The organism is Pseudomonas sp. LAMO17WK12:I1 (assembly GCF_900177315.1).
GTDB classification, from domain to species: Bacteria; Pseudomonadota; Gammaproteobacteria; order Pseudomonadales; family Pseudomonadaceae; genus Aquipseudomonas; species Aquipseudomonas marginalis.
On sequence record NZ_FWZV01000010.1, the window covers coordinates 57,672 to 288,357 of the forward strand.

General features: G+C 59.9%; 186 protein-coding genes and 9 pseudogenes (2 of these 195 only partly in view). 101 read left to right on the forward strand and 94 right to left on the reverse strand.

All coding sequences use genetic code 11. The features are described from left to right. The 3 genes in view from B9N88_RS19665 to B9N88_RS19675 are tightly spaced (at most 32 nt apart) and all read left to right on the forward strand, a layout consistent with a single transcriptional unit that may run on beyond the window. Positions 1 to 101 carry the final stretch of a CheR family methyltransferase gene (locus B9N88_RS19665; RefSeq protein ID WP_027605691.1) on the forward strand. 703 nt of this gene lie to the left of the window's left edge, so the window shows 101 of its 804 coding nt (coding positions 704-804); its start codon lies beyond the left edge, outside the window; it ends in the stop codon at positions 99 to 101. Then, entirely contained in the window at positions 94 to 579 is a 486-nt protein-coding gene (locus tag B9N88_RS19670) for a chemotaxis protein CheD (RefSeq protein WP_027605692.1), read from the forward strand. Before B9N88_RS19665 ends, B9N88_RS19670 begins: the two co-directional genes overlap by 8 nt. Before the next feature lie 32 nt (positions 580 to 611). After that, positions 612 to 1,682 carry a protein-glutamate methylesterase/protein-glutamine glutaminase gene (locus B9N88_RS19675; RefSeq protein WP_027605693.1) on the forward strand — a complete coding sequence of 357 codons (1,071 nt, stop codon included), beginning with the start codon at positions 612 to 614 and terminating at the stop codon, positions 1,680 to 1,682. Positions 1,683 to 1,768: 86 nt separating this feature from the next. Here the strand turns inward: B9N88_RS19675 and B9N88_RS19680 are convergent, their stop codons facing one another. The 10 genes and pseudogenes from B9N88_RS19680 to B9N88_RS19715 all read right to left on the reverse strand — a co-directional run bounded on the left by B9N88_RS19680 (position 1,769) and on the right by B9N88_RS19715 (position 10,895). Continuing rightward, on the reverse strand, positions 1,769 to 2,335 hold the full coding sequence (locus B9N88_RS19680; protein ID WP_027605694.1) for a TetR/AcrR family transcriptional regulator: 567 nt from the start codon (positions 2,333 to 2,335) through the stop codon (positions 1,769 to 1,771). A 55-nt stretch (positions 2,336 to 2,390) separates the two neighbouring features. Continuing rightward, on the reverse strand, positions 2,391 to 4,031 hold the full coding sequence (locus B9N88_RS19685) for an AMP-binding protein (RefSeq protein WP_027605695.1): 1,641 nt from the start codon (positions 4,029 to 4,031) through the stop codon (positions 2,391 to 2,393). A 96-nt stretch (positions 4,032 to 4,127) separates the two neighbouring features. Continuing rightward, positions 4,128 to 4,397, reverse strand: a pseudogene (locus B9N88_RS33340) (methyl-accepting chemotaxis protein); the annotation flags it as partial. Continuing rightward, a pseudogene (locus B9N88_RS33070) lies at positions 4,383 to 5,396 on the reverse strand (PAS domain-containing protein); the annotation flags it as partial. The pseudogenes B9N88_RS33340 and B9N88_RS33070, both read right to left, overlap by 15 nt. Before the next feature lie 19 nt (positions 5,397 to 5,415). Next, positions 5,416 to 6,675, reverse strand: coding sequence for a GTP-binding protein (locus B9N88_RS19695; RefSeq protein WP_027605697.1), 1,260 nt, complete (start codon positions 6,673 to 6,675; stop codon positions 5,416 to 5,418). Then, positions 6,672 to 7,334 carry a nitrile hydratase subunit beta gene (gene nthB, locus B9N88_RS19700; RefSeq protein WP_027605698.1) on the reverse strand — a complete coding sequence of 221 codons (663 nt, stop codon included), beginning with the start codon at positions 7,332 to 7,334 and terminating at the stop codon, positions 6,672 to 6,674. Before nthB ends, B9N88_RS19695 begins: the two co-directional genes overlap by 4 nt. Positions 7,335 to 7,374: 40 nt before the next feature. Then, positions 7,375 to 7,959 (reverse strand): nitrile hydratase subunit alpha, encoded by a 585-nt coding sequence (nthA, locus tag B9N88_RS19705; protein ID WP_027605699.1) that lies wholly within the window; start codon positions 7,957 to 7,959, stop codon positions 7,375 to 7,377. Positions 7,960 to 8,044: 85 nt separating this feature from the next. Further along, positions 8,045 to 9,559, reverse strand: a complete 1,515-nt coding sequence (locus tag B9N88_RS19710; RefSeq protein WP_027605700.1) for an amidase — start codon at positions 9,557 to 9,559, stop codon at positions 8,045 to 8,047. Then, on the reverse strand, positions 9,534 to 9,746 hold the full coding sequence (locus B9N88_RS32590; RefSeq protein WP_159457362.1) for a hypothetical protein: 213 nt from the start codon (positions 9,744 to 9,746) through the stop codon (positions 9,534 to 9,536). The genes B9N88_RS19710 and B9N88_RS32590 overlap by 26 nt, the downstream gene beginning before the upstream one ends. A gap of 90 nt (positions 9,747 to 9,836) precedes the next feature. Beyond that, complete coding sequence (locus B9N88_RS19715; protein ID WP_027605701.1) at positions 9,837 to 10,895, reverse strand: aliphatic aldoxime dehydratase; 1,059 nt, start codon at positions 10,893 to 10,895, stop codon at positions 9,837 to 9,839. A gap of 241 nt (positions 10,896 to 11,136) precedes the next feature. Here B9N88_RS19715 and B9N88_RS19720 point away from each other — a divergent pair, with 241 nt between their 5' ends. Next, on the forward strand, positions 11,137 to 12,072 hold the full coding sequence (locus B9N88_RS19720) for an AraC-like ligand-binding domain-containing protein (protein WP_027605702.1): 936 nt from the start codon (positions 11,137 to 11,139) through the stop codon (positions 12,070 to 12,072). 174 nt (positions 12,073 to 12,246) lie between these two features. Here B9N88_RS19720 and B9N88_RS19725 read toward each other — a convergent pair whose 3' ends face one another. Continuing rightward, the gene (locus B9N88_RS19725) at positions 12,247 to 12,828 is read right to left on the reverse strand and encodes a helix-turn-helix domain-containing protein (RefSeq protein ID WP_027605703.1); all 582 of its coding nucleotides are present in this window, start codon (positions 12,826 to 12,828) and stop codon (positions 12,247 to 12,249) included. Between the two features lie 156 nt (positions 12,829 to 12,984). Here B9N88_RS19725 and B9N88_RS19730 point away from each other — a divergent pair, with 156 nt between their 5' ends. Both B9N88_RS19730 and B9N88_RS19735 read left to right on the forward strand, forming a co-directional pair. After that, positions 12,985 to 13,878 (forward strand): DMT family transporter, encoded by an 894-nt coding sequence (locus B9N88_RS19730; protein ID WP_027605704.1) that lies wholly within the window; start codon positions 12,985 to 12,987, stop codon positions 13,876 to 13,878. 223 nt (positions 13,879 to 14,101) lie between these two features. Continuing rightward, a complete protein-coding gene (locus B9N88_RS19735; RefSeq protein ID WP_027605705.1) occupies positions 14,102 to 15,910 on the forward strand; it encodes an ABC transporter ATP-binding protein in 1,809 nt (602 codons plus the stop codon). Positions 15,911 to 15,962: 52 nt separating this feature from the next. On the opposite strand, the gene B9N88_RS19740 is transcribed toward B9N88_RS19735, so the two are convergent. Then, positions 15,963 to 16,706, reverse strand: coding sequence for a GntR family transcriptional regulator (locus B9N88_RS19740; RefSeq protein ID WP_027605706.1), 744 nt, complete (start codon positions 16,704 to 16,706; stop codon positions 15,963 to 15,965). A 136-nt stretch (positions 16,707 to 16,842) separates the two neighbouring features. Here B9N88_RS19740 and B9N88_RS19745 point away from each other — a divergent pair, with 136 nt between their 5' ends. The 4 genes from B9N88_RS19745 to B9N88_RS19760 all read left to right on the forward strand — a co-directional run bounded on the left by B9N88_RS19745 (position 16,843) and on the right by B9N88_RS19760 (position 21,877). Then, complete coding sequence (locus B9N88_RS19745; protein ID WP_027605707.1) at positions 16,843 to 17,682, forward strand: ABC transporter ATP-binding protein; 840 nt, start codon at positions 16,843 to 16,845, stop codon at positions 17,680 to 17,682. After that, positions 17,679 to 18,680 (forward strand): ABC transporter substrate-binding protein, encoded by a 1,002-nt coding sequence (locus tag B9N88_RS19750; RefSeq protein ID WP_027605708.1) that lies wholly within the window; start codon positions 17,679 to 17,681, stop codon positions 18,678 to 18,680. Before B9N88_RS19745 ends, B9N88_RS19750 begins: the two co-directional genes overlap by 4 nt. 13 nt (positions 18,681 to 18,693) lie before the next feature. Beyond that, the gene (locus B9N88_RS19755; RefSeq protein ID WP_027605709.1) at positions 18,694 to 19,443 is read left to right on the forward strand and encodes an ABC transporter permease; all 750 of its coding nucleotides are present in this window, start codon (positions 18,694 to 18,696) and stop codon (positions 19,441 to 19,443) included. A gap of 61 nt (positions 19,444 to 19,504) precedes the next feature. After that, positions 19,505 to 21,877, forward strand: coding sequence for a DUF4232 domain-containing protein (locus B9N88_RS19760; RefSeq protein ID WP_027605710.1), 2,373 nt, complete (start codon positions 19,505 to 19,507; stop codon positions 21,875 to 21,877). A 446-nt stretch (positions 21,878 to 22,323) separates the two neighbouring features. Here B9N88_RS19760 and glcF read toward each other — a convergent pair whose 3' ends face one another. The 4 genes from glcF to B9N88_RS19780 all read right to left on the reverse strand — a co-directional run bounded on the left by glcF (position 22,324) and on the right by B9N88_RS19780 (position 26,593). Then, positions 22,324 to 23,595, reverse strand: coding sequence for a glycolate oxidase subunit GlcF (gene glcF, locus B9N88_RS19765; protein WP_051429347.1), 1,272 nt, complete (start codon positions 23,593 to 23,595; stop codon positions 22,324 to 22,326). Between the two features lie 3 nt (positions 23,596 to 23,598). Then, positions 23,599 to 24,663 carry a glycolate oxidase subunit GlcE gene (gene glcE, locus B9N88_RS19770; RefSeq protein WP_027605711.1) on the reverse strand — a complete coding sequence of 355 codons (1,065 nt, stop codon included), beginning with the start codon at positions 24,661 to 24,663 and terminating at the stop codon, positions 23,599 to 23,601. Further along, entirely contained in the window at positions 24,663 to 26,162 is a 1,500-nt protein-coding gene (glcD, locus tag B9N88_RS19775; RefSeq protein WP_027605712.1) for a glycolate oxidase subunit GlcD, read from the reverse strand. The genes glcE and glcD overlap by 1 nt, the downstream gene beginning before the upstream one ends. Before the next feature lie 236 nt (positions 26,163 to 26,398). Next, a complete protein-coding gene (locus B9N88_RS19780; protein WP_027605713.1) occupies positions 26,399 to 26,593 on the reverse strand; it encodes a hypothetical protein in 195 nt (64 codons plus the stop codon). A gap of 109 nt (positions 26,594 to 26,702) precedes the next feature. Between B9N88_RS19780 and B9N88_RS19785 the strand changes: the two genes are divergently transcribed. The 7 genes from B9N88_RS19785 to B9N88_RS19815 are packed head-to-tail and all read left to right on the forward strand — an operon-like array spanning position 26,703 to position 33,146. Beyond that, a complete protein-coding gene (locus tag B9N88_RS19785) occupies positions 26,703 to 27,647 on the forward strand; it encodes a fatty acid desaturase (protein WP_027605714.1) in 945 nt (314 codons plus the stop codon). A 30-nt stretch (positions 27,648 to 27,677) separates the two neighbouring features. Continuing rightward, positions 27,678 to 28,709, forward strand: coding sequence for an ABC transporter ATP-binding protein (locus B9N88_RS19790; protein ID WP_027605715.1), 1,032 nt, complete (start codon positions 27,678 to 27,680; stop codon positions 28,707 to 28,709). After that, complete coding sequence (locus tag B9N88_RS19795; protein WP_027605716.1) at positions 28,706 to 29,335, forward strand: ABC transporter permease; 630 nt, start codon at positions 28,706 to 28,708, stop codon at positions 29,333 to 29,335. Before B9N88_RS19790 ends, B9N88_RS19795 begins: the two co-directional genes overlap by 4 nt. Beyond that, positions 29,335 to 30,018 (forward strand): ABC transporter permease, encoded by a 684-nt coding sequence (locus B9N88_RS19800; protein ID WP_043293549.1) that lies wholly within the window; start codon positions 29,335 to 29,337, stop codon positions 30,016 to 30,018. The genes B9N88_RS19795 and B9N88_RS19800 overlap by 1 nt, the downstream gene beginning before the upstream one ends. Before the next feature lie 49 nt (positions 30,019 to 30,067). Then, entirely contained in the window at positions 30,068 to 30,973 is a 906-nt protein-coding gene (locus B9N88_RS19805) for an ABC transporter substrate-binding protein (RefSeq protein WP_027605717.1), read from the forward strand. A gap of 51 nt (positions 30,974 to 31,024) precedes the next feature. Then, positions 31,025 to 32,338, forward strand: coding sequence for an LLM class flavin-dependent oxidoreductase (locus B9N88_RS19810; RefSeq protein WP_256221198.1), 1,314 nt, complete (start codon positions 31,025 to 31,027; stop codon positions 32,336 to 32,338). A gap of 34 nt (positions 32,339 to 32,372) precedes the next feature. After that, on the forward strand, positions 32,373 to 33,146 hold the full coding sequence (locus B9N88_RS19815; RefSeq protein ID WP_027605719.1) for a phosphate/phosphite/phosphonate ABC transporter substrate-binding protein: 774 nt from the start codon (positions 32,373 to 32,375) through the stop codon (positions 33,144 to 33,146). Between the two features lie 65 nt (positions 33,147 to 33,211). Here B9N88_RS19815 and B9N88_RS19820 read toward each other — a convergent pair whose 3' ends face one another. The 4 genes from B9N88_RS19820 to B9N88_RS19835 all read right to left on the reverse strand — a co-directional run bounded on the left by B9N88_RS19820 (position 33,212) and on the right by B9N88_RS19835 (position 37,244). Continuing rightward, positions 33,212 to 34,234, reverse strand: a complete 1,023-nt coding sequence (locus tag B9N88_RS19820) for a transketolase family protein (RefSeq protein WP_027605720.1) — start codon at positions 34,232 to 34,234, stop codon at positions 33,212 to 33,214. Further along, positions 34,231 to 35,079: a transketolase gene (locus tag B9N88_RS19825; RefSeq protein WP_027605721.1), complete on the reverse strand. Its 849-nt coding sequence runs from the start codon at positions 35,077 to 35,079 to the stop codon at positions 34,231 to 34,233. The genes B9N88_RS19820 and B9N88_RS19825 overlap by 4 nt, the downstream gene beginning before the upstream one ends. Before the next feature lie 17 nt (positions 35,080 to 35,096). Beyond that, positions 35,097 to 36,398 (reverse strand): MFS transporter, encoded by a 1,302-nt coding sequence (locus B9N88_RS19830; RefSeq protein ID WP_027605722.1) that lies wholly within the window; start codon positions 36,396 to 36,398, stop codon positions 35,097 to 35,099. A 96-nt stretch (positions 36,399 to 36,494) separates the two neighbouring features. After that, on the reverse strand, positions 36,495 to 37,244 hold the full coding sequence (locus tag B9N88_RS19835; RefSeq protein WP_027605723.1) for an SDR family NAD(P)-dependent oxidoreductase: 750 nt from the start codon (positions 37,242 to 37,244) through the stop codon (positions 36,495 to 36,497). A gap of 191 nt (positions 37,245 to 37,435) precedes the next feature. Here B9N88_RS19835 and B9N88_RS19840 point away from each other — a divergent pair, with 191 nt between their 5' ends. Further along, positions 37,436 to 38,353: a LysR substrate-binding domain-containing protein gene (locus B9N88_RS19840; RefSeq protein ID WP_027605724.1), complete on the forward strand. Its 918-nt coding sequence runs from the start codon at positions 37,436 to 37,438 to the stop codon at positions 38,351 to 38,353. A gap of 62 nt (positions 38,354 to 38,415) precedes the next feature. Here the strand turns inward: B9N88_RS19840 and B9N88_RS19845 are convergent, their stop codons facing one another. The 4 genes from B9N88_RS19845 to B9N88_RS19860 all read right to left on the reverse strand — a co-directional run bounded on the left by B9N88_RS19845 (position 38,416) and on the right by B9N88_RS19860 (position 40,960). After that, positions 38,416 to 39,048: a LysE family translocator gene (locus tag B9N88_RS19845; protein ID WP_027605725.1), complete on the reverse strand. Its 633-nt coding sequence runs from the start codon at positions 39,046 to 39,048 to the stop codon at positions 38,416 to 38,418. A gap of 183 nt (positions 39,049 to 39,231) precedes the next feature. Continuing rightward, positions 39,232 to 39,540, reverse strand: coding sequence for a YciI family protein (locus tag B9N88_RS19850; RefSeq protein ID WP_027605726.1), 309 nt, complete (start codon positions 39,538 to 39,540; stop codon positions 39,232 to 39,234). A gap of 27 nt (positions 39,541 to 39,567) precedes the next feature. Continuing rightward, a complete protein-coding gene (locus B9N88_RS19855) occupies positions 39,568 to 40,197 on the reverse strand; it encodes an FMN-dependent NADH-azoreductase (protein ID WP_027605727.1) in 630 nt (209 codons plus the stop codon). A gap of 58 nt (positions 40,198 to 40,255) precedes the next feature. Further along, positions 40,256 to 40,960 carry an alpha/beta fold hydrolase gene (locus B9N88_RS19860; protein ID WP_143491261.1) on the reverse strand — a complete coding sequence of 235 codons (705 nt, stop codon included), beginning with the start codon at positions 40,958 to 40,960 and terminating at the stop codon, positions 40,256 to 40,258. Between the two features lie 243 nt (positions 40,961 to 41,203). On the opposite strand from B9N88_RS19860, the gene B9N88_RS19865 reads away from it, so the two are divergent. Further along, entirely contained in the window at positions 41,204 to 42,244 is a 1,041-nt protein-coding gene (locus B9N88_RS19865) for a GlxA family transcriptional regulator (RefSeq protein WP_027605729.1), read from the forward strand. Positions 42,245 to 42,351: 107 nt separating this feature from the next. Here the strand turns inward: B9N88_RS19865 and B9N88_RS19870 are convergent, their stop codons facing one another. Further along, positions 42,352 to 42,993 (reverse strand): TetR/AcrR family transcriptional regulator, encoded by a 642-nt coding sequence (locus B9N88_RS19870; protein ID WP_027605730.1) that lies wholly within the window; start codon positions 42,991 to 42,993, stop codon positions 42,352 to 42,354. Positions 42,994 to 43,100: 107 nt separating this feature from the next. On the opposite strand from B9N88_RS19870, the gene B9N88_RS19875 reads away from it, so the two are divergent. The 4 genes from B9N88_RS19875 (at position 43,101) to B9N88_RS19890 (ending at position 47,382) form a co-directional block, all read left to right on the forward strand. Then, positions 43,101 to 43,994: an NAD(P)/FAD-dependent oxidoreductase gene (locus tag B9N88_RS19875; RefSeq protein ID WP_027605731.1), complete on the forward strand. Its 894-nt coding sequence runs from the start codon at positions 43,101 to 43,103 to the stop codon at positions 43,992 to 43,994. A 104-nt stretch (positions 43,995 to 44,098) separates the two neighbouring features. Beyond that, positions 44,099 to 44,962: a class I SAM-dependent methyltransferase gene (locus B9N88_RS19880; RefSeq protein ID WP_027605732.1), complete on the forward strand. Its 864-nt coding sequence runs from the start codon at positions 44,099 to 44,101 to the stop codon at positions 44,960 to 44,962. A gap of 140 nt (positions 44,963 to 45,102) precedes the next feature. After that, positions 45,103 to 45,723: a TetR/AcrR family transcriptional regulator gene (locus tag B9N88_RS19885; protein ID WP_027605733.1), complete on the forward strand. Its 621-nt coding sequence runs from the start codon at positions 45,103 to 45,105 to the stop codon at positions 45,721 to 45,723. Between the two features lie 387 nt (positions 45,724 to 46,110). Then, positions 46,111 to 47,382 (forward strand): OmpP1/FadL family transporter, encoded by a 1,272-nt coding sequence (locus tag B9N88_RS19890; protein WP_027605734.1) that lies wholly within the window; start codon positions 46,111 to 46,113, stop codon positions 47,380 to 47,382. Positions 47,383 to 47,453: 71 nt separating this feature from the next. Here the strand turns inward: B9N88_RS19890 and B9N88_RS19895 are convergent, their stop codons facing one another. After that, positions 47,454 to 48,239 (reverse strand): SDR family NAD(P)-dependent oxidoreductase, encoded by a 786-nt coding sequence (locus B9N88_RS19895; RefSeq protein ID WP_027605735.1) that lies wholly within the window; start codon positions 48,237 to 48,239, stop codon positions 47,454 to 47,456. Positions 48,240 to 48,278: 39 nt separating this feature from the next. Next, positions 48,279 to 49,736, reverse strand: coding sequence for an efflux transporter outer membrane subunit (locus tag B9N88_RS19900; protein WP_027605736.1), 1,458 nt, complete (start codon positions 49,734 to 49,736; stop codon positions 48,279 to 48,281). Positions 49,737 to 50,037: 301 nt separating this feature from the next. Between B9N88_RS19900 and B9N88_RS19905 the strand changes: the two genes are divergently transcribed. The 5 genes from B9N88_RS19905 (at position 50,038) to B9N88_RS19925 (ending at position 57,013) form a co-directional block, all read left to right on the forward strand. After that, positions 50,038 to 51,147 carry an efflux RND transporter periplasmic adaptor subunit gene (locus B9N88_RS19905; RefSeq protein WP_027605737.1) on the forward strand — a complete coding sequence of 370 codons (1,110 nt, stop codon included), beginning with the start codon at positions 50,038 to 50,040 and terminating at the stop codon, positions 51,145 to 51,147. Beyond that, positions 51,144 to 54,233 carry an efflux RND transporter permease subunit gene (locus B9N88_RS19910; protein WP_027605738.1) on the forward strand — a complete coding sequence of 1,030 codons (3,090 nt, stop codon included), beginning with the start codon at positions 51,144 to 51,146 and terminating at the stop codon, positions 54,231 to 54,233. Before B9N88_RS19905 ends, B9N88_RS19910 begins: the two co-directional genes overlap by 4 nt. A gap of 181 nt (positions 54,234 to 54,414) precedes the next feature. Then, complete coding sequence (gene gcvA, locus B9N88_RS19915) at positions 54,415 to 55,320, forward strand: transcriptional regulator GcvA (protein WP_027605739.1); 906 nt, start codon at positions 54,415 to 54,417, stop codon at positions 55,318 to 55,320. 74 nt (positions 55,321 to 55,394) lie between these two features. After that, positions 55,395 to 56,222, forward strand: coding sequence for an EamA family transporter (locus tag B9N88_RS19920; protein ID WP_027605740.1), 828 nt, complete (start codon positions 55,395 to 55,397; stop codon positions 56,220 to 56,222). Positions 56,223 to 56,251: 29 nt separating this feature from the next. Next, positions 56,252 to 57,013: an SDR family oxidoreductase gene (locus B9N88_RS19925; protein ID WP_027605741.1), complete on the forward strand. Its 762-nt coding sequence runs from the start codon at positions 56,252 to 56,254 to the stop codon at positions 57,011 to 57,013. Positions 57,014 to 57,031: 18 nt separating this feature from the next. On the opposite strand, the gene B9N88_RS19930 is transcribed toward B9N88_RS19925, so the two are convergent. Further along, positions 57,032 to 58,000, reverse strand: a complete 969-nt coding sequence (locus B9N88_RS19930; protein ID WP_027605742.1) for an AraC family transcriptional regulator — start codon at positions 57,998 to 58,000, stop codon at positions 57,032 to 57,034. Positions 58,001 to 58,102: 102 nt separating this feature from the next. Between B9N88_RS19930 and B9N88_RS19935 the strand changes: the two genes are divergently transcribed. From B9N88_RS19935 to B9N88_RS19945, 3 genes are read left to right on the forward strand one after another with little or no spacing between them, the layout of a single operon-like run. Next, the gene (locus B9N88_RS19935) at positions 58,103 to 59,353 is read left to right on the forward strand and encodes an MFS transporter (RefSeq protein WP_027605743.1); all 1,251 of its coding nucleotides are present in this window, start codon (positions 58,103 to 58,105) and stop codon (positions 59,351 to 59,353) included. 49 nt (positions 59,354 to 59,402) lie between these two features. Next, complete coding sequence (locus tag B9N88_RS19940; protein WP_043293535.1) at positions 59,403 to 60,752, forward strand: MFS transporter; 1,350 nt, start codon at positions 59,403 to 59,405, stop codon at positions 60,750 to 60,752. Beyond that, positions 60,749 to 62,401 (forward strand): N,N-dimethylformamidase beta subunit family domain-containing protein, encoded by a 1,653-nt coding sequence (locus tag B9N88_RS19945; protein WP_051429349.1) that lies wholly within the window; start codon positions 60,749 to 60,751, stop codon positions 62,399 to 62,401. The genes B9N88_RS19940 and B9N88_RS19945 overlap by 4 nt, the downstream gene beginning before the upstream one ends. A gap of 99 nt (positions 62,402 to 62,500) precedes the next feature. Here B9N88_RS19945 and tcuB read toward each other — a convergent pair whose 3' ends face one another. The 7 genes from tcuB to B9N88_RS19980 all read right to left on the reverse strand — a co-directional run bounded on the left by tcuB (position 62,501) and on the right by B9N88_RS19980 (position 73,196). Beyond that, a complete protein-coding gene (gene tcuB / locus B9N88_RS19950) occupies positions 62,501 to 63,658 on the reverse strand; it encodes a tricarballylate utilization 4Fe-4S protein TcuB (protein ID WP_027605744.1) in 1,158 nt (385 codons plus the stop codon). Further along, complete coding sequence (gene tcuA / locus B9N88_RS19955) at positions 63,645 to 65,099, reverse strand: FAD-dependent tricarballylate dehydrogenase TcuA (RefSeq protein ID WP_027605745.1); 1,455 nt, start codon at positions 65,097 to 65,099, stop codon at positions 63,645 to 63,647. The genes tcuB and tcuA overlap by 14 nt, the downstream gene beginning before the upstream one ends. Positions 65,100 to 65,222: 123 nt before the next feature. Further along, positions 65,223 to 66,173 carry a LysR family transcriptional regulator gene (locus B9N88_RS19960; RefSeq protein ID WP_027605746.1) on the reverse strand — a complete coding sequence of 317 codons (951 nt, stop codon included), beginning with the start codon at positions 66,171 to 66,173 and terminating at the stop codon, positions 65,223 to 65,225. A 593-nt stretch (positions 66,174 to 66,766) separates the two neighbouring features. Further along, entirely contained in the window at positions 66,767 to 68,308 is a 1,542-nt protein-coding gene (locus tag B9N88_RS19965) for a hypothetical protein (protein WP_027605747.1), read from the reverse strand. A 232-nt stretch (positions 68,309 to 68,540) separates the two neighbouring features. Next, entirely contained in the window at positions 68,541 to 70,031 is a 1,491-nt protein-coding gene (locus B9N88_RS19970) for a hypothetical protein (protein ID WP_027605748.1), read from the reverse strand. Continuing rightward, positions 70,028 to 71,704 (reverse strand): hypothetical protein, encoded by a 1,677-nt coding sequence (locus B9N88_RS19975; protein ID WP_027605749.1) that lies wholly within the window; start codon positions 71,702 to 71,704, stop codon positions 70,028 to 70,030. The genes B9N88_RS19970 and B9N88_RS19975 overlap by 4 nt, the downstream gene beginning before the upstream one ends. 619 nt (positions 71,705 to 72,323) lie before the next feature. Continuing rightward, entirely contained in the window at positions 72,324 to 73,196 is an 873-nt protein-coding gene (locus B9N88_RS19980) for a helix-turn-helix transcriptional regulator (RefSeq protein WP_027605750.1), read from the reverse strand. Between the two features lie 117 nt (positions 73,197 to 73,313). Here B9N88_RS19980 and B9N88_RS19985 point away from each other — a divergent pair, with 117 nt between their 5' ends. Further along, entirely contained in the window at positions 73,314 to 73,571 is a 258-nt protein-coding gene (locus B9N88_RS19985; RefSeq protein WP_027605751.1) for a hypothetical protein, read from the forward strand. A 600-nt stretch (positions 73,572 to 74,171) separates the two neighbouring features. Here the strand turns inward: B9N88_RS19985 and B9N88_RS19990 are convergent. Then, positions 74,172 to 74,528 (reverse strand): type II toxin-antitoxin system RelE/ParE family toxin, encoded by a 357-nt coding sequence (locus tag B9N88_RS19990; protein WP_027605752.1) that lies wholly within the window; start codon positions 74,526 to 74,528, stop codon positions 74,172 to 74,174. Positions 74,529 to 74,530: 2 nt separating this feature from the next. Continuing rightward, entirely contained in the window at positions 74,531 to 74,821 is a 291-nt protein-coding gene (locus tag B9N88_RS19995) for a type II toxin-antitoxin system ParD family antitoxin (protein WP_027605753.1), read from the reverse strand. Between the two features lie 106 nt (positions 74,822 to 74,927). Here B9N88_RS19995 and B9N88_RS20000 point away from each other — a divergent pair. Then, positions 74,928 to 75,119, forward strand: a pseudogene (locus tag B9N88_RS20000) (IS5/IS1182 family transposase); the annotation flags it as partial. Positions 75,120 to 75,237: 118 nt separating this feature from the next. Here the strand turns inward: B9N88_RS20000 and B9N88_RS20005 are convergent. From B9N88_RS20005 to B9N88_RS20020, 4 genes are all read right to left on the reverse strand, one after another. Then, positions 75,238 to 78,774: an NACHT domain-containing protein gene (locus B9N88_RS20005; protein WP_027605755.1), complete on the reverse strand. Its 3,537-nt coding sequence runs from the start codon at positions 78,772 to 78,774 to the stop codon at positions 75,238 to 75,240. A 105-nt stretch (positions 78,775 to 78,879) separates the two neighbouring features. Then, positions 78,880 to 79,767 (reverse strand): hypothetical protein, encoded by an 888-nt coding sequence (locus tag B9N88_RS20010; RefSeq protein WP_051429350.1) that lies wholly within the window; start codon positions 79,765 to 79,767, stop codon positions 78,880 to 78,882. After that, a complete protein-coding gene (locus tag B9N88_RS20015) occupies positions 79,764 to 81,026 on the reverse strand; it encodes an AAA family ATPase (RefSeq protein ID WP_051429351.1) in 1,263 nt (420 codons plus the stop codon). Before B9N88_RS20015 ends, B9N88_RS20010 begins: the two co-directional genes overlap by 4 nt. 249 nt (positions 81,027 to 81,275) lie before the next feature. Beyond that, positions 81,276 to 85,082, reverse strand: a complete 3,807-nt coding sequence (locus B9N88_RS20020; protein ID WP_027605756.1) for a hypothetical protein — start codon at positions 85,080 to 85,082, stop codon at positions 81,276 to 81,278. A 900-nt stretch (positions 85,083 to 85,982) separates the two neighbouring features. Between B9N88_RS20020 and B9N88_RS20030 the strand changes: the two genes are divergently transcribed. From B9N88_RS20030 to B9N88_RS20060, 7 genes and pseudogenes are all read left to right on the forward strand, one after another. Then, positions 85,983 to 86,147: an AAA family ATPase gene (locus B9N88_RS20030; protein ID WP_256221200.1), complete on the forward strand. Its 165-nt coding sequence runs from the start codon at positions 85,983 to 85,985 to the stop codon at positions 86,145 to 86,147. 76 nt (positions 86,148 to 86,223) lie between these two features. Then, positions 86,224 to 86,457: pseudogene (locus B9N88_RS32980) on the forward strand (ATP-dependent DNA helicase); the annotation flags it as partial. 98 nt (positions 86,458 to 86,555) lie between these two features. Then, complete coding sequence (locus B9N88_RS32985; RefSeq protein ID WP_027605757.1) at positions 86,556 to 86,924, forward strand: hypothetical protein; 369 nt, start codon at positions 86,556 to 86,558, stop codon at positions 86,922 to 86,924. 801 nt (positions 86,925 to 87,725) lie between these two features. Next, positions 87,726 to 88,928, forward strand: coding sequence for a nucleotidyltransferase domain-containing protein (locus B9N88_RS20045; RefSeq protein WP_027605759.1), 1,203 nt, complete (start codon positions 87,726 to 87,728; stop codon positions 88,926 to 88,928). Next, positions 88,925 to 90,643: a ThiF family adenylyltransferase gene (locus B9N88_RS20050; RefSeq protein WP_027605760.1), complete on the forward strand. Its 1,719-nt coding sequence runs from the start codon at positions 88,925 to 88,927 to the stop codon at positions 90,641 to 90,643. The genes B9N88_RS20045 and B9N88_RS20050 overlap by 4 nt, the downstream gene beginning before the upstream one ends. Next, positions 90,633 to 91,097: a Mov34/MPN/PAD-1 family protein gene (locus B9N88_RS20055; protein ID WP_027605761.1), complete on the forward strand. Its 465-nt coding sequence runs from the start codon at positions 90,633 to 90,635 to the stop codon at positions 91,095 to 91,097. The genes B9N88_RS20050 and B9N88_RS20055 overlap by 11 nt, the downstream gene beginning before the upstream one ends. Continuing rightward, on the forward strand, positions 91,094 to 92,164 hold the full coding sequence (locus B9N88_RS20060; RefSeq protein ID WP_027605762.1) for an SAVED domain-containing protein: 1,071 nt from the start codon (positions 91,094 to 91,096) through the stop codon (positions 92,162 to 92,164). Before B9N88_RS20055 ends, B9N88_RS20060 begins: the two co-directional genes overlap by 4 nt. A 197-nt stretch (positions 92,165 to 92,361) precedes the next feature. Here the strand turns inward: B9N88_RS20060 and B9N88_RS20065 are convergent, their stop codons facing one another. Continuing rightward, on the reverse strand, positions 92,362 to 93,276 hold the full coding sequence (locus tag B9N88_RS20065; protein WP_027605763.1) for a LysR family transcriptional regulator: 915 nt from the start codon (positions 93,274 to 93,276) through the stop codon (positions 92,362 to 92,364). Positions 93,277 to 93,544: 268 nt separating this feature from the next. On the opposite strand from B9N88_RS20065, the gene B9N88_RS20070 reads away from it, so the two are divergent. The 4 genes from B9N88_RS20070 (at position 93,545) to pgm (ending at position 99,834) form a co-directional block, all read left to right on the forward strand. Continuing rightward, positions 93,545 to 94,567 carry a zinc-dependent alcohol dehydrogenase family protein gene (locus B9N88_RS20070; protein WP_027605764.1) on the forward strand — a complete coding sequence of 341 codons (1,023 nt, stop codon included), beginning with the start codon at positions 93,545 to 93,547 and terminating at the stop codon, positions 94,565 to 94,567. Positions 94,568 to 95,271: 704 nt separating this feature from the next. Continuing rightward, positions 95,272 to 96,690 (forward strand): hypothetical protein, encoded by a 1,419-nt coding sequence (locus tag B9N88_RS20075; protein ID WP_027605765.1) that lies wholly within the window; start codon positions 95,272 to 95,274, stop codon positions 96,688 to 96,690. Next, the gene (locus tag B9N88_RS20080) at positions 96,687 to 98,093 is read left to right on the forward strand and encodes an aminotransferase-like domain-containing protein (RefSeq protein ID WP_027605766.1); all 1,407 of its coding nucleotides are present in this window, start codon (positions 96,687 to 96,689) and stop codon (positions 98,091 to 98,093) included. The genes B9N88_RS20075 and B9N88_RS20080 overlap by 4 nt, the downstream gene beginning before the upstream one ends. Positions 98,094 to 98,190: 97 nt before the next feature. Further along, positions 98,191 to 99,834 (forward strand): phosphoglucomutase (alpha-D-glucose-1,6-bisphosphate-dependent), encoded by a 1,644-nt coding sequence (pgm, locus tag B9N88_RS20085; RefSeq protein WP_027605767.1) that lies wholly within the window; start codon positions 98,191 to 98,193, stop codon positions 99,832 to 99,834. A 50-nt stretch (positions 99,835 to 99,884) separates the two neighbouring features. On the opposite strand, the gene B9N88_RS20090 is transcribed toward pgm, so the two are convergent. After that, positions 99,885 to 100,580 (reverse strand): pirin family protein, encoded by a 696-nt coding sequence (locus tag B9N88_RS20090; protein ID WP_027605768.1) that lies wholly within the window; start codon positions 100,578 to 100,580, stop codon positions 99,885 to 99,887. Between the two features lie 219 nt (positions 100,581 to 100,799). Between B9N88_RS20090 and B9N88_RS20095 the strand changes: the two genes are divergently transcribed. Next, complete coding sequence (locus B9N88_RS20095) at positions 100,800 to 103,247, forward strand: UvrD-helicase domain-containing protein (RefSeq protein ID WP_027605769.1); 2,448 nt, start codon at positions 100,800 to 100,802, stop codon at positions 103,245 to 103,247. 81 nt (positions 103,248 to 103,328) lie between these two features. On the opposite strand, the gene B9N88_RS20100 is transcribed toward B9N88_RS20095, so the two are convergent. Further along, a complete protein-coding gene (locus B9N88_RS20100; RefSeq protein ID WP_027605770.1) occupies positions 103,329 to 103,601 on the reverse strand; it encodes a DUF1652 domain-containing protein in 273 nt (90 codons plus the stop codon). Between the two features lie 257 nt (positions 103,602 to 103,858). Here B9N88_RS20100 and B9N88_RS20105 point away from each other — a divergent pair, with 257 nt between their 5' ends. Genes B9N88_RS20105 through B9N88_RS20120 form a run of 4 tightly spaced genes read left to right on the forward strand, consistent with a single transcriptional unit; the run spans position 103,859 to position 107,633 of the window. Then, positions 103,859 to 104,668: a helix-turn-helix transcriptional regulator gene (locus tag B9N88_RS20105; RefSeq protein WP_027605771.1), complete on the forward strand. Its 810-nt coding sequence runs from the start codon at positions 103,859 to 103,861 to the stop codon at positions 104,666 to 104,668. A 48-nt stretch (positions 104,669 to 104,716) separates the two neighbouring features. Continuing rightward, positions 104,717 to 106,123, forward strand: coding sequence for an NAD(P)/FAD-dependent oxidoreductase (locus B9N88_RS20110; RefSeq protein WP_027605772.1), 1,407 nt, complete (start codon positions 104,717 to 104,719; stop codon positions 106,121 to 106,123). A 28-nt stretch (positions 106,124 to 106,151) separates the two neighbouring features. After that, positions 106,152 to 106,493, forward strand: coding sequence for a cupin domain-containing protein (locus B9N88_RS20115; protein ID WP_027605773.1), 342 nt, complete (start codon positions 106,152 to 106,154; stop codon positions 106,491 to 106,493). A gap of 60 nt (positions 106,494 to 106,553) precedes the next feature. Further along, positions 106,554 to 107,633 (forward strand): polyamine ABC transporter substrate-binding protein, encoded by a 1,080-nt coding sequence (locus B9N88_RS20120; protein WP_027605774.1) that lies wholly within the window; start codon positions 106,554 to 106,556, stop codon positions 107,631 to 107,633. A 294-nt stretch (positions 107,634 to 107,927) separates the two neighbouring features. Here the strand turns inward: B9N88_RS20120 and B9N88_RS20125 are convergent, their stop codons facing one another. Next, positions 107,928 to 108,713 carry a helix-turn-helix transcriptional regulator gene (locus B9N88_RS20125; RefSeq protein WP_027605775.1) on the reverse strand — a complete coding sequence of 262 codons (786 nt, stop codon included), beginning with the start codon at positions 108,711 to 108,713 and terminating at the stop codon, positions 107,928 to 107,930. A gap of 199 nt (positions 108,714 to 108,912) precedes the next feature. On the opposite strand from B9N88_RS20125, the gene B9N88_RS20130 reads away from it, so the two are divergent. The 8 genes from B9N88_RS20130 to B9N88_RS20165 all read left to right on the forward strand — a co-directional run bounded on the left by B9N88_RS20130 (position 108,913) and on the right by B9N88_RS20165 (position 119,579). Continuing rightward, on the forward strand, positions 108,913 to 110,277 hold the full coding sequence (locus B9N88_RS20130; RefSeq protein WP_027605776.1) for an APC family permease: 1,365 nt from the start codon (positions 108,913 to 108,915) through the stop codon (positions 110,275 to 110,277). Positions 110,278 to 110,286: 9 nt separating this feature from the next. Next, positions 110,287 to 111,390: a DmpA family aminopeptidase gene (locus B9N88_RS20135; RefSeq protein WP_027605777.1), complete on the forward strand. Its 1,104-nt coding sequence runs from the start codon at positions 110,287 to 110,289 to the stop codon at positions 111,388 to 111,390. Between the two features lie 367 nt (positions 111,391 to 111,757). After that, a complete protein-coding gene (locus tag B9N88_RS20140; protein ID WP_027605778.1) occupies positions 111,758 to 113,191 on the forward strand; it encodes a serralysin family metalloprotease in 1,434 nt (477 codons plus the stop codon). A gap of 49 nt (positions 113,192 to 113,240) precedes the next feature. After that, positions 113,241 to 113,609 (forward strand): AprI/Inh family metalloprotease inhibitor, encoded by a 369-nt coding sequence (locus B9N88_RS20145; protein WP_027605779.1) that lies wholly within the window; start codon positions 113,241 to 113,243, stop codon positions 113,607 to 113,609. A 103-nt stretch (positions 113,610 to 113,712) separates the two neighbouring features. After that, positions 113,713 to 115,464 carry a type I secretion system permease/ATPase gene (locus tag B9N88_RS20150; RefSeq protein ID WP_027605780.1) on the forward strand — a complete coding sequence of 584 codons (1,752 nt, stop codon included), beginning with the start codon at positions 113,713 to 113,715 and terminating at the stop codon, positions 115,462 to 115,464. After that, complete coding sequence (locus tag B9N88_RS20155) at positions 115,461 to 116,774, forward strand: HlyD family type I secretion periplasmic adaptor subunit (protein ID WP_027605781.1); 1,314 nt, start codon at positions 115,461 to 115,463, stop codon at positions 116,772 to 116,774. The genes B9N88_RS20150 and B9N88_RS20155 overlap by 4 nt, the downstream gene beginning before the upstream one ends. 2 nt (positions 116,775 to 116,776) lie before the next feature. Then, positions 116,777 to 118,114, forward strand: a complete 1,338-nt coding sequence (locus tag B9N88_RS20160) for a TolC family outer membrane protein (protein WP_027605782.1) — start codon at positions 116,777 to 116,779, stop codon at positions 118,112 to 118,114. A gap of 40 nt (positions 118,115 to 118,154) precedes the next feature. Continuing rightward, positions 118,155 to 119,579 (forward strand): polyurethane esterase, encoded by a 1,425-nt coding sequence (locus tag B9N88_RS20165; protein WP_027605783.1) that lies wholly within the window; start codon positions 118,155 to 118,157, stop codon positions 119,577 to 119,579. A 56-nt stretch (positions 119,580 to 119,635) separates the two neighbouring features. On the opposite strand, the gene B9N88_RS20170 is transcribed toward B9N88_RS20165, so the two are convergent. Further along, entirely contained in the window at positions 119,636 to 119,860 is a 225-nt protein-coding gene (locus tag B9N88_RS20170; protein WP_027605784.1) for a YgdI/YgdR family lipoprotein, read from the reverse strand. A 185-nt stretch (positions 119,861 to 120,045) separates the two neighbouring features. Between B9N88_RS20170 and B9N88_RS20175 the strand changes: the two genes are divergently transcribed. The 3 genes from B9N88_RS20175 (at position 120,046) to B9N88_RS20185 (ending at position 124,980) form a co-directional block, all read left to right on the forward strand. Then, complete coding sequence (locus tag B9N88_RS20175) at positions 120,046 to 121,695, forward strand: VRR-NUC domain-containing protein (RefSeq protein WP_027605785.1); 1,650 nt, start codon at positions 120,046 to 120,048, stop codon at positions 121,693 to 121,695. Beyond that, on the forward strand, positions 121,692 to 123,944 hold the full coding sequence (locus B9N88_RS20180) for an ATP-dependent DNA helicase (RefSeq protein ID WP_027605786.1): 2,253 nt from the start codon (positions 121,692 to 121,694) through the stop codon (positions 123,942 to 123,944). The genes B9N88_RS20175 and B9N88_RS20180 overlap by 4 nt, the downstream gene beginning before the upstream one ends. An 82-nt stretch (positions 123,945 to 124,026) precedes the next feature. Further along, positions 124,027 to 124,980 (forward strand): alpha/beta fold hydrolase, encoded by a 954-nt coding sequence (locus tag B9N88_RS20185; RefSeq protein WP_027605787.1) that lies wholly within the window; start codon positions 124,027 to 124,029, stop codon positions 124,978 to 124,980. Here the strand turns inward: B9N88_RS20185 and B9N88_RS20190 are convergent. From B9N88_RS20190 to B9N88_RS20210, 5 genes are all read right to left on the reverse strand, one after another. Further along, positions 124,954 to 126,747 carry a hypothetical protein gene (locus tag B9N88_RS20190; protein WP_027605788.1) on the reverse strand — a complete coding sequence of 598 codons (1,794 nt, stop codon included), beginning with the start codon at positions 126,745 to 126,747 and terminating at the stop codon, positions 124,954 to 124,956. The two genes, B9N88_RS20185 and B9N88_RS20190, sit on opposite strands and share 27 nt — an antisense overlap. A gap of 60 nt (positions 126,748 to 126,807) precedes the next feature. Continuing rightward, complete coding sequence (locus B9N88_RS20195) at positions 126,808 to 128,610, reverse strand: hypothetical protein (RefSeq protein WP_027605789.1); 1,803 nt, start codon at positions 128,608 to 128,610, stop codon at positions 126,808 to 126,810. A gap of 55 nt (positions 128,611 to 128,665) precedes the next feature. Then, a complete protein-coding gene (locus B9N88_RS20200; protein ID WP_143491262.1) occupies positions 128,666 to 130,885 on the reverse strand; it encodes a hypothetical protein in 2,220 nt (739 codons plus the stop codon). A 49-nt stretch (positions 130,886 to 130,934) separates the two neighbouring features. Beyond that, positions 130,935 to 132,422 carry a hypothetical protein gene (locus tag B9N88_RS20205; RefSeq protein WP_027605790.1) on the reverse strand — a complete coding sequence of 496 codons (1,488 nt, stop codon included), beginning with the start codon at positions 132,420 to 132,422 and terminating at the stop codon, positions 130,935 to 130,937. A 138-nt stretch (positions 132,423 to 132,560) separates the two neighbouring features. Beyond that, positions 132,561 to 134,018, reverse strand: coding sequence for a hypothetical protein (locus tag B9N88_RS20210; RefSeq protein WP_027605791.1), 1,458 nt, complete (start codon positions 134,016 to 134,018; stop codon positions 132,561 to 132,563). Between the two features lie 264 nt (positions 134,019 to 134,282). Between B9N88_RS20210 and B9N88_RS20215 the strand changes: the two genes are divergently transcribed. Next, positions 134,283 to 137,021 carry a hypothetical protein gene (locus B9N88_RS20215; RefSeq protein WP_143491263.1) on the forward strand — a complete coding sequence of 913 codons (2,739 nt, stop codon included), beginning with the start codon at positions 134,283 to 134,285 and terminating at the stop codon, positions 137,019 to 137,021. A 102-nt stretch (positions 137,022 to 137,123) separates the two neighbouring features. Here the strand turns inward: B9N88_RS20215 and B9N88_RS20220 are convergent, their stop codons facing one another. Further along, positions 137,124 to 138,074, reverse strand: a complete 951-nt coding sequence (locus B9N88_RS20220) for an alpha-E domain-containing protein (RefSeq protein ID WP_027605793.1) — start codon at positions 138,072 to 138,074, stop codon at positions 137,124 to 137,126. A gap of 2 nt (positions 138,075 to 138,076) precedes the next feature. Beyond that, complete coding sequence (locus B9N88_RS20225; protein WP_027605794.1) at positions 138,077 to 139,486, reverse strand: circularly permuted type 2 ATP-grasp protein; 1,410 nt, start codon at positions 139,484 to 139,486, stop codon at positions 138,077 to 138,079. A gap of 394 nt (positions 139,487 to 139,880) precedes the next feature. Here B9N88_RS20225 and B9N88_RS20230 point away from each other — a divergent pair, with 394 nt between their 5' ends. The 4 genes from B9N88_RS20230 to B9N88_RS20240 all read left to right on the forward strand — a co-directional run bounded on the left by B9N88_RS20230 (position 139,881) and on the right by B9N88_RS20240 (position 142,354). Next, positions 139,881 to 140,426 (forward strand): hypothetical protein, encoded by a 546-nt coding sequence (locus tag B9N88_RS20230; protein WP_027605795.1) that lies wholly within the window; start codon positions 139,881 to 139,883, stop codon positions 140,424 to 140,426. A gap of 72 nt (positions 140,427 to 140,498) precedes the next feature. Further along, the gene (locus tag B9N88_RS20235) at positions 140,499 to 140,711 is read left to right on the forward strand and encodes a hypothetical protein (RefSeq protein ID WP_027605796.1); all 213 of its coding nucleotides are present in this window, start codon (positions 140,499 to 140,501) and stop codon (positions 140,709 to 140,711) included. A gap of 11 nt (positions 140,712 to 140,722) precedes the next feature. Then, positions 140,723 to 140,857, forward strand: a complete 135-nt coding sequence (locus B9N88_RS32990) for a hypothetical protein (RefSeq protein WP_256221203.1) — start codon at positions 140,723 to 140,725, stop codon at positions 140,855 to 140,857. A gap of 195 nt (positions 140,858 to 141,052) precedes the next feature. Beyond that, the gene (locus B9N88_RS20240) at positions 141,053 to 142,354 is read left to right on the forward strand and encodes a dermonecrotic toxin domain-containing protein (RefSeq protein WP_051429353.1); all 1,302 of its coding nucleotides are present in this window, start codon (positions 141,053 to 141,055) and stop codon (positions 142,352 to 142,354) included. Positions 142,355 to 142,372: 18 nt separating this feature from the next. Here B9N88_RS20240 and B9N88_RS20245 read toward each other — a convergent pair whose 3' ends face one another. The 4 genes from B9N88_RS20245 to B9N88_RS20260 all read right to left on the reverse strand — a co-directional run bounded on the left by B9N88_RS20245 (position 142,373) and on the right by B9N88_RS20260 (position 146,111). After that, positions 142,373 to 143,614: an EAL domain-containing response regulator gene (locus B9N88_RS20245; protein WP_027605797.1), complete on the reverse strand. Its 1,242-nt coding sequence runs from the start codon at positions 143,612 to 143,614 to the stop codon at positions 142,373 to 142,375. A 9-nt stretch (positions 143,615 to 143,623) separates the two neighbouring features. Beyond that, positions 143,624 to 144,010, reverse strand: coding sequence for a response regulator (locus B9N88_RS20250; RefSeq protein WP_027605798.1), 387 nt, complete (start codon positions 144,008 to 144,010; stop codon positions 143,624 to 143,626). Then, positions 143,995 to 145,344: a sensor histidine kinase gene (locus B9N88_RS20255; RefSeq protein ID WP_027605799.1), complete on the reverse strand. Its 1,350-nt coding sequence runs from the start codon at positions 145,342 to 145,344 to the stop codon at positions 143,995 to 143,997. The genes B9N88_RS20250 and B9N88_RS20255 overlap by 16 nt, the downstream gene beginning before the upstream one ends. Before the next feature lie 203 nt (positions 145,345 to 145,547). Next, positions 145,548 to 146,111, reverse strand: coding sequence for a GNAT family N-acetyltransferase (locus tag B9N88_RS20260; RefSeq protein ID WP_027605800.1), 564 nt, complete (start codon positions 146,109 to 146,111; stop codon positions 145,548 to 145,550). A 220-nt stretch (positions 146,112 to 146,331) separates the two neighbouring features. Here B9N88_RS20260 and B9N88_RS20265 point away from each other — a divergent pair, with 220 nt between their 5' ends. Next, positions 146,332 to 147,405, forward strand: a complete 1,074-nt coding sequence (locus B9N88_RS20265; protein WP_027605801.1) for an NAD(P)-dependent alcohol dehydrogenase — start codon at positions 146,332 to 146,334, stop codon at positions 147,403 to 147,405. Positions 147,406 to 147,420: 15 nt separating this feature from the next. Here B9N88_RS20265 and B9N88_RS20270 read toward each other — a convergent pair whose 3' ends face one another. Genes B9N88_RS20270 through B9N88_RS20300 form a run of 7 tightly spaced genes read right to left on the reverse strand, consistent with a single transcriptional unit; the run spans position 147,421 to position 153,710 of the window. Further along, the gene (locus B9N88_RS20270) at positions 147,421 to 148,785 is read right to left on the reverse strand and encodes an ATP-binding protein (RefSeq protein ID WP_027605802.1); all 1,365 of its coding nucleotides are present in this window, start codon (positions 148,783 to 148,785) and stop codon (positions 147,421 to 147,423) included. Then, positions 148,782 to 149,444, reverse strand: a complete 663-nt coding sequence (locus B9N88_RS20275; protein WP_027605803.1) for a response regulator — start codon at positions 149,442 to 149,444, stop codon at positions 148,782 to 148,784. The genes B9N88_RS20270 and B9N88_RS20275 overlap by 4 nt, the downstream gene beginning before the upstream one ends. 12 nt (positions 149,445 to 149,456) lie before the next feature. Next, entirely contained in the window at positions 149,457 to 150,101 is a 645-nt protein-coding gene (locus B9N88_RS20280) for a tetratricopeptide repeat protein (protein WP_027605804.1), read from the reverse strand. Continuing rightward, positions 150,098 to 150,907, reverse strand: coding sequence for an SDR family oxidoreductase (locus B9N88_RS20285; protein WP_027605805.1), 810 nt, complete (start codon positions 150,905 to 150,907; stop codon positions 150,098 to 150,100). The genes B9N88_RS20280 and B9N88_RS20285 overlap by 4 nt, the downstream gene beginning before the upstream one ends. Then, entirely contained in the window at positions 150,894 to 151,568 is a 675-nt protein-coding gene (locus B9N88_RS20290; protein ID WP_027605806.1) for a TenA family transcriptional regulator, read from the reverse strand. The genes B9N88_RS20285 and B9N88_RS20290 overlap by 14 nt, the downstream gene beginning before the upstream one ends. Beyond that, positions 151,565 to 153,043, reverse strand: coding sequence for an AMP-binding protein (locus B9N88_RS20295; protein ID WP_027605807.1), 1,479 nt, complete (start codon positions 153,041 to 153,043; stop codon positions 151,565 to 151,567). Before B9N88_RS20295 ends, B9N88_RS20290 begins: the two co-directional genes overlap by 4 nt. After that, positions 153,033 to 153,710: a thermostable hemolysin gene (locus tag B9N88_RS20300; RefSeq protein ID WP_027605808.1), complete on the reverse strand. Its 678-nt coding sequence runs from the start codon at positions 153,708 to 153,710 to the stop codon at positions 153,033 to 153,035. The genes B9N88_RS20295 and B9N88_RS20300 overlap by 11 nt, the downstream gene beginning before the upstream one ends. Positions 153,711 to 153,886: 176 nt before the next feature. Here B9N88_RS20300 and B9N88_RS20305 point away from each other — a divergent pair, with 176 nt between their 5' ends. The 6 genes from B9N88_RS20305 (at position 153,887) to xylB (ending at position 160,554) form a co-directional block, all read left to right on the forward strand. Next, positions 153,887 to 154,429, forward strand: a complete 543-nt coding sequence (locus tag B9N88_RS20305) for a cytochrome b (protein ID WP_027605809.1) — start codon at positions 153,887 to 153,889, stop codon at positions 154,427 to 154,429. A 164-nt stretch (positions 154,430 to 154,593) separates the two neighbouring features. Continuing rightward, on the forward strand, positions 154,594 to 156,126 hold the full coding sequence (locus B9N88_RS20310) for a sugar ABC transporter ATP-binding protein (protein ID WP_027605810.1): 1,533 nt from the start codon (positions 154,594 to 154,596) through the stop codon (positions 156,124 to 156,126). Beyond that, complete coding sequence (locus B9N88_RS20315) at positions 156,119 to 157,096, forward strand: ABC transporter permease subunit (RefSeq protein WP_027605811.1); 978 nt, start codon at positions 156,119 to 156,121, stop codon at positions 157,094 to 157,096. Before B9N88_RS20310 ends, B9N88_RS20315 begins: the two co-directional genes overlap by 8 nt. A gap of 34 nt (positions 157,097 to 157,130) precedes the next feature. Further along, on the forward strand, positions 157,131 to 158,063 hold the full coding sequence (locus B9N88_RS20320; protein ID WP_027605812.1) for an ABC transporter substrate-binding protein: 933 nt from the start codon (positions 157,131 to 157,133) through the stop codon (positions 158,061 to 158,063). A gap of 21 nt (positions 158,064 to 158,084) precedes the next feature. Beyond that, positions 158,085 to 159,077 carry a LacI family DNA-binding transcriptional regulator gene (locus B9N88_RS20325; protein WP_027605813.1) on the forward strand — a complete coding sequence of 331 codons (993 nt, stop codon included), beginning with the start codon at positions 158,085 to 158,087 and terminating at the stop codon, positions 159,075 to 159,077. A 16-nt stretch (positions 159,078 to 159,093) separates the two neighbouring features. Further along, entirely contained in the window at positions 159,094 to 160,554 is a 1,461-nt protein-coding gene (gene xylB / locus B9N88_RS20330) for a xylulokinase (protein ID WP_027605814.1), read from the forward strand. Between the two features lie 302 nt (positions 160,555 to 160,856). Here xylB and B9N88_RS20335 read toward each other — a convergent pair whose 3' ends face one another. Further along, entirely contained in the window at positions 160,857 to 161,300 is a 444-nt protein-coding gene (locus B9N88_RS20335; RefSeq protein ID WP_027605815.1) for an Lrp/AsnC family transcriptional regulator, read from the reverse strand. 109 nt (positions 161,301 to 161,409) lie between these two features. Between B9N88_RS20335 and B9N88_RS20340 the strand changes: the two genes are divergently transcribed. Beyond that, on the forward strand, positions 161,410 to 162,312 hold the full coding sequence (locus B9N88_RS20340; RefSeq protein ID WP_027605816.1) for a DMT family transporter: 903 nt from the start codon (positions 161,410 to 161,412) through the stop codon (positions 162,310 to 162,312). Here B9N88_RS20340 and B9N88_RS20345 read toward each other — a convergent pair. The 3 genes from B9N88_RS20345 to fabF all read right to left on the reverse strand — a co-directional run bounded on the left by B9N88_RS20345 (position 162,290) and on the right by fabF (position 166,061). Beyond that, complete coding sequence (locus tag B9N88_RS20345; protein WP_027605817.1) at positions 162,290 to 164,269, reverse strand: peptidase U32 family protein; 1,980 nt, start codon at positions 164,267 to 164,269, stop codon at positions 162,290 to 162,292. The genes B9N88_RS20340 and B9N88_RS20345 overlap by 23 nt on opposite strands. A gap of 70 nt (positions 164,270 to 164,339) precedes the next feature. Continuing rightward, entirely contained in the window at positions 164,340 to 164,720 is a 381-nt protein-coding gene (locus B9N88_RS20350; RefSeq protein ID WP_027605818.1) for a RidA family protein, read from the reverse strand. Between the two features lie 72 nt (positions 164,721 to 164,792). Then, the gene (gene fabF, locus B9N88_RS20355; protein WP_027605819.1) at positions 164,793 to 166,061 is read right to left on the reverse strand and encodes a beta-ketoacyl-ACP synthase II; all 1,269 of its coding nucleotides are present in this window, start codon (positions 166,059 to 166,061) and stop codon (positions 164,793 to 164,795) included. A gap of 107 nt (positions 166,062 to 166,168) precedes the next feature. On the opposite strand from fabF, the gene B9N88_RS20360 reads away from it, so the two are divergent. From B9N88_RS20360 to B9N88_RS33350, 3 genes and pseudogenes are all read left to right on the forward strand, one after another. Further along, a complete protein-coding gene (locus B9N88_RS20360) occupies positions 166,169 to 166,657 on the forward strand; it encodes a winged helix-turn-helix transcriptional regulator (protein WP_027605820.1) in 489 nt (162 codons plus the stop codon). Between the two features lie 124 nt (positions 166,658 to 166,781). Continuing rightward, positions 166,782 to 167,549, forward strand: a pseudogene (locus B9N88_RS33345) (PAS domain-containing protein); the annotation flags it as partial. Positions 167,550 to 167,660: 111 nt separating this feature from the next. Then, positions 167,661 to 168,137, forward strand: a pseudogene (locus B9N88_RS33350) (methyl-accepting chemotaxis protein); the annotation flags it as partial. Positions 168,138 to 168,189: 52 nt separating this feature from the next. Here B9N88_RS33350 and B9N88_RS20370 read toward each other — a convergent pair. From B9N88_RS20370 to B9N88_RS20385, 3 genes are all read right to left on the reverse strand, one after another. Continuing rightward, positions 168,190 to 169,512: an OprD family porin gene (locus B9N88_RS20370; RefSeq protein WP_027605822.1), complete on the reverse strand. Its 1,323-nt coding sequence runs from the start codon at positions 169,510 to 169,512 to the stop codon at positions 168,190 to 168,192. Between the two features lie 375 nt (positions 169,513 to 169,887). Next, positions 169,888 to 170,757: an isocitrate lyase/PEP mutase family protein gene (locus tag B9N88_RS20375; RefSeq protein ID WP_027605823.1), complete on the reverse strand. Its 870-nt coding sequence runs from the start codon at positions 170,755 to 170,757 to the stop codon at positions 169,888 to 169,890. 463 nt (positions 170,758 to 171,220) lie between these two features. After that, entirely contained in the window at positions 171,221 to 171,850 is a 630-nt protein-coding gene (locus tag B9N88_RS20385; protein WP_027605824.1) for a TetR/AcrR family transcriptional regulator, read from the reverse strand. Between the two features lie 98 nt (positions 171,851 to 171,948). On the opposite strand from B9N88_RS20385, the gene B9N88_RS20390 reads away from it, so the two are divergent. From B9N88_RS20390 to B9N88_RS20405, 4 genes are all read left to right on the forward strand, one after another. Beyond that, on the forward strand, positions 171,949 to 172,677 hold the full coding sequence (locus B9N88_RS20390) for a nitroreductase family protein (protein ID WP_027605825.1): 729 nt from the start codon (positions 171,949 to 171,951) through the stop codon (positions 172,675 to 172,677). Positions 172,678 to 172,866: 189 nt separating this feature from the next. Further along, positions 172,867 to 174,378 carry an efflux transporter outer membrane subunit gene (locus B9N88_RS20395; RefSeq protein WP_223841582.1) on the forward strand — a complete coding sequence of 504 codons (1,512 nt, stop codon included), beginning with the start codon at positions 172,867 to 172,869 and terminating at the stop codon, positions 174,376 to 174,378. Then, complete coding sequence (locus B9N88_RS20400) at positions 174,371 to 175,465, forward strand: efflux RND transporter periplasmic adaptor subunit (RefSeq protein ID WP_027605827.1); 1,095 nt, start codon at positions 174,371 to 174,373, stop codon at positions 175,463 to 175,465. Before B9N88_RS20395 ends, B9N88_RS20400 begins: the two co-directional genes overlap by 8 nt. Positions 175,466 to 175,468: 3 nt before the next feature. Next, a complete protein-coding gene (locus B9N88_RS20405; protein ID WP_043293557.1) occupies positions 175,469 to 178,549 on the forward strand; it encodes an efflux RND transporter permease subunit in 3,081 nt (1,026 codons plus the stop codon). Between the two features lie 156 nt (positions 178,550 to 178,705). Here B9N88_RS20405 and B9N88_RS20410 read toward each other — a convergent pair whose 3' ends face one another. From B9N88_RS20410 to B9N88_RS20440, 8 genes and pseudogenes are all read right to left on the reverse strand, one after another. After that, positions 178,706 to 184,168 (reverse strand): WGR domain-containing protein, encoded by a 5,463-nt coding sequence (locus tag B9N88_RS20410; RefSeq protein ID WP_027605828.1) that lies wholly within the window; start codon positions 184,166 to 184,168, stop codon positions 178,706 to 178,708. Beyond that, positions 184,156 to 185,358: a M48 family metalloprotease gene (locus B9N88_RS20415; protein WP_027605829.1), complete on the reverse strand. Its 1,203-nt coding sequence runs from the start codon at positions 185,356 to 185,358 to the stop codon at positions 184,156 to 184,158. Before B9N88_RS20415 ends, B9N88_RS20410 begins: the two co-directional genes overlap by 13 nt. Positions 185,359 to 185,615: 257 nt before the next feature. Continuing rightward, entirely contained in the window at positions 185,616 to 186,437 is an 822-nt protein-coding gene (locus B9N88_RS33355; protein ID WP_371263377.1) for a methyl-accepting chemotaxis protein, read from the reverse strand. Between the two features lie 36 nt (positions 186,438 to 186,473). After that, positions 186,474 to 187,286 (reverse strand): annotated as a pseudogene (locus B9N88_RS33360) (cache domain-containing protein); the annotation flags it as partial. Between the two features lie 59 nt (positions 187,287 to 187,345). After that, positions 187,346 to 188,590, reverse strand: coding sequence for an OprD family porin (locus tag B9N88_RS20425; protein ID WP_371263378.1), 1,245 nt, complete (start codon positions 188,588 to 188,590; stop codon positions 187,346 to 187,348). Positions 188,591 to 188,690: 100 nt separating this feature from the next. Then, positions 188,691 to 189,995 carry a CitMHS family transporter gene (locus tag B9N88_RS20430; protein WP_027605832.1) on the reverse strand — a complete coding sequence of 435 codons (1,305 nt, stop codon included), beginning with the start codon at positions 189,993 to 189,995 and terminating at the stop codon, positions 188,691 to 188,693. Positions 189,996 to 190,130: 135 nt separating this feature from the next. Further along, positions 190,131 to 191,444 (reverse strand): dicarboxylate/amino acid:cation symporter, encoded by a 1,314-nt coding sequence (locus tag B9N88_RS20435; protein WP_027605833.1) that lies wholly within the window; start codon positions 191,442 to 191,444, stop codon positions 190,131 to 190,133. A gap of 44 nt (positions 191,445 to 191,488) precedes the next feature. Then, entirely contained in the window at positions 191,489 to 192,571 is a 1,083-nt protein-coding gene (locus B9N88_RS20440; RefSeq protein WP_027605834.1) for a 4-oxalomesaconate tautomerase, read from the reverse strand. Positions 192,572 to 192,736: 165 nt separating this feature from the next. On the opposite strand from B9N88_RS20440, the gene B9N88_RS20445 reads away from it, so the two are divergent. Next, the gene (locus tag B9N88_RS20445; protein WP_027605835.1) at positions 192,737 to 193,627 is read left to right on the forward strand and encodes a LysR family transcriptional regulator; all 891 of its coding nucleotides are present in this window, start codon (positions 192,737 to 192,739) and stop codon (positions 193,625 to 193,627) included. 21 nt (positions 193,628 to 193,648) lie between these two features. Here the strand turns inward: B9N88_RS20445 and B9N88_RS20450 are convergent, their stop codons facing one another. Then, complete coding sequence (locus tag B9N88_RS20450) at positions 193,649 to 194,554, reverse strand: LysR family transcriptional regulator (RefSeq protein ID WP_027605836.1); 906 nt, start codon at positions 194,552 to 194,554, stop codon at positions 193,649 to 193,651. A gap of 97 nt (positions 194,555 to 194,651) precedes the next feature. Here B9N88_RS20450 and B9N88_RS20455 point away from each other — a divergent pair, with 97 nt between their 5' ends. The 4 genes from B9N88_RS20455 (at position 194,652) to B9N88_RS20470 (ending at position 199,330) form a co-directional block, all read left to right on the forward strand. Further along, positions 194,652 to 195,440 (forward strand): SDR family NAD(P)-dependent oxidoreductase, encoded by a 789-nt coding sequence (locus B9N88_RS20455; protein ID WP_027605837.1) that lies wholly within the window; start codon positions 194,652 to 194,654, stop codon positions 195,438 to 195,440. A 210-nt stretch (positions 195,441 to 195,650) separates the two neighbouring features. Then, a complete protein-coding gene (locus B9N88_RS20460) occupies positions 195,651 to 197,051 on the forward strand; it encodes an aspartate aminotransferase family protein (protein WP_027605838.1) in 1,401 nt (466 codons plus the stop codon). Between the two features lie 56 nt (positions 197,052 to 197,107). Continuing rightward, positions 197,108 to 198,475: a glutamine synthetase family protein gene (locus tag B9N88_RS20465; RefSeq protein ID WP_027605839.1), complete on the forward strand. Its 1,368-nt coding sequence runs from the start codon at positions 197,108 to 197,110 to the stop codon at positions 198,473 to 198,475. A gap of 177 nt (positions 198,476 to 198,652) precedes the next feature. Continuing rightward, positions 198,653 to 199,330 (forward strand): dTMP kinase, encoded by a 678-nt coding sequence (locus B9N88_RS20470; RefSeq protein WP_027605840.1) that lies wholly within the window; start codon positions 198,653 to 198,655, stop codon positions 199,328 to 199,330. Here B9N88_RS20470 and B9N88_RS20475 read toward each other — a convergent pair. Beyond that, complete coding sequence (locus B9N88_RS20475) at positions 199,283 to 201,064, reverse strand: sensor domain-containing phosphodiesterase (protein ID WP_027605841.1); 1,782 nt, start codon at positions 201,062 to 201,064, stop codon at positions 199,283 to 199,285. The genes B9N88_RS20470 and B9N88_RS20475 overlap by 48 nt on opposite strands. A 94-nt stretch (positions 201,065 to 201,158) precedes the next feature. Between B9N88_RS20475 and solA the strand changes: the two genes are divergently transcribed. Continuing rightward, on the forward strand, positions 201,159 to 202,316 hold the full coding sequence (gene solA, locus B9N88_RS20480) for an N-methyl-L-tryptophan oxidase (protein ID WP_051429354.1): 1,158 nt from the start codon (positions 201,159 to 201,161) through the stop codon (positions 202,314 to 202,316). 257 nt (positions 202,317 to 202,573) lie between these two features. Here the strand turns inward: solA and B9N88_RS20485 are convergent, their stop codons facing one another. Further along, entirely contained in the window at positions 202,574 to 203,323 is a 750-nt protein-coding gene (locus B9N88_RS20485; protein WP_027605842.1) for an SDR family NAD(P)-dependent oxidoreductase, read from the reverse strand. A gap of 98 nt (positions 203,324 to 203,421) precedes the next feature. Between B9N88_RS20485 and B9N88_RS20490 the strand changes: the two genes are divergently transcribed. Continuing rightward, the gene (locus B9N88_RS20490) at positions 203,422 to 203,781 is read left to right on the forward strand and encodes a winged helix-turn-helix transcriptional regulator (RefSeq protein WP_027605843.1); all 360 of its coding nucleotides are present in this window, start codon (positions 203,422 to 203,424) and stop codon (positions 203,779 to 203,781) included. A 97-nt stretch (positions 203,782 to 203,878) separates the two neighbouring features. On the opposite strand, the pseudogene B9N88_RS20495 reads toward B9N88_RS20490, so the two are convergent. The 5 genes and pseudogenes from B9N88_RS20495 to deoC all read right to left on the reverse strand — a co-directional run. After that, positions 203,879 to 204,262 (reverse strand): annotated as a pseudogene (locus B9N88_RS20495) (response regulator); the annotation flags it as partial. A 2-nt stretch (positions 204,263 to 204,264) separates the two neighbouring features. Then, positions 204,265 to 205,593, reverse strand: a complete 1,329-nt coding sequence (locus B9N88_RS20500; protein ID WP_027605844.1) for an ATP-binding protein — start codon at positions 205,591 to 205,593, stop codon at positions 204,265 to 204,267. 12 nt (positions 205,594 to 205,605) lie between these two features. Further along, complete coding sequence (locus B9N88_RS20505) at positions 205,606 to 206,217, reverse strand: chemotaxis protein CheC (protein ID WP_027605845.1); 612 nt, start codon at positions 206,215 to 206,217, stop codon at positions 205,606 to 205,608. Then, entirely contained in the window at positions 206,217 to 206,576 is a 360-nt protein-coding gene (locus B9N88_RS20510; RefSeq protein ID WP_027605846.1) for a response regulator, read from the reverse strand. The genes B9N88_RS20505 and B9N88_RS20510 overlap by 1 nt, the downstream gene beginning before the upstream one ends. A gap of 189 nt (positions 206,577 to 206,765) precedes the next feature. Then, positions 206,766 to 207,449: a deoxyribose-phosphate aldolase gene (gene deoC, locus B9N88_RS20515; RefSeq protein WP_027605847.1), complete on the reverse strand. Its 684-nt coding sequence runs from the start codon at positions 207,447 to 207,449 to the stop codon at positions 206,766 to 206,768. A gap of 128 nt (positions 207,450 to 207,577) precedes the next feature. On the opposite strand from deoC, the gene deoR reads away from it, so the two are divergent. Next, positions 207,578 to 208,336, forward strand: coding sequence for a DNA-binding transcriptional repressor DeoR (gene deoR, locus B9N88_RS20520; RefSeq protein ID WP_043293538.1), 759 nt, complete (start codon positions 207,578 to 207,580; stop codon positions 208,334 to 208,336). On the opposite strand, the gene B9N88_RS20525 is transcribed toward deoR, so the two are convergent. From B9N88_RS20525 to B9N88_RS33370, 5 genes and pseudogenes are all read right to left on the reverse strand, one after another. Then, positions 208,333 to 209,379: an aldose 1-epimerase family protein gene (locus tag B9N88_RS20525; RefSeq protein ID WP_027605849.1), complete on the reverse strand. Its 1,047-nt coding sequence runs from the start codon at positions 209,377 to 209,379 to the stop codon at positions 208,333 to 208,335. The genes deoR and B9N88_RS20525 overlap by 4 nt on opposite strands. Further along, positions 209,376 to 210,707 carry an L-fucose:H+ symporter permease gene (gene fucP / locus B9N88_RS20530; RefSeq protein ID WP_027605850.1) on the reverse strand — a complete coding sequence of 444 codons (1,332 nt, stop codon included), beginning with the start codon at positions 210,705 to 210,707 and terminating at the stop codon, positions 209,376 to 209,378. Before fucP ends, B9N88_RS20525 begins: the two co-directional genes overlap by 4 nt. Before the next feature lie 26 nt (positions 210,708 to 210,733). Then, positions 210,734 to 211,654 (reverse strand): ribokinase, encoded by a 921-nt coding sequence (gene rbsK, locus B9N88_RS20535; RefSeq protein ID WP_027605851.1) that lies wholly within the window; start codon positions 211,652 to 211,654, stop codon positions 210,734 to 210,736. Positions 211,655 to 211,853: 199 nt separating this feature from the next. Continuing rightward, positions 211,854 to 212,717 (reverse strand): methyl-accepting chemotaxis protein, encoded by an 864-nt coding sequence (locus B9N88_RS33365; RefSeq protein WP_371263379.1) that lies wholly within the window; start codon positions 212,715 to 212,717, stop codon positions 211,854 to 211,856. After that, positions 212,712 to 213,467, reverse strand: a pseudogene (locus B9N88_RS33370) (MCP four helix bundle domain-containing protein); the annotation flags it as partial. The gene B9N88_RS33365 and the pseudogene B9N88_RS33370, both read right to left, overlap by 6 nt. Before the next feature lie 136 nt (positions 213,468 to 213,603). Here B9N88_RS33370 and B9N88_RS20545 point away from each other — a divergent pair. After that, positions 213,604 to 214,812, forward strand: coding sequence for a multidrug effflux MFS transporter (locus B9N88_RS20545; protein WP_027605853.1), 1,209 nt, complete (start codon positions 213,604 to 213,606; stop codon positions 214,810 to 214,812). A gap of 100 nt (positions 214,813 to 214,912) precedes the next feature. Beyond that, on the forward strand, positions 214,913 to 215,770 hold the full coding sequence (locus B9N88_RS20550) for an SDR family oxidoreductase (RefSeq protein ID WP_027605854.1): 858 nt from the start codon (positions 214,913 to 214,915) through the stop codon (positions 215,768 to 215,770). Positions 215,771 to 215,786: 16 nt separating this feature from the next. Here the strand turns inward: B9N88_RS20550 and xerC are convergent, their stop codons facing one another. Then, positions 215,787 to 216,701 (reverse strand): site-specific integrase, encoded by a 915-nt coding sequence (gene xerC / locus B9N88_RS20555; RefSeq protein WP_027605855.1) that lies wholly within the window; start codon positions 216,699 to 216,701, stop codon positions 215,787 to 215,789. A gap of 108 nt (positions 216,702 to 216,809) precedes the next feature. Further along, entirely contained in the window at positions 216,810 to 217,622 is an 813-nt protein-coding gene (locus tag B9N88_RS20560) for a M949_RS01915 family surface polysaccharide biosynthesis protein (RefSeq protein WP_027605856.1), read from the reverse strand. A 400-nt stretch (positions 217,623 to 218,022) separates the two neighbouring features. Here B9N88_RS20560 and arnC point away from each other — a divergent pair, with 400 nt between their 5' ends. From arnC to B9N88_RS20615, 11 genes are all read left to right on the forward strand, one after another. Continuing rightward, on the forward strand, positions 218,023 to 219,060 hold the full coding sequence (arnC, locus tag B9N88_RS20565; RefSeq protein WP_027605857.1) for an undecaprenyl-phosphate 4-deoxy-4-formamido-L-arabinose transferase: 1,038 nt from the start codon (positions 218,023 to 218,025) through the stop codon (positions 219,058 to 219,060). Then, positions 219,057 to 221,048 carry a bifunctional UDP-4-amino-4-deoxy-L-arabinose formyltransferase/UDP-glucuronic acid oxidase ArnA gene (gene arnA / locus B9N88_RS20570; protein ID WP_027605858.1) on the forward strand — a complete coding sequence of 664 codons (1,992 nt, stop codon included), beginning with the start codon at positions 219,057 to 219,059 and terminating at the stop codon, positions 221,046 to 221,048. Before arnC ends, arnA begins: the two co-directional genes overlap by 4 nt. Beyond that, the gene (arnD, locus tag B9N88_RS20575; protein WP_027605859.1) at positions 221,048 to 221,932 is read left to right on the forward strand and encodes a 4-deoxy-4-formamido-L-arabinose-phosphoundecaprenol deformylase; all 885 of its coding nucleotides are present in this window, start codon (positions 221,048 to 221,050) and stop codon (positions 221,930 to 221,932) included. Before arnA ends, arnD begins: the two co-directional genes overlap by 1 nt. Next, the gene (gene arnT / locus B9N88_RS20580) at positions 221,929 to 223,584 is read left to right on the forward strand and encodes a lipid IV(A) 4-amino-4-deoxy-L-arabinosyltransferase (protein WP_027605860.1); all 1,656 of its coding nucleotides are present in this window, start codon (positions 221,929 to 221,931) and stop codon (positions 223,582 to 223,584) included. Before arnD ends, arnT begins: the two co-directional genes overlap by 4 nt. Continuing rightward, positions 223,581 to 223,928 (forward strand): 4-amino-4-deoxy-L-arabinose-phosphoundecaprenol flippase subunit ArnE, encoded by a 348-nt coding sequence (arnE, locus tag B9N88_RS20585; protein ID WP_027605861.1) that lies wholly within the window; start codon positions 223,581 to 223,583, stop codon positions 223,926 to 223,928. Before arnT ends, arnE begins: the two co-directional genes overlap by 4 nt. Continuing rightward, positions 223,925 to 224,338, forward strand: coding sequence for a 4-amino-4-deoxy-L-arabinose-phosphoundecaprenol flippase subunit ArnF (gene arnF, locus B9N88_RS20590; protein WP_027605862.1), 414 nt, complete (start codon positions 223,925 to 223,927; stop codon positions 224,336 to 224,338). Before arnE ends, arnF begins: the two co-directional genes overlap by 4 nt. Further along, complete coding sequence (locus B9N88_RS20595) at positions 224,335 to 225,714, forward strand: UDP-glucose dehydrogenase family protein (protein WP_027605863.1); 1,380 nt, start codon at positions 224,335 to 224,337, stop codon at positions 225,712 to 225,714. The genes arnF and B9N88_RS20595 overlap by 4 nt, the downstream gene beginning before the upstream one ends. A 3-nt stretch (positions 225,715 to 225,717) precedes the next feature. Further along, positions 225,718 to 227,340, forward strand: coding sequence for an ArnT family glycosyltransferase (locus B9N88_RS20600; protein ID WP_027605864.1), 1,623 nt, complete (start codon positions 225,718 to 225,720; stop codon positions 227,338 to 227,340). Between the two features lie 239 nt (positions 227,341 to 227,579). After that, positions 227,580 to 228,290, forward strand: coding sequence for an HPP family protein (locus B9N88_RS20605; protein WP_027605865.1), 711 nt, complete (start codon positions 227,580 to 227,582; stop codon positions 228,288 to 228,290). 141 nt (positions 228,291 to 228,431) lie between these two features. Beyond that, on the forward strand, positions 228,432 to 229,535 hold the full coding sequence (locus tag B9N88_RS20610) for an enoyl-CoA hydratase/isomerase family protein (protein ID WP_027605866.1): 1,104 nt from the start codon (positions 228,432 to 228,434) through the stop codon (positions 229,533 to 229,535). A 3-nt stretch (positions 229,536 to 229,538) separates the two neighbouring features. Then, on the forward strand, positions 229,539 to 230,686 hold the 5' portion of the coding sequence (locus tag B9N88_RS20615) for an acyl-CoA dehydrogenase family protein (RefSeq protein ID WP_027605867.1). It continues 4 nt past the right edge of the window; 1,148 of the gene's 1,152 nt are visible here — the first part of the coding sequence; it begins with the start codon at positions 229,539 to 229,541; the stop codon falls past the right edge of the window.

Genomic DNA, 230,686 nt, shown 5'->3' on the forward strand with positions numbered 1-230,686 from the left:
CGGGCGGGTACTTTCTGGTCAGCCATTCGGAGAGCCTCAACGGCATCACCGATCAGCTGCGGCTGGTCAAGCCTTCCATCTACCGGAGGCCGCATGCCTGACCGTCGACCGCCCAACGAGGTGTTCCTGAATCCCGGCGATTGGTTTTTCGGCTCGGGTGCGATTCGCCTGCGTACGGTGCTGGGATCGTGTGTTGCATTGGTGTTCTGGCATCCCCGGCGCTTGCTGGGGGGCATGTGTCACTACCTGCTGCCACAGCGCGCCGTGACCAAACAGGGCGTCCTGGATGGTCGCTACGGCAACGAAGCCTTTGAACTGTTGCTCGCTCGAATACAGTCGATCAAGGCCCTGCCGACGGAGTTCAGGATCAGCGTATTCGGCGGTGGCAACATGTTTCCCGGGCTTGTGCGCTCGGACAATGATTACGTCGGCCAGCGCAATGTCGAACAGGCCATGCGCCTGCTCGACCTGCATCAGTTGCGGTGTCAACACTTCCATGTGGAAGGCGTGGGTTATCGGACCATTGTGTTCGATCTGGCCAACGGCGAAATCGAACTCAACTACCTGGCCTTGAAGTGAACCCCCAGGAGCCCTCATGGAGAACGTGCGACATGAGCCTTATCAAAGTGCTGATCATTGATGATTCCGCCGTGGTGCGTCAGGTACTCACGGCGACCCTGGGGCAAGACCCCGCTATTGAGGTTATCGGCGCGGCGGCAGACCCGGTGTTCGCCATGGACAAAATGAACAAGCAATGGCCGGATGTGATTGTGTTGGATGTGGAGATGCCACGGATGGATGGCATCACGTTCCTCAAGAAGTTGATGGCCGAACACCCCACGCCCGTGGTCATCTGCTCCACGCTGACCGAAAAGGGTGCGGCCACCACCATGCAGGCGCTGGCGGCCGGCGCGGTCAGCATTGTGACCAAGCCACAACTCAACCTGCGCCAGTTTCTCACCGACAGTGCCGATGAATTGGCGGGGGCCGTCAAGGCCGCCGCGCGGGCCAACATGAAACGCATGGTGCCTTCCAGCGAACGCGCTCCCGCCAGGCTGACGGCCGACGTCATATTGCCGGCGGGCACCCAGGCAATGGCGCGCACCACCGAGAACATTGTCGCCATTGGGACGTCCACGGGCGGCACCCAAGCCCTGGAGTTGGTGTTGACCGCCTTGCCCAGGGTCTGTCCGGGCATCGTCATCGTGCAGCACATGCCCGAACACTTCACCGCCGCGTTTGCCGAGCGCCTCAATCGATTGTGCGAGATCGAGGTCAGGGAGGCGAAGAACGGTGACCGGGTTATCCCCGGTTGTGCACTGATTGCCCCCGGTGGCCGGCACATGGTGCTCAAGCGCAGCGGCGCCCAATACCTGGTGGAAATTGTCGACGGACCTCCGGTCAGCCGGCATCGACCTTCCGTTGATGTACTGTTTCGTTCGGTGGCCCGCAGTGCCGGGAGTAACGCGCTGGGGATCATCATGACGGGGATGGGCGACGATGGCGCCCGGGGCCTGAAGGAAATGCACGACAACGGCGCCCGCACCCTGGGCCAGGATGAAGAGTCCTGCGTGGTCTATGGCATGCCCAAGGAGGCGTTCAAGCTCGGTGCGGTGGAGCGTGAGGTGCCCCTTGAGCAGATCTCGGCGGCGATTCTGCAATCCATGCACCAGCGGCGCTGACGGTTCGGGGTTCTGTGCTGATTGATAAGGCGCTCCGGCAATCCGCCTCGGGCCAGCCTGGGGTTTCAGTATGGGTCATGGTGGGCTCAGGGCAGGGAATCAATGGCCTGTAACACCGCACAGGCGATGGTCTTCGTAATCGTTCGCCGCTGGGCGTTATCGAGCATCGGGCTTAACCAGGTGGGTAGACTGTTCAGCATGGGCAAGATGGCCGTGAGCGCGCCCTCGCGCAACGGCCCGCCCGGTGGATGGCCTGCCTGGCCGATCAAATCCATTATTTCCGACTCATAGGCACGCCTCAGGCGCTGGACGCTTGCCTGCATCGAGTCGCCCAGGCAATTGGCGTCCATGACCGCCAGCTTGAAGTGTCCGGTCATGTGTTCATGCAATTGAAGGTGACAGTCGATCAGTTGGGCCAGGCGTTGGTCGGGTGCCAATCGGCGATTCTTGATGCCGTGCACCTGGGACAACAGGGTTTGATACAGCTCCATCAGCAGTTCGTAAAGCAGCGCCTCCTTGCTTTCCACATGGTGATAGATCGCCCCCGGGCTTATGCCGACATGGGCGGCGAGTTCACGCATGCTGACCTGGTTGAAACTGCGCTCCTTGAATAACTCCGAGGCTTTGCGCTGGAAGTCTGATCGGTTCAGCACACGCTTTGCCCCGTATTGCACGCACGCCTGGCGCTCCGGCACGCCGGCCACGGGTTCATGCCCCCGGCGCCTGCTGCCGGGCAATTTCCTGATTGCGCAGGATAAAGCGCTGCAACTTGCCACTGGGGGTCTTGGGGAGTTGCTCGACGAACTCCACTTCCCGGGGATAGGCATGGGCGGCCAGGCGCTGCCGTACATGCAGGCGCAGTACTTCGGCCAGCTCGGCGCTGGGCTGGTACTGGCTGTCGAGCACGACAAAGGCTTTGATCAGCTCGGTGCGTTGCGGGTCGGGCTTGCCGATCACCGCCGCCTCGATCACCGCCGGGTGTTCGATCAGCGCGCTCTCGACGTCGAACGGCCCGACGCGGTAGCCGGACGTGGTGATCACATCATCGTTGCGGCCGACGAAGCTGATACTGCCGTCGTCATTCAGCTCCACACTGTCGCCGCTGAGGTAATAGCGCCCCACAAAGGCCCGGGTGGGCATGCCCAGGTAGCCGTCGAACCAGCACAGGGGCGAGCGTTCGCGATCCACCGCCAGGACGCCCGGCTGACCCGCCGGCAATTCCCGATGCGCGTCGTCCAGTACGACGATGCGGTAGCCGGGCACCGCATAACCCGCCGAGCCCTCACGGACCGGGTGACGCAAACCATGGTGATTGCACAACACCATGCCGATTTCCGTCTGGCCGTAATGATCGTGAATGGTCACGCCGAGTTGCTCGGCAAACCAGCGGATCACGTGTGGGTTGAGCGGCTCGCCGGCACTGCTGACGGCACGCAGGCGGCCGCGCACGGCGTCGGCGAACGCTGCCCCCTCGGCAATCAACAGGCGATAGGCCGTCGGGGAGCCGGCCAGATTGCTGACGGCGTACTTGGCAATGACTCGGCACGTACTCTCCACCGTAAAAGGGCCGTTGTAGAACAGCGTGGCATGACCACAGGCCAGCGGGCCGGTCACCGCGTAATACAGGCCATAGGCCCAGCCGGGATCGGCCAGGTTCCAGAAGCGGTCGTCCTGCTGCAGGCCAATGGAGTCGCGTATATAACCCTTGAAGGCGAGAATGGCGCGCAACGGCACTTCCAGAGGCTTGGCCGGCCCCGTGGTACCCGATGTGCACATCAACAGGAATGGCGCGCTGGCGTCCAGCAGTACCGGTTCGCACTCGACGTCTTGGCCGTCCAGGATGCTCCAGAACGGATAATCGCTGGGGTTCTGCGGGCCCCCGCCGGTTACGATCACGCTTGGGCAGTTGCCGATCTCATCCAGCTTGGGACGGTTCTGCGCATCCGTCACGATCCAGCGCGCGTTGGAGCAGCCCAATCGTTGCTCGATCGCCTTGGGACCAAATGCGGTGAAGAGCGGTTGATAGACCGCGCCCACCCGCCAGGTCCCCAAGATGGCAATCAGCAGTTCAACCGTGCGCGGCATCAGGCCGGCGACGCGGTCGCCCGGTTTTACCCCTTGCTCACGCAAGAAATGGCCGAAGCGGGCGGCGCTGGCCTGCAATTGGCTGAATGTGTATTGGGCGGCGCTGCCATCCTGTGCTTCGCAATACAACGCCACGGCGTCGTCGTGGGCGTGCCGGTCGCAGCATTCGACGCAGGCGTTCAGGGCAGTCAGGTCACCTTGCAAAGCCAGTTCGGCGGTCTGTTGGTAATTGAAGGATGTGGCCACAGCTTGATAATCACGCATAACGATACCTGGTTCTTATTGTTGGGTTTGTACGGCCAATAGTTGCGCTGCTCACGACTCGGCGCGGTGGCGCTAGCTGTCCATCATGTCGGCCGCTTGCTGGGTCGCCTGGCTGGTGCGGGTCGCCAGCTTGCGAACTTCATCGGCGACCACCGCGAACCCGCGTCCGGCGTCGCCAGCGCGGGCGGCTTCAATGGCGGCGTTCAAGGCCAACAGGTTGGTCTGGCTGGCGATGCCCTGGATGGTGGCGACAATGTGCGTCAGCTTGCGCAGGGTCTCCTGCATCACTCGGTGCTGGTGTTCCTGAGCCTCACGCATGCTGTTTTCTTCATGGTGGGCATGGATATCGGTGATGGCACCCACCACCCTTTGCGGGGAGCCGTCCTCTGCGCGTCGCGTCTGCCCACGGCCGCGAAACCAGCGGTAATTGCCACTGCTGTGCTTGAGCCGATAATCGACATCAAAGGGTGTTTTACCGCTGTGGTCTTCGACGTGGGCGACAAACGCCGCGATTGCCCGTGCGCTGTCGTCTGGATGCAAGCGTGAGGTCCAGCTTTCCAATGTGTTGGGAAATTCCTCAACCGTGGTGTACCCCAGCAGTCGCCGCATTTGCGAAGACCACCAGATGGTGTTGTTCGGGTTCGCCGGGTCACCCGCCACCACCTCAATGTCCCAGAGCCCGTCATGGAGCATTTCACGGGAAATCTCGAAGCGTGTGGCCGCCAGTTCGAGTGACTCTTCGTGCAGGCGCTGTTCATGAATGTCACGCAGGCTTCCGCCGATGGCGACCGGTACGCCTTGCGCATCGCGGCGCGCCACACCGCTGATCCTGCACCAACGATAGTCACCGTCTGATGCAAGGGCCATGCGTACGTCCAGCGCAAAGGGCGTTCGCCCGCTGCGATCAGCCAGGTGCCGGGCAAGCGCGTCAAGATGGCGTTGCCGGTCCGTCGCGTGCAGGTGCTCGTTCCAGCGGCCAAGTTGATCAATACCTTGGGTCGGGATCGACGCGGACCCTGTCCACTTCATAGCCCACTCCGGTGCGGGTGCAGCAACACCTGCCGGTTGCAGTTCCCAAAACAGTTCACCTGCGCCTTGGGCGATAAGTGCCCAGCGCGCCTCCTGCTCCTGTAAAAGCGCGTCGCGGCGGGCCAGGTGTTCGGTCAATTGGGTTGCTTCCAATGCCAGCGCGTGTGTCTGTGCTTTCAGGGCTCGCCGCTCTTGCAGCAATGTCTCGACGCCCGCCAGGATGCGTCGCAATAACGGGTTGCTCGACGACAGCGGTGTACTCGCCTGGTCAGGCTCATCCAGTCTGTCGGCAAGCGGAGCCAATACCCAGCGGTTGGTTCGGCTGAAAAAGAGCATGGGGCACCTCTATCTCGGATCAAATGGGGGCAATCGCCATGGGCTGTGTGGGTATGCGGGCAAGGGCCCGCTGGTCAAAGGCGGTCGCCCCCGGCAGTGCCTGCCAGGCCAGTGGGCCGGCGGCGATTTCCTGGGCGCTCAGCAGGCAGTGGTCGAGCTCGCGCTGTAACGCGTCGGTGTCGAGGCCCTGGCCGATAAACACCAACTCCTGCCGGCAGTCGCCGACCACGCTGTCCCATTTGGCCCTGATGCCCTGCAGCCGGTATTCGTCCCGGGGCCATTGCGACGGCTCGATGAAGTTCCACCAGCGCCCGACATAGTCCCACTGGAACCGCTTGCCGCTTTGCACCAGCAGGCCGGTTTCCAGGTGGCGGCTGGCGAGCCAGAAGTAACCTTTGCTGCGCAGCAATCGCCCGTTGCTCCAGGGCTGCTGGAGAAAGTCGAGCAACCGTTGCGGGTGGAAAGGCGCGCGCTCGCGGTACACCCAGGACGTCACGCCATAGGTGTCCGACTCGGAGGCCGGCGCGTCTGCCGCCTCCATTTTCCGCATCCAGCCCGGCGACGCTGCGAGGCTGGGTAAATCAAACAGATGGGTGCCGAGGAGGCTGGCTGACGGGATGTTACCGTGGGCCATCGGCATGATCCGCGCCGCCGGGTTAAGCCCCTTGAGGATCGCCTGCACGGCCTGGTACTGCGCAGCATCGATGAGGTCCAGCTTGTTGACGAGAATGACGTTGGCGTACTCCACCTGTTCGATCAGCAGATCGGCCAGGTGGCGCTTGGGTGCGTCTGGCGTGGCGTCGTCGCGATCAACGGTGTCCGGCGATTCGAGCAGTTCCTGGAAGCGACTGCCATCGACCACCGTCACCAAGGTGTCCAGGCGCGCCAGTTCGCTGAGGCTGAAGCCATCAGCGTCAAGGAAGGCGAACGTCTCCGCGACCGGCATCGGCTCGGAGATCCCCGTGGATTCGATCAGCAGGTAATCGAAACGCTGCTGGCGTGCGAGCATACTGATCTGCTCGAGCAAATCGGCGCGCAGGGTGCAGCAGATACACCCGTTGCTCATCTCGATCAGCTCATCGCGACCACGGTGCAGCGCGACATCGCGCTGCACTTCTTCGGCATCGATATTGACTTCGCTCATGTCATTGACGATGACGGCCACGCGCAGGCCTTCGCGATTGCGCAGGATGTGGTTGAGCAGGGTGGTCTTGCCGGCGCCGAGGAAGCCCGAAAGGACCGTCACCGGCAGTCGGCTTGCCTGGGCGCCGTCTGTCATGGGTTCACCGCGCGCGGGCCGGCGGCCTTGTCCAGGTAGCTTTCGAACAGGTCGACCACCACAAAACCCTCATCGGCGGCATCTCCCCACAGGTCCTTCACGGCGAACTCGACGTGGTAGGTGGGTTGATGGGCTGCGCTTACATCGCCATGGCCGATTGCGTCGGGGAACGGCCATTTCTCTGACGTGCGGTGCAGGACCACGCCTTCCTTGCCGCGCACGTAGGCGGGCATGCGGATGTGCCCAGCCACATATTCGTCTCGCACCACCACCCGATCCCCCACCTCGAAGGGCGGCCGCCCCGTGATCGCCGGGCGGCCCTCGGCATGGGCGGGATTCGCCAGCTTGAAGTGGGAGCCCAAGGCCTGATCAAGCTCCGCCTGGGTGATCACGCCGGTTTCGACCAGCAGGGTGGCGGTCGCGATGACGTAGCGTTCGTAGTACTGGGTGCCGACATGCTGGCGCACATCCAGGCGTTCGACGGCGTGACGCACTTCGTCCACGCTGAACTTTTTCAAGTGGTCGGCACCGATGAACATCAAGCTGTAGGCCAGATGCTCCCAGTCCTGCTTGAACACCTGTTTGTAGCTCAGGCTGTTGATGGTGTGAGGGACTTTTCCAAAGCCTTGGAAACCGCCGAGATCGTGAAAGCCATCCATAATCAAAACTCCGGGAGTGAACGATGATGAGGTGTTGTTTTCAGCCCACGCGGGGCAGGGCGACGCCGATCAGCACGTCTTTGGTCACCAGCGCTTGAAGCTGCTCTTCGCTCATGTGTTCTGAGCCTTCCGGCCTGACCGGCAGCACCAGGTAGCGGCTTTCGGCGCTGGTGTCCCAGACCTTGACCACCATGTTCCGGGGCAACTCCGTCCCCAGCTCGCGCAGTACCGTGCGCCCCTCCCGGACCAGGCGTGCGCGGAACTCGAAACCCTTGTACCACTCCGGTGGCAGGCCGAGGACCGGCCAGTTGGTGCAGGAGCACAGGCTGCAGACAATCACGTTCTTCAGCGTCGGCGTATCCTCCAGGGCGACGATGTATTCGCCCTGGGGGCCGGTGTAGCCGAACTGGGCGCAGGCCGCCGTGCCGTCCTTGAGCAACAGTGCCCGGAACTGCGGATCGACCCACGCCTTGGCCACCACACGGGCGCCGTTCTCGGGGCTCCAGCCGTGCTCCATCAATTGCGTGAGCTGCTCGACATAGCCCTCCGGGATGAGTTCCTTGCTCTTGAGGACTTGAAACAATGCCCAGGCTCTTTCGCCGGGCGTTGAAGTAGCTGTACTCATGGGGTCACTCCTATCAGTCAACACGGTGGTAAAAGTCATTGGATTTCTTATTGTTCTACGGGCGCCGGCGGCGCCCGTAGATGGCTCAGAGCGTGCGCCAGTCCACGGAGGCTTCAAACGCCGCCGCAGCCTGGTAAAGGGTGCCTTCGGCATAGTGTCTGGCGACCAGCATCAGCCCGACGGGCAGGCCGTCGACCCGCCCGCATGGAATCGACAGGGCGGGATGCCCGGTGATGTCCTGTGGCGCGGTGTTGCCGATCATCTCCAGCGCGCGCGCCACGTACTCAGTGATCGAGCAATCCGTCGGTGGATGGGGTTGGGCAATGATCGGCGTGGTCGGCATCACCAGCAGGTCGTAGGTCTGCAGCGCCTTGTCATAGCCCTGCCGGGCGAAGCGCGCGAGGTTTTGCGCCTTGGCGTAATAACGTCCGTTGTAGTGGTTCAGCCCGTATTGGCCGACGAACATGCACAGCTTGAGCGACGCGGACAATTGGTCGGCCTGCTCGCGCCAGCCGACCTGTTTGTCCAGCAGGCCGACATCGTAGAGGCCTTTCCAGTTAAAGCCCGCGCCGTTGCCATGCATCATCTGCATGGTCAAGCCTTCGCAGCCGATGGGGTGCCACAACGAGCCCGCCAGGTTGTGCTCGGGAACGGACACCGCCTCGACCTGCGCGCCCAACGCCTCGAGACGGGCGATGGCGTCACGCACTTTCTCGGCGACGCGAGGGTCCTGGTTGGCCAGTGCGAAGCCCTCTTGCAACACACCGATTTTGAGCCCGCGCACGCCCCTCGTCAGGTAGCTGTGATAGTCGTCGACTTGCGGCGCAGCCTGGCGCGGGTCAAGCCCATCCGCGCCGGCCATGGCTTGCAGCATCAGCGCGTTGTCGCGCACGTTGGCGGTAATGGGGCCGACATGATCGATCGTGGCTTCAATCGCCATGACCCCGGAGTAGGGCACCAGGCCGTGGGTCGGCTTCATGCCGTAGGTGCCGCAGAAGGACGACGGGATTCGGATGGACCCGCCTTGATCTCCGCCAACGGCCATGTCCACCTCTCCGGCCGCGACCAACGCCGCACTGCCCGAGGAAGAACCGCCGGCGGCGTAACCGTGACGATGGGGGTTGTGCACGGGGGCAGGGTCAGAGGTGTGACTGCCGCCGGACAAACAGTAATGTTCACAGGTGGCCTTGCCCAGGATCGTCGCCCCGGCATCCAGCAGGCGCGTGACCACGGTGGCGTCGAATGACGGCACGAAACCGGCCAGGGGCGCGGCGCCATTCATGAGCGGCACGCCTGCCAGGGCGATGTTGTCTTTCAGCGCGACGGTTTTGCCGGCCAGCAGGCCCTCCCGGGCCCCGTTCACTTCAGCCCGGTAGTACCAGGCGTTCAACGGGTTTTCCTTGTCCGAGGGCCGATAGCCCGAACTGCGCTCGTAGCGTACGGGCGGAACGAAATCAGGCAGCTCATCGACCAGGTCGTACGCGTCGAAACTCGGTTGCATCAGGTCCAGGTACTGCGCTGCCTGCTCTGGCGTCAGCTGCATGTGCAACTGGGTGGCGAGGTCCTGCAGTTGATCAAGCGTGGGTCGAATAATGGCCATGATTTTCCTTGATTTCATCGATGATCGGCGGGAAGACTTGAGGCTGTTCAAACACTTCCAGCACTGTCGGGGTCGGATCATTCCGGGTCGTAATGGAGAACAAATTAGGCCTCTTTTGCCACTGCGGCTTTGTTGAACAGGACACTCGCTTGGCTGAACAGGACAGCTCAGCGCGGTGCCACTTCATGGTCAGATGCCTGTCAAAAAGTGGCCCCGACCCCATGCGCTAGAGATGAGGGCCAAAAAATAATCGGGACGAATGGGGCGGTGCCGGGTGTCAGCTTTGCGCGACACCTGCATCACGCAACATGCCGGTCTGCGGGTGGCAGTTGATGTACTCGAACAGCTGGCTCCTGGCGTCCGAGACCGACACTTCGTGGTACAGCCGCAACTTCACCAGGCCGGCCGCCACACGGAAGAAGGTGACGAAGATGCGCAGGTGGGTGGGATGGGATTCGGCCCAGCGTTCCAGTTTCTCGACCGAACGCCAGTGGCCGATGTTGTAGCTCATGTCGAGGAAGTTGCCGTCGAGGTCGATGTTGCGCACGAAGCGATTGCTGTAGCAGCCCAGGGGCGCACCGTTATCGCGCAGGAAATCCATGCCGTCCTGCAATGTCGGCAAGATTTCGTCGAGGTACAGCGAGCGCTCGTCAGCCTCGGCGTCAGCCCAATCCTGGCCGGAGCGAATCAGCGCGATGTTGTCATGGCCCATGACGACGACACGGCCACCTTTGGCCGGGTCGCCCAGTACCACCTTCAGTTCGCCCGTGGGGCTCATCCAGTCGGTCTGGGACGCCGGGAAGCGATCACGCATCGAGCCCCAGTAACCGTGCTCTTCGATCTCGCCGCTGGTGGTGTCCATGATCGCGCCCACCCCCGGCAACTGCGTCTGGAACGCATAGAGGGTTTCGAACTGCTCGGCACGCGGCGCGGTGATTTCGCGAAAATAACCCAGGCCGTCGTTCAGGCGATCCGGCGATGCCCACCAGTCATTGACGGGCGGCGATCGCAACCAGCGGCAATAGGCTGCGGCGTCCTTCCAGTAGCCGACGATCATCAGGTTGTCGTAGCCACTGTTGTCCGTGTGATGGGTCAAGTCGTGGGTCTGCGGGCCGTCGGGCAGGCTGAAGCTGCCGACGATGTCGCGCATGGCTTTAAGGGCACGCTCACGCTGCGCCTCACCGCGAAACTGCACGCCCAGGTAGGCCATCGCTACCTGCTTCAATTGTTCGCCAGCGCGGCCGACCCACATAGGGAAGGGCGGCTGGTAGTCCTCGGGCACCCGGCGGGACAACGTCCGTGGGCATCTAAGGTGTTTGTCGATCGCAGATTCCATGGGCGGCTCCTTGTTTTTTTCAGGTTCAGGCGTAGCGGGCTGGACAGGCTGTGAGGTCATAGTCAGGCAGGTACGAACCGCCTCGCTTTGTTCGCCAGGACAACCGTTTGGTTGGAAAAGACAGATGCCCGATGCCAGGGCTCAGGCGCGATAAAGAGGGCTGGGCGTGGTCTGAATTTTGCTTTCCAAGATCGACCGGCAGCGTGTCGCTGCTTCAAGTCGTTGCATTAAGGTGAGTGCCATGGCTCAGAACAATCACTATTCCACCCTTGCCGTTTCGCAACCGCGTCGCTTCGATTACTGGAAAGAAGTGGTGTGTCGCCATTGTCTTATGGCTGACAGCAAACCCTCGACCCAGAGCGATTTCAACGGAACGCTCCAGGTCTCCGGCGTAGGGGCGTTGGATGTCTCCAGGCTGTCGTCCCCGCTGCACCATTGGGTCCGTTCCGAGCGGCATTTACGCAGTGGCCCCGCCGACGACCTGTGGCTGGGCTTTACCCTCAATGGGTATGGCGAACTTGAGCAAGAGGGGCGCAAGGCCACACTGGGTGCGGGTAATTTGTTCCTTTATGACGCAACCCGACCGTTCCGATTCAGCCTGGGGGGGAGCGAAAACCACTTGATGCGTATCCCTCGGCAGTTGCTGACCGAGCGGTTGCCGCGTGTGGCGGAATGCACCGCAATGGTGCTGGATGACCGCCGCCCTGGCGTGGTGCCGCTGCGCGAGATGCTGCGCCAGATGGCGAACACTCCCGTGCTTCTGGAGGATGGAGGCATTTGCAATCGTTACTCCAACACGATAATCGACCTGCTCGTGATCAGCCTGGAACTCCAGGACCTGAAGACCACTCACCAGGAGCTGGATCTGTATGCGCGGATAATGACCTACATCCAGCACCACTTGAGCGACCGAGAACTGTCGATCGAACTGATCGCCCAAGCCCACCACGTGTCCACCCGCACGGTGACCCGTGCATTCGCCCGTCATCAGAAAAGCCCGGTCGCGGAGATCTGGAAAGAACGGCTGAATGCCAGTCGCGCGGCTATCGAGTGCGGCCAGGTGCGCAGCGTTTCCCAAGCCGCACTGGATTTCGGTTTTTCCGATTTCTCCCACTTCAGCCATGCTTTTCGCAAGGCGTTTGGGGTTGCGCCGCACACGCTCTTGACGCGCAACTGATGGGCCCCCCAAAAAAAAGGCGGGGGTTATTGGCGTCCTGCTCGATAAAATGGACGAGATGAAAGGGTCAAGTTGCTAGCGATCCCCCTGCCGATTCAAGCCCGAGTCCCGGCCGACGCAGCCTCGCCAGGGCTCGGCAGCTACGGATTTGACAGGCGTCAAGGTGCTCCCACCTCAGGAATGCTCGATCACCATCACTGCCGTGGTGTCCGCCTCAAGTGCCTCGAACACATGCGGCACATTCGCCAGGTAGCTGATGTAGTCGCCGGCGTTGAGCAACACCGGGCCACTCGCCGGGCCGATACGTGCACTGCCACTGCACAGCACCACATGCTCTACGGTGCCCTGCGGGTGAGGCTGAGACAGACGAACTTCGCCGGGCTGCACCTTGAGTCGGTAGATGTCGCGCTGTACGCCAGCCGGGCAATCGGCAAGCAGGGTCGCTGCGTAATGGGCCGTCTCGGCATAGGCGGTCATGCCCTCGTTGGCGCGAATCACCCGCAGGGCCTGCCGGGGTTGCTCGAAGAACCGGGTGACTTGCAAGCCCATGGCCATCGCCAGCGACCACAAGGTTTCGATGCTGGGGTTACCGATGCCCGACTCCAATTGAGACAAGGTCGACTTCGCTAGCCCGGCGCGCTTCGCCAGCTCGGTCAAGGAAAGCCCGGCGGCCAGGCGCTCGCGCTTGATTGACAGCGCCAGCAGATCGATTCGAGTCAGATTATTTTTCGGTAGGTCGTTCGTTATATCGGTCATTTGTTTTATAAACCATCCATAAATGGGTTGACGCTCTTGGGTACCATGTTCAGTATATCGGCCATACGTTCATTATAAAGTTGTATTTGCCAGCCTATTTCCCCGCGAACGGTGGCTTGGGCCATGGCGATGTCGATAGCAAGGAAGCCGTGAGTGATGAAGTCGCAAACCCGTGGGACGCTCGAAATGATCTCGGCCATGGTCATCTCCGGCACAGTCGGCTGGTTCGTCGTTATGTCGGGGCAGGGCCCGGAGGCGGTGGTGTTCTGGCGTTGCCTGTTCGGCGCCCTGGCGATGCTGGTCGCGTGCCTGGCGCTTGGGGTGCTGCGTCGCTCCCGGATCACTGCCCGGCAATTCCTTCTGGTGTGCCTGGGCGGGGTGGCGTTGGTCCTCAACTGGGTGCTGCTGTTCGGTGCCTACACCCATTCCTCCATTGCCATTGCCACGGTGGTCTACCACGTTCAGCCGTTCATGCTGGTTGGCCTGGGTGTGCTGTTTTTTGCCGAACGCCTCAGCATCGCCAAGGTCGGCTGGCTGCTGTTGGCCTTCGCCGGGCTGATGCTGATTGTGTCCGCCAAGGGCCGTGGGCAGGCCACCGGTGCCGACTACGTGCTGGGTGTCTGCCTGGCCCTGGCTTCAGCCTTCTTCTATGCCGTGGCGGCGGCGATCACCAAGCGTCTCAAGGATTTGCCCGCGCACCTGATCGTGCTGATCCAGATGGTGGTCGGCGTGCTGGTGCTGGCACCGTTCGTGGACTTCACTGGGGGCGAAACGCTCAAGGGCGCCTGGACTTACCTGATCATTATCGGGGTGGTCCATACCGGGCTGATGTCGACCCTGTTGTACAGCGCCATCCAGAAAATCCCCACGGCGCTGGTCGGGGCGCTGTCGTTCATCTATCCGATTGTCGCCATCCTGGTCGACTGGGTAGCCTTCGCCCATCCCCTCAGCACCCTGCAGGTGATGGGCGCAGGCGCGATCCTGCTGGCGGCGGCGGGCATGAATTTTGGCTGGTCGCTGGGCCGCGCGGGGCGTCAGGACGTGACCTAAGGTCGGGCGCCCAACCGCCATCGAGTCAAAAGACGTCACGCCAACCACTGGCGACGACGCGCCTGGGAAGAACATCGATGAATACGCGTGGTTCTGGTGTCACGGCCTGTCATAATCCGGGGCGCGCCTGGATCCGGGAGCGAGTGGCGCAGTGACCCGCCCATCTCCATGGCTCTCGGCCGTCCGGCCTGATTTCACCCCCCTCAAGGAGTCCGTGCCATTCATGGTGCTGTTCAATCGATTGAGCGCGTTTTCGACCCAGGCGCGCAGGGCACTGGGGCTGGTGTGGGAAACCTCGCGGCCACTGTTCACGGGGCTGTTGCTGGCGACGATTGTCGCCGGACTGCTGCCCGCACTGGCCGCCTGGATTGGACAGCGCATCGTTGATGGCGTGGTCCACGCCATGCAGGTTCATGCGGCCGGCAGCCAGGCCCCCGTGTGGCCGGTGATGCGCTACGTGCTGGCCGAGGCCGGTGTGCTGGCTTTGTTGGCGGCGGCGCAACGGGCGCTGTCGATGCAGCAGTCGCTGTTGCGGGTGAAGCTGGGCGTGAAGGTCAACCTGATGGTCCTGGAGAAAGCCCAGACCCTTTCGCTGCTGCAATTTGAAGACGCCGAGTTCTACGACAAGCTGGTGCGCGTGCGCCAGGGGGCTTCGACACGCCCGCTGAGCCTGGTCACCAAAGGACTGGGGTTGGTGCAGAACCTCATTTCGCTGGTCAGCTTTGCAGTCCTGCTGGTGCACTTTTCGCCGTGGGCCCTGTTGATTCTGGTGGTCGGTGCGTTGCCGGTGTTTTTCGCCGAGACGCATTTTTCCGGCAATGCGTTCCGCCTGTTCCACCGGCGTGCACCGGAGACGCGCCGGCAGAACTACCTGGAATCCTTGCTCTCCCACGAGTCCCATGCCAAGGAGGTCAAGCTGTTTGGCCTGGCACCGCTGTTCCTCCAGCGCTATCGCGACAACGCTCAGCGCTTGTATACGGAGGACCGCCAATTGACGCTGCGCCGCGACGCCTGGGGCTTTGCATTGGGCCTGCTGGGCACCGCAGCGTTTTACCTGGCCTACGCCTGGGTGGTACTCGACACCGTGCGTGGCCAGACGAGCCTGGGCCAGATGACCATGTACATCGTGCTGTTCAAGCAGGGGCAGGCCGCAATCACCGCCAGCCTCAGCGCCATTGCCGGGCTGTACGACGACAGCCTGTTCCTCTCGGACCTGTATGAATACCTTGAAACCCCCGTGATCACGCCGCGCGGCCGGCTCACCGAGGGCGCGCGCCCTGGCGATGGCCTGCGCTGCGAGCAGGTGGGGTTCACCTACCCAGGCGCCGGATCCGCCGCGCTGCGCAATATCAGCCTGCACCTGGCACCGGGGAAAAGCCTGGCCCTGGTGGGTGAAAATGGTTCCGGCAAGACCAGCCTGATCAAACTGCTGACCCGTCTGTATACCCCGGATGAAGGCCGCATCCTGCTGGATGGCAGCGACCTGCAGGAATGGGACGAACACACCCTGCGCCAGCGCATCGGCGTTATTTTCCAGGACTACATCCGCTACCAGATGAGTGTCGGCGAGAACCTCGGCGTGGGGGACGTCGATGCCCTGGACGACCAGGCCCGCTGGCGCAGCGCTGCCACTCAAGGCGTGGCGGCGGAATTTATCGAGCGCTTGAGCCATACCTATTCAACCCAGCTGGGACGCTGGTTTGGAGGCCAGGAACTGTCCGGGGGGCAGTGGCAGAAAGTGGCCTTGTCGCGGGCGTACATGCGTCAGGATGCCGATCTGCTGATCCTCGATGAACCCACTGCCGCGCTGGATGCCGGGGCTGAAGCGGCGGTGTTCGAGCACTTCCGTGAGCATGCCAGGGGCCGCATGACCCTGCTGATTTCCCACCGTTTTTCCAGTGTGCGCAGTGCGGATCACATTATTGTGTTGGAACGCGGGCAGATTCTGGAGGAGGGCAGCCATAACCAGCTGATGGCTGCGGGTGGACGTTATGCCGAGCTGTTCGACGTTCAGGCGCGGGGCTATCGCTAGAAGACCCAGCGCCGCGTGTCTGCCGATCCCTTCAAATGACCTGTACAGATCGTTATTTGGCAGGGCCGGATTTGAATACGCCGCTGAGGACAAACGCATAGCGTTCCGGACGGATAAAGAAGGTGGTGCGGTCGCAGCAACGGCCGTCGGCAAAGTAAGAACTGCGCTCCATCACCAGCAGCGCGGCACCGCGTTTGACGTGCAGGGTGCTGGCCAGGCTTGCATCGGCTGCTTGCGCACGGATGGCCAGGTCGGCACGGGTGACGGCCTGGCCGGTGATCGATTCCAGGATCGAGTAGATTGGTTGATGCTCGACGTCTGTCCAGACCACGCCGGCCAACTCGGCCGGTAGATGGCTGCGGCCCAGGGCGATGGGCTCATCATCCACGAAATGCAGGCGCTCCAGCAGCAGGCAATCGTGGGCGCCTTCAAACAACGCCATCAAGGCTTCCGGAACGGGCTGCAGCGTGTGGCTGATCACCTGCATGCTCGGTTTGAGCCCTTGCAATAACAAGGCTTCATGGAAACTGCGCAACGCATCCAGGCCATGCCGAACCTGCTTCGCGGCGACGAACGTGCCCTTGCCTTGCTTGCGCTCCACCACGCCGTCGTCGCTGAGCTTGCCCACCGCCAGGCGCACCGTGACGCGACTCACACCAAAGCGTTCGCCCAGTTCGGCTTCTGACGGCAGTTTGCCGGTGGGTTCGAAATCGCCGCGCTGAATCTCTTCCAGCAAACGATGGGCGATCTGTTCGTAGAGCGAGGTGGTGCTGTCGCGCAGAATGGACGTGGACACGGTCGGCTTCCAGGGGCCTCGGAGTGGGGCGGTGCGCCTTCACTTCTAAGGTTATAAAAATAGGTTATTGGGACAACTTGTATTAATACGTATTATGTCAGGCATTCCCATTGTAAACGACCTGACGATACTTGCCATGCCCGACTCCTTGCCTTACGCACCACCGCAAGCCGACGCCCTGACGGTCGATCACATCAGTTTCAGCTACCCCAACGGCCATCGGGTGTTCAACGCGTTCAGCCTGAATGCCAAGCCGGGCGAATTCGTCGCGATCCTCGGGCCGTCGGGCTGCGGAAAAACCACGTTGCTGAATCTGTTGTCGGGTTTTCAGCAACCCCAGAGCGGCCGGATCAGCATCAACCAGACCGCCGTGCGCCCGGAGCGCTCGGAGTTGGGGTATGTGTTTCAGGCGCCGCAGTTGTTTCCCTGGTTGAGCGCGCTGGAGAACGTGCGTTTCGGCCTGCGGATGACGGCGCAGCTCAGCGAGGCGCAACAGCGTGCCCAGGCGTTGCAGTATTTGCGCCTGGTCGGCCTGGAGAACGCTGCACAGCGCTTGCCCCATCAGCTGTCGGGCGGCATGCAGCAGCGCGTCTCCCTGGCCAGGACCTTGGCATTGGAGCCCAGCGTATTGCTGATGGACGAACCCTTCGCCGCGCTGGATGCCATCAGCCGCAACAACATGAATGAAGAGACGCTGCGGATCTGGGCCGAGCTGGGTCAGACGGTGCTGTTCATCACCCACGACATCGACGAAGCGGTGTTCCTGGCCGACCGGGTCATCGTGCTCAACATCGCCCCCGGCGGTATCCATAGCGAACTGGATATCCATTTGCCGCGCCCGCGTTCCAACCTGAAAACCCGTCGCCTGCCGGCCTTTCTCGATTACCGCAATGAGCTGATGGAGCGCATTTCCCAGGTCATGGGCGCGGCCGAAGCCATCCCTAACCCCACCTGCCAACCCGAGTTAACCCCATGATCAAACGTTCGCTGCTTGCTCTTTCCTTGTCTGTTGCCGCCTTGGCAAGCAGCACAGGTGCCGTGGCCGCTGAAGAGAAACCCCTGCGCGTGGGGTATGTGTTCGCCATGGCCAACGCCCCGGCGCTGATCGCCGACAAGCAGGGTTACTACCGCGAGGAAGGCTTGAATGTCGACCTCAAGGCCTTGGGCGATGGCCCGGTGATCCAACAGGCGCTGGCCGCCAATGAGCTGGACGTGGCCTATGTCGGCACGCCGCCGGTGTACCAATGGTTCTCCCGAGGCTTGCAAAGCCGGATTCTGGCCAAGGTCAATTACGGTCAGGCGGCGGTGATTGTCGATGCAAATAGCCAGATCAACAGCCTGGAGCAGCTCAAGGGCAAAAAGCTTGCCGGGGTCAAGAAGGGCAGTGGCATGGACGTGTTGTTGCGCGGCTATGTGCTGAAAGAAAAAGCCGGGCTCAACCCGGACAAGGACCTCGACATCATCGACATGCCACCCGGCAACATGAACGCGGCGCTGGAGCGCGGTATCGTCGACGCGGCGTTTTCCTGGGAACCCTTTGTCAGCCAATCGTTGCTGCGCGGGTCGAGCCGGATTCTGCTCGACGTCAACCAGGCGCTGCCGAACTACCCGTGGTACGTGGTGATCGCGCTGCCCAAAACCTTGCAGGAGCGACCGGACGACGTGGTCAAGCTGCTGCGTGCGCACCGCAAGGCCATCGCGTTCCTCAACGAGCATCCCGACGAGTCGAATCGCATCATCGCCGAGGCGTTCAAGCTTGAAGCGGTCCAGGGGCCTGACGGCAAGACCATTGCCCCGGAGGCCATCGTCGCCCAGGCGCGCACGCGATTGGGCTGGTCGGCGGACTTGCAGCCTGCGGATATCCAATTCATCCAGCGCCTGATGAATTATTCCCACGACCTGGGCTTTATCGACACCACGCTCAAGACCGAGCAGATCGTGGATACCGCCTACCTGGAAAAAGCCTCGCGCTGAGTCTGAGCCTGTCATGTCCTTGCCAAAACCTAATTGGGGATGGGCTTCGCTGCCATTCCTGCTGTTGATCTGGATGGCCCTGGCCAGCCGCTTTCCCACCTACATCCTGCCGCAGCCCTGGGATGTGGCGCGCGAAGCGCTGCGTTGGCTCAGCGACAGTTCGCTGTGGCAGCACCTCAGGGCGAGCGTCCTGGAGGAAGTCGGCGGCTTCTGTGCGGCGGTGCTTGTCGCGATTGTGCTGGGCACGGCCGGCGGCTTGTCTTCGCGCTTTCGCGATTTCATCTCGCCGCTCAACAGCCTGTTCATGGCGATCCCGCCGATTGCCTGGGCGCCGCTGATCATGATCATTTTCGGCCTGGGCTATGTCTCCATCGTGCTGGTGATTTTCATTGCCGCGATGTTCCCCATGGCGGTGACCATCCAGGAAGGCGTGCAGAGCATTCGCAGTGGCGAAGTCCGCGCGGCGCGCACCTTGGGTGCCAACCCCTGGCAATTGCTGGCCCACGTTTACCTGCCGGCCTCATTGCCCTTCGTGACGGCGGCCTTGCGCATCGGTTTCAGTCAGGGCTGGCGGGCACTGGTCGCCGCAGAAATGATCGGCGCCTCCCAGGGCATCGGCTGGATGGTCTCCACCGGCGGGCAGATCGGCAACAGCAGCCAGGTGCTGCTGGGCATCGTGCTGATCGGCCTGATTGCCTGGCTGATGGAGAGTCTTGTGTTCCGGCGCATCGAGCGTCACTACCAGAAATGGCGCGTGCAGTAAGCATCGTCCTTTGCCTTCGAACCCTTTCAAACCTTCAGTGGACCACTGCACGAGGTGTCATGTGAGTAACGTATTCGATCCCCGCGAAGCCGGGCATTACATCGCCCCCCAAGGCCTCTACGAACGCAACAAGCAACGCCCGTTCCTCGGCAGCATCGACTGTGATCGGTACACGCTGATTGCCGGGCAATGGGATGAAATCACCCTGGTCTACGAGGTCGGCGGCAGCGGCCTGGCGGATGGCGCCTGGTTGAAACTGGCGTTCAAGTTCTACTCCGATTGGGCACTGTTCCAGACCTCGAACCCGGCCGGCCCCAACTACGTCAGCGCCGAGTACCAGGCGGGCGAGTTGGTCCCCGGGCAGAGCCAGGCCACCGTGCAGCACCTGAAAGTGCGCTTCGACCAGAAGGGTCACGAACGGCCGTTCCAGAAAGCGATCATCATTGACATCATCGACGGCTACCTGAATCCCGGCGACAAAATCACTATTCGCCTGGGTGACCGTCGCCAGGGCGGGGCGGGCACGCGGGTGCAGAGTTTCGTCGAGAAAGACTTCCGTTTCCGGCTGTTTATCGACCCCTTGGGCAGCTCGAAATTTGCCGAGGTGCCCGGCGATCCGTTGCTGAACATCGTGCCGGGACCGGCGCAGAGTGTGCAGCTGATTGTGCCGCGCCTGGTCGGCGCCGGTGAGGCGTTCGACGTGCTGCTGCGAGTCGACGATGCCTGGGGCAACACGTGCCGCAACCTGCCGCTCAACGGGGTACTGACCCTGGTTGATCCGGAAGGCGGCGAGCGCCAGCAAGGGTTTACCCTGGCCAATGAAGGGTGGGCGACGGTGCGGCTCGAGGGGTTTGACCTCGGGGCGGTGGGCGAGTGGCGTTTGTCCGCCGAGGTGCAGGCGCCCGGCGTGCGTGGCGCCCAGGCCTTCGTGACGGTTGACCCGGCCGGCAGCGCATTGCGCCCGCTGTACGCCGACCTGCATGTGCACTCCGATGACACCGTGGGCACCAACGACACGCTCTACAACCTCAGCTACGGCCGCGATGTCGCCGGCCTCGATGTGCTCGGCTACACCGCCAACGACTTCAATATCACCGAGCAACGCTGGGATCAGGCGGTGAAGCTGATTCACGAACTCAACGAGCCCGGCCGCTTCGTCTGCTACCCCGGCACCGAGTGGTGCGGCAACTCCTGCGCGGGCGGCGACCGTAACGTGGTGTTCCTGCATGATCGCAAGCCCGAGTTTCCGTTCGACAACCAAGGGCGCCTGGTGCGCTCTTTCGAGTGGAACGAGTTCACTGCCGGCACCATCAAACCGGGGGCCTGGCCGGTGGACGAGCTGTACGCGGCCTATGCGAAAGACCCGGAAGGTCACCTGATGATGCCCCATGTCGGCGGGCGCCGCTGCAACCTCGACTGGCACCATCCGGAGCTGGAACGCTTGATCGAAGTCGGCTCGGCCTGGGGCCAGTTCCATTGGGTCTACGCCGAAGCCCTTCAGCGTGGCTATCGGGTCGGCGCCGCGGCGAACAGCGATGAGCATCAGGGCCGTTGCGGCGGCGGGGTTCCGGCCACGGCCGTGTTTGGCTCTCGCGGCGGGTTGACCGGTGTGATTGCCGAGTCTTTCGACCGTTCGAGTGTCGGCAAGGCCCTTCGCGCCCGTCGCACCTTTGCCACGACGGGCGAGCGTGCATTTGCCAGCCTGCGCCAGGGCCAGCACTTCATGGGCGAGGTCTTCAGCGCCGATTCGAATGCGACGCTGGACTATCGATTGCTGGGCGAGGCGGGCTGGGAGCAGGTGGACCTGTTCGACGGCGATAAACTGATCTGGTCGCGCAACCTGCATCAGGAGCTGGGGTTTTCCGCCCAACGCATCCGGCTGCGCCTGGGGGGCGCACGCATCAAGGACCGTTATCGCGGCGCGTACTGGACCGGCGAAATCCGGGTGACGGGCGCGGTCATCAATGGTTTTCGCGCCTTGGGCCTCGATCATCCGGAGCAAACCGTATGGCGCAAGGACGCCACGACCCTGGCCTTTCGCACCGACACCAACGGCGACACCGACAGCATCGAAATCGACCTGTCGCAATTGGCCGGCGCGACGTTGCAGGTCCGCAGCCGCATCGACAACTACATCAAGGTCGGCGATCCGTCCGAACCGCAGCCCTACGTGCATGCGCCGACGGTGCTGATGGAACTGTCCGGCGAAGAACTGCTGGCGCAATCCCAGGTGATCGAAGAGCTGCCAGGGGCGGAGCTGAAAGTCTCCCTGGAAAGGACCACCGCCGAAGCGCTGCCCCGTGAACTGCAGGGGCAGATCGAGCTGGCGCCACTCAATCTGCACGCGGGGCGCGAGCATCCGCTGTTCATCTGCGCGCGCCAACGCGACCAGTCCCGGGTCTGGACCTCGGCATTGTTCCTCACGCTTGCTTAAGGCCGCCGTGGCTGAACCCTGTCCGGGAGAGCGCAAAGAAACCTGTGGCGAGCGGGCTTGTTGTGGTGAGCGGGCTTGCCCCGCGTTGGGCTGCGCAGCAGCCCCAAAACCAGGCGCAGAGGCGTGCCTGATACACCGCATTCGTCTTCATCAGGGGCTGCTTCGCACCCCAGCGCGGGGCAAGCCCGCTCACCACAGGTGACGAGTAGTCCTCAGATCACGTGGGGTGTGGAGGTGCACTCTCGAATGCGTTATTGGGTGAGCCTGCGCGCGCTTATTGTGGTGAGCGGGCTTGCCCCGCGCTGGGCTGCGCAGCAGCCCCAATCAGGCTCCCTGTGTTCTGTCAGGTAAACCGCAGCGCCTGGTTTTGGGTCTGCTACGCAGCCCAGCGCGGGGCAAGCCCGCTCACCACAGGGGGCCGATTCAATCCAGGCATTGCGCCCCGGCTAGATTGCTGGGGGCTTCGGTGCGTGCAGCTGCAAGGATTCTGCAGTACCTGGTGAGGGCAACGCGGCCTCGACCAGTTCGATCCAGTGCCTGACCGGGGTGCGTCCCGCGCCGTCGAGGTGGGACTGGCAGCCGATATTGGCGGTGACGATAACGTCTGGGTGGCCGCTTTCCAACGCATTCAGCTTGTTATCGCGCAGTTGCCGCGACAATTCGGGCTGGGTCAGCGAATAGGTGCCCGCCGAGCCGCAGCACAGGTGGCCGTCGGGAACCGCGGTCAGGTTGAAGCCCAGGCTTGTCAGCAGGGTTTCAACGGCTCCGCCGAGTTTTTGCGCGTGCTGCAAGGTGCAGGGGCAGTGGAACGCCAGGCGCTGGTCGCTGTGTACACCGAGCTTATCCAGTGGCTCGCCGCGCAGCACTTCAACCAGGTCACTGGCCAGGGCACTGACCCTGTGCGCCTTGTCGGCATACGCCGGGTCGGTGCTGAGCAGGTGGCCGTAATCCTTGATAAAGGCCCCGCAGCCGCTGGCGGTTTGCACAATGGCCTCGGCCCCGTTTTCGATGCTCGGCCACCATGCATCGATGTTGCGGCGGGCGCGCTCAAGGCCCGCCGCCTGAGCGTCGAGGTGATAATCCACCGCACCGCAGCAGCCTGCCTCGCGGGTGGATATGACGCTGATCCCCAGGCGATCCAGCACCCGCGCCGTGGCGGCGTTGGTATTGGGGGACAGACTCGGTTGCACGCAGCCCTCAAGCATCAATACCTGGCGGGCGTGGCGCGTGGTCGGGCGCGGTTTGGGCGGGTAGACGCGGCGAGGCAACTTGGACTGCAAGGTGTTGGGCAACAATGCCCGAAATAGCTGGCCACTGCCGATCAGCAGGTTGAATAGGGCGGGATTGGGAACGACGCTGCGCAACCCCTCGCGCAGCAAACGCTGACTGAGTGGGCGTTGCACTGCCGCGTCGACCACCGCCCGGCCGATGTCGAGCAAGTTGTGATAGTCGACGCCAGAGGGGCAGGTGGTTTCGCAGTTACGGCAGGACAGGCACCGGTCCAGGTGTTGCTGGGTCTTTTGCGTGACTTCATTGCCTTCGAGCACCTGCTTGATCAGGTAGATGCGTCCCCTCGGGCCATCCAGTTCATCGCCCAGCAGTTGATAGGTCGGGCAGGTGGCATTGCAAAAACCGCAGTGCACGCAACTGCGCAGGATGCGTTCGGCTTCTTCGGCGCGCGGCAGTCGGCGGGCGTCTTCGCTCAAGGTGGTCTGCATGGTTCAAAGCTCCGCGTACAGGCGACCGGGGTTGAAGATGCCCCGTGGATCGAGTTGCTGCTTCAGGTTCCGGTGGTAGCGCATCAACGTGTCGGGCAGCGGTTGGAAGGGACTGTCGATCAGGCCCGGGTGGTAGCAGGTCCCATGCCCGCCGGCTTTTTCGACCACCGCGCGAATGACCCTCGCGTCGGCGTCGGATTTGAGCCAGCGCTGGGCGCCACCCCAGTCGATCAATTGGGTACCTGGCAGCGCCAGTTGGGGGGTGTTGTGCGGCAAGGACAGGCGCCAAAGGGGCAGATCCTCATCGAAAAAACTCAACCGGTGTTCGTTCAGGTCTTGCCAGTAAGCCGCGTCCAGCCACTCGCCGCCCAAGCGCTCATGGGCCGCCGCCACCGAGCCTTCGCCCCCTTCGAGCCGCAGGTGCAGGCGCTGGCCATCGTGACACGCGGCGCTGATCGGCAGCGGTTGCTGCCCCCATTCCGCCAGGCGCAGCAAGGCACGGTCGGTGTCCATTTCCAGGCTGATACTCAAGGTTTGCCGTGGTTTGGGCAGGACCTTGAGGGACACTTCGGTCACCACCCCAAGTGCGCCGTAACTGCCGACCATCAAGCGCGACAGATCGTAGCCGGCGACGTTCTTCATGACCTCGCCGCCGAAGCGCAAATGCTTGCCCTGTCCGGTGATGACCCGCGTCCCGAGGACAAAGTCGCGGACCGATCCTGACCAGGGACGCCGCGGCCCCGAGAGTCCGCAGGCAATCATGCCGCCGACGGTGGCGTGCTCACCGAAGGAGGGCGGTTCGCAGGGCAGCATCTGGTGCGCGGCGTCCAGCACTTCTGCCAGCTCCGCCAAGGGCGTGCCGCAACGGGCGGTGATCACCAGTTCCGTCGGGTCGTAGCTGACGATGCCCCGGTGGACGCGGGTGTCGAGGACTTCCCCGGTGACTGCGCGGCCGAGGAACGCCTTGCTGTTGGAGCCCTGGATACGCAGCGGCGTGGCGTCGTTCAGCGCCTGGTTGACCTGCTCCAGCAGCGCTGCGCTGGCGTCGATAGGGTGTTCGCTGCGCATCAGAAACGCTCCAGGTCGGGGAAGGGCATCTGACCCAGATGAACGTGCATGGCGCCAAACTCGGCGCATCGATGCAACGTCGGGATGTTCTTGCCGGGGTTGAGCAATCCGCCCGGGTCGAAGGCGGCTTTGACGGCGTGGAACACGGTCAGCTCATCGCTGTTGAACTGGGCGCACATCTGATTGATCTTCTCGCGACCCACACCGTGTTCACCGGTAATGCTGCCGCCGACCTTCACGCACAATTCGAGGATCTTGCCGCCCAGGGCTTCGGCGCGGTCGAGTTCGCCCGGTTGATTGGCATCGAACAGGATCAGCGGGTGCATGTTGCCGTCGCCGGCATGGAAAACATTCGCTACCCGCAGGCCGTACTCGGTCGATAACGCCGCGATAGCGTGCAGCACCCCAGGCAGTTCGCGGCGCGGGATTGTCCCGTCCATGCAGTAATAATCCGGTGAGAGGCGGCCCACCGCCGGAAACGCATTCTTGCGCCCGGCCCAGAAACCCACGCGTTCGGCCTCATCCCGAGCCTGGCGCACTTCGGTGGCGCCGGCCTGTTCCAGCACCTGGCGCACGCGGTGGCAGTCGTCGTGGACGTCGGCTTCCACGCCATCGAGTTCACACAACAGAATCGCTTCGGCGTCCACCGGGTAGCCGGCGTGAATGAAGTCTTCGGCGGCGCGAATGGCCAGGTTGTCCATCATCTCCAGGCCGCCCGGGATGATGCCGGCGGCAATGATGTCACCCACCGCACGGCCAGCCTTCTCAACGCAATCGAAGGCTGCCAGCAACACTTTGGCGGTTTGTGGTTTGGGCAACAGCTTGACCGTGACCTCGGTGATCACCCCGAGCATGCCTTCGGAGCCGGTGAACAATGCCAGCAGATCGAAACCCGGAGCATCGAGGGCCTGGGAACCCAGGCTCACGTGTTCGCCGTCGACGGTCAGGATGTCGACCTTGAGCAGGTTGTGCACGGTCAACCCGTACTTCAGGCAATGCACGCCACCGGCGTTTTCCGCCACGTTACCGCCGATGGAACAGGCGATCTGCGAGGAAGGGTCCGGCGCGTAATACAAGCCGAACGGCGCAGCCGCCTGGGAAATCGCCAGGTTGCGTACCCCCGGCTGAACCCGGGCGGTGCGGGCGGCGGGGTCGATGTGCAGAATGTTGTTGAAGCGCGCCATCACCAGCAGCACGCCTTTTTCCAGCGGCAGCGCACCGCCGGACAACCCGGTGCCCGCGCCGCGAGCCACCACCGGTACACGCCGCTCATGGCAGACTCGAAGCACGCCCTGGACCTGATCGATGTGGCGCGGCAGCACCACCAGCATGGGCGTGGTGCGATAAGCCGAGAGTCCGTCGCATTCGTACGGCTTGAGCGCTTCGTGCTGGTGCAGGATTTCCAGGTCAGGCAAGCGAGTCTGCAGGGCGCGCAGGAGTGCCTGTTTGTCGACGTCAGGCAGGACGCCGTCGACGCGTTCATCGTAGAGAATGTTCATAGTCGGTAGGCAACCCTCCGTTGTTTTTATTCGAGGTCTGTTCCGATGCAGCTGGCTTGCATCGTTCGCCTGGATCACTTATTCATTTTAGGAATAAGCATAATAAAATATAGTCCTTGATCGTATTAGTCATCATGCTACCTTGCTGTCACCGGACCGCCGGATATGTTCAATCCTATTGTTATGGTACGACTATGTCCGGCGCCCGAATCTTCCAAATCAGCCTTGAGGCTCTGTCACATGACGGCGCCCATGTCGCGATTTCTCACGCCGACAATATCAGCACCCGTCCTTTTTCTTCCATTGCCGTTCCATCCGTTACCGGCAAACCTCTCCCTTGTCAGGCCAACAGCGAAGCCTGCAGTGCAATCAGCGAAGGCTTGGCGTTTCTTCTCTACGCCATGTGAATCGTCGTTGTTGGGCACTTCCATACCGTTAGTCCAGCCAATCATCTTCAGGTAATCCCGGTTTATGGGTTGCAGCTTGAAGTGTGAGTGATTGGGCGCCCGTTCCGAGCACGTTCTATCGCGACTGACAACAATGCCAAACTATTTGGATGACGCTCATCGAGCGGAAATCGTCAAGCTGAGCACTACCCTGACCAGTAGAACCGAATGGCCCACCTGGCTTTTGTTAGTCGGGTTTTATCTGGCCTGGGCGTTTATTATTTTTTATGGGCAAGTACTTGGCGAAGTATTCAGCCTTGTCCTGCTGGTGCCACTGGTTGTGCTGTGGATGTCGATTCAGCATGAGCTTATCCATGGTCATCCAACCCGTTGGCCCGCCATAAACAAGGCCTTGGGATTTCTGCCGTTTGCCGTTTGGTACCCCTATGACATTTACAGGGACACCCATTTGGCACATCACAACGACGAAGTGCTGACGGTACCCGGGCAAGATCCGGAAAGTCGTTATGTCAGCGGTGCTTTTTGGTTGCGCTCGCCTCGGTATATCAGAACGTTGTTATGGGTAAACAAGACCTTGGGTGGTCGTTTGCTTATGGGCGCGCCACTGGCGGTGATAGCCCTTGCGGGTAGCGAAATCAGAGGGCTGTTTCATACCGGCCGAATCGCTTGGCGGATGTGGGCCGCGCATCTACTCAGTGTTGGCGTAGTGCTGGCTTTGGTTGAGGAATACAGCGCCATCAGTGCCATACAGTACTTATTCCTGGTTTCGTTGCCGGCCTTGTCGATTGCCATGATCAGGTCGTTTTACGAACATCGTCCGTCAACGTATCCGGAACACCGCACGGTTATCAATGAATCGTCGGGGCTGTTGAGTTGGCTGTTTCTCAACCTCAATCTTCACCTGGTTCATCACGATCTTCCCGGTTTGCCCTGGTTTTACTTACCCAGGGTGTATAGAGCCAGGCGTGAACAATGGATCGCGCGAAACAATGGCTATGTCATTCATGGCTACTTCCAGTTATTGCAGAAACATCTGGTCAGTCCCGTGGATTGTCCTCGCCATCCTGCTGAGCACTAACACTAGGCAAGCTAATGTGGGCGTCGGAAAATGATACGTTTTGAAGCCATCAGGAAAACTCATAAAGGCAGCCCGCGAATGGCCGTGAGCGATTTAACGCTTCACGTCCGGGAGGGGGAGATCTGTGTATTTGTCGGGCCGAGTGGCTGCGGCAAAACCACCATTCTGCGCATGATCAACCGGCTGGATACCCAGGACAGTGGCCGCATCCGTGTCAACGGCGTGGCGACCGATGAACTTGACGTCGTTACGCTACGTCGCGGCATTGGTTTCATGATGCAGAGCGCCGCCTTGTTTCCTCACCAGACGGTTGCCGAAAATATTGGCGCAGTCCCGCGGCTGCTGGGCTGGAGCCAACATAAAATCCGCCGGCGCGTGAGCGAGCTCATTTCCCTGGTTGGGCTTCAGCCGGAATTTCTGGACCGCTACCCTAATCAGCTGTCGGGCGGGCAGCAAAGTCGTGTCGCCCTGGCAAGGGCATTGGCCTCGGACCCACCGGTTGTATTAATGGACGAACCCTTTGCCGCGCTTGATCCGGTGATACGCGAGCGACTGCAGGATGAACTGGTTGCGCTTCAGCGACGTCTGCATAAAACCATTATCCTGGTGACCCATGATATGGAGGAGGCCATCAAGATTGGTGATCGGATTGCGATCTTCGAGGGCGAAGGGAAACTTGTCCAGTTCGATACCCCTCACAACATCCTTGCCCATCCTGCCAGCGAGTTTGTGAGGAGCTTTATCGGCAAAGATCCGCTGTTAAAAAGACTTTCGCTGATGAAGGTTTCTGATCTTCCGGTGGATGAGGTCAGTTGTGAATTCAAACTTCTACTGGATGACAAGTCCAACCCGTTGAAGTGGGTCAGTGACTCGGACATGCCTGTTCCGGAGCTGACAACAGTGTCGAGTCACGACTCGTTGCATCACGCTCTGGTTAAGATGCTAACGGCGCCTATGGGGGTGGTTGTTCGCGTGGACGAGGCCGGCGGTTACGAAGGTTGCCTGTCGATTGCCAGCCTTCACAGCGCACTTAATGAACGCCGCTTCGGAAGTGCGCAATGATTGACTGGTCCTGGATCGTTGAAAACTGGCAGCAGATCGGCCAGCTGTTGGTCGATCATATTCAACTGGTGACCCTGGGCCTGTGTATAGGGATGCTGTTGGCGGGTGCAATGGTGCTCTTGACGTTGTGGCAGCCAGGATTGGCGCGGCCGATGATTTATGCCTGCGGCATACTTTTTACCATTCCGTCCCTGGCACTGTTTATTTTGATAATGCCTTTTACCGGCTTATCCAAGACCACTGCGGTCATTGGTTTGAGCCTGTATTCCTTGCTTATTGTGTTGCAAAACACCTTGGCGGGACTTGCGAGCAACCCTGCGGACGTATTGGAGGAAGCCCGCGCGCTTGGGTATACGCGCATGCAGAGGTTCCTCGGGGTTGAACTTCCACTGGCGCTGCCTGCGTTATTGGCGGGCTTACGAACAACCTCGGTTACTTTGGTGGGGCTGGTGACGGTTACTGCCTTGATTGGTCAAGGCGGATTGGGCCAGCTGTTCATTACCGGGCTGGCTCAAAGTTTCACTACACCTGTGGCAGTCAGCCTGGTCCTGACCGTGATGTTGGCGTTATGTTTTGATTTTCTGTTTTATTCAATCAATAAATGGCTGGTGCCTTGGGTGCGCTGATGAACATGATCGCAAGTGTCTACCTTTGGTTTTCTCTACCTGATAATTGGTTGGGTGAAAACGGCATACTGACTCGGCTGGCAGAGCATATTTATTATGTGTCCTTGAGCCTGGCCATTGCTTGCGCAATAGCGTTGCCGCTCGGCGTACTACTGGCTAACTACCGCAAAGGCGCGCAGGTGGCGATAGGGCTGTTCAATATTGGGCGAGCATTACCGTCCCTGGGTATTGTGATACTTGCAATCATGCTTATTGGCTATGAAACCAGCACGGTGATTATCGCGTTGGTGACCATGAGCATCCCGCCGATATTAACCAATACCTATGTTGGCATCGATCAGGTGGATTCATCCCTGAAGCAGGCTGCCAGATCGATGGGCATGCGCAGAGGGCAGATGTTTTTTCAGCTCGAGTTGCCGCTGGCTTTTCCGCTGATCTTTTCAGGGTTCCGCTCAGCCCTGGTGCAACTTATCGCCACGGCCACCATCGCCGCGTATGCCGGCTTCGGCGGGCTGGGCAGGTTTCTGATTGATGGACTGGGCCGAAATGATACGCCGCAAATCATTGGCGGCGCACTGATGGTGTCGGCACTGGCGATTGCCAGTGAGTGGGTTTGTTCAATGATAGAAACATTCATGGTTAGAAAATGGCGCGCGGGGAAAATCGAACTAAGCGCTACATGACCTGAGGCACTTGAAAGTGTGTATTAACTCTGCAGAGGTGCAAACCCACATGAAAAACAAACAACGTTCGAAGGCTCGCTCAGCGCACTCGGTTTCATTGCTGCTGGGGCTGGGCTTGCTGGTGGGCAGCGCGTTGGCCAGCGCTCAGTCCATCACCATTGGAGGGGCCAATTTTTCCGAGCAGACGATTCTCGCCAACATCTATGCGTCAGCCTTGAAAAATCAAGGGATAGACGTCAAGACCCGACTCAATCTGGGCAACCGCCAGATCATCGCCCAGGCCCTGGAAAACGGCGATATAGACGTCGTCCCCGAATACCTGGGGTCACTGTTGAGTTTCTATGACGACAAGACCGCCCTGACCACCCAAAAGGAGATCCTCAGCGCTTTGCAACAGAAGTTGCCGGCGGACCTCCAGCTGCTTGAGCCTTCGTCCGCAGGTTCTATTACTGCCTGGGCCGTCACCCAAAAGACCGCAGAAAAGTACAACCTGCGCACCTTGTCCGACCTGGCGCCCGTCTCGGGTGATTTCACCCTGGGCGGGCCTCCCGAAGTCGCCACGGCCGCGTTAGGGCTGCCCGGGTTGAAGGCGGTCTACGGCATCAACTTCAAGAGCGTCAAGTCGCTGGACATGGGCGGGCCCTTGTCGCGGCTGGCGTTGAACTCCGGCGCCATCGACGTGGCCACGGTGGTCTCCACGCAAGGCATCCTGGCGAAAGAGCCTTGGGTTGTCCTCGAGGACGACAAGCACCAACAGCCCCTGCAAAACATCACGCCACTGGGGCGCAAGGCGTTGCTGACCCCGGAAGTCACCCAGGTGCTTAACGAGGTTTCTGCAAAGCTGACCGATGACGACCTCAAGCAACTCAATTGCCTGGTTGATATCGATCACAAGGACCCCGCGAAAGTCGCGGCGCAGTGGGTCGCCGAACATACCGTCAAGACGGTCCAGTGAAAATCAATGCGACGTGGGTAAGGTCGCGGAGGCGTTATGTCGAATAAAAGTATGATTTTGAATTTGTTCTTTTTTAACCCCCAGGGCGATCATCGTTTTTCCTGGCGCCACCCGCAGGCACCGACCCAAGAGATATTGACCCTGGGTTACTACGTAAAACTGGTGCAGGCGGCGGAGGCGGCGAAGTTTGATGCGGTTTTTGTTGCGGATCACGTTGCGGTCTGGGATTCCGTGGCCAGCGGGCTCAGGCACTATGCCAACGCCCGCCTGGAACCGATTACGCTGTTGTCCGCACTGGCGGCGGTTACCGAGCACATCGGGCTGATGGGCACGGCTTCGACTTCCTATAACGAGCCCTTCAACCTCGCGCGCTATTTTGCTTCGCTGGACTACCTCAGCGCAGGGCGGGCCAGCTGGAATATCGTGACGTCCTGGCTGGAAGAAGAGGCTTCGAATTTCGGATTGTCAGGCGTGACGAAACACGGCGATCGTTATCTGCGGGCCGAGGAGTTCATCCAGGTCGTCAAGCAGCTTTGGGACTCCTGGGAGGAGGGCGCGCTTGAATTTGACAAGGGCACCGGCGACTTTGCCGACCCCTCGAAAATCCACCCGATCAATCACAAAGGCGCACATTTCAGCGTACGTGGGCCGCTTAACGTGCCGCGTCCACCCCAGGGGCATCCGGTCCTTGCCCAGGCGGGGTCTTCTGAAGCCGGCAAGAACCTGGCCGCCGCCCATGGGGACGTACACTTCTGTTTTATCAACTCGGTCGAGGAGGGACTGGCGTACAGGGCAGATTTGAATCGCCGACTCGAGTTGAAGGGCAGGCATTCCAGTGATCTGAAAATCATCACCGGCGTGCTGCCGGTGGTGCTCGGGGATGAGACTGAGGAGGAACGACGTCGGCACCTGGAGGACAGCCTGATTATCGATGCGGTGGCGATTGACCTGGTCTCCAGCTACACCCGCCTGGACCTGACAGGACTATCGCCGGACGGCCCGTTGCCAGCGTTGCCGGATGAGTCCGAGTTTGATGGCATTCGAACCGAGCTGGCCCTGCTCAAGCAGTACGACACCTCCCTGTCCATCCGCGAAATAGGGCGCCGGTTGGTCAAGAGCTCCAGCACCTGGCTGTTGATCGGAACGGCGGAGCATATTGCCGACAAGCTTTCAGCGTTATACGAGTCGAATGCCGTCGATGGCTACAACCTCATGTTTCCGTTTTTGCCCACTGACTTCGAAACCTTCACCCGTGGCGTGGTGCCTCTGCTGCAAGCCAGAGGGGTGTTCCGCCAGGAATATGAGCCCGGGACACTGAGGGATCGCTTGGGCTTGAAGACGCCGGCCAACCGTTTCCTGTTGTGAGCAGTATCAATCGCACCCTCTGAATGGATGTCATATGACCAGCGATCTATCCATGTACCTCGCTCCCGCCAGGGTTCTACACGCACAGGATGCCTGGCTTGAGCGCATCCTGGCGATTCTCGGCGAGCGCCGTGGGCAAACACAGGTCGTTGATCTCGCGGCGCACTGGCTTTCCCCGGATCTGTTGTTATCCCAGACCTGCGGCTATCCATTCGTTACGTCGCTGCGGGGAAAGGTAAAGCTGGTAGGGCGCCCGAGCTATGAGCTTACCCATGGCTCCGGCGGGGACCATTGCAGTTTGCTGCTCTGCAGGGCTGATTCGGCCGTGATTGACCTGGCGGGTTTCCAGGGGCGCCATGGCCTGATCAACGCCCTGGATTCCAACTCTGGAATGAATTTATTTCGCCACACGCTGGCCGGGATCAGCGACCGAGGTTTCTTCTCGAAACTCACCTTCACCGGATCCCACAGGGCGAGCCTGCGAAGGCTTAGAGAAGGCGAGGGTGATTTGGCTTCCATCGACAGTGTCACCTACGACTATCTTGCGAGAGATCACAGTGACGAGATCGAAGGCCTCAGGATCCTGACACGAAGTGCGCGCAGTCCCTGCCTGCCTTACATCACCTCGATTGGTCAGGACGCCGTTTCAATCAGAAACGCAATGAACGAAGCCTTGGGGCAGCTTCCTGAGGTGTCCCGTGACCTCGCGATCAAGGAAGTCCTGCCGGCCAGTGAGGCTGACTATGAGTGTCTCCTGGAATATGAGCGCAGTGCGGCCAGTCGCGGCTTTTCGTTTGTAGCGTCCTGAGCGGCCCCACCTCAAACGGAGGCACTCCTGCAGGGGACTCATTCAGTCCCCAGCAGGTTCAAACCCTATAGCCAACCCTTGATCTGCGCGCACACAGCCTGGGTGGAAATACCGTAGCGATCGTGCAACGTCGGAAGCGCTCCCGCATCGAGAAACGCGTCCGGCAGCGCTATTTGCCGGAACGTCGGGGTAACGCCATTGCGCAACAGCACGGTTGCCACCGCTTCGCCCAATCCGCCAATGATGGAGTGGTTTTCGGCCGTCACTACCAGTCGTCCCGGCTTTCTGGCTTCAGCCAGAATGGTCTGCTCATCCAAAGGCTTGATAGTGGGCACGTGAAGCACCGCGACATCCACGCCATCTGCCTGTAGTTCCTTGGCGGCTTCCAGGGCGCGCATGGTCATCAAACCGGTGGAAATGATTAAAACCTCATTGCCCGTGCGCAGGGTCTTGGCCTTGCCGATCTCGAATGTATAGCCATATTCGTCGAGCACCAGCGGTACGTTGCCGCGCAGTAACCGCATGTAGACCGGCCCTTGATGCGCAGCAATGGCGGGCACGGCTTGTTCGATTTCCAGGGCATCGCAGGGGTCGACGATCATCAGGTTGGGCATGGCGCGGAAAATCGCCAGATCATCCGTTGCCTGGTGGCTGGGGCCGTACCCGGTGGTCAGGCCCGGCAGGCCGCAGACGATTTTGACGTTGAGGTTTTCCTCGGCAATCGCCATGCAGATGAAGTCATAGGCCCGGCGCGACGCAAACACCGCGTAAGTGGTAGCGAAGGGCACGAACCCCTCCCGAGCCATGCCGGCTGCCGCGCTCATCAACAGTTGCTCGGCCATGCCCATCTGGTAGAAACGCTCCGGATGCGCCTTGGCAAAAATGTGCAGGTCGGTGTATTTGGACAAGTCAGCCGATAAACCCACGATGTCCTGGCGCTGGTCCGCGAGTGCGGCCAATGCGTGACCGAATGGCGCTGGTTTTGTGGCCTGGCCTTCAGCGGCAATCGAGGCAATCATCGCCGAGGTGGTCAGCTTTTTCTTCGCCGCTGCGGGTGCCTGAACGTCAGTCTTGTGTGCGTTGCTCATACGGTTTTGCCTTCTTCCAGGTTGTTCAGGGCCACATCCCATTCATGCTCGTCGACGCGGATGAAGTGAGTCTTTTCGCGGGTTTCCAGGAACGGCACGCCTTTGCCCATTTTGGTATCGCAGATGATGACGCGCGGTTGTGCGCCGGGGTGGCTGCGGGCCGCGTCGAACGCCTTGACCAAGGCATCCAGGTCGTTACCGTCTACCCGCTGGGTGAACCAGCCAAAGGCTTGCCAGCGGTCAACGATGGGTTCAAATGCCAGCACTTCGCTGGAATGTCCGTCGGCTTGCTGGTTATTCACGTCGACAATGGCGATCAGGTTGTCGAGCTTCCAGTGCGAAGCGGACATGACCGCTTCCCAGGTGGATCCCTCATTCAGCTCGCCGTCCGACAGCAGGTTGTAGACGAATGAGGCGGACTGTTTGCGCTTCAAGCCCAGGCAGGCACCCACTGCGATGCCCAGCCCCTGGCCCAGGGAGCCGCCTGTAATCTCCATGCCGGGGGTGTAGGCGGCCATGCCGGACATGGGCAGGCGGCTGTCATCCGAACCGTAGGTTTCAAGTTCATCCAGTGGGATGATTTGCGCTTCAATCAGCGCCGCATACAGGGCTATCGCGTAGTGGCCGATGGAAAGGTAAAAGCGATCACGCTGTTCCCATTCCGGGTCTTCGGGCTTGTAGTTCAAGGCGTGGAAGTACGACACGGCGAGCAAGTCTGCCGCGCCCAGCGCCTGGCCGACATAGCCCTGGCCCTGGACTTGGCCCATGCGCAAGGCATGGCGGCGAATGTTATGGGCACGCTGCACCAGGGTGGTGGAGGACGCGCGAGATAAAGTGGCAGTCATGGAAATTCTCCGTTAACTCAACGATTGACCGAAGCGGCAGGAATGCGCAGCACCAGGCAGGCACCGATGCACAGCACACCGGTAATCAGGTACATGCCGATGGCGCTCGAACCGGTCGTGGTGGTGATCCAACCAATCAGGTAGGGCGAGCAGAAACCCGCCAGATTGGCAAAGCTGTTGATTCCAGCGATCCCGGCAGCGGCGGAGACGCCGCCGAGCAAGGTGGTCGGCAGCATCCAGAACAGTGACGACGCCGACAGCACGCCTGCTGCTGCAAGGCACAGGCACAACACCGACAGCATCAGTTGGGTGCCGAACACCGCCGCCAACGTGAGGCCCAGCGCACCGGCAAGCATTGGCGCCACCAGATGCCAACGGCGCTCCTGGTGCTTGTCGCCGCTGCGCCCCATCAGCACCATCGCGACAATGGCGCACAGGTAGGGGAGGCTGGTGAGCAAGCCGATGTGCATCGGGTCGGCAACACCGGCATTACGGATAAGGGTCGGCAGCCAGAAGGTGATCGCGTACTGGCCCATGACCACGCAAAAGTAGATGCAGGCGAGAATCCACAGGCGGCGGTCGCGCAGGAAGGCGCCGACCGATGCATGGGTGACTTTACGGCTGTTGTCCTCGGCGAGTTCTTTGCGGACCAGCGCTTTTTCTTCATCGGTGAGCCAGGTCGCCTGGTGCACGCCGTCCTTGAGGTAAGCCAGCACCATCAGGCCAACGATGACGGTCGGAATGGCTTCGAGCACGAACATCCACTGCCAGCCCGCCCAGCCATGTACGCCGGCGAACTGGGTCATGATGTAGCCCGAGAGCGGCCCGCCGATCATGCCGGAGAGCGGGATGGCGATGAACCACAGCACGGTCATTTTGGCGCGGCGGTAGGAGGGGAACCAGTAGGTGAGGTAGAGCAGCAGGCCCGGTGCCAGCCCGGCTTCGGCGATACCGAGCAGGAAGCGCAGCGCATAGAACTGCCAGGCCGTTTCCACGAAGGCGAAGAGGGCGGAGATAATGCCCCACGAAATCATGATCCGCGCGATCCAGCGCCGGGCACCGACTTTGTGGAGGATGAGGTTGCTCGGCACTTCGCAGAGGAAATAGCCAAGAAAGAACATGCCCGCGCCGAGCCCGTATACGGTTTCGCTCAGGGACAGGTCATTCATCATCTGCAGCTTTGCAAACCCGACGTTTACCCGGTCCAGGTAGGCGCACAGGTAGCACAGCATCAGGAAAGGCATCAATCGCCAGGCAGTTTTGCGATACGCGCTTGCGCGCACTGTGGACACAGTGTCGAGCGTCATGGTGGTCATCATGAGGGTCTGATCTCTTGTTTTTATAGAACGCCGGGCTTGAAGCCCGACGTATCTTCGATCCAGAACTTAATGGACAGCGGGTGCTGGCACCTGTGGTCAGTGGATCAACATGCCGCCGTTGACATCCAGGGTGATGCCGGTGAGATAGGAGGACAAGTCGCTGGCGAGAAACAGCGCCGCATTGGCAACATCCTGCGCGGCACCAAGCCGACCCAGGGGGATGCTTTCGATGATTGCGTGGCGGCGCTCATCCTGCATCAGGCCCCCGGTGATGTCGGTATGGATCAGGCCTGGCGCAATGGCGTTGACGCGAATGTTGTCCGCGCCGAATTCGCGGGCCATGGCCTTGCCCAGTCCGAGCACGCCGGCCTTGGCGGCGCTGTAGTGCGGGCCGCCGAAAATGCCGCCGCCGCGCTGGGCCGATACGGATGACATGCAGACGATGCTGCCCGAAGCCTGGGCGCGCATCACCGGAATCACCGCCTGGGACATCAACAGCGTGCCACGCAGGCTGACATCCAGGACCTTGTCGTAATCGCTCGGGCGAATGTCCAGGGTCTTGATGGGCTGGGTGATGCCGGCATTGTTGACGAGTATGTCGATACGGCCGTAGTGCTCCAGCACCTTGGCGACCGCAGCCTGGACTTGTTGCTCATCGGCCACGTTGGCAGCCAGGCCCAGGTGGCCTTCGCCGAGGGTGGCCGCGGCGTCACGGGCGGCGGACTCGTCGAGATCCAGGATGACAACGCGGGCGCCGTGTTGGGCGAAGGTGAGCGCGGTTGCGCGGCCGATGCCGCGTGCGGATGCGGCGCCAGTAATAATCGCGACTTTGCCTTGAAGAAGCATGAGGGATACCTCTGATTGTTTTTATGGTTCGATTCAGCGATCGATGGCTCAGAGTGGTCCCCGTCGACGGGCCGAGCAATAACGCAAACCTCACTGCTACATGAATAAAATTCAGCACTCGTCAATGTGGACCGCAAATGCTTGAATGGCACGATCCGCCCGCGACCCAAAAAACAATAGGCTGAATACCGATGCGCCAGGACGATATCCCCACCTCCAATCTGCCACCGCTGAGAGCCATTCAGGCCTTCGAGCAGACAGCCCGTTTCGGCAACCTGGCAAGGGCCGCCGAAGTGCTCGACCTCACACCGTCAGCGATCAGCCATCAACTGGCCAAGCTGGAGGTGATGATTGGTCGGCAGTTGTTTGTGCGGGCAGCGCGTGGGGTGACCCTGACGCCAGTGGGTGAGCAGTACTTGAAGGATATTTCCGGTCTGTTGCAGAGCCTTGAGGTCGCCACCGAGCGCGCCGCGAGTGACGTCAGCCTGGATTGCCTGCGGCTGCATTCGGCCCCCAGCTTTGGCTTGCTCTGGCTGATGCCGCGGTTGGAGTCGTTTCGCGCGAGCAATCCGGACATCCAGATCAATTTGTCGTGTTCCTATGAGTCGCTGCATTTCAGCCAGGACAAGATCGATGTGGATATTCGTCACGGCCGGCCTAATTGGCCCAGCTATGAAGTGCGCACCGTACGCAACGAAAGTTTCGCGGTGCTGGCCTCGCCCAAGCTGATCGCGCGCTGCGCGGTAGAAAACGCCGCGGATCTCCTGGCACAAGAGCTGATCCTTTCCGAAGCAACCTTGCTCAGGTGGCCTGAGTGGTTCGCCCAGCATGGCCTGGCGCGCCCCGAAAAGCCCTACGCCTTGAGTTTCGACCGTTCCTACATGAGCCTGGAAGCCGCGAGCCACGGCCTGGGGTTCGCCCTTGAAAGCACGCTGCTGGCGCAAAAATACCTGGCCAACGGTTCGCTGGTTGAAGTCGCCCCCGAAGCGTTGAGCGCTGCGGTTGCCGCCCACCATTTGGTGTTCCCGAAGGCGCACTCCAGTTTTCCCAGGGTCAGGCGGTTCTTGGGGTGGATGGAGGTGGAGTTAGGGCATAGCTTTGTGTTCTAGCGCTGTGGTTTTCCAAAGGGAATGACCGTTATTTGTCCAACGACTATCCTGGGCAAGACGGTTTAGAAGACGTTAGAGAGTACAAGAAAAACACCAATGGACAGCAGCAACGCCCCTGCGACTCGGTTGATCCACACACCAATGCGTGGATTATTACCTAACTTAAGGCCAATCTGTCGTCCACAGAGCGCAAGGGGCAGCTCTACTAAAATCATGACCACTACCAGGACGACACCGAGATAAAGCATCGAAAGTGCTTTATGACTTGCGTGCTGTGGAATGAATTGCGGCATGAATGAGAGGGTGAACATCATCGCCTTCGGGTTGAACAAGTTGGTCATCAACCCGCGTCGGTAGACGGGCCAGAAAGTTGCCCTGATTCCGCCCTGGACCTGTGTCACCGATTGACCGGAGCGGAGCAGGCCCACACCCAGCCAGGAGAGGTATGCCGCGCCTGCTATTACCAACAGGCCATACAACAGTGGAGATGCGGCGATCAGGGCCGCCACACCCGCTATCGCCAGAAGCACATAACAAAACGCGCCACTCGCCACGCCAAGAATTGCAGCCATACCCCCGCGGGCACCATTACTGATCGAATTAGACAGGATGTAGATCATGTCCGCTCCGGGCGTGATCATTAGAATCGCCACTGACGTAGCAAATAGAACCAAGGTCGTGAAAGAAATATCCATGGGGAGTTCCAGATCAATCAGAGGTGAATGATGAGGAACGCTTCTACATAGCGTATAGAATCGGATTACTCATCGAATCGCGGTGGTGCAGGCAAGCCAAAGATTGGTGTGAAGAGTCGACAAAGTTGGTATTTCTGGACCCCTCGTCTAAAGCAGCCTGTTGTTTCCAAACTCACCGGTCATTTATACAGACTGCGCATTCTCGGCCCAGCGTGCTGCGAAATCCGTCGAGCGAATTGCCGGGTCGCACTCAATTATGTCGAGGCTTACAAGCCTGTGGGCAACAAAAGGATCCTCGGCCATTATTTTCTGAATGTCTGACAACTGATGGGCGTGGGCAAGAATGAATCCGCCACTCTTATCCATGAGCGGGCCGGCGAAAAGCACATGTGCCGATCCGATGTATTTGATCAGCCAGCCCTTGTGCGCATCCAGGTGCTCCCGAATCTGTTCGGCAGAACTGGTGTAGGTCAACTTTATGGCGTAAAGCATCCGTTAATCTCCTGGCTTTAATGGTTATTAGTAGGCGGCTGACAAGTGTGCCACTGCCGAGGTAATGGCGTTTTTGGCCAGCGTTACGCCGTTATCGCGAACCTGCTCGCCTTTAGAGGCGCCTTCGGCACGAACGAATTCGATATCGTCAATTCCCAGAAAGCCAAAAAACGCTTTCAGGTAACTTTCCTGAAAGTCCATGTTCTGAAAAGGACCTTCAGCGTAAAAACCTCCGCGCGCCGATGCCACGATGACGCGCTTCCCGCCGCATAAGCCAACAGGGCCGCGTTCGGTATATTTGAACGTGCGCCCCACCTGCGCGACTCTGTCTAACCAAGCCTTCAACTGAGTCGAAACGCTGAAGTTGTACATTGGCGCACCGATTACGAGCACTTCGCTCGCGAGAAACTCGGTCACCAGCGTTTCCGAGAGTTGATGCTCCAATAAAATTTCTGCCGAAAAATCACTGTTTCCCATTTGTCGAAACCCTGCGGCAATTGAGCCACTCAGGTGTCTCACTTCTTGGTCGGCGAGGTCGCGGCGCTGCACGTGGGCACCAGGATTACTGGCTTGAATGTGCGCAACGATGGAGGCGGTAAGATCTCGGGTGATGGAATCTTTGCCCATGATGCTGGAGTCAATATGGAGCACTTTCATTCTTGATTTCCTCGGGAGTGGAAAAGCGTTGTTATCAACGTTGTTTGTGGGCAGAGGCTCATCTTTCCGATTCGCTGGCAGCACGGTCGATGAATTTGGCTACTGCATCGGGCTGAGAAATCAATGACAGGTGGCTGGATCGAATAGACAAGGTCCTGGCGCCAATCTGGCGCGCAATGGTTTGCTGTACCGGGTAGGGAAGTGCCTGGTCATCGATTGTTTGCAAGTACCAACTTGGCTTGTCATGCCAGGCCGCATGCTTGACCTTTGCGGCGAAACAGACGGCGGCAATTGGCTGCTGCACTGATGACAGAAACCGTGCGTTTGACATCGCCAGGTCTGCGCCCATCACGTGATGAAATTGCGCTGGGTCATCCAGCCAAAGCAGCCCATCCGCATCCGGGCTGAGGCCCGTCATTGGCGCCTTCAACCGCGCCAAGAGATCCGCAGCAGACTCACCACTGTCAGGCACGAGCGCGGATAGATAGACCAGGCCTTTTACATTACTGGCGTTGCCAGCCTGTGTTATCACCGCGCCAGCCCACGAGTGTCCCACCAGCAGTACATCGCCCTTTTGCCTGCGCAGAACGCGCTCCGTGGCGATTACGTCATCACTCAATGACGTCAATGGATTCTGGACAGCGGTGACGTGATAGCCCATCGCAGTCAATCGCTCCATCACTGCCGACCAACTCGAGCCATCTGCGAAAGCACCATGTACCAGCACGATATGAGGCACGGGGTGTGCGGTTGTTGCCGCCATGGCGGAGCCTCCAGATATCAGCAGGAACGCTCCCACTGTGAAAGTGAGTCGACCTGACCACCTTAGAAACGCCCACAAACGTTCTTTTGCGCAGTGAACATTTAGGTGCAATAGCTTTTTCATGCAGGCCGTCTCTACAGTTTGTGCTGCAAGTCTAGGGAGACTCTGCTAAAACCGTGAGGGCTCGGATCGGCCATATTTCATGCAAAACTCGCCATCTTGATCTTTAAACAGGGAATTACCATGCGCATTGCCATCGTTGCTTTAGAGGGCAGCCTGATGTCTGCGATTACCGGGCTGGCTGATTTGTTCTGGATGACCAATCAGGCGTTGAGGTCTCCACCGGCGGGGTTGCCATCGGCCTTAAAGGCCCACGTCTGCGACGAGTTTGAGACGATCATAGTCAGTGCCGATGGCAACGCAGTGCGAGACCCGCAAGGGCGGGTGATCCCCGTTGATACAACATTTGAAAATGTCGGGCCTTGCGACGCTGTACTTGTTACCGGGATGGCACTCGGGGCTGATCGGCTGCCACCTGGCTCTGAATCCCTCACGCGAGCTGCACAGTGGATTAAAGCCAATCACCAACAGGGAGCACTGGTGGGTGCGGCGTGTGCCGGCACATTTGTGCTGGGCGAGGCAGGCCTGTTGAACCGTCGGCGCTGTACTACAACGTGGTGGCTCCACCATGTTTTCAAACAGCGATTTCCCAAGGCGCTGGTTGCATGGGGTTCCGCAGTAGAGTCCCAGGATCGCATCGTGACTACCGGCGGGCCTTTGTCGTGGATTGATTTGGCGCTTTATGTGATCCGGAGCCTGGCAGGCGCGGAGGTAGCGAAATTAACGGCTGATATTTCTGTGACCGATAGCTTGCCATTGCCCCAGTCCGTCTACGCGCCCCGAGGATTCATTAACAATGCCGATCCCCTGCTGCTGGAAACCGAGCAAATCATTCGACACGGAAATCCTGGCCTGACCGCTGCGGGGCTGGCCAAGGCGTTGAATGTGAGCGAGCGAACTTTACACAGACGCTTCAAGAACCTCACAAATGAATCGCCTAAAGAACTCATCACCCGCGTGAGAATAGAGACGGCCTGTGTACTGCTACAGATACCAGGGGCCAGCGTTAAACAGGTAGCCCTTAATTGTGGCTATAACGAGGACACGTCATTTCGTCGTTCTTTTATACAACTGACGGGGATGACTCCCGCGGATTATAAGCGTTGGTCGAAAGGGCGCGCCTTGGTCGATATCGAAGCTGAGAGTTCTTCGGTGTTCAGCTAAGCCATGGGGCCATGCAGATGTTTGGCCTGCTGGCTCGAATAGATCAGGTGATAGCTGCCAAGGCCCGGGCAGCGGCTCAGGCCAAGCTGCCTGGAGCAATGAAATGCTTAGCCGCCAGCGCGGTCGTTACCACCATGCGCGGCGATGAACAGGGTGACGGCCGATCGGCAATAGGATTCGATTTCATCCTCTGCTCTCGCCTCATCGAAGCGGGCGATCATCAGGAGATCGGAGCCTTTGAAAAGCGCGGCAAACAAGCGGGCGGACCCCAGAGGATCGGGCACGTTCAGCACCGCCTTCCCGTGCAACTGACGCAACAGGGCCTCGATCTGGGCGATGACATAGGCGGGGCCGGCTTCGTAATGGAGCTTGCTTAACGACGTTTGATTCGTCTTGTCGACCATGATCATGGCTTCGACACTGCGCACATCCGGGCTCAACAACGTGCGAAGCAGGAATGTTCCCACCGCCATGAGCTGATCTGCCGCCGAACCGTCGACGCCTTCAATAAGGGTCTGTGGTGCAAACTGATGGCAGTGGGCCGCGATGGCCGCGCTGTACAGCGCTTCCTTGTTCTCAAAGTGCCGATAGATGCTGAGCTTGGATATCTTCGCCCGCTGGGCGACCTTGTCCATTGTCGTCGCTTGAAAACCCAATTCCACAAAAAGTTCGCACGCGGCGTCGACTATCGTTTGGCCAAGCGCCTCGTTGGCGGGCCGGCCGCGCCGACCCTGGTTGTGTTCAGTCATAAATATTCCAGTACTTGACAGTATTCTAATTCTTGAATTAGGGTACTTCAAAGTATCTTAAGCATGCAAGCCGATCTCCCTTCATCCACAGCACAGAGCCCATCACCATGAATGACGTCATCATCATCGGCGGCAGCTTTGCCGGTCTTGCTGCAGCCCTGCAGCTCGGTCGTGCCCGGCGCACGGTCACCGTTCTCGATACCGGCCTGCCACGCAACCGCTTCGCCGGCCACTCCCATGGCCTGCTCGGCCACGATCACAAGCCACCGCTGGAGATCCTGGCCGAGGCGCGGCGGCAGCTGGCACGCTATCCCACGGTCAGGCTGGTCACTGCCCGTGCCGAGAGCATCTCCGGCGCCATCGACGATTTCTGCGTCCTCACTGGCGATGGCGAAAGCCTCAGGGCCCGCCGCCTGATCCTGAGCTATGGCGTCGTTGACCAGATGCCTGATGTTCCGGGCTATGCCGAAAACTGGGGCACCTCCATCGTGCCTTGCCCCTATTGCGACGGCTTTGAAGTCGCCGGCCAGCATTGGGGCCTCGTCTGGTCCGGCCCGCAATCGATGAATCAGGTCAGGCTGTTCCACGATTGGACCGACACGTTGACGGTCTTCACCAATGGGCATGACCTTCCACCCGACATCCAGGCCGATCTGGCGCGACGTGGCATCTCTGTCGTCAATGGCCGGATCACCGAAATCGACCATGCCGAGAACCATAATGCCACCGTCAGGCTCAACGCCGGCCCACCTGTCGCGGTCGACATTCTGTTTGCGCATCCGCGCAACAAGCCGTCTGCGCGCCTGCATGAGTCGCTGGGCCTCGCCACGGTGGATACGCCCCAGGGCATCGCCCTGAAGGTCGACGAGCGTCGCGAAACCAGCGTGCCCGGCATCTATGCCGCCGGCGACCTGGCAAACCCCCTTATGGCCTCGGTCACCCTGGCAATATCGCACGGCGCGACGGCGGGTATCTCCGCCCAACAGTCGATGCTGGTTTGAGGACAATTCGGTTGTCGCAGGCTTCTGGAACACGGGTCTCAGAAGGTCGCCGTTCCCGGCTTTTGCACGGCCTGGTTAAAAACGAATCAAAACGAGGAGATGTCATGACAGAGCAAAATGCCTATCAGGTTGCCGACTGGAATGGCCAAAGCGGAGAATACTGGGCCGCTAACCAGGCCCGGCTCGACGCCATGTTTGCGGTATTCGGCCAGGCCGCGATCGAAGCCGCCGCGCCAGCCACGGGCGAACGCGTGCTTGACATCGGTTGCGGCGCGGGCGCGTCGAGCCTGGCTCTGGCCGCCCGCGTCGGCGCGGGTGGTCATGTGCTGGGTGTGGACATATCCGAACCGCTGATCGGCCGCGCGCGTGCGCTGGCGCCACAGGATACGCCGGCCCGGTTCCGGGTAGCCGATGCCAGCAGCGCCGAGTTGCCCGAGGGCGCGTTTGACCTCCTGTTTTCGCGTTTCGGGGTGATGTTCTTCGACGATCCGACAGGGGCGTTCGCCCATATGCGACGCGCGCTCCGGCCGGGCGGGCGGGTCGCTTTCGTCTGCTGGCGTGGTGTGGCCGAGAATGATTGGGTGCGCCTGCCGATGGGCGTGCTCAAGGGCATCCTCCCGCTGACCGCCCGGCCCGATCCCGAAGCGCCCGGCCCATTCTCGTTTGGCGACCGGGAGCGCGTGGCACGCATCCTGACAGCGGCCGGCTTTACCGATATCACCAGCACACCCTTCGATGCTTCCATCCCGTTCGGCGAGGGCGTGACGCGGGACGCGGCGATCGACGACGCGGTGAAGATGGCATTCGAGGGGGGCCCGCTGGCGCTTGTGCTCGCTGATCAGCCCGACGCCATCCGAGCCCGCGCCTGGGCCGCGGTTAGCGCCGCCTTCGCGGGCCTACCCGGCGAGCGGTCGGTGATGATCGACGGCGCGACGTGGATCGTCATGGCACGCAATCCGGCAAGCTGACAGGGATTGATAGGGGAGGTGTTTGGCCTTCCGCGTAGAGACATTGACCTGAAACCAACCCTGATCATTGCGAGGTTGTGACAAAAGTATAATTTGGTCACTCGTTGTCAAGCGCTTTTCGGATGCGTAAGCTAGCTCGTATGAACAAGACATCCATAGCTTCCCCCAGCATCCGTGGCCCAGCCGATCATGAGATCCGGAATCAGATCGTCGCGGCGGCCAATCAGCACTTCAGTCAATACGGCTATAGCAAAACCACGGTTTCCGACCTGGCGAAAGCGATCGGGTTTTCCAAGGCGTACATCTACAAGTTTTTTGATTCCAAGCAGGCGATTGGTGAGGCTATCTGTGGCAATTGCCTGGCGGAAATCATCGCGGCCGTAGAACAGGCCATCAATGTAGAGGACATTTCGCCGACCGAACGTTTTCGACGTTTGGTGAAAACGCTGATCGCTACCGGGGTGAATTTGTTCTTCAGCGATCGAAAGCTCTATGACATCGCCGCATTTGCAGCGTCTGAGAACTGGCCCTGCGCTCAGCAATATGACGTCTTGGTCAGGGGCTTCGTGTTGCAGATTGTGCGTGAAGGCCGAGAAATCGGCGAATTTGAACGCAAAACACCCTTGGACGAAACAGTCGATTCGATCCACCTTACGCTGCGCCCTTTCGTCAATCCGTTGCTTTTGCAATACAACCTTGACTTCGTCGAGCTGGCTCCGGTCCTCACTTCCAATCTCATTCTGCGTAGCTTGATGCCGTGAGCCTGCGTTAATCATCTCTATCACTTTGCTCTGATATCAACGCTTAGATGATGGTGAACACCGATCCAGGTGGACACCATTTTCCGGGGCGCGGTATTAACTCGAATCCGGGGCCTGATCCCCATATTCAGGGCCTCGTATCAAACCTCACTAGGTAACTGAGTGGATTATCCGCGCAGCATTTGCCGCGTAGCCATGCATGTTCATTTGCCGGATTTGTGACTATTGACATGAATGGTCACATGAATAAGTATGCTGTACCTATCCTGGAGGAATCGCCGTGGCGCGCACGATCTTCGTAAATCTGCGCTGCGGCCCCTCCCGGTAGCCCGCGCTCAGCGTGACGCTCTCTACCGCTTTATCCCGATGATCTATCGAGTCCTAATAATGAAAAAAATACTGCGCAGGACCCCGCTTGGCCTTGCTGTTGCCCTCTCGTCGACTCAACTGTTCGCGAGCGGTTTCGCTCTTAATGAACAAAGCATCAGTGGGATGGGCTCCGGATTTGCCGGCCGTTCTTCATCGGCAGAAGATGCGAGTACCGTCTTCGGTAATCCGGCCGGTATGTCTCGCTTGAAAAAAGAGCAGGCCAGCGTCGGGGCGGCAACGCTTTTCGCAAAGGCCCATATAAGCCAGACGCGCAGCACATTCGGGGGGCAGGAGGACGGGGACATGGTGCCGACCACCACAGTGCCCATGGGTTACTACGTCAAACCCATCGATGAGCACTGGGCGTTCGGTGTGGGTTTCTATGTGCCGTTTGGGCTAATGACCGATTATGGCGGTGGTTTCGCCGGCCGCTACTACGCCAACAAAAGTGAGGTCACGACCCTTACGTTTCAGCCCACCATCAGCTATGCGTTCAACGACAAGGTCTCCATCGGTTTCGGACCGACCATCAACCGTATCAGTGGTGAGCTTTCCGGGATGGTGCTCAATCCACTCAGCCCAGGCCGCAATGACGGAAAGCTCAAAAGCACCGGCGATGACACGGCGCTTGGATTTAACGCGGGTATTCTAGTGCAAGCGACAGATCGAACTCGGTTGGGTCTGACCTATCACTCCAAGGTCAGCTACCGGCTGGATGCCAAGACCAAGCTCACCGACGGCATCTTCAGTGTGCTGGGTGTAAGCGGTACGAGCTATGACGCGTCCTTGGATGTGGACACCCCGGAATCAGTCGATTTTTCCGTGACTCACCAACTCAACAGTGACTGGACGCTCTACCTGGGCAGTACGTGGACGCGCTGGAGTCGCTTCAAGGAGTTGGTGTTCGAAAACAGTGGCTTGCCTGCGGCGTTGAGCGGAACGCTGAGTCGTATTACCGAGGAGCAGAACTGGCACGACACGTGGGCGCACGCTATCGGCACGGCGTATAAGCTGAACAATCAGTGGGTTCTTCGCGCCGGCTTCTCGGTTGACCAGTCCCCCACCAACAACGTCAACCGTGGGCCGCGAATCCCTACCGGTGACCGGAAAGTCATCAGTGTCGGGGCAGGGTGGACGCCGGCGGAGAATGTCACGATCGATGTGGCGTATTCCTACCTATGGGAGGAAAGCGTACAGGTCAATGACGTATCCGCCTCAAGAGGCGCCTACAGCTCGAAGTATAAAAATAGCGCGAGCGGTTTGGGGACTTCTGTCAGCTATCGATTCTGACTCACTGCGGGGCCTGAGAGCGGATACCTAGTGGATCAGGTATCCGTCGTCGGGGGCATTGCCTGGCCCGCTCAAACACCCATTACCCGTGACATCAGGCCCTGGTGAAGTCGACGGGGTGTGGCCCAGGTCAAGACCGCAATAGCCTTGTTGCCAAAGCCCGGCACGACGCTCATGCGGCCTGCGTGCAACGCTTGTATCCCCGCTCGCACTACAGGCTCGGGTTGCATCATGACCCTCTTCAAGACCGGTGTTATCTTTTGTTTGGCACTTGCTGCAAACCCGGTATCCGACATGCCTGGACAAAGCGCTGTGACCACCACACCGTCTTGTTTGAGCTCACGATGCAGGGCGTCGGAGAATCTGAGTACGTAAGCCTTGGCGGCAGAGTAAACCGCAAAGTTCTTCACGCCCTGGTAGGACAGCAGGCTGGCTGTCATCAAGATATGCCCCTTGCGCCTGGCCCGCATATCCTCTGCAAACAGACGAGTGATGGCGGTCAGGCTGGCGACGTCCAGGTCGATCATCGCCAGGGAGCTTTCCAGGGGCTCATCCAGGAATGCTCCCTGCAAGCCGTAACCCGCATTGTTGATCAGGACATCGACCACCGTATTGCTGTCATGCAGGCGCCGATGCAGATCGATAATCACATTTATTGATGAAAGATCTGCTTGCTGCACCATCACGTCGACGTCGAAACGACTACGCAATTCGTCCGCGAGTGCTTCAAGCTCGTTCAGCCTGCGGGCTACCAGAATCAGCGATTTCCCTTTTGCGGCGTACTGTCGGGCAAATTCCTTGCCGAATCCGCTGGAGGCTCCAGTAATGAGCACCCATGAATTTTCTTTCACGGCCATCTTGCATACCCCTTGTTTGAATCTCGAAAACCACCCGTGTCATCGGCTCGTCAGTCGGCTATCCGAGGGCTGCCAGCCGCCACCCAGCGCCTTGAACGCGGCGACTGCCGCGCGTGCCGATTCGGTTTGTGCCTGCGCCCGAGCGTCGGAAGCCTGAAGCAGGGTCTCGTCAGCGTGCAGGATGTCAATCAAGCTGGCCGTGCCTTTCTCATAAGCAGTGAACGACGATTGGCGCGCTTGCGTCAAAGACGTCTCGCCTCCAATGAGGGTGGTTGCTTGGGCGTCCCGATTCACCAGTGAGGAGAGCGCGTTCTCGACATCCTCGGTGGCGCGCAGCACAGACTGACGGTACGCGGCCAGGGATTCGGCTTCCTGTCCCTTGGCTTGGTCGATTTGGGCGTTGATGCGCCCGAAGTCGAAGAGTCTCCAGCGCAGTCCCAGTACGCCCGACGATTGACTGGCGCCGCCGGAAAAAAGATTGCCTGCCGATACAGCCGTTGCACTCCCCAGTAATGCGCTCAGAGAGAACTTAGGGTAGTACTCGGCAATCGCCTCCCCGATGCGTGCGTTTGAGGCGGCAAGGCGGCGCTCGGCCACAATGAGGTCAGGCCTGCGGCGCAGTAAGTCGGCTGGCGTTCCCATGGTCTTTAACTGCGGCGCTGCCGGAATGCTTGCGACCATGGCAAGTTGCGTGCGATGAGTACCGGGTGGCGTGCCGAGCATGACATCGAGTGAATTCATGGCCGCATCCAGACCGGTCTGCAGCACCGGTACGGTGGCTTGGACCTGTGCTAAAGCCCCCTCGGTCTGACGAACCTCATGGCTGGCGGCAAGCCCCTTGCTGTAGAGCAATTGGACTTTCTCCAGCAGCCCCTGCTGGGTTTTGACTTGTCGATTAGCGATGTCCAGCCGAGCCTGCAATCCGCGGACAGTGATGTAGATATCCGCAGTCTGTGCGGCGATGGCCAATCGCGTGGCCGCGGCGCCAGCCTCGGACGCTTGGTACTCGGCCAGTGCCGCCTCGCGTCCGCGTCGCAGGCCGCCAAAGACATCCACTTCCCAGCTGGCATTGAGGTCGACCTCATAGGAACTGCCATAGCGATCGTAGCCGGGGGTTGAGTTCAGCACCTGGCCGAGTGGCGTCTCGACTGATTGGTAGGCGCGGGCGGCCTGGCCGCTGATATTTCCCGAGGGCCATAAAGCGGCATTGGCGGCGCCTAGTCCTGCCCGCGCCTGCGCGACTCGTGCCTGGGCCTGCGCCAGATCGAGGTTCTGTTCAAGCGCCTTGGCGACGAAGTCGGCGAGCAGTGGATCACCGAAGCCCTCCCACCAGATGACGAGGCTGGCAGGCGTCACCCCTGGTCTCTGCTCGACAGAAGACTGGCCCAGGTAGCGGTCCGGGAGCGGGGCGTCCGGACGGCGATAGTCCGGACCGACCGCACAACCTGTCATCAAGCTGGCGCTGATCAAAAAAGCAGCGGGGCGGAGGGAGTGCATTGAGATTCCTTGAATCGAACATTGTTGGTGACCATAGTACTGTATGGTCACTCTCTGTCAATTGAGGCCTCTGGGCTAAATTCAGATATGACTGGAAAATATCGTTCATTCCCGTCATGTGCTCCTTTGGAATATGCAGTCCTGCATCAGCCGGGTCTTGTTTCAACGAGGTCATGAGCGATTGCGTTGCGGGGGGAGCGCATCTTTCTGCGTTATTTGAGATCTCGAGCGTGACCATTGACAATAATAGTCACCAGTCTGAATATGTGATCCCTGTTCTTTCTATTCAATAAGGGAACCTATGCTCCGGCTCCGACCCATCCCCATTGCAGCCTGCTTGTTGCCTCTCGTCCTGACGGCGTGTGGTGACTCATCCAACATTGACGATCCGCGTACGCAGGCTCCTCTGGTAAGGCCCGGAACGGTTGAGGGTTCCTCGGAGACGTCACGCTCATTCACGGGAGTGGTGGCGGCCCGCGTGCAGGGCGATCTCGGCTTTCGGGTCTCCGGCAAGATCCTCGAGCGGCTGGTCGATACCGGCCAGAGCGTTAAACGCGGTCAGCCGCTTATGCGCCTTGACCCTATCGACCTGGGGTTGCAGGCGCGAGCACAGCAAGAGTCGGTCACCGCCGCCAGGGCCCGCGCCAGGCAGACAGCCGATGACGAGGCGCGATATCGCGACCTCGTCGCCGCAGGGGCTGTTTCTGCATCGGCCTACGACCAGGTCAAGGCCGCAGCGGATAGCGCAAAGGCGCAGCTCAGCGCCGCACAAGCCCAGGCCGATGTCGCCCGCAATGCTTCCGGCTACGCGGTGTTATTTGCGGATTCCGACGGGGTCGTGGTGGAGACACTCGCAGAGCCCGGGCAAGTCGTCAGCCCGGGGCAGCCCGTGGTTCGACTGGCCCGCGCAGGCCAGCGCGAAGCCATCGTGCATCTGCCCGAGACGTTGCGTCCTGCAGCCGGATCCAGCGCGCAAGCGACGCTTTACGGCAGTACCGCAGGGGCTGTTACAGCGAAGCTCAGGCTGCTTTCTGACTCTGCCGACCCAGTGACGCGCACGTTTGAGGCGCGGTATGTGCTTGAGGGCGCGCTGGCCAATGCCCCGATAGGTTCGACGGTCACGTTGCGGATCGCAGAAGGCGCCGCGCACGGGCAGGCGCTGCAAGTCCCCATCGCGGCCCTTTATGACCCAGGCAATGGCACCGGTGTGTGGGTGATCGCAGGCTCGCCGGCAAAGGTGAGCTGGCGTCCTGTTCAGGTGCTGGGATTGAGCGACGATGCCGCACGCGTGGCAGGCGATCTCAAGGTCGGTGAGCAGATCGTCGCGTTAGGCGCCCATCTGCTGCGCGATGGAGAAGACGTGAGAGTGCCCCAGCAGGATGACGCCCATGTTGCCGGGAGTCATCCATGAGCGAAGGCCGCTTTAATATTTCTGCGATCGCCGTTCGTGAGCGATCCATTACGGTATTCCTGATCTTTCTGATCGCGGTTGCGGGCACCCTGGCGTTCTTCCAGCTGGGGCGTGCGGAGGATCCACCGTTTACGGTCAAGCAGTTGACGGTCATTACTGCCTGGCCGGGGGCTACTGCGCAGGAAATGCAGGACCAGGTCGCAGAGCCACTTGAAAAACGCCTGCAGGAATTGAAATGGTACGACCGCTCGGAAACCTATACGCGGCCCGGTCTTGCTTTCACCATGGTGTCGTTGTTGGACCGCACGCCCCCCTCACAGGTGCAGGAAGAGTTTTATCAGGCACGCAAAAAGCTCGACGACGAAGCCACCAAGCTACCGGCGGGTGTAATCGGGCCCTTGGTCAACGACGAGTATTCGGACGTGACGTTTGCGCTGTTCGCCCTCAAAGCCAAAGGCGAGCCGCAGCGGCTGCTGGTGCGTGATGCTGAGTCGTTGCGCCAGCAACTGCTGCATGTGCCGGGCGTGAAGAAGGTCAACATCATCGGTGAGCAGGCCGAGCGGATATTTGTTTCGTTCTCCCATGATCGGTTGGCCACCCTGGGCATTGCGCCTCAGGACATCTTTGCCGCGCTGAATAACCAGAACGTGCTCACGCCCGCCGGTTCGATTGAAACAAATGGGCCGCAGGTCTTCCTCCGCCTGGACGGCGCCTTCGATAAGCTGGAGAAGATTCGTGACACGCCGATTGTGGTTCAGGGGCGCACGCTCAAGCTCTCCGACGTGGCCACTGTCGAACGTGGCTATGAAGACCCGGCAACCTTTCTGGTGCGCAGTAACGGAGAAGAGGCCCTGCTGCTGGGGGTCATCATGCGCGAAGGCTGGAACGGCCTGGACCTGGGCAAGGCGCTGGACGCCGAGACGACCAAGATCAATGAAGGCATGCCACTGGGCATGACGCTGACCAAGGTGACCGATCAAGCCGTCAACATCGACTCGGCCGTTGGCGAGTTCATGGTCAAGTTTTTTGTCGCGCTGCTTGTGGTGATGCTTGTTTGCTTCCTCAGCATGGGCTGGCGTGTGGGCGTCGTGGTCGCAGCTGCCGTGCCATTGACACTGGCGATCGTGTTTGTGGTGATGGCGGCCACCGGAAAGAACTTTGACCGTATTACCCTCGGTTCATTGATCCTGGCGCTCGGGTTGCTGGTAGATGACGCCATCATCGCGATCGAAATGATGGTCGTGAAAATGGAGGAGGGCTACGACCGCATCAAAGCCTCTGCGTATGCCTGGAGTCATACGGCCGCGCCAATGCTCTCTGGCACACTGGTAACGGCGGTTGGCTTCATGCCCAACGGTTTCGCCCAGTCCACTGCCGGCGAGTACACCAGCAACATGTTCTGGATCGTGGGCATTGCTCTGATCGCTTCCTGGGTTGTCGCAGTGGCTTTCACCCCTTACCTGGGCGTGAAGTTGCTGCCAGACATCAAGCAGGTAGAGGGTGGGCATGCGGCTATCTACAATACCCCGCGCTACAACCGCTTCCGCCGGGTCCTGACCCGGGTCATCGAACTCAAGTGGCTGGTGGCTGGCACGGTTATCACGCTGTTTGTCGTGGCCGTCCTGGGCATGGGCCTGGTGAAGAAGCAGTTCTTCCCGACGTCAGACCGTCCCGAGGTGATGGTCGAGGTGCAAATGCCCTACGGAACCTCCATCGAGCAGACCAGCGCCACTGCGAAAAAGGTCGAGGCCTGGCTGCAAAAGCAGGAAGAGGCAAAAATCGTCACGGCCTATATCGGGCAGGGCGCTCCGCGTTTCTTCCTGGCGATGGCGCCAGAACTGCCGGATCCCTCGTTCGCCAAGATCGTGGTGCTGACGTCCAGCCAGGAGGCACGTGAAACCCTCAAGCTGCGTTTTCGCGAGGCGGTCGCTGCCGGGCTCGCCCCCGAGGCCCGTGTCAGGGCGACTCAAATTGTGTTTGGTCCGTATTCACCCTATCCCGTCGCCTACAGGGTAATGGGGCCTGACCCGACGAAGCTGCGCGAGATTGCGGGCCGTGTACAAGCGGTCATGCACGCGAGTCCGTTGATGAGGACGGTCAACAGCGACTGGGGCCCTCTGGCGCCGACTCTGCATTTCAGCCTGGATCAGGATCGCTTGCAGGCGGTTGGACTGACCTCCAGCGCCGTCGCCCAGCAGTTGCAATTCCTGCTGACGGGCGTGCCGATCACGTCGGTTCGTGAAGACATTCGTTCAGTGCAGGTGGTTGGCCGCGCCGCAGGCGATATACGTCTGGACCCTGCGCGGATTGAAGGGTTTACATTGGTGGGCGCCGCGGGCCAGCGGATCCCGCTGTCCCAGGTCGGAGAGGTGGATGTGCGCATGGAGGATCCGATCCTCAGGCGCCGTGACCGTACACCGACGATCACCGTGCGTGGCGATATTGACGAAGGCCTTCAACCACCGGACGTATCGGGTGTGATCATCAAGCAACTGCAGCCGATTATCGACACGCTCCCCGCCGGCTATCGGATCGAGCAAGCGGGTGCAATCGAGGAGTCGGGCAAGGCAGGCCAGGCGATAGTGCCGCTGGTTCCGATCATGATTGCGCTGACGCTGCTGATCATCATCGTCCAGGTGCGTTCGATCTCGGCAATGATCATGGTGTTTTTCACCGCACCGCTGGGACTTATTGGCGTGGTGCCGACGCTGCTGATATTTCATCAACCGTTTGGTATCAACGCCCTGGTTGGGCTGATCGCGCTGTCGGGCATCCTGATGCGCAACACGCTGATTCTGATCGGGCAGATCCATCACAACGCCCAGGAAGGCCTGGATCCCTTTCACGCCGTCATCGAAGCCACGGTACAGAGGGCTCGCCCGGTACTGCTGACGGCGATGGCGGCCATCCTGGCATTCATCCCGCTGACCCATTCTGTTTTTTGGGGCACGCTGGCCTACACACTGATCGGCGGTACTTTGGTCGGCACCATCATGACGTTGGTGTTCCTGCCGGCGATGTACGCCATCTGGTTCAAAATCCGCCCAGGCAACGCGAGCAAGGCTCAAGCGGCGCAACCTACCTGAGCAAGGGGTGTTCGAGGGGAGGGCGCCGGCGTCCTCTCGTCGGTCAATTCGCCAAAGCGGCTGCTTCTGTAGGCGCGGACTGAACAAGGACGAGGATTCAAATGGGTACAGTGAGGTAATCTGCTGCATGAGCTAACGTTCATGCATGCGCTTTTCCCATAACTCGCTGGATCCTGCCCCGATGAGAGACCTGCCGCCTACCGCGACCTTGCGCGCCTTTGAAGTTGCCACCCGCCACCCGACGTTTACTGCAGCCGCACAGGAACTGCATGTGACTCAAAGCGCGGTCAGCCACCAGCTCAAGCACCTTGAGGCGCTTTGGGGGCTGCCGCTGTTTGAACGTGGCAAGGCGTTACGCCTCACGGCAGCGGGGGCTGCGCTGGCGCCCATCGTGCGGGAGTTTTTCATCAGCCTGGAGGCGACTTTGGGTGACCTGCGCGAGCAAAAGGGCCGGGTTCGGCTCAGCGTCAGCACCACCTATTCCTTTGCGCTCAAATGGCTGCTGCCACGCTTGCCGCGTCTGTCTCGCCAGCATCCCGAGCTGCTGGTCTCGCTGGACACCACGGATAAAATCATCCACTTCTCTCACGGCCAGGCTGATGTTGCGATCAGGCTCGGCAAGGGCAATTACCCAGGCCTGCATTCGGAGTTCCTGTTTGGGGAGCAGGTATTTCCCGTGGCCAGTCCCGAATTGCTGCGGCGCGTTGGCACGCCGCAACGCCCGGCAGACTTGTTGCATTTCCCGCTCCTGACTCGGGATGGCGCCGAGTTGGTGCCAAAGTGGGAGGTGTGGTTTCAAGCCGTCGGGTTGGCCTATTTGCCGCTCCAGGAAAGCGTCAGGTTTGGCGATACCAACATGACGGTCGAGGCGGCTTTGCTCGGCCAGGGCGTTGCATTGGTGCGCAGCGGGCATGTCGAGAACGAAATCAGCGATGGCCGTTTGGTGCGGCTGTTTGATGTGCCGCTTCCATCGCCATTGGCTTACTACTTTGTCTGCCCCAAGGGCATCGAATCCCAGCCGCACATCGCCAGCTTTCGCCAATGGCTGGTCAGCGAGGCACTGAAAGTCCAGCGACCGGATGAGTGAGCCATGAGTCTCCGCTCATGCTGCGCTGAGGAGACTTCGCTTTAGCCCCGGCGCCGGATTGCCTACAGTGGGGCATGCCTACTCATCTCATCCTCCTAGTGCTTTTCGCCGCGCTCCTGCATGCCGGCTGGAATGCGCTGCTGCGTAGCGGCGCCGACCGGCTGTGGTCCATGACGGTGATGTGCATTGCCATCGCCATCGCCAGTGTCGTCGCCGCAGCGTTCATGGTGCCCCCCGCGATTGAAAGCTGGGGCTACGCGGTGCTGTCGGGGTTGCTGCATGTGGGCTACAACCTGTTTCTGGTGCGCAGTTACCGCGTCGGCGACCTGGGGCAGATCTATCCGATTTCACGGGGATCGTCGCCGGTGCTGATCACCTTGGGGGCCGCCGTGTTTGCCGGGGAAAGCATCACGCCTGGCGAGTTGCTCGGTATTGCGCTGGTGTCCGGCGGGATTATTTCGCTGGCCTTCAGAGGGCGCAGTCTGTCGATTCCCAGCCTGCCCTATGCGCTGGGAACGGGCGGCTTTATTGCGGCCTACAGCGTGGTCGACGGCATCGGCGCCAGGCTCTCCGGTGCGCCGCTTGCCTACACGGTGTGGATGTGCGCGCTGTGGGGCGTGCTGATGCCGGTGGTCTACATCGGCCTGCGCGACACCCGCAGCTTGTTCCGCGTCCGGCCTGGAACAGTGACCGCGTTGGTCGGCGGGCTGGTCTCTTTGCTCGCCTATGGAATGATCATTTACGCCATGAACGAAGCGCCACTGGGCGCGGTATCCGCATTGCGCGAAACCAGCGTGCTGTTTGCGGCGTTGATCGGCTATGTGTTTCTCGGCGAAACGCTCACCCCCCGCCGGATACTGGCATGCGTAGTGATCGCCAGCGGCACCCTCATCATCGGCTGATACAGCCAACGGCTCAGGAGCAATGTCTGATGGTCAACGTCTCGCAGGCACCGCTGATTCTAATCACAGGTGGAAGTCGTGGAGTGGGGGCGGCAACCGCCCGGCTGGCCGCCGAAAGAGGTTATGACGTCGCGATCAGCTACGTTGCCAACCAGTCCGCAGCGCTGGCGGTGGTGGCGGATGTAGAAGCATTGGGGCGCCGGGCGTTGGCGATGCGAGCCGACAGTGCGGACCCGCAACAGGTGGCCGATATGTTCGCGGCCATCGACCGCACCTTCGGTCGTATCGACGTACTGGTCAATAACGCCGGGATGCTCGCACCTCAGTCACGCCTGGAGGCCCTCGGCTTCGAGCGGATGCAGCGCATCTTTGCGGTCAATGCCATCGGGCCAATACTCTGTGCCCAGCAGGCGTTGAAGCGCATGTCTTACCGCTACAACGGCCCGGGTGGGGTGGTGATCAATGTCTCTTCGGCATCGGCACGCCTTGGCAGCCCCAATGAGTACGTCGACTATGCGGCGTCAAAGGGCGCGCTGGAGACGTTCACCATCGGGTTTGCCAAGGAGGTGGCCCGGGAAGGGATACGGGTCAACTGTATTCGCCCCGGACATATCTATACCGACATGCATGCCAGTGGCGGTGAGCCGGGGCGGGTGGATCGTGTCAAGGATTCGATCCCCATGGGGCGGGGTGGTCAGCCGGAGGAAGTGGCGCACGCGATTCTATGGCTGGCGAGCGCGGAGGCATCCTTCGTTACCGGTACATTCCTCGACGTAACGGGGGGTAAATGAGTCAAAGGCTCATCGGCTTCAAGTAACAGCGTGCGGCCTCACCTTGCGACTCAAACCCGGTGTCTTGCCCGTAATGCGCTTGAATGCGCGGCTGAAAGCGGCCTGGGAGGTATAGCCCAAGCGCTGCGCCACCTCTTCAATCGGCAGCCTCTCCAGCGTCAGCCACTGGCTTGCCAGCCGCATTCGCAGTTCGGTGACGTAGCGCAGCGGGGTCATGCCAATCGTCACCTGAAAGCGGTCCGCGAAGACCGAGCGCGAGGTATTGCAGTGCTCGGCCAGCTGCGCAACGGTCCAGTCGCGGCCCGGTTGTTGATGGAGCGCCAGCAGTGCACCGGCCAAGCGTGGATCGCGCAAGGCGGCGACCAGGCCAGAGGCATTCCCGCAGGCGCACTCCACCCACCCGCGAACGACCATGGCGGCCACCACGTCAGCCAACCGCGCGAGGATACCGGCGAAGCCGATACGCGCGGCGCCGACCTCGCGCTCCATGGTGGTCAGGATCGGCACCAGTCCGGGGTAACGCTGGCCGCCGGCATCAATCAGCATCAGTCCCGGCATCAGCCGGCCAAGGCCATGGATGCTGCCCAGTTCGAACTCCATGCAACCACTGAACAAAATAGTGCTCGGCGTGGGGCTGGCATCGGTTCCGGTATTAACCGCGCTGACGGTGTCACCTAAGGGCGCGCCGTCCAGGCGGTCGATGTCTTGAACAGGCGCGTCCTGATCGGAAAACAGTCGGTGGGCCGCACCGTGGGAAATGAACACGGCGTTGCCGGCAGATAGAGCGTAGGTGCTGCCGTCCTCCATTCGCAGCACTGCGTTGCCGACGGCCATGAAGTGGAACCAGGCGTGCCCAGTTTTTTCCGCGAAGCCCAGACCAAAGGTTGGACCCGCCTGGATACGCCGGTATTCGACGCCACGCAGGCGCATGCCGCGCAACAGCTCGTTGATGAGGTCCGAGGAAAGAGCAAACTGATCTGCTGGCATTATTCAGGTGTTTTAGTCAAAAAGGAGAGATTTTCGATCATAGATCATCCAGCTTCCCGCGCCTAGACTTCGGCTCGCCATGAAGATTGGGAGATCCGTGCAATGACTGACTGTGTATGTAACACCGTATCCGACCGCCATTCCGGCGTCGGTGCGGACGTAGAGCCTGCGACGCCCGCGTGGATGGCCGTCTTCTCGCTGGCAATGGGTGTGTTCGGATTACTGACCGCTGAGTACCTTCCGGCCAGTTTGTTGACGCTGATGGCTAACGATCTGGGGGTGTCCGAAGCGTTGGCTGGCCAGGCGGTGACGGTGACCGCCGTGGTGGCGCTGTTTGCTGGCTTGCTGGTGCCAGGCCTGACCCGCGGCATCGACCGACGTTGGGTGCTGCTGGGTTTTTCCACGTTGATGGTCGCCTCCAATCTGTTGGTCGCCGTTTCCTCCAGCTTCGCGGTGCTGTTAGTGATGCGCATCTTGCTGGGCATTGCCCTTGGCGGTTTTTGGAGCATGGCGGCGGCGGTGGCGATGCGCTTGGTGCCGAGTGCGTTGTTGCCCCGGGCGCTGTCGATCATTTTCAGTGGCATTGCCGTCGGGACGGTCGTTGCAGTACCGCTGGGCAGCTATCTGGGCGGGCTGTACGGCTGGCGCAGCGCGTTTTTTGCCGCAGCGGCCGTAGGCATGGTGACCCTGGCTTTCCAGTCGTTCACGCTGCCGCGCCTGGCGCCGCGCCGGCCGGCACGTCTGCGCACTGTGCTCGAGGTGTTGCAGCGCCCGGGCATCGCCATGGGGATGTTCGGTTGTGTGCTGGTGCACAGCGGCCACTTTGCGATGTTCACTTATGTTCGGCCATTCCTTGAAGGGACGACTGGCATCGGCCCCCAGGGGCTGTCGTTGATGTTGCTGGGTTTTGGCGTGGCGAACTTCGCCGGCACGCTGTTGGCCGGCAGGCTGCTGGAGCGCCACCCACTGGCCACGCTGGTGTTGATGCCCGCGTTGGTCGGCGTTGCAGCCCTGGCGCTGGTGCTGTTGCCGGCCTCGGTGCCGGGGCAGGCGCTACTGCTGGCGGTCTGGGGCTTGGCCTTTGGTGGTGTGCCGGTGGCGTGGTCGAACTGGGTCGCCAGCGCGGTACCTGACCAGGCGGAAAGTGCCGGAGGCATGGTAGTGGCCTCTGTGCAGTCGGCCATCGCCACGGGCGCCGCCGCTGGCGGTGCAGTGTTCAGCTTCGGTGGCAGCGCAGGCGTATTCGTAGCGGCGGCCGTGCTGATGCTGCTGGCGGCGTTGCTGATTGCGCTGCGTGTCCGCGTCCCATCTGCCCAGGGCGTACGCCAGCCCAAGCCCGCGTTGCACCTTTGATCCGGTTTGCCAAACCGCTTCGATCCCGTTCGTCACCAGGAGATACCCCATGAACAATACGACGTCTCACCAAGGACGCCTCAAATCGTTGCGCGCAGCCGGTATCGGCAATGCGCTCGAATGGTTCGACTGGACCCTGTACGCCACCTTTTCGGTGTACCTGGCAAGCAACCTGTTCGACAAGACCGATGCGCGCTCCGCGATGCTCGCGACCCTTGCAGTGTTTGCGGTTGGCTTTGTCGCACGCCCTGTCGGCGGCTGGTTGTTTGGCCGGCTGAGCGACCGACTGGGGCGCCGGACCATCATGGTGCTCACCATGCTGCTGCTTGCGATCAGCAGCCTGGGCATCGCGCTTATCCCTGACTACCAGAGCATTGGCCTGTATGCGTCGGGCGCGCTGCTATTTTTCCGGCTGATGCAGGGGCTCGCCCATGGTGGCGAGACAGGGGTTTCCTACACCTATGTCGCTGAGATCGCCCCAAGCAAGCACCGTGGCTTATGGTCCAGTTCCGTGTATGTGGGGGTGACGCTGGGCGTGATGGCGGCAACGGCCGTGGCGGCGACGCTGACCTGGCTGCTGGGCGCCCAGGCCATGGGTGACTACGGCTGGCGGATCGGCTTCGCCATTGGTGGAGTGCTCGGTATTTACGCGCTGTTTCTGCGCCGCGGTGCGCAGGAATCTCATGTGTTCGTAGAGCAGCAAGGGCAAGCGCGGCCCCCGCGCAAGCTGTCCAGGGGCGAAATGCTACGCGTGGCGCGCAACATCGTCATGCTTGCAGCGGCCGCCAATGTCACTTACTACGCGTGGGTCACGTTCGGTGCTTCGACGGCGATTGCCCAGGGCATGGACGCCACGGGAGCCTATGTGGCCAGCCTTCTCGCGCAGCTCCTCTGTGTGTGCTGGTTGCCGGTCTGCGGGATGGTGTCCGATCGGGTAGGGCGCCGGCCCATGGTTATCGCCTGGGGCCTGGGCGTGATCGTGCTGACCTATCCCCTTTCGATAATGGTGACCACTGAGCCCTGGACGCTGTTTTTGGCCCAGGTGCTGGGGCTGGGCGCCTGGTCGCTGATCGCGGCGATTTTCCCTGCTGTGCTCTCCGAGCAGGTGCCCACCCAGGCACGGGCCCAGGGCGTGGGTTTGGTCTCGTCGGTTTCGGTGGCGATCTTTGGCGGCACCGCCCCTTATCTACACAACTATCTCAGCGGCGCCGACCTTGGCTATCTGTACGTCAGCTATGTGATCGGGTTGGGCGTCGTCACCGTGCTGGCAGGGTTTCTTATCGACGAAACAGCGGGCATCGACCTTGCGCACATCAAGGCGCCTGGCGCTCGAGTCAGCGTAAACACGTTGGCTGGTCGACCCGCAGAATCAGCCGATCAAAGGAGTACGACTCAATGAATTCCACAGACCTCAAAAACACCGCTGCGCGAGGCGAACGCCCGGGCGCCAACGTGATCGTCAGCCAGACTTCGGGCCCACGTCAGGCCGCACGCGAGACCTGGGTCGAAGTTCCTTGCGAGTCGGGCCCGGCGGCCGCCTGGTGCTACTCGGACCGTCGCGCCTATAACCCGGGTGATTCGGTTTGCCTGTATCTGTCGTCGAACCGCCCGCACGTGAGGCTGCGGATCTATCGTGATGGCGCCATCGCCCGCACGCTGCATACCACCGACAGCCTTGACGCTCGATTCCACCCCATACCCGAACGTGCCTATGAGCATGGCTGCCAATGGCCTGTCTTCATGCAATGGTCAATTCCGGCGGATGCCGAGCAGGGTGGCTACATAGTGGAAGTGCGGGACGGCGACGACAGCGTCCTCGGGCATCATCTGTTTATCGTCAAGGCGCTGTGCAAGCGTGCCGATGCCTTGGTGCTCGTCGCGGCCACCTCGACGTGGGCCGCTTATAACGACTGGGGCGGCGCCAATCATTACTTTGGCGTTCATCCCGGCACGCCACGTGGTCGCTCACCGTTGCTGTCGGCACAGCGCCCCTGGGCGCGAGGGCAGGTGTGGCTGCCGGCCGATGCGCCACGTTGCGTCAACGCGACCCGGCCCCGCACGCCAGGGCCGGCGCGCTATGAGTTCATCGAATGGGCCAGCCTAAACGGCTACGCCAAGTACTACGCGCTGGCGGGGTGGGCTTCCTACGAGAGACCTTTTGTGCTCTGGGCCGAGCAGCAAGGTTATACGGTGCATATCCTGACCCAGGACGATTTGCATCACGACCCCCACGCACTCGAGGGCTACGCCTGCGCCGTTTTCATCGGGCACGACGAGTACTGGACGCGGGAAATGCGTGACCATGTCGACGCCTTTGTCGAGGAGGGCGGCAAGGTCGCACGCTTCGCCGGCAATTTCATGTGGCAGATTCGCCTGGAGGATGAAGGCCGGCGGCAGGTGGCCTACAAGTACGACGCCGGTGCGCTCGATCCTGTGGCCGCTACCGAGCCTCATCGGCTAACGGGGGCCTGGGAAGATCCGAGGGTGAATCACCCCGGGGCAACGACGTTCGGGGTGAATGCTCTGCGAGGCATTTACGCCAGCTTTGGAGGCATGGCGCCGCGCAGCCCGCGCGGCTACACAGTCTTCAGGCCCAAGCACTGGGCGTTCATGGGGACGGGCCTCGGCTACGCGGATATGTTCGCGGACGAAGCCAACCTCTTCGGCTATGAGGTGGATGGCCTGGAATACACCTTCGTCGACGGCCTCCCGGAACCGCTCTACACAGACGGGGCGCCCTGCGGATTGCAAATCCTCGCCATGGGCTGGGCGACCAATGCCGAGCATGGCCGGTCCGAGGATGCCTATTCATTCATGCTCGGCGATGGCGATGCGCGGTTTCGTGCTTCCATCCTGGCGCCGGACCTCAGCGACGCCAGCATCGATATGCATAGCCGCGGGGCCGGCATGGTGGTGCACTTCCACAAAGGTCGAGGCGAGGTGTTCACTGCCGCCACGTGCGAATGGGTGCATGGGCTCATGCAGGCAGACATCTACACCGTGATGATCACCAACAATGTGCTCGAGCGTTTCCTCCGCAATACGTAACTATTGAGAGCATGGGTGAGAAACTCGAGAGTTTTCAATTTCGTCTCCTTGCATTAGTTATTTCTGTGAAAAAACGGGTTCTAATCGTGAAGGCCGGATTCAATCGCTCCCGGCGTTGATAGGATTTGGTTGGCGTTTCTCGATTGAGAACTTAAGCAACGCCGCACATCGAAAAATCCCATGGGCGAATTTGCTGTAAGGCATCGTCAGGAAGAAGGCCATAACGAATCCTAAGTGGATCGCCAGCAGCAGCGGCATGGCTGAAAACTCCCGCCAGGCCAGCAAAGCCAGACCGCTAAGGCTGACCAGAAACAGCAGGGCTATGAAACCACGATCCATGGGCCTTTGGTTCGCATCGCCATGTTCGGGATCACGCCGGAAGTTCAACCATAACAAGCCTGCAGGACCCACCAACAACCCAATGCCGCCTAGTACGCCGAGAATCACTGGAAGGCTGAAGAGAGGGTAGGGGGCGGACCAGTTGAGAAAGTAGTGGAAAAGCGTGGCCACACAAGTGGCTGCAAAGCACAACAGGAAGCCATAGAACGTGAAGTGGTGGAAGCGACGTCGCCAGAGCGTGAATTTGTCATCGGCGTTGTTGCACCCCTCACCATGACCGCCGTCCAGGTACTTGAGCTTAGCGACATTGGCTGTTGCCTCGATGGCTGCCGATGCCTTCAGGGAAGTAGGAACTTGGGCGGGTGACACATTTTTCCAGAAACGCCTCACGCCAATCCCTAACGCCAATATGGAGAAACCAAACACGGCGCCAAACATCAATGCAAGGGTGTTATGAGGGAAAATGCCGTAGAAATTACCGCCCGGCATTTCACGGAACAGGTTGCCCATGATGGCCAGCGTCAGACACAAAAACAGCGCCAGGCCAATACCCGAGGCTACAGCGAGGGTCAGCCCATTACGCTGATAAAGCTGGCCAAATGGTCTAGGCCACGCGTATTCCCCATAGGTATCGACCCTCACCTTGGCCATGGCTTTGGGAACATTGACCGCAAACTCGTGCGGGGCTGCGTACTGACAAGAATGCAAGCATGCGCCGCAGTTGTGACACAAGTTGGCCAAGTAATGGATGTCTGCTTGCCCAAACGCCAGGCGGCGCGTCATGGCTGGAAAAACTGCGCAAAACCCTTCGCAATAACGGCACGAGTTGCAAATGGTCATTTGTCGCTGAACTTCAGTCTCATCGACATTTAGAACCGGAATCAACGGGTTGGCAGTTTTGGGATCATAAAGCTGCATATCGAGATCCCCCTGTCTCTGATTTGGAAGCAATGTCTGCGCTGGCTGCGGCTTGGACCCCGGCAACGCGACCGAAAGCAGTGCCGATGGCCATGCCAATCCCGGCTGTGTAACCTTTTCCCAGTACGTTCCCAGCCATCATCTCCCCTGCGACGAACAAGTTGGGGCTAGGCTTGCCGTTGAAATGAACGGCAGAGGTTTCGTCAGTCGCCAGTCCCAAGTATGTGAACGTAACTCCCGGCTTGAGCGGATATGCATAGAAAGGGGGGTTAACTAGAGGGCGCGCCCAGTGGGTCTTCGCAGGGGTTAGGCCCTCAGTGTGGCAGTCATCGAGCGCGGTATGATCGAATGTCCCTGCCTGGCATGCCTGATTGAAATCTTCCACCGTCTTAACGAAGGTCTCGACGGGCAGGTTCAGTTTCCGGGCAAGCTCTGCCAGTGTGTTAGCGGTGGTGCCTGGAAACACAGGTGGCATGAATCTGCCTATAGCTTGCTGGTCGATGATTGAATACGCTTGCTGACCGGGCTGCCCTGCGACCAGTCGACCCCAGATGGCATAACGTTTGGGCCAGAAATCCTCGCCTTCATCGTAGAAGCGCTCACCTTCCCGATTGACTACGACCCCAAGAGACACACAGTCGATACGGGTGCATATCCCTCCATCGTAGAGAGGAGCCCGCGCATCAATCGCAACCATGTGGGCTTGAGTCGGGTCACCGATGACATCCGCGCCCAGCGCTATCATGCGTTTAAGTAGCACTCCGGTATTGAAACGCGTGCCGCGAATCAAAAAGTTATCGGAGGGCCATTCACCCCGTTCGTTCTGGCCCCAGGCTTCTCGCAACCATTCACGGTTGGATTCAAAACCGCCAGCAGCGAGCACACAGGACTTGGCCTCGATCCGTTCAGCCGGCAGATGCTCGTCATCCACCACGCGTTCAGGGAGATGTGCAGCAATGAACTTTCCGTCCTTGAGCTCGATATCGGTGACCTGGGCGTTATAGCGAATCTGAACGCCTATTCGCTCAGCGCTTCGGAAATAAGCATTGACCAAGGCTTTGCCACCGCCCATGAAAAAGGCATTTGTCCTTGCAACATGGAGCGCGCCGGAGAGCGGCGCCTGGAAGTGAACGCCGTGGGAGCGCATCCAGTCTCGGCAGTTGGAAGATGCAAGGATCGTGATTCGGGCAAGTTTTTCATTCGTGATCCCGCCGGTGACCTTCAGCAAATCCTGCCAGTACTCTTCCTCCGGGTAGGCGTCTACTAAAACGTCTTGCGGCGCATCATGCATACACCGAAGGTTACGTGTGTGCTGCGAATTGCCACCCCGCCAAATCTTGGGCGAGCCTTCCAGAAGCATGACGCTCGCACCAGCCTCCCGCGCCATCAGCGCAGCGCATAAGGCGGCATTACCCCCTCCGATGACTAACACATCAATCATTGTTATTTTCCTCGACTCGACTCTACAACCGGCTGGAGCACGGTGCTCCTTGTGAGTGAGCGAAGCTTAATGCGAGGTCTGGGTGGTCGAAAGAACGTGCTAGCGGCAGGGCCTTTACTTTTACTAAAGGCCTACCCGATGGAGAGCCTCTGGCGGTTGAAGGCTTGCCCCCGGCCAAAGGTGCATATTCACTAGCTCACGGCTGACCTCAAGAAGAACGACGCGCGTGGCTAACGCAGCAGGGGACAGCTCGTCGTCCGAAAGGCTGGCTAGGAAGTTGCGGCGCCCCACATGGTCGTCAGAGATTTCGACCATGCGAAGTTCTGCATCCCCTAAGCGAGCGGCGGCGGCACCAGGCTGTATTGTCGCTGCATGTCCAGCTTTGACTGCTTGCATCAGCGTCGCTAGCCCATCGATCTCCATCACGATGTGAGGAACGGTTTCACTGCGCTCAAACGCCATGATTATGCTAGTGCGTAATCCGTGCTGTGCACTCGGCATAACCAACGGTACATGCCCGAGTTGATCAATTTGCACGGTATCGCCTTCAGGGATATCAAGCAGAGTCGGGACTGCTATGACAAACAGCTTTTCGTCGAGCAACGGAGTGACGTGCCATCGCCTTCCGGCATCGGCTTGGAACACAACCGCCAGATCTAACTGCCGAGCGTTAAGCTGGCTCGCGAGATGGCCAGATAACATCTCCACTAAGTGCAGCTGAATGTCAGGGTAGCGGGTGCGCATGCGCTCGATCAGAGGCAACGCCAGAACGCTGGCCGTAGTGGGTGGCAGGCCCACACTGACGTATCCGCTCATGCGACCTCGCTGAGCGGCATCTACCGCATTACCTATCTGCCTTACCGCAAGTTGCGCATGGTGAAGAAACGCCATGCCGGCGCTGGTCGGTGTCACGCCAGTGGTCGTGCGATTGAGTAACCGAGTACTCAGTTCATTTTCCAGCTTACTGACTTGCTGGCTTAAGGCAGAAACCCCCAGGCCAAGCTCAGCAGCAGCCCGGCTCAAGCTTCTGTGTTCGGCAATCTTAAGAAAGTATTGAAGCTGTCTGAGCTCCATCAGGAGAGTTCCTTCGATAGGTCGTTTTGCTGCTCGACCTGGGTTAGGTTGAACGTCCTTTCGCGGGGCTGATGGACGATTGAGGCTTGGTTAGGACAGCGTTTTATTCACGTGTACAGGCTTTGTGAATCGTCGGCGTAACCTGGCGTTAAAGGCTCTCAGGATCGCCAAAAAACATTTTGACTTGGCTCTAGCTCGGTAGTTTCAGTTTAAAAAAATCCTAATATGCCCCCAATTTTGGCCCCACTCAGAAGCCTTACATGAGCGATCACGAATGGCGATTCCTGACGAAATCCAGAATGGCTCTGGATGGCTCTGGATGGCCTTCGGTGTACGTCCAAACTGGGTAGGGTAGGGGACTGGAACACCCAGACGTTCTCCCTCGGTGACCTGGAATCAAAGCAGGTTATGTGCAGCCCAGTTCTTGTCCGGCCCGCCTAACGCAAAGCGGCCGGTGCGATTTTCTACCTGCCTGTGTAGCTTGGCACTGCGATAAACATGGCTCAGTTGGCAGCATCTCTGTATTCGCACCTAGCAGACGGCGGGCTTGACCCCCCCCCCGTCTGCCCGCTTCAACCCTGGAAGACCGCTACTTACAACCCTTCAATAAACATCTCTTGAACTTGATCGGCACATTCAAACGCAGCCTCAATTGCTTTTTGATTCGCCCGCGTAATCTCCCCCAGCACGTCGCGTAGCGCATCCAGGCCGTCATCAAGACTACCTGCCTCCATCACACTTCTAAGCGCTTGCACATAGCACTCTTGCCCAGGATACATATCGATACCGGCCCGCTCGGTCTGCCCGAACACGCGGTAAATCAACCGTCCCTGAATCATCATGTACGCTACTTGTAGTTCCAGGCTGCTCCACAACTCGCCACTGCTTCGGAGCGCGAACACAGTCGCCAGGGTTTGTGCCAGCAGGTATTGCCCCAGCATCTCTGCACGGTCTGAGCTCTGATGCTCTTGTAGGCGAGCGCTCACCAGCAAGAATGTGGCGAAGCAGCAGTCAGTCAGTGCCGTAATGAGCTCTCGACCTTGTGGATTGTCCAGGCGCATACGGCTGACGGCATCGTTGATGACATCGTCGTATATCGCAGACAGAACGTTGTCTAGCAGGTGAGGTAGCTGTGGTTCGCCCCCGCCAACCGAGCGCTGCTGCTGGTTGCCCAACGCCACAACCAGCTCTTTGAGCATGTTGGTCATCACCAGCACTTCGTTCTCTGAAAGCTGATCGAAGTACTGGAAATCGTAGTCGTTGATGTAGAGATTCTTCGCCTCGCAGCGAATGCTGCGAATCTCGCTGATCGGGAATTGCTCGAGTTTGCGAAGTGTCCCCTTGGCCCACACTGCCTGAGCGGTCACCACCAAGAAGTCCTTGGCAGTCTGCAGGAAGGTGTTATCGACGATCATCAGGATGTCGTATGGCTTGATCTGCCCAGCCGATATCTCGATGACCTTCTCGACCTTGTACACCTTGATCGAGGGTGCCACCTGGATCTGGTGGGACAACCTGTGTCGCTTGGCCACTGCATTGAGGATCTGCAGCTGATCTTGCTGATAGCTGCCTTCGAACGCGGGCTTGCGGATAGGCTCAGGCTCAGGTTGCGGTGGCCGAGGAGGAATAACAGCTGCAGGCGGGGCGCTGACAGGCTCTTCGCGTACAACTGGCGCCTGGCCGGTAGCAGGCTGCCCAATGGGCGCCTCGACTGCATGCCCCACCGGCTCGGCAGGTTCCTGCAACTGCTCCGCTAACTTCTCCAGCAGTTGCAGCAGAGCCTCGGGCTTCATGCTCGAACCGGCCATGCCGAACGCGCAGCCATTACCCAAGAACAGTTCAGAGCCTTTTGTGGCCCGACCCTGAGTCGTGGCTTTGAACTCTTCCCACGGCATATGAGTTTTAGCCGAGGTGGTAGTCCAGTCGTTTTTCCAGAACAGGCCATGTGAGGTAAACGCCAGGCCGTTCTTGGCTGAACCGAAAACCGTCGAATCAACGATGGCGAACACTTTCGCGGAAGAGGGCATGCCATACGACGCGGCGGCGTTATCGGCCTTCTTGCGTGGAATGTCTGGGGCAACGTAAAGACCTTCGGAATGGAAATTCTGCAAAACACCAAGTACTTTTTTTTCCATGACTGCTCTCACTGGATCAACTGCGTTCGCATTCGTTGCGCACGGATTTCACTACGCGCCAGAGGGAAGGGCCGCGGGCGTGAATTTGATAACTATCAGAGTTCTGAGTTGTGGCTGTATGGTGCTTCCGTCTGCTTGCGGCGCATTGGGTGGCCTGCGATAAGGCGGCCGTACGGGCGGCAGTCCGGCGGTCTCTCCTTCATATCTGCCAAGCTTTAAATCTTTGAATCTGTCACGCGCTCGCCACTAGCCGCTCGTACTCAGCGTCCAGGTAGGTATCGACGGCCTTGATGTCGAGCCTTCCGTCCTGGTACCAGGAGTTGAGTTCCTTGAGTGCCAGTGTGCCGAAGCGCGCCCAGGCAATGAGGTTTGAGCGCAACATGAACTGGATCATGTCGCCGCCCGAGCGAATCGCCGCATCGGCGCCATCTACCACGCAAAGGGTGCCGTGTGCCATTAGCAGCATCCGCTGAAGTTCGGGATTAGTGGCCGATGGAATGCACTCAGCCCATTCCTTCTCGTGATAGAAGCGCTGCTTCACGACCCACATCACTCGGGTCAACATTTCGCTAAGCATCACCGGAATAGCCATTGCCAGTCCGTGACGCAGGTCGTAGCCCTTTTCGAACACCTGGACGGCGATCGTGGCGAAGGTTTGCCGATGCTGTCCAAACTCGCCGAGGTTGATGAACTGCAGTAGCGAGTAAAAAGGAATCGGAATACCCGACCCTCGCGTTTTTGCGCCAGAGGAGCCGGCCACATCCGAGAACAGGTGCCCCAGCCAATTCATGCAGCCGCAGAACAGCTTAGCCACCAGGTTCGAGCCCTTGAGCTCGAACGTTTCGGTATCGACACTGATGATTCGGCCGCCATCGACGAAATGTGCGCTACTGGTGAACTGATCCAGTATCGAAAAGAACAACCCGACTAGGTCCGGCGAATGCGCCAGGCTCTTGATGTGGTGGTTGCGCGTGCTCATCTTGAATAGGCCGCCGACATCGCCGCCGTGACGATGGTCGTAGTTGACCTTGTACTTCCTTTCCAGGAAACCAATGGCGCTGGTTACCGGGTCACTGCCTTTGTTAGGGCCTTGCCAGCCGTTCCAGGCAGCGAACCTCCGCACCGCGTTATCGGTCATCTCGTCAGTAAAGTGGGTGAGCGCTCCCTGACCTGGGAGGCCGACGAACAGAACGTCCACCAGGCCGCCGATCAGGCCGCAGGTGCCGGCGATCATGTAGTCGTATTTGTCGCACTGGGCGCCCTTGTACGAGAACTCATCGCGGATGCGTCTTTCCAGCGCAATACGTTGGCTTGCGCTCATCAGGTCGCGGAACGGATCGTGGCCAAACTCGATCCGCCATCGCTGGGCATAGGCAGTGACCTGGTCGAGATAGCCATTCCAGTCGCTCTTGCCTTTCATGTCGATGAAGTCGAGGTTTGGCAGCGGCGTGCCGACGCTCACGATGTTTTCTTGTACGGCATAACTACTCTCGACAAGCAGCGCATCGTCGTCATCCACCTCGAAAATCACCTGGTTCCCTTCGAGCAGTGTTTCAGCTTCGAGCATCAACAGTTCGAGATGCTGGCGGCTCTGTGCCTGCGTGACCTGCAGGCTTTGCAGTGCACCATTGACCAGTCCTACGTGGTTTAGCGCGGTGTTCAACTGGTGCTTTTGCACCAGCATCGCCTGGGCCTGTTCAGTCGACGCATTCTTAATGCTCATGAGAACAGACCGAGCAGCTTGCCCTTAGCCTTGTCTGCCATGTCGGCGGCGCCGCCGACAAGTACATCGCTGACGTTGAAATAACCGACCGCTTCAAAGGCTCGGGCAAGGTTCTCCAGCGCCTTCGGCGAAACGCCTGGTTTGATTGCGAGCTTGAGCGTCTCGAACTGCTGGCCGTCCTTCTCCTGGGAGAATGAACGTTCTTCGTAGAACGACCTGATGAAGTCGAACAGCTCTGCCTTAGTAGGCTCCTTGGTGAGCGTCTTGAGCTTGGCGTCGTCGAGGAAACGAGCGCAGCGCAGTTTGGTCGCGCTGCTCTGGGTCGCTTCGCACTTGTTGGTCAGCACGGTACCGGCGCCGGTCATCTGCCCCATCATGGCGGTAAGGCGCTGGATCATCTGGCCTTGCTCGCCATGCTCGGCCAGGGCCTGGCTCAGCCGATCGGTAATGTGGTTGAGGTCCTGCATCAGCAGCGAAATGGTCGCCTGGGTCTGCTTGATGACCTCGACCAGCATCAGCTCGCGTCGCTTCGAGCGCGTGAGCTCGTCCGCGCCCGTCAGTTTGCGCACGCCTGCGTAGGCGCCCACACCGAGCAGCACGGCGACACCGATCCCCGTGGTCATGCCCGACAGGCCGAGTATGCCGCCCATGCCCAGCGTGGCGAGGCCGGACGTCAGCCCGGCCGCAGACATGCCTACCACCGAACCCGAGAGATACACTGCGGCCAGTGGGGTGCCGACAGCCGCGGCCTTCGCCGAAAGCAGCTTCAGCGCGCTGACAATTTGGTCATCGGTGACATCGTCCTTCAGCATGCTGTGGTCGTTACGGATGGCCGCGACGGCGAGGTCGATCTCGTCATCGGTGACCTGCAAGAGCGCACGGTTTCTTTGTAGGAAGCCAAAGGTCTCCAGCGAGCCGCCGCCGGTGGAGAAGTGCAGGTTGATCAAGTCTTTGGTCAGAGAAATGTGCAGCGGCCTAATCTGCCCCCGTGGGCAATGGCTGTCCAGCTCCGCAAGCAGTGCATCGAGCGCTGCCGCCTGGTTGAAACCGGTCATGTAGGCGCGCACAGTGAAGCGCGACTCGGGTTCCAGGTCCAGCCGCGTCATCAACAGCAAGATCTCCGCGAACTCTTTTTCATCGATGACCGAGTCGTTGTCGTAGGCCATGTTCACGATGACTTTGAGGTAAGCCACTTTGACTGCTTCTTCCATCTCCTCGAGAGGGATGAGCTGTTTTTCGTCCTGGAACTCGGTGAAGTTTTCGATAACGCCCTGCAGCACGGATGCGAGTGCTGCGTAGTCGCAATCACTCAGGTCCTTGATGACCAGTTGGCTATTATCCTTACGCTCGAAGATCAGGGTGTGCTCGAGCTTGTCCATGCTTCCGGTGTGCACCTGGGTGTACTTGGCGCTGCGGATATCTTCGTAGGGGAAGTGGATCGGGTCGGCGAATCCGGAGCGGTAGATCACTTGCTCGCCAGTGAACAGCAGACCGTCCTTGCCAGTACCGAACAGGGTGTTGTCGAACAATGCCACGACGTTTCCTGGCAGCCCGTTGTATGCGAAGGCCTTAAGTGCGTTGTTCAGCTTTTTTTCATCGATCCCCGGAGCAACGGAAACATTCTTGGAAGAGATAGAGCGGAGGTTTTCGCGAAGATAGGCGCTAACACTCATGGAAGGTCCTTTTCTAGGTTAAGCGAGTCGCGACATGCTAACTCGGATGGTGGCGCAATGCCATTTTGACTTTAGGCGATAGCGGCTACACACAAGCAGTTCATGACTGAGCCTTTTCGCGTGCCGAAAGGGCGCGTTTTAACTCCGAATATTCGCGGTGCAACTCGTAGCCCTTCTTGATCACCACCACGAGCCCAATGGTTGCCAGGAGATTTTTCATGGTGCGTTCCTTTCGGGTAATTTGACTTTTTGGGTCTGGCGCAGCGACCTGAGTCGATGAGGTCAACCGTGTCAGATAGGGGCAAGATATGTAGGATTTCAGGGCGTATCTAGAGTGTTTACATGCACAGGTAAAAAATCCATGCAGGTTCGGGGGGCGAATTCATGGATGAACACCTGGCATAGTTGGAAAGGGGCTTGCAGTTCGAGAGGAGGACGTTCGAATCCGGGGCTCGGAGGGATGGACGCTTGGCCCCTGGGCCACTGCAAGTGAAGCTTTTGCAAGTGAATCAATGGGCGTTGAAGTGCACGCACATCCCAAGCACCTTGGGTGCGTCGCAAACTTTACATATGTCTGCACACTGGCCACGATTCAACGCCATCTCTCCTGTAACAGGGCTTATACATAGAGCCAAGGGGTCAACGCCTCCAGGTTCTTCACCACGATCTGTTGCGCCGGGGCCTTGGGCTCAAGCTTTTTCGGATCGATCTGGTAGCGCTGCAGTACGTAACCCACGAGCGCACACCGCGTCGGGATGACCAGTTCGCCATCGTCCATACCGAAGTCGACTTCGATGATCGCCTTCTGGTCAGGTTTCAGCCGCGAATCCGGCTCGATTATCACATCGATGAGGGTGTTCCATTCCTCGTCATCGCCGATCAGGTTCTCGCTCGTTCGCTCGAACTCCGGCTCCCCACGGAATCTGCTCAACACGAAATCCCGATACTTGCGGTTCTTCTCGCAGTAGGCCCGTACATGCCAGCGCATGCCTGTGTAGATCAAGGTATGCGGCGAGATCAGTCGCGTCTCCGGAACTGGGTTGGCTAACGACACGTATTCAATGGCAATCACCTCGCCATTGCGGCATGCCTTGAGCAGTGGCCTCAGTACCTCTGGGCGTATTGTGCGGTTCGGCACCTCCAGCACCTTGGTGTGTGCATAGGCGAGTGCCAGCCCCTCCACATGCGGTGCCCGCGAGTGGGTCTGGTTCAACAGTTGCAGATAGGCATTGGCACTGTCGTCGATGAACAGCGGCTTGAAGTGCTTGCTCGGCACATAGCCCTTCAGTTGTTTGTCATATGTAAGATTCTTAGGCGCATGCTCGGTGATGTAGGTGTTGATGTCCTTGGATGCTTGCTGGCGACTGATGCCGAAGCTCTGCATCAGATGGCCCGTGGTCAGGCGGCCCTCCCACCAGGCCACGGTCTCGATCAAGCGATAGCGAAGTGCCAGGTCCCAGCGAACCTGATTGATCTGCTGAGTGCGTTTCATGGGCCGTCCATGTGCGTGATTTGTTTACCTGTACAAGTCTACAATCTATACGTGTAAAAAATCACTACATATCCTTTGGCTGTCTTTGGAACAAATGACCTAGCGAAAGGATTGAGCATGACTAAGACGGATGTGATTTCGACAGCGGCGCTGGTGATGATGGTGGCGATTGCTGTGCTGCTGTTGGCCCACTACTTGAAACTGCAGAAGGTGTGGACGTTGGTCGTCAATTGCCGTGCGAGCCTGCGTTGGGCGCGGATTCATGAGACAGAGAACAAGGAGCTACGTTCGGCGCTTCGAGCGGAGAGGGAGCACGTAGATCAGTTGCTGAGGAAGGTGGCTCTACTGCATGCGGTAGAGCCGGAGGGCAAATGACCGCGGTGTGTGGGAAGAACAAAGGGTGACATTTCTAGAAGGGAACTGTTGGACCTCAGGCTGGGGGCATCCTTTTCAAACCATCCAAAGTATGCCCTCAGATGTGCCCCCAATGTAGCCATCCACTGGTAGTGAATGGAGCTCCATGGTTTGTCGAAAGGCAAAAATGATCAGATAAATAGCCTGCCCGACGTCGCCTAAAGGCTCTCAGGATCGCCAAAAAACATTTTGACTTGGCTCTAGAATAGTGTTTTCAGGTCGATAACGCTTTTGTTTGCCCCCATTTTTGCCCCCATTCGCACCGAGTATGCGAGTGATCGCGAATGGCGATCTCCGACGGGCTCCAGTATGGCAATGGCTGGCATTCAGTGCGCCTCCGTATACTGGATGAGCAACCCGTATCTGGCAAATCCTTGGTTGTTCGGAAGAGGGTATGGGTAATGAGTCGATATCCAAGCGGATAGTCCGGTCAGACCCAGAACCCACCACTTCAATTGACGGCCGAGTCGGCCGGCAGCGAGGACGCTCGGATTGCAATGTGGAGGCGGCGCCTTACCTTCGCTATTCCTGGCCTGTAAGGCCGTTGGGTCAGGTCGCTGATCAGTCGTTCGGCATGTGTAACTGCACTTCCATGGCGTCATGAAGGAGTCTGACGACCTCGATCACGTCGTCGTTTGCCACACGATAGAACACGATATGGCGTGGGCTTTTGACCGTTCCATGGGTTTGTTTGGCCTGTTGGCGTGAATAGATGAGGTGATAGCTGCGAAGGCCAGGTGCAAGCTCATCGCGGTCGTGGCTGCCAATGCGATAAGGCATGTCGGCAAGCGCTTGCAGTGCCGCGAGGATCAGCGCCTGGTAGCGCTGGCGTGCTTGATCGCCGAACTGCGTCTGGGAGAGCCTAAGGATGCCGACAATGTCGGCGCGCGCCGGGTTGGAAATCCGATACTGCGGCATGCTCAGTGTTTCTCTCTCGCGGGGAGGGTTGCCTCCAGGCTCAAGCCCTCGAGGTAGTGCTCCAGATCCCCTTCGTTCACCTGAGTAAAGCGCCCGTGCTCAAGATCCATGATGCCGATCGAGGTCGCCTGACGCAGTGCCTCAATTTTGGCGGTGTCTTCGGCGACGCGTTGTTCCAATAGCCGCAAACCTTCTCGCATCACTTCGCTGGCATTCTGATACCGGCCAGACTGCACTAGGTCCTGGATAACCTGTTCCTGGTGAGGGGTGAGTACAACGTTTCTCGTTGCCATAATGAGCTCCAGCTTTCGGTAAACAGTTTCTTCCGATTATTGGCATATTATGCCATTTTGCTTGCGAGCACATGGTTTGAGGTTTGGATCTGACGAACGGCGTCGTATGGAAAGACGCAGATCCATCGTGGATCACCCGTTTGGCAATCTCAAACAATGGCTATTTGGGAACGGACGGTTCTTGCTACGGCAACTCGAAGGGACGAGAGCCGAAATAGCCCTGGCCGTGACCGCATACAACCTCAAGCGGGCGATCAGTGTACTGGGCACCAAGAAAATGATGCAGTTGATGGGCTGAAGAGCCTTTTTTAAGCAAAGAAACAAACGCCCCGAACAAGTCGGGGCGTTTGTTCTAGAGACTATCAGTGTGTTTTCACACAGTCTGTTCGGGTCCTTTTTTCGATGTTGCAAATCTCTCAAGTCCCCGCAACTACGCTTGCCTTCTCACAGAGTTCGCCCAGTACAAAGGCAATTTCGCTAGGAATAAAAGCAGACTGCTTCATATCAACTGCTTGCCAATGGGCCCGGGCACGGGCAAGCGGGGCCATCTCAAGCGTGTTTCCAGCCTCGATCCACTGCTGCAGAAGACCCGCTGCGGCCAATGCGCTAGCCTCGTGGCTGGACGTCAAACATTGCGTGGCCAGCCGCAGGAGCGTGGTGGAGTCCTGACCCAGATCGGCACCTGTCAATGACTCGAACAAACCGCTGACGTTACCGTATGGGTCTTTTTCAAGACGTTTGATCATCATCGAAGTCGCCTGGGTGGGGGCGTGTTGGTGTAACAGGGCGATCGTGCAATCCAGAGACAAGCCTGTCGCCTGCTCCAGCAGTTCAGTCAGCTCGCCCTCATCCATGGGGATGTACAGCAGGGCCTGAGCGGCGAGAGAAACCACCCAGTTGGAGTCATGGAAGAGCGCACGCTTGATGTTCGACCTGTCTATCAGGCGTTTTTCAAGGCTTTCCCAGTCAGGAGGCGGTACATCTACGCTGGGCAAGAGCTCGAACGGGGTATGTTCCGGGTTGGCGTCCAGGCAAGCCATGAAAGCCTTTGCTTCATGGACCAGTGCCGTTGCATCAAGCGGGGCAATCCTGGCTATCACCTGCATGAGAGACGACACGGTTGTGAGGTCCGGTCTCGACATCCAGTTGAACAGGTCGGAGACGGGGCATTTATCGAATCCGGACACTCGCAGCAGGCCAGCGTAATTCGGGAAACTCTGTCGCGGCCTTGAGTCGCAAGGGGGGAGGCCATTTGAAATAGCTTCGGCAATCAAGTAGGTGGCTATGCGCGAAGCGTCTCGCCAGCCCGGGCCCAGCGGTGTGAGTGTTACGTGCGGGGTCGCTTTATCCTCTTCCACCAACCAGGGATTCTTGACATCCAGCCCCTGCGCTTGAAGGTACTCAACCATCTGGAGCCTGAAACCGACGGTCATCAGGCCTGTGTCTTCGAGTTCGACTTCTGCAAAATGCTGGAGGTGCTCCAGGGGTTGGGCTTTCAGTGCTGCCATGGCAATGCGTTCCAGCAACTCCAGGTCGCTCAGGTCGTCTTTCTGCAGAATGCGCTGGGGGGCAGGTATAGCGTTTCGATGGGGCAGTAGCCCCCAAAACACGGAGGTCAGCGCAGACGCGTCATAATCCGGCGCAGTGCAATGAACGATCACGCCCCAGGCCATCAGCCTGAGTTGAGGGTCCTCTGCCGTGAGCCGGGCCGCGGCTTGGGGGGCGACGAGGCTGGCATCCCTGATGGCCAGGTCCGAAAGCGCCACGGCGATGCTGAATCTTTCCTTGTCGCCCTTCTCCATGACATCGAACGCATACTGCACTAGGTCCTGGGCGCAGGAGCGGGACACCGTGATTCCGCCTCTGCCCAGCAGGGCCAGCGCGGCCTGAAGTTGTGTAGAGGCGCCGTTCTGGTGCAGTGATCTGCGAAGCGCGATCAGCTTGTCGGCCAGGCCTAGCCAGGTGGCGAAGACAATGGTTTCTCGCCAGGCGCTGCCTTCCAGCAAGTCCACGGTCAAATGTTGCGGGCATTCGACCAGGAAACATGCCGCAGAAAACTCGGCGAACGTCTTGTGGGTAAAGGTCAGCAATGTGTCCGAGGCGTGGCTGATCGGTTCGATCAGGCCCACCTGTTCCCAGTGAGCCAATGCTTCACGCACCTGTTGCCGGGCGGCGAACCGCGGCTTGTCAATCAATGGCGAAAGGGCGTCTGCACAGGTTTGGATCAACTGCTCGAATGTGAGCAGTGGTTCGCGAATCAACTCCCAGCCAGTCATGTGCAGAACGAATGAAGCTGTATCGATTTCCCGCTCTGGCTTGCCTTTCGGGAGTGCGTTGAACAAATCGATCAGGTGGCTGTATAGCTGCGGGTGCGTCGCGGGTAGCACCTGGTCTCGCTGAATCAGGGAGGCCGCCATGCCTAGCAGCAGTGGGCTTGCCACGATGGCCTTGTGCGCCGAGGTACGTTCCAGTTCCTTCCTGGCGATCTGTTCGTAGTCGGTTTGCGCCGACGCCATCGGATCGACGGCCCGCAGCAGACGAGCAAGGTTGGCAGCCCCGCGGTCACTGGCCGGTGGCAGCAGCCGATAATGGACCCACCCCTCCAGCTCCACCGTGTCATAACCAATGGGCCGGGTGGTCACGACCATGCGCACCTGGGGGTGGCCGGCCGCGAAGCGGGCCAGCTGCCGGGCCACATCTTCCTGAGCCTTGCCGCATTCATCCAGCGCATCGAGCAGAATGATCCAGTTGGACGGAGCAGTTTTCAGGAGCTCGGTTGGGGTGACGCCTGAGCCATCAAGGGCAATGCCCATCAAGGCATCGCTGAGCGTCGCACCCTGTTGCATGGTAGTTGCGATGGCCTTGAGTGATGCGCTCAGGACAATGTAGCCATCGAGCGCATACTGGTGCGCCAACTCGACCATCATCGTGGACTTGCCCAGCCCAGGGCCGGCAACGACCACGGCAAGCTTCCTGAAACGTCCGATCCAAGTCGAATCGAAGTGCTTCAGGTCAAATGTGTATTGCTCGGTCGTATGGTAGCGAGCCAATGCTGCCAGGGCGTCCGTGGCATCCTCGGCTTCGAAAGCAATGGCTTTGACTTTCATCGCAAGCAGGTGCTCAAGGGGGATTCTGCGGCGAGTGCCGGCGATTGCGAAATGCGCGTTGGTCGAAACGACCCAGCGGGTCAACCGGCCCATGGTAGCGGAAGGAAAATCGCCCTGGGCGATCAGGATATCCTGGCTTGCGAGTAAGCGCATCAGTTCGCGCAGGTCCCAGCGCCCGCCATGTTGCATCAGGTTTGCGGCGTGCTGGAACAGCACAGACCAGGCCTTTTGGACATCCTGCTCGTTGGCGCAGACATCGAGCAGGAGCTTTTTGGCGAGTTTGATATCGGCATTCTGGGCATCGAGCCCATGGACGATGTGGATCCTCAAGCGGTGGCAGGCCTGATCGGGGGCAATGTTTAGGGCTCTCAGGCGATTGAGCCATTGCTGGCCGATGGCGCTGAGTTTGTCGGTGCGGCCCTGGCCGAGTTTCTTGACATCCGCAGCCAGCTTGAGCCGAATCGGTTCGCTGGAATCCGGCGCCACGGCAAGTACGCCAAAATGAAGTTCGCCACGATGGATGGCACTGGCCATGGCCTCCAGCGAGGCCCATAGCTTCGGCCCACACTTTAGGCCTTTCTTGACCTGGATCTCGATGACCTGGTTGTTCTCCAGCTCTATGCGAATGTCATCTCCGGGCCCCTCGCTTTCCGCCCAGAGGGCATGGGGCCGATCCTTGACCACACCCTCCAGCCAGCCCAGCGGGGTACCTCTGAGAATGTACGCCGCTACGATGGCTGTCACGGTGGCCTGGTAGTTGACACCACCGGCAGTGGCCTTGCCACCTCCGGTTTTCTTGGCGGCAACGCTGCCGGATGTTTTATGCGTGTTGCCTTTGCCTGACATCCTTGACCTGCAGTTGTCACGTGAGGGGAGCACTGCCATGACGGGGCAGCAGCAATTAAGGGGGGAAGCATGCCACCCTGGAACGCTTATGGGTAGTCACGCCGTTCAGGCTTGCGGCAGCGGTGTACCCAACTCGCTCAACATATATACCCGGCACTGTTCGAAAACCTGCCTGGCCATTGTGGCATCGCTTGTCCACAGCCGTTTGAAGGCCCGCAGACAGTTGGCGTGCGGCAGGTTTGGCGAGTCGATCCTGGCAATCAGATCAAGGTCTGAAGCGCTGGCCTGGCCTTGTTGCTGTGCCAGCAGCGCAGGGCCGAACACTGTGATCATGCGCGCCCGGTCACGGTGCAATTGCTCACGCGCATTCAGCCCGAAGAAGTCGATGATGATTTGTCCGCGCAACCTGTCCGGGCCTGCTGCCTGTGTCGGAACGGCTACCGTTGCCTCGAAGGTAATGAGCGCTTCAGGGTCTTCTGCCTGGGTACCCAGCGGGTAACAAAGGTAGGGCCGCTCGGTGGTCAGGTCCGCGACGGATGACTCGACCGCTCCTCTTGCTCCTGCAATCGGGAAGTAGTTCGACTTGAAGATAGAGTTGCACACCTTGCAGGAAGCGGCGTAGTTCAGAGGGTCATAGGCAAGCCAGAAGTAACCCTGTTCGCTGGCGTCGCCCATCGCCACGGTGTAGTTCAAAGCAGAATGCCGCTGCGGGTTGGGCCAGGCCAGAACGTTGGATTTTGGCCGAAAATGCTCGAGGTCAAATTCAATCGTGCCGTATAGCGGGCTTTCGAATTGCCGCTCGCAGAACACGCATTTGTTGAGCTGCAGCTTCATGAACACGGGTTTCACCGTGCTCCAGATAGCCGCTGTTTCGGCGTAATGGCCTTGCGCGAACAGCTTGAGCTTGCGTTTTTGGGCTTTGCCGGCCCACTTGGGGTCGACAGCGGCAATCTCGGTCGTCAGTTCTGCCAGCTCGACGGCATACCTGATCATTGCTTGCCCTCTCCCTTGGCACTGGCAGGCAGTGGCGCCGGGTGCGTGAGCCGTGCAAGGAAATCGATGGCAGCCGTCGTATCACCGTTTGCGGCTTTCTCGAACAGTTGCTCATCTTCAGCCTTGAAGGCATCTGGCCGGGTCGTCTGCAACCCGAAGTAGGCGGACAAAAGTAGCTGTTCCATGCTTTTGCCGAACACATGTTCCTCAAGTTGCTTGATGGTCGCAGTGCCGTCATCGGCCGTATCAGTGATGAAGATGTTCTCGCGCTTGACGGTGCTGGCGACCAGTGGGCTGTGCGAGGTGAAGACGAACTGCAGTTGGGGGAAGGTGGTTGCCAGCGTGGGCACGACACTGCGTTGCCATTCGGGATGCAGGTGAAGGTCGATCTCGTCCACCAGTACCATGCCGGGCACTTCATCGATGCGCCGGTTTTCGGGTGTCACGTCGCACAAGTGGCTCAGCAGGTCGCTGACCCAGCCGATAAAGGCCTTGTAGCCATCGGAAAGGGCGGTAAAGGGGGTAGGGGTGCCGTCGAAGAGGAATAGGTACTGCTCGTCTTCGTCATCGCGCTCCCCGGTGAGCCGGATGTTGCCCGGCAATACACGGTTAAGCAGTTCGATGACCGACTTAAAGCGCTGAGGTCCCCGATGCTGCAGGCGTGAAAGCCACAGGTGAAGCGGGCGCAGCGTCAATTGATCTTCGAACAACCCGGCGATTCGCTGGTAGCGCAAACCTCGCGAACGTCGCGCGCTGCTTGCGGAATAGTCGCCGGTCTCGACCCGTCTTGTAGCGCCGTAGCCGACCACGAAGAAGGCGGGTGAGTAATCATCCTCAAGCAACCGGCTGATCGGAGAGTCTGGCGTGCTTTCAAGATGAAGCCGGTCCAGGCTCCCCTTTCCACGTGTTTCAAGACGAGCCAGCAGTTCCAGCTTCTTGCGCCTGGATTCAGGAAAGGCCTCATCGCGTGTGATGACGGCTTCAATCTTCAGGAGGCATTGCGCAACACTGGGAGCGTCGGGTTTTGCGCGCCGAACCAGGCGATAGGGCACAAACCCCGACTCCAGCAGTGCAGGGGTCAGAGTGGCAATGGCCAGGGCGCGCAACACCGAGGATTTGCCACCGCCGTTGTCACCGAGTATCAGATTGACGTTTTTCAGCTCAGGCACGCTTTTGCCAACACGACTCGGATACTGCAGATCAAGCACTGCCTTGCCGTAGCATTTGAAGTCATAGATGTGCAGGGATTTGGCGTACAAAGCCGTACCTCATGGATGAGTGCGTGGTAGGCATACAGTGTACGTCGCAATCAGGGCAACTTCAGCCCCTTTAGCATCTGCCTGGTGCCGGCCTGATCCGCTTTGGAGGCCACCGGCTGCCCATTGATCACCGTTACCACCGCGTACCCCTGCGCAAGCTGGTAGGCATCCGCAGTTCGAGTCTCGTTTCCATTCTTTAATTCAGTTCAGGCAGCTCTGTGATGGAGTTCTCATTCCAAATCCTTCAAATCAACCCTCATCACTGTCCATGGGGGGTTTGAGATGTAACAAGTGGTGGTAGATGTTCACATCACTCTGATTGATTTTACGTGTTTCCTTATAGTATCTGGCGTTAAAGCTATTTCCCTGTGTGGTTATGAGTTGTAATCCGCTTTTGTAATCATCGTCAAAGTCTCTGTAGTCGCATTTCTCAACATGTTTAACATAGGATTCGCACAGCCGTGAGAAGTTTTCCGTAGCTACATAGATCACTACAAACACCGTACTCATACCCATGGAGTTATATCTGCCGATCTTGTTCAGGTGCTCATCAATTTGCGTAGTGTCGATGTAGTTCCCAAGCCTAAAACCTTCAAATAGGAAAACCGGGTTTCCCCTTCCATCCCGTACCCAACCATCAGTCTCGCCGACACCCTTACCGCTGCCTGAGCGCCCAGTACGTGACTGATCCGGCATCGTCCAATTAAGAAAACTCATGCGTTGACATACGAGCGATACAAACCAGTCGTTAATCATGTCTTCCTCATCGAGCATGATCGTGCTCGCGGACGCTGGAGCCAATTTTTTGCGCTGGAGATTTCCATTACGTTTCAGTAACTCCCGACCCACATGCTCTACCAATTCGAACAGGTACTCATCAATATTTGTTGTGGCATTCATAAATATTTGACTTTGATCGTATGCGTTCATGTCCTTGATTGTAAGCCATGCAAGACGCAGCTTGTCATGAGAGGAGTCAATCTCAGCATTGAGGATTGGCTGAGGCTTAGATAGGCCCACGGTGCCGGTGCTCCTGAGGCTATTCTCAATGGCAGCGATTTTCTCTTCTACATCGAGTGGGAAAGATCGATGAGAAATACGTATCTGTTGGAGATAAGACAGTGCTTCTTCGGCGCTTCTCATACGCTTGAGATACTCTGCCCTCAGTGGAGCTAATTCATAGGCCTTCTGCTGCTGGGGCGATGCCACATTCCAGAATCGTTTGAAATCGTCGAAATGTTCCGTTTCCAAGCAGAGCTGAAGAATGTAATTTAGCTCAACATCGCTGAGTTTGGCGGCGAGATCCGTCTTGAAAGTTGTTTGATAGGTGTCCAGCCAGCGCTTTAAATAAAACTCAAGCGGTTCGGGTCGAGCAATGTCAGTGGGCCAAGAGAGCGCTACTTTGATCAAACCCGTCGCGTTCTGTAATGTTTGTTCTACATCGAGCACACTGCTGAACATCTCCAGTGCTTTGGCATGATCCACAAACATTGTAAGGGAAGCAATCAGGTATCGCTTGAAGCTTTGAACTTCATTCGTGATCTGTTGTTCTTCGCTGGATATTTTATACAAGCATAGTCTATTGATTTTTTCCTGGTCTGGCAGCTTCTTGTTGTCAAATATATCTTTAAGGTCTAGTTTGGCAGATATTTCAGCAGTCTTGTTTTTAAAAGTTTTGTGAGAGTATTTCCTTACGTAGTCTAGATATTCCCTGGCAATTTTCATTTGACCATTGTTAGCGGCTTTCAGGATGATGTCGAAGGCTTCGGGGGTCCAGTTGGTTGCCGCTTCTTCTAGATTACGCTCAGCTAACAGTCCTACTACAAGTTTCTTGTTCTCATATGCAGTAGTGCGCTCTAGCATTATAAATAGCGCTCTTAAGGGGGCCTCCCTTCGCCGCAAAATTGCAATTAGCTCTTGAAATTCTATCGGAGTAAAATTGTTGGCTACATTGCAAACTGTTGGCCATAGTTTTATAGGGCTGTAGTCCGAGTTATCATGCAAATAATCGAAAATTCCAGATTGCCACTCTGAATAGAAGCCAAAGCGTTCGATAATACCCATGAGCTTACTTGCAAAAATGCGCTTCTCCACTGCGTGCTCTGGAGTGTATTCAGTTTGCGTGAAAAGTTTCAGTAGCAATCGGGTGTGCATGCGAGCAGCGAATACGGTGTCTCTTTTTTCTTTGGCGGGGTCACCTGAATCGATCGCAGGTTGATCATCAAGAGCACTGATCCAGCGTTCGCGCTGCTCGGCTAATGCGTTTATATAGACGCTGAGCCATTCAAGCTCATCAAATGCGAGCGGGTCATCAACCGCATTTGTGTCACCATTCAGGCGGTCATACAGCAGTCCTAGGTAGCTATCGATCAATGCCCCGCATGCATCAAGTGCATGGCTACTCGAATTATGGTGTGACTTGGATGAGGCCAAATCCCAGTCAAGGCACCAGAATAAAATCAGCCACCCTCCGAGGGGTAGATATCGGTCCCCTATACGAGCCTTCTGAAGGTGTTCGTGCGCACGATTGATGAGTATTTGGCGGTGATCCTCTATGAGGTACCTAACTTGTCTTGAATCATCCAAGTACCTCACGGTGCTTATGGTCTTTTGGAGGCTAGGCAGGCGAGTGTCTGCTATTAACTTGTGACGAGAGTTGTAGTTGATCTCGTGGTTGGCGAACCAAGCGATCATTTCGCAAAGCTGATCTATAGCTTCGGGTAGGGCTGGTAGGCGAACATACTGCTCGTAGCTGTTGTAAAATATTTCAAGAGCTTGAGTCCATACTAAGTCACCCCAGTTCTTCTCATAAGAGGCATATTCTGATATGGGGCGCATGTTCCGCTCTATATTTTCATAAACACCGATCAAGCCAAATTGGTTTGTCTTCGGGTTCGAGAGTAAGAAGCAAAGATAGGGAGGGTGATAGATATCACTGAACAGGGCTCCGACCAATTTAGGGGAGCGATGGGCTAAGTCGATTAGTTTTCGGGTGAGAGGGAAGCTGTCTCTGGGGGAGTAAAGGTTATGCTCGCGCTGGAGGATTAAGTGAACTAAGTGCTCGCTAATGCCTCCGATCCCTTGGAATCGATAATGCGTTACATCTTTCCACCATTTTGCACCCTCTATGAGCGTGGTGGGGGGGCTGCTCGCTAGATTGTAGATCATGCTTTCAAGCTGAGAGAAATCAAGAGCCTCACAATAGGATTCCGCTTCTTGGCTCACTTCGTCAGGTTGTCCCGGTCTTTTCCGCACCACTAGAGGAGATGGCTTCTTGATGATGTTGTTAACACGATTGTGACTGATAGCGACATTGGCTGCGCAGTCTGCCCAGCTATCAAATAGTGTCTTATCTGCAGCGATATAGTTGAAGGCGCAGTCAAGGTACTGTTTAACGTCGATATCTAGATCGAAATCGATTTGGAAGATAGCAATACTGCCAGCGGCCAGTCGCATCCTGGTGATGTAATTGGAAAAAGCGGTATCTGGGTCTACTGAGCCGTCTATCAGTCGTTTCCATAGGAAAGTGCCTACGCCTTTAAGGTCTTCGCGCTTTACCTTCAGCCGATAACCTTCGGCTCGGGATTCAAAGGTATCGCGCAGGAAGGCCAGGTCGATCGAGGTAACGTCTTCTTGGCAAAGTCTTAACTGCGGGGGTTCCCAGACATCGTTGAGGTACCGCAGCTCGTACAGAAGGGTGTGTGCATCTAGCTGATGCCGCAGCTTTGGCGGCATGTCGGGGGTCGAGGGCACTTTGGGCTGTACGGCCAGATAGTCATCCGGGAATGCAATAACGCGGGCCTGTTCAAGCTCCGAGACGTCCACCGGGTAGGCTAGACAAAACTCTGCACCTGCCACTGTTGGCCAGGAATCTCGCCCCTCTAGCAGGGCTGTCACGTTGTCTCGGTTTAGAGGTCTCGGGTAGATATGCGCAGCGTGAATGTAATGAGCGATCCGCTCGTGAAGGGAGTTTGGAGAGGCCACACGCGAAGGGTGCGTGTCTTTGTAGAGCGCCAGTTTTCTCTCCAGATCTTTGATCAGATCATACGAACTCATGTTCTTCCGAAATCCTTGGTGGGTCGCTCACTGCGTCGACGCCTGTGCTGGTAGCTTACTGAACGGTCATGGTTTTTTCGATAACGCGAACACCATCATTCGCCCGGCTAGTTGAGCGGGACGCGATTTGGTTCAGGAGATTATCCTTGCGTGTGTTTTACGAAGGCTTTGACGCTGTTACGCAGAATGCCTTGGCAGTCGTCAGCTTGGCCGTTACCGGGTTAACGCATGGACGGCAAGGCCTCACTCAGTTTTGAGGTGCGCGAGCTCGGCGCCAGGCCGGGCCTTTCTCGGAACACTCGATTGCGTTATATACGGTCGGGAATATGCCCCACAGGGACGGGCGATCCCAAGCGCCGCATCCAGGCAACGCACAACGAACTTGGTACCGCCTGGGTTAAAACCGTGAAAAGCGGCTTTTCGGGCTTCGATTTCAGCTTCAGCCTCCGCCGTACTAGGGGCGCCAGCTCGGGGCTGATGAGCTCGACGAGGGTCTGACTGCGGATTCCACGCTATCCGGACTCTCAGCCCACGAGCATCTAGATATTCATTCTACGTTCATCCGGACAGGAATTCGGAGCGTACTGACGCAGGTTGACATTGTTACTCTGAAGTGATCGCCGTCTTCAGTTTCGTCATGCGTTTGCGCATCGATTCGCTCTGTAGCTCGATGCGATAAGCGTTATGTGGCAGCCGGTCGATGATGGCATCGCCTAGGGGGCGCGCGCCGATCAGCGCACTGATCGATTCTGGGTCAGCGCGCCGTCAGCCACTGGGTCAATTCGACGTCAGTTTACCTTGCGCCAGCTTGGAGCAATTGAGGCAGCATCCATCACGTATCCGTTATTGCACGCTTCAGCTCAATAGGATTTGATCTGCAAAACAAGGATGGAGCCTTTTATGTACCTCGCTGAGCTGACGATCAAAAATTTCCGCAAACTGCGTGACGCCAAGCTGAAATTTCAGCCGGGACTGAACGTGTTGGTAGGCCCAAACAATTTGGGCAAAAGCGCCGTATCGGACCATGGCAGCGACCAAGGCTGCCTACCTCGTAGCAGGTTCTGAGCTGTTCCTGAGTAACTATCAGTATTGGCCAGGGGGTGACGATCGCCCGATCTCGGTCAAGGAATTAGAGGTAGGAATGGAAGACGGGAGTCCGTTTTTCTTCGTCGATACTCACGCAGGGCCAGCACACCTAGTCACCTGGAAGGCGCTAGATTCTGTGACGCGGCTTGGCAGCACAGGCGCTTACACCCATGACCTCGGACGCTACCGGGTTTATCGAACTTTGGTAGAGCAGCCGGCTGTGCTTCGAGCTTTAGTAGCCCGTTACCCGCAAATCCTCGTTGATGAGTCTCAGGATTTGAGCGCGCTGCATCAGGCTATCTTGGAACTCATCATAAAGGCCGGTGCAACGGTGTCCCTCATCGGGGACGTAATCAAGGCATCTACGCTTTTGCGGGCGCTGACGGCATGTTTCTGCACACCTACGAGGCGCGGGCCGGTGTCACCCCATACAAGCTCACTCGAAATTATCGTTCGTTACCACCGATCATCGACATTGCGAACCGACTTTGTGGCAGGAACGACAAACCAGATCGAGATCCCGAGGCGGGGGGAGGTTATTTCATTGGGTACAAATATTCGGAGCTCCCCAGGCTGTTTGACTCGTTCAAAGCTCGAATCGACGAGTTGAAAATGCAGCACGACGATGCGGCAATTCTCTGCAGATCGGCGGATCGAGCGGTGATGCTGGCTGGAAAGGTCGCCCCTCCGGGACAAGGCACCGTTGCCATGTTCAGTGAAGCGGCGTTGCTACGAGATCAGCAAGGGCGCTATTAGGAGTGCTTTAAATGTGTATGCAGAGCTGTCGTCGGTTTGCTGGATGATCCTCCCCACGGACTCAGTACCGAGTTACAAGGTGCCCCGCATGAGGGATGGATGCTGCGGTTGAGGCGACTGCTATGGGCCTTCATTCGCAATGAAGACGCTGGTTTGCCGTCCTCAAATCTCATTGCCAAAACCGATTGGCATCCCTGGCTTGTGAAGAATCTTAAAATCCTGCTTGCGACAATCGAAAAGCAGTTTGGATTGAAGGCAGTTGGCACCCTAGGTAACAAGCTGGCAAAGACCAAGCTTCTGGAGCTCCCTCTTGCTGGTTAGGGTGCAGATGCCAAACAGGGGCCGGGTATCAGGGTAGAGACGGTCCATCGGGTAAAAGGTGAGTCCATCGGCGCAGTGCTGTATGTGGCGAAGAAGCCCAATGTCCAAGCGTTATTGGCAGGCACCGATGGCGAAGAGGGTCGTATCGGTTAGTTGGGCATGTTCAATTTTCGGGTCAGAGTCGCCCGGTGAAGCAGCCTTGTTCGTAACCAAGGCGATCCCGAGGTCGAATAGAGCTGCCTGTGGCCTGAAGACCATTGAATGCATGGTGACGCCACTCCTGGAAGGGAATGGCGAGATCCTGGGCAGCTTGACGTGAGCCACAGCACTCAATACGGATTACATTATCCCCCGATTGAAGGGGCGGTGGTTGGCCCCAGTTCCAAGAGGGGCGCGAATCGAACGGTGGCCACTACCGTCCCCCCAACGGTGGTGGCATATTAGTGCTATAGACAGGCAACATTCAGGGAATAGAGGTCCATGCCGACAAAAACTGCCGAAGATTTTCTGGCCGCGCTAGCGGATGAGCTTGCAATCAGCGAGTCACGTTACGACCAGGCTCGCCGCAGCTATGCATCATTGGGTGACTGGCTGCACCGTCCAGAGTCCACCGTCCTTGCTTACGATCCTCAGGTCTATGTGCAAGGATCATTTCGGCTGGGGACGGCAATTCGTCCTTTAAATGATGAGGAAGAGTACGACGTCGACTCAGTGTGTCTGCTCCGGTTCCTTGGAACGAGAGATCTGACCCAGGCGCAGCTGAAGGAGCTTGTCGGGAACGAGATAAAGGCATACCGCAGAGCCCAGAACATGGTGAAGCCTGTTCGAGAGGGACGGCGTTGCTGGGTGCTTGACTATGCAGATGGTGCCCAGTTTCACATGGATATAGTCCCGGCTGTCCCAAACGCTGAGCGGCAGCGGTTGTTGCTCGAAGCTCGAAATCTTGACCTGAAATGGTCCGAGACGGCGATGGTCATTACGGATCTTGAGTCGCCTGTCTACCATGTGGTTTCCGATGACTGGCAGCGCTCCAACCCGAAGGGTTATGCCGAGTGGTTCAAGGGCAGGATGGGGGAAGTGTTCGAGCGCCGCAAGCGCGCATTGGCGGAGTCGATCAGAGCCAGCGTCGAAGATATTCCAGATTACAAGGTAAGAACACCTCTTCAGTCCGCCATCATGATCTTGAAGCGTCATCGTGACGGCATGTTCGAAGGGCGGTACGACGAACGCCCGATCTCGATCATCATCACGACACTTGCCGCCCATGCTTACAATGGCGAGGAAAAGATCGCTGATGCCTTGTACGCAATCCTCTCGCGGATGCATGACTTCATCGAGCATGATGGATCACACTGCATTATTCGCAACCCTTCCGATCCCCTTGAAAACTTTGCAGACAAGTGGCCTGTACATCCGGAACGGGAGGTCGCGTTTTTTGAGTGGTTGCATCAGGCACGTCAAGATTTTGAGAAGCTAGCGGGCCAGGTTGAGCGTCGCCGTCTGATCGAGAGTGTTCAACCCCGCATGGGGGCTGCCGTCGAGAGGGCTGCCACACGTCTCGGCCCTCTACCTGGCAGCATGCTGAGTCCTGCTTCAGCCGCCGCTGCAATCGCTTCAACAGCCAGTGCCCCAGCTTTTCCGAATACTCGGCGGGAACCTACTTCGCCAAGGGGGTTTGCTTGATCTGGTGGGCGGAGCAACCACGCAGGGCACAGTCGGAGCGTGCTGCGATATCGGAACTGGCAGACAAACATGACTGGCTACAAGCGGTGGTCTGGAGGCTCACCGGGGAGCTACAGATCGCCGTCGACTTCGAGCTGGTAGTGAATGATAGGGTTATTCCACTGACACTGGACTTTCCTGAGTTCTTTCCGGATGTGGTGCCGTCGGTTGTATCCCGCGAAAAGGAACGTCTGTCCGGCCATCAGTACGGCCCATCGGGTGAGCTGTGCTTGGAGTACCGCTCCGACAATTGGATGCCAGAGATCACTGGCGCCATGATGATCGAAAGTGCTCATCGCCTGCTTTCATCCGAACAGGAAACTGGTGAGCCCGCGCCGTCAGATCACAGAGTCCTCCCTGCGCAGCGAGCAAGAAACTCCAAATTCCGCTTCCTCTATTCCAGGGCTGTATGGGCTGGCCTGTTGTCGGTTGAAGAGGGACATGCAGTGGATGCTGAGCTGCAGGAGCATCACCTCGCCGGTGTATACGCCGCTCAGCTTGCACGAATAGGCCCTACAGAGGAGCCCATTTGGCAAGAGCCCAACAGACGTGGCTATGGTGCTACCTCATTGAAAGCAAAGGTAGTCCGCTTGCCAGAGGGGGCTGCAGTCAAGTGTCGAGCAGTCGATGAGCTTGTCGCACTACTAGAGCAGTTTGGCCTTGGAGAGTTGGCATCTGACTTGGTACAAGAGCCGAGCGAGATTGAAGTCATCCTCTTCGACGGACAGAGTATTCAAGCGCTGATGATGTTGGGCCAGGCTGGAGCAAAAACGCTCATCAACTACGACCTGGTATTTGCTGAGCGTGATGGCGCTCGTCTTGATCCCGCATACGTCAACCTCGGGTCTGCCAAGGTTGCGATTGTTGGCTGCGGATCTCTAGGTTCCAAGGTGGCCGTGCAGCTTGCCAGAGTTGGTGTGGGCAAGTTTGTGCTGGTGGATGGCGACATTCTGGCTGTGGGTAATTTGGTTCGTAATGAACTCGATTGGCGGGCGGTGGGGATGCACAAGTCGCAAGCACTGGCCGCTCGCGTGAATGAAGTAAATGCCGATTGCGAAGTCCTCACTCGTACTACTGTGCTCGGTGGCCAAGAGAGCGGAGGGTCAACCGCTACCACGATGGAGTACATCGCAGACTGTGATTTGATCATTGATGCAACCGCCGATCCCACGGTCTTCAACCTTTGTTCGGCCATTGCACGAAGAGCCAAGAAATCATTGTGCTGGGCTCAGGTGTTTGGTGGTGGGGCTGGCGGAATAGTTGTTCGGTTACGTCCAGATATAGATCCCACACCTTTGGAGACCCGTAGGCGCATTGAGGCGTGGTACGCCACTCAGGGCGTCGAATGGCCTGATGAGCCGGCCGCCCAGCCTTATGCTGGGGACGGCGAATCGGGAGTGCCGCTGATAGCCGACGATGCAGACGTCACTGTGATTGCTGCGCACCTGTCTCGCTTTGCCACTGACCTACTTGCTCGTCCCGAAGCGACGATCTTCCCATACTCCGCTTATTTGATTGGCCTGTCTGGAAGATGGCTCTTTACGGCGCCATTCGATGTTAGGCCGATCGATCTTGGCCCAACCGATGGTTGGAGCATGGAGGTACAAGATGGCGACGTTGAGGCCTTCAAGAAATTCTTCGCAGACCTTCTACCAAAGGCCAACGATGCAAGTTGAATTTGCGGATAGCGTCAAGGAGCAGTTGCGAAAGGCGCTCAGAGCGGCGGGTAGTCGAGAGATTGGCGGTGTGTTGATGGGGGAGCAGATTGAGCCCGGTCATTTCCGAGTTGTTGACTTGACGATTGACAGCCAGACGGGAGGGCAAGCCCATTTCGTCCGGAGTTCGGAAGCCCATGCCGAGGCGTTGAATGCGTTCTTCTGCGAAACCGGGCATCAATATGATCGCTTCAACTACTTGGGTGAGTGGCATTCGCACCCTCGATTCCCGGTGACGCCAAGTGCTCAGGACGTTGAGTCTATGGTCGATCTTGTCAACGGTGAGCGCGGTATCGATTTTGCGGTTCTGCTGATCGTTCGGCTGCAATGGTGGCGTAAGATCTCATGTTCTTGCACCTTGTTTCGTCGCCATTTTAGCCCATCACCGGTTGTCATTCTGGAGCATAGACATTGATAAATTACTTCATTAAATCGCTTATCGATTGGGTCTTCAGGCGACGTTCGCCGGGCGTCACACTGATTCGAGTAGGCGTGCCCCTCTTTGGTCTGGTGCTCGTAGGACTGACAGTCGGCATTACGATTCCAACTTCCCAGGGGCCGTTTAACTTTAGCTGGGATACCTCTGGAAGCTCCGGTGCGTTGAGCTGGGGTGTGTTCGCGATAGCTTGTGTGATTGTATTGCTAGGTGGATGGCTGGTCGTTTGTGATATCCGCCGAGAGAGCCGTAAGAAGGTCATCGTGATCGAGGCCAGAGGGTTGAGAGATTGGCAAGGTCAACCTCTGGCTTCAGCGGTTCCCTCATCAATACCCGGTCGCCGTGAGCAGGTGATCAGCGACTTGAGGCAAGGAGTTGTAGACGGGCAGATCGTGAGCCCAGAGGCTGCAGTACGTCGAATTTCAAGCCTGCCGGATGACATTGCACGACGTTGCGATGGGTTGGATCGATCCGATATATCGTTTGTGCTCGGTGGGCTTGCACCGGTGCCATTGCTTTTTCTCCTCGGAGTGATCGTCGACGATGAGTCAAACACGGTCATCATGGACTGGGATCGGCAACTGCGTGCCTGGCGTGGGTTGACCGTTGATGATGACGGTAAACGCTTTGTGGTGGCAGGCTTGGATACCTTGCAAGCAGGGGCGACCCGCGTGGCGCTCTGTGTGTCCGCTTCGTACGATGTTTTGGATGTTGATGTGCAGATCGCTGAAGCAGGAACGCCCATTATCCGGATGGATCTGGAAGGGCGTGGTACCGACACGCATTGGTCCGAGTTGAAACAACAACAACTCGCTCAGCAGTTTCTCGATACAGTTATGTCCTTGGTTCGAAAAGGCGTTACAGAAATAACTTTGTTTCTGGCTGCCCCTGCAAGCCTGGCATTGCGGCTAGGCATGTTGTATGACAAGCGGAATCTGCCTCGCCTGGAGGTCAATCAGTACGAACAGGCCGATCCCAAACGATTCCCTTGGGTAGTGCGCATGCCTGTAGCGGGGGTGCTCCAGCCGGAAATCGTACACCGATGATGTCGCTAAAGTTCTCTTGGCGCTTAGCGAAACACTGATGCTTAGGCAGGATTGCGGGCAGTGGGGGCATCCTTTTCAAACCATCCAAAGCATGCCCTCAGATGTGCCCCCAATGTAGCAATCCACTGGAAGTGCATGGAGCTCCATGGTTTGTGGAAAGGCAAAAATGATCAGATGAACAGCCTGCCCGACGACACCTAAAGACTCTCAGGGTCGCCAAAAAACATCTGTATCCGCGACCGCAACCACCGCTCCCCCGGATCATTGTCCTGCGACCCACGCCAAGCCATATGCAGCTCGAACGAACGCACCGGCAACGGCGGTTCTTCCGCGCGCAACCCCCCTGCGGCGGTCAGTGCCTCGGCGGCATAGTCCGGCACAATGGCGACAATGTCCGTGCCTGCCAGCAATGTCCCCAGCCCGTTGAACTGCGGCACCGCCAGCACCACATGGCGTTTGCGGTCGAGTTTCTCCAGTTCTTCATCGATGAACCCGCTCAAGTCGCCGGCGAACGACACCAGGGCGTGGGGACGGGCGCAGAAGTCGTCCAGGCTCAGGGAGCCCGGGACGCTGTCGGCGCGCAGCAGCTTCGGCAGGCTGCGGCGCAGTACTTTGCGCTTGGCGTTGGCCGGCAGGTCGGCGGTGTAGCTGACGCCGATGGAAATTTCGCCGGAGGCGAGCAGGCCGGGCATCAGGATGTAGTTGACGCGGCGCACTACCAATACGATGCCGGGCGCTTCCGCGCGCAGGCGTTTTAGCAGTTGGGGCAGCAGGGCGAATTCGACGTCGTCGGACAGGCCGATGCGGAACACCGCGGTGCTGGTGGCCGGGTCGAACTCGGCGGCGCGGCTGACGGCGGTGGAAATCGAGTCCAGGGCCGGGGAGAGCAGGGCGAAGATTTCCACGGCCCGGGCCGAGGGTTCCATGCTGCGGCCGGTGCGCACGAACAGGGGGTCGTCGAACAGCCCACGCAGGCGCGACAACGCGGCGCTGATGGCTGGTTGGCCGAGGAACAATTTCTCGGCGGCGCGGGTCACACTGCGCTCATGCATCAAGGTTTCGAATACGATCAAGAGGTTAAGGTCGACACGACGCAGGTCGTTACGGTTCATCTTGTGTCCTGGAAGAGTCAGCTTTATTTGACGAGAACGGCGATATAAGAGCCCTGAAGGTCCATTCAGACGCGTGACCGGTATGAATCTTACGGGGAAAGGCTGGTACTCTGCACCGGCTAATTGAGTTTTCCTACGATACTTGAGGTCTATTCCTCAGATGCGGAATCAATGACAGACATGTCGACTATTAACGGCGACCGGTGGCCTTAGCCGGAAAGCCCAGATAGAGTTCATGGCAATAGAGGTTACTTTGACGAGGTTTGCGATGTCCCGCACGATCCGTTTTCACAAGTTTGGTCCGGCCGAGGTGCTCAAGTGCGAAGAGCATGCAGCCGCGCAGCCCGCACCGGGCGAAGTGCAGGTCCGTGTCGAGGCGATTGGCATCAGCTGGTATGACATTTTGTGGCGCCAGAACCTGGCGTCTTCCCACGCACGCCTTCCATCCGGCCTTGGCCATGAGATGGCCGGGGTGGTCGTTGCCTTGGGCGAGGGCGTGGATGACTTGGCAGTGGGCGATAAAGTGGCCAGTTTTCCGGCCGAGAGCCCCAATGATTACCCGGTGTATGGCGAACAGATCGTCCTGCCCCGTTCGGCCCTGACCCGCTATCCGGACGTCCTGAGCCCCATCGAAGCCAGCGTGCACTACACGCCGCTGCTGATTGCCTACTTTGCGTATGTGGACCTGGCACGGGTCAAGCCCGGGCAGTTTGCCCTGGTGACCGACGCCAGCCATTGCGCCGGCCCTTCGTTTGTGCAACTGGGCAAGGCCCTGGGTGTGCGGGTGATTGCCGCCACCAAGGACAGCGCTGAGCGCGAGTACCTGCTTTCTCTTGGCGCAGAAAAAGTCATTGTCACCGAGGAACAGGACCTGCTGATGCAAATCAACAAGTTCACCGACAACCGCGGTGTCGATGTGGTGTTCGATGGCTTGGGGGGCCCGCAGATGTCGCTGCTCGGTGATGTGCTGGCGCCCCGTGGCAGCCTGGTGCTGTATGGCTTGCAGGGTGGTAACCAGACACCGTTCCCGGCGTGCGCGGCGTTCCAGAAGAACATTCAGTTCTTCGTGCACTGTATCGGCAACTTCACCGGCAAGCCGGAGCTGGGCATCATCCAGGATCAGGTGGCGTTGCAGCGTGCGTTGCGTGACATCAACCAACTGACCGCCGATCGTGTGCTCGTGCCCCTGAAAACCACGGTGTTTCCGTTCAATCAGTTTGTCGAAGCCCACCGTTACATGGATGAATGCCCGTGCCGCGAGCGGGTTGCGTTGCAGGTTGCGGCTGTTTGAGCTGTAGGAGTATTCGTAAATGAGCGCTCCGACGCCTGAGTGAATGGGGCAAATGCGCCATTTGACAGGGCTTAACCCGCCCGCCCCAGAAGCTGCCGACCTGGCACTTTAGCCCACAAATCCGGCCCTCTCTCCCTGACGCCGCCCTGAATCCCAGTGCGGCGTCGTTGCATGTGCACCTTTTACGCGACATCGGTTGTTCATCTGAACTGGTTTTCGGCCCGCTTCTGTATCTATTAATCATTATTCCAACACTGATAATTGCGCCTTCACTTTCATCTCAAGGACTGAGCAATGATTGAATCCATGACTCGGCTGCTGATAGTTGCTCGAACTATCGACGCGGCCCACAGGTGTACTCAGCAAGACAGGTACTTTCATAAAGCGTACCGGCCATGCAAATGGAAAAGTTGTTTGAGCCTATTGTCGGACACTTCTTTAAAAGGCTGGTTAAAAACGCGTAGGACCTTGTCGGAAGACTCCTAAGGCTAACCTTTTAGAAATTTTTACCAGTACTTTCATTAGGTTATGCGCCTGTGCGGGTAAAAGATGCGTCCCGGCAATCCCTGTCGTTTTGTTGCGTGGTGCTAGTGTTTAATCATCGGCGCACAATGCGAGGCGCGATTTTCCTACACGCAAAATAGGTCAAGCAAACACTGTCAGCAGTTGCTTGAAACTGATATTTCAACTCGGGTAGTAGAACTATGAGCACTATTCACGAACAGGCTATGAATCATGTTTACCAGCAAGTTCTGCAACGTCTGATCGGGCACTTCAGTCGCGCGGGACGTACCGCTCTCCAGTTACTGGTCCAGCGAATCATTGTCGCGGCAGGCGGGATGGAACAGGTGGGGGACTTCAAGGTACTGGTGGCCCACGGTGGCGGTGAAGTCAGCAGCTATACCCTGGCGCTGCTGCGAGCTGCTCAACTGACCATTGCCGGTCGCGCGCCACGTACCTTTCAACTGAGGGTCGCGACGTTACGTCACGCGGGCATGACCGAGGGGCAGCTCGATACCCTGAATCGCGGCTACGGCCGGCTGTTTCTCCACGACGACCCGCGTGTCGAGTTGTTGATGGTGGAAAACCAGGAGGTACAACCCTTCAATCACCAGCGTCCGGCCTCAGCGATCGGGCGAAAGATCAGCCAGCGCAATATGTTGATGATGGGCCATGTGAGTGCCGGGGACTGCCGCGCCACCCTGTGCAACGACACTTACCTGGCCGTCGGTGATTTTTACCAGCGTGTCACCACGTGCAATGGCGGCGTCCACGCGCTGGTCAGTGGTGACTCCCCGCGCAGGCAAAGTCAGTTTCTTGCCTGGCTCAAGAAAACCGCCCAGGGCGCAGGCGTCCGAGTTCCCAAGGGCCATCCGCTGTCGCTCAACGCGTTGTTCGCCCACATGGACGAGTGGAGCACCGCTTATTACCAGGATGTGTTCGGTGAGCATTACGTGGCCAGCGATAACCCCAGCACGGCGGGGCATCGTCACTTGGCCTACATCGGCATCGCCGACCTGCTGGAAGATGTCGACATCGCGTCGACCTCCCTGCTGACCGAGTTCATGGCCTACGCTCCCGATCCACTGGGCTTTCACTTCAGCCATCCGGCCTATTCCAATCCGTTGCTGATGGCTCACCTACGTGGGTTGCAGGCCGAATGCCTGCGTGCGCTGGATTATGAGGACGGCGTCGAAGGCTTTGTGCAGCAGGCCGCCGCGTACATGCGCCATTTGCGCATGCCCGACGACTTGCTCATTCAGGCCGGGACCCGCGAAGGGCGCATGCTCTGGAGTACCTACGCCCAGGAGTTCTTCGGCTTGGATGAGACCCAGCTGACCTGCCTGCTGTTTTCACCCTTTGTTCATCACGGAGAGCGACTGGAAGGTTATTTGCGCCAATGTCACCCGGGCATGCTGGTGGCGTTGCCTGAGTTGCACAAAGTCCTCCAGGGCAACGGTTCCGCCGAAATGCTGCAGCAGTGGGTAACGGACACCAGCGGTTTGCCGATGCCCTTGTTGCAGCACCTGTACCGCAAACGGCCGCTGGCCAGAGAAAACGGCATGTGTCGCGCCGCTGCGGCCCAGGGCGCCGCGCAGGCCGTGCCATTGTTCGGGCGATGACCCTGCGCGGCGAGCGTCAGGCGGATTTCGCGTATCAGGCGGTCTATCGCTACATGATCAGCCTGATCAACGAGGTCAGTACCGACACCCGGGTAAAACTGCCGTCGTTACGGCAGTTGGCCGGACGCCTGAACGTGTCCATTTCAACGATCCAGTACGCCTATGCGCTGCTGGAGAAGGAGGGCAGGGTGTATTCGGTGGCCAAATCCGGCTATTACGCCTGGCCGATGTCGGCAAACCCGCTGGCCTGGGCCGGCGGGGATTTGCTTGATCGCCTCTACGCGGCGGCCCGGCGCCCCGGCATGCTGGTACTCAGTGGTGACGAGCCGGCATTGCTGGGCTCCCTGGATGAAACACTGCTGCGGCTCGAGCGGGAACTGGTGCGCCAGTACCCGTCGCATTTGCAGCCCTGGTCCCAGCCCTGCGGTGTATGGGAATTACGCGCAGCCCTGGCCGCGCGCTATACCTCGTCGCCCATGCGCTGCTGGCATGCCGACGACGTGTACATCGGCGCCGACCTGCGCGGCGTGCTGGATATCCTGATCGAAGTGCTGGGCCTGCGGGGCACCACCGTGATTGTCGAGTCGCCCTGCGACTGGCTGATCCTGCGCCTGTTGCAGGACGCCGGGGTGCGCATCATCGAGTTGCCCTGGACGCCGGAGGGTCGTCTGGATCGAACTGTGCTGGGGAAGCTGTTGCGTGATGAGCCGGTGCATCTGGTGTTGCTCTCGTCTTCCGTCAGCCTGCCCAGCGGGGTGGCCATGTCAATCGACGAGCGTCTCGACGTGGCACACCTGCTGGAGCAGTCCGGTTGCTGGTTGCTTGAAAACGACACCTTTGGCGAGCTGGGTTTTGAAGCCCCCCACACCGCATTGCGTGAACGGGTGAACCCTGAGCGGCTGATCGTGTTTTCTTCGTTCGAGAAAGCGCTCGGCTCGGAAGCCCCCTACGGCTACCTGCTGTGCCGGCGCATGAGCAATGAGTTGCAGCGTCAGTTCCTGCTGCGCTCATTCCGTTTATCGTCGATCCGTCAGCGCGCGATTGCCCGTTTGTACCAAAGCGGGCGGATTGACCAGCACCTGCGCACACTGCGCCAACGCCTGAGCGAGCAGGCGGCGCACATGAGCCAGCGCCTGGAACAGCACTTGGGCGACCAGGTGACTTATCGGATGCCGGCTGCCGGTGCCGCGTTCTGGCTGGCCTCCACCCGGGCCGTAGACATGCGCCAGGCATTTCAGCGCCTGCTGGCACGGCAAGTGGTGATCGCCCCCGGGGAGCTGTTCAGTGTCAGTGGCTTGCACCAGCAGCACCTGCGCGTGAGTCACACCTTCCACGGGCAACCCAATCTGGACATTGCCCTGGAAGCATTGAGCGACGCATTGCGCCAGGCGCAGACTGGGTGAAATTTCTCTTAACGATGTAGGATCGATACCGTCGCGCAGCAGTCCAACTCTCAGTAAACTGCCATTTTTTCCGAATCCTTCTATCCGAGGTTTATGCATGACAATCAGTCCTTTTGCGGGCAAGCCGGCGCCGGCCCAGTTGCTGGTGGATATCCCGCGACTGGTCACGGCCTATTACACCGGCCAGCCTGATGCAGCGATCTCCACCCAGCGCGTAGCCTTTGGTACGTCCGGGCACCGTGGCAGCTCGTTCGAACTGAGCTTCAACGAATGGCATGTGCTTGCCATCAGCCAGGCCATCTGCCTGTATCGCGAGGCCCAGGGCATCGACGGCCCGCTGTTCGTTGGCCTGGACACCCATGCGCTGTCGACCCCGGCCGGTGCCAGCGCACTCGAAGTGCTGGCTGCCAACGGTGTGCACGTGATGCTCGCCGAAGGCGATGAATACACGCCAACCCCGGCAATTTCCCACGCCATCATCTGCTACAACCGTGGCCGTACCAGCGGCCTGGCCGACGGCATCGTTATCACGCCGTCCCACAACCCGCCGCAAAGTGGCGGCTACAAGTACAACCCGCCCAACGGCGGCCCGGCCGATACCCACGTCACCAAGTGGATCGAAGCCAAGGCCAACGAACTGCTGGCCAATAAACTGGCCGGGGTCAAGCGCATCACCCATGCGCAGGCGCTCAAGGCCGACACCACCCATCGCCATGACTACCTCAACAGCTACGTGGCCGACCTGATCAACGTGATCGACATGGACGCCATCCGCAGTGCCGGCCTGCGCCTGGGCGTGGATCCGCTGGGCGGAGCAGGGGTGCGCTACTGGTCGGCGATTGCCGAGCACTATCGACTGAACCTGGAGGTGGTGAACACTGAAGTCGACGCCACGTTCCGCTTCATGAGCGTCGACTGGGACGGCCAGATCCGCATGGACCCGTCCTCCAGCTACGCCATGCAAGGCCTGATCGGTCTCAAGGAACGCTTCGACGTGGCCTTCGCCTGCGACCCGGACCATGATCGCCATGGCATCGTGACCCCGTCCGGCGGCCTTTTGGCGCCGAACAACTACCTGGCGGTGTCCATCGACTACCTGTTCCAGAACCGTCCCGACTGGCGCGCCGATGCGGCCGTGGGCAAGACCGTGGTCAGCAGCGGTCTGATCGATCGCGTGGCCGCACGCATCGGTCGTCGCCTGTATGAAGTGCCGGTAGGCTTCAAGTGGTTTGCCGATGGCCTGTTCGAGGGTTCATTGGGCTTTGGCGGCGAAGAAAGCGCCGGGGCGTCGTTCCTGCGCAAGGATGGCACGGTGTGGAGCACCGACAAGGACGGCCTGATCCCGGCATTGCTGGCGGCGGAAATGACCTCGCGCAAAGGCCAGGACCCGAGCCAGATCTACCGTGGCCTCACCGATGCCTTGGGCGAGCCGTTCGCCATTCGTGTCGACGCCAAGGCCACCCCGGCGCAAAAAGCCTTGCTGGGCAAGCTGTCGCCAGAGCAGGTGACCTCCACGCAACTGGCCGGGGAAAGCATCCAGCAGATCCTCAGCCACGCGCCGGGCAACGACCAGGCGATTGGCGGCCTGAAAGTGATGACCGAAAACGGCTGGTTTGCCGCACGACCATCGGGCACCGAGGACATCTACAAGATCTACGCTGAGAGCTTTATTGGTGAAGATCACCTCAAGCAGCTGGTGCAAGAGGCGCAGGTACTGGTAGACGGCGCCATCTCCCAGTAACAACGCAAAACCCCTGTGGGAGGAGGATTGCCTTCCTCCCACAGGGTTGATCAGGCCAGGTCGACCAACACGATCTCGCTGTCTTCAACCGCCGTCACCCGCAACACCTGCTCATTCTCAACCGCTACACCGTCTCGAGCGTGCGCACGCAAGCCGTTGACTTCAATCACGCCGGTCGCCGGCACCAGGTAAGCTCGACGGCCGCTGTCCAAGCGGTATTCCGCGCTTTCCCCGGCTTTCAGGTTCGCCGCTACCAGGCGGGCATCCGCGCGGATGCGCAGGCTCTCGCTGTCACCGGCCTTGCCACTGGCCAGGGTCACAAACCCTTCGCGATCACCTTTCGGAAACGGCTTGGCGCCCCAGGAGGGTGGCAGGCCGGCCTCGTTCGGGATGATCCAGATCTGGAAGATCTTGGTCGGCGTCGCTTCCAGGTTGTACTCGCTGTGGGCGATCCCCGTGCCTGCGCTCATTACCTGCACGTCACCGGCCTCGGTGCGGCCCTTGTTGCCCAGGTTGTCGGCGTGGCTGATCGCGCCTTCACGGACATAGGTAATGATCTCCATGTCGCGATGGGCGTGCTGCGGGAAGCCGGTGCCGGGGGCAATGATGTCGTCGTTCCAGACCCGCAGGTTGCCCCAGTGCATGCGCTTGGGGTCGTGGTATTCGGCAAATGAAAAGTGGTGATGGGCGTCAAGCCAGCCGTGGTGGGCGCCGCCCAGGGTGTTGAAAGGTCGAAGTTCAAGCATGATCGTCTCCTGTTGATGGCGCCCATGATCCGTGAGCCCATGATCGATAAAAAGCGTAAAAAATGCCTGATTCCTATCGGTGAATTAGATTGATTGCTGGCGTTTTGACTTTCACTTCATCGCCTAACTGCATGACGGTAAAGCAATTGGCTGGAACTGAGCGCCGATTCCGGCGACCATGGTGCCCTTGTCAAAACCCAGCTCATCGCAGGAGTCCGCGTGCCGCAACACAAGCCTGATCTGCCCCCCGAACTGCGTCCATTGGCGGAAATGCCGCTGCTCAAACGCCTTGCCGCACGCCTGTTTGGCCATGGCCTGACGCGTTTGCGCGCACAGCATCGGTTTTCCTGGTTGCACGGGCAGGCCGATGGTTTTCGCAGTGGTCACGAGGCCGGCGTGGAGTATGGCTATCGCGAGGGCAAGGCCGATGGCATCGAGGAAGGCCGACAAGTCCTGTTGATCCGCGACTTCCGTCCCGATGAGCACAGCGCGCCCGGCGTCGATGACAGCCTGTTCGACGATTGGCGGCTACCCTTGACCGCCGACGTGAAGAAACGCATCAAGGCTGACGTGGCCCGCTTGCTGCCGGCCCATGCCCAGCCGAGCGCGGCGCAATGGAAGATGATCTTCAGCGATACGCCGTCAACCTCGGTGATCGCCGGTGCCGGCGCGGGTAAATCCACCTCGCTGGTGCTGCGTATTTTGCTGCTCACCCATTACCTGGGCTTCGAATTGAGCTCGATGACCGTGGTGACCTTCACCCGCGAGTCGCGCAAAGACTTCATCAACAAGCTCATGGACATTCTCACCCTGTGGGGCCAACCCATTGATATGAAAGAAGCCCAGGCGGTGGTACGGACCTTTCACTCGCGCATCCTGCCGATGGTCCGCAGCCTGCCGGGTTTTGAACGCCTGCAGGCGTTTGAAAACCTCAGTGCCGGTTTCGAAGACGCTGACAGCAACCCGTTCGACCTGCGCATCAGCGACGCCCAGCGCCAGCAGATGAATGCGTGCTACCACCAGTTGCAGGGGCGACATGCACGGTTTCGTGAACTGATTGCGCCACTGGCACGCCAGGGCCTGCAACTGCGCGAACTGGAGCGCGATCATCCGGATGTACAAAAGCGCATAGCCGTGACCGAACTGGCGGCCAAGCGCGATGAAGAACTCTGCGATGTGATCGAGGACCTGTGGTTTCGTGCCGGCGCCTGGCCGATCAAGGGGATTGAGCCCAGTCGCCAGCGCTTCGAAATCAATGGCGCGCAGTTCCATTGCCACGGCTATATCCCGGCGCTGGATGCGTGGGTAATGCTGGGCTTTGATCCCAGGGAAAATGCCCAGATCAGCCGGCCGAATTCGAAGCTGTCGGTCCGTGCAGAGTGGGCGGTAAAGCGCACCTTGTTTCAAGCTTTCTGTCGTAAGCCATTGATATGGTTTGATAGCTATGACGCATCAAAGCGTCTGTTAAGCAGCCTCGCCGGGGATGCCAGCGCGGGTCCCGGTTTTGATTACAAGGTCAAGGGCGAGCTGGTGTCGGCGCCGCTGCTGGACAGTTTCGTGATGGCCGCCGGCTTTATCGAGAACCTGGGGTTGGACGTGCCGACTGCCGTCGGCCAGATGAGCTTCGCCAAGGACGACCCGGACCGCTTCTTCTTCGAGGCCCTGAGCATCTTCTGGAAAGCCCTGGAAGATCACCTGCTGGATCAGTCGCCGCCGATCATGACCTATAACCGCATGTTCTCGCTGTTCGGCGAGAACACCCCGGAAAACCTCAAGCTCCTCAGCGATCCGCTGCTGCGGCCGATGTCGCACCTGATGATCGACGAATTCCAGGACGTATCGCCCCAGATCGTCTCGTGGATACGCGCCAGCCTGCGGGAAATCCGCAGTCGTGGGCCGGCGATGCATGTGGGCCGTGGCGCGCAACGTTCGTCCTTGCTGTGCGTGGGTGATGACTGGCAGTCGATCTACGGCTGGCGCGGCAGTTCGCCCAAGTACTTCATGGAATTCAACCAGCAATTCCCGGCGCCGAGCACTACCCGCGTCATGCTCGGCGAGAACTACCGCAGCCATCAGCACATCATCGACGCCGCCGAACATATCGTGCGCGCTGCGCCGGCAATCCCGGGAAAAAAGGCCAAGGCCAGCGGCACGCCAAAAGCCTTGGTGCCGGTCACGGTACTGGAGCGGGACGATGCGGCGTTGGGGCGGCAACTGCTGGAGCATTATCAAAGGGGCGATTCGATATTAATGCTGTATCGAAAAAGTAGCGATAAGCTACTGATTCAAGAGCATATTCAGTCGATTGTTAATGTTGATTCCAGCTTGCCTGCAGCGACGCGCAGGTTGAAGCAGCTGACGTACCACAGCGCCAAGGGCCTGCAGGCGGATACGGTGTTCCTGCTCGGGGATTGCCAGCATGTGACCAGCTCGCCCTACAAGAACCAGGTCTACCGCATGGCGGGCCTGGGTAAGGAGGGGGACAGCGAACCCTATGACACTGCGCAAAAGGACGAAGTGCTGCGCCTGGCCTACGTCGGGATTACCCGGGCCGTGAGCCATTGCTACTGGTATGTGGAAAAACCCGAAGGCCAGGCGGTGAATGTGCCCAAGGCCTCGGAGCGGGTCGACGGCAAGAAAGCGTTTTTCGACGATCAGCGCCATTAGCAGGGGATAAATGCGATTCCAATGTGGGAGGGGGCTTGCTCCCTCCCACAGTTGAGCTTCTTTCTGTTGGCTGGGCCGGAATCAGGCCCTCAGCGACAACGGCGGCACAAACGACTCCAACTCATCCTCCACCGCCTCGATAATCCGCTCCACATCGGCAGCATTCATCACAGTGGCGCAGGGGATGCCGGCGATGGCAATCAGCGTCTCGCCGCTGGCCCGGTCGAACAGGCGGGCGACCATACTGCCGGGCGCATCCATGCTGCCCTCGAAGCCCATCGGATGAAAATGCCAGCGCATCAGCTGGCAGGCGTTGGGGAATGTCACTTTGTTCATGTTGCCCACCTTGTTCATTGAGCGCTTCCTTTAGCTCGCGGCAGGGGGCCAGGACCGTCACTGGTCGTGGCGTCGTAGGAGCTAAAAATAGCATTCGTTCGCAAGTACAAGGTGACTTTTTCTGCCCCGTTCGGCGGTTGTCAGCCATTCACTTGATGTGGGTCATCTCTTACTCACGACTGGGCACAATGCCACTAATGCGAAGTTCCAATTGGCCATTGTCGGCACTGGCAAAATTCGGCAATCTCCGAGGTTTACCCGCCTCAGAGCCTTCCATGCCCGACATCGCGCCAGACGATGATTGCCATAACACCCATGCCACGCGTGAGCTGGTGTTGCGCCACCACCTGTGCTGGCGTCATCGCGATCTTGACGGCGTGATGTCCTACTACCACCCGGACATCCAGTACCACGACTTTTTCCAGAACCGTGTGGTCGGTTACGCCGAACTGCGTGAGTACCTGCAAGCCAGCATGCCCCGGGAAGCCGACGAGGCCATTGAACACACCGACCGCATCCGCGCCGATGGCGACACGGCGTTCATCCAGTACCGCATCACCTTGCGCGGCGGTCAGGGGCTGGTGTCATTCCGCACCAGCGAGGCCATCACCGTCCGCGATGGGTTGATCTGGCGCGTCAATGAGTACGCGTCATTGGTGCATGAACAACCCTCTCAGGCCCAGCGCCCCAGCGTCAGCCGCCTGGGCCTGTCACCCCAGCAATTGGGGCATATGGCCAATGACTTGCAGCAGTACTTCGAGCGCAGGCAGCCGTATCTGGACCCGGAACTGGACCTGCAGCGCGTCGCCAAGGAATGCGGCTACAGCCGCAATCAGATTTCCTACCTGCTCAACCAGGTGCTGGGGCAAAGTTTCTACCGCTACGTCAACCAGGCTCGGCTCCAGCACCTGCTGGCCGCACTGGATACAGCACAACCGCCGATCAAGATCGACGACCTGGCCTTCGCCGCCGGTTTCAATTCGTTGTCGGCGTTCTACAGCGCCTTCCGCCAGCACACCGGCCAGTCGCCCAAGGCCTACGTCAAACAAATTTCCCTGCGTGCACGCGCGCAAGACAGCGAATAACCCGCAGTTCTAGGATCCCCCCATCGAAACGTGGTTGGGGAGCTTGGCATGCCGGCATGGCGCAACATCAGTTTATGGATGGACCAGTTGGATGACCCGCTGATAGCGCGGCCGTCCCTTGAGCATGACCTGGACGTCAATGTCGCCATTATCGGCGCCGGCTACACCGGCCTGTGGACGGCCTACTACCTCAAACGCCAGGCGCCTGAGCTGAAGATCGCGATTATCGAGGCGCAAACCGCCGGCTTCGGCGCCTCGGGCCGTAACGGCGGCTGGCTGATGGGCAATCTGCTGGGCGAAGACCGCCTGCTGGCCGGCCTTGCGCCTGAACAGCGCCGCGCCTCCTTCGACCTGCTGCATGGCATTCCCGACGAAGTGGCCCAGGTCCTGGCCCGTGAAGGCATCGACTGCGACTACCGCAAGGGCGGCGTGCTGTACTGCGCCGCGCGCTATCCCGAACAGGAAGGCAGCCTGCGCGCTTACCTGGACAAACTCTACGCCCAAGGCCTGACCGAAGCCGACTACCGCTGGCTGAGCCCTCGACAGTTGGCTGAACAGATCCGCATCGCCAAGCCCTATGGCGGTATCCATGCCCCCCATGTCGCCACGATCAACCCGGCCAAGCTGGTGCGCGGCCTTGCGCGGGTGGTGGAGAACATGGGCGTGACGATTTATGAAAACAGTCCGGTCACCCACTGGCAGTCCGGCACTGTGCGCACCGCCAAGGCCCGTGTGCGCGCTGCCTGGGTGGTGCCGGCTGTCGAAGGTTATGCGAATACCTTGCCGCCCCTGGGCCGATACCAGTTGCCGGTGCAAAGCCTGATCGTTGCCACCGAACCGCTGCCCGCCGGTACCTGGGATGAAATCGGCCTGAGCCATGGCCAGGCCTTTGGCGAAAGTAGCCGCCAGGTCACCTATGGCCAGCGTACGGCGGATAACCGCCTGGTGTTCGGCGCCCGCGGCGGTTACCAGTTCGCCGGCAAATTGCGCCACAACTTTGATTTGACTGACAGCGAACTGGCACTGCGCCGCTACCTGTTCGGCGAACTCTTCCCACAGCTGAAAAAGGTGCGGATTACCCATTCCTGGGGCGGCAACCTTGGCATGTCGCGCCGTTTCCGCCCGCACATGCTCTGCGATCACAAGATCGGCATCGCCCTGGCCGGTGGTTACGGCGGGGAGGGCGTCGGCGCCACCAACCTGGGTGGCCGCACCCTGGCCGACCTGATCCTCGGTCGCGACACACCGCTGATCCACCAACCCTGGGTGATCCGCGAGCGTGGCCTGCACGCGCTCAAGGCCTGGGAGCCGGAGCCATGCCGCTGGCTTGGCTACAACGCGATCATTCGCAGTTTCGTCCATGAAGACCAGGTGCTGGCCAACCCCAACACAGCGCCTTGGCGCCGCAAGCTGGCGATCGGCATAGCCGGGTTCATGGAAGGTTTCATGCATTGAGCCGTTTCACCTACACGAGAAAACCCCCATGAGCATCACTCAATTCAAAGACACGCTGCATGCCCACCTGCCGGACTCATCACCGGTGGCCGTGCCCCTGGGCGAGCCGATCGCCGTGGCCTCGACCTTGAGCGTTGAACGCAGCGACGGCGTCGAGACCGGTATCTGGGAATGCACCCCGGGCCGCTGGCGTCGGCAGATCACATCCCAGGAGTTCTGCCACTTTATCCAGGGTCGCTGCACCTTCACCCCTGACAACGGTGAAATCGTTCACATACAAGCCGGTGACGCACTGATGTTGCCGGCCAACAGCACCGGTATCTGGGACATCCAGGCAACCGTGCGCAAAACCTACGTACTGATTTTGTAACGCTTTGATCCTTGATCGCCTGCCATAAAAACAGCCCTAAAATCGCCAGGAAATCGAACCATGAAAGCCATTGCCCTGTTGCCCATGATGTTGGTGGCCGCTATCAGCCAGGCCGCCGAGACGGTGAAGATCTATAACTGGTCCAGCTATATCGCGCCGGACACCACGAAGAATTTCCAGAAACAAACCGGCATCGGTTTCAGCTACGACGTGTATGACAGCAACGAAACCCTCGACGGCAAGCTGATGACGGGTAACTCCGGCTACGACGTGGTGTTTCCGTCCAACCACTTCATGGCACGGCAGATCCAGGGCGGCGCCCTGAAGAAGCTCGACAAGAGTCAGTTGCCCAACTGGAAAAACCTCAACCCCGTCCTGCTCAAGGCCCTGGAAAACAACGATCCGGGTAATGCCCATGGCTTCCCGTACCTGTGGGGCAGTACCGGCATCGGTTACAACATCGACAAGGTCAAGGCGGTGCTGGGGGATAACGCACCGGTCGACTCCTGGGACCTGATCTTCAAGCCCGAGTACATGGAAAAGCTCAGCAAGTGCGGGGTAGCGATCCTCGACAACGGCCCGGAATTGCTGCCCATCGCCCTCAACTACCTGGGGCTGCCGCCCCACAGTAAAAACCCCGAGGACTACAAAAAGGCCGAGGCGCTGCTGATGAAAGTGCGCCCCTATGTGGCGTACTTCCACTCCTCGAAATACACCGGCGACCTGGCCAATGGCGACATCTGCGTGGCGGTCGGTTTCTCCGGCGACGTACTGCAAGCCGAAAGCCGCGCCAAGGAGGCCAAGAATGGGGTGAAGATCGGCTATGAGATTCCCAAGGAAGGCGCCGCAATCTGGTTCGACATGGTCGCCATGCCCGCCGATGCCCCCGATGAAAAGGCCGGCTACGCGTTCATGAACTACCTGCTGGAGCCCCAGGTGATGGCGGATATCACCAACTCCGTGCACTACGCCAACGGCAACCGTGCAGCGGATAGCCTGGTAGACCCTGAGATCAAGGCGGACACCAAGATCTACCCCAGCGACGAAATGATGGGCAAGTTATTCGCGCTGGAAGCGATGCCGCTGAATATCGACCGGATTCGCACGCGGGTGTGGAACACCATTCGTATGGGCCGCTGAAGAAGTCTGATGTGGGGGGAGGGCGAGCCCCCCATTAATCGGAGTCTTGCATAAACAATTTCAGGCGACCGCATTCTTGTGGTGAGCGGGCTTGTTCCGCGCTGGGGTGCGAAGCGCCCTTGATGAAGACGAATGCGGTGTATCAGGTATTCCTCTGCGCCTGGTTTTGGGGCTGCTGCGCAGCTCGACGCGGGACAAGCCCGCTCACCACAGGGGTCCCAGTTTTCTGCGCGACAGCGCCAGGTCGAAGAGAGTGTGGGACCTCCCACACTGGGTTTGAGTACACCCTGGGCTTCACGGGTTTTCCAGGTCATGCCCCAACGACTGGATAAACAATGAAAACAATTCCGGCTGTGACGAAATGTCCAGCTTCGCGTACAGATGCCGGCGGTGCACCTTCACCGTGTCCGGCGAGATATGCAGGCGTTCGGCCATGGCCTTGGACGAGAACCCGCGCAGTACCAGGCGGGCGATTTCCAGTTCGCGGTCCGAAAGCACGCCGCAACCGAATTGGCTCAGTGCATCCCTGATCTGGCTGTCCATGGCCGGCACGCGCCGGGTGCTTTGTTGCCAATGCTGCTGCATCAACGGCAGCACCCAGGCGGCCAGCGTCGTCAGCAACCCGGTCTCCTCAACGCTGAATCGCCGCTGCATGCCCAGTGACAGCGACAACGTCCCCGCGCCCGGCAATTGCAGGATCAACTGCACCTCGTCTTCCAGCACGTTGTCGTGGAAGTAGCTGAGGAAATACTCGCTCTGGCGAAAATGGTCCGGCGCCACTTCCTCAAGGCGATACACACCGCTGGCATACCCCTCGCGACAGGCCTGGAAAAACGGATCGAGCAAATACAGGCCATTGAGGTACACCAGCATCGACGCCGGCTTGCTGCTCGGCTGGGCGTCGTACTCTTCCAGTGCCTGGGGCGCACCATCCACGGGGTAGAAGATCGCCAGCGCGTTATCGAAGGGCACGCACTGGTGCAGCAACAGCACCAGCTGTTTCCAGAAACGCTCGGTGCCGATGTGCGCAACGGTGCGGCCCAGGCCGGCGTGCATGCCGACTTCACGAAACAGGCTCATGTAGCAGGCTCCCGCCAGCAAAAGGTCGGCCAAGGGTTCGGCTTTTGCCGGGAGCCGTCAAGGGGAGTACGCCAATAGGGGAATTGGCTGGCATAAACCCCACGGTTACCTTTGGCATCATTCAGCGGGAAACATATCCCGTCACTTTCAGACCTTTCGTTTCTGCCTCACACCAAGAACAACGACAGAGGATAACGATATGAGCACTTCCCCCACGCCCGACGGCGTGCTGAAACCCACCCTGAGCGTCTTCGATGTGGTGGCCATTACCGTTTCGGCTGTGACCCCCGCCAGTTCCGTCTTCGTGATCGCGCCCTTTGCCATCCAGCAGGCCGGCAGCGGCGTGTTCCTGGCGTTCGTGATGGCAGGGCTGCTCGCGCTGATGTTCGCGTTTTGCTACGCCGAACTGGGCCGCGCCCATAACAGCGCCGGTGGCGAGTATGTGTATGCCAAGCGCGTGTTCGGCGGCATGGCCGGCTACGCGACGTTCCTGACCGTGCTGGTGATGCTGTTGTTTATCCCGCCGGTATTGGCCACCGGTGCCGCCACCTACCTCAACAACGCGTTGGGTACGACATTCGACGCGCAAACCGTGGCCCTGGTGATCGTGGTGTGCAGCTACGCCCTGGGCATCCTCAATATCAAGCTCAACGCCTGGATCACCGGGACCTGCCTGCTGCTGGAAGTCGCGGCGTTGCTGGTGATCGTGTGCATCGGCTTCGGTAACCCGGTGCAGCCCGCCAGCGTGCTGTTTCAACCCCAGATCGTCGAAAACGGTGTATTGCACCTGGCGCCCTGGGCCCTGGTGATCGGCGCGGTAGGCATTGGCCTGTTTTCCTACAACGGTTACGGCCCCGCCGTGTTGCTGGCCGAAGACATGAAATGCGGGGGCAAGGGCGTACACAAGGCGGTGCTGTGGTCCCTGGGCCTGGTGGTGGTGATCGAGCTGGTGCCGATCACGGCGCTGCTGATCGGCGCGCCGTCGCTGAGTGCGATGATCAGCAGTCCGGACCCCATCGGCTACCTGCTCACCAGTCATGGCAATGAAACCCTGTCGCGCCTGGTCAGTGCGGGGATCTTCCTGTCGGTGTTCAACGCCATCGTCGCCATCGTTATCCAGATCGGCCGCGTGGTGTTCAGCAGCGGGCGCGATGCATTGTGGACGCCTACCATCAACAAGCTGTTCACCCGCATTCATCCGCGCTGGGATTCACCCTGGCTGGCCACGCTGTTCCTGGCGATCCCGTCGGCGTTGCTGAGCTTCAGCTCCAACCTGGCCGACCTCACCTCGTTCAGCGTATTGCTGATCATATTGGTGTACCTGGTGGTGGCGTTGAGCGCGCTGATGAGCCGCGTGCTGCTGCGCGACCGCGAGCATCCCTATCGCATGCCGCTGTGGCCGCTGCCGGCGTTGCTGGCTGCACTGGGCGCGGGTTACTTGCTGGTGACCTTGATCTACGCGGCGTCAGTACGCGACATCATGATCATCATCGGCTTGCTGGCCCTGTCGGTGATTCTGTATTGCATCAGCGGCCGGTCGAGTCTGGCCTTTCAAAAATTGTAAGGAGTGGTTATGCGTGCACGTCAATTGGGCATCACGTTGGGGCTGGGCACACCCGGTGAGTTGAATGCCATCACCGACGTTCCCGGGGTTCGGGTCGGTCACTGTACGCTCAAGACCCGCGTCGACGGTAAACAGGTGCGCACTGGCGTCAGCGTGGTCCAGCCCCGCGCCGGGGAAGCGCGGTTGCAGCCATGCTTTGCCGGGTATCACGTGCTGAACGGCAATGGCGACGCCACCGGCCTGGAATGGATCAGCGAGGCGGGCCTGTTGACCACGCCGCTGGCCATCACCAACACCCACAGCATCGGCATCGTGCGCGACACCTTGATTGCCCTGGAGCGCGAGCGCCTGGCGGACCCGGCGGTGTACTGGTGCATGCCGGTGGTAATGGAAACCTACGACGGCCTGCTCAACGACATCTGGGGCCAGCACGTCACCCCCGAGCATGTGCGCCAGGCGCTGGAGAGCGCCGAACGCGGCCCCGTGCAAGAAGGCGCCGTGGGCGGTGGGACGGGGATGATCTGCCATGAATTCAAGGGTGGTATCGGCAGCGCTTCGCGGCGCTTGCCGGCAGAGCAGGGCGGCTGGACCGTCGGCGTGCTGGTCCAGGCCAACCATGGCAAGCGCCAGGAACTGCGGGTCGACGGTTATCCGGTGGGCCGCTGCTTGATGGACATCCCGTCACCCTTCGCCGAACGAGGCACGCCGGGCATGGGCTCGATCGTGGTGATCATCGCCACGGATGCGCCCCTGCTGCCGCACCAATGCCAGCGCCTGGCACAACGCGCGTCTATCGGCATCGCACGCACCGGCGGCGGCACCGAGGACTCCAGCGGTGATCTGTTCCTGGCCTTCGCCACCGGCAACCAGGATCTGCCGCCAGCAGACTACGCGCGCAAAGGCCTGCCGTTGAGCAGCACCTTGCAGATGGTGAATAACGATCATATTTCCCCGCTGTTCAGCGCTGCGGCGGAGGCGGTGGAGGAGGCGATCATCAACGCGATCCTGGCGGGCGAAGACATGGTGACCGACGACGGTATACAGGTGCCGGGCTTGAAAGGCGAAACGTTGTTACGGGCATTGCACGACACGGGCTGGCGCTGGTCCCGATAATGGAGGGCTGGCGCCGATATATAAATATAAACAGTGGCCGTTTAATGTCGCTAATGACACCGTGACAATACAATGGATCCAATTATCAAGTACGCCGTTCAACTTGAGCGGCTTTAGCGCTATTTAATATTTAAATAATCCTCCGCTGTCTTTTGTCGGACAACAGCAACGTTGCCCAACAGATACGGCGCCTAACTTGGAATGCATGTTTGTTGCCCGATTTTCATGCTGGAAAAGATGTAGACGAAAGATTTCAAGTTGTGTCAGTTTCGTGACGCCTTCAAAAGAGGCGAGTGATAGGACGATCTCGCCCACGGGATTCCTATCGACCCAAGACTGATGCATTTGCAAACAAGGAAGTACGTTTATGTCAAAAGCAAAAGACAAGGCTATCGTGTCAGCGGCGCAAGCCAGCACCGCTTACTCGCAAATCGATAGCTTCAGCCATCTGTATGACCGTGGCGGCAACCTCACGATCAATGGCAAACCCTCCTACACCGTTGACCAGGCGGCCACCCAGCTGCTGCGCGACGGCGCCGCGTACCGGGACTTTGACGGCAACGGCAAGATCGACCTGACCTACACCTTCCTGACCTCGGCGTCCTCGAGCACCATGAACAAACATGGCATCTCGGGCTTCAGCCAGTTCAACGCCCAGCAGAAAGCACAGGCCGCCCTGGCCATGCAATCCTGGTCGGACGTGGCCAACGTCACCTTCACCGAGAAAGCCAGCGGCGGTGACGGCCACATGACATTCGGCAACTACAGCAGCGGCCAGGACGGCGCGGCAGCCTTCGCCTACCTGCCCGGCACCGGTGCAGGCTACGACGGCACCTCGTGGTACCTGACCAACAACAGCTACACGCCGAACAAGACCCCGGACCTGAACAACTACGGCCGGCAGACCCTGACCCACGAAATCGGGCACACCCTGGGCCTGGCTCACCCTGGCGACTACAACGCCGGCGAAGGCGCCCCGACCTACAACGACGCGACCTATGGACAGGACACGCGCGGCTACAGCCTCATGAGTTACTGGAGCGAGAGCAACACCAACCAGAACTTCAGTAAAGGCGGGGTAGAAGCCTATGCCTCCGGCCCGCTGATCGACGACATCGCCGCGATCCAGAAGCTCTACGGTGCCAACTACAACACCCGCGCCGGCGACACCACCTACGGGTTCAACTCCAACACCGGGCGTGATTTCCTCAGCGCCACTTCCAACGCCGACAAGCTGGTGTTCTCGGTCTGGGACGGTGGCGGCAATGACACCCTGGACTTCTCCGGCTTCACCCAGAACCAGAAGATCAACCTCAATGAGGCCTCGTTCTCCGATGTTGGCGGCCTGGTCGGCAACGTCTCCATCGCCAAGGGCGTGACGGTCGAGAACGCGTTCGGCGGCGCGGGCAATGACCTGATCATCGGCAACAACGCGGCCAACGTGATCAAGGGTGGGGCCGGCAACGACCTCATCTACGGTGGCGGCGGCGCGGATCAACTGTGGGGCGGCGCGGGCAACGACACGTTTGTGTTCGGCGCCAGTTCCGATTCCAAGCCAGGGGCGGCGGACAAGATCTTTGACTTCACCTCGGGCTCCGACAAGATCGACCTCAGCGGCATCACCAAAGGGGCCGGCCTGACCTTCGTCAATGCCTTCACCGGGCATGCCGGCGATGCGGTATTGACCTACGCGGCAGGCACCAACCTGGGCACCCTGGCCGTCGACTTCTCCGGGCACGGCGTGGCGGATTTCCTCGTCACCACCGTCGGCCAGGCAGCGGTCAGCGACATCGTGGCATGATGCACGGGCGCGGCGCGCAAGCGCCGCGCCTCCAGGCTGGAGCGTACAGATGCAGCGTTTTTACAATGTGATCGCCTGCGTGTTGCAGGTGATGTTCGTGTCGGCAGGAGCCCACGCAATGGCGAGCAGTCTTGTTTTACCCACCAGCGCCCAACTGGCCGGGCATTGGCAGTTGCACCAGCAGGATCAGGTGTGTGCACTGGACCTGCTCGAGCAGGCCAATGCTTTGGGCGGCGATGTGGCCTGTGTGGCGCAGTGGCTGGGGGACAAGCCCCTGACCTGGTCGCCCACACCCGACGGTATCTGGCTGTTCAATGCCGAAGGCAGCGGGATCACCCATTTGAATCGTCAGAAAGACGGTGAGTATCAGGCGCGGACGAAGTCCGGCACCGTGGTTGAATTAAAACGAGTGCCTTAGTTGTTGTTATAAGCCTATAACTCGATTTCATTAGTTGAGCGGCCTCTATCGCGGAGGACGGCAAACTTATGCGCGTAATTTGATTCAAGGAAGATCAGAACCTATGGCCAGGCCCCATGCGGTTGCGCCTTTATTCAAGGCGCTGGGTGAATACAAGAGCATCTTGATCAGCGTCGGTTGTTTTACCGCGTTGATTAACCTGTTGATGCTTGTGCCGTCGATCTACATGCTGCAAGTGTATGACCGTGTGCTCTCCTCGCAGAATGAAACCACCCTGGTGATGTTGACCCTGATGGTGGTGGGCTTCTTTGCCTTTATTGGCCTGCTCGAGGTCATCCGCAGTTTTATCGTGATCCGCATCGGCAGCCAGTTGGAGCGGCGTTTCAACTTGCGCGTGTACAAGGCCGCGTTCGAGCGCAACCTGCAACGCGGCCAGGGGCATGCCGGGCAATCCCTGGGTGACTTGACCCATATCCGCCAATTCATCACCGGGCCGGCGCTGTTCGCGTTCTTCGATGCGCCGTGGTTTCCCATCTACCTGTTGGTGATTTTCCTCTTCAACGTCTGGCTCGGGGTGTTGGCCACCGCCGGCGCAGTGCTGTTGATCGGCCTTGCGTGCCTCAACGAATACCTGACGAAGAAGCCATTGGGCGAGGCCAGTGGCTTCTCCCAGCAGTCGACGCAGCTGGCCACCAGCCATTTGCACAACGCCGAAACCATCCAGGCCATGGGCATGCTCGGCGCGTTGCGCCACCGCTGGTTTGCTGTGCATTCGCAGTTCCTGGGTTTGCAGAACAGAGCCAGTGATACCGGCTCGGTGATCACCTCGTTGAGCAAATCCCTGCGCCTGTGCCTGCAATCCCTGGTGCTGGGCCTGGGCGCGCTGCTGGTGATCAAGGGCGACATGACCGCCGGGATGATGATCGCGGGCTCGATCCTGATGGGCCGTGTACTCAGCCCCATCGACCAGTTGATTGCGGTATGGAAACAATGGAGTTCGGCCAAGCTGGCCTATCAGCGGCTGGACGAACTGCTGCGCGAGTTCCCGCCGGAAGTGGAGCAGATGAAATTGCCCGCACCCAAGGGCCAGGTCAGCTTCGAACAGGTCAGCGCGGGGCCGCCCGGGCGGCGGATGCCCACCTTGCATCAGGTCAGCTTCACCCTTGGCGCCGGCGAAGTGCTCGGCGTGCTTGGTGCCTCCGGCTCCGGCAAATCCACCCTGGCCCGCGTGCTGGTGGGCGTGTGGCCGACCCTGGCCGGCACCGTGCGCCTGGACGGTGCGGACATTCACCGCTGGGACCGCGACGACCTCGGCCCGCACATCGGCTACCTGCCCCAGGACATCGAACTGTTCAGCGGCAGCATCGCCGACAACATCGCACGTTTTCGCGAGGCCGACCCCGAGTTGGTAGTGAAAGCTGCGCAGCAAGCCGGCGTGCATGAATTGATCCTGCGCCTGCCCCACGGTTATGACACGGTCCTCGGCGATAACGGCGGTGGTCTGTCCGGCGGCCAGAAACAACGCGTAGCCCTGGCACGTGCGCTGTACGGCGGGCCGCGCTTGATCGTCCTGGATGAGCCCAATTCCAACCTCGACACCGTCGGCGAAGCCGCGCTGGCCAGCGCCATTGTGCAGATGAAGGCCCAGGGCAGCAGTGTGGTACTGGTGACCCATCGTTCTTCGGCCTTGGCCCAGGCCGATAAATTGCTGGTGCTCAACGAAGGGCGTTTGCAGGCATTCGGGCCGAGCCAGGACGTGCTGCGAGCGTTATCGGGCCAGCAGGAAGCACCGAAGGAAAAACCCGGTGTGAGTTTCAGCCGTCAGTATCAAGCCGGAAGGAATCCAGGCGCATGAGCCGTATCACTGTTGAACCACGTTTCAAAGAGCGCGACGCCCGGTTCTTTGCGCGCATGGGCTGGCTGCTGACCGTGGTCGGTGCCGGTGGCTTTTTCCTCTGGGCCAGCCTGGCGCCCCTGGACCAGGGCATCCCGGTGCAGGGCACGGTGGTGGTGTCGGGCAAACGCAAGGCGGTGCAAACCTTCAGCCCCGGCGTGGTCAGTCGGATCCTGGTCAAGGAGGGTGAGCTTGTGAAGCAAGGCCAGCCGCTGTTCCGTCTCGACCAGACCCAGCACCAGGCTGACGTGCAGTCCCTGCAGGCCCAGTACCGCATGGCCTGGGCCAGCGTCGCGCGGTGGCAGAGCGAGCGCGACAATCAATCCGCTATCACCTTTCCCGCCGAGCTGAGCAGCAACCCCGACCCGGCACTGGCGTTGGTCCTGGAAGGCCAGCGCCAATTGTTCAGCAGCCGTCGCGAAGCCTTTGCCCGTGAACAGGCGGGCATCCGTGCGAATATCGAGGGCGCCACCGCGCAGCTCAACGGCATGCGCCGCGCCCGCAGCGACCTGACCGCCCAGGCCCAGTCCCTGCGCGACCAACTGAGCAACCTGCAACCCCTGGCCGACAACGGCTATATCCCGCGCAACCGGCTGATGGAGTACCAACGCCAGCTGTCCCAGGTGCAACAGGACCTGGCGCAGAACACCGGCGAAAGCGGCCGGGTGGAGCAGGGCATCCTTGAATCGCGCCTGAAATTGCAGCAGCACAGTGAGGAATACCAGAAGGACGTGCGCAGCCAGTTGGCCGACGCGCAATTGCGCAGCCTGACCCTCGAGCAGCAGCTCACCTCGGCCGGCTTCGATCTGCAACACAGCGAGATCAACGCACCGGCCGACGGCATTGCGGTCAACCTCAGCGTGCACACCGAAGGCGCCGTGGTGCGTGCCGGTGAAACCCTGTTGGAAATCGTGCCCCAGGGCACGCGCCTGGAAGTGGAAGGGCATTTGCCGGTGCACCTGGTGGACAAGGTCGGCACGCACCTGCCGGTGGATATCCTGTTCACCGCCTTCAACCAGAGCCGCACCCCGCGTGTGCCGGGGGAGGTCAGCCTGATTTCCGCCGACCAGATGCTCGACGAAAAAACCGGCGCGCCGTATTACGTGCTGCGCACCACCGTCAGCGAGGCGGCGCTGGAGACCCTCCACGGCCTGGTGATCAAGCCGGGCATGCCCGCCGAGATGTTCGTACGCACCGGCGAACGTTCCTTGCTCAATTACCTGTTCAAGCCGCTGCTCGACCGCGCCGGCTCCGCGTTGACCGAGGAATGAGCATGAAAGCTGTGTTCATCGCCTTGCTGTGCACCTGCGTCCATGCCCAGGCCGCCATGGGCCCGTTCGATGTGTACGAGCAGGCCTTGCGTAACGATCCGGTGTTTCTCGGTGCGATCAAGGAGCGCGACGCCGGCCTGGAAAACCGCACCATCGGCCGCGCAGGCCTGCTGCCCAAGCTGTCGTATAACTACAACAAGGGCCGCAACAACTCCCAGGCCACCTTGCCCGACGGGCGCGGCGGCAATTACCACGACGACCGCAACTACAACAGCTACGGCTCGACCTTCAGCCTGCAACAGCCGCTGTTCGACTATGAGGCATACGCCAACTACCGCAAGGGCGTGGCCCAGGCGCTGTTCGCCGATGAAAGCTTTCGCGACAAGAGCCAGGCGCTGCTGGTGCGGGTGCTGAGCTATTACACCCAGGCGCTGTTTGCCCAGGACCAGATCGACATCGCACGGGCCAAGAAGAAGGCCTTCGAGCAGCAGTTCCAGCAGAACCGGCACCTGTTCCAGCAGGGCGAGGGCACCCGCACCGATATCCTCGAAGCCGAGTCGCGCTATGAACTGGCCACCGCCGAAGAGATCCAGGCGCTGGACGAACAGGATGCCTCGCTTAGAGAACTGGGCGCGCTGATCGGTGTGCAAAGCGTCAACATCGACGACCTCGCCCCGTTGAACGAAGGCTTCGCCGCGTTCACCTTGACCCCAGCGAACTACGACACCTGGCATGAACTGGCGATCAGCAACAACCCCACGCTGGCGTCCCAGCGCCATGCCCTGGAAGTCGCCCGTTATGAAGTGGAGCGTAACCGCGCCGGGCACCTGCCCAAGGTCACTGCGTATGCCAGTTCGCGCCAGCAGGAGTCCGACAGCGGCAACACCTACAACCAGCGCTACGACACCAACACGATCGGCGTCGAAGTGAGCCTGCCGTTGTATGCCGGTGGCGGCATCTCTGCGTCCACCCGCCAGGCCAGCCGCGCCATGGAACAGGCCGAGTACGAACTGGAAGGCAAGACCCGCGAGACCCTGATCGAACTGCGTCGGCAGTTCAGCGCGTGCCTGTCGGGCGTGAGCAAACTGCGCGCCTATCAAAAGGCCCTGGCCTCCGCAGAAGCGCTGGTGGTGTCGACCCAGCAGAGCATCCTCGGTGGCGAGCGGGTCAACCTCGATGCGCTGAACGCCGAGCAACAGCTCTACAGCACGCGGCGCGACCTGGCCCAGGCGCGTTACGACTACCTGATGGCCTGGACCAAACTGCATTACTACGCCGGCAACCTGCGCGACACCGACCTGGCCAAGGTGGATGAGGCGTTCGGGCCGGCACCGCATTAATTGACTTTCTCGACAATTCCAACAACAGAGAGGCAATACCATGGGTGTGTTCGACTATAAAAACCTCGGGGCCGAGGGCTCCAAAGCGTTGTTCGCCGATGCCATGGCGATCACGCTGTATACCTACCACAACCTGGATAACGGCTTTGCCGTGGGCTACCAGCACAACGGCCTGGGGCTCGGTTTGCCCGCCACGCTGGTGGGTGCACTGCTGGGCAGCACCGATTCCCAGGGCGTGATTCCCGGCATTCCCTGGAACCCGGATTCGGAGAAAGCCGCCTTGGAGGCCGTGCAACAAGCCGGTTGGACGCCCATCAGCGCCAGCACCCTGGGCTATACCGGCAAGGTCGACGCCCGCGGCACGTTCTTCGGCGAAAAAGCCGGATACACCACGGCCCAGGTCGAGGTGCTGGGCAAGTACGATGACGCCGGCAAGCTGCTGGAAATCGGTATCGGTTTTCGCGGTACGTCGGGCCCTCGGGAAACGCTGGTCAGCGACTCCATTGGCGATCTGGTCAGCGATCTGCTCGCGGCCTTGGGGCCCAAGGATTACGCCAAGAACTACGCCGGCGAAGCCTTTGGCGGCCTGCTCAAGAACGTCGCCGACTACGCCAGTGCCCACGGCCTCAGCGGCCACGACGTGGTGGTCAGCGGCCACAGCCTGGGCGGCCTGGCGGTCAACAGCATGGCCGACTTGAGCAGCAGCAAATGGGCAGGTTTCTACCAGGACGCCAACTACCTGGCCTACGCCTCGCCGACCCAGAGCGCCGGCGACAAGGTGCTGAATATCGGCTACGAAAACGACCCGGTATTCCGGGCGCTGGACGGCTCATCCTTCAATTGGTCGTCGTTGGGCGTGCATGACAAACCCCATGAATCGACCACCGACAATATCGTCAGCTTCAACGACCACTACGCTTCGACGCTGTGGAATGTGCTGCCGTTTTCCATCACCAACCTGCCGACCTGGATCTCCCATTTGCCTACGGGGTATGGCGACGGGATGACGCGCATCCTCGAGTCCGGGTTCTATGGGCAGATGAGCCGCGACTCGACGATTATCGTCGCCAACCTGTCCGACCCGGCACGCGCCACCACCTGGGTGCAGGACCTCAACCGCAATGCCGAACCGCACAAGGGCGATACCTACATCATTGGCAGCGACGGCAATGACCTGATCCAGGGCGGCAAGGGCGCGGACTTTATCGAGGGCGGCAAGGGCAATGACACGATCCGCGACAGCAGCGGGCATAACACCTTTTTGTTCAGCGGGCCGTTTGGCCAGGACCGGATTATCGGCTATCAAGCAACGGACAAGCTGGTGTTCAGGGACGTTGACGGGAGTGCGGATTACCGTGATCACGCCAAGGTCGTGGGCGGGGATACGGTGATCAGTTTTGGCGCGGACTCGGTGACGTTGGTGGGGGTAGTTGGCTTGTCGGGGGAGGGGATTGTGATCGGTTAAAACGGTGGGAGGGGGCGAGCCCTCTCCCACATTTGATCAGTGCGGGCCGCTGGAAATCAGTCTTCCTTGCGCACCGTGGCCACATCGTCGGCTTTGACGCGGATGCGCTTGCCGGCGATATCGGTGAACTCATAAAACCCGTCGGCCGTCTTGGTTTTTGGAGAGTCCTTGGTCAAATACTGCGTGCCATTTTGCAGCGTCACTACGGTTTGCGTCGCGCAACCGGCCAATACCAGAAAAGTGAGTGCAACCAGCGGCAGCCCCAAATTCTTCATGTTCATAACCCTTACCTTTAACCCTGAAAAATCCCACGCCAGGGACGCGGGCGACAAATGTTACGCCATCGACTCCCCATCTGATCATTTTTATGCAAAAAGTTGCGTGTGCCATTTATCTATTACCGATTGCAACACCGCATTTACGACGGCACTCTGTATGCATAACCAGTATTCGACCAATGCGTACCATGGCCAATCCCCTCGAAAACCCGCTCTATTACCTGCATAACTTCCGCCAGGTCCTGCATTGGCTGGGGCAACGCTATGCCGATCTGCTCGACCCTGACGAACAGCATTTCATTCAGCAATTCGACAGGTTGCCGCAAGCCTCCCAGGCGCTGTTGGTGCGCATGGTGATGCGCAAGGGCGTGCATTTTCGCGCGGGCAAGCTGCACTACGTGGAGATCGGTTGCCCCCATGCCGCTGCCGCGCCTTTGCGGGAATTGGGATGGGTGGACGACAACCATCTTCTGGCATTTGAAGCATTATTCGCCTTGCTGCAAAAAGGCGAGATCCTCAGCACCTTCGCCCCCTGGATCGGCCAGCCCAAGGGCAAGAAGGTCGATTGGCTGGAAGGGTTGGCGGCGCAGTTCACCGACACGCGCCGTTTCGCCGACTGGTGCCCGGACCTCGCCGACACGCTGTACAGCCTCACCGTGATGGAGTTATGCGACCGCCTGCGGCTGATGTTTTTCGGCAACCTGCACCAGGACTGGTCCGAGTTCGTGCTCGCCGACCTGGGCATCTACACCTATGAAAAAGTCGAGTTCTGCGCCGAATCGCGGGGGTTGCGCAGTCGCGCCGACGTGCACGGTTTTCTGTTCCTGCACCAATGCCAGCAGGCGTTTGAACGCGGTGAGGCGCTGGCGCAGGTGCTGGCTGAAGTGGCCACGCTGAACACCGACAACCCCTGGCTGGAAAAGCGCCGGGCCAAGCTGTTGTTCCAGCTCGGCCAGTATTGCGAGCGCAGTGCCGAGTTGGACCTGGCGCAGCAGATCTACCGCACCTGCGCCTACCCCGGCGCCCGCGCGCGGCTGATTCGCGTGCTGGAGCGCCAGGAGGATTACGCCCAGGCCATGGCCCTGGCAAGCGTCGCGCAACAGGCACCGGAAAGTGCCGCCGAACAGCAACACCTGTTGCGCGTGATGCCCCGCCTGCGCCGCAAGCTGGGCGAACCCCGGCTGCCGACGCTCAAATCCCGCGAAGTCACGCGCCTGGACCTGGAACTTGCGCTACCGGAACCGTTGATGTCGGTGGAGTACTGTGTCCAGGCTCACCTGAGCGCACCTGATGCACCGGTGCACTACGTCGAGAACGGCCTGATCAATTCGCTGTTCGGCCTGCTGTGCTGGGATGCGATCTTCGCGCCGCTGCCGGGGGCGTTTTTCCACCCGTTCCAGCGTGGGCCGGCGGACCTGCACAGCGAAGACTTCCACGCGCGCCGCGTCCCCCTGTTTGACGCGTGTTTTGCGCAACTGCAGGACGGGCGCTACACGACCACCATCCGCCAACGCTACCTCGATAAATGGGGGATCCAGTCGCCCTTTGTGTTCTGGAACCTGCTCAGTGAAGACCTGCTGGAACAAGCCTTGGCCTGCCTGCCGGCTGAACACCTGCGCTACTGGTTCGAACGATTGCTGCTGGACATCCGCGCCAACCGTGCCGGCATGCCGGACCTGATCCAGTTCTGGCCGGCGCAGAAGACCTACCGCATGATCGAGGTCAAGGGCCCTGGCGACCGCCTGCAGGACAACCAGTTGCGTTGGCTGGAGTTCTGCGGCGAATACCAGATGCCCGTCACCGTCTGCTACGTACGCTGGGCGGAGCAACCCGCTTGAGCTACAGCGTAGCCGTGCGGGCGCTGTGCGAGTTCACCGCCAAGGTGGGCGACCTGGACCTGCGCTTTACCCCGTCGCCCAGCGCCCAGGAAGGCATAGCGGGCCATCGCACCGTCGCGTCGCGGCGCAGCGCGCACTACCAGAACGAAGTGGCCCTTGAAGGTGACTACCAGCAGCTCAAGGTGCGGGGCAGGGCGGACGGCTATGACCCGGACGCCAACCGCCTGGAAGAAGTGAAGACCTATCGCGGCGACCTGGCTGCCCAGCCCGCCAACCACCGGCAACTGCATTGGGCCCAGGCCAAGGTGTACGGCTGGTTGATGTGCCAGAAGCTGGGCCTTACGGAAATCAACCTGGCGCTGGTGTACTTCGATATCGTCGGCGAAGGCGAGACCCTGCTCGATCAACGTTTCCAGGCGGACGAGCTGCAAGCGTTCTTCAATCAGCAATGTGCACTGTTTCTCGGCTGGGCCCGCCAGGAAATGCAGCACCGCGAAGCGCGCGACGCTGCGGCGCAGACCTTGCGTTTTCCCCATGCCGATTTTCGCCCCGGCCAACGCACTCTGGCCGAGTCGGTGTACAAGGCTGTCAGCACCGGCCGTTGCCTGATGGCCCAGGCGCCCACGGGCATCGGCAAGACCATCGGCACGATCTTCCCGCTGCTCAAGGCCCTGGCGCCCCAGCAACTGGACAAGGTGTTTTTCCTTACCGCCAAGACCCCCGGTCGCAAACTCGCCCTCGATGCCGCCACGGTGCTGCATGCCAGCAGCGACCTGCCCCTGCGCGTTCTCGAACTGGTGGCGCGGGACAAGGCCTGCGAACACCTGGACAAAGCCTGCCACGGCGACGCCTGCTCGTTGGCCAAAGGCTTCTACGACCGCCTGCCCGCCGCACGCATCGCCGCGTCCAAGGTGCGCCTGCTCGACCAGCGCAACCTGCGCGATGTCGCCCTCGCTCACGGGGTATGCCCTTATTACCTGAGCCAGGAAATGGCGCGCTGGGCCGACCTGGTGGTCGCCGACTACAACTACTATTTCGACTTCGGCGCCATGCTCTTTGGCCTGGCCCAACTCAACCAATGGCGCGCTGCGGTGCTGGTGGACGAAGCCCACAATCTGGTCGAACGCGCCCGTTCGATGTACAGCGCCAGCCTCGACCAGTACAGCCTCAAGACCCTGCGCGACACCGCGCCCGAGCCGCTGAAGAAACCCCTGCAGCGCCTCAACCGTGAATGGAACGCCTTGCACAAGGACCAGCTCGCGCCGTACCAGGCCTACACCGTGCGCCCGGACAAACTGCTTCAGGCCCTGAGCCTGTGCACCAGCGCCCTGGGCGATTACTTCAACGACCACCCCGAAGCCCTCAGCGGTGACCTGCAAGCCTTCTACTTCGAAGCCCTGCAATTTACCAAGGTCGCCGAGCTGTTCAACGAGCACTTTATCTTCGACATCAGCAAGCGCCAGCTCGGCGGCAAACGCAGCAGTTCGACCCTGTGCCTGCGCAACGTGGTGCCTGCCGAATTCATCCGGCCGCGCTTGACGGCGGCCCGCAGCAGCGTGTTGTTTTCCGCCACCTTGAGCCCTCGCCACTATTACGCCGACCTGCTGGGATTGCCAGCGGACACCGCCTGGGTCGACGTGGAATCGCCGTTCAAGGCCGAACAACTGCACGTGCGCATCGTCGACGACATCTCCACCCGCTTCGTGCATCGCCAAGCCTCCCTGGCGCCGATTGTCGAGCTGATCGCCCGCCAGTTCGCCCGGCAACCGGGCAACTACCTGGCGTTTTTTTCAAGCTTTGATTACCTCCAACAGGTGGCGCAACTGCTCGCCGAAACACACCCGCAGATCCCGCTGTGGCAACAGTCGCGGGGCATGGCCGAGGCCGAACGCCAAGGCTTTCTCGATCAATTCACCGAGCACAGCCAAGGCGTCGGCTTTGCCGTGCTGGGCGGCGCGTTCGGTGAAGGCATCGACTTGCCGGGCACACGCCTGATCGGCGCATTTATCGCCACCCTGGGATTGCCGCAACTCAACCCGGTCAACGAGCAGATAAAACTGCGCATGGCGGCGATTTTTGGCGCAGGGTACGACTACACCTACCTGTACCCCGGCATCCAAAAGGTTGTGCAGGCGGCGGGGAGGGTGATCCGCAGCCAGCACGACCGGGGTGTGGTGATGTTGATGGATGATCGGTTCGGGGAGGCGCGGGTCCGCCAGTTGTTGCCGGAATGGTGGACGGTTTATTGAGCTATTCCTGCCATCAATAATGCTGGTTCTTGCACGACGGATCCCCCAGGCTAGGCAAAAACCTCCAGGAAAGGCCCCGCCCATGAGCCAACTGCCCGCGCAAAAGATCCCTGTAAACGGTATTGAGCTATGGGTGCATGTCGCGGGGCCGGAACAGGGCCGCCCCATCTGGCTGCTCCATGGGTTTCCCGAGTGCTGGCACTCCTGGCGTGAACAGATACCCGCGCTGGCCGCCGCAGGCTACCGGGTATTTGCCCCTGAAATGCGCGGCTACGGCCAATCCAGCGCACCCGCCGAGATAGCCGACTACGACGTGATGACCTTGTGCGGCGATATCCAGCAGGCCATGGACCATTTCGGGCACGAACAGGTCGTGATGGTCGGCCATGACTGGGGCGCCGTGGTGGCCTGGCACCTGGCGTTGCTCGAGCCGGAGCGCGTCACTCGGTTGATCACGATGTCCGTGCCTTTCGCCGGGCGTGCTCGGCGGCCGGTGATCGAGATCATGCGCGAGCTGTATGCCGACCGCTTCAATTACATCCTGTATTTCCAGGAACCGGGTGTAGCCGAGCAGGAATTGGATGCCGATATCGAACGCACCTTGCGCCTGTTCATGCAGGACCAGGATGTGTTTCTACAGCAGAAACCGGCCACCGCCACGTTGCTTGAGGGCACTTCAACGCCCGATGCATTGCCGCCCTGGTGTACTCAGGAAGACCTCGACGTGTACGTGCAAACCTTCGCTGAACACGGCTTTCGCGGCCCGTTGAACTGGTACCGTAATTTCGAGCGCAACTGGCAGCGCACCGAATTCCTCGCCGGCCGCCAGGTGTTGCAGCCGACCCTGTTCCTGATTGGCGACCGCGATCCGGTCGGGGTGTTTGAGGCCCACACGCTCAAGCGCATGCCTGAGTGGGTGCCTGACCTTGAACTGCATAGCCTGGCCAACTGCGGTCACTGGATCCAGAACGAGCAGGCGCAACGGGTCAATGCGCTGGTGCTCGAGTTTTTAGGGCAGGTTCGGTCGTTCAACTGATGGTTGGCATCCAGCACCGTAGCCCATTACCCACACAAGCAGCTTCGAATAACGGACGGGTTGGCCTCGTCGTATAAGGCTGTAATACACCCGTACGATTTCCCCCTCCTCAAGGTCATTCACTGGGATCGGAATGTGCAGTTCCCGGCCAGCCGTTTCTGAATCCAGTGTGTTCGGTACCGTGGTTCTCGATTGGTCACCAATCCACTGTAATGTCACGGCGTCTCCGGGTTCGGTTTCGGTAAAAGGCAGTATCACCAGCACTTGCTGCTCGGTACGGGTACTTTCAACCCGTGCCTGGGGCAGCGCGCTGGCAGGCTTGCCTATCTGTAATTGCAAGCGCAGCGACTCACGGCTTGATGGCCGGTCCGCGCGTTCGTAATACAGCTCGGTGAGCAGGGTATTGAAACGTTCGATATGCTCGCCGTCGACCTTGAACACCAGGACGCGATCCGCGGGGATCGCCCCCAGCGTGTATTCCTGGGTGTAGATCACCGAGCCACCCACCCACACCAGACGAATCCGGGTCGACGCCGCCCATCCGTCGGGAGCGACTATGACCACCGTCGCCTCAGGAACACTCGGATCGAGATAGCCAGCCGCGGATTCCTGGACACGGGGCGCCTGCCAGGGACTGGCGGCCCCGCGTACGCTCACACGCGTCTTCATCGAAACACGCACATCGTCGGTGTTCAGCGAATGAAGGCTGCAAGACAGCATTGAGACGCCGCCGCCCAGGGCCTTGACTCTTTCATTCGGGACATAGAACTCCATAAAGCTATTGGTGCGCTCGACGGTCTTTTCCTCGCTGTAGGGCACAGGAAAGTTCTCTGCGTCTCGACCCTCCCAATCCAGGCGTACTCGATCGCCTTTTTTGAACACTGTTGGATCAAGGAACAGTTTGATCTTCTGCGCCGCGTCCCCGAGCCGTTTCAAGTCGACAACGTCTCCTGGCTGCTCAAGAAAAGGTGCTTCAAGTGGCCGAGTACCGAGGTCCACATTTGCCCAGGTTGGTGGTGACCAATTTGCGTCCGATTCGGGGTCGAAGACCGGATTGTTGCCCACGGCATCAACGACCTGCATGGCGATGGGCAGGAAAGGGTTGCTGCCGGCGGCACGGATGACGCTCTCATTAACCGTTACCTGGAACCGTCTGCCGACCTCCCTGGGGGTTACCACATGACTGATAAGCTTCGAACCCCAGGCAATTGTGCAGGTATCGAATTCGGCCATGTATTCGTAGGGCTGGACTTCAAGAACGACCCCAAGCCTGGCCCGTTCGGGGTCTATCACTGCGCCCGCCTCGAGATCTTCGGGGAGGAAGAACACCAGTCCTTGATGGCCCGGTTTGTCAGCGTCCGGGTCTTCTTTGCCGGGACGGTTGAGCTTGATCCGAAGCCTGAGCCGGTTGGTGTCGACGAGGCCGTTTCCGGGCTCCTCAATGGTGCAGTAGGCAGTAGCCCACTCCGGCAGAATGTTTTCCTTGGACACGGTCAAGGTATGCATCGGGTTATTCGCATTGCTCTCGTCGATAATCAGGTAGTCCTCTGGCGTCGGGCCGTTCCAGTACAAGAATATCTCTGTGTGCAGCGCCAACTTGTGCTTGGGGAAAAGTAACGGCTTGAGATCATGTTCGACATGCCGCAGTCCAATGCACCTGTCAGGTTCGGTGTCCTCCTTGATAGGCATGCCCAGGTTCGAGATGTACAGCTCGGATTGTCTATCGTCGACTGTACTTCCAAGCTTTCTTTCAGGAGCACGAGACATCGTGAAACCTCCACATGAAAGGGGTTGAAAATCGATCAGGCAGCCGCGTGATGATCATCCTTACGGTATGTCTTCGAATCCGAAAATGCCTCGGCGAGCAATACGCAGCGTCACCACACCGGAATAGCGCTGTGGAACACCGTGACGGTTGACCTCCCAATAGACTTTTACGATGCGATTGAGGTTGTCCGATACATACTTCGCCGGGACTTTGATTCGAGCTTCACCGGGTGTGGAAATATGCATCAGCATGACAATGCGGTTCACCGGGCCAAACCAGTGCAGTCGAACATGCTGGCCGACAGGCGGGTCAGGGATGGTGACCCAGACGCCCTCCGGTACCAGGTCCGGATCAAGGTAATGGCCGGCAACCTTGTCGACTACCGGAGCGGCCATGGGCTCCAACGGTTTCCCCACCAGCAGGCTTTTGCGCGCAGACTCACCCAGCAGCCGCCCATCAGTACCATTGACCTCGTAGTGCATTTCGGAAGGGCGCCCCTCGAATCGCTTGATTTGGGCCACGGGCAGTACGAACTCAATGATGTCGTGCTCCGGGCGCTCACCTGCACTGCGGGTGAAGCGGTATTCCACGCTGCCGTCTCGGTCAGGCAAGAGCCAGACCAGTGTGATCAGGTCCCACGGTTTCCAGCTGGCCTGGTAAGGCACGTAGGCTTGCCCATCTTTCGGTACAGGACGTATTTCAGCGAAGGGCATGGTGTCGATCACATAGGGCGCTGGCCACAGAACCGTTGCACCTTTGACACTCACGTAGGCAGCTTGCGAATACATCGTCGTTGAACCGACATATTTGCGCAGGGTGTAATACAGCTTGGCATGCCCCTGGGCCAGACCGCCCATGAACGCAGGAGGGATCGGAAAGTCATAGATCGCGTTGATCCGCTCCACTGGGCGTTCCTCGCGATGTGTGACAGTGTTTCCTTGAGCATCGGTAGCCCTGAAGACAAATTCCAGGGTATCTCTCGTCTCGAAGTAATCCGCTGAAGCAAACACCGAAGCCGTGACGGATTTGCCTGCCAGCTTCTCCAGGTCAATGACCCCGGTTTGCGGGTCAACCTCGGCGCTGTAAGGCTCTCTCAAAATATCGCGTTGTGCATATACCCATACCTTGCTGACGGCAGACCAGCGTTCAGCCGGGTCAGTGAAGTTACCGGTATGCCCGCACACCTGAAGCCTCACGTTCAGTTCTCTGCCGTCGCGGGCGGCCATGACTTTCGTGTAAGGCACTATCAGGCTGACCGCATGGTTCAGATCTGACTCGGTGAGTAAATAGGTGACCTGTTGATCTCCCCAGCACAGCAGGACCTGGTCTCCCGGAGCCGCGTGGGCGTAAGGCATCAGCGTAATTTCGATATTTTCGCGGGCCCTGGCTTCACTGACGCCGTTAACCAGCACATCGTCAGGCAGATAGATGACCAGTCCCTGGTGTCCTGGCCTGGAAGGGTCGGGGTCGTGGCCGCCCGGACGTGCAAGGTCAACCCGTAAGCGCAGGGGTAGGGTAGACGCGCCCGAGGCGTTGATCCGGCACACCAACGGGTCTATCCATTGAGGTCGGATACTGGCTGCCGGCAGGAGAATTGGCAGCCATTCACGCTGGGTATCCCCGGGCATGACAAAGGTGTGAGCGACGGGAAGGATAGGGTCGTTGCTGAACAGTTCGAGCAATTCACCGGGTGATGTGCGCGAACTGGTTTTCACGTAGACAACCTGCGGGGTTTCGATATTCCTGAGGCCCAGGTTGCCGTCGACCCCCACATCACCGGCCGCGGCCGGGTGGAGCCTTGGGATGTAAAGATCGCCTAGTTCGGCGGTGGGCGCAGGGGGAGGGGGGACGACGTTGGACATGGAGTGGCTCCTTTCTATAAATCAACGGGTAAGACACCGAAAGGCAAAGTTCGGGCTAGAGGCGTCTGAAGCGAATATCGTCAATTTCGTAGTCGTTACCACTGGTAGTCACTACATGACTATTGATGTAAAGCACGACATAAGAACTGTTAGCGAGGAAACTTCCCGAAAGTGTTCGCCAGTTTACTAAGTCGGTGAGCTGGGTGGGCGCTGTGACAGCGCCTTGAGTGGTACTCAGGGAGAGGGAAGGGACTACATATAGGCCGCGGAATCTTCTGGCTTTTATACTGAATTCGTATCGATGACCTGGTAGCAAGTTGGCAAATCCTTGGCTGAGGATTACCCCACTTTTATCCCCGGGGGTGTTTGTAAAGTTATGGAAAACGGTGTTGGTGGCATATTTTCTAAACTCAATATCACGCCCTCCATTGACCGCAGGGCCTGGCACCCATCCGTTTAAGTTGCTGTTGTCGAAGGTGGTGAGGTGGTCGAAGCCTGCGATTACGCGCAACGCGAGAATCGGGGAAAATCGCCTGGGAACATTGGCCCGGGCCAAACTGTATTTCAGCCTTATGGATCTATCGAGGTTTCCAGTGATGAAGTTACGTTCGATAGGGATTTCCAGTGTTTCCCCTGCCTGGTCATTATTTAACTTCATCTGAACGGAGGTGCTGATGACATCTCCATCCAAATCCAACTTGATCACATCGTCGCCCAGACTGTCGGTAAGCGGGAGCGTAACCATCAAATGGGTGCCAAAATTATCCGGGTCCAGATAGTTACCCGAAGCGCTGTCAACCCTTACCGCTGGCAGTGTCCTTGTAGGCTCGCCCACTTGCAGTTGAAGACGTTGGGATTGCCGATGGGGTGACTGGTCGATGCGTTCGTAATACACCTCGACAGGCAATGTATTAAAGCGCCTGACTTGTGCATTCGGAACGGTAAATGAAAGTTCCCGGTCGTCCGGAATAGGTCCCAGCACAAACTCTTCAGCAAAGTTAACCGAGTGTGCGGCCCATACTATTCGGATGCGTGTGGTGGCGGTCCAGCCAAATTGGGCACGGTATTTAACCGTGGCATTTGAGTTTGGATTCAATTCTCCGTCTGGCGCTTCTACGATGCTCGGTGCGGGCCAGGCGATGAACTCGCCCTTAACCGTTACCCGTACTTTTCTTGACGGCAACCATACATCATCTCTGGCCTTATAGAGGTTGTAGTACATAATTGCAGTGCCGCCGACGATTGCGCTGACGATTTCGTTGGGCACGTCGAAGTCTTCGATGAAGTTGACAAGGTTGACGTCTCTCTCCTCGCCATGGAAAAAAGGCAAGTTGTAAGTGTCTCGGCCCTCCCATTCAAATGCAATTTTGTCGTTGCGCTCGAAAAAGTCGTTATCGATGAATATCTGGACGACTTGTGCGGCATCACCCAACTCATCAAGTTCAACGGTTTCTCCGGCTTGCTTAAGGAACGGTGGCCGTGGCCGCAAGAGCCCGAGGTTGACTTCTACTCGCTGTGTCTCCGACCAGTTCGATTTGGAATCGGGATCAGCCGGGTAGTTACCGCCCACATCCTTGATTTGCATGGCCACCGGCATGTTCACGTAATGAGGGTTCTCTTTGATCTGCTCGGGGGAAATGAACATTTCAAATGGCCGTTGCACCTCACTGGCCGTCACCACGTGTTCGATGAGAGTGGAGCCCCAGGCGATACGGCAGGTGTCCCACTCGGCCATATTTTCCCAAGGGTGGATTTCGAGCACTACACCGCGATCTGCCCGGGCCATATCCACGTGGCTGCCGGCCTCCAGGTCGGCAGGCAGAAAAAACACCAGGCCCTGGTTACCGTCGGCGTCCGGGTTCGGATCAGGGTGCGCCGGGCGACTGCGTTTCACCCTGAGCTTCAATGGTTTGGTTTTAGAGCGGTTGCCGCTGGGGCGCTTGATCAGGCAATAGACTTCGGCCCACTCCGGCAGAATTTGCTCTTTATTCACCGTGAGGCTGAAAAACCGGTTCCCCAGGTTGTCCGGTTGGATGATGAGGTAATCCACCGGGGCTTCAGGGTTGTTCCAAATCAGGTAGATCTCCGTGTCCAGCACTACCCCCGGGAACGCCAGGAGCAGCACCTCCAGATTATGTTCCACATGTCGTGCGCCCAGTGCGCCGTCAGACTGGGTATCCCCTACAGGAGGGGGCTCGATACCGCTGATCAGCACTGGGCCCAGGTCGTGGTCATTGCGGGGACGGCGGGCCGGGGTTCTGGTTTTACGGGACATGGTCAGGCCTCCAAGAGGGGCGGTGTGGCTGATAGAAACCGCAGCGGCTTCATCTCCCACGGCCCGGCGCACCAATCCGTACTTCCTGGCGTAACGATTCGTTTAGCGATGTACTGCGCGCCAGAATATTTTCGGGCTCATACACGTAATAGAGTTCAGGGGTGGTGCCGTTGAACCTCAAGAGATGTTCATAGGGAATCAGACGTCTGATGGGCACGCCTTCAGGCACCTGCCCCACGGTAAACAGGTCGTCGTAGAGGATCAGGTCATGGCTGCCCGGTATCACGTAACGCATAAGCAACATGATGTTGTCAGTGGGCCTGCGCCATGCGTACCAAGGAATTTCGACGGCGGCACCACCGGTGGGGATGGGGTTGACGACATGGGAGGGGTATCGCAAAAAAATAGGCGCCTGCAATCGGATGATCGCGTCCTGCACGGTGGCAGAGGCGATTTTTGAGTAACCCACGATATTGAGCCCTTGGAACAGGATAAAGCTGATCTCCACTTTGCCACCGGCCACGGCACGCACTTTGTCATGAGGTACGAAAAAATCATGAGGCCGGCCGGCCGCTTCGATGGGGATGTATTGATCGTGCAGTACCCGGCCCCCCAGCTTTGGGTAGCCCTGGTAAGACACAAAATACGTGTAGCCAACAGGGCCCTCCCACGGATAAGTGAACAACTGCATATGCAAAGGCCCGCCGTTAAGTGACTCAAGGTCGATCAAGCCTGGATAGTTCTGGGTTGCGAAGATAGGCGCGGCATAGTTGGCGCTGCCCACTTCCACGAGCACCGGGATGTTGCGCGAGCGGGGGGTGGATACGTTGCGAACGGCGTCGACAACCTGGAAACTCACCAATCGATTGGTGCCGTTACCGATCTGGATAATCTGATCGCGGTTGAGTTTTATCTCGGTCTGTTGGCCGACACCGGTTACCTGCTGAGAGGGGGCTAAATAACTACCAATCTGGCATTCAATGCGATCCAGTGGATGCATATTCGGATAAGGCTCGAAGGTTATGGTCACGCCTCGCTCGGCCTGAATTTCCCTGATCTCCGTATCGGATATTTTGAAATTGAGTGCGGAATGGCCGGGAGTGATGTGGTCCTGATCCTCGCCGGCCGGGAGGGTTCGCTTGACCATCAGGGTCAGCGGATAAGAGAGGTCATTGGATGGGCCGCCGGTGTACCACACCCTGTACCCCAGTATCAGATCCCCATTGGGGAGGTCGCTGTCCGAAATGGCAAAGGAGAAGCTGCTGCGGGCTTCTTCCCCAGGTTCCAGGGTTTTCTCTGCAAGTACCTTCATCCCCACTATAGAAAGCACCTCAATCTTGTCTCCGGGTTTCGCGGGCCAATTCTTGTCCACCGACACGGTCAGGCCTCTGGCCAGCAACCAGAGCGGAATACCACCGTCATAGCCCGCAAATGCAGGGGACATCCCAGGGACTCGCAGCGTGTCAAGAAACTTGGGTTTGACCGGCGAGGCCTTCTTGGGTTTGGTCGTGGCCGGCTTGCTGTTCTTGGTAGGCATGGCTTTCTCCAATAGAAAGTTGTCACGCGTGACAGGAAATGCTCCTGCGCTTGGACCTATCAAACGCCGTTAAAGAAGGATTTGGCTACTGTCATAATTAACAGGTGGCGACGGGCGGACGGCGCGCAACACGCCCGGTCAGGAACCTTGCAGGATTTGCACTTGACGGCGCAGCGATTCGTTCAAATCCACGGAGCGGGCCCTGACAACAGAGGCGGACTCGGATTCGTACACGAAATACAGATCAGGGGCGTAGCCCACGAACGGTTGAAGATCCGTACCGGTGAGCGCCCACTGAACCGGCTGCCCATCCGACCAGAACGATCCCACCGGCTTCGTCACGCTGAAGAGGATGATTTCGTTGAGTGACTTCACGTAACGCAGGATCAACGTGAGGGTATCTGTCGGTTTGCGCCAGGCGTACCAGGGGATATTCACAACGAGGGAGTTTTCTATGAACACCGTATCTTCAGGGTATTTTTCGAAATAGGGCGCCTCCAATCGAATGACCGACCCCACGACTTCAGCGCAGGTCTGCTTGGAAACGTAAGGGGTCAAGTCGTCTGCCCGGATCAGTTCATAACTGATCGCCACCCATCCTCCGGCCGCAGCACGGACTTTGCTGTAGGGCACTTCATGATAGGTCGCGGTGCCAGCCCTGGTGATCACTTCGATGCGTCGGTGCACCACCTCACCTCCAAGCGGAGGGTAGGCCTTGAAGGTGATCACATACCAGTCTCCCGTCCTGCCGATGTGCCCAGGGGTGTACATGCCAACCTTCAAGTTGGCGCCATTGAGTCTTTCGATATCGATATAGCCCGGCTGATCGTCGGACTGGATGAATGGGCCTTCCCGTTGCGCATTGTCGAGCGCCACCACTACGCGGGTGTACTTGGATCGTGGTGTTGAGGCGTTGCCGACGAGGTCGACGATGTAAAACCCCACCAGCAGGCCATCACTGTCACCGGCTTTAATCATCTGGGCGTGATTAATCACAATAAGGGTCGCCTGGCCGACGCCTGCAACTTTCTGCACGACGTTCAGGCTGCCCCATTGGAAGTGGATGCGATCGCTTGGATGCATATTCGGGTAAGGCTGAACGATTACGCTGACGCCTTTGGCTGCCTCGGGCGGATAGACTTCCAGGGCCGAGAGTGTGTATTTGAGTTGCGAGTGACCCGGCTCAAGCTGATCCAGGTCTTCGCCCGCCGGCAGTTCGGTTTTTACCAAGATACTCAGGGGATAGGATGCCTCGTAGTCGTCGCTGCCTCTGTAATTCACCACGTAACCCAGGCGTAGTTCTCCGTCGGGCAGCTTTTCCCGTGGAATGGAAAAAAAGTAACTGTGGTGTTGTTCCTCTCCCGCCCGGACCGGCTTCATCGCCAAGGACGTCATACTTGGCATCATGACGATATTGATGATGTCGCCAGGACTGGCAACCCAACTGTTATCCACTCGGACCGTCAGCCCGGAGACCATCAGCCAGTCGGGAATCCCTCCGTCGTAACCGTCCACATTGGGAGTCATGCCCGGGATCGACAGGCGAGGAAGCTGCTTGGGCTGCCCAGGGGAGGTCTTGGCGCTTTCAGTGCTCATGCTCTTTATTCTCCTGAACAAGTCCCTGAATGGGGGGGCTGACGCTGTTAACGATTTACCTGCCTCTGGCGATATCAAATACCCACGTTTTCGCGCTGACAACTGTCAGAATTCACAGGTGCTGACAGACGGTCGTGGGTATCTAAGGTGCCACGCCATCGGTCGCCACCTGTTAATTCTGACAGTTGCCAACACCCTGCTACTGGATGTCTGATTTCTCTCAAACCCATGCCCAGTGCGCAGGGGAATGCCGAGGAAACCAGCATGGCCAAGTATCGCGCTCAACCTCCCAGTCTGATCTCCGAGCTGCCCCCGGTGGATATTCCGCTGATGCAACCGCCGATTGCAGGAGATTTGGAGGAGGCCGACGGGGGGATTGGTGTGTCGCATACCCTGAGACCCCTGGTCGTGCATATCGACAGACCAAGCAGTACGCCTGAAGGAACGTTCTTCGAATTGTTCTGGGGCGGCGGTGATCCGGTCGCGTACAACCTGATCCGCGAGGGCGACCAGAACCTGACGCGCATTCCCTTCACCGTGCCCTATGACAGTATTCGCGAGCCGTGGGCAGATCCGGTGTACGTCCGGGTTATTCGCAGCAGCGGAAACGAATCCCGAACCCAGCCTTTGCGTTTGAGGGTCAACCTGCAACATCCGGGTGGACAAGACCCCAATCCCACCCCCGGAAATCAAGGCCTGGTATTTGAGTTGCCGGATGATGTAAGGCTTGGTGGGGTGAGTGCCGATCGGGCCAGGCAGGGTGTGGAGGTGATCGTCAGGCATTGGCTGAACATGGCCGCCTATGACCTGCTTATCCTCGTCTGGGGCTCGGTGCGAATCGAGCGGTTGATCCTGCCCGCCGAAGTCGGGCGGGATATCACCTGCATGCTCGACGAGGATGCAATCAAGGAAGCCGGGGACAGCGACTTGCTGCCAGTGGCCTTCCAGGTTCGCGGACCGACCGGCAACTACCCCGATCCCTGGGCGCCCTGGTCGACCACGGTATTGGTTTCGGTGTACCTGGCAACTGACCGCCTGGACGCACCCTGGGTGCAAGTACCCGAGACCGACCGAGAAATCGATCTGGAAATACTCGGCACTCGGGACGCACAAATCGGCCTGACCGTCGGCGGGGCCGATGCTCGTGTCTACAGTCATGTTTTTCTGTACTGGAACGGGGTAAGTGCCCAGGGCAGTTCGGTTCATTACTTTGAGGATCGGCCACTGTCAGGCGCCAAGGGTTACTTTTTCAATATCGGCAACGCTTTGGTCAGTGCGATCGCCCAAGGCAGTGCGGTGGTGTACTACGAGTTGAAAGGCGCTGGCTTGCCTGACAAACGCTCGCATAACCGTTATCTCACCGTGATCGGCGAGATTGTCAGATGGCCGGCACCGACCGTAGACCAAGCCCTGGGAGAGGATCTGGACCCAGGCTTGCCGTTGATTACGATCCGCTTCCCTGTGCAGGCGAGTTGGGTCAGCACAGACAGGGTACAAGTGACCATCCTGGCCAGCGACGCCGGCGGCACCGTCGATTACACGGCAGGACGGCTCGTGGGCCAGGTTGCCCCCGGCGATGATATGACGTTCGATGTGCCGGGCACTGAGCTCAAGCGTTTTGACGGGCGTTTTATCGACGTGTTCTACAGCGTGACACGGGGCAATGAACTGCCTCAGGAATCCCTGCGCCAGCTATATCAGGTGCACCTGCCGAATGAGATGCCTGTTCCCGAATTGATCCAAGCCACAGGCTCAGGTGTTTCGGTGACCCTTGCGCCGATGAATGCGCAAAATGGTGCAACGCTGAAAGTCAGTTTTTTGCCGATGTACACCACTGACAGCATCAAGGTCACGATGGAAGGGACTGCCGGTGCGGGGTCACCGGTTATTGCGGCGAAGAACGGTTTGACCAGTGGTGTGGTGACGTTTGATATTCCCAAGACGGCGATTGCGGCGAATATCGGCAATACCCACACGATGTTTACCCTCAAGTACGAGCTCACCCGTGGAAATGTCGTTCGGCCGTCGTCGGTGTTGACGGTAACAGTGACCCCGATACCTGCGAGCGAACTGGCGGGAACCGTAATCCAAATCAATGAGGCCAACCCAGCGACGAAGGTGCTGGATCTATCGACCGGAACGGGGAACAGGAGACTGCGGGTCGGCACCTGGCCGTTCATTACGACCAATTCCCCGGTCTGGATTGAGTTCAAGGGTTTCAAAAGCGGAGGGGCGGCGCACAACCTCAAACATTGGAACGGTGGGGGGGCCTATGTGAATACGACCTGGTTCAACCAAGGGTGGTGGGAAAGTCCAATCAGTTATGCGGCCTACTTGAAAGAGTTAGGGGACAACACGCAACTGACACTGCATTTCAAGGCAGCTTTAGTTCCTGGCGTGACGGAGGCCAATGCCATTGTCTTCCCGCAGGTGACCTACACCGTCAAAAGTGCTCCGCCCCCGTTGGTATTTGATACTTCTCCAGCAACGCTGGCTGGTAAGGTGTATGTGATTCGAGGGTACTCACATGCGCTTCCATCCTGGCCTGCCGGAACGACCATGCAACGGCAGGCAACAGGAGGACAGCCGGATTACTATTATTCATCTTCCAATCCAGCCGCCGCGTTTGTGAATCCCACCACAGGTGTTGTCCAGGTGAGCGGAAGAGGTGTTACGACGATAACGGTCCGAGATCAAAAGCAACAAACTGCAAGCTATACATTGACCGTGACCAACGCTATTGCGGTTATTCCACTTGCTCGAGATTTTCTTGAGGATGTTCGTAATGCGCTTGCAAGGGAAGGCGCAAGTATGCCGAGCATGGCTCAGTTACGCGAAATTTATAATACTTATGGGGCAAGATGGCCATTGGACAGTGATGCTCACTGGTCTAGTGATAGAGCGCCTGGCGATAACAGCTATTATTGTTTGAAATTTTCCGATGGCAGCCAAAGCGCTGTAGACGGTCGCTTCAGAGGGTCTGCCGTTGGAATAAAGGTATAACGTCTACGAGGTAATACAGTTGAAAGGCGAAGCAGGTTACGTTGAATCAATCTGCTTCACCTTATCTGAATCCTAAGCACGACATACAGTCAGCAAGCGCACTCAAACAACCTCCAGGTAAGAACTATGGATCGCCCGCGCCACCCCCCGCACCGTTTCGATGAATTCCGTGAGACGGCTATGCAACCCATCCTCCAGAATTTCATCAATCCCCGTATACCGCAGCCGCGCCTCGAACTCCGCCGCCAACCGCTGCGCCGTGCGCCCGTAACTGCCGGGCAGGTCGGCGAGGATATGACTCAACTCTTCGATACAGGCATGCAACGAACGCGGCACATCGCTGCGTAGCAACAGCAACTCGGACACCGACCGCGCATTCAGCGCATTCGGATACAACTCCGTATACGCCTCGAACGACGATAACGCGCGGAGCAGGGCGCTCCACTGGTAATACCCGCGTGCCGACAGGTCGCTGACTTCTTCCGACTCTTCGCCGAACATCTCGTAGCGCGCGTCCAGCAGGCGCAGGGTATTGTCCGCGCGTTCGACAAAAGTGCCCAGGCGAATGAACCGATAGGCGTCGTTGCGCATGATGGTCCCCGAGGTCGCGCCGCGGAACAGGTGCGAACGCTGCTTGACCCAGTCACAGAAGTGGCTGATGCCATGGCGTGCCAGGCCGCCGGCGGCGATGCTGCGCATTTCCAGCCAGGTGGCGTTGAGGTTTTCCCACATGTCGGCGGTGATGCGCCCGCGTACCGCATGGGCATTGCCCCGCGCGGCGCGCAGGCAATTGTAGATGCTGGCGGGGTTTTCTTCGTCGAGGGCGAAGAAGTGCAGCATGCGCTCGGCATCCAGGGTTTGATGGCGCTCCAGGTAACTGTCCAGGGTGCCGCTGCTGAGCAACGACATCGCCAGTTCGTCCAGGCCATCGCTACGCCCGGCCTGGGGCATCAGCGACAGCGAATAACTGACTTCGAGCATGCGCGCCAGGTTCTCGGCGCGTTCCAGGTAACGGGACATCCAATACAGATCCGCGGCGGTTCTACTCAACATACTCAGCCCTCCACCACCCAGGTGTCCTTGGTTCCACCGCCTTGCGACGAGTTGACGATCAACGAGCCCTCACGCAATGCCACCCGCGTCAGGCCTCCCGGCACCAGGCGGGTTTCCTTGCCCGAGAGCACAAAGGGCCGCAGGTCGATATGCCGGGGCGCGATGCCGTTTTCGACAAAGGTCGGGCAGGTGGACAGGCTCAGGGTCGGTTGGGCGATATACGCATGGGGGCGGGCCTTGATGCGTTGGCGGAAATCTTCGATCTCGGCCGCCGTGGCCGCTGGGCCGACCAGCATGCCGTAGCCGCCGGAGCCCTGGGTTTCCTTGACCACCAGTTCGGCCAGGTTGGCCAGCACGTGGGACAGTTCATCGGGCTTGCGGCACTGGAAGGTCGGCACGTTTTGCAGGATCGGCTCCTCATCCAGGTAAAACTTGATCATCGCCGGCACATAGGGATAGATCGATTTATCGTCCGCCACGCCGGTGCCGATGGCATTGGCCAGCACCACATTGCCGGCGCAGTAGGCCGCGACCAGCCCTGGCACGCCGAGCATCGATTCGGGATTGAACGCCTGCGGGTCGAGGAACGCGTCGTCGATACGCCGGTAGATCACGTCCACCGCCTTGGGCCCGTCGGTGGTGCGCATGAACACCTTGAGGTCGTGCACGAACAGGTCGGCGCCTTCCACCAGCTCCACGCCCATTTCCCGGGCCAGGAACGCATGTTCGAAGAACGCGCTGTTGAAGCGCCCGGGCGTCAGCACCACCACGTTGGGGTTGTCCAGGCGGCTGGCGCTTTTCAGGGTCTTGAGCAGCAGGTTGGGGTAGTGGTCCACCGGCGCGATGCGCTGCTTGGCGAACACTTCGGGGAACAGGCGCATCATCATCTTGCGGTCTTCGAGCATATAGCTCACGCCGCTGGGGGTGCGCAGGTTGTCTTCGAGCACATAGTAGGTACCGTCGCCGTCGCGTACCAGGTCCACCCCCGAGATGTGGGAATAAATATCGCGGTGCAGGTCCAGGCCGACCATGGCCTTCTGGTAACCCTCGTTGCCCAGCACCTGGTCGGCCGGAATGATCCCGGCCTTGATGATGCGCTGGTCGTGGTAGATGTCGGCGAGGAACATGTTCAGCGCATTGACCCGCTGGATACAGCCGCGCTCGATCACGCTCCACTCACTGGCGGGGATGCTGCGGGGGATGATGTCGAAGGGGATCAGGCGCTCGGTGTCCTGCTCGTCGCCATAGAGGGTGAAGGTGATTCCCGCGCGATGGAACAGCAAATCGGCTTCGCGGCGACGCTGGGCCAGCAATTCCGGCGGCGTGTTGGCCAGCCAGCGGGAGAAGTCCTGATAGTGCGCACGGCACACGCCGTTTGCGTCATTCATTTCATCGAAGAAAGATCGAGCCATTCCAGTACCTTGTCAGTGCCGAGGGACGCATGGGGTGGCACTGCCGCTTTAAAAAACGCATTTTTTATGAGCCCGTGGCTGATGGTGCCACCGGGCCTGGTCCTTACTTTCTTATGGGGTCGGCTCTGGGTCGGGGGGTAACGAATGTTCCTGTATTCGGGCAGATGAATGGATAAAGCAATGCGTGTGCCGGAATGGGCATCCCGCGCTGATTTCCCTTTGTGGTGAGCCCGCTCACCACAACAAGCTCGCTCGCCACAAAAAAAAGGCCGGCCATGACAAGGCTGCTCACCATAAGGGAGCGGCTTGCGCACCGTGATGGTGCAACAACAAACTTGAACTTCGCCACGGCCCGATTCTTCTAAGGGGTTTGAGCCCAGCAGGGAGCACGGATGTGCCCAGAATCATTTCACCCGACACCCCGGAAGCGAACCTGGCCGACCACAGCGAGCACAACGCCAAGATCTTCGGCTCGCCCAAGGACCGCCTGGACTTCTACCGTCGCGAAATCCAATACGAAACCACCATCCTCGCCAACCGCACCGATGCCTACCTGACGGCGCAGTCGTTCCTGGTGATTGCCTTTGTCTCCGGCATGGGCAACCTCAACCCGGAGTGGGGCAAGTTGTTCACCCTGGTGGTGCCGGTGTTCCTGACGCTGCTCGGCATACTCAGTTCCCTGAATGCCTGGCCGGGGATCCGCGCCGCGTACGAAATCATCGATCACTGGCACTACAAGCAGAGCGAACTGCTGCGCAGCGAGCCGGTGATGGGCATGGCCTACGATGAGTCGCCGCTGTTTTCCGAAATGGAGTCCTCCCATAAGGGCTATCGCAAGTCGCTGCTGTTCTCCATGCGTGCGCCGTGGCTGTTCATGGTGTTCTGGGTGTTGCTGGGGGCGTACGCGTTTTATATCCAGGTGGATAACCCGGGCTCTTAAGCAGTTGGAACTTCAGCGGCCGGCACGGGACCTTACCTTTACGCAGTTTGCGTTTTTCAAACGAGGTGAGCCATGAGCACAGACAAAGACCCCCAGACCAGCAACCGTAACGACCCGGCAATCGACGGCGGCGAACCGGCCCCAGGCACGGCGGCCGATGTACCGAAAGACCCGAAACCCGCCGCCGACCCCAAGGCCAAGGAAAACGACTACAGTCCAGACTTCAAGCCTGAGCGCGAGCCCAAGCCTGAAACCGATGCCGATATCGACACCCAGGGCGGTTAGAGGAGACGATCATGTCCAAAGAACTGGAAGAAGAACTCAACGATCCGGGCAATGAAGACCCGGGTTCCCTGATGGATGATGCAGAAGTACCGCTCAATGATCTGGATGACGCGGCGGATGTGGGCAATACCGAAAAGCCCGATTAATCCCGGCCCTGTAGCTGTCGAGCCCTGGCAAGGCAGCTGCGGGTATGAACAATGTCTCGGCCGTTGAAGCAAACGGTAACGACTGAAGCTGGAACACTCTCGTCAGCCAAGCACACACACCTCAGACAGCATCGCAGGAAGACAGCTGCGCGGCTGGGGAACATTTCCCTCACTCCCTACCGATCTTGGCCGATTATGACTTTTTCCACCGCTACCGCCGCCGCCCGCCCCATAAACACTGCGCCGATAAGTGCCAATTCTTGGGAGGATTCCGAGGACACCTTTGTCATTAAAAATGCCAGGGAAAAATTCAACGAGAGCCTGGTGAAGGACTTGAACAGCGGCAAAATGCCGCCTGACGTCAACAACCTCCTCGAGGCCGTGCTGTCGCCAGGCCAGGCAGGCCTGCCCAACGTGCAAGTCAGGACCTTCGCCGTGGATGGTGTTCAAGCCAAGGACATCATATTCATTCAACGGGTACCGCTTGTACCTGATGGGCCTGACATCGTGCTTTATGTTCCGGAGAAAGACGGCAGTTCATACCAGTCTTTCAATACTGTCGAAGACATGAACGCCTGGTTGCAAACACGCGCTGACGACCCCAGGCTACTCAAGGCATTTACCCGGCACTTTGCGCGGGACAGCGCTCCCGAAAAACAAGCCCATGTCGCCGATACACTGATTCGATTCAGAAACCATGACATCAATGCCGTCGTCGGGCCTTATGCCAACGAAGGTGACGATATATTTGTCCGACTGGACAAGGGGCCGTCCGCACCGCCCGCTGCGGTCAACGGTTTGACAAGGCTTGAGGAAGAACAGATATCCCCCGAAGGGCGGGTGCTTTATTCAGGACTGCGACCGGATGGTACAAAAGTACTCTTTGAATATGACGCCTACGGAAACCTTCAAGGTGGAGATAAAAAGGGCAATTTCTATTTTGTTAAAAACGGCTTGAACAGCCCCAGGCCGCTGGTGCCGATGACGGAAAGTGCATTCAAGCAAACGGTTCGGAACGAAGCGCTCGACAATATCGGTGCAAACGATACGCGGGGGCTCTACGAAGAACTGTTGAGGCACCTTGAACATCCCTCCGCCGGCATCGCCGATGCCCTGCAGGCGTTCGGGGTGAATAAGAACGCCGCCGATGCCACAGAGCGGTACCTGGACAATCCCTTCAGCGCGCTGCTGGTTGATTTGAATACCCGCAACCAGATCGGCAAGGTATTCGGCGTTGACAAGCAAACCATGGACTCGGCATTGAAAGGGGTCGGCGATTTGGCGCAACGGTTCGTTCCTGTTTATGGACAGGCGAGGAGCTTGGGATCGTTACTTGCCAAAGCGATCAGGAATGAGCCTCTCAGTGTTCAGGAGACACGGGACCTTGCTGATAACTTGGCGTTGAAACCCGACAGCCCGGCATTAAAGAACCTGCCTGCAGCGCAGACGCCTGGCAAGCCCTCCGTCGCCATGCCGGTGCAAATGAACGCCCATTAATCTGCCCCCCGCTGGATCTCACCGCTCCAATAACAAGCGCTCCAGTGCTGTCGCGGGTAATGGCCGACTGAACAGATAGCCCTGGATCTGATCACAACCGGCCTCTTTCAAAAACGCCAGTTGCGCCTGGGTTTCCACGCCCTCGGCCACCACCCGCAGGCTCAGGCTGTGGGCCAGCTCGATAATGGTGCGGGTGATCGCGGCGTCCTGGGGGTTACTGGTGACCTCGCGGATAAACGCAATATCGATCTTCAGCGTGTCGATGGGAAAGCGTCGCAGGTAGGCCAGGCTGGAATAACCGGTGCCGAAGTCGTCGATGGAGATCTTCACGCCCATGGCGCGCAGGCGTTGCAGGCTGGCGATGGTGTGCTGGGTATTCTCCATCAGCGAGCCTTCGGTCAGTTCCACTTCCAGCCAATGGGGTTCGACGCCGGTCTCAGTGAGAATGCGCGCGATATCGGCAATCAGGTCGCCCTCGATCAACTGATGGCCGGAGACGTTCACCGACACCTCGACGGCGCCAATCGCGCTGCGCTGCCACGTCGCAATCTGCTGGCATACGCTGCGGATCACCCAGCTTCCCACCTCCACGATCAAACCCAGGCTTTCCAGGACGGGCACGAACACCGCCGGCGATACCGCGCCGTAGCCTGGGCGCTCCCAACGCAGCAGTGCCTCCAGGGCGCAGATCTGCCCGTCGGCCAACGCGACTTTTGGCTGGTAGTGCAGGGTGAACTCATCGTGCTCCACGGCCTGGCGCAGGGCGTTTTCCAGTTCCTGGCGGGCCAGGTCGTGCACGTTCATGCGCGTGCTGTCACCGGCATGTTGGCGCAGTTGCTGCTCAAGCAACTGGCTATGGCGCTTGAGTTGATCGCCGTGGCTCTTGAGCCGCAGCAGGTTGCGCACCCGCAGCCACAGCTCGACCCGTTCCACCGGCTTGCTGATGAACTCTTCAGCACCGGTTTCCAGGCCACTGACCCGCGCACTCGACTCGCTGAGGGCCGACAGCATGATGATCGGAATGCTCGCCGTGGCTGCGTCGCCCTTGAGCTGGCTGGCCACTTCGTAGCCGTCCATGCCTGGCATCATGATGTCCAGCAGGATCAGGTCTGGTGGTTGCTTGGCCACCAGTTGCAAGGCTTCCTCGCCGCTGCCTGCACTCAGGGTCCGGTAGCCCTCGTGTTGCAACAGGGTTTCCAGCAGTTTGCGAACCTGGGGTTCGTCATCAACGATCAACAGCGTTGCGGGTTGGCTGGCCATGGAGAGGACTCATCTGAGGGGGGTGAGGGTGGTGTGTTGCAACAGCGTGTCGATCACCTGGTACAGCTCTTTGTAGCGCAGCGGCTTGCTGATGTAGGCATCGCAACCGGCCAGCCGGGTCTTTTCACGGTCTTCCTTCATGGCCATGGCGGTGAGGGCAATCACCGGGATATGGGCGGTGTGCGGGTCCTGCTTGAGCAGTGCGGTAGCGGCCAGGCCATCCATGCCAGGCAGCTGGATGTCCATCAGGATCAACGCCGGTTGGGCTTCGCGGGCCAGGGTCAGGCCGCTCTCGGCGTCGGCGGCCCACACCACCGTGTGGCCGGCGTTGACCAGCAGCAGCCGGGCCAGGCGCATATTGGCCTCGTTGTCTTCGACGATCAGGATATGGGCCATTGCGCCTCCGTGCTGCGGTGGAGTGGCAGCCACACCACAAACCGGGCGCCCAGGCCTTCACGGCTGGCCACCGCAACGCTGCCACCGTGCAGGTCGACCAGTTGCTTGACCATCGCCAAGCCCAGGCCGGTGCCTTCGAATTTGCGCGCCAGGCTGCTGTCGATCTGGCTGAAGGCCTTGAACAGCTTGCCCATGTCGTCCTCGGCAATACCGATGCCGGTGTCGCTGACGCTCAATTCGAGGAACTGCTGGTGGGCGCTGGGTTGCAGGACAAACCCGTGCATCGGCCAATCGCCGGGCACTCGCCCGACCTGTTCGCGGGCCACCTGGCGCACCGCCAGGGTCACGGAACTGCCGTGCTCGCTGAACTTCACCGCATTGGCCAGCAGGTTGTAGATGATCTGCTTGGTCTTGCGCAGGTCCAGGGCCAGTGTGCCGAAGTCGCCCTGGCTTTCGAGCTTCAACTGGATGCGTTGCAGGGCGGCTTTTTCGCGCACGATCAACAGGCTGTTGGCGAGCAACCCCGCCAGTTCCACGGACTCCAGCTCCAGGTCCATCATCCCGGCTTCGACCTTGGACAGGTCGAGAATGTCGTTGATCAGCGACAACAGGTGCTGGCCGCTGGTAAAGATGTCGCCGATGTATTCGCGCTGGGTCTCACTCATGTCGCCCACCAGCCCGTCCTTCAACGCCTCGGAAAAACCGATCACCGCATTCAGCGGTGTGCGCAATTCGTGGGACATGGTGGCGAGGAATTCGGATTTCATATGGCTGGCATGTTCCAGCTCCAGGTTCTTTTCCTCCAGCGCGCGCTCAAAGCCTTTGCGCTCGGCTTCTTCGTGTTTGCGTGCGGTGTTGTCGGTACCGATCAACAGGTAACCGATGATGGTGTCATGACGGTTACGCAGCGCCGTCACCGAGACCATGGCCGACAGGCGGCTGCCGTCCTTGCGGATATAGGTCAGCTCGTAAATATCCTCGATGCCACGGGAGGCCTTGAACACCAGGGCTTCGAAACCCGGCGTGATCGGCGTGTCCAGCTCCAGGCTGAGGGCGGCGGCGCGGGTGATCAGTTCGGCGGGGTCGGAGATATCGGCGGGGGTGATGCGGTTGAGGACATCCTCGGCGGCATACCCGAGCATGCGTTCGGCGCCGACATTGAAGATCTGGATCACGCCCTTTTCATCGGTGGCGATGCTGGAGAAGTAGGCGCTGTTGAAGATTGCGTCTTGCAGGGCACCGGTCTTCAGCAGGGTCTTCTGGCGTTTGAATTCGACGATTTTTTCGGCCCGCGATTGGGCTTCAAGCGGTGGTCCAGTGACGGGTTTGTCCATGGCGGTGTTTTCCAGGCAGATCGGCCCGGCCGTGTCGATGACAGGGCCGCAGAGCATGCTCACAGAAAATCGCGTGGACGCGATGAGGAGGAGATGAGATCCCCGGACAATAGCAGATACCGCCCGCACTACGGTATGGATACACTCAAACGGGTGTACGCCGACACAGGGCGGCGGGCCGCCCTGTTACCGTGCGGCGCGGTTTAGAGCATCACGCTGCTGATGACCTGGGTGCTGTCATCCGGGTTGATGACGCTGTGGAATCCCAAGGCCTGGTTCAACTCGCGCAACGGCGCATTGGTTGCCGCGTCGACCGTGTACATGCGTTTAAAGCCATTGGCGCGTGCCGCCGTCATCAGGTGCAGCATCAAAAGGCGCCCCAGGCCCAGGTGTTGCCAGGCATCGGCCACGGTGACCGCGCATTCGCATTCATCCGCGTTGGCTGCGGCATAGCGGGCCACGCCGATCTCGATCAGTTGGCCGTTGTCGTGCACCAAGGCGATAAAGGCCATGCGTTGCTGGTTATCGACATCCATCAATTGGTCCATCAGGGTCTTGCCGGGCTCGTTGATTTCCCCCAGGAAGCGCGCGTGCCGCGATTCACGGGACAGGCCCTTGATGAAGTTGTATTCCCGTTCACGGTCGTCGGCGCCGAGGGGGCGCACCAGTGCATGGCGGCCATCGTCGAGCTGATCGATCCAGTGCGGTTTCGGCAGTGCTGCGTAGGCGGGGGCGGCCTGCTGGTTACGTGCTTCGAGGGTAGGCATGGTGTGGGCTCCTGGCGGTCAGCATCGGGCAACAGTGCCTTGCTCGATCATGCCCCCGGGGGCTGGGGCGCCATTGATCTGCATCAAGACGCCTGGCCGCCGGGCAGGGCAGGCGACGTTCGGTCATGCGCATCGGCAAAGGGTTGACCATGATCAACGTTCGGCGCGCCGTCGCGGCGCAGTCTGGTCCCACCCCACATGCCCAGCAGGAGGTCACACCATGGCAACCATGAGAGCCGCTGTCTTCGTTGAGAAAAACCGCATCGTCCTCGAGGATAAACCGATCCCCGAGGTCGGCCCGCTCGACGCCCTGGTGCGGATCACCACCACGACCATCTGCGGCACCGACGTGCATATCCTGCGCGGTGAGTACCCGGTGGCCAAAGGGCTGACGGTGGGCCATGAGCCGGTGGGCATCATCGAGCGGCTGGGCTCCCAGGTGCGCGGTTTCGTCGAAGGGCAACGGGTGATCGCCGGCGCAATCACGCCCAGCGGGCAGAGCTATGCGTGCCTGTGCGGCTGCGGTGCCCAGGACGGCCCCGACACCCGCCATGGTTTCCGTGCCGCCGGCGGCTGGAAATTCGGCAACACCCTCGACGGCTGCCAGGCCGAATACGTGCTGGTGCCCGATGCGCTGGCCAACCTGTGCCCGATCCCCGATGGCCTGAGTGACGAGCAGGTGCTGATGTGCCCGGACATCATGTCCACCGGCTTTTCCGGTGCCGAGCGTGGTGAGGTCAACATTGGCGACACGGTGGCGGTGTTTGCCCTCGGGCCGATCGGCTTGTGCGCGGTAGCGGGGGCACGGCTCAAAGGCGCGTCGATGATCATTGGGGTCGACGGCGTCAGCGAACGCATGGGCGTCGCCCGTGGCCTGGGCGCGACCCATATTGTCGACTTCAAGCAAGGCAACGTGGTCGAGCAGATCATGGCCCTGACCGACGGGCGTGGCGTGGATGTGGCCATCGAGGCGTTGGGCACCCAAGGCACCTTCGAATCGGCCTTGCGCGTGTTGCGTCCCGGTGGCCGCTTGTCCAGCCTTGGGGTGTACTCCAGCGACCTGCGCATCCCCTATGACGCGTTTGGCGCAGGCCTGGGGGATTACAGCATCGTCTCGACCCTGTGCCCCGGCGGCAAGGAACGCATGCGTCGCTTGATGGCGGTGGTCGCCAGCGGCGGGGTGGACCTGTCGCCGCTGGTGACCCACCGCTTCAAGCTCGACGACATTGAGGCGGCCTATGAACTGTTCGCCCATCAGCGCGATGGGGTGATGAAAGTCGCGATTACGCCCTGATACCCGCTGGGCCGATCACTGCGCAATCTCCAGGCTCGCCCGCAGGCCGCCGGCCGCCAGGTTGTCCAGGCGTACCTGGCCGCCCAGGCGTTGGGCGATGGTTTGCACGATGGTCAGGCCCAGGCCGGCGCCCTGGGCATTGCCACGGCTGTAGAACCGCTCGAACAGCCGCTCACGCTGGCTTTCGTCGATGCCAGGCCCCTGATCCTCGACGCTCAGGACCCATCCCCTGGCTGTTTTGCACAACCCCACGGTAATCACCCCGTGCTCCGGGGAGAAGTTCGCCGCGTTGGTCACCAGATTGGTCAGGGCGATGTTGATTGCGCCGGCATCGGTTGTTACGCGGTACTGGGCATCGTCGACATCGAACACCAGCTCGAGGCCTTTGCTCAGCAGCCAGGGTGTCAGCTGAATCAGCGTTTCACGCACCGTTGTCGCCAGGTCGATAGCTTGCACGGCTGGCAGCCCGGCGCTGGGTTCCAGGCGTGCCATGGTCAGCAATTGGTTGACCAGGCGGCTGGTGCGGTCGACACCGCTGATCAGGAAGGCCAGGGACTCGCGCCGTTCGGTTTCAGTGCCGGCTTCCAGCAGGTTTTGCGCGTGCACCCGCAATACCGCCAGGGGCGTGCGCATTTCGTGGGCGGCATCGGCGATAAAGCGCCGCTCGCGGCCGAGCATGTCCTGGATCTGCGCGAGCATGCGGTTCAACGCCGCCTGCATCGGCTCCAACTCCATGGGCAGGGGCGTCAGTTGCATCGGCTCCAGTGAGCCGGAATGCCGCGCGCGCAAGGTGGCGGCCATATCGGCCAGCGGCTTGAGGCCCCAGCCGATGGCCAGCCAGACCATGGCGGCGAGGATCAGGCTGCCCAGCACGTTGGGCCACAGGGTATGCCGCACGATGCGCTGGACCAGGTCGGAGCGCACGTCATCACGCTCGCCGACCCAGATACGCAGGCCGTTGTCCTTGTCCTTGAGCACGAAGCCGCGCCATTGGCGGCCATTAAGGTCGTCGATATTGCTGTACCCCGGCTGTGCGGGGGGCGTGGCGAATGACGGGGCGCTGGTGGTAAACACCAGCAGTTCGCCCTGTGGGCTCCACACCTGGAAGGCGATTTTGCTTTCATAGGGGTGCCCGTCCACCTTGGGCATGGCGTTGCCCAAGGCTTTGTTGAAGGCGCGATACAGGTCGGCCTGGTCCTGGCTGGCCAGCGGCATGCTCATGACACCCTGGAGCAGGCGGGCGTTCTGCGCCAACTGCGCGTCGTAGACTTCGGCGATTTCGTGATTGCTGTCATGCAGGTTGAGCACGCTGATTACCAGCAGCCCGGTGAGCAGCAGGCCGATAATGAGGCTCAGGGTTCGCCGCCGAATCGAGGTCATTGGCGCTCCTCCACCAGGTAGCCCACGCCGCGCACGGTGCGGATCAGTTCACTGGAGAACTTCTTGCGCAGGTGATGGATATGCACCTCCAGGGTGTTGCTTTCGGCTTCTTCGTTCCAGCCGTAGAGCAACTGCATCAACTGGTCGCGGGTCATCACGCGGCCCGGCGGCGACAGCAGCTCGTGCAGCAGTTGATATTCCTTGGGGGTAAGCAGTACCGGTGCGCCGTGGTAACTGACCTGCTGGGTGCTCGGGTCCAGGCAGATGCCTGCGTGTTCGATCAATACCCGTGCCCGGCCGGCGCTGCGGCGCAGCAGTGCACGCAGGCGTGCCTTGAGTTCGGCCAGGTCGAAGGGCTTGATCAGGTAATCGTCGGCGCCGGCGTCCAGCCCGGCGATGCGGTCTTCGGTGGCATCCCGTGCGGTGAGGATCAGCACCGGCAGGTTGGAGCCGCTGTCACGCAGGCGCCGCAGCACCTCCAAACCGTCCATGCGTGGCAGGCCGAGGTCAAGCACTGCCGCATCGAAGGTTTCGCTGAGCAGCGCATGCAAGGCGCTGCTGCCATCCTGCAGCCAATCGACGGTGTAGCCCTCACGCACCAGCGCCTGGTGAATGCCTTCGCCCAATGCCACGTCATCCTCGATCAGTAAAAGGCGCACGCAGACTCCTTGTCATTTGAGTTTTTGGTTGATGTCAGCCAGCACGCCTTCGATCTCTTTGCGCCGCCCGGCATCGGCGGTTTCGCGACCGGGCCGGGGCGCGGCCAGCAGGGCTTTTTGCAAGGCTTCACGGGCTTCGCCATAGCGTTTTTGCCGGTACAGGTGGTCACCCCAGAAGTACAGACTATCAATGCCTGCCGGGTTCAGTTGCAAGGCTTGTTTGAGCAGCGCTTCGGCCTTGTCCGCATCACCGAAGCCGATCGGCCAGCCGGGCACCCGGTCGTACAGGGCGGCCAGGCTGGTATAGGCCGAGCCTTGCAGGGCCTGGGGATCCAGGGCGAGAGCTTTTTCCAGGTCGACCTTGGCCGCCTTGACCTTGCTTAACGCGCCAAGCCCGCCCTGGGCACCCGCCCAACTGCTGGTGACGATGCCTGACCAGATCCACGCCTCGGCGGCTTGGGGGCGGTCGTGGGTGAAGGCCGTAGCCTGGGTGGCGAGTTGTTCAAAAGCCTGGGTCCGTTGTTCCTCGGGCAGGTTGTATTGGATGTGCGCCCAGCGCGTCTGGATCTCGTTGAGGCGTTGTTGGTCGACGGCGTCCATCGCCCAGGTGAAGGGGCTCAGGGCGGTGAGCAGCAGCGCGGTAAAGAGTTGTTTCATGGCTTCGGGTCCTTATTCTCAGGTGTGTCGCTCAGGCGGCGTACCAGCGGCAGCTGTTTACGCAAACCCCGGTCGACCAGGTTCGGCAGCAGGCTGTTGAGGCGCACAAAAAAACGCTCCGGCCAGCCCAGGTACAGATCGCGACGCTGGTTGGCTATGGCCTGGATCACGGCCGATGCCACGGTGTGCGGGTCATCGACGTTGGATTTGAGCGCATCGTTCAAAGCCTGCGCCGCCGGGCTGTTCATCGCGGTGCGGGTCGCGCGCGGTGCTACGTACAGCACGCCGACGCGGGTGTCGGCCAGTTCCCGGCGCAACGCTTCGGAAAACCCGCGCAAGGCAAACTTGCTGGCGCAGTAGGTGGCGTAGCCGGGGTAGCCGATGGAGCCATAGGTGGAACCGACATTCACCACCATGGCGCTCGGTGCCTGCTTGAGCAGCGGAAGCAGCAGCTTGGTCAGGCAGATCGGCGCGGTGATGTTCAGCGCCAGCATGCCGTTGATGTCGCTGTCTTCAAGTTGCTCAAGCATGGCGAAGTGATTGATGCCGGCGGCGTTGATCAGCAGGTTGATGCCGCCGATGGCTTCGGCGGCGGCCAGCACCTTACGGCGGTCGGCGAGGAAGGTCAGGTCGGCACCGACCCAGCAGAGTTGCTCCGGGTAGCGCTCAAGCAACCCCTCCAGTGGTGCACGGTGACGGGCCACGGCCAGCACCTGCGCACCACTGGCACACAGGGCGGTGGCAATCGCCAGGCCGATGCCACCGCTGGCGCCGGTCAGCACCACGCGCGTTTCAGACAGGCGCATGGGGCGCCTCCCCGAGACGCGGCAGGCTGCGGAACATGTCGGTGTAGAGCGCATACACCACCTTGGAGGCGCGTATCACCGCGGCCTGGTCGTCGGGGTCGTCCAGGCTGTTCATCAAGCGGCGATAGGTTTCCATGTGGCCGATATCCAGGGATCCGTGGGAACTCAGGTAGCTGAACGCCGTTGCCGGCAGTTGCAAGCGCTCACGGATGCTGCCGGCCGCGTGGGTGGCCAGGGCGATGCTGGTGCCTTCGAGCACATTGACCATGCCGAACAGGCCGACCGGGTTGTCACGGGCGATCAGGTCGTAGAGGTAACTGACCATCAACTCGATGGGCAAACCGGGGCGCCCGTCACGTACCGCGTCGTCATCACCGCCGCAGGCGGCAATGTCATCGAGCACCCACTGCTCGTGGCCGTATTCATCCTCGATGTACTCGCAGACAGCCTTGCGCAGCCATTCCAGGCGCGAAGGCAGGCGCGCACCGCAGGCCATCATCAACGGCACGGTATGCCGCACGTGGTAGTAGGCCTGGGCCAGGAACGCGCGATAGCTGTCGAGGCTGACCTTGCCCTCCAGGGCGTCGCGGATGATCGGCAGGTTGAACAGCGCATGGCGCTCCTGCTGGGTGGCTTCTTGCAGCGTGTCGAAAAAATTCACGATGAGGCTTCCTCGTTGAATGCCGGGGCAAATTGGGCTTGATAACGGGCGACGATGGCGTCGCGCCGTGGCCGGCCATTGGCGGTGAGCAAGCCATTGGCGGCGGTGAAGGGGTGCGTCAGGCGCGTCCAGCGATGCACCTGGGCGTAGTCCGGCAGGCCGCTGTTGGCCTCGGCCACGGCGGCGGCCAGTTGCGCGTCGCTGCAGTCGGCGCGATGGGGCCAGAGCAGGGCGTGGTTCTGCGGCAGGGCTTCGCCATACACGAACGCCTGGGCGATCACACCGCCCTGGGTCAGCTCGGCCTCGACCCAATCCGGGTTGACGTTGCGCCCGTAACTGGTAACGAACTGATGTTTCTTGCGGCCCTTGAGGTAGAGAAAACCGTCCTCGTCAAAGGCGCCGAGGTCGCCGCTGGGCCACCATTGCTCGGGTTGGTCTGTCTGGCCCAGGTAGCCGAGCAACGTCGAGCCCTTGATCAGCACTTCATCGTCTTCGGCCAGGCGGATTTCCACGTGGGGCAGTGGCCGGCCGACACTACCAGGACGGTGTGCCTCGGGACGATTGAGGCTCACCACGGAGGCGCATTCCGACAGCCCATAACCTTCGTATACCGGTACGCCCAGTTGCTGCGCGCGCTGCAGCAAGGCCTTGGAGACGCGCGCACCGCCGACGGCGGCAAAGCGCAGGCCCTGTGGGCTGAAGGCCTTTTGCTCGGCAGCAATCACCAGCATCAACAGCAATTGCGGCACCAGGATCAGGCTGTGGGGCTGACGCGTTGCCAGGCAGCCAAGCAATTGTGCGGCGTCCACCGCGCTGGCGCCCTGGATGCCCAGGCTCTTCTGGCTGGGCAAGCTGAGGGTGGCGCCGGCGTAGAGCGCGGCGTAGCAACCGAGGTTTTCCAGCAAAATCGCGATGGGCAACAGCGCCAGGTGGTGGCGTGGGTCGCTGCCGTGGCTGGCCTGGTACAGCTCGCGGGCCACCCGCAGCAGGCTGTCGGCGCCCAGGCACACGCCCTTGGGCGCGCCGGTGGTGCCGGAGGTGAACGTTACCTTGGCGGTACCCACGGGTATCGAAGGGCGGCCTTCAAAGGCGCGGCACCAGAATTCGCCGCACGGTTGATAGCCGTTGGCGCGCAATTCAGCCGCCAGATGCGGCTCGGCGATCACCCGTTCGGCGTGGCTTTGTTCCAGGCAATGGGCGCGCTGGGCCGGGCTGAAGAACGGCGGCAAGGTCAGGCAGGTCAGGCCTTCGAACAGCACTGCCAGGTCCCACAGCATGGCCTCGACGCCATTGTCCAGGGCCAGGGCGACCACCTTGACGCCTTCGTCGCGCAGGCGCTCCTGCCGATACGCCACTTCGGCGAACATCTGGGCATAATCCATTTTCAAGCTGTCGCCCCACAGGGCGATGGCGCCATCGTTGCGTTCGGCATGGCCACGCAGTACGGCGTGGAAGCGGCGGGTTTCAGGCGACATGGCTGGCGTCCTCGAGGGTGGTTGGCAACCCCAGGCGTGAGAACAGGCCCATGTTGCGCAAATGGATGAACCCGGCGCGGATATTGCCGACATGCACCCACGGTTGGCTTTCGTAGTAACTGCCCCAGTGATGGCGCTCATCGCCCAGGCGCTGCGGGTCGGCCGCGCACAGGGTGACGGGCTTCAAGCCCAGGCGATGGAAGCTGTTGACCAGACCGATATTGCCGGTGAACGCCACCCACTCCAGGCCGCCCATGGCCAGCAGCCAGGTAATGGCGATGATGCTCAGGCGCGCACTGCCGGTGTCGCTGGCCGCGAGGTTGCCGACTTCGGCGATGGCGCCGCGCTCCACGGGGTGTTCGGCGGCGGCACTGATCAGCGGGTCGATCGGATGGTCCAGGTAACGCTCCAGGAACAACGGCTCGGCGCTTGCCAGGCGCACACCGGCAACGGCACACAGCTCGCCGTCGGCCTGGCTGACGCCAAACAACTGCGGCATGAAGTGGCGGATATCGGCGCCGTGGGCAAGGCGAAAACGTTGTTGGATAAACGCTTCGAAGGCAGGCCGCTGCGGGTCTTGGGGCAGGGCGCGGGACAGGCGCAGCGGTGCACTGTCGGCATGGCCGAACAGCACCGGCAAGGAAATGTTCCAATCGATATCGGGCATTGGCAGTACGCCTCCCCAGTGAAGTTGGGAGGAGTATCGGAGGCATTTCTTAACGAAGTCTGAAGGTGGCAAAAGGATATTTTTCCCGATCTTCAGACTGCCTTAAGACTTCGCGGACAGGGTGGCGCGGTCTTTCCACGGCCGCTTGCGGCCACCATCTGCACAAGGCCCCATCCATGACTGAACATCTGCTGACACAGCGCTACACGAAGCTGTCGATGACCCTGCACTGGCTGATGCTGGCGCTGTTTGTCGGCGTGTACGCCTGCATTGAAATCAAAGGCCTGCTGCCTCGCGGCCATGCATTGAAGGGCGTGTTGCTCGGCGGTCACGGGCTGTTCGGCATCGGGATTTTCCTGCTGGTCTGGCTGCGCCTGCTGGGACGCCTGGCGCCGCGCCCGGCGATCCTGCCGCGTCCACCGGCCTGGCAGACTGCCGTGGCGCACCTGATGCACCTGGCACTGTATGGCTTGATGATCGTGACACCGCTGCTGGCCTGGCTGATGCTCAACGCCGCAGGCAAGCCCGTGCCGTATTTCGAGTTCGCCTTGCCATCGCTGCTGGCGGTGGACCCCGACCTGGCCAAGCAACTCAAGCACTGGCATGAGTGGCTGGGCAGCGCCGGCTATTGGTTGATCGGCCTGCATGCTGCCGCGGGGCTGTTCCACCATTACTGGGTGCGTGACAACACCCTGGTGCGCATGCTGCCAAAACGTTAGAAATGCCAAAATTGCACTTTATGCGCTTGATGAAACGTTTCTTCTAGCGACAAACGGCCTGCGCAAGCGCTTGCGTAAGTAAATGTATCTGATTAGAGTCGGTGGCAATCGGCTCTGATCAAAGAGGGCTGAACGACAAAAATAATAAAACCAGGAGCTCATTGATGAGCCTTGAACCCTTGCTCGAGATGCAGGGCATCAGCAAAACCTTCAACGGTTTGCGCGTGCTCAAGAATGTCGGCCTGAAGGTCTACCCCGGCGAAATCCACGCCTTGATGGGGGAGAACGGCGCCGGCAAATCGACCCTGATGAAAATCCTCTCCGGCGCTTACCAGGCCGATCCCGGCGGTGAAATCCGCATGGCCGGCCAGGCCGTCGCCACCTTTACCCCCGCCACCGCCAAAGCCCTCGGCATCGCCGTGATCTACCAGGAATTGAGCCTGTGCCCGAACCTGAGTGTGGCCGAGAACATCTACCTGGGCCGCGAACTGCGCCGTGGCTGGACCATCGACCGCAGGGGCATGCAAGCCGGTTGCGTCGAAGTGCTGCAACGCCTGGGCGCCGAATTCACCCCGGCCACTAAGGTCAGCAGCCTGTCGATTGCCGAGCGTCAGCTGGTGGAAATTGCCCGGGCCTTGCACGCCCATGCCAGGATCCTGGTGATGGACGAACCGACCACGCCGCTGTCGTCCCGCGAGACCGACCGCCTGTTTGCGCTGATCAAGCAACTGCGCAGCCAGGGCCTGGCGATCATCTACATCAGTCATCGCATGGCCGAGATCTATGAACTGTCGGACCGTGTCTCGGTGCTGCGCGACGGCCAATACATCGGCGAGCTGAGTCGCGACGCGCTGTCGGCCGAAGTCCTCGTGAAAATGATGGTCGGCCGCGATCTGTCCGGTTTCTACAAGAAGGAACATGCCGCCTACGACCCCGGTGCGGTGGTAATGCGCGTGCGTGACATGGCCGATGGCAAGCGCGTGCGCAACTGCAGCTTCGACCTGCATGCCGGTGAAGTGCTGGGTATCGCCGGGCTGGTCGGGGCAGGGCGCACCGAGCTGGCGCGGTTGATCTTCGCCGCCGATCCGCGCACCAGCGGCACCCTGGAAGTGGTGGGCAAGACCGTGACGCAACTGCGCAACCCGGCGGATGCGATTCGTGCCGGCGTGGTGTACCTCACCGAAGACCGCAAGGCCCAGGGCCTGTTCCTGGACATGAGCGTGGCCGACAACATCAACGTCTGCGCCTGTGTGCCGGATGCCCGCGCCGGCGGCGTGCTCGACCGTGGCCATGGTTTGAAACGTGCCAATGATGCAATCAAGTCACTGTCGATTCGCGTGGCGTCGGGCAAGGTCAATGTCGGCACGCTGTCCGGCGGCAACCAGCAGAAGGTCCTGCTGGCGCGGCTGCTGGAGGTCAAGCCGCACGTGCTGATCCTCGACGAACCCACACGCGGCGTGGACATCGGCTCCAAGTCCGAGATCTACCGCATCATCAATCAACTGGCGCAGGCCGGCGTGGGCATCGTGGTGATCTCCAGCGAACTGCCGGAAATCATCGGCACCTGCGACCGGGTACTGATCATGCGCGAAGGCCAGTTGGTGGCCGAAGTCGGCGGGGCCTCCGGCCACGTCATCTCCCAGGAACGTATTATTGACCTCGCCACCGGTGGCGATCAGGTGGTTGCCCATGGCTGATTCGATGATTGCAACAACAGGCAAGGCCGAACGTGCCCGCGAACTGATGCGCACCGTCGGTATGTTGCCGGTGCTGATTTTGCTGCTGGTGGGCTTCGCCCTGGCCAGCGAGAACTTCCTGACCATGCAGAACCTGTCGATCATCACCCAGCAGGCCTCGGTCAACGTGGTGCTGGCGGCGGGCATGACCTTTGTGATCCTCACGGCGGGGATCGACCTGTCGGTAGGGGCGATCCTGGCGGCGTCGGCCGTGGTGGCGTTGCAGGCGTCGATGTCGCCGCAGTTCGGCATGTTCGGGATTGCCGCCGGTATCGGCTTCGGCCTGCTGCTGGGCCTGGTCAACGGCGGGTTGATTGCCTTCATGCGCCTGCCGCCGTTTATCGTCACCCTTGGCGCACTCACCGCCATGCGCGGCCTGGCGCGTCTGCTGGCCGATGACAAGACCGTGTTCAACCCCGACCTGCCGTTTGCCTTTATCGGCAACGACTCGATCCTTGGCGTGCCCTGGCTGGTGGTGATCGCCGTGGCGGTGGTGGCGCTGTCGTGGTTCATCCTGCGCCGCACGGTGATGGGCGTGCAGATCTATTCGGTAGGCGGCAACCCCGAAGCGGCGCGACTCTCCGGGATCAAGGTGTGGAAGGTGCTGCTGTTCGTCTACGCCATGTCCGGCGCGTTGGCCGGGCTGGGTGCGGTGATGAGCGCCTCGCGCCTGTTCGCCGCCAATGGCCTGCAACTGGGGCAATCCTACGAGCTGGATGCGATTGCCGCCGTGATCCTCGGCGGTACCAGTTTTACCGGTGGCGTCGGCACCATCGGCGGCACGCTGATCGGCGCGCTGATCATCGCGGTACTCACCAACGGCCTGGTGCTGCTGGGGGTGTCGGACATCTGGCAGTACATCATCAAGGGCATCGTGATCATCGGCGCGGTCGCGCTGGATCGCTACCGCCAGTCCGGTGCACGGACCTGATTTCACTCAGACAACAATCACAAGAGAGACCCGCATGAACCTTAAACGCATGTTTCCCGTCATTGCCTTGGCTGCCCTGATGTCCCAAGCCGCAGAGGCCCGCGAACTCAAGGCCCTGGGCATCAGCATGGGCTCGCTCGGCAACCCGTATTTCGTGACCCTGGCCGATGGCGCCACGGCCCGGGCCAAGGAGCTGAACCCCGCCGTCAAGGTCACCTCGGTGTCGGCCGACTATGACCTGAGCAAGCAGTTCTCGCAGATCGACAACTTTATTTCGTCCAAGGTCGACCTGATCCTGATCAACGCCGTCGACCCTTCTGCCATGGCCTCGGCGATCAAGAAAGCCCGCGATGCCGGCATCGTCGTGGTGGCAGTGGATGTGGACGCCAAGGGCGTGAATGCCACCGTGCAGACCGACAACGTCGAAGCCGGCAAGCTGGCCTGCCAATACCTGGTGGACAAGCTTGCCGGCAAGGGCAACGTGATTATCCAGAACGGCCCGCAAGTCACCGCCGTGACCGACCGCGTCAAAGGCTGTAAAGCCGCATTGGCCGGCGCGCCGGAGATCAAGGTGCTGTCCGACGACCAGGACGGCAAAGGCTCCCGCGAAGGCGGCCTGAACGTGATGCAGGGCTACCTCACGCGCTTCCCGAAAATCGACGGCCTGTTTGCGATCAACGACCCCCAGGCCATCGGCAGCGACCTGGCGGCCAAGCAGCTCAAGCGCAGCGGCATCATCATCACCTCGGTGGACGGCGCGCCGGATATCGAGAACGCGCTGAAGACCGATACCCAGATCCAGGCGTCAGCCAGCCAGGACCCGTGGGCCATGGCGCAGACGGCGGTGAATGTCGGCAATGACCTGCTCAACGACAAGGCCCCGGCCGAAGCGGTGACCCTGCTCACGCCAAAACTGATCACCCGCGACAACGTCGGTACGTACAGTGGCTGGTCGAGTAAACATTGATAGCGTGAGAGGAACAGCGTCGTGGTGACCATGGATGACGTGGCAAGCAGGGCGGGGGTGTCGACGTCGACCGTGTCACACGTGTTGAACGGCACCCGCAAGGTCAGCCCGGCCACGGTGCTGGCGGTGCAGCGGGCGATCCAGGCGCTGGGGTATATCCCCAACACCCTGGCGCGCTCGCTGGCGCGGTCGAGTACCAACACGATCGGCGTGGCGATCTCGGCGCTGTCCAACCATTACTTCAGCGAGACGGTGCACGCGATTGAAACCGAGTGCGCCAAGCACGGCTACATGATGCTGTTTGTCGACACCCACGACGACCCGGAGCAGGAGCTGCGGGTCGTCATGGCGCTGCATCATCGGCGGGTCGACGGTATCGTGCTGGCGCCGTCGAACGGCTCGATGGCCCTGGAATACCTGCGCGCCAACGAGATTCCGGCGGTGCTGGTGGACCGCATGATGAGCGAGCAGTTTGACCAGGTCGGGGTGGAGAATGCCCAGGCCACCCAGGCCCTGATTGAGCACCTGATCGGTCACGGGCACCGCCGCATCGGCTTTATCGCCGGGCGCACGGGTTTCAGTACTACGGATGAGCGGGTAGCGGGTTACCGCGCGGCGTTGCACGCGGCGGGGCTGGCCTTCGATCCGCAGCTGCTGGTCAACGGTGGCTCCAACACCGAACCGGCGCGCCAAGCCACGGCGCAGTTGCTGGGCCTGGCTTCGCCACCCACGGCGATCATGGCCGGCAATAACCTGATGACCCTCGGCGCGATGCACGCTCTGCGTGACGCGCAGCTTGAAGTGCCGAGACAAATGGCCCTTGTGGGGTTTGATGGTTTTGACTGGGCGGATTTTTTCGTGCCGCGCCTGAGCCTGATCGCACAGCCGGTCAAGGCCCTTGGCGCCCGCGCGGTCGACCTGTTGCTGCAACGTATGGCGTCGCCTGACGCACCGCCCCAGAGCGTGCGCCTGGCGCCGACCCTGCAGTTACGTAACTCCTGTGGCTGTCCTTGATGGGAATAACACACGCATGAACAGTCCTGTTTCCCTGGGCATTGACCTGGGCACATCGGAACTCAAAGCCATCCTCATGGACGCCACGGGCGCGGTGCTGGCCCATGCCGGCGTGCGCTTGAGCGTGTCGCGCCGGCACAGCGGCTGGTCTGAACAGGCGCCGGAAGACTGGTGGCAAGCCTGCTTGCAGGCGTTGGCGCAACTGCGCGGACACGAGGCGTTTACCCGCGTGGCCTGTATCGGCCTGTCGGGGCAGATGCACGGCGCGGTGTTGCTGGGGGCGGACAACCGCGTGTTGTACCCGGCGATCCTGTGGGACGACTCCCGTGCCGTGGCCGAGGCCGAACAACTGGGTCCCGGCTTCGCCGACGTCACCGGCAGCCTGCCCATGGCCGGGCTGACCGCGCCGAAACTGCTGTGGCTGCAACGGCATGAGCCCGAGGTGTTCCAGGCGATTGATTGCGTGCTGTCGCCTAAGGATTACCTGCGCTTGCGCTTGAGTGGCGAGCGCATCAGCGAGATGTCCGACGCGGCGGGTACGTTGTGGCTGGATGTGGCGCGGCGGGCATGGTTTACCCCTATGGTTCGCGCTACAGGCCTTACGCCCGGGCAATTGCCCAGGCTGGTGGAGGGTGGTGCCGCGAGCGCGTTGTTGACGGCCACGGGACTGGGCCTGTCAGCTGAGGTGGTGATTGCCGGCGGTGGCGGTGACAACCCTGTGGCGGCGGTCGGCATCGGCGCGGTCAATGCCGGTGATGGCTTCATTACCCTTGGCACCAGCGCGGCCATTGTTGCGATCACCGATCACGCTGCAGGCAACCCGGCCAGTGCAGTGCACAGCTTCTGCCACGCGCTGCCCAACCGCTGGTACACCATGGGCGCCATGCTCGCCGGCGCCAGTTGCCTGCGCTGGGTTACTCGGCTGACGGGTATTACGGATGAACAGACGTTACTGGAGCAGGTGCAGGCGCAATTGCCGATTGAGCAGCACGTGCCTTTAGGGACGCCGTTGTTCCTGCCGTACCTGGCCGGCGAACGCACACCCCACAATGATCCTTTGCTGCGCGGCGGCTTTATGAACCTGGGCCACGATTGCACGCCGGGGATGCTCGGTTACGCGGTGATGGAAGGGGTGGGTTTCGGTTTGCTTGATGCGTTGCGCGCGGTGCAATCGACCGGCGCCGACGTTACCGCTTTGGCCCTGGTGGGCGGTGGTGCGCGCAGTGAGTACTGGGCGCAGCTGCTGGCGAATATCCTGCAGCGGGAAATCTTCACCTTGCAGGGCAGTGAATTGAGCGCGTGTATTGGCGCGGCGAAGCTGGGGTTTGTGGCGATGGGGCAGGGGGCGGAGCTGCTCGCGGCGGGGATGCCGGTCAAGGCGCGATATAAGCCTGACCTGTTGCAGCAGCCGGTGTTGGCGGCGCGTTATCACAAGTTTCAAAGTTTGCTGCCCGCTGCAAAGGCCCTTCACGACTAGGCTCCCGTTGTGGGTGGGGCTGTTGTGGTGAGCGGGCTTGCCCCGCGCTGGGCTGCGAAGCAGCCCCAATAAAGGCACCGCGTTTATCCTGGCATAGTGAGTAGTCAGGTTTAGGGGCCGCTTCGCGCCCCAGCGCGGGGCAAGCCCGCTCACCACAACAAGCCTGCTCACTACAAAAGGCCTGCTAACCACAACAAGCCTGCTTGCTACAGGAAGCCTGCTTGCCACAACAAGCCCGCCTGCCACAGGAAGCCTGCTCACCACACCCGGCCCACTCTCCACAAGAATCGGTGTGTTGTTGTTCAGTCGTTGGTCAGCGGCGGCAAACGTCGCTTTACCGGGGTTTTCTTGACGATGGCGGTGTTGGTTTCGGCGTAGGCATTGATCCGATCCAGCAGGCTGTCGAGATGGTCCATGGTGCGCACATGCAGGCGTGCGATGAAGCAGTCTTCGCCGGTGACCTTGTCGCATTCGGTAAACTCCGGAATCGCCTGGATCTGGCGCTCCACCTCCTGCAATTTGCCGGGCAGGGGGCGGATGCGCACGATGGCTTGCAGCAGGTAGCCGAAGTGCCTGGGGTCGATGTCGACGGTGTAGTGGGTCAGCACGCCGCGTTCTTCCAGGCGGCGCAGGCGTTCGCCCACACTGGGCGAGGACAGCCCGGTGATGCCCGCCAGGGCCTTGAGGGACAGCCGCGAGTCATCCATCAGGGCGGCGATCAGTTGCTGGTCGATGGTGTCAATCATGGTGTTCGCCTAATAAGAAAAGGTGATTGCGGGATTTTGCCTTTTTTAGTCACTGGAGCCGCTCACAAGCAGATTGCCATAATTGAGCCTCACTTGAGGAGCATCAATCATGGATTCATCCATCCGTCTCGGTTCGTGGGAAATGATCGCCGCCATGCTGATCTCGGGCACGATCGGCTGGTTTGTGCTGGTGTCCGGCGTGTCGGTGATCGAAGTGGTGTTCTGGCGCTGCGTGATCGGCGGCCTGACCCTGTTGCTGGTGTGCGCGCTGCTCGGCTACCTGCGCCTGGACCTGCTCAGTTGGGCCACGTTCGGCCTGGCGATGCTCAGTGGCGTGGCGATTGTCGGCAACTGGTTGCTGCTGTTCGAATCCTATTCCCGCGCGTCGATCGCCATCAGCACGGCGGTGTACAACGTGCAGCCGTTCATGTTGGTGATGCTGGCAGCGCTGTTCCTGGGCGAAAAGATCACCGTGCAGAAACTGGCGTGGTTGAGCGTGGCGTTCCTGGGAATGCTGGCGATCGTCACCGCCCATGGTAATCAGCCAACCGGCGACGATTATCTGGCGGGCATCGCCTTGGCGCTGGGCGCGGCATTGCTGTATGCGATTGCCGCACTGATCATCAAGCGTTTGAAGGACGTACCACCGCATTTGATGGCGTTGATCCAGGTGACCACCGGCGCAGTGTTACTGGCGCCCTTGGTGCCTTGGAACAGCTTGCCTGCCACCACCAACGCCTGGGCGGCATTGGTCACGCTCGGTGTGGTGCACACCGGCTTGATGTACGTGTTGCTCTATGGCGCGATCCAGAAACTGCCCACCGCCATCACCGGCGCACTGTCGTTTATCTACCCGATTGCGGCGATCTTCGTCGATTGGATTGCCTTCGGGCATCGCCTGGGCTGGCTGCAATGGCTGGGGGTGATGGCGATCCTGCTGGCGGCGGCGGGGTTGCAGCGGGGCTGGTGGTGGCCCCGCTCCCACAGGGTCAGTGCGTGCCCTGAAAGATGATATTTTCCGGGTTGAAATGCTCCACCACACTGCCCGGCTGCGGCAACCCAAGGATATGCCCCTTGATCTTGCCCACCACGTGCATCTCGCAGGGTTTGCAGTCGAACTTCAACGTCAGCACTTCATCGCCGTGAATCAACTGCATCGGCGCGACCTTGGTCTTCACCCCTGTCACCCCCTTGGCCTGTTTAGGGCAGAGGTTGAAGGAGAAACGCAGGCAGTGCTTGGTGATCATCACCGGCACTTCGCCTTTCTCTTCATGGGCTTCAAAGGCTGCGTCGATCAGCTTCACCCCGTGACGGTGGTAGAAGTCGCGGGCTTTCTGGTTGTAGACGTTGGCCAGGAACGACAGGTGCGCTTCCGGATACACCGGCGGCGGCGTGGTCTCGGCCTTGCGCCCGCCACGGGGGTGGGCGGCAACACGGGCGGCGGTCAGGGCTTCGATCACTTCGCGGCGCAATGCCTTGAGCTGCGAGTTGGGGATGAAGAATGCCTGCGGTGCATCCAGTTCGATGCGGGTGGCGTGATACTCGGTGGTACCGAGTTGGCCAAGCAGGTCGCGCAGGGTGTCCAGCGCCTGTTCCGGTTTGTTGGCCACGCCGAACGGGCCGGGCAGGGTGACGCTGGCGTGGATGCCTTCTTCGCTGGTGGCGGTGATTTCCAACTGTTCTTCGCGCAGACGTGCGACCCATGACAGGCCGATACGGCGTTCGGCCGAAGTCTTGAGCAACGCCTGCTGCCAGTTGTGGTCGAGGTTGCGGTTCAGCGGGTGGTTCGGGCGCAACTGATGCAGGCCGGCCGGCATTTCATTCGGCTCGACGCGATAGCGGTAGCGCTTCTCACCGTCTTCCTCGAACTCGCCCTTGGGCTCGGCGATGTTGGCGCGGAAGCCCACCACTTCGCGCTTGACCAGCACATTGAGGCCGTCGCCGTTGGACAGCGGCTCATGGGTGATCACTTGCAGGTCACGCTTGCCGGCTTTTTCCACCACACCCACCGGCAAACCGGTGAAGGTCGGGGTGTCGAAGGCGCCGATGTCGATCTTGCGGTCGCTGACAAAGTAGTCGGTGCTGCCACGGTGGAAGGTTTTTTCCGGGTCGGGCAGGAAGAAGTGCGCGGTACGGCCGCTGGACGCGCGGGCCAGGTCCGGACGGTCTTCGAGGATTTCGTCGAGGCGCTGGCGGTAATAGGCGGTAATGTTCTTCACATAACCCATGTCCTTGTAGCGGCCTTCGATCTTGAAGGAGCGCACGCCGGCTTCCACCAGCGCGCGCAGGTTGGCGCTCTGGTTGTTGTCTTTCATCGACAACAGGTGCTTTTCAAAGGCCACGACGCGGCCCTGGTCGTCTTTCAAGGTGTACGGCAGGCGGCAGGCCTGGGAGCAGTCCCCACGGTTGGCGCTGCGGCCATTTTGCGCGTGGGAGATATTGCACTGCCCGGAGAAGGCCACGCACAGGGCGCCGTGGATAAAGAACTCGATGGCGGCATCGGTCTCGTCGGCGATGGCGCGGATTTCCTGCAGGTTCAGCTCGCGGGCCAACACCAACTGCGAGAACCCGGCCTGGTCGAGGAACTTGGCGCGGCCCAGGGTGCGGATGTCGGTCTGGGTGCTGGCGTGCAGCTCGATGGGCGGAATATCCAGCTCCATCACGCCCAGGTCTTGCACGATCAACGCATCGACACCGGCGTCGTAGAGCTGATGGATCAGCTTGCGCGCGGCTTCGAGTTCGTTGTCATGCAAGATGGTGTTGATAGTCGTGAACACGCGGGCGTGGTAACGACGGGCGAATTCCACCAGTTGAGCGATATCGCTCACTTCGTTGCACGCGTTATGGCGCGCGCCGAAGCTGGGGCCGCCGATGTAGATGGCGTCGGCGCCATGCAGGATGGCCTCGCGCGCGATGGCGACATCGCGGGCAGGGCTGAGCAATTCCAGGTGATGCTTGGGCAAGGACATAGTTTTTTTAGTCAGGCTTGTCACGGTTGAAGCGCGCATTGTAGCTGTGAAATGCCTGACCGGCATTACTTCAGGCTTGAGCGGCCATCGCGGTGACTTCCACACGCATGCCGTCTACCGCCAGTGCAGCCACGCCAACCGCCGCGCGCACGGGCCAGGGCTTGGCAAAGAAGCGTTTGTAGACCTCATTGAAGGCGGCGCGGTCGGCCATATCGGTCAGATAAATGGTCAGGTGCATGACCCGGTCCATGGAGCTGCCGGCTTTTTCCAGCGCGACTTTCAGCGCTTGCAGGGTGCATTCGCTTTGCAGGGTGATATCGCCCAGTTCCAGGCTGCCGTCGGCGCGGGTCGGGATCTGGGTGGAGACCAGGATGCCGTTGAAACCGACAACGTCGGAGGAAATCGAGTCGGCATCCGGATCGGGGGTGTAGGACAGGTCGTGGTTGGCCATGGGCGCCTCTTGTTGGCAATAACGGAAAGGCGCCATGGTCCCCGAAAACAATCCCAGGGGCAAACCGCTGGCTTATACCCAGCGGCGGAACAACACGCTGGCATTTACGCCACCAAACCCGAAGCCGTTGGACAGCGCGTATTCAATCGCCATCGGCCGCGCATCACCGCGCACCATGTCCAGCCCCTCGGCCAGGTCATCCGGGTGTTCCAGGTTGAGGGTCACCGGTGCGACCTGATCGCGCAGGGCAAGTACGGTGAAGACCGCCTCGATCCCGCCTGCTGCCCCGAGCAAGTGGCCGGTGGCGGACTTGGTCGAGCTGATCGCCAGGGGGCCACCGGCACCGAATACGGTCCTGATGGCTGCCAGTTCGCCTTTGTCGCCCACCGGGGTCGAGGTGGCGTGGGCATTCAGGTACTGCACCGCAGACGCCTCGATCCCCGCCTGACGCAACGCCTGCGTCATCGCCCGGCGCGCACCGTCGCCGTCTTCCGGGCCGGCGGTCATATGGTAGGCATCGGCACTGGTGCCATAGCCCACCAATTCGGCAATAGGCCGGGCACCGCGTGCCAGGGCGTGTTCCAGCTCCTCGATGACCAGGATGCCGGCGCCTTCGCCCATCACAAAGCCGTCACGCGCTTGATCGAACGGGCGCGAGGCGCGCTCGGGGGCGTCGTTGAAGGCGCTGGACAAGGCCCGCGCCGCCGCGAAGCCGCCCAGGCTGACCCGGTGGATCGCCGCTTCGGCTCCCCCGCACACTGCCACGTCCACTTCACCGGCACGGATCATCCGCGCAGCGTCGCCAATCGCCTGCACACCCGCGGCACAGGCCGTGACCGGCGCTCCCAGCGGGCCTTTCAAGCCATAGTTGATCGACACATGCCCGGCGGCCATGTTGCTCAGGAACGATGGAATGGTGAACGGCGACAAGCGTCGCGGGCCCTTGCTGTCGGTGGTGCGTACCGCCTCGGCGATGGCCGGAAAACCGCCGACGCCCGAGGCAATGATGGTGGCGGTGCGTTCCTGCTGCTGTGCGGTGTTCGGGGCCCAGCCGGCCTGCTTCAGGGCTTCGTCGGCCGCCGCCAGGGCGAACAGGATAAAACGGTCCATCTTGCGCTGCTCTTTTGCCGCCAGCAGGCGATCAGGATCGAACCCGGCTTCAGGGTCCTGCAGCACGCTCTGCACTTGGCCGCCGATGCTGATAGCCAGGTCGCCGATCAGTTCTTCAGGCAGGCGACGAATGCCCGACTGCCCCTTCAACAGGCGTTTCCAGGTTGACTCCACATCGGCGCCCAACGGTGTCAGCGCACCCATGCCTGTCACAACGATACGTTTACTCATGATCAATCGACTCCGGTTGCGTTGAGGGTCCAGACCTTATGGACGTCACTATCATGATGAAAGTAACATGGCGTCATACAACTGTGCACCGGCCCCAAGGAATCCTTATGCAACGCAAGTCCCTGACCCGCGACGAATGCCCCATCGCCCGCAGCCTCGACCGGGTAGGGGAGTGGTGGAGCATCCTGATCATGCGCGACGCGTTGCAGGGGCTGCGCCGCTTCGATGAGTTCTCGCGCAGCCTGGGCATTGCGCCAAACATGCTCACGCGCCGCCTGACAGCGTTGGTGGAGGCGGGGATGCTGGAGCGCAGGGCCTACAGTGAGCGGCCGCCGCGCTATGAATATGTGCCGACCGCCAAGGGCGAGGATTTCCGCATGGTGCTGATGTCGCTGGTGGCGTGGGGTAACCGGCATTACGCCGAAGAAGGCACCAGTGTCGAGTTGGTCGAGCGGGACACGGGGCGGCCGGTGCAGCCGATGTTGGCGAGTGCAGAGGGACACATCGTGCCGTTGGAGGACTGTGTGTTGCAGGCCGGCCCGGCGGCCAGTACCGGTATGCGGGAGCGCTTGGCTTCGCTTGCCGCAAAGCCTTGAATCCTGCGGGCTCAAGCAATAATTTGACGCCAGAAAATAATCCTGCTGCGCCCCTTAAAGTCGCGTATTTCCCAGCCGATAGCGAGTCAAGACACAGGTTTTTCCGCACGGCTGAGGGCTCGTCATGTTCAATACAACACTCAAAACCGAACTGGCGGCCAGGACGGCCGAAGTCACCGAGTACAAAGGACTGATCAGCGCCCTGGAACGCTCCATGGCGGTCGTCGAATTCGACCTCAACGGCAAGGTCCTGCGTGCCAACGATAACTTCCTGAAAACCCTGGGCTACAGTCGCGACCAATTGGCGAGCAAATCCCACCGGGACTTTTGCTTGCCGGCGCTGACCAACAGCCCCGCCTACAGCCAGTTCTGGGGTGAGCTCAAGGCCGGTAAGTTCGTATCGGGCACCTTCAAGCGCGTGGATGCCCACGGCAAGACGGTCTGGTTGGAAGCCAGCTACAACCCGGTACTGGATGAGCGTGGCCAAGTGCTGAAAGTGGTCAAGTACGCCCTGGATGTCACCGCCAAAGTCGAACAGGAGGCGGCGACCCGCAGCAAACTGGCCGCAGTGGATCGGGCCATGGCAGTGATCGAGTTCGACTTGAACGGTCAGGTGCTGGACGCCAACGAGAACTTTCTGCACGTCATGGGCTATACGCTGGCCGAAATCAAAGGCAAGCACCACCGCCTGTTTTGCGAACCCAGCCTGATCAACAGCAGCGAGTACACCGACTTCTGGCGACGCTTGAACAACGGTGAATTTTTCACCGGGCAATTCAAACGTCTCGGCAAGCATGGCCGTGTCGCGTGGCTGGAGGCCAGTTACAACCCGGTCTACGACGGCGACGGCACGCTGATCAAGATCGTCAAGTTTGCCAGTGACATCACTGAACGCGTGGAAAAGTTCGAGGAAGACTCACGCGGCGCCTCCCGGGCCTACCATATTTCCTCCGAGACCGAGCGGTTTGCCGAACATGGCACCCAGGTAATCCATGAAACCGCCGCTGAAATGCGCCGGATCGCGGAGAACATCGGCGCGTCGGCGCGTCTGGTCGGGCAATTGGGCGAGCGCTCCGAGCAAATTACCGCCATCGTCAATACCATTCGAGGCATCGCCGACCAAACCAACCTGTTGGCCCTCAACGCGGCCATCGAGGCTGCCCGTGCGGGCGACCAAGGGCGTGGTTTTGCCGTGGTGGCCGATGAGGTCAGGCAGTTGGCGGGGCGTACCAGCCGCTCGACTGCGGAAATCGCCGAAATGATCGGCATGATCCTGTCGGAAACCCGCGACGCGGTGGCCAGCATGAGCTCCACCCAAGAGGGCGCGCAACGCGGCGTGAACCTGGCCGACCAGGCGGGTTCGGTGATTTTGCAGATCCGCACCAGCACCAGTGATGCGGTGCAGGCCGTGAGTATGTTTGCGTCGAAACTGGATGAGTCGGAAGTGATTCCAAAAACTGCCGTCGGCTGGGTAGGCTGATCGCGTCTTAGGCGTGGAGAGGGAGCCATTCCCTCTCCTGACAAGGCTCCCTTTACAGCAAGGTGAACGGGTAGTCGACGATCACCCGTAGCTCATTCAAGTCGCCATCGCGCTGGTCGGCGTTGGACGCCACGATGGCATCACGCACGCGCAACGACAGGTTTTTCGCCGGACCACTCTGGATCACGTATTTGGCCTCCACGTCCGTCTCGTGATGGGCGCCGTCGGCACCGTAATCGCCGGCATAGGCGCTGTTGACCGGGGTGTGGGTGCCGTTGATGTCCGAACCGTTGATATAGCGGCTCATGAAACTCAACCCCGGCACGCCATAACTGGCCATGTTCAAGTCATAACGAATCCCCCACGATTGCTCGCCTGGCCCGTTGAAGTCGCCCCACTGCACCGAGTTGGCCAGGAACACCGAGTCGCCGCCTTCACCTGCGCCGTTGTTGCCGGTGCCGATGTAGTCAAAGGGCGTGTCGCCGTGCACCTTCTGGAACGACAGCGTCAGCGTATGCGCCTGCAGGAACGAATAGGCCGCCGCCACCGAGTAGGTGGTGTTGTTGATCGCGCCGGCCTTGGCGGCGCCGGTGTCGAGGGTGCGGTACAGGTTGCCGTCCAGGGCCAGGGATTGGTCATGGGGCAGGGCGATGACGTAGTTGAGGTTGGTGTAGTACTGGCGCCAGATGTCTTCCAGTTCGCCGGCATACAGTGTCGCGCTCAGTGACGGTGTGAAGGTGTATTTGCCGCCGACAAAGCTCGCGCTGTTGGCCGCCACGTTGGCGTAGGTGGCGTAGATATCGTGGTCATGGTTGCTGGTCATGCCGCTGTTGGTGCTGGTGAAGTGCCCGGCTTCCAGGTCCAGTCCGCTGATTTCGCTGCTGGTGAGATCAAAGCCGGTGGCGGTCTGCGGCAGCAGGCGGGTGCCGCCGGTGGCGAAGACCGGCGCGGTGGGCTGCATGTCACCGAACTTCAACTGGGTCTTGGAAATTTTGAGTTTCACCGCAGCACCGACGGAACCGTAGGCATTCTCGGGATCGCCGTGCCGATCGGTCGGCAGGTCGCCGGTGCCGGCGTCCGCGTGGGTAGCGTCGAGTTTCAGCGCGCCGTAGGCGTAGGCATCCACGCCAAAGCCGAGGGTGCCCTGAGTGAAGCCCGAGGCGTAGTTGAGCATGGCGCCCTGGGCCCAGTCGCGGTTGTCGGCCTTGCCGCTCGCACGGTCGCGGTCGAAGTAATAGTTGCGCAACAAGCCGGTGACGCTGCTGCCGTCGATAAAACCCTTGGAGTCGGCCTGGTCCGTGACGGACTCGGCAAACGCCACGGGGCTGATACTGGCGCACACCGCCAGCGCCAACAGGCTCCACTGTTTAATCATGTTATTAACTTCCCCGGAATAATGAACGCGCACAGAAACGCCGCACTGTCTGGCAGGCGTACACGCTTGTATGGGCAGAGTTTTAAAGTGAGGCGTTACGGTTTCTTATTGTCTTCGACGGGTTTGCCGAAGCTGACTCCAGGCAGATTTTGCGCGGCCTGCAGGTGTGCCGGGGATGAAACTCGATTAATTAAACTTCACTATTTTTAATCGGCGGGAGGTGTAGCGTGGGCACTGTCTTAGCCGCTCTGCTTCGACAATACCCTTTGGTTGCCGCCGTAGTTGCTACGGCGGATTTTTTCCATGGGGAGTTTTTAAGTTGAACTAACAAGGGCGAGGGCGCTGGAGTAATTGGCCCCTTATTCCACGCAGTTATTACTCTTCCACGTCCATGAACTCCTTGGCCCACGCCACGTAACTTTCAGGCAGCGTGTAGGTATGGGTCAGCTCCGTCGCACTGAGGTTCGAGGTGCTGTGGGTCAGCTGGCGCTGGGCGCGGAGGCTGTCGTAAGTAGCCTTGATCGCCGCAAAGTACGCGCCATGGCCGGCAACCACCACGCGCACGCCCAAATCCGCCAAACGCTGGGCGTCGTTGAGCTTGGGGTTGCCGTAGGTCACCAGCATCAGCGGCACGGTGAGGTTTTCCGCGATCTTCTCCAGGTGCTCGAAGTCGCTGACACCCACCATGCAGATGCCGTCGGCACCGGCTTTCTGATAAGCCCGGGTGCGTTCGATCACCGCTTCGGTGGACAACACGCCGGCGTTGGTCCGGGCGATGATCGACAGTTCAGGATCGACACGGGCTTCCAGGGCGGCGCGGACCTTGCCGATGCCTTCCTGGATGGAAATCAGGTCGGTGGATTTGCGCCCGAATTGTGCAGGCAGCAGCGTGTCTTCAATCGTCAATGCCGCGACGCCGGCGCGCTCAAGCTCTTCGACGGTGCGCATCACGTTGAGTGCATTGCCGTAACCGTGGTCGGCATCGGCAATAAAAGGCAACTGGGCGACGCGGCCGATACGGGTAGCCTGCTCGACGAACTCACTCAGCGTGATCAAGGCAAAGTCGGGTGCTGCCAGTACCTGCAACGAGGCCACGGAGCCACCCAGGATACCGACCTCGAAGCCCAGGTCGGCGGCGATACGTGCCGACATAGGGTCGAACACGGACGCGGTTTCAACGCAGGTTGGCGTTGCAAACAGCTCACGAAAATTGCGGCGAAGCGCTGAGTGGGACTTTTTTGGCATGATCTTTCCTGGTTGGGGCCATTGTCGACTGACGATCAATGCCTATTCATAGTCGCAGCAGATTAACACGCCGCAAAAAATAGGATTATGACGTTTGAGCATGAGGTATGCGTGTAACACATACCCCCAGGCCATGGTGCAAGGCTCGGGTGGGCTGTTGACGAAAATCAGCTTTTTGCTGGCTCAGCTGATAAAGATCAACTAACCGCCGCTGTGCACGGCTCACTGGAGGCCAATTCACAGATTGAGATGGCCACGTGCCGAGGTGCCCTATATTGCAGAATCCGCGTTTACTATTGATTGCCCCTCCCACCATGAACTGGCCTAATGATTTTGGACACTTCAATCTGGCTCTATGAGGCGCTGAACGAAGCGCAGCATGAGGCATTCGCCGGTTTGGCGGAGCGCCAGGGGATTGCCGTCGAACAACGGTATTTTATCGAAGGGGGGCCACTGAGGAATATCAGGTCCTGTCCCCATTTTGCCTATAGAGATAGTTTTCAAGCAGGGTGACAACCTCAGTAATAAAGCGCTGATCCCCCAACAATTGTGGCCGATCAGCCGTCACGGTATGGATGATCGCATGCGCAGCGATGCCCATCAGATAGATCGAAAGATCCGGATCGGGAACATTCTTCATGAAAGGTCTCAGGACGTCTGAAAACTGTCGCTGCATATGATCTTTTTCATGGTCTTCCTGGCGAACGGTGCGGGGCAGCTCTTCATGAATCGCCTTATGAAGCGCAGGCGCGATGCGATGCTCCGCGACGATCATTTCCACGATCATTGTGAGCGCCTCTCGAAGAGACGGTTGTCCTGGCAAAACTTCCAACGCGTTAAGCAAATCGGTTCGCGTTGCAGCGGCATGACGTCGCTGTAACTCTGCGATAACCGCCTCTTTGTTCGGAAAAAACTGATAGAGCGAACCAATATTGACGCCCGCGCGCTCTGCAATTGCATTGGTCGTCAGGCCTTCCCAGCCGACCTTGGTCAAAATGTAAGTCGCCGCTTGGATAATCGCTTCGACAGTTGCGCGGGAGCGTGCCTGGGCCGGGATTTTACGGGGGGTTACGGTCGTTCGGCTTTTGTTCATGGGACGCTCCAGAACGCGAGTTTTTAAAATATAAGCTTTAACTTACGATTTGAGTTGAGGAAACACAACGTTCTTAACCAACCGAGAGCAACTCAATCATGAATACACATCACCCGGTACTTCCTTGGGACGGCTTTCAAGCAGCGAACCGTTTCCGCAGGGCCATTCGTAAATTCAACTCGACGACGATTCCCGAAGGTGACGTGTATGCATTGCTTGCTGAAGCTGCTTTTGCACCTTCCAGCGGGAACATGCAGCCGTACGAGCTGCATTGGATTCGAGAGCCGGCCTTGAAAGCTAAAGTCGCTGCGGCCTGCAATGGGCAGAAAGCGGCGGCGACAGCGGCAGACTTTGTTGTCGTAGTGGCCAGCCCCGCGATGGGCCTGCGAACCGCCAGAGCGCAACTCGCTCATGTAGAAAGCTCGACGACACTGGGCCCTGACTCGAAGGCTTACTATCGCAAGCAAGTAGGCATGTTCCAGAAAATCCTGGGCATTGGATCTTCGGCATTCTGGTCACCGCTGGTGTCTCTTGCCGCACTTATCCGTCCCACCTTATCGCTGATCCCTATTGGGCACACCGGCGGTCGTCAATGGGCAGCACGCAATGCGATCTTCGCTGCTCAAACAATCATGCTTGGCGCAGCAGCCAAAGGCATCGACTCCTGCCCGATGGAAGGGTTTTCCGCGTCGCAGGTCGCCAAACTTCTCGATCTCCCACGGGGTGCGGTGATTCCTCTTGTGATTGCCCTTGGGTATCGCGCGGATGATGCACGGATCGAAGAGAGGTGGCGCTACCCGATCTCCGACATTGTGGTTTCGCACTAGGGCTTATTGAGAGGCTGGCGAAGCTTTTCACTGTCGCCGTGAGTCAGCCCAAAAAACGCCGGGGTTGCTTTGACGGTAAAGAATAAGTTGCTGCCGCCCACGATGAGTCGACTTGACTCTCGACGCGCCAGCTTAAGGCTTTGCGTCTGCCGTTAAGGTCTTAACGTGCTTTATTTTCGGTTATCTGAGATGACTTCAAAAATCAAACGTGACGCCAGTCGTGCCAAGCGTAACGGGCACGCGTGGGTGCGCTGCAGGCGGCTGGCGATGTATGCATTCGCTGCATCGCTGTTGGCATCTGGTGGTTGTTCGTTGCAGCCGGCCTATACCAAGCCGACCCTGGCCACGCCCTCCGGTTGGTCTGGGGCGTCGGCGCCCGAGGACAATCAGCCTTCACTGGCGGCAAAGCCCTGGTGGCGGAAGCTCGGTGATGATGCTGTCGACGAGTTGATCGATAAGGCGCTTGCTGATAACCCAACGTTGCTTCAAGCGCTTATGCGTATCGACGAAGCCCGTGGGACGCTGGGAGTGACTACCGCAGATACGCTGCCCACCATCGGTGCGAGTGCGAGCTTGACGCGGGAGCAAAGCCAGAACACGTCTCCTTTTTCTTCCAGCACCACTGTGCTTGGCACCTCGGCTTCGGTTGGGCCGAGCTTCAGCTGGGAGATTGATCTTTTCGGACGGGTTCGGGAGTCGGTTGAAGCTTCTCAGAACCGCCTTGATGCTCGCACGGCTGATGCCGCATCAACGCGACTGACCCTGGTAGCCGATATCGCGAACGATGTGCTGACTCTGCGTGCCTGCGAAAACAGTCGGCGTGTGCTGGTTGATGACATCGCTTCCCGGGAAAGAACCCTCGCCCTGACTCGACGACGTCTGCAAAGCGGCTTTGCCGCTGCGGTTGACGAAGCTCGCATACTCACGGGCCTTGCGACGTCCCGTACCAATCTGGCGACTCAGCAAGAACAGTGCGCTCGCCAGGTGAACGCTTTGGTGGCCCTCAGCGGCCAGAGTTCTAGCAGGGTTAAGACATTGGTAGGTGTTGCTCCGTCAACGCCTGATGCGGCGCCCGTGTTCATGCCACGAGCGCCGGCGGCGGTACCTGCAATGCCTGCAACGGTGTTGGTGCAACACCCGGATGTTATCTCGGCTGAGCGTGAAGTCGCCGCTGCCTGGGCAGATATCGCTGTTGCTCGCGCAAACCGCCTGCCGCGTATTGATCTGACGGCAGCATTGACCGGTCAATGGATCCGCGCCGCAGGCTCCAGTCTTGATTTCAACACGTGGTCCATTGGCCCCAGCCTGAGCGGCACGCTGTTCGATGGCGGTACAGGCGCTGCGAATGTGAAAGTCGCTGACGCTCGCTACAGGCGCGCAGTAACCAGTCTGCAAGGCACGTTGCGCACTACCGTTCAGGACGTGGAAAACGCTATTGCTGCTCAGGCATCGGCCGAATTACGGGGTGCATCGACCCGAGAAGGTGTGATCGCTGCTTGCACCACACTGCTGGCTTCCGATGCTCAGTGGAAGGTTGGCGCTGTCAGCCTGTTCGAACTCGAAGACAGTCGCCGCCAGTTCGCCTCGGCACAGGACGCGCAGATTTCTGCGCGTCGCGACCAGGCTCAGGCCTGGATATCCCTAGTCAAAGCCACCGGCGGAGCAATCGCCCTAATTCCGGACAACACAGCCCATGAATAACTTGTTTTTTTCTTCGGGCCGTCTCGGCCGCAGGTCAGTCAGTGTCGTTGCCCTATGCATTGGGGCGATGGTCGGCGGTGTCCTGTTCTTCACCGCTCACTCCAACGCCACGCTGGCACCCATGCAGCCTGCCGTCGCGATGGCTGTGACTACCACCACAGCAACGCTGGTGCAGTGGCCTGCAACGCTTGAGGCCAGCGGGGTTATTGCCCCATGGGAGGAGGCAATCATCGGTTCCCAGGTATCGGGCTTGAGATTGGCTGAAATGCTCGTGAACGTGGGGGACCGCGTTAAGCGCGGGCAATTGCTGGCGACTTTCGATGCCGACCTGTTGGGTGCCGACGAGTCACGGCTAAGGGCGTCCTGGCAACAGGCCGAAGCCAATAGCCAGCGCGCTTTGCAGCTCAAGGGTACTGGCGGCATGAGTGAGCAGGACGTTCTCCAGTATGTGACCCAGGCCGGTGTTGCGAAGGCATTGCTGCGAGGAACGCTTTTGCAAATACGGTACGCCAAAGTGATCGCCCCGGATGATGGCGTTATCAGCGCCCGTAGTGCAACGGTGGGTGCGGTGTATGGGACGGGACAAGAGCTATTTCGAATGATTCGCCAAAGTCGCCTGGAATGGCGTGGTGAACTGACAGCTGTGCAGCTATCCCAAGTCAAACCCGGCCAGCGTATCAGCCTGGTATTGCCTGACGGTACCTCAGCCGTAGCGGTAGCGCGCGAGCTGGCGCCCAGCCTGGATAGCCAGACCAGGCTCGGTATTGTCTATGCGGATATTGAACCCGGCAGCCTGGCAAGAGCTGGCATGTATCCAAGAGGGAGGGTCGTCGTCGCTGAAAGCTCCGCTCTGGTGGTACCGGCTGCAAGCGTAGTGATCCGCGATGGTCGCAGCTATGTGCCCAAACTGCTCGAGGGTGACCGCATCGGTATGCAGCCAGTGATCGTGGGGCGTCGACAAAACGCCGAGGTGGAAATCCTTTTAGGGCTTGGTGTTACAGACAAAGTCGTCGTGCAAGGCGCCGGCTTCTTGAACGACGGCGATCGGGTCCACGTTACCGCAGCGCCGGTTGCGGCCCAGGAGTGAATGATGAACTTTGCCACGTGGTCTATCCGTAATCCCATTCCGTCCATCCTGCTTTTTATCCTGCTTTCCTTGGCCGGGATCCTTGGCTTTCGTGCCTTGCCAATTGCCAACATGCCGGACATTGATCTCCCAACGGTCGTTATCGCTTTGACGCAACCTGGCGCTGCGCCAGCTCAAATGGAAACCGAGGTTGCACGTAAGGTCGAGAATTCCCTGGCGACGTTGTCAGGTATCAAACACATCAGCACCTCCATCGTCGACGGGCTGGTCACGATTAACGTTGAGTTCATCCTGGAAAAGAAACTCTCCGATGCCCTGATTGAAACCAAAGACGCAGTGGATAAAGTGCGTTCCGATCTGCCTGGCGACTTGGAGCAGCCCTCTATAAGTGCGGTGCGGGTGGGTGGTGATGAGGCGACCTTGCTCTACGCCGTGGCGTCTTCGCGAATGGACGAAGAGGCCCTGTCCTGGTTTGTGGATGACACCATTAACAAGACTATCCTGGGCGTGCCCGGTATCGGCAAGTTCGAGCGGGTCGGCGGTGTCCAGCGTCAAGTATTGGTAGAGGTGGATCCGGCAAGCTTGGCTGCCATGGGGGCAACAGCTGCGGATGTATCACGGGCGTTGAAAACGGTTGAGCAAGAGTCGTCTGGCGGAAGAGGGCAGGTGGGGGGCACTGAACAGGCGGTGCGCACCATTGCGACTGTGCGTACAGCTGCCGAACTGAACAGCCTGCCGGTGGTGCTGGAGAGTGGGCGACGCGTCAACCTGGACCAGGTCGCGGTGGTTAAGGATGGCTACGCGGACCGGACTCAGATCGCCACCCTGGACGGCAAACCCGTGGTCGGATTCAGGATATTCCGTGCCAAGGATTTCGATGAGACGCGAGTGGCGGCCGGTGTGGCCGACGCACTCAACAAGCTTCACGGCACCGATCCAAGCCTGAGTTTTACCAAGGTCTGCGGAACCGTCGACTATACGCGTGAGCAGTACGAAGGATCGATGCACATGCTCTACGAGGGCGCGCTACTGGCCGTGCTGGTGGTGTGGTGGTTCCTGCGCGACTGGCGTGCAACCTTGATTTCGGCTTCAGCCTTGCCCTTGTCTATCCTGCCAACGTTCCTGGTCATGAGCTGGCTTGGCTACTCGCTCAATACCCTGACCCTGCTCGCATTGGCAGTAATCGTGGGTATTTTGGTGGACGACGCTATTGTCGAGATTGAGAATATCGAGCGTCACAGTCGTATGGGCAAACCGATCAAACAGGCCGCCGGTGATGCTGTAACCGAAATTGCCTTGGCGGTTATGGCGACCACCATGACCCTTGTCGTGGTGTTTTTACCCACCGCCATGATGAGTGGCATACCGGGACTATTTTTCAAGCAGTTCGGCTGGACCGCGGTGGTGGCGGTCCTCTCCTCATTGCTGGTTGCCAGGGTGCTGACCCCAATGATGGCAGCCTATCTGCTCAAGACCCATAGCGGTCATGTTGAGGCCAAGGACGGCGTGCTGATGACACGCTACCTCAGCGCAGTGACATGGTGTCTTACCCATAGGCGCCTCACGCTGTTGGGTACGGTCCTTATATTCGCTGCTTCGATCGCGGTTGTGCCACTGCTTGAGACAGGTCTGATGCCGGCCTCCGACAAGGGCTATAGCAATATCAATATTGAGTTGCCCCCTGGCAGCAGCTTGGAGGCGACCCGAGCGACGACGGGAGCGGTGAGTCGTGCAATCCAGCATATTCCCGGCATCGAGCATGTAATGACCAGCGTGGGGGTCGCCCAACCTGCCGGACGCGGGCAGACACAGGCGGCAGAATTACGCAGGGCGACCATGACGATGGTACTTTCTCCTCGCGGCACGCGCCCAGCCCAGGTTGAGATCGAAACTCAGGTACGCGTCGCGCTGCGCGATGTACCCGGAGCCCGCTTTTCAATCGGCTCGGGGGGGCTGGGGGAGAAACTCTCGCTGATTCTCTCCAGTGACGATAAAGCAGCGCTGAAAACTACAGCGCAGGCGCTGGAGCGGCAACTTCGCGATGTCCCGGGTCTTGCCAACATCACCTCCACGGCAAGCCTGGAGCGCCCCGAGATCATCGTACGCCCCGACGCTCAGCAGGCAGCGGAACGTGGTGTTACTACATCAACCATTGGTGAGACGGTTCGCATTGCAACCAATGGGGACTTTGACGCAAAAATGGCCAAGCTAAACCTGGACAATCGTCAGGTAGCGATTCAGGTGCGAATTCCAGATACCTCAAGACAGGACCTTGAAACGATAGCTAATCTTCGGGTTCGTGGTCGCGATGGCTTGATCCCCTTATCCAGTGTTGCCAGCCTGACGGTAGAGAGTGGCCCTACGCAGATTGACCGTTATGACCGCCGCAGGTACGCCACCGTCAGTGCAGACCTGGGGGGCATGCCGTTAGGGCAGGCGCTGACCCTGGCTAAAGCTTTACCCGCGATCCAGGCTATGCCCACCAGCGTCAAGCTGATCGAAACCGGCGATGCGGAAATCATGGCTGAGCTGATGGGTGGGTTCGGCATGGCCATTGTCATCGGGGTGTTCTGCGTGTACTGCGTGCTGGTGCTTCTTTTCCGTGACTTCTTTCAACCACTGACCATTCTCTTCGCCATCCCGCTTTCAGTGGGTGGGGCCTTTGTCGCACTGCTCGTGACCCGAGGCATGCTAAGCCTGCCGTCCATGATAGGTCTTGTGATGTTGATGGGCATTGTGACCAAAAACTCTATCCTCCTAGTAGAGTACGCCGTGATGGGCATTCACCAGCAACGCCTGTCCGTTTTCGATGCCTTGGTTAATGCATGTCACAAACGTGTCCGGCCCATTGTTATGACGACCTTGGCAATGATCGCGGGCATGCTGCCCATTGCACTGGGGCTGGGAGCGGATGCCAGCTTCCGTCAGCCTATGGCCATCGCGGTGATTGGTGGATTGGTAACGTCAACCGCTTTAAGTCTGCTGGTCGTGCCGGTCGCGTTCACGTATGTGGATGATCTGGAGCGCTTGTTACAGCGATGGTTTCTTCCTTGGTCCGATAGCGCCCAGGCCGTGGAGCGCTAAATACTGGTGACGAAGTCGGCGGTCATTCGTAGCCCCGGAGGGGGCTTCGGATGACGTCTGCTTAGCTTTCAACGTCAGGGCACGCCCGATCAAAAAATGCGGGGAAAGCGCACGTTGATGGTATTGGAGCAGGAGGGCGCACAATGCCGGATCGACTCAGCGCGGCTCGGTGTGATCGAGCCCCGCCTGCTCCTGATACCCTTTGCGCAGTTTCTCCGCGATCAGCTTTTGCGCTTCGCGCTCTGCCCGTTCCGGGCTGTCGAGGGACTTGATCAGGGTCTGGCCCTTGGTGCCGATACGACCAAAGCTCACCACAACCTCCGCCTCTGCGACGCCGATACGCCAGAACTTGTTGGAGTTACCTTCCCCAAAGGTGAACTCGCGCATCGGAATCGCTGCTTCAGTGGCTGGCGGCGGCTCGACTTCAACCGCTGCAGGTTCCACTTCCGGTTCAGGCTCTGGCAGCGCGGGCACCTCATCATTCCTTAGCAGCGCTTCAATACGATTCAGCACGTCCATTGGGTCCCGCAGCCAGTCATGACTGAGCACGTCGATGATCTTCCAGCCGAAACTGCGCAGCACGGTCGGGCGGAAGATATAACGCTCTTTCACGTCAGTCGCGTGCGTCGTATCGCCGTCCAGCAGCACGCCAAGGCTGAAGTGCTCACCGCTGGCGTCGCTGATCGCCAGGTCGCAGCGGAACTGCGAACGCCCGACATACTCCTGCACCGTATGCCCGCGTTTGCGCAACGCGACGGCGATGGCTCCGCGCAGGCTGTCCTTGGGCAGGCTGACGGCAAAGGATTGCTTGGCGCCTGGGTTGAGGTTGGCGAGGATACCCTGGGAGCGCAGCGCATCCCCACTGGCGCTGGCCTGGGCGAACTGCAGGAAAGCGCGCAGTGCCGCAGCACCGTCGTTGTGGGTGTTGGTGATGGCCTCTGCCTCAATGCTGGAAACGATCGCCATGCGCTTGCGCGCACGGCTGAAGATCACATTGAGGCGTTTTTCCCCTCCGCGCTGGTTGATCGGGCCAAAGTTCATCAGCATCTTGCCGTTCGGTCCGGGCGCGTAGCAGATACTCAGGATGATCACGTCGCGTTCATCACCCTGAACGTTCTCGAGGTTCTTGACGAACAGGCCATTGAACTGCCCGGCATCTTCACGCACATACTCGCGCTCAAGGCGAGTGGCAAAGGCCGAGTCACTGGCGGCCAAGTCCTCCAGGGCCTGCTCGATGGCGCCCTGTTGGGCTTCCGAAAAAGCCACGATCCCCAGGCTAAGGCCGGTCTCACGTTGCAGCAGCTCACGCACCAGGTTGGCGATATAACGCGCTTCGGCCAGGTTACTGCGGCTGAGGTAAACGCCATCGCTCATCTTCAAAAAGCTGATCGGGCTGTCGAGCAGTGTGTCGGCGCCCTGCATCACTGCCTGGGCGTCCGTGGAGTCCAGCGCCGCATGGGCAGGGGCAGGGCGTTCGATGCGACGGTCGGGGATGGTGATCAACCGCCCTTCGTAGAAGGCGGCGTTGGAGAAGCTGATCAGCGCTTCATGGCGGCTGCGGTAGTGCCAGGCAAGCAAGGTCGCCGGCAAATTACGCGCGGCCTGGCTCAGCAGGCTGTCGGCATCGAGGTTGATCGCAATCTGCTCGCCGTCTTCCATGGCAACCAGTTCGTTATCGTCCTGGTCGCCGGCGCTGGAGAAGAAGTTGGTGGGTGGCAATTGCATCTCGTCGCCCACCACGATCACCTGCTGCGCACGGCTCAAGGCCGGCACGGCTTCTTCGCTGGGGATCTGGCTGGCTTCGTCGAAAATCACCACGTCGAACAGGTCCGGCGTCAGTGGCAGCGTGTCGGACACCGACAGCGGGCTCATCAGCCAAATGGGCTTGAGGTCGTTGATCACCCGGCCACTGTCGCCACTCGCCATTTCGCGGATGGAGCGGTAACGCATGGTCTTGCCCAGCTCATGCTCCAGTTCGCGGCGGCCCTTGGCATAGGCTTTCTTGAACTCACGGGCCTGGGCATCCAGTTGGGTCACCGACATCGCCGACTGCTTCACATTTTCCAGAAAACGCTGATGCAGCGTGGCACTGAGTACATGGGCGTTGTGCTTGAGCAGGTTGCTTTCAGCTTGGCTGACCTGACGGACTGCCAGGCTCAACGCCGGGCCGTCGAAGCGTGCCAGTTGCGGGTTGGCGCGATACAAACGGGTCAGGTTCTCCTGGGCAATCAATCCATCCAGCGCCGGTTGCGGCAGGGCGTGCTGTTGCATGGCCATCAGGCAGGCGGAATCGGCCTGGTACAGTTCATTGAGCAGAGGGAGGGTGTCGGGCAGTTCGTCGATTTCTTCACGCAGGTCGCGCAGGTATTCAGCCAGCACTCCCAAGCTTGGCGCCGGTTGGAATGCACAATGTTGCGCAACCAACTCGGCCAGGCGTGCCAATGGCTGGTGCAGGCTGGCTTCCTGACGCACGCTGGCCAAGGCGTTCGGATTTGCGCGCTGGCCTTCGACCCACTGGCGCAATAAGGGTGATGTGCTCAATTGCTGGAGCAGGGCTTGCAGGTGTTGCACGAACACATCGATATCCCGGACACCGTAGCGGCTTTGCAACCGCTGCTGCTCGGCCTGCAGCTCGGCGGTGGCGCGGTGTTCGCCGGCCAGGTTGTCGAGCACGCTGCGATAGCTTGGGCGGATCGCGTGCTGGCTGAAGTCATAGCGTCGTTGCAGTTCGCCACGTAGTCGCCACCAGGACGGTTTCAGCCAACGCAACAGCGAACCTTCCAGACGCTGCACCAGCTCCCGGGCGGCGTCAGTGTCCTGGGGGGCGAGTTTGTCGCGCCAAAAATGGTTGGCTTCACTGGCGTTGTGTTGCTGCACGGCCAGGGTCTGCAATGCCGCCTGTTCCGCATGCAGCGCCTGGGAGCCCGGTGAGCCGGGCTCCAGCAGGTCGAGGTGCGAGGCCAGATTGGCGCCGCTCAGTTGTTCGGCAGCCTGGGTCAGTACCCGCGCATCGTCCAGGCGGGTGTCATTGGAAAGCAGGCTCGACGATGCCTCCAGAAACTGCTCGACGCTGTCCATGAGCCCGCAGGCTTCATCCAGGAATGCCTTGAGTTGGCCATAGGCGTGTTCGTGGGTAACCAGGCTTGCGCCGAGGCGGCTGAAGGGGTGACGCGCGAAACTGTCGAGGCCAAAGCGTTCGTTGATCGCCTGATACACGCGCCCCATCAGCTCACTATGTGCCTGCCAGTGACGCCATTCGGGCAACCGCTCCATAACTTCGGGTGGCAGTTTTGTTGCAACAGCCGGCAGGTCGATCAAATGACGCACCAACTCACGCACCGAGCAAGCCAGCGTCTCTGGAACGCCGGTCATAACCTGTTCAAAGCGCTCAATCAGGCCCAGTTGTTGGCTCAGGGTGCTCAGCGTGGCGCTGCGTCGTGCTTGGAGCTGGGGCGATTGGGCATCGCCGGCAATCCAGCGCTCATAACACTCGCGCAGGTTGCCAACGAAGGCTTTTTTGTCCGTCTGGGAATCGTGAATCAGGCAGCACAATTCGCCCAGTTCACTCTGTTGCAGACGGTGGAATACCACATCCAGTGCGGCGCGCTTTTCGCACACGAACAGGACCCGCAAGCCGCGCCCCGCATAGTCGGCGATCAAGTTGGTGATGGTCTGTGACTTACCGGTGCCGGGTGGCCCCTGAATGATGAAGTTGCGCCCGGTGCGGGCCAGTGCGACGGCAGCGTTCTGCGTAGCGTCGCCGGCCACTACGTTCCATTGTTCCGGCAGCGGGATCGGTTCCGGGGCCTGAACTTCGACCTCTCTCGGTTCGATGGAGAACATCCGGTCAAACGCTTCGTTTTGGGCCGGGTCGTCGATCAACTGCGCGTAGTCGCGTACCAGCGACATCTTGCGATAGTTGAAGTTGGCCAGTGTCACTTGGGTCAGGTCGATGTCCCATGCGTAGCGGTGCCCCTGGTTTTCGGGCATGGCGAAGGTGCTGTTTTCGGTGCTGCTGGCGACCATCTGCGGATGCTGGGTGCGCAGCGAGGGTTTGGCGCCGACCGCGAGGCGCAGCGGCAACTCGCTGGGCAGCACTTTTTGCTGGAACAGTTGCAGGCCCAGCGGGCGGTAATCTTCGCGATCGTAGCTGAAGTCCGGCTTCACCAACGGCATGGCCGAGCGCTGACGTGCGCGACGGCGCTGGAAGTGGTGCAGGTGCTGTACGGCCTTTTGGTGGATCAGTTCGATTTGCGGCTTGCTTTGCAGGCGCAGCTCAACGCCGGGCTCGGTCAGCTTGATCTGGCGCGCAATATCAGCGTGGATGTCTTCCAGAGAGGTCTTTTGCAGGTCGACGGTTTCCGGCAACTGGATATCGTAGAGCTGACGCAACTGATGGCGCAATACCGGGTTGAATTCAGCCTCGGTTTCATCGCACTGCAACATGAACTGATCGCGCACACCTTTCTTGCGGCTCAGTTCCACCGGCAGCCACAGCAGCGGGGTGACAATGCGTTCTTCCGGTGTGTCCTTGAGGTTGTGCCAGCGCATGAAGGCCACCACAAGGCGTAGGTTGCTGAAGCCGAACTCGGCGCGGTCGCGGCGGGTTTCCTGGATGATGCGTTCCAGGGACGCCTGCAGCCAGGTCTGGTCGTCAAAGCGTAGCCATTGCTGCAGGCCAACGGGCTTGCCGCTCAGTACCTGCTCGGAGAAACCGCCGAAGGTCGGCTGCCAGGTGCACAGTGCTTCGGGGCGGATGCTTTCAATACGCATCACCAGCGGTACGCTGGCGACGGTCAGGTTGACGTTGGCTTGGGTCGGCCGGAAGTACAGCAGACGATTGCGCCGCGACAGGTCGAATAGCCGGTTGCGCAGGTGTTCCAGCACGACGGTGCGCCGTGAAGCCGGCCCTTCGGCCTGGGCCAGCACACGCTCGACATCCAGGCTGGCCGGCTGCTCGCGCCAGGACTCCAGGCGCCGTACCAGCGAGCCGACATCCGTGGCACGCTCATGGCGGTTAAGCTCTGTCATCTCGACGATCAGATTGGCCAGCACCGGGTTGAGCCGGCCATTGAGCTGGAACAGGTTGCGCCGGTGCCGGGCAAACGTCTTGAGGTCGTTGATGTCGGCAAAGTCCAAGCCGCAGGCCAGGCACGCCAGCAACTGGCCGAGTTGGAAAATATCGGTGATTTCGTCGTGATGCCCGAGACGATGCTCCCAAGCGTGCAACTCTGTGAGGAACACCGGGTGGTCGATAGCCTGGTGCGGGTCTTCCTGGACTTGCAGGTCGGTAATGGCCACGCCACTTTCAGAATCCCGGACCAGGCGGACCTTGCCGACAATATTCAGCGCCGATTCCGGATTGGGCTGCACCTGCTTGATCGCGTCCAGCGCCAGGCGCGGCGTCACGCCCTCGGGGTTACGCAGTTGCAGGGAGCGCTCCGGCCCTTGTATTACATCGAGGTAACCGAGTTGGGCGACACGCCCCAGTTCATGCAGTTGCGCTACCTGGCTCAGCAGGGGCAGCGCCAGGAACAGCACATCATCGATGGGCACGGCGGCACCATCGTGGCTCTGCAGCAATTGAGTGAACGTGACGGTTGGGGTTATTGGGTCCATGTGTCGACCTCCGCTTTGAGCGCGCGAACGAGCGGGTCGAGCTCACGTTTTGGAAATTTGATATCGCGCTTGAGTACGCTGATAAAGTCGTCGGCGCTGCCGAGTTTCTTCGCGGTGCGGGCGGCATGCAGCAATGCTTCATCCCGCAGGTCGCGGTCGACCAGGCACAGGTCGAGCATGATGAAGTGCAGGTATTCGTGGATGCTCGCGTCGATACGTTCGGCGTTCAGCGTACCCAGTTCCAGGGGCACTTCATTGTCCTTCCAGTCGGGGAAGAAGCCACGCACTTGATTGAGTACAACCTCCGACTGCAACACGGCTGCGCCGATAAAGCTGGCGATAAAGCCGCGGGTGAGGGCGGTCAGCTCGACCTGGTCGGTCACATCCAGGCGATTGAGCGACAACGGCCCGCGTAGACGGCGGTGCAGCCACGCCTCTGTATCCGGGACCTGCCGCCACCAGCTGTCGACTGCTTGGGAACGTAGAAACGTCTCCGGATGCGACACGCCCTGGGACAACTGCGCATCCTTGTCATCCAGCTCGCGGGCCTGCTGCAGATAGTTGGCCGCGTCAACACTGACAAGCCCGGTGTGCACCTTGACCAGCGAGGTAATTGACGCCTCTGGCCCGCCGGCTACCAACGCAGCGCCCCGGTCGGCGTAGATTTCGGTGTGCAGGCTGTATAAGCGTGCGGTCTGCTCCAGGCTTGGCGGCGTATACGCATCGGCCATTGCGTGATTGAGAATGCGCTCGGCAGTGAGATAGTCACCGTCGTGCTCCGACCATAATCGGTAATGGGCCAGCTCGTGCCCCAGCAACGCCAGTAACTCCTGGGCATCGAGCCGCTCAAGAATCGGTCCGTAAAAAACCACATGCACTTCACCGGCCAGGTAATAAAGGCTCGCATTCATCGCGCCATCACCGGCCTGGTACAAAGTGGCGGGCGCCTGGATCTGCAACTGCTGCAAAGCCGTTTCACACGCCTGATAGGCCTGCGGGTGGGTCTCGGGGCTGAGCCGATAGGTGTCCCGCAGCAATTGCGCGCGCACATCCTGGGCGTGCTCCTGCTGGGCGCCCAGGGACGAAGCCCAACTCCACACGGCGGACTCACTGGTTTTCAGGTAATCGACCACCTGCTGGTGGTAAGGCAGTGGCGTCAGGTTGCTGATGTCCAGCGTGAGGGTACTCATCGTTCAAGCGTCCTTGAGGATACGGCTCCATAAACTGCGACTGAGCAGCAGAGACTTGGGCTGGCATCCCGGTATCAGTGATCGGCAATAAACGCGGAGCATACCTATGGGCTGGGAAAATTACTTGTGAATGTGCATACGTTAAACGCGCGATAGGGGGTTGGGCAGTTGCGATCATCTCGCTCCGCCTACCGGGCCGATTCAAGCGGCAGAAACGCCTCGGCAAAAATGACAGTCCCGGTTGAACGCCGTCCTGGTTAAATCTTGAATTGCCTCAACAGGCCTTCCAGGCGATGACCGATGGCGTACAGCTCATCGACCGTATGTACGCCGCTTTGGGTCTGGTCTGCGACGTTTTCAATCGCGCGGGCTATCTGGTGGACGCTGCGATTGATGGCTTCGGCAACCGACGTCTGCTCTTGCGCGGCGCTGGCGATGTGCGCGTTCATGGTGTTGATGGTAACGATCAACTCGACCGCCTTGCCCAGCGATTGCCCGGCTTGTTCCGCGTGCAGGCTGGCGCCATGGCCTGCTGCACCGGAGTGGCTCATTGCAGTGACGACCTTGGTGGTGGCCTGGTCAAGGCGCTCGATCATCGCTTGAATTTCCTGGGTGCTGAGTTGCGTCCGGCTTGCCAGCGCGCGTACTTCGTCGGCAACCACGGCAAATCCACGACCTGCATCCCCGGCCCGGGCGGCTTCGATCGCGGCATTGAGTGCGAGAAGGTTGGTTTGCTCGGCGATCGAGCGGATCACATCCAGCACCGTGACAATGCCTGCTACATCGCCTTGCAGGCTTTTCAGCGAGGCGCCTCCCGCGGACAGGTCCTCGGTCAGGCTGCCCAACCGGGTGATGCTTTCATTGACGACCTGCCTGGCGTGCTGGGCCTGCACATCGGTTTCGCCTGCTGCCTCTGAAGCGCTCTGGGCACTGTTGGCGACCTCTTGCGCCGCAGATGACATCTGATTGATTGCTGCAGCGACTTGATCGGTTTCCTGGCGTTGCCGTTCCATGACCTGATCGATGCATTTGCTCTGTTCGGCCACCTGGGTCACGGACGTATTCAATTCTCTGGCCATGCCGACGATCTGGCCGACCAGCCCATGAATCTTATCGGCGAAGGCATTGAACGACACGGCCACCTGGCCGAACTCGTCGCGGCTGATGGGTAAGCGCCGCGTCAGATCGCCTTCGCCCGCGGCGATCTCATCGAGATGCTCGCGAATCCGCGACAGGGGACGCAGGCTGCTTTTAACCATTAACCCTGCGAGCACGCCGGTGATCCCGAGCGCAATCAAGGCAATGACGGTTATCCCGTAGACCAGGCTGCGCACACGCTGATGGATTTCCCCTCGTACTTGGGCAACCTGGCTTTCGATTCGGTCGAGATTGATCGCGGTGACCACGACCATGTCCCAGGCCGGCAGGTAAAAGCTGTAAGCCAGCTTGGGAACGACTTTATCCGTATTGATCAGGGCCCCCGAATAGTTGACGAAGTGGGTGTCGTTCTTCGCGGCGGCAACCATTTCCCGGTTCAGGTAAAGCCCGTTCCTGTCTTTGCGCTCACTCATGTTGGTGCCGACGCCTTCGCTGCTGTCACCACGAAACAGGCGCACGACCTGACTGTCGTAGCCGATAAAATAGCCGTCGTCCCCATACTTCATCCGGGACAGCCGCGCGATCGCCAGCGCACGCGTTGCGGTGTCCCCCGTCTCGGCCTGCGCATACAGCTCCGCTACCGAGGTTCGGGCAAGGTTGGCGTAGTCTTTCAAGCGTTCCCGGCTTTCATCCAGCAGGCGTTCCCGGGTCGCCGTGACTTCCTGCTCGGCGCTCGACAGCAAGGTGGTGCTCGTTGTCAGCGCCAGCACCGTGGACAACAGCACCACTGGGGCCAGCACCAGCATCAGTACTTTGTTTTTAAACAGCATGCGTGGGGTTCCTCACCTGAATCTGCAGGAAAGCGGCCGCAAGGGCCGCGATCGTCGACTTACCAAAGGGCGATGTCATAGGTGAGGTAGAGGCGATTGCTGTCGCGGCCGCGGGAGAACTCAGAACGGTAGACATAGTTGCGCATGCGCACGCCCAGCCCCTTGAACGTGCCGGCTTGCACAACGTAAGCCAGCTCGGTATCACGCTCCCATTCCTTGACTGTGGTGGTGGACTTGCCGTCATTGCCGCTCAGGTAGCGCGTTGAGAAGGTCAGGCCGGGCACGCCGACGGCGGCGAAGTTGTAGCCATAGTTGAGCATCCAGGTCTTCTCGTCCTCCTCAATGAATTTGCCGATGCCGGCATTACTGAACGAGTAGACGGTCGCGCCGCTGATGTAGGGTAATCCGGCATCACCGCGAAGGGCCTGGTAGCCGCCACCGAGGGTATGGCCTGCAATCACGTAGGACAACTGGCCGCTGAACATGTCATTGTCGATTTTGCCTGCATAGGCCGAGCCGCTATCAACGCTGTTGAAGTAGCGCAGGTCGCTGGTCAGCACGCCACCGGCCAGCGGCAGGTCGTGCTGGACACCGGCGAAGTTCTGTCGGTAGAAGTGCTCGAGTTCCCCGTAGAAATAACTCAAGCGCAGGTTTTTGCCCCATTTGTACTCAGCCCCGGCGTAGTTGAAATCTCCGGACTTTTCCCCGCTGTAGCCATCAGGCACGATCGGCACGCTGTTGGTGGAGTCGCGCAGTTTGAAACGGTCCAGATGCCCGCCGGTCACGGTCAGGTTCTCGATGTCGCTGCTGCTGACCTGGGTGCCCTGGTAGGTCTGGGGCAACAAGCGCGCATCGTTGTAAATCAGCACCGGCGTCTTGGGCAGCAAGGTGCCGTACTTGACCGTGGTTTTGGCGAACCTGGCTTTTGCCGTAGCGCCGGCGCTGGCAAACTCGCCGGCCGCCCGCCCGTCATCATGCACCGGCATGAGCCCGGTGCCGCTGCGCCCGCGCCCTGAATCGAGCTTTACCCCATAGAGCCCCAGGGCGTCCACGCCGAAGCCGAGGGTGCCCGCGGTAAATCCGGACTGATAGTCCAGCAGAAATCCCTGGGCCCACTCGGTGCGTTCGCTCTTTGCCGTTCTGGCGGCCCGCGCACTCAAGCCGTGCTCGTCGCGAAAGTTCTCGTTGAAATACACATTGCGCAGTTGCAGCTTGAGCTTGCTGTCATCAATAAAACCTTCGGCGTTGGCCGCCGCGACGGGTACCAGGCCTAACGCGCAAAACAAAGCTCGACGGGTATACATAGGGTTCATGGCAAATGACTCGTTGTTGTTATTTGGGGTACAGGTCGGCACGCGCCTCGTGAGTGAGGCGCGCTGGAAGGCAGCAGGGGTTATGGGCGGATCAGGTGAACAGGCTGATGGCCCCGGTCAACAAGGCCAGGGCGGTGACGACCAGGGAGGTCAGCACGGCCCATTTGACGGTGGCCTTCTGGAAGTCGCCGATATCGCGATCGACCATGCCCACCAGCAGCAGGGTCGAGGCCACCAGCGGACTCATGAGGTGAACGGGCTGGCCCAGGATCGAGGCGCGGGCGATTTCGACCGGGTCGATGCCATACGCGGCGGCGGCATTGGCCAGGATCGGCACCACGCCAAAATAGTAGGCGTCATTGGACAGTACAAAGGTCAGCGGCATGCTGGTGATCGCAACCACCAACGGAAACAGGTGGCCCCAGGATGGCGGGATCCAGTCGACAAGGGTCTGTGCCAGGGCATCCACCATCTTTGTACCGGAAAAGATCCCGGCAAAGATCCCGGCGGCAAATACCAGCAACACCACGGTCATGGCATTGCCCGAGTGCGCCAGGATGCGTTCTTTCTGAATGTCCAATTGCGGGTAGTTGATCATCAGCGCGAGCACGAAGCCGATCAGGAACAGGATCGCAGAATGCATCAGTCCCATCACCAGCGCCGCCATCACCGCGATCACCAGCACCAGATTGACATAGGCCAGCTTCGGACGTTTGTGGGGCGTGTCCTCGAGAATCGCATCGATGTAGCAATCGCCGCCGCCGCTTTGCAGCTGCACGTTGCCGATACGCTTGCGCTCTGCGCGACCCAGTATAAAGGCCGTGAAGATCACCCACAGGGCACCGCCGATCATGGTCGGCAGCAACGGCACGAAGTACTCGCCGGCATCCAGGCCCAACGCGGCAATAGCCCGTGTCGCAGGGCCGCCCCAGGGCGTCATGCCACTCATGATGCTCAGCGACAGCATGGAGATGGTTGCCAGGATCATCGGGTTCATGCCGATGCGTTTATACAGCGGCAGCATTGCGGCGCAGGTGATCATGTAAGTCGTTGTGCCGTCGCCGTCGAGCGCTACCAGCAACGACAGCAGGGCCGTACCTACGGCGATCTTCATCGGGTCGCCATTGACCCTCTTCAGGATTTTGCGGATCAGCGGGTCGAACAGGCCTGCGTCGATCATCAGGCCGAAGAACAGGATCGCAAACAGCAGCAACGCGGCAGACGGGGCGACCATTTTCAGGCCGTCGAGCATCATCTTGCCAGTGGTGCCTCCAAAGCCGCCGATCACCGCGAAGACGATGGGAACCACGGTGAGCGCGACGATGGGCGACAAGCGCTTCGTCATGATGAGATAGGTGAATACGACCACCATGGCCAAGCCAAGGAAAGCGAGCATAGGACGATTCTCTTGTTGTTATCGTAAAAATGGCTGACGCCGAGGCGCACGAGCCCTGACCCGCCGGGCGGCACAACGCGCCTGGCGGGGAGGGGGGTTCAGTCAAGTCAGGGGGGAAGCGTTATCCGGTTGTCTCTAGACGCGTTTGGCGTCCTTCAGGTCGTCCCAGGCTTTTCCCGGTGCGGCAGAAGATTTTGCGTCGAGCATCCGGTTCAGCGTGTCGCGGTGGCAGGCATTTTCAGACATCGAAATCACCACCGTCGCTACGGCGTTACTGGCCAGGCTGGTCAGGGCGCGAGCTTCAGACATGAAGCGGTCAACGCCGATCAGCAATGCCAGGCCGGCCAATGGGATGTCGTGAATGACCGTCAGGGTCGAGGCCAGTGCCACGAACCCGCTGCCGGTAACCCCGGCGGCGCCTTTGGAGGACAGCAGCATGATCGCCAGCATGGTGATGATCTGCGTCAGGCTCAGATCAATGTTGCAGGCCTGGGCAATGAAAATCGCCGCCAACGACAGGTAGATGGCCGTGCCGTCCAGGTTGAACGAGTAGCCGGTGGGCAGTACCAGGCCGACGACGCCTTTTTTGCAACCCAGTGCCTCGAGTTTCTCCAGCATGCGCGGCATCACCGGTTCCGTGGAGGAGGTGCCGAGTACCACCAGGAACTCTTCCCGAAAGTAGCGCAGCAGCTTCCACAGGCTGAAGCCGTTGGCGCGGCAAATGCTGCCCAGTACCACGAAGACGAAAAAGCCGCAGGCGATGTACAAGGTCATGATCAACTTCGCCAGCGAACCCAGCGAGGTGATGCCGTACTGGCCGACAGTGAACGCCAAGGCCCCGAAAGCGCCGACCGGTGCAAAACGCATCAGGTAGGAAAAGATCTTGAAGACCATTTGCGAGGCGGATTCGAGCACGTCGAGTACCGGTTTGCCACGTTCGCCCAGCGACGACAAGGCAAAGCCGGACAACACCGCGATAAACAGCACCGGCAACACTTCACCTTTACTGAAGGCGCCGACAAACGTCTCGGGAATGATGTGCATGAAAAACTCCACCACCCCAAGCTTTGCGGCCGACTCCGTGTACTGGGCCAATCCTTTGGTGCTCAGCTGGCTGGGATCGATGTTCATGCCGACGCCCGGCTGGAACACGTACACCGCGACCAGGCCAATCACCAGGCTGATCACCGTGAGGACGAAGAACAACAGCATGGTTTTGCCCAGCAGGCGCCCGAGGGAGCGCTTGTCGCTCATCCCGGCGATGCCGGTGACGATGGTGCAGAACACCACGGGCGCAATCATCATCTTGATCAGTTTGATGAACGCGTCACCCAGGGGTTTGAGTGCAATGGCCTGCTGGGCCCAGAAATGCCCGACCACGATGCCGAGCGCCACGGCGCAGAGGATCTGGAAGTAGAGCGATTTAACAACTTTCATGGCATCACCCATTTTTAGAATTGTGCGGATGCAAAAATGCCAACGACTATCGGAATTTATCCGGCAAGGCGCTGCGAGTCAGTGGCGTAGACGTAGCCGGAGAAAAGCCTGCGGGCGGTGCGTACGACTGAGGCCTGAATTGTCTCACCGTTCACGCCGGTGTAGGACAATACGACATCAATCCCGCCGCTCGGGTGTTCGATCCGCACCGCTTCAAGGCGCGGCGTACTGATCCCGCCGAGCATCTGCGCAACGATGCTGCCTTCAATCACACACGCAGTGGCCAAACCAATCGAGCCGGTAATGGCGAGCGCGCGGTGGCAGTTGTGCGGCATGAAGTAACGGACCTGGATCGTGCCGCCCGCTTTTGCGGGCGAAACCAGTACCGGCTTGGGAATCACTTTGTCGCTGACATCGCCCAGGCCCATGGCCAGGCCGGCCTGAAGCCGCAGTGTCTCGAGGCGTCGCAGGAATTCCTTATCGGCGTCCAGTTCCGCCGGGCTCTCATCGCCACGCTTGCCCAGTTGGCTGGCTTCGACAAGCACCATGGGCATCGCCATGTCGATACAGGTCACCGCAATGCCATCGATCACGTCCTGCGTGTTACCGGTGGGAAAGAGCTTGCCTGTCTTGCTGCCGGCTGCGTCGAGGAACGTCAGTTGCACCGGTGCGGCAGTACCGGGCACGCCATCAATGGCGGTATCGCCCTCGTAACTGACTTTGCCATCCGGCGTGTACACGTCGGAGTGAATAAAGGTGCCGGTGTTTAGGTTGCGAATACGCACACGGGTGCGCTCCGGGGTGCCTTTGACCAGACCCTGCTCGACGGCGAACGGGCCCACCGCACACAGCATGTTGCCGCAGTTGGGGGCGCTGTCGACCCTGCGTTGTGAAACCATCACTTGAACGAACAAGTAATCAACGTCCGCATCCGGGTGCAGCGAAGGGCTGACAATCGCAACCTTGCTGGTTTGCGGGCTGCCACCGCCGATGCCGTCGATCTCCAGTTCATGACCGGAGCCCATCAGGTTAAGCAGCAGTTCGTCGCGGGCCTCAACGGCGGCGGGCAAATCCCAGTCAAGAAAAACCGGACCTTTCGAGGTGCCGCCGCGCATCAGCACACAGGGAATTCTTTGCATGATACTGACTCTTGTTGATCAATCGGTGTAATTGATGTTCTTGGAGCAAGAGTCTCAAGCTTTAAAAAATGTTTCAAATGCAAAGATTGAAGAGATTATTGCGTTTTGCGAATGATAAATTTACGCTGAGTTTCCTTTTGACGCCTTGTGCGGGTGAGATAAGACATGGAATATGAGCTGAATGACATTCGATCCTTCGTGAAAATCGCTGAACTTGGCAGTTTTCACGAAGCAGCCGATGCCTTGCACCTGTCTCAACCGGCACTCAGTCGCCGAATTAAAAAACTGGAAGAGGGGTTGGGCACCTCGTTGCTGGATCGCACCACGCGCAAGGTCAGCCTCACGAGTGTCGGTCGTGACTTTCTTCCCAAGGCACGTCGGTTGCTGGATGACTTCGATGAGTCGATTCTCAATATCCGTGAACTGGCCGAACGCCAGATTGGCCGGGTAACCCTGGCGTGTATCCCGACTGCGGCTTTCTATTTCCTGCCGTCAGTCATTCGCCTGTATAACGAGCGCTACCCAAAAATCCGCATCCGCCTGCTGGACTTGAGTGCCAATGAGGGGCTTGAAGCGGTGCTGCGGGGAGAGGCCGACTTCGGGATCAACATGATGAGTGGGCAGCATCCGGACATTGAGTTCGTGCCCCTGGTCAGCGAGCCCTTTGTATTGGCGTGCCGGCGTGATCACGAGTTGGCTGGACGCAGTTCGGTCACCTGGTCCGAATTGAGCGATTACCGCCTGATCGGGGTAGGGCGCCTGAGCGGCAACCGCATGCTGCTCGATCACGCGTTGTCAGGCTTGAGTTGGCGGCCGCAATGGTTCTACGAGGTACAGCACCTCTCGACTTCGCTGGGCCTGGTGGAGGCCGGCCTGGGGGTTTCGGCGATGCCGAGCCTGGCCATGCCGGCTGAAGATCATCCAACCTTGGTCAGCGTCCCGTTGATCGAGCCGGTTGTGAACCGCTCCTTGGGCCTGGTTTACCGCCGGGGAGCATCGCTTTCGCCGGCGGCGGAAAAATTCGTCTCGATACTGCTTGAGCAGTGGCCTCAATGAGCCATACGGCTGGTTTTTTTCTCAAACACGCCGCGGCTCGTCCTCGACAATCTTGCGCATCAGGCTCAGGTAGCGACTCGCTGCGAGCCCCAGGGGACGGTTCTTTACCCAGATGATATCGACCCATAGCCGCATCTGACTCGGCATGTTGTCAAACACCACCTCCGTCAATGCGCCCGAACTGATCAGAGGTTGTACCAACGGCTGTGGAAGATAAGCCCAGCCCAATCCTTGCTGGACCAGATCCAGCGTTGCCAGGTAATTGTCGCTGTGCCAAATCCGCCGTGACAGCACAACACGTGGATCAGAGTCTGTAGGCCCTCCAGTAGCCACGATGATCTGCCGAACGTTGACCAGTTGCTCTTCACTCAAGGGGCTTTTCTTGCCGGCGGCCGCAGGATGATCCGGAGAGGCAACGGCTACCAGCAATTGGCTCCCCGCTTCAAGAAACGTCTCCCGCTCGTCAAGCCCTGGTCGTTCAAATCCAAGGGCCAACTGCACACGCCCTTCATGGAGCATGCGCATCGCCTCCGGATGGGACGCGGAGCGAATCTCGATTTCAAGCGTGGGAAACTCCCTGGCGATAATGGACAGCGGACGATTCCACACGCCTGTTTGCAACTCCGGCGCCATCGCAAGGACCAAGCGCTCCTCCAACCCCTGGTGAAGCTGGAGCGCATGGGCGTCCAGCAGGTTTAACTGGCTGGCGACCTGTCGAGCCTGGGGCTCAAGGGCTTTGGCGGCGGCCGTAGGAATGGCTTTGCGGGTTGATCGGTCAAAAAGCAATAAATCCAGTTCGGCTTCAAGCTGCGACACCGCCATGTTGATGGCCGAGGGGACCCGCCCCAATTTGCGTGCGGCGGCAGAAAAGGAGCCGCTGTCGACAACCGCAAGGAAAACTTTCAGTGACTCACTGGTAAACGCCATGGTGGTTGTCAGATTTTCTGATGATGATCGTCTTTGTTTATCAGGTTTATTAGCCTAATTTCCACTTCTATTCCAAATGAAGTCCGTGGGGCACACCATGTTAAACACTGATTTGAGGGGGCACGTGGCACTTGTCAGTGGTGCCGGCAGTGAAGCGGGTATTGGCATGGCGATCGCTCGCAGGCTAGGTGCGGCGGGTGCGAGATTGATCATCACCGCCAGCAGCCGCCGCGTCGAGGAACGCGTTAAAGAGCTGCTCGCAGAAGGGTTTGAAGTTGAGGGCAGGGCAGTTGACCTCACCGATGAACGTCAGGTGCGGGAATTCGGCCTCTGGACGGTGTCGGTCTGGGGGCGGGTCGATATTCTGGTGAATAATGCCGGTATGGCCATGCAAGGCAGCCCTGAGGTTTTCTCGGAGTTGGCGAGTATGGAACTGCATGAGTGGAACCTTTCACTGGCCAGAAACCTAACCACCGCTTTTCTTCTGACGCGGGCCGTCTTACCCGGTATGAGGGCGCGAAGTTACGGGCGCATTGTCAATATCAGTTCCACCACGGGCACCCGCGGGAGCAACCCGGGCGAAGCCGCTTATAGCGCTGCCAAAGCCGCGATGGTGGGCATGAACATGGGACTGGCACTTGAAGTCGCCAAGCACGGGATTACCGTCAACAGCGTGGCGCCCGGATGGATCACCACGGGCTCAACCACGCCGGTTGAAGCAGAGGCGGGGCGCTTTACCCCGATCGGGCGGGCAGGCAGTCCCCACGAAGTGGCGGCGGCGGTTGCATTTCTGGCGTCTCCAGAATCCAGTTACATCACCGGTGAAGTTATCGTGGTCGATGGCGGTAATTGCCTGGTCGAGAATAAAGCCCCTCAATCCGGTTAATGACGTTTCAATGAACATCTGCGCGATATATCAAGGCTGTATATCAGCTGGCAATGTAAATAGTTAAAGCCAACACCCACGTTATAGTTTGCGGAGCGATATTCACCCAATATTCGGGAGCTGTTGCTGCACCTGGAGAATGAGGGCGTGTGGCTTATCTATACGGCAACGAAGTTTAACTAATGTGATACTTAACAAAGGGTTCTAATCATGTCGAACAGTGGAGTTGGTGAATCAGCGATTGCTGCCTTTGCCGCAGCCGAGCGTGCCCGTTTTATAGAAAACAACCCAACGTCAATGGCGCTGGCCAAGCGTGCCAAGGCGGCGCTGTTCAACGGTGTGCCCATGCACTGGATGAGCGATTGGTCGATGCCTTCGCCGCTTTTTGTCCAGCGTGCCAAAGGTGCCCGCTTCACCGATGTCGACGGTCATGACTGCATAGACTTTTGCCTCGGCGACACCGGCACGATGTTTGGCCACTCACCTGATCCTATCGCCCGCGCCATAGCCGAGCAGGCGAACAATGGCTTGACCACGATGCTGCCCGGCGAAGACGCGGTGGTCTGCGCTGAGTTGCTGGCCCAGCGGTTTGAGCTGCCTTATTGGCAAGTTACCGCCAACGCTACCGACGCCAATCGTTATGTGCTGCGCTGGGCGCGCGCTATCACCCAGCGCAATGTTCTACTGGTGTTCGACGGCTGTTATCACGGCACCGTGGATGACGTGATGGTCCGGTACCGAGAGGGCAAGACCGTGCACCGTTCGGGCCTGGTGGGACAAGCCTACGACTTGACCCAATACAGTCGATCCATTCCCTTCAACGATGTCGCTGCACTGGAGGCTGCTTTAGCTCAGGGCGACGTGTGCGCGCTGATGTGCGAGCCGGCGATGACCAATATAGGCATGGTCCTGCCCGATCCGGGGTTCATGCAACAGTGCCGCGAGCTGACGCGAAAATACGGCAGCCTGTTGGTCATTGATGAGACCCACACTATTTCTACCGGCATCGGTGGATGCACGCGCCAATGGGGTTTGAAGCCCGACTTTTTCGTAGTGGGGAAACCCATCGCCGGTGGCGTGCCTTGCGCAGTCTTTGGCATGACCGAGCACGTTGCGTTGGCCATGCACGATGCGCAGAAGAGCATCAGCGAAGCGAGCGGCGGGCATGGCCACAGTGGCATGGGCACCACCTTGTCCGCCAACGCACTGGCGATGCGCTGCATGCGCGTCAGCCTCGAAGAGGTCATGACCGAGTCTGCGTACCAGCGCATGCTGCCCCTGGCCTCAAGACTGGCCCAGGGTTTTCGAGCGCTGTTCAAGCGGCACCAACTGAACTGGTCGGTAACCGAGTTGGGGGCTCGTTGTGAATTTCAATTCTGTGCCACACCCCCAAGAACCGGCGCGCAAGCGGAGGCGGCTTTTCATGACAGCCTTCAAATGGCGCTGCACCTCTATCTGATCAATCGCGGGATCCTGATCACGCCTTTTCACAACATGACCCTGTGCTGTCCGCAAACAAGCGAAGGGGATGTCGACAGGCTGATCGGTGAACTGGATAACGCGCTGACCACGCTGCTTGCCCTACCTGGAGCGCGGGTTATCTGTTCATAAGTTCCATTGTTCTTGAATACTGTCCAGTCGCTTGAATAAGCGCCGAGAGGTTCGATATGCAATTTGCTGATAAAAAAGAGGCCGAAGACTATCTGGCCGCCCACCCTGAAGTGCTGAGCATCGAGTTGTTCCTTATTGACGCGAATGGTGTTCCGCGAGGAAAGCTGCTGCATCGCGACGAACTGTTGGCGATCTACGCAAACGGTCGGCCGCTGCCAAGCTCCATTCTCGCCTTGACCGTGCAGGGTGAAGACGTCGAAGACACAGGCCTGGTCTGGGATGTCGCCGATGCCGATTGTTGGACATACCCCTTGGCAGGAAGCCTGACTCTGCAACCCTGGCGCACCAACCCCACCGGCCAGGTGCAGGTGAGCATGCACCCGACCCAAGGTATTCCTGCCGCACCGGCAGACCCGCGACACGTACTGGTGCATGCCATTGACCGACTCAAAGCCGATGGTTTCCATCCGGTAATGGCCGTTGAGCTGGAGTTTTACTTGCTGGACCAGCAACGCGATGCCAGCGGTCGGCCGCAGCCGGCATTGCAGGCCAACGGCGTCCGTCCCCAGGCACCGCAGGTTTATGGCCTCTACGAATTGGAGCAGCTGCAACCCTTTCTTGATGACCTCTACGCTGCGTGTGCGCTACAGGGCCTGCCGGTAAGGACGGCCATCTCCGAGTACGCTCCAGGCCAAGTCGAGTTGACCCTGGAACATCGTTTCGACGCACTCCAGGCTATTGATGAAGGCGTACGCTACAAACGCCTGGTCAAAGGTGTCGCCAACAAACATGGGCTACAAGCGTGCTTCATGGCCAAGCCGTTCAGCGACCAGGCCGGGAGTGGCATGCATTTGCACGTCAGCCTGGCCGACGAGGAGGGTAACAACCTGTATGCGAGCGAAGACCCACAGGGTACGCTCCTGTTGCGTCACTCGATTGGCGGGATGATGGCGACCTTGTTTGACTCACTGGCGATATTTTGCCCCCATGCCAATTCATATCGCCGGTTCCAGGCCGGCAGTTACGCGCCACTGGCCAAAAGTTGGGGCGTCAACAATCGTACGGTGTCGTTCCGCGTGCCCGGCGGGTCAGCAATCAGTCGGCACATCGAACACCGCATTTGCGGGGCGGACGCCAACCCGTACCTTGCCGCTGCCGCATTACTCGCGGGGATTCACTACGGCATCACCCATCAAAGCGATCCCGGCCCGGCGATCGTGGGAAATGGCTATGAGCAGGCTACCGATTTTCTACCCACCGACTGGCTGACCGCGTTGCAGGCCTTGCAGGATTCAACGTGGGCACGCGAGGCGCTGGGCGCCGAATTCCTGAAGGTGTATCTGGCGATCAAATGGCGCGAGTTCCGTCAATTCAACGCTGAAGTCGGGGAGCAGGACTGGCGCTGGTACCTCACTCACGCATGACTGATGGGCGATAACTGATGCTCACCAGCGGTTGTCAGCGTGGATTTGGGACCCGTGAGCCAAAACAAGGGTAGAGTGTTCATCACTTTCTGTTCATAGGGCCTTCGCGCAGTCGCACCGAGCGGTTCCAGCGTCCGGACAGGGCAAAAAAACGGTATCTCAATTGTTAAGTGAAGAATGAATCGTCCGCTGTTTGTTTCTCTGGATGGGCCCAAGGGCACCGGCAAAACCACGCTGTTGGAGGCCGTTACGAAAGCACTGAGGGCAGGCAACAAAAAGGTGATCCGGCTTTGCGAGAGAAAAAGCGATCCGTACCGGGAGGGAACAATGGCGCTTGTTAACCAGCTCGTCAGAAATCCCTCCCGGGAGCTGGAGCTGCGGGTGTGTGAACGCTTTGCTGACAGCCGTGCCTGGATTTCCCGGCAGGTGCTGGCTAAACAGCCACCAGGCAGCATCATCCTGATCGATCGCTGGTACCCGTCGGATGCCGCGTTTCGCCGGATAATTCCGTTTGCAGAGATCCTGCAGTTGAACATTGATCGAAACGTGCGAGTGCCAGACCTGCATGTCGGGATTGTCACCGCCCCTGAGATTTCATGGGCGAGGGCAGCGGCACGACGGCGTGGGCTGAGCAGCACGGTGATCCATAAGCTGGAAGAACATAGCGCGTGTACCCAGGCATTCGAGCGAGCGATGGCAGATCACGGTTGGGTTTTGTGCCGTAATGAAGGCACGATCGAAGACGCAACGATGCAGGTGGTGTCCGCGATCTATAGAGTCCTTGCTTGCGCGTCCCCGGCAGTCATTCTACCGGCCCCGACCTCCATCGACTCCTTGTGCTATCCAGGCTTCTAATGCCTCGGCGCTCATAGGCTTGGCTATCAAATAACCCTGTGCCTCGGAACATCCCCACTGAATTAACAGGTCCAGGATTTCCTGATTTTCTACGCCTTCTGCAACCACCCGGTAGCCGAGCCCCTTAGCCAGTCCGATCAGGGTTTTAACCAGTTGCTTGTCATTTTGATTGCTGCCCAGCCCGCTGATCAGAGATTGGTCAAGCTTGACAGTATTGGCCGGGAGCTCCTTCAAATAAGCCCAGTTGCTGTAGCCGGTGCCAAAGTCATCAACAGCAACCTCTACGCCAAACTTACGGACACGCTCCAGTTGCCGGATGACTTCTTCAGGGTTGGTCATGAGCATGCTTTCGGTAAACTCAAGTTCAAAGCCAGCTGGGTCCAGGCCGTGCTGTTGAATCTCATGGATCATCGCGTCGACGAATTCGGCGCTTTCAAGATCGCTGACGGTAATGTTCATCGCTATCCGCAGGCGCACACCTTGCGCTTTCCAAATAACCGCTTGCTGGATGATTGCGTTGAGCACCCACAATCCAACAGAAGGTATGAGTGCGGTTTTTTCAGCCAAGGGTATGAATTCAGCAGGGCTGATGGGCCCCAGTAAAGGATGTGTCCAACGTAATAGTGCTTCTACTGAATGACACCGTCCTGAGGGCAGTTTGATTTTTGGCTGGTACACCAGGCTGAACTGTTTGTCGGCGCTGACCGCCTCCGGCAACGAACTCAACAACATGAACGCGCGTTGTTGAGCCGCATCAAAATGGGGCTCATAGCGCGACCATCCCAGCCTGCGGTCACGCGCCTCATCCGCAGCGCTGACCACCAGGCGAAGCCAGTCTTGCTGGAGCCCTGAGCTATGAATAGGCAGGACGCCAATCCCGACTTGCATGAGTATGGGGATGGCGTGGCATTCGACAGGCTTTTTGAAGTCCTTGAGGATGTTTTCACAAATGTGCTCGGCCGTTTGATCCTCCTCAAGGAGGAAACCAAACCGCGTCGGGCTAATTTTATAAAGTAGACACTGTGGCGGTAATAGTTTTTGTAGGCGCGCTTTGATTGCCAGGACCAAGTCTGTGGCAAAACTGTAACCCAGCGCCTTCACGATATCGTTGAGGAACTTTGGCGAGATGATGTCAACCGCATACGCTTGGCACGCGCTGTGGGTCTTTAGCGCTTGGCGTATATCCTCCTCAAACCGGAGTCGATTAAATAACCCTGTGGGTTGGTCGACGAAGTTTCGAGAGCGCATGCTGTGGATGTGCATCATCACCAGTTCAGCAAAACCGCTGAGCATCGCGCTATCACGCTCACTCATAGCGGCACGTGAGACTGTATCAATGATGCACAGGCTTCCCAGCGTAAAACCCTCTTCGGTAATCAGTGGGGTGCCTGTGTAATAACGAATATACGGAGGCCCCGTTACCAGGGAATTGTCTTTAAAACGGGGATCAAGCGTCGCGTCCAATACCTCCAGCGGGGCGTTATCGAGCGTCGAGTAAGCGCAGAAGGACACTTCTCGTGGTGTCTGCGTCTCTTCAAGCCCTACGCGCGCCTTGAACCATTGCTGATGCTCATCGACGATCGAAATCAGCGCTATGGGTGCGTTGAAGTAAGCAGAAACCATCTCGACGATTTTATCGAAGACAGTATCGTACTCGCTGTCAGCTGGACAAAATTTCGCGACCTCTTTAAGCCGTTCAATTTCATTCGGCGGAATAGGAGCGCCTGCGCCCATGACAATCCTCGGAGTGGCTGTGTTTATGTGCACGGTATCAGACAGTGCCATCATTATGATGTTGTTTTTTCTATTCCTCTGATAGCTCAACGGTATGCAGGCAGACGACCTCTCCTGTGTTGCCGGGAGAGGCGCGTGTTTGGCCTCAGCGCACCCACCTCACAACCTGGGCTCCAGCCATGGCGATACGCGTATTACCCGGCTTTCGGTGGGTGAGGGCGCGCAGTACGTTCCCATTGTGCGCAATTCCCAACGCATCTGGCGCGAGCTTGAGCAATTGTCCGGGGAGTCGCTGTTCGAACAGTCGGGTCTATTGGTTCTGACTTCGAGTCCCGAGTTTGACCCCAACGATAAAACCGACTTCACATTGCGCACCATCGGCCTAGCACAGGCCTATGGCATCGAGCACGACGTTTTATCCGCCGACCGGATTCGCCAGCGCTTTCCACAATTTGCCAACGTACACGACACTGCCATCGGCTATTTCGAGCCAGGTGGAGGTTTTGTACGTCCTGAACGTTGCATTGATTTGCAGCTCAAATTGGCCGAGCAACACGGAGCAATCCTCTACAAAGGCGAAACCGTCACTGGGATTAGCTCGAATGAGCAGGGAGTCCATGTCACTACGAATCTGCGCACGCTCTTTGCAAACAAGCTTGTGATTAGCGCCGGCAACTGGAGCGGCGGTTTGCTGGGCGAGCCGTTTGACAGCCTGCTCAGCGTCTACCGGCAGAAGCTGTTCTGGTTCGGGCTGGAGGAGGGCGCCGAGTGGGTGGATCACTCACCGACGTTTATCCTCACTCACGGCCGTGGCGACGACAAAATCAACTACGGCTTTCCCGCATTACACGGCGAGGGCAGCCTGAAAATCGCCACCGCGCAATACCACACTACTTCGTTGCCGCAAACAATGGATCGTACGGTCTCGCCGGCGGAAGAGCGGGACATGTATGAGCACCAGGTGCGCGGCCGCATCGTCGGTGTGACCTCGAGCGTGGTCAAGTCTGCTGTCTGCGCCTACACCGTGACGCCGGATCGCCATTTCATTATCGATGAGCATCCGTCGTGGCAGCACACCTTGGTGGTGTCCGCCTGTTCCGGTCACGGCTTCAAACATTCCGCCGCGTTGGGCGAGGCGTTTGCACAGTGGTGCATACGCGGTTCGACCGACTTGGATCTCTCGTCTTTCTCCCTTAAACGCCTCGAGCGCTATCATGGACGTGAAGCCGGATTCACGGTGCCGAGTACGTAAGCGTTCCGGGAACACACTCATGAATCTTGATTCGCTGAGAAGTAAGTCAAGCATCAGCGTTCCCTCCGGCGATGAGTAATGCCGTCAGGTACGAATCCAGCACCTATGATAGCGATGGTGCACCGCAGTAGGCGACGAGAGCGGGAAGTGGCTGAGCCTGACACGCGATTTAACATAATATACATTATGCGTAATATGATGTTGCGTAATGAGGGGCAGTGCCCGTCAGATTCCAACAGGCAAAACCCCTCTCTGGCTCAAACCTGAGCGAACCCTCCATCCACGAACATTTCGCTGCCGGTCATGAAGCTGCTGTCGTCCGACGCCAGGAACAATGCCGCCGCCGCAACTTCTTCCGGTTGGCCGATACGGCCCAGTGGCAACTGCGCCGTCATATCGTCAATGATTGCATCCTTCTGGCCGGTACTTGAAAGCGCCAGGTCCAGGCCCGGTGTCGAGATCGGTCCCGGTGAAAGTACGTTGACGCGAATACCGCTGCCTTTCAAATCCAGCGCCCAGCTCCTGGCGAAATTACGCAATGCGGCTTTCGTGGCGCTGTACACGCTGAACGCCGGTGTGCCCATGGTGCCGGTAGTCGAACCGGTGAGGATGACCGAACCGCCGGCGTGCATCAGTGGCAGCGCTGTTTGCACGGTGAACAGTGTGCCTTTGACGTTGATGCCGAACGTGCGATCGAACGACTCTTCGGTGATCGACCCGAGCGGCTGGAAATCCCCCAGGCCCGCATTGGCGAACAGCACGTCTACGCGACCTTTGACGCTTTTGATGTGGGTGAAAATGCGCTCCAGGTCGTCCAGCCTCGAGATATCCCCTTGAATGGCGAGCGCTCCAGGCCCGATCAGCCCGAGCGCCTTGTCCAGTTCTTCCTGCCTGCGTCCCACAATCACAACCTGTGCACCTTCCGCTGCAAAGCGCATGGCGGTTGCCAGGCCAATACCACTGTTGCCACCGGTGATCACTGCAATTTTTCCGTCGAGCCTGCTCATGGTTAACTCCGAAGAATGTTGAGGCCCAACTCTAGATCCAGACTATTCTTTTGAATAGTATGCACCTTTTAGTAAGTACCCCTTTGGAGCACCATCACATGGCGAACAACACCTTCAATTGCGGGCTCGAGGCTGCCCTGGCGGTGATTGGCGGCAAATGGAAACCGCTGGTCCTGTATAACCTGGCGCGACATGTTCATCGGTATGGCGAGTTAAGGCGTGCGATTGGCGGCGTGACCGACAAGGTACTGATCCAGCAACTCAAGGAATTGGAGCGCGACGAAATCATCGCGCGGATCGACTTCCAGGAGATCCCGCCCAAGGTCGAGTATTCCCTGACACCCTTCGGGCAGTCCCTGGCCACTGCGCTGGGCGCGTTGTGCGTGTGGGGCACCGAACATATGGACACGGTCGAGCGCATCAGCGAACGGCGTATCAGCGCCCTCGCCCAGGCCTGAGCCCTGCCCCGATAGCCAACTCAACTAAATGACTATTTAGTTGAGTTATAGGCTTGGCGACGAATTCGCAGGGTTACGCTCAGCGAGCACTCTTCATTTCCAGAGCCTGATCGAGAGTGAGCTTGAGCTCTTCATCATTCCAGGGCTTGCTGATGTAACGGAACACATACCCATCGTTGATCGCCTGGGTGATCATGCTCATATCGGCGTAGCCGGTCAGCAGGATATTCACGCAGTGCGGATCGCGCCTATGCACCTCGCGCAGCAAGGTCGGCCCGTCCATGAACGGCATGCGCGCGTCGCAGACGATCAGGTCGACAGCGTGTTGTTCGAAAAGGCTCAGCGCCTGGGCCCCGCTCGTGGCCAGCAGCAAGTCGTAAGGCTTTGCGCGCAGCAGGCGCCGAAGGCTGTTGAGGATACTTTCCTCATCATCCACCAGCATGACGGTGTGTCGTTTTTCGCAGGAAGACAGCGTATCCATGATCAGCGTCCTTCAACGGCGCAGGTAGAGACAGCCTCGATTACCGGCTGGCGTAAGGGTAACCAGACGCGGAAGCGACTTCCCCTGCCCGGCTCACTGTCGACGGTGAGCCGTCCATGGTGCTTGACCATGATGCTGTACGACAACGACAGGCCAAGGCCCGACCCCATGCCCACCGGCTTGGTTGTGAAGAACGGTTCGAATATCCGGTTCTGGATTTCAAGGGGAATGCCGTGGCCGTTGTCGGCAATTTCGACGAAGACGCCCCCGTCCTCCCTGCCGCTGCTGAGGGTGATTTCGCCGTCGGCCCCCACGGCATGGCTGGCATTGATGAGCAGGTTCAGGAAGACCTGGTTGATCTGTGAGCCCATGCATTCGATGGGCTCGACATCGCCGTAGCGCTTGATCACCTGAGCCTTGAACTTGATCTCGTTCCAGATAACGTTGAGGGTGCTGTCGAGCCCCTTGTGCAGATCGGCCAACTGCCATTCGTAACTGTCGACGTGGGAGAACTCGCGCAGGTCCTTGACGATGCGAGTGACCCGGTCAAGGCCGTCGACCGACTCGGCCAGCAGGTCGTCGATGTCCTGGCGCATGAAGGTGTAATCCATCTTGTCCCGCATCACCGCAAGCTCGGGATGAGCGCTGGCATGCCTCTCGTCGGTCGCCTGTTCATGGGCTTCGAGCAGCGCGAAGATGTCCACCAGGTAACGACGCAGGCTGTTGACGTTGGAGCCGACAAACCCGATCGGGTTATTGATCTCGTGGGCCACGCCTGCAGCAAGTTGCCCTATCGCCGCCATTTTCTCGGACTGCAGCAACTGCGCCTGTGCGTCTTCGAGCCGCGCGATCAGCAGCGCCTGGGCACCCTTTTCTTCTTCCAGCAACTTGTTAAGTTGCGTCAACTCGAGTTGGCGGGCAGCCGTATCAGTCGTATCACTGATGGCCAGGCCCACGCCAAGATTGCTGCCATCGGCGTCTTGCACGGGGAAGAAGGTGCAGTTCTGATACATGAGCCGGACCATGCCGCTGATGGGCCGGGTACTCTCGAAATTGAACAGGTGCGGCCGCTGCTGCCATGACGTGAACGCAAAGTTTTGCAGGGTGATGACGCTGTTGATCTTCTGCCGGGTCCAGGCCTCCGGCAGCTCCGGAAAGGCTTCGAACAACGTACGGCCGACCAGTTCTTCCGCGCTGCGGCCACTGTTGATGGACATGAAATGGTTAGAGAACAGCACCTTGCAGTCCTGGTCGACCAGCAGCACGCCCATATTGATGGCCTTGAGCATCGACTCAAGGGTTTCCCGGGAAATTACCTTGCTGTCTGTCATGAAGAGGCCCCTTCAAAGCTCGTCCAGCAAACGATCGATGGCCCGAACGACAACGCCTGCCGTACGTTCAGTGATGCAGATCAACAAGTCGCAGGAGAACTGATGAGCCTGAACCTCGAAACGGATTTCCAGCACCATCGCCAGGTGTTCATTCAGGTTCAATTCATCCAGTGCATTCGCCGCATGTTCGGTGTGGACGAGAATGGACGGTGCGTCATAGCTCACCTGAGTCGCCACCTGCCGTGCCAGGCCACTGATGCAGGCGCCGGTCAGGATGTTGGTGACATCAAGCATCAATTCGTGCTGCTGCTCCAGGCCGCTGCCCTTGTAGCCCAGCAGTTCGGCCAGTTCATCGGCCCCCTTGGAGCCAAAGCACACGAACACTTCGCCACGTAACTCACCCAGAAAAGACTGGCGGGTGACGATCATGAAGCTCCGGCGCAGATGCTCCGGAATCAACAGGTGATTCTGTTCCCGGATCAGCGGGTGAATAAAGGGAACCGAAAGCGTCACCATGGTATCGGTCAGCAGCGCCAGTCGCTCGGCCGCCTGTCCCATGGCGATGTTCATCAGTTCCTGCAGGGCATCACGTTGGTCTTCGGTGAGTGCGGCCAAGGTTTCCATCAAAGCACTCCTATGACGTGCAAGGCACTGACTACAGCTTCAGCCGTAACCGGCTTGGCTACGAATGCAGCAGCGCCCAGGTCGAATACCCGTTGCCTGGCCAGGGGTTGGATGTCTGCACTGATCACCACGACGACCACATTGGCGTCTTCGCGCTTGAGTGCTTCCAGGGTCTGGAAGCCGTCCATGACGGGCATGGTGAGGTCGAGAAAAAGCAGGTCGACCAAACCGGCGTGGTAAGCCTCCATCACCTCGGCACCGTTACAGGCCTGGCGAACATCTTCGGTCAGTGATTCCGGCAGGGAACGCAAGACCATCTTGCGGGACATGGATGAATCATCGGCGATTAGAACTTTCATGGTGCACTCCACAGGTATGAAGTGTCCTGCGGCCTCGGCCGAGGCCGGAGAAATCAAGACTTCATTGAATCTTCCAATCACTCTAGCGTGACATATAGCAAAGAGCCATGAAGAAATCCGGATAGTGCTCTAATGATTTGCGCGGCCTGTAGGGATTTCCCTACAGGCTGCCAAGCGCCGGCCCGAAACTCAGTAACCACTGGCCGCCGTCATCGCCCCGCCGACAATCGCAATCCCCGAACTGCTGCCCAAACGTGTCGCGCCAGCTTCAATCATTTTCAGTGCCGTCGGATAATCGCGCACGCCCCCGGACGCCTTGACCCCAACCGCGGCGCCCACGGTTTTACGCATCAGGGCCACGTCTTCGGCGGTGGCACCGCTTCGGCTGAACCCCGTGGAGGTCTTGACGAACGCCACACCCAGGTCCCGGCAGATTTCGCAGGCCTGGACTTTCTCTTCGTCGTCCAGCAGGCAGGTTTCCAGGATGACCTTCAACGGCACGGCGCCGCAGGCCTTGTGGACCAAGGCAATGTCTTCGCGCACTGCCTCCAGCAAACCGTCCTTCAACCAGCCGATATTGAGCACCATGTCGATCTCCCCTGCCCCGGCGGCAATCGCCCGTTCGGCTTCGAAGGCCTTGGTGTCACTCAGGCCGGCGCCCAGGGGAAAGCCCACCACGGCACAAATCACCACGCTGTCGTCGGTCAGGCAGGAAGCGGCGTAAGGCACCTGCCCCGAGTTCAGGCACACCGAATAAAAACCGTGCTCCCGGGCTTCCTCGCACAAGGTGCGAATCTGCTCGCGGGAGGCGTCGGGCGCCAGCAAGGTGTGATCGATGTACTTGGCCAATGCTGCGGGTTGAAGAGTGTTCATTTAACGTGCCCTTGCCTGTATGTTGCGAATGGTCGTGTGCCGCTTGTCACAGCACTCACACTAATACGTTACAATAATAACATTAAATGTTACTTATCTAACACAAACAATCAAGCCCTGGAATACTCGTGGACAGTAGAAAAGCCGAGCGACTCAAGCTTATCCAACAAGCCTTGCAGGACCAGAACGCCATTCACCTGAGGGAAATGGCGGCGCTGCTGGAGGTTTCGGAGATGACCCTGCGCCGCGATCTCAACCACTTCAGTGATCACCTGCGCCTGCTGGGTGGCTACATCACCCGGGTCGGCAGCGAGGTCAGCGATTACCGGGTTGCCGAGCAGGACACCCGCCACGTCGAGGAAAAGCGCCGCATCGGCAAACTCGCCGCGCGCCTGATCCAGCCCGGTGACACGGTGTTTTTCGACTGCGGTACCACCTCGCCGTTCGTGATCGACTTCATCCCCGACGACCTGGAGTTCACGGCGGTGTGCAGCTCGTTGAACGTGCTGCTCAAGCTGCATAACAAGCCTAACTGCCACATCGTGTTGTGCGGCGGCACCTTCCACCGCAAGAACCAGGTGTTTGAAAACAGTGCCGAAAGCAGCATCCTCGACAGCGTGCGCCTGACCTGGGCCTTCGTGACGGCCGCCGGCGTCAGCCAGGCATTCGGCGTGACGTGCTTCAACTTCAACGAAGTCGAGGTCAAGCGAAAGGTCATGCGCCAGGCCCAGCAACGTGTGTTGCTCGCCGATTTCAGCAAGTTCGACACGGTGCGCACCGCTCACTTCGCCACCCTGGAGGACTTTCAGTACGTGGTCAGCGACAAGAAAATCCCCCGCAGCTACAAGGACGCCATCCAGGCCCACGGCGCGCAATTGCTGGTTTAACCCAGCAACCGCTGGCGTTCCTGCGCGCTCAGGTAGCCGGTGGTGACCCTGAACGAAGCGCTGGCGCCCGCCGCCAGCAGACGCACGTGGCCTTTGGCTTTCTCGGCGTTATAGCCCTCGGGTTCGCACGTCGATGGCAGCACGAACGCCGCCACTTGCTGATCCGGCGTGTGCAGGATCCAGCGTGCGGCGTGCTCGAATTGTTCGGGGCGATAGCGGGTGTAGAACGCCGCGCCATCGGGATGATCCAGCAGGAAGTGCGCCTGGCCGGTGGCGTCCGTGCCGACGCCGTCGAAGAAAAACACGATTTCAGGGTCGTACAACCCCGGCTGATCGAGACAGGCCAATTGCCCGGGTTGTTCGGCCAGTTGCGCCATGTAGGCACTCCAGTCCGGCGTCGGCTTGACGTGGCCCGGAATGCTGGTGCGCAGGCGCAGGCGCTGCATGCCCCAAGGCTCGACAAACCGCGCGCCGGCCACAAAGGCGTAGTTCATGTGGGCCATGTACATCAGTTCCATAGGCTTGCCGGCCAGGTTGGTCACGTCCATGTCGATATCGAACACCGCCGAATCGGCGCGCAGGGTCACGCTGGGGCACGCCCGGTAGCGATCGCCGAAGCCCTTGGCATATTGATAACAACCGCCCAGGCGCACAAAGCCCTCGCCGATGTCCAGCCAGGCCGAGTCCATCGGGGCGCAAGGCATTTCGCCGTGCAAGGCGTGGGTGTCATCCGGCGACGGGCAACCGTTGCGCAGCAGGCCACTGTGAAACATGAAGCAGCCGTAGGTATCGACGACCGTCGGGCTGGGCCGGGGTTGCTCGAACAGGTTGCTCATGGTCAGGTCACAGCCATCGAACATCGCCGACCAGATCATCTGCCCTTGATAAGGCAGCAGCACCAGGCGTCCACGGCTGTTCTCCAGGCTCACGGCCAGCACCCCGGATGGATAGATCCAGGCACTGACCTTGAAATCCTCGGACTGCAACAGGATTCTCTCCTGCTCGGCAAACACCGCTGGATACAGCGGGATCTGCGTATTCATGAGGCCACCGCCGCGGCGGCGCTCGACGGCAACGTGCCGGGTTGGCGCATGCACTTGACCGCGTACATCACGATCACGATAAAGCACAGCAACGGTACGCTGTAGGCCAGTTGCATATTGCCGCCGCTGGCATCGGACAACAGGCCCTGGAAGATCGGAATCACCCCGCCGCCGACGATGCTCATCACCAGCAATGAACCGCCGACGCCGGTGTCTTCACCCAGCCCATCGATGGTCAGGCCGTAAATGGTCGGCCAGCACGGGCCGAGGAAAATACTCACGCCGACCGCTGCGTACACCGCCGAAATATTCGGCACCAGAATGGTGTAGGCCAGCAGCACAATGCACAGCACACCGTAGATCGCCAGGACCTTGGCCGGATGCAGGCGGCGCATCAACAGGTTGGCGATCATCTTGCCGACAAAGTAGGCGGCAAAGGTGGTCAGCAAAAACCATGAGGCGCTGCGCTCATTCATTCCGCCCATTTGCATCGCCAGGCGAATGGTGAAACTCCACACGCCGACCTGGGCGCCCACGTAGAGAAACTGCGCCAATACGCCAAAGGTAAAGCGCGGGTTACGCCACAGTCGGCCCAGGCTGTGGCGCAGGCTGCCAGGCTTGCTGTCAGCCGGCTTATTGCCCTTGCAGGCCGGGAACCGAGTGATCGCAACCAGGATAAACATCAGCACCAGCACGGCGATCATCCACTTGTAGGGCAACAGCGTGGACTGGATCATCTGCAACTGCTGCACGGCGGCCTCGGAGGCGCTCATCCGGGTCAGTTGTTCCGTGGTCGCGTCGGTGTCCTTGAACATCACGAAACTGCCGACGTACACCCCTGCCATCGCACCGAAGGGGTGGAACGTCTGCGAGATGTTCAAGCGCCGCGTCCCGGTTTCCCTGGGCCCCATCAGGGTCGAGTAGGTGTTGCAGGCGGTTTCCAGGAACGACAGGCCGGCCGCAATCACAAACAGCGCCAGCAGGAACATGCCGTACTTGGCCGTCGACGCCGCCGGGAAAAACAGCAGGCAGCCGAACATGTACAGCAGCAACCCGATCAGGATCGTGCTCTTGTAGCTGAAGCGGCGCACCACCATTGCCGCCGGAATCGCCACGAAAAAGTAGCCCAGGTAAAACGCCGACTGCACAAAGGCGGTCTGGAAATCACTGAGCAAAAACGCTTTCTTGAAGTGTGCGATCAGCACGTCATTCATGCTTGCCGCCGCCGCCCACAGCGCAAAGATGCTGCACAGCAGGATAAAGGCGAACCAGGGCGTGCGGTTCAGGTAGAAACCATCGGGTGTCTGTTGCAGCGCAGGTTTGTTCATTATTGTTCTCCGGGCTGGTTTGGGGGTTACGGCTGTTGCTGGAAACGGGCGAACGCCTCGCTGTCGGGATATGACGTCTGGGTGCCCAGGGCCATGACCGAGCAGGCGGAATACGCCACGGCCTGTTCCATGGCCTGCCGGATACCGCCGTCGCGGCTCCAGTGCTGGATGAAGCAACCGATAAAGGCATCGCCGGCGCCCGTGGTGTCCCGTGCCACGACCTGTCGGCCCGGCACCCGGAATTCGCCCTCCTCTCCCACGTACAACGCACCGTGTTCACCGAGGGTGACGATCACGTGACGAATGCCGCTGGCCACCAGCGTGCGCGCGGCACGCTGGGCGGCGTCCGGCGAGTCCACGACCTGGCCGGTGATCAACGCCAGTTCCGATTCATTGGGGATCAGGAAATCCAGCTGCGCCAGGTGCTCCCCGCTCAGGCCGGCCAGGGCCGGTGCCGGGTTGAGCAGCACCGCGATGCCGTGCCGGTGCGCAAATTCGATGGCGTAGTAGGCCGTCTCCAGATTGATCTCCAACTGCAGCACGATCAGTGTGCACTCGCGCAGGTCGGCGGCCGCTGCGTCGATGTCCGCCGGCAACAAATGCGCATTGGCGCCTTTGACGATCAGAATGCTGTTGTGGGAGTCGGCTCGCACAAAAATCGGCGCGACACCGCTGGAAACCCCAGGCACCCGCTGCACATGACGGGTGTCGATACCAAAACGCTGGAAGTTGGCCAGGGTGTTGTCGGCAAACATGTCGTCGCCGACCTTGCTCAACATCAGCACCTGCGCCCCAAGCTTGGCGGCCGCGACCGCCTGGTTCGCCCCCTTGCCGCCACACCCGAGGGCAAAACCAGGCGCTTCCAGGGTTTCGCCCTGGGCCGGCATGCGGTCGATGTAGGTGATCAAATCCACCATATTGCTGCCGATGACTGCGATCTTGCTCATTGCTATTCCACCTTGTTGCACCACGACCAGGCAGGTCGTGGTGCTCTTGTTTTGTTATTTAAATAACATTAGGTGTGAATATTCAATCTTTTTTTGCAGTGCTCGGTCAACGAGCCCTGCGAGTGGGCCGGTGGACCGGGCAAAAAAAACCGACCCACAGGGGGCCGGTCCATAAAGCGTGTATCAGGTCTGTGCGGTGTTACAGGCTGAAGCGATCCACGGATTGCGACAACTTGCCGGCCAACCCGGCCAGCTCATCGGTGGTCGAGGCGGTTTCGCCAATGATGCGGCTGTTGTTTTCCGACATTCCCGCAATCATCTCCACCTGGTGGGAGATCTCGTTGCTGGCCAGGCTCTGTTCACCGATGGTGCGCGAGATGTCGTTCACCAACTCGGTGGTATTCAGGGTGGCCTGCAGAATATCGCGGATCGCTCGCTCCACCTCGGCAGTTACCGCCATGCCTTTGTCCACTTGGGTGACGCCCTCCTCCATGCTGGTCACCGCTTCCCGGGTGTTCTGCTGGATACGCCCGACCATGCTGGCAATTTCCTGGGTCGAGGCGCTGGTGCGGCCCGCCAGGCTGCGCACTTCATCGGCGACCACTGCAAAGCCGCGTCCCTGTTCGCCGGCGCGGGCGGCTTCAATCGCGGCGTTCAGGGCCAACAGGTTGGTTTGGTCAGCGATGCCCTTGATCACTTGGATAATGCTGAAGATTGCCTCGGACTCCTTGTCCAGCGTACGAATGACCTGGGCCGATTGCTGCGCTGAGCGGGCAATGCCATCCATGTCCTTCACCACCTGATGGATCACCCGGCCGCCGTCCTTGGCCAGGGCTTCGGCCTGGTTGGCCATATCCAGGGCACGCCCGGCATGCCGGGTGATTTCCTCGATACTGGCGGTCATTTCACTGGCCGCGGCCGCCATGGTGCTGGCGGCCGCGCTTTGCTGCTGACTGCTGCCGGCGACGTCATGGCAGCCCTGGCTCAAGCGTTCGCTCATGCCATTGACGCCGTGGGCATTGCTGCGCACCACCTCGATCATGCCGCGTAGATCTCGCTGCATGGTGGCAAGGCTGCGGATCAACGAGCTGGCTTCGTCCTTGCGCTTGGGTTCGACAATCGGCTCGCTCAGGTTACCCCGGGCGATACTGGCAGCAATGCGACTGGCGGCCTGCAGCGGCGCCATGATGCTCGACAACACCCAGCGCCCCTGGGCCAGCAGCAGCAACAGGCTGGCGAGCAATACGGCGCCCAAGGTCAAATTGGCGTGGCTGATGGTCTGCCGCGTGCTGGCGCTGGTCTCCTGGGTATTGCTTTCGATCAGCTCGCTCATCGCCGCCATTTGATCTTCCAGCTGGGAAAACGCCTTGTTGAAGGTGTCCAGTTCCCCGCGAGCGGCCTCAGGATTCTCCAGTGCCAGCGCGACGATGCGCTCGCCGGCACTGATATAGGTGTCCAGGCTGGGTCTGATTTTTTCCAGGCCGCTTTTGATCGTGGGATCCAGCGGCAACTTGAGGTTGTCCCCCAGTACCTGACGGAAATGCTCGGCGTGTTCCTTCAACGAGGTGTTGACCTCATCCTTGCTGCTGGTGCTTTTGCCCAACCCCACGAGCATCGCGGACAGCACGTCGGCACGCAGTGCGTCGTGCATCATGTCGGCTTCCATATGGTTGCGCAGGACCGTCATGCTCACCTCGCTATCCTGTACGGCCTCGCTCATCCGAACATTCCCCAGGTAGCCGGCCAGGCTCATGACCAGAGCCGTGAGCAACCCAGTGGCAATCAACAGCATCAAGCGTAATTTGATCGTCATGCTGACATCCCCATACCCAACCGTCGAAGCAACGTTCTTACCGTTATCGGCATCAATCCCTGTTAGTGAAGCCTAAGTTTGCGGATCTGCGCGGATCCCTTAAGCTGATCGACTTTTGCGCTGCCGGAAACCGCCCATGTCCCGAAGTATTGCCCACCTTGCGTTACTGCTGGGGTTGATTACCGCCGTCGGCCCGTTCGCCATCGACATCTACCTGCCTGCCCTGCCCACCCTGGGCGCCAGCCTGCACGCCTCGCCGGCGGCGGTACAGATGAGCCTCACGGTATTTTTCATGATCATTGGGGTTTGCCAGCTGTTCTACGGCCCGATCAGCGATGTGTTCGGGCGCAAGCCGCCGATTTACGCCGGGCTGCTGATCTTTGCGGTGGGCAGCGTCGGCTGCGCGCTGGCGCCCACCATTGAAGTGCTGATCGGCTTTCGTGCCGTGCAGGCGTTCGGTGCCTGTGCCGGGATGGTCATTCCCCGGGCGATCGTGCGTGACCTGTACACCGGCCATGAAGCTGCGCGGCTGATGGCCTTGCTGATGCTGGTGATGAGTGTGTCGCCGATTCTCGCGCCGCTGGCCGGCAGCCTGGTGATTTCATTGTGGAGCTGGCGCGAAGTATTCGCCGTGCTCGCGGTGGTGGCCGTGCTGTGCCTGGTGATGACAATTGTGCAGCTGCCCGAAACCCATCCCGCCGAGCGCCGACTGGGCAAGACCTTGGGCACGGCATTCAGCAGCTACGGCGCACTGCTGCGTGACCCGGTCTTCATCGGTCTGTCGGTGGTGTGCGGGTTCGGGCTGGCGACGTTCTTCGTGTTTATCGGCAGTGCGCCCTTCGTGTATATCGAATACTTCGGCCTTACGCCTACCCAGTTCAGCCTGTGTTTCGCCCTGAACGCCGCGTCGTTTTTTGCCATGAGCCAACTCACTGCACGCTTGAGCGCGCGCTTCGGCCTGGCGCCACTGATTCGCTGGTCGGTGGTCGCCGTAGCCGCCGTGATGGTGCTGCTGGCCGCGACCACGCTGTGGGTCGACAGCCTGGCCTTGATGATGGCGTCGCTGTTTATCGGCTTCGGTTTCCTCGGCCTGTTGTTGCCGGCGGCGGGCGTGTTATCCCTGGAAGATCATGGTGCTGTGGCGGGATCTGCCTCCGCCCTGTTGGGCGCGATCCAGATGATCACCGCTGCCGTGTCCATGACCCTGGTCGGAGTGTTCGCCGACCACACACCGGCGCCGATGCTCATGGGTATCGCGCTGTGTGCGCTCGCGGCGATGTTCACCACGCTGTGGACCTTGGGCCGTCTGCCGGCGCACCTGGCGAGCGCCCCGCCCCACGGCTGAGCGATACCGCTCGTCGGGCCTGGCCGGCATCCATTACAACTATCGCCGGCCATGAAACTACTAATCCCATAGCACCGTTCGAAACCTATGGAGATTGGAAATGACTGACTACCCACGCCCGCCCTTCGCCCCCCAGGCGCAAAACGTACCCGGTACCCAGCGCAAGATGGACCCGTACCCGGACTGTGGGGAACAGAGTTACAAGGGCTCCGGCCGGCTGGCCAACAAGATCGCCTTGATCACCGGCGCCGACAGCGGCATTGGCCGCGCAGTGGCGATCGCCTTCGCCCGTGAAGGCGCCGATGTGGCCATCGCGTACCTGGACGAACACGAAGACGCCAGGGAAACCGCGCGCTGGGTCGAGGAAGCCGGCCGCCAATGCCTGTTGCTGCCCGGTGACATCGCGCAAAAAGCCACCTGCCAGGCGCTGGTCGACAAGACCGTGGAACAGTTCGGGCGCATTGACGTGCTGGTCAATAACGCTGCGTTCCAGATGACCCACGAAACGCTCGAAGAGATCGAGGATGAGGAATGGGTCAAGACCTTCGATATCAACATCACCGCGATGTTTCGCCTCTGCAAGGCCGCGCTGCCGCATATGAAGGCCGGCAGTTCGATCATCAACACCAGCTCGGTCAATTCCGACATGCCCAAGCCGACCCTGCTGGCCTATGCCGCCACCAAGGGCGCAATCGCCAACTTCACCGGTGGCTTGGCGCAATTACTCGGCAGCAAGGGCATCCGCGTCAACAGCGTCGCGCCCGGCCCGATCTGGACGCCGTTGATCGTGGCGACCATGACCGATGACGACGTGCAGAGTTTCGGCAGCGAAACCCCACTGGGCCGCCCCGGCCAACCGGTGGAAGTGGCGCCGATTTATGTGCTGCTGGCATCGGACGAGGCCAGCTATATCTCGGGGTCGCGTTATGCGGTCACCGGCGGCAAACCGATTCTGTAGGTCCGCAGCTGTTCGTCTACAGATCAAACCGATCCACCGCCCGCCGCCGCTCGTTGTCGTCACGCACGTCATAGCTGGCGGTGGTCTGGATATTGGTGTGATGCGCCAGCTTCTGTGCAATCGACAGGTCATGCTCCTCGATCACCCGCGTGATAAACGAGCGGCGAAAATCGTGGGGCATGATCTTCACCCCCACCTGCTCACCCCGTTGGCGGGCGATGTAGTAAATCGCATGCTTGGTGATACGTTCCCGGGTGATATGGCTGCCCCGGCGTATGCGGTTGAACAGGAAGCTGTCGTCCTGCTCGCCTTCCTTGAGCTGTTCGCGCCTGAACGCCAACCACGCCTGCAGCTTGGCGAAAGCCCAGTCCGGCGCATACTTGACCAATTCCTTATTGCCCTTGCCGATTACCCGCAAGCTGCGTTCATCGAAGTTGATCTGCGCCAGGTCGAGGTTGACCGACTCGGACTTGCGCATGCCCGAGCCATACAGGATGCCGATGACCGCTGCATCACGCAGGCCCTGGGGGCGAGGGTCGGCGGCGCAGACCTCCATCATTTCCCGGATCAACGTGCGCCGCAGATTGCGGCCCTGGCCCAGGCGCGTGCCGGGCGTGGCCTTGACCGTGCGCATTTTCAGGAGATGTTCCTGGCTGATCAGGCTCATCCGCCAGGCTTCGTTCATCACCCCGCGCACGGCATTCACATACAAGGATGAGGTGTTCGGTGCGTAGCCGTCTTCACGCAATGCTGCGACCAGGGCGATGACATGTTCGGGTTGCAGCAGGTGCCAGTCGATGTCTTCGAGGTTGATGTCTTCGAAGCCCAGGCGGTCGGCGGCGTCCTGCAGCACGTAGCGCATGGTCAGTTGGCTGGAGGGGGCCAGGCGGGTGAGGTAGAGGGTCAACGGGTTGCGGATAGACTCGGTCAAGGTAGATCAGCCTTTGGATTAAATACCTCGAACAACTCATTGTTTAATCGAGGTATTTAGTGAATTGGCGAAGACCGAGTCTAACCCAGGAAAAGCCCTGGCACAAAATCACGGTGCCGTGTCTTCATCCTCGGTGGGCGCCTGGGGCTGGGTCTGGGCCTGGCTCCATTCGGCATCCTGCTTCTGCATCAAGGCGAACCAGTGCTGACGCATAAAGGCCAGGTAAGCTTCCGGCGCCTTGGCAAAGTCCTTCTCATCGCCATAGCAACCCGGCAACGGCAACTCCGTGCCCTGCTCCTTGTACTGGCTGACCAGCGCCTGCTGCCCGGCCACGCTGCAATCCTTGGGCAGCGGCATGCCACGCAGGGCCCCGGCCTCCTCATCCCACCAGGCTGCGCCGACCCGGTCGACCCCGCGCAGGCGGTACTTCTGCGACTTGCCGACATGCATGATCAGCTTGAATTCGTTGGGGCTGACATCGCTGGTGCAGGAGCGCGAATAGCCCACGGTGGCCTGGGTGATGCCATCGCCAGTGAGGTCGGTGACCTTGGTCGCGGCCATGTCGAAGCGCAGCGCCGCATCGAACTGGCAATGCTGCACGTCGTCGTAGAGCATCCACATGCGCTTGGGACGGTCACCGTCGATCAGGTATTGGGCCGCATAGACAAACGCCGACTGGGTACCGTCATCCTCGCGTTCGCTGACCTGCTCGGAGAGCACCAGCAGGTTCTTGCCCTGGCGGTCGTCCCAGGTGTAGGCGGCGACCTGCCTGCCGCGCACCTCAACACCCTCAGGCACTTGGGTGAGCGCGGTGAGCGCCACGCCATCATCTGCCCGTACGGCGCTGGCGCAGGCCGCCGTCATCAACAATCCGATCAAAACGGGCCGCCATTGGCCGCTTATACGCTGCACGCTATTCATCCGAGTACCCTGGCAAGAGATGGCTTACTTTACCGGCACTTGAAGCGCATTGCAGAGAAGATTCTTCAATTAAGACCAAGGGCTGGCGGATTAAAGCGCCTCACCTGCAGACAACGCCTATTCAGCCTGCGGACCTTCCCCTGCCATACCTTAGTTACCTAGCTGAACCCTAGCTGTCTACCTGTCAAATAAACGAGTTTTTCATCTGCCTTTCATATCTGTTGCACATTTTTGCGCTTAATCTTGAACGTGAAACTTCAGAGCGAATTCCACAACACCAGCTAAGCTGTTGATTACGCTTCATCTTTAGTGCCGCTTTTTAAGTGCGGGCCAGGTGTTCGTCCAATGATTACTACTGCTTTCACGCGCCAAGTTGCTCCAGTCCCGAGGTCATGAATCTTTGAAACCCTACCCTATTCATTGCGTGTCGATCGTTATCCCGGTCTACAACGAACAAGAAAGCCTGCCTGAACTGCTGCGTCGTACCACTGCCGCCTGCAAGCAACTGGCCTACGAATACGAAATCATCCTGGTGGATGACGGTAGCCGCGACAACTCCGCCCAATTGCTCGAAGACGCCGCCGCGCAAGACGGCAGCAACGTGGTGGCGGTGATCCTCAATCGCAACTACGGGCAGCACGCGGCGATCATGGCCGGTTTCGAGCAGTGCCGGGGCGACGTGGTGATTACCCTCGACGCCGACCTGCAGAACCCCCCCGAAGAAATCCCGCGCCTGGTGGAACAGGCCGCCCTGGGCTACGACGTGGTCGCCACGGTACGCAACAATCGCCAGGACTCGGCTTTTCGCCGCTGGCCTTCGCGCCTGATCAACCTCGCCGTGCAACGCTCCACCGGCGTGGCCATGAGCGACTACGGCTGCATGCTGCGCGCTTACCGGCGCACCATCGTCGACGCCATGCTCGCCTGCCGCGAGCGCAGCACCTTCATCCCGATCCTGGCCAACGGCTTTGCCCGTCACACCACCGAGATCCTGGTGCACCACGCCGAGCGTGAACACGGCGAATCCAAATACAGCGCCATGCGCCTGATCAGCCTGATGTTCGACCTGCTGACCTGCATGACCACCACGCCGCTGCGCTTGCTGTCCATCGTCGGCTTCAGCCTGGCGGCGCTGGGCGTGTTCTTCGCCTTTGCGTTGATCGTGATGCGCCTGGCCTTCGGCGCCGACTGGGCCGGTGACGGTCTGTTCGTACTGTTCGCGGTGCTGTTCGTGTTCACCGGCGGCCAGTTCATCGGCATGGGCCTGCTGGGCGAATACCTGGGGCGCATGTACAGCGACGTGCGCGCCCGCCCCCGCTTCTTTATTGAAAAAGTGCTGCGCAACCAACCGGCGGCACCGGCACCCGTGGTCGTCGTCGACGGCCTGGTGTCCTCCCATTCCACCACTACTTTTCCTTCCGATCAGGTTTCGTCATGAATTCAAAAGCCGTTGTCTTCGCTTACCACGATATTGGCTGTGCGGGCATTGAAGCCCTGCTGACTGCCGGCTACGACATTGCCGCCGTGTTTACCCATGCCGACGACCCCAAGGAAAACAATTTCTACGGCTCTGTCGCCCAACTCTGCGCGCGCAACGGCATCCCGGTACATGCGCCGGAAGACGCCAACCACCCGCTGTGGATCGAGCGTATTGCCAAGCTGAACCCGGAATACATCTTCTCCTTTTACTACCGCAACCTGCTGAGCGAGCCGCTGCTGGCCACCGCCAGCAAAGGTGCGTTCAACCTGCACGGCTCGCTGCTGCCTAAATACCGTGGCCGCGCACCGGCCAACTGGGTGCTGGTCAACGGCGAAACCGAAACCGGCGTGACCCTGCACCGCATGGTCAAGCGCGCCGATGCCGGGGCGATCCTGGCCCAGCAAAAAGTCGGGATCGAGCGCACCGACACCGGCCTGACCCTGCACGCCAAGCTGCGTGATGCGGCCACCAGCCTGCTGCGCGACGCCCTGCCGCAACTGGCTGCGGGCAAGCTGACCGAAACGGCCCAGGACGAAAGCCAGGCCACCTACTTTGGTCGCCGTACGGCCGCCGACGGCAAGCTGGAGTGGAAAAAACCCGCTGAAGAACTGTTCAACCTGGTGCGCGCGGTGACTCAACCGTACCCAGGCGCGTTCTGCGCCGTCGGCGAGCACAAGCTCATCGTCTGGCAAGCCGAAGTGGTCAAGGGCAATGAAGGCCTGGCGCCGGGCCGTGTGATCAGCGTCAACCCGCTGCGCATCGCCTGCGGCGAAGACTCCCTGGTGGTCAAGTTCGGCCAGCGCAATGACAACGGCCTGTACCTGGCGGGTCCGTCGCTGGCCAACGAACTGGGCCTGGTCGACGGCTCCGTGCTGCGCGGTGCCGAGTCCGGCCGCAAGCCGCGCCGGACCCGCGTGCTGATCCTCGGTGTGAACGGCTTTATCGGTAACCACCTGTCCGAGCGCCTGCTGCGTGACGACCGTTATGAAGTCTACGGCCTGGACATTGGCTCCGACGCCATCGAGCGCCTGCGCAGCCACCCGAACTTCCATTACGTCGAAGGCGACATCAGCATCCACACCGAGTGGATCGAGTACCACATCAAGAAGTGCGACGTGGTCCTGCCACTGGTGGCCATCGCCACACCGATCGAATACACCCGCAACCCGCTGCGCGTGTTCGAGCTGGACTTCGAAGAAAACCTCAAGCTGGTGCGCTACTGCGTCAAGTACAACAAGCGCGTGATTTTCCCGTCGACCTCCGAAGTCTATGGCATGTGCCAGGACCAGTATTTCGACGAAGACACCTCCAACCTGGTGGTCGGCCCGGTCAACAAGCAGCGCTGGATCTACTCGGTCTCCAAGCAACTGCTGGACCGCGTGATCTGGGCCTACGGCGCCAAGGGCCTGAACTTCACCCTGTTCCGTCCGTTCAACTGGATGGGCCCGCGCCTGGACCGCCTGGATTCGGCGCGTATCGGCAGCTCCCGGGCGATCACCCAGCTGATCCTGAACCTGGTGGAAGGTACGCCGATCCGCCTGTTCGACGGCGGCGAGCAGAAGCGTTGCTTCACTGACATCGCCGACGGTATCGAAGCCCTGGCGCGCATCATCGATAACGACAACGATGCCTGCAACGGCCAGATCATCAACATCGGCAACCCGGAAAACGAAGCCAGCATCCGCCAGTTGGGCGAAGAGCTGCTGCGTCAGTTTGAGGCGCACCCGCTGCGCGGCAACTTCCCACCGTTCGCCGGTTTCCGCGACGTCGAAAGCAAGGCGTTCTACGGCACCGGTTACCAGGACGTGGCGCACCGCAAGCCAAGCATCGAAAACGCCAAGCGCCTGCTGAACTGGGAGCCGACCGTGGAGATGAGCGAAACCATCGGCAATACGCTGGACTTCTTCCTGCGTGAAGCCATGCTCGAAATCGCGGACAAAAAGTAATGAAGGCAGGCTTGCGCATCGACGTCGATACCTACCGCGGCACCCGTGAAGGCGTGCCACGGTTGCTCGAATCCCTGGATGAGGCCGGGGTCAAGGCGACGTTCTTCTTCAGTGTCGGGCCGGACAACATGGGGCGCCACTTGTGGCGCCTGATCCGCCCGCAGTTCCTGTGGAAGATGCTGCGTTCCAACGCGGCCGGCCTGTACGGCTGGGACATCCTGCTGGCCGGCACCGCCTGGCCAGGCAAGCCGATCGGCCGTGACCTGGGGCACTTGATGCGCCAGGCCAAGGCGGCGGGGCATGAAGTCGGCCTGCACGCCTGGGATCACCACGGCTGGCAGGCCAACACCGGGCGTTGGAGCGATGCACAGCTGGTGGAGCAGATTCGACGCGGCGTGGAGACCTTGAGCGACATCCTCGGCGAGCGCATCGACTGTTCGGCGGCTGCTGGTTGGCGTGCCGATGAGCGGGTGGTGCAGGCCAAGCAAGGTTTCAACTTCCGCTACAACAGCGATTGCCGGGGTACCAGCCTGTTTCGGCCGACATTGGCCGATGGCAGCGCGGGTACGCCACAAATTCCGGTGGACCTGCCGACCTTCGACGAAGTCGTCGGGCCGGTGGTGGCCGCCAAAGACTTCAACGGCTTCATTCTTGACCGGTTTGCCGAGTCGAAGCTCAACGTCTACACGATCCACGCAGAAGTAGAAGGGATTCTGATGGCCAATGATTTTCGCCAGTTGCTCGCCCAGGCAGGGCAGCGCGGCATCGACTTCAACCCCCTGGGCGACTTGTTGCCTGCGGACCTGACCACCCTGCCCCGGCAACACCTGGTGCGCGGCGCCTTGAGCGGCCGTGAGGGGTGGCTCGGAGTGCAGCAGGCATGATCCGGCGTTGGGCCTTGCCCCTGCTCCTGTTGGCGTTCGGTGTGTTTTACCTGTTGCCGCTGGCCACCCACGGCCTGTGGATTCCGGATGAAACCCGCTATGCACAGATCAGCCAGGAAATGCTGCTGACCGGCAAGTGGGCCTCGCCGCACTTCATGGGGATCCGCTACTTCGAAAAACCGGCTGCCGGTTACTGGATGATCGCGCTGGGCCAGGCGATCTTCGGGCAGAACCTGTTTGGCGTGCGCTTCGCCTCGGCGCTGAGCACCGGCTTGAGCATCCTGCTGGTGTACCTGGTGTCGCGCCGCTTGTGGAATGACCCGCAAAAAAGCCTGGTCAGCAGTGTGCTGTACATGAGTTTTGTCAGCGTGGCGGCACTGGGCGGCTATGCCAACCTCGATCCGCAGTTCACGTTCTGGGTCAACCTGACCGGCGTCGCCCTGTGGTTCTGCTTCGACAGCACCACCCGCAACGGCCGCCTGGGGGCCTGGGCGCTGCTCGGTTTTGCCTGTGGCATGGGCTTTATGACCAAGGGCTTCCTCGCGTGGCTGTTGCCGGTGTTGATCGCCCTGCCCTACGCGATCTGGCAGAAACGCTTTCGCGAGTTGCTCGGCTACGGCCTGGTCGCCGTGGTCGTGGCCATTGCGGTGAGCCTGCCGTGGGCCCTGGCCGTGCACCTGCAGGAGCCGGACTACTGGAACTTCTTCTTTTGGCACGAGCACATCCAGCGCTTTGCCGGCGACGATGCCCAGCATGCCGAACCGTTCTGGTATTACCTGCCGCTGCTGATTGCCTTCTGCCTGCCGTGGGTGGCGCTGTTGCCGTCCACCCTGAAACAGGCGTGGCAGGAAAAACGCGCGGCGAAAACCGCCTTCCTGTTGTTGTGGCTGCTGATGCCCCTGGCGTTTTTCAGCCTGGCCAAGGGCAAGTTGCCCTCCTACATCATGCCGTGCCTGCTGCCGCTGGCGTTGCTGATGGGCCACACCCTGGCCGACAAACTGGCCCAGGCCCGTGGGCGCGTGTTGCGCATCAACGGCTGGCTGAACCTGGTGATTGGCGTTGTGGCGTTACTGGCCCTGACCTGGTTCCAACTGAAAAAACCGGTGTACGAGCACGGCAGTGAAACCCTCAGCCTGGTGCTGGTGTTTGTCTTCCTGTTCGGCTGGATCGTTGCCAACCTGTTGCAGGCCTCGCGCCCGCTGCGCTTGTGGGCGGCGCCGGTGATCGGCAGCTGGTTGCTGGTGGCGCTGGTCCCGGCCGCATTGCCCCATTCGGTGGTTTATAACAAGACCCCGGACCAGTTCATCATCGATCACCTCCAGGAGTTGAGCCAGACCAGCGCGTTGCTGAGCAACGACCTCGGCGCGGCCTCCGCCCTGGCATGGCGCGTCAAGCGCCCGGACGTGACCCTCTATAACACCGTCGGCGAAGTGAAATATGGCTTGGCCTTCGACGATGCAGCCCATCACAAGGTCGACACCACGCAGGTCCAGCAATGGATGAGCGACGCGCGCAAACACGGCGCGGTCGGTGTGGTCATGCGCGTCAAGGGCGACGACGAACTCGCCGAAGTGGACTTGCTGCCCAAGGACGGCAAGCGCTACGAGCAAGGCAATATCGTGATCCTGGTGTTCCCGCAGGTTGCGCCATGATCACACTGCTCCTGTTATTGGCGGCCTGCCTGCTCACATGCATGGGCCAGGTCTCGCAGAAATTCGCCGTGGAAGGCTGGCGCGACCAGCCCGACGGTTGGGCGCTGAAACTGCGCTCGCCATGGTTGTGGTCGGCCCTGCTGTGCCTGGGTTTTGGTTTGCTGGTGTGGTTGCTGGTGTTGCAGCGCCTGGAAGTCGGCATCGCCTACCCGATGCTCAGCCTCAATTTTGTCCTGGTCACCCTGGTGGCGCGCGGAGTGTTCAAGGAACCCATCGACACACGGCATTGGCTGGGCGTGGTGCTGGTGATTGCCGGTGTGGTGCTGCTGGGGCGCCAGGTATGAGCCGCGTGCTTGGGTTTGCCCTGGCCCTGGGCAGCGTTGGCCTGGTCAGCGCCGCCCAGTTGGGCATGCGCTGGAGCATGACGCGCCTGCCCTTGCCTACCGAATGGCTGACGGCGTTCCACAGCAATGCCATCGACTTCGCGGCGCTCGGCGTGGTGAGCCTGGCGATCCTGGCCTACGCGCTGTCGATGCTCTGCTGGCTCGGCGCCCTCAAGCACCTGCCCCTGGGCCGCGCCTATTCGCTGCTGAGCATCAGCTATGCGCTGGTGTACCTGCTGGCCGCCAGCCTGCCGGTGTTCAACGAACATTTTTCCCTCTCGAAAACCCTGGGGGTGGCGCTTGTCATCCTTGGTGTGCTGGTTATTAACTCTCGCCGTGCTAGCGCTGCAAGCGCCAGGAATGCCCCATGAAAATCAGTGTATTTGGTAGTGGTTACGTCGGTCTGGTACAGGCCACCGTATTAGCCGAAGTCGGTCACGATGTCATCTGCATGGACGTCGATCAGAACAAGGTCAAGCTCCTGCAGCAAGGCCATGTGAGCATCTTCGAGCCGGGGCTGGCGGCCATGGTCAAGGAAAACCTGGAGAGCGGGCGACTGCACTTCACCTTTGACGAAAAGCTTGCCGTCGAACACGGCGAAGTGCTGTTTATCGCGGTGGGTACGCCGTCGGATGAAGACGGCTCGGCCGACCTCAAGTACGTGCTGTCGGTGGGTGACGCAGTAGCCCGCCACCGTATCGAACCGGTGATCCTGGTGGAGAAATCCACCGTCCCGGTTGGCACCGGCGACACCCTGCGCGCCCATATCGAAAAAGCCCTGCACCTGGCCGGCCGGCACCTGGAGTTCGATATCGTCTCCAACCCGGAATTCCTCAAGGAGGGCTCGGCCGTTTCCGACTGCCGCCGCCCGGACCGCATCATCATCGGCTGCGAGCGCGAAGAAGTGCGCGACGTGATGCGCGACCTGTACGCGCCGTTCAACCGCAACCACGACCGCATCATCTTCATGGACCTGCGCAGCGCCGAACTGACCAAATACGCCGCCAACTGCATGCTGGCGACCAAGATCAGCTTTATCAACCAGATCGCCGAGCTGGCCGAACACCTGGGTGCCGACATCGAAGCCGTGCGCCTGGGCATCGGCGCCGACTCGCGCATCGGCTATCACTTTATCTACCCCGGCTGCGGCTACGGCGGCTCGTGCTTCCCCAAGGACATGCGTGCCTTGATCCACAGCGCCAAGCAGGCCAACTGCTCCAGCGACCTGCTGGAAGCCGTGGAAGCCATCAATCAGCGCCAGAAGAGCAAGCTGTTCGAGCGTATCAATGCGTTCTTCCAGGGCAACCTGCGCGGCAAGACCTTTGCCCTGTGGGGCCTGGCGTTCAAGCCCAACACCGACGACATGCGCGACGCACCCAGCCGCGTGCTGATGGAAGCGTTGTGGGCCGCCGGCGCCACTGTACGGGCGTTCGACCCGGAAGCCATGCAGGAAACCCAGCGTATCTACGCTGACGAGGAGCGACTGATGCTGATGGGCACGCCGGAATCCACCTTGCTCGGCGCCGATGCGCTGATCGTCTGCACCGAATGGCAGCAGTTCAAGGCGCCCGACTTCGAGCTGATCCACCAGCGCCTGAAAACCCCGGTGATCTTCGATGGCCGCAACCTGTATGACGGTGAGCGCCTGGCGCGCAAGGGCTTCCAGTATTACCCGATCGGTCGTGGCGATTCCTGCCAGTTGCCGATCCCCCAGCAACAGTGGGTGCCGCAGGTCGTGGAAGCCTGATTCGTGAACAAAGCTCAACCGCCCCTGCTCAGCCCGACGATCCGCCGCCAATCCCTCGTCTTGGGATTGCTGGCGCTGCTGTTGTTCATCGCCGGCAGCTGGCACCAGGCGATTATCGGTTTCGACTCACGCTTCGTGGTGTTTGCCCAGGAGATGCTGCGCCATGGGCCGGGTTTTTTCCCCACCACCTACGGGCAGCCGTATGCCGATTACCTGGCCACCTCGACGCTGATGACCTGGCTGTTGTCCCTGCCCCTGGGCGAGGTCACCAGCCTCACGGCCTGGCTGCCCACGTCGATTGCCTCGGCAGTGATCGTCATCCTGGTGTATCGCCTGACGGCGCCCTACTCCCAGCGTTGGGGGCTGCTGAGCATCGCGCTGTTGTTGCTGAGCAGTACCTTCATCAGTGAAACCCGTGCGGTGTCCCTTGACCAGATGCTCGCCGCCATCGCCCTGGCGGTGTTCTACCTCGGTTATGCCCATGACCATTTCGGTGCGGGCAGACGCCTGTACTGGCTGTACCTGCTGCTGATCCTCGGCTTTGCGATTCGCGGGCCGATCGGGCTGGTCATTCCCACGGGCGTGCTGTGCAGCTACTACCTGATCAACCGGCAATGGCGCCAACTGTTCAGCTTTGGCCTGCTGGCCCTGGCGCTGCTGGCGGCCTGTGTCGGCCTGCTGTTGCTGATGGCCAAGCTCAGTGGCGGCGAAAGCTTCATGCAGGATGTGATCCGCATGCAGTTCCTGGGGCGAATGGACGGCAGTGAAGGCTCCAGCGGCGCGTTGTATTACTTCACCAGCTCGCTGGGCAACTACGCCCTCGCCTATCCCGTGGCGCTGCTGGTGCTGCTGGCGGTTGCGGTCGGTGGGCGCCGCGTGCCGACACCGGCGTTGCAACTGGTGCTGTACTGCGCCGCGGCAGGCTTGCTGGTGATGCTGGGCCTGTCGATTCCCCAGGCAAAGAAGGCCCGCTATGTGCTGCCGATGTTGCCCATGGCGGCGATCATTGCGGCGTACCCGTTCCAGGCCGCTGAGGGGCGGTTGTTTGCAGGGTTGCGTGGGCTGATGTTGGGTCTATGGACGCTGCTGCCAGGCCTGCTGATCGTCGGGCTGGTATTCGCGCGGCCACGCTATCCGCAAGAGTTGAGCCAGCTGGGACCGGTGTTCGCCGTTCTCGGCGTGTTGCAAGCCTTGGCATTGCTGGCGTTGTTCAGGGCTCGCCTGCGGCCGCTGGGTCCGGCGCTTGCCGCCGTGCTTGCGGTGTGGGCAACCTATATTGCCGTGGTCGAACCGCTTGAACGCAGCGTCTACGACACCCGCACCTTTACCCTGCAAGTGCATGAGCAGGTCAAGCAACAGCGCGCCCCCGTGGTATTGCACGGCCTGGGCAAAGACGCCAAGGCGATCAAATACATGGTCAACCTCGACTGCGACCAGGTGCCGTTGTTTACCCAACAAGCCTCTGACCTGGCACCGCTGCAAGGGCCGGCGTGGCTGGTGATGAGCCAGGCGGATTTCGAAGGGCTCGAAGACCCGCGCTTTGCCTCTATCACGCCTACGTTGAGCGGTGAGTTCGACCGAAACCCCTATGTGCTGCTGCACCTGGCTAAACCTGCCCAACCTTGAGTTGCGTCTGAACCCCAACTGTAAACTCGATGGCCACATGCGGTAGCTATCTACCGCTCCGCCACGCCTTGATAACCTCATTATTTTTGTATTTAACCCTCATTAATATGCATTGGCGCTGCCCTGCCGGGCGCGGCACACTGCGCGGGTTCCTCCCCCAAATGCAGGAACTTTCAAAGGGCTTTTCCGGGCAACCAGACAAGCCTTTTTTTTGCCCGCCGTTTATGGATTTCCTTTCAATGCGCTCTCGCTGGTTTCCCGCTGCTATCAACACCCGCCCCACCGAATGGAGCCGTGCCGCGATTGGCATGGGCTTGGGCACATTTTTCAGTGTGTGGCTCTGTGCCCAGTTTTTTGGCATGGAGGTGGCCCTGCACCTGCTGGGCCCGCTGGGGGCATCGGCGGTGTTGTTGTTTGCGGTTTCGTCCGGTGCGCTGGCACAACCCTGGTCGATCATCGGCAGCTACCTGTGCGCCGGTGTCGTGGCATTGCTGGTGGCCCGCGTCCTTGGGCGCACCCTGGGCGGTGCCTGCCTGGCGGCCGGCATGGCCGTGGTGCTGATGTGCTGGCTGCGGTGCCTGCACCCGCCCGCCGGTGGCCTGGCCATGAGCCTGGTCCTGGCCGACCCTGCCTCCGCCGCCCTGGGCTGGTACGAATTGGGGGCCGTATTACTCGGCGCCGGTGCCTTGCTGGCCTGCGCATTGGCCTACAATAATGCGACGCGAACGCGCTACCCCAAGGGTGCTGTCGAGACGTCGACGACTGTCCTGCCTGACCCCAGGGCCGCCCGAGACCCCGCTATCACGGCCGCCGACTTGAAGCTGGCGCTGGCAGACATGGAGCAATTCTACGACGTGGCCCCGACGGAGCTGGAGCAATTGATCCATGCTGCAGAAACCCACGCTCGGCGCCGCAGCATCGGTGAAGTACTGGCAACCCGCGTGACCTGAACCCACGCCCGCCACCCTGCATAAATGCAAAAACGACCTGCATGATTCCGGGTTGTACTGTGCAAATTTGCACTGGTACGATCACGGGAGTGTTTGCGCACGACCATCTTGATAAAGAACAATAAAAGCAGGGAGTTACAGATGACTGCTCAGGTTTCAAGCGAAGCAAGCAGCGCCGACAGGCGTCAGGACGACGTACTGGCCGAAGTACGCAACCATATCGGTCACCTCACCCTCAATCGCCCCGCCGGCTTGAATGCCATCACCCTGGACATGGTCCGCCGCCTCGCGCAACAGCTGCACGCCTGGTCAGACGACCCGCAGGTGCATGCCGTAGTCCTGCGCGGTGCGGGCGACAAGGCATTTTGTGCCGGCGGCGATATCCGCTCCCTGTACGACAGTTTCAAACGCGGCGACACCCTGCACGAAGACTTCTTCGTCGAGGAGTACGCACTGGACCTGGCCATCCACCATTACCGTAAACCCGTACTGGCCCTGATGGATGGGTTTGTCCTGGGCGGCGGCATGGGCCTGGTGCAGGGGGCGGATTTGCGCGTCGTTACCGAACGCAGCCGCCTGGCGATGCCGGAGGTGGCGATCGGTTACTTCCCGGACGTCGGTGGCAGCTACTTCCTGCCGCGTATTCCCGGCGAGCTGGGCATTTACCTCGGCGTGACGGGCGTGCAGGTTCGCGCGGCAGACGCCCTGTATTGCGGGTTGGCCAACTGGTACCTGGACAGCGCCAAGCTGGCCAGCCTCGACCAGAAACTCGACAGCCTGCAATGGCACGAATCGCCCCTCAAAGACCTGCAAGGCGTGCTGGCCAAACTGGCGGTGCAGCGCCTGCCCGACCCGCCGTTGGCCGCGTTGCGTCCGGCTATCGACCACTTCTTCGGCCTGCCGGACATTCCGAGCATCGTCGAGCAACTCCAGGAAGTCACTGTCGCCGACAGTCATGAGTGGGCACTGAACACCGTCCACCTGATGCAGACCCGCTCGCCCCTGGCCATGGCCGTGACCCTGGAAATGCTGCGACGCGGCCGGCGCCTGCCGTTGGAACAGTGCTTTGCCCTGGAGCTGCACCTTGACCGCCAATGGTTCGAACGCGGCGACCTGATCGAAGGGGTCCGCGCGCTGATCATCGACAAGGACAAGAACCCTCGCTGGAACCCGCCGACGCTCCATGGACTGGACAAAAGCCACGTCGACAGCTTCTTTCATCACTTCGAGCAGGTTGCGAAATAAGCCATGCAAGACATTGAATATACTGAAGAACAGGTAATGATCCGTGACATGGCGCGCGACTTCGCCCGTGGTGAAATCGCCCCCCATGCCCAAGCCTGGGAAAAAGCCGGCTGGATCGACGACGCCCTGGTGGCGAAGATGGGCGAACTGGGCCTGTTGGGCATGGTAGTGCCGGAAGAATGGGGCGGTACCTATGTCGACTACGTGGCGTATGCCCTGGCCGTGGAAGAGATCTCGGCCGGCGATGGCGCCACCGGCGCACTGATGAGTATCCATAATTCAGTGGGTTGCGGGCCAATCCTCAACTACGGCACCGATGCCCAGAAACACACCTGGCTGGCCGACCTCGCCAGTGGCCAGGCGATTGGCTGCTTCTGCCTGACCGAACCCCAGGCCGGCTCCGAGGCCCACAACCTGCGCACCCGCGCCGAACTGCGCGACGGCCAGTGGGTGATCAATGGCGCCAAGCAGTTCGTCAGCAACGGCAAGCGCGCCAAGCTGGCGATTGTATTTGCCGTGACCGACCCGGACCTGGGCAAGAAAGGCATTTCCGCGTTCCTGGTCCCCACCGACACCCCGGGGTTTGTGGTCGACCGCACCGAGCACAAGATGGGTATTCGCGCCTCGGACACCTGCGCCGTCACCCTCAACCACTGCAGCGTGCCCGAGGCCAACCTGCTCGGCGAGCGCGGCAAAGGCCTGGCCATCGCCCTGTCCAACCTCGAAGGCGGTCGCATCGGCATTGCCGCCCAAGCCCTGGGCATCGCCCGTGCGGCCTTTGAGGCGGCGCTGGCCTATGCCCGCGACCGGGTGCAATTCGACAAGGCGATCATCGAACACCAAAGCGTGGCCAACCTGCTGGCGGACATGCAAACCCGCCTGAACGCTGCCCGTTTACTGATCCTGCATGCGGCGCGCCTACGCAGCGCCGGCAAGCCCTGCCTCTCGGAAGCGTCCCAGGCCAAGCTGTTTGCCTCGGAAATGGCCGAGCAGGTCTGCTCCAGCGCGATGCAGATTCATGGCGGCTATGGATATCTGGAGGATTACCCGGTGGAGCGTTACTACCGGGACGCGCGGATCACGCAGATTTACGAAGGGACCAGCGAGATACAGCGGATGGTGATTGCCCGGGAACTCAAAAACTACCAGCT

Coding starts and splice junctions, on each gene's coding strand:
- B9N88_RS19670 (WP_027605692.1), top strand. CDS start 94: ATGCCTGACCGTCGACCGCCCAACGAGGTGTTCCTGAATCCCGGCGAT.
- B9N88_RS19675 (WP_027605693.1), top strand. CDS start 612: ATGAGCCTTATCAAAGTGCTGATCATTGATGATTCCGCCGTGGTGCGT.
- B9N88_RS19685 (WP_027605695.1), bottom strand. CDS start 4,031: ATGCGTGATTATCAAGCTGTGGCCACATCCTTCAATTACCAACAGACC.
- B9N88_RS19695 (WP_027605697.1), bottom strand. CDS start 6,675: ATGACAGACGGCGCCCAGGCAAGCCGACTGCCGGTGACGGTCCTTTCG.
- nthB (WP_027605698.1), bottom strand. CDS start 7,334: ATGGATGGCTTTCACGATCTCGGCGGTTTCCAAGGCTTTGGAAAAGTC.
- nthA (WP_027605699.1), bottom strand. CDS start 7,959: ATGAGTACAGCTACTTCAACGCCCGGCGAAAGAGCCTGGGCATTGTTT.
- B9N88_RS19710 (WP_027605700.1), bottom strand. CDS start 9,559: ATGGCCATTATTCGACCCACGCTTGATCAACTGCAGGACCTCGCCACC.
- B9N88_RS32590 (WP_159457362.1), bottom strand. CDS start 9,746: ATGAAGTGGCACCGCGCTGAGCTGTCCTGTTCAGCCAAGCGAGTGTCC.
- B9N88_RS19715 (WP_027605701.1), bottom strand. CDS start 10,895: ATGGAATCTGCGATCGACAAACACCTTAGATGCCCACGGACGTTGTCC.
- B9N88_RS19720 (WP_027605702.1), top strand. CDS start 11,137: ATGGCTCAGAACAATCACTATTCCACCCTTGCCGTTTCGCAACCGCGT.
- B9N88_RS19725 (WP_027605703.1), bottom strand. CDS start 12,828: ATGACCGATATAACGAACGACCTACCGAAAAATAATCTGACTCGAATC.
- B9N88_RS19730 (WP_027605704.1), top strand. CDS start 12,985: ATGAAGTCGCAAACCCGTGGGACGCTCGAAATGATCTCGGCCATGGTC.
- B9N88_RS19735 (WP_027605705.1), top strand. CDS start 14,102: ATGGTGCTGTTCAATCGATTGAGCGCGTTTTCGACCCAGGCGCGCAGG.
- B9N88_RS19745 (WP_027605707.1), top strand. CDS start 16,843: ATGCCCGACTCCTTGCCTTACGCACCACCGCAAGCCGACGCCCTGACG.
- B9N88_RS19750 (WP_027605708.1), top strand. CDS start 17,679: ATGATCAAACGTTCGCTGCTTGCTCTTTCCTTGTCTGTTGCCGCCTTG.
- B9N88_RS19755 (WP_027605709.1), top strand. CDS start 18,694: ATGTCCTTGCCAAAACCTAATTGGGGATGGGCTTCGCTGCCATTCCTG.
- glcF (WP_051429347.1), bottom strand. CDS start 23,595: ATGCAGACCACCTTGAGCGAAGACGCCCGCCGACTGCCGCGCGCCGAA.
- glcE (WP_027605711.1), bottom strand. CDS start 24,663: ATGCGCAGCGAACACCCTATCGACGCCAGCGCAGCGCTGCTGGAGCAG.
- glcD (WP_027605712.1), bottom strand. CDS start 26,162: ATGAACATTCTCTACGATGAACGCGTCGACGGCGTCCTGCCTGACGTC.
- B9N88_RS19780 (WP_027605713.1), bottom strand. CDS start 26,593: ATGGAAGTGCCCAACAACGACGATTCACATGGCGTAGAGAAGAAACGC.
- B9N88_RS19785 (WP_027605714.1), top strand. CDS start 26,703: ATGCCAAACTATTTGGATGACGCTCATCGAGCGGAAATCGTCAAGCTG.
- B9N88_RS19790 (WP_027605715.1), top strand. CDS start 27,678: ATGATACGTTTTGAAGCCATCAGGAAAACTCATAAAGGCAGCCCGCGA.
- B9N88_RS19795 (WP_027605716.1), top strand. CDS start 28,706: ATGATTGACTGGTCCTGGATCGTTGAAAACTGGCAGCAGATCGGCCAG.
- B9N88_RS19800 (WP_043293549.1), top strand. CDS start 29,335: ATGAACATGATCGCAAGTGTCTACCTTTGGTTTTCTCTACCTGATAAT.
- B9N88_RS19805 (WP_027605717.1), top strand. CDS start 30,068: ATGAAAAACAAACAACGTTCGAAGGCTCGCTCAGCGCACTCGGTTTCA.
- B9N88_RS19810 (WP_256221198.1), top strand. CDS start 31,025: ATGATTTTGAATTTGTTCTTTTTTAACCCCCAGGGCGATCATCGTTTT.
- B9N88_RS19815 (WP_027605719.1), top strand. CDS start 32,373: ATGACCAGCGATCTATCCATGTACCTCGCTCCCGCCAGGGTTCTACAC.
- B9N88_RS19820 (WP_027605720.1), bottom strand. CDS start 34,234: ATGAGCAACGCACACAAGACTGACGTTCAGGCACCCGCAGCGGCGAAG.
- B9N88_RS19825 (WP_027605721.1), bottom strand. CDS start 35,079: ATGACTGCCACTTTATCTCGCGCGTCCTCCACCACCCTGGTGCAGCGT.
- B9N88_RS19830 (WP_027605722.1), bottom strand. CDS start 36,398: ATGATGACCACCATGACGCTCGACACTGTGTCCACAGTGCGCGCAAGC.
- B9N88_RS19835 (WP_027605723.1), bottom strand. CDS start 37,244: ATGCTTCTTCAAGGCAAAGTCGCGATTATTACTGGCGCCGCATCCGCA.
- B9N88_RS19840 (WP_027605724.1), top strand. CDS start 37,436: ATGCGCCAGGACGATATCCCCACCTCCAATCTGCCACCGCTGAGAGCC.
- B9N88_RS19845 (WP_027605725.1), bottom strand. CDS start 39,048: ATGGATATTTCTTTCACGACCTTGGTTCTATTTGCTACGTCAGTGGCG.
- B9N88_RS19850 (WP_027605726.1), bottom strand. CDS start 39,540: ATGCTTTACGCCATAAAGTTGACCTACACCAGTTCTGCCGAACAGATT.
- B9N88_RS19855 (WP_027605727.1), bottom strand. CDS start 40,197: ATGAAAGTGCTCCATATTGACTCCAGCATCATGGGCAAAGATTCCATC.
- B9N88_RS19860 (WP_143491261.1), bottom strand. CDS start 40,960: ATGGCGGCAACAACCGCACACCCCGTGCCTCATATCGTGCTGGTACAT.
- B9N88_RS19865 (WP_027605729.1), top strand. CDS start 41,204: ATGCGCATTGCCATCGTTGCTTTAGAGGGCAGCCTGATGTCTGCGATT.
- B9N88_RS19870 (WP_027605730.1), bottom strand. CDS start 42,993: ATGACTGAACACAACCAGGGTCGGCGCGGCCGGCCCGCCAACGAGGCG.
- B9N88_RS19875 (WP_027605731.1), top strand. CDS start 43,101: ATGAATGACGTCATCATCATCGGCGGCAGCTTTGCCGGTCTTGCTGCA.
- B9N88_RS19880 (WP_027605732.1), top strand. CDS start 44,099: ATGACAGAGCAAAATGCCTATCAGGTTGCCGACTGGAATGGCCAAAGC.
- B9N88_RS19885 (WP_027605733.1), top strand. CDS start 45,103: ATGAACAAGACATCCATAGCTTCCCCCAGCATCCGTGGCCCAGCCGAT.
- B9N88_RS19890 (WP_027605734.1), top strand. CDS start 46,111: ATGAAAAAAATACTGCGCAGGACCCCGCTTGGCCTTGCTGTTGCCCTC.
- B9N88_RS19895 (WP_027605735.1), bottom strand. CDS start 48,239: ATGGCCGTGAAAGAAAATTCATGGGTGCTCATTACTGGAGCCTCCAGC.
- B9N88_RS19900 (WP_027605736.1), bottom strand. CDS start 49,736: ATGCACTCCCTCCGCCCCGCTGCTTTTTTGATCAGCGCCAGCTTGATG.
- B9N88_RS19905 (WP_027605737.1), top strand. CDS start 50,038: ATGCTCCGGCTCCGACCCATCCCCATTGCAGCCTGCTTGTTGCCTCTC.
- B9N88_RS19910 (WP_027605738.1), top strand. CDS start 51,144: ATGAGCGAAGGCCGCTTTAATATTTCTGCGATCGCCGTTCGTGAGCGA.
- gcvA (WP_027605739.1), top strand. CDS start 54,415: ATGAGAGACCTGCCGCCTACCGCGACCTTGCGCGCCTTTGAAGTTGCC.
- B9N88_RS19920 (WP_027605740.1), top strand. CDS start 55,395: ATGCCTACTCATCTCATCCTCCTAGTGCTTTTCGCCGCGCTCCTGCAT.
- B9N88_RS19925 (WP_027605741.1), top strand. CDS start 56,252: ATGGTCAACGTCTCGCAGGCACCGCTGATTCTAATCACAGGTGGAAGT.
- B9N88_RS19930 (WP_027605742.1), bottom strand. CDS start 58,000: ATGCCAGCAGATCAGTTTGCTCTTTCCTCGGACCTCATCAACGAGCTG.
- B9N88_RS19935 (WP_027605743.1), top strand. CDS start 58,103: ATGACTGACTGTGTATGTAACACCGTATCCGACCGCCATTCCGGCGTC.
- B9N88_RS19940 (WP_043293535.1), top strand. CDS start 59,403: ATGAACAATACGACGTCTCACCAAGGACGCCTCAAATCGTTGCGCGCA.
- B9N88_RS19945 (WP_051429349.1), top strand. CDS start 60,749: ATGAATTCCACAGACCTCAAAAACACCGCTGCGCGAGGCGAACGCCCG.
- tcuB (WP_027605744.1), bottom strand. CDS start 63,658: ATGCAGCTTTATGATCCCAAAACTGCCAACCCGTTGATTCCGGTTCTA.
- tcuA (WP_027605745.1), bottom strand. CDS start 65,099: ATGATTGATGTGTTAGTCATCGGAGGGGGTAATGCCGCCTTATGCGCT.
- B9N88_RS19960 (WP_027605746.1), bottom strand. CDS start 66,173: ATGGAGCTCAGACAGCTTCAATACTTTCTTAAGATTGCCGAACACAGA.
- B9N88_RS19965 (WP_027605747.1), bottom strand. CDS start 68,308: ATGGAAAAAAAAGTACTTGGTGTTTTGCAGAATTTCCATTCCGAAGGT.
- B9N88_RS19970 (WP_027605748.1), bottom strand. CDS start 70,031: ATGAGCATTAAGAATGCGTCGACTGAACAGGCCCAGGCGATGCTGGTG.
- B9N88_RS19975 (WP_027605749.1), bottom strand. CDS start 71,704: ATGAGTGTTAGCGCCTATCTTCGCGAAAACCTCCGCTCTATCTCTTCC.
- B9N88_RS19980 (WP_027605750.1), bottom strand. CDS start 73,196: ATGAAACGCACTCAGCAGATCAATCAGGTTCGCTGGGACCTGGCACTT.
- B9N88_RS19985 (WP_027605751.1), top strand. CDS start 73,314: ATGACTAAGACGGATGTGATTTCGACAGCGGCGCTGGTGATGATGGTG.
- B9N88_RS19990 (WP_027605752.1), bottom strand. CDS start 74,528: ATGCCGCAGTATCGGATTTCCAACCCGGCGCGCGCCGACATTGTCGGC.
- B9N88_RS19995 (WP_027605753.1), bottom strand. CDS start 74,821: ATGGCAACGAGAAACGTTGTACTCACCCCTCACCAGGAACAGGTTATC.
- B9N88_RS20005 (WP_027605755.1), bottom strand. CDS start 78,774: ATGTCAGGCAAAGGCAACACGCATAAAACATCCGGCAGCGTTGCCGCC.
- B9N88_RS20010 (WP_051429350.1), bottom strand. CDS start 79,767: ATGATCAGGTATGCCGTCGAGCTGGCAGAACTGACGACCGAGATTGCC.
- B9N88_RS20020 (WP_027605756.1), bottom strand. CDS start 85,082: ATGAGTTCGTATGATCTGATCAAAGATCTGGAGAGAAAACTGGCGCTC.
- B9N88_RS20030 (WP_256221200.1), top strand. CDS start 85,983: ATGTACCTCGCTGAGCTGACGATCAAAAATTTCCGCAAACTGCGTGAC.
- B9N88_RS32985 (WP_027605757.1), top strand. CDS start 86,556: ATGTTTCTGCACACCTACGAGGCGCGGGCCGGTGTCACCCCATACAAG.
- B9N88_RS20045 (WP_027605759.1), top strand. CDS start 87,726: ATGCCGACAAAAACTGCCGAAGATTTTCTGGCCGCGCTAGCGGATGAG.
- B9N88_RS20055 (WP_027605761.1), top strand. CDS start 90,633: ATGCAAGTTGAATTTGCGGATAGCGTCAAGGAGCAGTTGCGAAAGGCG.
- B9N88_RS20065 (WP_027605763.1), bottom strand. CDS start 93,276: ATGAACCGTAACGACCTGCGTCGTGTCGACCTTAACCTCTTGATCGTA.
- B9N88_RS20070 (WP_027605764.1), top strand. CDS start 93,545: ATGTCCCGCACGATCCGTTTTCACAAGTTTGGTCCGGCCGAGGTGCTC.
- B9N88_RS20075 (WP_027605765.1), top strand. CDS start 95,272: ATGAGCACTATTCACGAACAGGCTATGAATCATGTTTACCAGCAAGTT.
- B9N88_RS20080 (WP_027605766.1), top strand. CDS start 96,687: ATGACCCTGCGCGGCGAGCGTCAGGCGGATTTCGCGTATCAGGCGGTC.
- pgm (WP_027605767.1), top strand. CDS start 98,191: ATGACAATCAGTCCTTTTGCGGGCAAGCCGGCGCCGGCCCAGTTGCTG.
- B9N88_RS20090 (WP_027605768.1), bottom strand. CDS start 100,580: ATGCTTGAACTTCGACCTTTCAACACCCTGGGCGGCGCCCACCACGGC.
- B9N88_RS20100 (WP_027605770.1), bottom strand. CDS start 103,601: ATGAACAAGGTGGGCAACATGAACAAAGTGACATTCCCCAACGCCTGC.
- B9N88_RS20105 (WP_027605771.1), top strand. CDS start 103,859: ATGCCCGACATCGCGCCAGACGATGATTGCCATAACACCCATGCCACG.
- B9N88_RS20110 (WP_027605772.1), top strand. CDS start 104,717: ATGCCGGCATGGCGCAACATCAGTTTATGGATGGACCAGTTGGATGAC.
- B9N88_RS20115 (WP_027605773.1), top strand. CDS start 106,152: ATGAGCATCACTCAATTCAAAGACACGCTGCATGCCCACCTGCCGGAC.
- B9N88_RS20120 (WP_027605774.1), top strand. CDS start 106,554: ATGAAAGCCATTGCCCTGTTGCCCATGATGTTGGTGGCCGCTATCAGC.
- B9N88_RS20125 (WP_027605775.1), bottom strand. CDS start 108,713: ATGAGCCTGTTTCGTGAAGTCGGCATGCACGCCGGCCTGGGCCGCACC.
- B9N88_RS20130 (WP_027605776.1), top strand. CDS start 108,913: ATGAGCACTTCCCCCACGCCCGACGGCGTGCTGAAACCCACCCTGAGC.
- B9N88_RS20135 (WP_027605777.1), top strand. CDS start 110,287: ATGCGTGCACGTCAATTGGGCATCACGTTGGGGCTGGGCACACCCGGT.
- B9N88_RS20140 (WP_027605778.1), top strand. CDS start 111,758: ATGTCAAAAGCAAAAGACAAGGCTATCGTGTCAGCGGCGCAAGCCAGC.
- B9N88_RS20145 (WP_027605779.1), top strand. CDS start 113,241: ATGCAGCGTTTTTACAATGTGATCGCCTGCGTGTTGCAGGTGATGTTC.
- B9N88_RS20150 (WP_027605780.1), top strand. CDS start 113,713: ATGGCCAGGCCCCATGCGGTTGCGCCTTTATTCAAGGCGCTGGGTGAA.
- B9N88_RS20155 (WP_027605781.1), top strand. CDS start 115,461: ATGAGCCGTATCACTGTTGAACCACGTTTCAAAGAGCGCGACGCCCGG.
- B9N88_RS20160 (WP_027605782.1), top strand. CDS start 116,777: ATGAAAGCTGTGTTCATCGCCTTGCTGTGCACCTGCGTCCATGCCCAG.
- B9N88_RS20165 (WP_027605783.1), top strand. CDS start 118,155: ATGGGTGTGTTCGACTATAAAAACCTCGGGGCCGAGGGCTCCAAAGCG.
- B9N88_RS20170 (WP_027605784.1), bottom strand. CDS start 119,860: ATGAACATGAAGAATTTGGGGCTGCCGCTGGTTGCACTCACTTTTCTG.
- B9N88_RS20175 (WP_027605785.1), top strand. CDS start 120,046: ATGGCCAATCCCCTCGAAAACCCGCTCTATTACCTGCATAACTTCCGC.
- B9N88_RS20185 (WP_027605787.1), top strand. CDS start 124,027: ATGAGCCAACTGCCCGCGCAAAAGATCCCTGTAAACGGTATTGAGCTA.
- B9N88_RS20190 (WP_027605788.1), bottom strand. CDS start 126,747: ATGTCTCGTGCTCCTGAAAGAAAGCTTGGAAGTACAGTCGACGATAGA.
- B9N88_RS20195 (WP_027605789.1), bottom strand. CDS start 128,610: ATGTCCAACGTCGTCCCCCCTCCCCCTGCGCCCACCGCCGAACTAGGC.
- B9N88_RS20200 (WP_143491262.1), bottom strand. CDS start 130,885: ATGTCCCGTAAAACCAGAACCCCGGCCCGCCGTCCCCGCAATGACCAC.
- B9N88_RS20205 (WP_027605790.1), bottom strand. CDS start 132,422: ATGCCTACCAAGAACAGCAAGCCGGCCACGACCAAACCCAAGAAGGCC.
- B9N88_RS20210 (WP_027605791.1), bottom strand. CDS start 134,018: ATGAGCACTGAAAGCGCCAAGACCTCCCCTGGGCAGCCCAAGCAGCTT.
- B9N88_RS20215 (WP_143491263.1), top strand. CDS start 134,283: ATGGCCAAGTATCGCGCTCAACCTCCCAGTCTGATCTCCGAGCTGCCC.
- B9N88_RS20220 (WP_027605793.1), bottom strand. CDS start 138,074: ATGTTGAGTAGAACCGCCGCGGATCTGTATTGGATGTCCCGTTACCTG.
- B9N88_RS20225 (WP_027605794.1), bottom strand. CDS start 139,486: ATGGCTCGATCTTTCTTCGATGAAATGAATGACGCAAACGGCGTGTGC.
- B9N88_RS20235 (WP_027605796.1), top strand. CDS start 140,499: ATGAGCACAGACAAAGACCCCCAGACCAGCAACCGTAACGACCCGGCA.
- B9N88_RS32990 (WP_256221203.1), top strand. CDS start 140,723: ATGTCCAAAGAACTGGAAGAAGAACTCAACGATCCGGGCAATGAAGAC.
- B9N88_RS20240 (WP_051429353.1), top strand. CDS start 141,053: ATGACTTTTTCCACCGCTACCGCCGCCGCCCGCCCCATAAACACTGCG.
- B9N88_RS20245 (WP_027605797.1), bottom strand. CDS start 143,614: ATGGCCAGCCAACCCGCAACGCTGTTGATCGTTGATGACGAACCCCAG.
- B9N88_RS20250 (WP_027605798.1), bottom strand. CDS start 144,010: ATGGCCCATATCCTGATCGTCGAAGACAACGAGGCCAATATGCGCCTG.
- B9N88_RS20255 (WP_027605799.1), bottom strand. CDS start 145,344: ATGGACAAACCCGTCACTGGACCACCGCTTGAAGCCCAATCGCGGGCC.
- B9N88_RS20260 (WP_027605800.1), bottom strand. CDS start 146,111: ATGCCTACCCTCGAAGCACGTAACCAGCAGGCCGCCCCCGCCTACGCA.
- B9N88_RS20265 (WP_027605801.1), top strand. CDS start 146,332: ATGGCAACCATGAGAGCCGCTGTCTTCGTTGAGAAAAACCGCATCGTC.
- B9N88_RS20270 (WP_027605802.1), bottom strand. CDS start 148,785: ATGACCTCGATTCGGCGGCGAACCCTGAGCCTCATTATCGGCCTGCTG.
- B9N88_RS20280 (WP_027605804.1), bottom strand. CDS start 150,101: ATGAAACAACTCTTTACCGCGCTGCTGCTCACCGCCCTGAGCCCCTTC.
- B9N88_RS20285 (WP_027605805.1), bottom strand. CDS start 150,907: ATGCGCCTGTCTGAAACGCGCGTGGTGCTGACCGGCGCCAGCGGTGGC.
- B9N88_RS20295 (WP_027605807.1), bottom strand. CDS start 153,043: ATGTCGCCTGAAACCCGCCGCTTCCACGCCGTACTGCGTGGCCATGCC.
- B9N88_RS20300 (WP_027605808.1), bottom strand. CDS start 153,710: ATGCCCGATATCGATTGGAACATTTCCTTGCCGGTGCTGTTCGGCCAT.
- B9N88_RS20305 (WP_027605809.1), top strand. CDS start 153,887: ATGACTGAACATCTGCTGACACAGCGCTACACGAAGCTGTCGATGACC.
- B9N88_RS20310 (WP_027605810.1), top strand. CDS start 154,594: ATGAGCCTTGAACCCTTGCTCGAGATGCAGGGCATCAGCAAAACCTTC.
- B9N88_RS20315 (WP_027605811.1), top strand. CDS start 156,119: ATGGCTGATTCGATGATTGCAACAACAGGCAAGGCCGAACGTGCCCGC.
- B9N88_RS20320 (WP_027605812.1), top strand. CDS start 157,131: ATGAACCTTAAACGCATGTTTCCCGTCATTGCCTTGGCTGCCCTGATG.
- xylB (WP_027605814.1), top strand. CDS start 159,094: ATGAACAGTCCTGTTTCCCTGGGCATTGACCTGGGCACATCGGAACTC.
- B9N88_RS20335 (WP_027605815.1), bottom strand. CDS start 161,300: ATGATTGACACCATCGACCAGCAACTGATCGCCGCCCTGATGGATGAC.
- B9N88_RS20340 (WP_027605816.1), top strand. CDS start 161,410: ATGGATTCATCCATCCGTCTCGGTTCGTGGGAAATGATCGCCGCCATG.
- B9N88_RS20345 (WP_027605817.1), bottom strand. CDS start 164,269: ATGTCCTTGCCCAAGCATCACCTGGAATTGCTCAGCCCTGCCCGCGAT.
- B9N88_RS20350 (WP_027605818.1), bottom strand. CDS start 164,720: ATGGCCAACCACGACCTGTCCTACACCCCCGATCCGGATGCCGACTCG.
- fabF (WP_027605819.1), bottom strand. CDS start 166,061: ATGAGTAAACGTATCGTTGTGACAGGCATGGGTGCGCTGACACCGTTG.
- B9N88_RS20360 (WP_027605820.1), top strand. CDS start 166,169: ATGCAACGCAAGTCCCTGACCCGCGACGAATGCCCCATCGCCCGCAGC.
- B9N88_RS20370 (WP_027605822.1), bottom strand. CDS start 169,512: ATGATTAAACAGTGGAGCCTGTTGGCGCTGGCGGTGTGCGCCAGTATC.
- B9N88_RS20375 (WP_027605823.1), bottom strand. CDS start 170,757: ATGCCAAAAAAGTCCCACTCAGCGCTTCGCCGCAATTTTCGTGAGCTG.
- B9N88_RS20385 (WP_027605824.1), bottom strand. CDS start 171,850: ATGAACAAAAGCCGAACGACCGTAACCCCCCGTAAAATCCCGGCCCAG.
- B9N88_RS20390 (WP_027605825.1), top strand. CDS start 171,949: ATGAATACACATCACCCGGTACTTCCTTGGGACGGCTTTCAAGCAGCG.
- B9N88_RS20395 (WP_223841582.1), top strand. CDS start 172,867: ATGACTTCAAAAATCAAACGTGACGCCAGTCGTGCCAAGCGTAACGGG.
- B9N88_RS20400 (WP_027605827.1), top strand. CDS start 174,371: ATGAATAACTTGTTTTTTTCTTCGGGCCGTCTCGGCCGCAGGTCAGTC.
- B9N88_RS20405 (WP_043293557.1), top strand. CDS start 175,469: ATGAACTTTGCCACGTGGTCTATCCGTAATCCCATTCCGTCCATCCTG.
- B9N88_RS20410 (WP_027605828.1), bottom strand. CDS start 184,168: ATGGACCCAATAACCCCAACCGTCACGTTCACTCAATTGCTGCAGAGC.
- B9N88_RS20415 (WP_027605829.1), bottom strand. CDS start 185,358: ATGAGTACCCTCACGCTGGACATCAGCAACCTGACGCCACTGCCTTAC.
- B9N88_RS33355 (WP_371263377.1), bottom strand. CDS start 186,437: ATGGCCAGAGAATTGAATACGTCCGTGACCCAGGTGGCCGAACAGAGC.
- B9N88_RS20425 (WP_371263378.1), bottom strand. CDS start 188,590: ATGTATACCCGTCGAGCTTTGTTTTGCGCGTTAGGCCTGGTACCCGTC.
- B9N88_RS20430 (WP_027605832.1), bottom strand. CDS start 189,995: ATGCTCGCTTTCCTTGGCTTGGCCATGGTGGTCGTATTCACCTATCTC.
- B9N88_RS20435 (WP_027605833.1), bottom strand. CDS start 191,444: ATGGGTGATGCCATGAAAGTTGTTAAATCGCTCTACTTCCAGATCCTC.
- B9N88_RS20440 (WP_027605834.1), bottom strand. CDS start 192,571: ATGCAAAGAATTCCCTGTGTGCTGATGCGCGGCGGCACCTCGAAAGGT.
- B9N88_RS20445 (WP_027605835.1), top strand. CDS start 192,737: ATGGAATATGAGCTGAATGACATTCGATCCTTCGTGAAAATCGCTGAA.
- B9N88_RS20450 (WP_027605836.1), bottom strand. CDS start 194,554: ATGGCGTTTACCAGTGAGTCACTGAAAGTTTTCCTTGCGGTTGTCGAC.
- B9N88_RS20455 (WP_027605837.1), top strand. CDS start 194,652: ATGTTAAACACTGATTTGAGGGGGCACGTGGCACTTGTCAGTGGTGCC.
- B9N88_RS20460 (WP_027605838.1), top strand. CDS start 195,651: ATGTCGAACAGTGGAGTTGGTGAATCAGCGATTGCTGCCTTTGCCGCA.
- B9N88_RS20465 (WP_027605839.1), top strand. CDS start 197,108: ATGCAATTTGCTGATAAAAAAGAGGCCGAAGACTATCTGGCCGCCCAC.
- B9N88_RS20470 (WP_027605840.1), top strand. CDS start 198,653: ATGAATCGTCCGCTGTTTGTTTCTCTGGATGGGCCCAAGGGCACCGGC.
- B9N88_RS20475 (WP_027605841.1), bottom strand. CDS start 201,064: ATGGGCGCAGGCGCTCCTATTCCGCCGAATGAAATTGAACGGCTTAAA.
- solA (WP_051429354.1), top strand. CDS start 201,159: ATGCAGGCAGACGACCTCTCCTGTGTTGCCGGGAGAGGCGCGTGTTTG.
- B9N88_RS20485 (WP_027605842.1), bottom strand. CDS start 203,323: ATGAGCAGGCTCGACGGAAAAATTGCAGTGATCACCGGTGGCAACAGT.
- B9N88_RS20490 (WP_027605843.1), top strand. CDS start 203,422: ATGGCGAACAACACCTTCAATTGCGGGCTCGAGGCTGCCCTGGCGGTG.
- B9N88_RS20500 (WP_027605844.1), bottom strand. CDS start 205,593: ATGACAGACAGCAAGGTAATTTCCCGGGAAACCCTTGAGTCGATGCTC.
- B9N88_RS20505 (WP_027605845.1), bottom strand. CDS start 206,217: ATGGAAACCTTGGCCGCACTCACCGAAGACCAACGTGATGCCCTGCAG.
- B9N88_RS20510 (WP_027605846.1), bottom strand. CDS start 206,576: ATGAAAGTTCTAATCGCCGATGATTCATCCATGTCCCGCAAGATGGTC.
- deoC (WP_027605847.1), bottom strand. CDS start 207,449: ATGAACACTCTTCAACCCGCAGCATTGGCCAAGTACATCGATCACACC.
- B9N88_RS20525 (WP_027605849.1), bottom strand. CDS start 209,379: ATGAATACGCAGATCCCGCTGTATCCAGCGGTGTTTGCCGAGCAGGAG.
- fucP (WP_027605850.1), bottom strand. CDS start 210,707: ATGAACAAACCTGCGCTGCAACAGACACCCGATGGTTTCTACCTGAAC.
- rbsK (WP_027605851.1), bottom strand. CDS start 211,654: ATGAGCAAGATCGCAGTCATCGGCAGCAATATGGTGGATTTGATCACC.
- B9N88_RS33365 (WP_371263379.1), bottom strand. CDS start 212,717: ATGCAGCGAGATCTACGCGGCATGATCGAGGTGGTGCGCAGCAATGCC.
- B9N88_RS20545 (WP_027605853.1), top strand. CDS start 213,604: ATGTCCCGAAGTATTGCCCACCTTGCGTTACTGCTGGGGTTGATTACC.
- B9N88_RS20550 (WP_027605854.1), top strand. CDS start 214,913: ATGACTGACTACCCACGCCCGCCCTTCGCCCCCCAGGCGCAAAACGTA.
- B9N88_RS20560 (WP_027605856.1), bottom strand. CDS start 217,622: ATGAATAGCGTGCAGCGTATAAGCGGCCAATGGCGGCCCGTTTTGATC.
- arnA (WP_027605858.1), top strand. CDS start 219,057: ATGAATTCAAAAGCCGTTGTCTTCGCTTACCACGATATTGGCTGTGCG.
- arnD (WP_027605859.1), top strand. CDS start 221,048: ATGAAGGCAGGCTTGCGCATCGACGTCGATACCTACCGCGGCACCCGT.
- arnT (WP_027605860.1), top strand. CDS start 221,929: ATGATCCGGCGTTGGGCCTTGCCCCTGCTCCTGTTGGCGTTCGGTGTG.
- arnE (WP_027605861.1), top strand. CDS start 223,581: ATGATCACACTGCTCCTGTTATTGGCGGCCTGCCTGCTCACATGCATG.
- arnF (WP_027605862.1), top strand. CDS start 223,925: ATGAGCCGCGTGCTTGGGTTTGCCCTGGCCCTGGGCAGCGTTGGCCTG.
- B9N88_RS20595 (WP_027605863.1), top strand. CDS start 224,335: ATGAAAATCAGTGTATTTGGTAGTGGTTACGTCGGTCTGGTACAGGCC.
- B9N88_RS20605 (WP_027605865.1), top strand. CDS start 227,580: ATGCGCTCTCGCTGGTTTCCCGCTGCTATCAACACCCGCCCCACCGAA.
- B9N88_RS20610 (WP_027605866.1), top strand. CDS start 228,432: ATGACTGCTCAGGTTTCAAGCGAAGCAAGCAGCGCCGACAGGCGTCAG.